The organism is Gemmiger sp. An194 (assembly GCF_002160145.1).
Lineage (GTDB): Bacteria > Bacillota > Clostridia > Oscillospirales > Ruminococcaceae > Allofournierella.
Genome location: NZ_NFKA01000003.1, coordinates 1 through 204,295, shown reverse-complemented (window position 1 = coordinate 204,295; position 204,295 = coordinate 1). Strand labels below are relative to the sequence as shown.

The 204,295-nt window shown below is 60.5% G+C and carries 187 protein-coding genes and 3 tRNA genes; 129 read left to right on the top strand and 61 right to left on the bottom strand.

Annotation, left to right across the window (positions count from 1 at the left end; all coding sequences use genetic code 11):
• Window positions 1–113: 113 nt before the first annotated feature.
• Entirely contained in the window at window positions 114–1,463 is a 1,350-nt protein-coding gene (locus tag B5F28_RS03235; RefSeq protein WP_087293326.1) for an MATE family efflux transporter, read from the bottom strand.
• A gap of 227 nt (window positions 1,464–1,690) precedes the next feature.
• On the opposite strand from B5F28_RS03235, the gene B5F28_RS03230 reads away from it, so the two are divergent.
• From B5F28_RS03230 to B5F28_RS03205, 6 genes are all read left to right on the top strand, one after another.
• Window positions 1,691–3,208: a glycosyltransferase family 39 protein gene (locus B5F28_RS03230; protein WP_087293324.1), complete on the top strand. Its 1,518-nt coding sequence runs from the start codon at window positions 1,691–1,693 to the stop codon at window positions 3,206–3,208.
• Window positions 3,209–3,224: 16 nt separating this feature from the next.
• Window positions 3,225–4,070 (top strand): hypothetical protein, encoded by an 846-nt coding sequence (locus B5F28_RS03225; protein ID WP_087293321.1) that lies wholly within the window; start codon window positions 3,225–3,227, stop codon window positions 4,068–4,070.
• Window positions 4,071–4,198: 128 nt separating this feature from the next.
• Complete coding sequence (locus tag B5F28_RS03220) at window positions 4,199–4,588, top strand: BlaI/MecI/CopY family transcriptional regulator (RefSeq protein ID WP_158097502.1); 390 nt, start codon at window positions 4,199–4,201, stop codon at window positions 4,586–4,588.
• Between the two features lies 1 nt (window position 4,589).
• A complete protein-coding gene (locus B5F28_RS03215) occupies window positions 4,590–6,623 on the top strand; it encodes a M56 family metallopeptidase (protein ID WP_087293317.1) in 2,034 nt (677 codons plus the stop codon).
• A gap of 167 nt (window positions 6,624–6,790) precedes the next feature.
• Complete coding sequence (locus tag B5F28_RS03210) at window positions 6,791–7,072, top strand: autorepressor SdpR family transcription factor (protein WP_087293315.1); 282 nt, start codon at window positions 6,791–6,793, stop codon at window positions 7,070–7,072.
• Window positions 7,062–7,727: an SdpI family protein gene (locus tag B5F28_RS03205; protein WP_087293313.1), complete on the top strand. Its 666-nt coding sequence runs from the start codon at window positions 7,062–7,064 to the stop codon at window positions 7,725–7,727. Before B5F28_RS03210 ends, B5F28_RS03205 begins: the two co-directional genes overlap by 11 nt.
• 57 nt (window positions 7,728–7,784) lie before the next feature.
• On the opposite strand, the gene clpB is transcribed toward B5F28_RS03205, so the two are convergent.
• The 7 genes from clpB to B5F28_RS14870 form a co-directional block, all read right to left on the bottom strand.
• Window positions 7,785–10,385 (bottom strand): ATP-dependent chaperone ClpB, encoded by a 2,601-nt coding sequence (gene clpB / locus B5F28_RS03200; RefSeq protein WP_087293310.1) that lies wholly within the window; start codon window positions 10,383–10,385, stop codon window positions 7,785–7,787.
• 210 nt (window positions 10,386–10,595) lie between these two features.
• Window positions 10,596–11,642 carry a sulfate/molybdate ABC transporter ATP-binding protein gene (locus tag B5F28_RS03195; protein WP_087293308.1) on the bottom strand — a complete coding sequence of 349 codons (1,047 nt, stop codon included), beginning with the start codon at window positions 11,640–11,642 and terminating at the stop codon, window positions 10,596–10,598.
• Entirely contained in the window at window positions 11,639–12,304 is a 666-nt protein-coding gene (gene modB, locus B5F28_RS03190) for a molybdate ABC transporter permease subunit (protein ID WP_087293306.1), read from the bottom strand. The genes B5F28_RS03195 and modB overlap by 4 nt, the downstream gene beginning before the upstream one ends.
• A 61-nt stretch (window positions 12,305–12,365) precedes the next feature.
• The gene (gene modA, locus B5F28_RS03185; protein ID WP_087293304.1) at window positions 12,366–13,235 is read right to left on the bottom strand and encodes a molybdate ABC transporter substrate-binding protein; all 870 of its coding nucleotides are present in this window, start codon (window positions 13,233–13,235) and stop codon (window positions 12,366–12,368) included.
• Window positions 13,236–13,339: 104 nt separating this feature from the next.
• Window positions 13,340–13,810, bottom strand: coding sequence for a cyclic pyranopterin monophosphate synthase MoaC (moaC, locus tag B5F28_RS03180; protein WP_087293302.1), 471 nt, complete (start codon window positions 13,808–13,810; stop codon window positions 13,340–13,342).
• A gap of 29 nt (window positions 13,811–13,839) precedes the next feature.
• A complete protein-coding gene (locus B5F28_RS03175; RefSeq protein ID WP_087293300.1) occupies window positions 13,840–14,862 on the bottom strand; it encodes a molybdopterin-binding protein in 1,023 nt (340 codons plus the stop codon).
• Between the two features lie 27 nt (window positions 14,863–14,889).
• Window positions 14,890–15,102, bottom strand: coding sequence for a glycosyltransferase family protein (locus tag B5F28_RS14870; RefSeq protein WP_087293298.1), 213 nt, complete (start codon window positions 15,100–15,102; stop codon window positions 14,890–14,892).
• Window positions 15,103–15,365: 263 nt separating this feature from the next.
• Between B5F28_RS14870 and B5F28_RS03165 the strand changes: the two genes are divergently transcribed.
• The 5 genes from B5F28_RS03165 (at window position 15,366) to B5F28_RS03145 (ending at window position 23,309) form a co-directional block, all read left to right on the top strand.
• A complete protein-coding gene (locus B5F28_RS03165) occupies window positions 15,366–16,976 on the top strand; it encodes an ATP-binding protein (protein ID WP_158097501.1) in 1,611 nt (536 codons plus the stop codon).
• Window positions 16,964–17,650, top strand: a complete 687-nt coding sequence (locus B5F28_RS03160; protein WP_087293294.1) for a response regulator — start codon at window positions 16,964–16,966, stop codon at window positions 17,648–17,650. Before B5F28_RS03165 ends, B5F28_RS03160 begins: the two co-directional genes overlap by 13 nt.
• Window positions 17,651–17,823: 173 nt before the next feature.
• Window positions 17,824–19,713 (top strand): flavocytochrome c, encoded by a 1,890-nt coding sequence (locus B5F28_RS03155; RefSeq protein WP_087293345.1) that lies wholly within the window; start codon window positions 17,824–17,826, stop codon window positions 19,711–19,713.
• Window positions 19,714–19,827: 114 nt separating this feature from the next.
• Window positions 19,828–21,303 (top strand): aldehyde dehydrogenase family protein, encoded by a 1,476-nt coding sequence (locus tag B5F28_RS03150; RefSeq protein WP_343212732.1) that lies wholly within the window; start codon window positions 19,828–19,830, stop codon window positions 21,301–21,303.
• Window positions 21,300–23,309 carry an FUSC family protein gene (locus B5F28_RS03145; RefSeq protein ID WP_087293290.1) on the top strand — a complete coding sequence of 670 codons (2,010 nt, stop codon included), beginning with the start codon at window positions 21,300–21,302 and terminating at the stop codon, window positions 23,307–23,309. The genes B5F28_RS03150 and B5F28_RS03145 overlap by 4 nt, the downstream gene beginning before the upstream one ends.
• A 63-nt stretch (window positions 23,310–23,372) precedes the next feature.
• Here B5F28_RS03145 and B5F28_RS03140 read toward each other — a convergent pair whose 3' ends face one another.
• Complete coding sequence (locus B5F28_RS03140; protein ID WP_087293289.1) at window positions 23,373–23,750, bottom strand: HsmA family protein; 378 nt, start codon at window positions 23,748–23,750, stop codon at window positions 23,373–23,375.
• Between the two features lie 288 nt (window positions 23,751–24,038).
• On the opposite strand from B5F28_RS03140, the gene B5F28_RS03135 reads away from it, so the two are divergent.
• From B5F28_RS03135 to metA, 3 genes are read left to right on the top strand one after another with little or no spacing between them, the layout of a single operon-like run.
• On the top strand, window positions 24,039–25,319 hold the full coding sequence (locus tag B5F28_RS03135) for an O-acetylhomoserine aminocarboxypropyltransferase/cysteine synthase family protein (protein ID WP_087293287.1): 1,281 nt from the start codon (window positions 24,039–24,041) through the stop codon (window positions 25,317–25,319).
• Window position 25,320: 1 nt separating this feature from the next.
• Complete coding sequence (locus B5F28_RS03130; protein WP_143424675.1) at window positions 25,321–27,069, top strand: hypothetical protein; 1,749 nt, start codon at window positions 25,321–25,323, stop codon at window positions 27,067–27,069.
• The gene (metA, locus tag B5F28_RS03125) at window positions 27,060–27,992 is read left to right on the top strand and encodes a homoserine O-acetyltransferase MetA (protein ID WP_087293283.1); all 933 of its coding nucleotides are present in this window, start codon (window positions 27,060–27,062) and stop codon (window positions 27,990–27,992) included. The genes B5F28_RS03130 and metA overlap by 10 nt, the downstream gene beginning before the upstream one ends.
• Window positions 27,993–28,081: 89 nt before the next feature.
• Here the strand turns inward: metA and B5F28_RS03120 are convergent, their stop codons facing one another.
• Entirely contained in the window at window positions 28,082–29,248 is a 1,167-nt protein-coding gene (locus B5F28_RS03120; RefSeq protein ID WP_143424674.1) for an FKBP-type peptidyl-prolyl cis-trans isomerase, read from the bottom strand.
• 704 nt (window positions 29,249–29,952) lie between these two features.
• Between B5F28_RS03120 and B5F28_RS03115 the strand changes: the two genes are divergently transcribed.
• From B5F28_RS03115 to B5F28_RS03105, 3 genes are all read left to right on the top strand, one after another.
• Window positions 29,953–30,981, top strand: coding sequence for an ABC transporter substrate-binding protein (locus B5F28_RS03115; protein ID WP_087293279.1), 1,029 nt, complete (start codon window positions 29,953–29,955; stop codon window positions 30,979–30,981).
• 70 nt (window positions 30,982–31,051) lie between these two features.
• On the top strand, window positions 31,052–31,957 hold the full coding sequence (locus B5F28_RS03110; RefSeq protein ID WP_087293276.1) for an ABC transporter permease: 906 nt from the start codon (window positions 31,052–31,054) through the stop codon (window positions 31,955–31,957).
• Between the two features lies 1 nt (window position 31,958).
• Window positions 31,959–32,762 (top strand): ABC transporter ATP-binding protein, encoded by an 804-nt coding sequence (locus B5F28_RS03105; protein ID WP_087293274.1) that lies wholly within the window; start codon window positions 31,959–31,961, stop codon window positions 32,760–32,762.
• Between the two features lie 45 nt (window positions 32,763–32,807).
• Here the strand turns inward: B5F28_RS03105 and B5F28_RS03100 are convergent, their stop codons facing one another.
• The 4 genes from B5F28_RS03100 to aroF all read right to left on the bottom strand — a co-directional run bounded on the left by B5F28_RS03100 (window position 32,808) and on the right by aroF (window position 36,884).
• On the bottom strand, window positions 32,808–33,959 hold the full coding sequence (locus B5F28_RS03100) for an FAD:protein FMN transferase (RefSeq protein WP_247643388.1): 1,152 nt from the start codon (window positions 33,957–33,959) through the stop codon (window positions 32,808–32,810).
• A gap of 143 nt (window positions 33,960–34,102) precedes the next feature.
• Complete coding sequence (locus B5F28_RS03095; protein WP_087293271.1) at window positions 34,103–35,197, bottom strand: hypothetical protein; 1,095 nt, start codon at window positions 35,195–35,197, stop codon at window positions 34,103–34,105.
• Between the two features lie 179 nt (window positions 35,198–35,376).
• Complete coding sequence (locus B5F28_RS03090; protein WP_087293268.1) at window positions 35,377–35,796, bottom strand: DUF3783 domain-containing protein; 420 nt, start codon at window positions 35,794–35,796, stop codon at window positions 35,377–35,379.
• A gap of 74 nt (window positions 35,797–35,870) precedes the next feature.
• Entirely contained in the window at window positions 35,871–36,884 is a 1,014-nt protein-coding gene (gene aroF / locus B5F28_RS03085) for a 3-deoxy-7-phosphoheptulonate synthase (protein ID WP_087293265.1), read from the bottom strand.
• A gap of 401 nt (window positions 36,885–37,285) precedes the next feature.
• On the opposite strand from aroF, the gene ybaK reads away from it, so the two are divergent.
• The 11 genes from ybaK (at window position 37,286) to purB (ending at window position 51,372) form a co-directional block, all read left to right on the top strand.
• Window positions 37,286–37,771: a Cys-tRNA(Pro) deacylase gene (gene ybaK / locus B5F28_RS03080; protein ID WP_087293263.1), complete on the top strand. Its 486-nt coding sequence runs from the start codon at window positions 37,286–37,288 to the stop codon at window positions 37,769–37,771.
• Between the two features lie 345 nt (window positions 37,772–38,116).
• Complete coding sequence (purE, locus tag B5F28_RS03075) at window positions 38,117–38,620, top strand: 5-(carboxyamino)imidazole ribonucleotide mutase (RefSeq protein WP_087293260.1); 504 nt, start codon at window positions 38,117–38,119, stop codon at window positions 38,618–38,620.
• Between the two features lie 65 nt (window positions 38,621–38,685).
• Window positions 38,686–39,393 (top strand): phosphoribosylaminoimidazolesuccinocarboxamide synthase, encoded by a 708-nt coding sequence (gene purC / locus B5F28_RS03070; protein ID WP_087180958.1) that lies wholly within the window; start codon window positions 38,686–38,688, stop codon window positions 39,391–39,393.
• A gap of 18 nt (window positions 39,394–39,411) precedes the next feature.
• Window positions 39,412–40,851, top strand: coding sequence for an amidophosphoribosyltransferase (purF, locus tag B5F28_RS03065; RefSeq protein ID WP_087293258.1), 1,440 nt, complete (start codon window positions 39,412–39,414; stop codon window positions 40,849–40,851).
• A 73-nt stretch (window positions 40,852–40,924) separates the two neighbouring features.
• On the top strand, window positions 40,925–41,965 hold the full coding sequence (gene purM, locus B5F28_RS03060; RefSeq protein WP_087293256.1) for a phosphoribosylformylglycinamidine cyclo-ligase: 1,041 nt from the start codon (window positions 40,925–40,927) through the stop codon (window positions 41,963–41,965).
• A complete protein-coding gene (gene purN / locus B5F28_RS03055) occupies window positions 41,959–42,555 on the top strand; it encodes a phosphoribosylglycinamide formyltransferase (protein ID WP_087293254.1) in 597 nt (198 codons plus the stop codon). Before purM ends, purN begins: the two co-directional genes overlap by 7 nt.
• 41 nt (window positions 42,556–42,596) lie before the next feature.
• A complete protein-coding gene (locus tag B5F28_RS03050; RefSeq protein WP_087293252.1) occupies window positions 42,597–43,334 on the top strand; it encodes an IMP cyclohydrolase in 738 nt (245 codons plus the stop codon).
• A 16-nt stretch (window positions 43,335–43,350) separates the two neighbouring features.
• The gene (locus tag B5F28_RS03045) at window positions 43,351–44,523 is read left to right on the top strand and encodes a phosphoribosylaminoimidazolecarboxamide formyltransferase (protein ID WP_087293250.1); all 1,173 of its coding nucleotides are present in this window, start codon (window positions 43,351–43,353) and stop codon (window positions 44,521–44,523) included.
• Between the two features lie 339 nt (window positions 44,524–44,862).
• Window positions 44,863–46,152 carry a phosphoribosylamine--glycine ligase gene (gene purD, locus B5F28_RS03040; RefSeq protein ID WP_087293248.1) on the top strand — a complete coding sequence of 430 codons (1,290 nt, stop codon included), beginning with the start codon at window positions 44,863–44,865 and terminating at the stop codon, window positions 46,150–46,152.
• A 4-nt stretch (window positions 46,153–46,156) separates the two neighbouring features.
• The gene (locus B5F28_RS03035; protein WP_087293246.1) at window positions 46,157–49,858 is read left to right on the top strand and encodes a phosphoribosylformylglycinamidine synthase; all 3,702 of its coding nucleotides are present in this window, start codon (window positions 46,157–46,159) and stop codon (window positions 49,856–49,858) included.
• An 80-nt stretch (window positions 49,859–49,938) separates the two neighbouring features.
• Window positions 49,939–51,372 carry an adenylosuccinate lyase gene (gene purB, locus B5F28_RS03030; RefSeq protein WP_087293244.1) on the top strand — a complete coding sequence of 478 codons (1,434 nt, stop codon included), beginning with the start codon at window positions 49,939–49,941 and terminating at the stop codon, window positions 51,370–51,372.
• A gap of 100 nt (window positions 51,373–51,472) precedes the next feature.
• Here the strand turns inward: purB and B5F28_RS03025 are convergent, their stop codons facing one another.
• Complete coding sequence (locus tag B5F28_RS03025) at window positions 51,473–52,057, bottom strand: TetR/AcrR family transcriptional regulator (protein ID WP_087293242.1); 585 nt, start codon at window positions 52,055–52,057, stop codon at window positions 51,473–51,475.
• 302 nt (window positions 52,058–52,359) lie between these two features.
• On the opposite strand from B5F28_RS03025, the gene B5F28_RS03020 reads away from it, so the two are divergent.
• The 9 genes from B5F28_RS03020 to B5F28_RS02980 all read left to right on the top strand — a co-directional run bounded on the left by B5F28_RS03020 (window position 52,360) and on the right by B5F28_RS02980 (window position 60,618).
• Window positions 52,360–52,848, top strand: coding sequence for a pyridoxamine 5'-phosphate oxidase family protein (locus tag B5F28_RS03020; RefSeq protein ID WP_158097500.1), 489 nt, complete (start codon window positions 52,360–52,362; stop codon window positions 52,846–52,848).
• Between the two features lies 1 nt (window position 52,849).
• Window positions 52,850–53,578, top strand: coding sequence for a pseudouridine synthase (locus tag B5F28_RS03015; protein WP_087293238.1), 729 nt, complete (start codon window positions 52,850–52,852; stop codon window positions 53,576–53,578).
• 258 nt (window positions 53,579–53,836) lie between these two features.
• Window positions 53,837–54,919: a PucR family transcriptional regulator gene (locus B5F28_RS03010; protein WP_087183159.1), complete on the top strand. Its 1,083-nt coding sequence runs from the start codon at window positions 53,837–53,839 to the stop codon at window positions 54,917–54,919.
• Between the two features lie 210 nt (window positions 54,920–55,129).
• Window positions 55,130–55,834 (top strand): cell division ATP-binding protein FtsE, encoded by a 705-nt coding sequence (gene ftsE / locus B5F28_RS03005; RefSeq protein WP_087293236.1) that lies wholly within the window; start codon window positions 55,130–55,132, stop codon window positions 55,832–55,834.
• Window positions 55,831–56,739 (top strand): permease-like cell division protein FtsX, encoded by a 909-nt coding sequence (gene ftsX, locus B5F28_RS03000; protein ID WP_087293234.1) that lies wholly within the window; start codon window positions 55,831–55,833, stop codon window positions 56,737–56,739. The genes ftsE and ftsX overlap by 4 nt, the downstream gene beginning before the upstream one ends.
• Window positions 56,740–56,791: 52 nt before the next feature.
• A complete protein-coding gene (locus B5F28_RS02995) occupies window positions 56,792–57,946 on the top strand; it encodes a murein hydrolase activator EnvC family protein (protein ID WP_087293232.1) in 1,155 nt (384 codons plus the stop codon).
• Window positions 57,947–58,114: 168 nt separating this feature from the next.
• Window positions 58,115–59,443, top strand: coding sequence for a S41 family peptidase (locus B5F28_RS02990; protein WP_087293230.1), 1,329 nt, complete (start codon window positions 58,115–58,117; stop codon window positions 59,441–59,443).
• 117 nt (window positions 59,444–59,560) lie between these two features.
• The gene (gene rsmA, locus B5F28_RS02985) at window positions 59,561–60,421 is read left to right on the top strand and encodes a 16S rRNA (adenine(1518)-N(6)/adenine(1519)-N(6))-dimethyltransferase RsmA (RefSeq protein ID WP_087293228.1); all 861 of its coding nucleotides are present in this window, start codon (window positions 59,561–59,563) and stop codon (window positions 60,419–60,421) included.
• 121 nt (window positions 60,422–60,542) lie between these two features.
• Window positions 60,543–60,618, top strand: a tRNA-Thr gene (locus B5F28_RS02980).
• Between the two features lie 206 nt (window positions 60,619–60,824).
• On the opposite strand, the gene B5F28_RS14675 is transcribed toward B5F28_RS02980, so the two are convergent.
• The 3 genes from B5F28_RS14675 to B5F28_RS02975 are packed head-to-tail and all read right to left on the bottom strand — an operon-like array spanning window position 60,825 to window position 61,445.
• A complete protein-coding gene (locus B5F28_RS14675) occupies window positions 60,825–60,983 on the bottom strand; it encodes a hypothetical protein (RefSeq protein ID WP_158097499.1) in 159 nt (52 codons plus the stop codon).
• 25 nt (window positions 60,984–61,008) lie between these two features.
• Complete coding sequence (locus B5F28_RS14670; protein ID WP_158097498.1) at window positions 61,009–61,158, bottom strand: hypothetical protein; 150 nt, start codon at window positions 61,156–61,158, stop codon at window positions 61,009–61,011.
• Window positions 61,159–61,169: 11 nt separating this feature from the next.
• Complete coding sequence (locus B5F28_RS02975; RefSeq protein ID WP_087293226.1) at window positions 61,170–61,445, bottom strand: hypothetical protein; 276 nt, start codon at window positions 61,443–61,445, stop codon at window positions 61,170–61,172.
• 482 nt (window positions 61,446–61,927) lie between these two features.
• Here B5F28_RS02975 and B5F28_RS02970 point away from each other — a divergent pair, with 482 nt between their 5' ends.
• Window positions 61,928–62,134, top strand: a complete 207-nt coding sequence (locus B5F28_RS02970) for a hypothetical protein (RefSeq protein WP_087293224.1) — start codon at window positions 61,928–61,930, stop codon at window positions 62,132–62,134.
• Window positions 62,135–62,706: 572 nt separating this feature from the next.
• Here the strand turns inward: B5F28_RS02970 and B5F28_RS14405 are convergent.
• From B5F28_RS14405 to B5F28_RS14400, 4 genes are all read right to left on the bottom strand, one after another.
• Window positions 62,707–63,321, bottom strand: coding sequence for a hypothetical protein (locus tag B5F28_RS14405; RefSeq protein ID WP_143424673.1), 615 nt, complete (start codon window positions 63,319–63,321; stop codon window positions 62,707–62,709).
• 412 nt (window positions 63,322–63,733) lie between these two features.
• Window positions 63,734–64,081, bottom strand: a complete 348-nt coding sequence (locus B5F28_RS02960; protein ID WP_087293220.1) for a hypothetical protein — start codon at window positions 64,079–64,081, stop codon at window positions 63,734–63,736.
• A 121-nt stretch (window positions 64,082–64,202) separates the two neighbouring features.
• On the bottom strand, window positions 64,203–64,430 hold the full coding sequence (locus tag B5F28_RS02955) for a helix-turn-helix domain-containing protein (protein ID WP_087293218.1): 228 nt from the start codon (window positions 64,428–64,430) through the stop codon (window positions 64,203–64,205).
• On the bottom strand, window positions 64,423–64,599 hold the full coding sequence (locus tag B5F28_RS14400) for a phosphatase (protein WP_143424672.1): 177 nt from the start codon (window positions 64,597–64,599) through the stop codon (window positions 64,423–64,425). Before B5F28_RS14400 ends, B5F28_RS02955 begins: the two co-directional genes overlap by 8 nt.
• A 143-nt stretch (window positions 64,600–64,742) precedes the next feature.
• On the opposite strand from B5F28_RS14400, the gene B5F28_RS02950 reads away from it, so the two are divergent.
• From B5F28_RS02950 to B5F28_RS02920, 7 genes are all read left to right on the top strand, one after another.
• Complete coding sequence (locus B5F28_RS02950) at window positions 64,743–65,588, top strand: helix-turn-helix domain-containing protein (RefSeq protein WP_087293216.1); 846 nt, start codon at window positions 64,743–64,745, stop codon at window positions 65,586–65,588.
• Window positions 65,560–66,984 carry a site-specific integrase gene (locus tag B5F28_RS02945; RefSeq protein WP_087293214.1) on the top strand — a complete coding sequence of 475 codons (1,425 nt, stop codon included), beginning with the start codon at window positions 65,560–65,562 and terminating at the stop codon, window positions 66,982–66,984. The genes B5F28_RS02950 and B5F28_RS02945 overlap by 29 nt, the downstream gene beginning before the upstream one ends.
• A gap of 672 nt (window positions 66,985–67,656) precedes the next feature.
• On the top strand, window positions 67,657–68,538 hold the full coding sequence (locus B5F28_RS02940) for an ROK family protein (protein WP_087293212.1): 882 nt from the start codon (window positions 67,657–67,659) through the stop codon (window positions 68,536–68,538).
• Window positions 68,539–68,575: 37 nt separating this feature from the next.
• Window positions 68,576–69,190, top strand: coding sequence for a hypothetical protein (locus B5F28_RS02935; RefSeq protein WP_087293210.1), 615 nt, complete (start codon window positions 68,576–68,578; stop codon window positions 69,188–69,190).
• Between the two features lie 76 nt (window positions 69,191–69,266).
• Window positions 69,267–69,343: transfer RNA gene (locus B5F28_RS02930), tRNA-Ile, on the top strand.
• A 162-nt stretch (window positions 69,344–69,505) separates the two neighbouring features.
• Window positions 69,506–70,771: a glycoside hydrolase family 10-like protein gene (locus B5F28_RS02925; protein ID WP_087293208.1), complete on the top strand. Its 1,266-nt coding sequence runs from the start codon at window positions 69,506–69,508 to the stop codon at window positions 70,769–70,771.
• Between the two features lie 213 nt (window positions 70,772–70,984).
• The gene (locus B5F28_RS02920) at window positions 70,985–71,557 is read left to right on the top strand and encodes a hypothetical protein (protein WP_087293206.1); all 573 of its coding nucleotides are present in this window, start codon (window positions 70,985–70,987) and stop codon (window positions 71,555–71,557) included.
• Window positions 71,558–71,614: 57 nt separating this feature from the next.
• Here the strand turns inward: B5F28_RS02920 and B5F28_RS02915 are convergent, their stop codons facing one another.
• The 9 genes from B5F28_RS02915 to B5F28_RS02880 all read right to left on the bottom strand — a co-directional run bounded on the left by B5F28_RS02915 (window position 71,615) and on the right by B5F28_RS02880 (window position 81,916).
• Complete coding sequence (locus tag B5F28_RS02915) at window positions 71,615–72,433, bottom strand: N-acetylmuramoyl-L-alanine amidase family protein (protein ID WP_087293204.1); 819 nt, start codon at window positions 72,431–72,433, stop codon at window positions 71,615–71,617.
• A 445-nt stretch (window positions 72,434–72,878) separates the two neighbouring features.
• Complete coding sequence (locus tag B5F28_RS02910; protein WP_087293202.1) at window positions 72,879–73,829, bottom strand: C39 family peptidase; 951 nt, start codon at window positions 73,827–73,829, stop codon at window positions 72,879–72,881.
• A gap of 192 nt (window positions 73,830–74,021) precedes the next feature.
• Window positions 74,022–75,113: a hypothetical protein gene (locus tag B5F28_RS02905; protein WP_087293200.1), complete on the bottom strand. Its 1,092-nt coding sequence runs from the start codon at window positions 75,111–75,113 to the stop codon at window positions 74,022–74,024.
• Window positions 75,114–75,137: 24 nt separating this feature from the next.
• Window positions 75,138–76,202, bottom strand: a complete 1,065-nt coding sequence (locus B5F28_RS02900) for a hypothetical protein (protein ID WP_087293198.1) — start codon at window positions 76,200–76,202, stop codon at window positions 75,138–75,140.
• Entirely contained in the window at window positions 76,199–77,674 is a 1,476-nt protein-coding gene (locus tag B5F28_RS02895) for a sensor histidine kinase (protein ID WP_158097497.1), read from the bottom strand. The genes B5F28_RS02900 and B5F28_RS02895 overlap by 4 nt, the downstream gene beginning before the upstream one ends.
• Window positions 77,675–77,688: 14 nt before the next feature.
• On the bottom strand, window positions 77,689–78,342 hold the full coding sequence (locus B5F28_RS02890; RefSeq protein ID WP_087293194.1) for a response regulator transcription factor: 654 nt from the start codon (window positions 78,340–78,342) through the stop codon (window positions 77,689–77,691).
• A 254-nt stretch (window positions 78,343–78,596) separates the two neighbouring features.
• On the bottom strand, window positions 78,597–79,118 hold the full coding sequence (gene nrdG, locus B5F28_RS02885; RefSeq protein WP_087293192.1) for an anaerobic ribonucleoside-triphosphate reductase activating protein: 522 nt from the start codon (window positions 79,116–79,118) through the stop codon (window positions 78,597–78,599).
• Window positions 79,119–79,123: 5 nt separating this feature from the next.
• A complete protein-coding gene (gene nrdD, locus B5F28_RS14395) occupies window positions 79,124–79,270 on the bottom strand; it encodes an anaerobic ribonucleoside-triphosphate reductase (protein WP_143402985.1) in 147 nt (48 codons plus the stop codon).
• Window positions 79,271–79,630: 360 nt separating this feature from the next.
• Entirely contained in the window at window positions 79,631–81,916 is a 2,286-nt protein-coding gene (locus B5F28_RS02880; RefSeq protein WP_087293190.1) for an anaerobic ribonucleoside triphosphate reductase, read from the bottom strand.
• Window positions 81,917–82,191: 275 nt separating this feature from the next.
• On the opposite strand from B5F28_RS02880, the gene B5F28_RS02875 reads away from it, so the two are divergent.
• Window positions 82,192–82,740, top strand: a complete 549-nt coding sequence (locus B5F28_RS02875) for a M48 family metallopeptidase (protein WP_087293188.1) — start codon at window positions 82,192–82,194, stop codon at window positions 82,738–82,740.
• Between the two features lie 129 nt (window positions 82,741–82,869).
• Window positions 82,870–84,297 carry a lipopolysaccharide biosynthesis protein gene (locus B5F28_RS02870; RefSeq protein WP_247643387.1) on the top strand — a complete coding sequence of 476 codons (1,428 nt, stop codon included), beginning with the start codon at window positions 82,870–82,872 and terminating at the stop codon, window positions 84,295–84,297.
• Between the two features lie 79 nt (window positions 84,298–84,376).
• Here B5F28_RS02870 and B5F28_RS02865 read toward each other — a convergent pair whose 3' ends face one another.
• Window positions 84,377–85,207, bottom strand: a complete 831-nt coding sequence (locus B5F28_RS02865; RefSeq protein ID WP_087293186.1) for a glycosyltransferase family 8 protein — start codon at window positions 85,205–85,207, stop codon at window positions 84,377–84,379.
• A 226-nt stretch (window positions 85,208–85,433) separates the two neighbouring features.
• Between B5F28_RS02865 and B5F28_RS02860 the strand changes: the two genes are divergently transcribed.
• The gene (locus tag B5F28_RS02860) at window positions 85,434–86,660 is read left to right on the top strand and encodes a glycosyltransferase family 2 protein (RefSeq protein WP_158097496.1); all 1,227 of its coding nucleotides are present in this window, start codon (window positions 85,434–85,436) and stop codon (window positions 86,658–86,660) included.
• A 59-nt stretch (window positions 86,661–86,719) separates the two neighbouring features.
• Here the strand turns inward: B5F28_RS02860 and B5F28_RS02855 are convergent, their stop codons facing one another.
• Window positions 86,720–87,535: a putative ABC transporter permease gene (locus B5F28_RS02855; protein ID WP_087293182.1), complete on the bottom strand. Its 816-nt coding sequence runs from the start codon at window positions 87,533–87,535 to the stop codon at window positions 86,720–86,722.
• Between the two features lie 147 nt (window positions 87,536–87,682).
• Here B5F28_RS02855 and B5F28_RS02850 point away from each other — a divergent pair, with 147 nt between their 5' ends.
• The 3 genes from B5F28_RS02850 to B5F28_RS02840 are packed head-to-tail and all read left to right on the top strand — an operon-like array spanning window position 87,683 to window position 89,977.
• Entirely contained in the window at window positions 87,683–88,954 is a 1,272-nt protein-coding gene (locus tag B5F28_RS02850; protein WP_087293180.1) for a DNA polymerase Y family protein, read from the top strand.
• 47 nt (window positions 88,955–89,001) lie between these two features.
• On the top strand, window positions 89,002–89,652 hold the full coding sequence (locus tag B5F28_RS02845) for an HAD family hydrolase (protein WP_087293178.1): 651 nt from the start codon (window positions 89,002–89,004) through the stop codon (window positions 89,650–89,652).
• A 43-nt stretch (window positions 89,653–89,695) separates the two neighbouring features.
• Window positions 89,696–89,977, top strand: a complete 282-nt coding sequence (locus B5F28_RS02840; protein ID WP_087293176.1) for a Dabb family protein — start codon at window positions 89,696–89,698, stop codon at window positions 89,975–89,977.
• A gap of 81 nt (window positions 89,978–90,058) precedes the next feature.
• Here the strand turns inward: B5F28_RS02840 and trmB are convergent, their stop codons facing one another.
• Complete coding sequence (gene trmB, locus B5F28_RS02835; RefSeq protein ID WP_087293174.1) at window positions 90,059–90,817, bottom strand: tRNA (guanosine(46)-N7)-methyltransferase TrmB; 759 nt, start codon at window positions 90,815–90,817, stop codon at window positions 90,059–90,061.
• A 43-nt stretch (window positions 90,818–90,860) separates the two neighbouring features.
• Window positions 90,861–92,030, bottom strand: coding sequence for an alanyl-tRNA editing protein (locus B5F28_RS02830; protein WP_087293172.1), 1,170 nt, complete (start codon window positions 92,028–92,030; stop codon window positions 90,861–90,863).
• A gap of 209 nt (window positions 92,031–92,239) precedes the next feature.
• Here B5F28_RS02830 and malQ point away from each other — a divergent pair, with 209 nt between their 5' ends.
• Both malQ and B5F28_RS02820 read left to right on the top strand, forming a co-directional pair.
• Window positions 92,240–93,823, top strand: a complete 1,584-nt coding sequence (gene malQ, locus B5F28_RS02825) for a 4-alpha-glucanotransferase (protein ID WP_087293170.1) — start codon at window positions 92,240–92,242, stop codon at window positions 93,821–93,823.
• Window positions 93,824–93,900: 77 nt separating this feature from the next.
• On the top strand, window positions 93,901–94,362 hold the full coding sequence (locus B5F28_RS02820; RefSeq protein ID WP_087293168.1) for a ferritin family protein: 462 nt from the start codon (window positions 93,901–93,903) through the stop codon (window positions 94,360–94,362).
• 100 nt (window positions 94,363–94,462) lie between these two features.
• On the opposite strand, the gene B5F28_RS02815 is transcribed toward B5F28_RS02820, so the two are convergent.
• From B5F28_RS02815 to B5F28_RS02765, 11 genes are all read right to left on the bottom strand, one after another.
• A complete protein-coding gene (locus tag B5F28_RS02815) occupies window positions 94,463–94,684 on the bottom strand; it encodes a DUF6514 family protein (protein WP_087293166.1) in 222 nt (73 codons plus the stop codon).
• A gap of 416 nt (window positions 94,685–95,100) precedes the next feature.
• Window positions 95,101–95,790 (bottom strand): 5'-methylthioadenosine/adenosylhomocysteine nucleosidase, encoded by a 690-nt coding sequence (locus B5F28_RS02810; RefSeq protein WP_087293164.1) that lies wholly within the window; start codon window positions 95,788–95,790, stop codon window positions 95,101–95,103.
• A 22-nt stretch (window positions 95,791–95,812) separates the two neighbouring features.
• Window positions 95,813–96,925, bottom strand: a complete 1,113-nt coding sequence (gene ychF, locus B5F28_RS02805) for a redox-regulated ATPase YchF (protein ID WP_087293162.1) — start codon at window positions 96,923–96,925, stop codon at window positions 95,813–95,815.
• A gap of 440 nt (window positions 96,926–97,365) precedes the next feature.
• Window positions 97,366–98,241 carry an ROK family protein gene (locus B5F28_RS02800; RefSeq protein WP_087293160.1) on the bottom strand — a complete coding sequence of 292 codons (876 nt, stop codon included), beginning with the start codon at window positions 98,239–98,241 and terminating at the stop codon, window positions 97,366–97,368.
• A 15-nt stretch (window positions 98,242–98,256) separates the two neighbouring features.
• Window positions 98,257–99,750 carry a DUF3604 domain-containing protein gene (locus B5F28_RS02795; RefSeq protein ID WP_087293158.1) on the bottom strand — a complete coding sequence of 498 codons (1,494 nt, stop codon included), beginning with the start codon at window positions 99,748–99,750 and terminating at the stop codon, window positions 98,257–98,259.
• Between the two features lie 20 nt (window positions 99,751–99,770).
• Window positions 99,771–101,726 (bottom strand): alginate lyase family protein, encoded by a 1,956-nt coding sequence (locus tag B5F28_RS02790; protein ID WP_087293155.1) that lies wholly within the window; start codon window positions 101,724–101,726, stop codon window positions 99,771–99,773.
• Window positions 101,723–103,195: a sulfatase family protein gene (locus B5F28_RS02785; protein ID WP_087293153.1), complete on the bottom strand. Its 1,473-nt coding sequence runs from the start codon at window positions 103,193–103,195 to the stop codon at window positions 101,723–101,725. The genes B5F28_RS02790 and B5F28_RS02785 overlap by 4 nt, the downstream gene beginning before the upstream one ends.
• Before the next feature lie 14 nt (window positions 103,196–103,209).
• Complete coding sequence (locus B5F28_RS02780; RefSeq protein ID WP_087293151.1) at window positions 103,210–104,334, bottom strand: glycoside hydrolase family 88 protein; 1,125 nt, start codon at window positions 104,332–104,334, stop codon at window positions 103,210–103,212.
• A gap of 78 nt (window positions 104,335–104,412) precedes the next feature.
• On the bottom strand, window positions 104,413–105,999 hold the full coding sequence (locus B5F28_RS02775) for an extracellular solute-binding protein (protein WP_087293149.1): 1,587 nt from the start codon (window positions 105,997–105,999) through the stop codon (window positions 104,413–104,415).
• 64 nt (window positions 106,000–106,063) lie between these two features.
• Window positions 106,064–106,957: a carbohydrate ABC transporter permease gene (locus B5F28_RS02770; RefSeq protein WP_087293147.1), complete on the bottom strand. Its 894-nt coding sequence runs from the start codon at window positions 106,955–106,957 to the stop codon at window positions 106,064–106,066.
• A 16-nt stretch (window positions 106,958–106,973) separates the two neighbouring features.
• Window positions 106,974–107,735: an ABC transporter permease gene (locus B5F28_RS02765; protein WP_247643386.1), complete on the bottom strand. Its 762-nt coding sequence runs from the start codon at window positions 107,733–107,735 to the stop codon at window positions 106,974–106,976.
• A 599-nt stretch (window positions 107,736–108,334) separates the two neighbouring features.
• On the opposite strand from B5F28_RS02765, the gene B5F28_RS02760 reads away from it, so the two are divergent.
• From B5F28_RS02760 to B5F28_RS02700, 13 genes are all read left to right on the top strand, one after another.
• Window positions 108,335–110,527 carry an AraC family transcriptional regulator gene (locus B5F28_RS02760; RefSeq protein ID WP_158097495.1) on the top strand — a complete coding sequence of 731 codons (2,193 nt, stop codon included), beginning with the start codon at window positions 108,335–108,337 and terminating at the stop codon, window positions 110,525–110,527.
• A 150-nt stretch (window positions 110,528–110,677) separates the two neighbouring features.
• Window positions 110,678–111,367, top strand: coding sequence for a response regulator transcription factor (locus B5F28_RS02755; protein ID WP_087293143.1), 690 nt, complete (start codon window positions 110,678–110,680; stop codon window positions 111,365–111,367).
• 6 nt (window positions 111,368–111,373) lie between these two features.
• Window positions 111,374–112,840, top strand: coding sequence for a sensor histidine kinase (locus B5F28_RS02750; RefSeq protein WP_087293140.1), 1,467 nt, complete (start codon window positions 111,374–111,376; stop codon window positions 112,838–112,840).
• 195 nt (window positions 112,841–113,035) lie between these two features.
• Window positions 113,036–113,686 carry a ribulose-phosphate 3-epimerase gene (gene rpe / locus B5F28_RS02745; protein WP_087293138.1) on the top strand — a complete coding sequence of 217 codons (651 nt, stop codon included), beginning with the start codon at window positions 113,036–113,038 and terminating at the stop codon, window positions 113,684–113,686.
• A gap of 35 nt (window positions 113,687–113,721) precedes the next feature.
• Window positions 113,722–114,723 carry an RnfABCDGE type electron transport complex subunit D gene (locus B5F28_RS02740; protein ID WP_087293136.1) on the top strand — a complete coding sequence of 334 codons (1,002 nt, stop codon included), beginning with the start codon at window positions 113,722–113,724 and terminating at the stop codon, window positions 114,721–114,723.
• Window positions 114,713–115,369, top strand: a complete 657-nt coding sequence (locus tag B5F28_RS02735; RefSeq protein ID WP_247643385.1) for an Rnf-Nqr domain containing protein — start codon at window positions 114,713–114,715, stop codon at window positions 115,367–115,369. The genes B5F28_RS02740 and B5F28_RS02735 overlap by 11 nt, the downstream gene beginning before the upstream one ends.
• On the top strand, window positions 115,366–115,977 hold the full coding sequence (locus B5F28_RS02730) for an Rnf-Nqr domain containing protein (protein WP_087293134.1): 612 nt from the start codon (window positions 115,366–115,368) through the stop codon (window positions 115,975–115,977). Before B5F28_RS02735 ends, B5F28_RS02730 begins: the two co-directional genes overlap by 4 nt.
• A gap of 52 nt (window positions 115,978–116,029) precedes the next feature.
• A complete protein-coding gene (locus tag B5F28_RS02725) occupies window positions 116,030–117,133 on the top strand; it encodes a putative glycoside hydrolase (RefSeq protein ID WP_087293132.1) in 1,104 nt (367 codons plus the stop codon).
• The gene (locus B5F28_RS02720; RefSeq protein WP_087293130.1) at window positions 117,130–118,371 is read left to right on the top strand and encodes a DUF1015 family protein; all 1,242 of its coding nucleotides are present in this window, start codon (window positions 117,130–117,132) and stop codon (window positions 118,369–118,371) included. Before B5F28_RS02725 ends, B5F28_RS02720 begins: the two co-directional genes overlap by 4 nt.
• 103 nt (window positions 118,372–118,474) lie before the next feature.
• Window positions 118,475–120,229 (top strand): DEAD/DEAH box helicase, encoded by a 1,755-nt coding sequence (locus B5F28_RS02715; protein ID WP_087293128.1) that lies wholly within the window; start codon window positions 118,475–118,477, stop codon window positions 120,227–120,229.
• Window positions 120,226–121,059, top strand: a complete 834-nt coding sequence (locus B5F28_RS02710; protein ID WP_087293125.1) for a putative RNA methyltransferase — start codon at window positions 120,226–120,228, stop codon at window positions 121,057–121,059. Before B5F28_RS02715 ends, B5F28_RS02710 begins: the two co-directional genes overlap by 4 nt.
• A gap of 237 nt (window positions 121,060–121,296) precedes the next feature.
• The gene (locus tag B5F28_RS02705; RefSeq protein WP_087293123.1) at window positions 121,297–122,493 is read left to right on the top strand and encodes an FprA family A-type flavoprotein; all 1,197 of its coding nucleotides are present in this window, start codon (window positions 121,297–121,299) and stop codon (window positions 122,491–122,493) included.
• 244 nt (window positions 122,494–122,737) lie between these two features.
• Complete coding sequence (locus B5F28_RS02700) at window positions 122,738–123,529, top strand: 7beta-hydroxysteroid dehydrogenase (protein WP_087293121.1); 792 nt, start codon at window positions 122,738–122,740, stop codon at window positions 123,527–123,529.
• Window positions 123,530–123,581: 52 nt separating this feature from the next.
• On the opposite strand, the gene B5F28_RS14665 is transcribed toward B5F28_RS02700, so the two are convergent.
• Window positions 123,582–123,725 (bottom strand): hypothetical protein, encoded by a 144-nt coding sequence (locus tag B5F28_RS14665; RefSeq protein ID WP_158097494.1) that lies wholly within the window; start codon window positions 123,723–123,725, stop codon window positions 123,582–123,584.
• Window positions 123,726–123,803: 78 nt separating this feature from the next.
• On the opposite strand from B5F28_RS14665, the gene B5F28_RS02695 reads away from it, so the two are divergent.
• Window positions 123,804–124,862, top strand: coding sequence for a hypothetical protein (locus tag B5F28_RS02695; protein ID WP_087293119.1), 1,059 nt, complete (start codon window positions 123,804–123,806; stop codon window positions 124,860–124,862).
• Between the two features lie 13 nt (window positions 124,863–124,875).
• Here B5F28_RS02695 and pdxR read toward each other — a convergent pair whose 3' ends face one another.
• Complete coding sequence (pdxR, locus tag B5F28_RS02690; RefSeq protein WP_087293117.1) at window positions 124,876–126,261, bottom strand: MocR-like pyridoxine biosynthesis transcription factor PdxR; 1,386 nt, start codon at window positions 126,259–126,261, stop codon at window positions 124,876–124,878.
• Between the two features lie 167 nt (window positions 126,262–126,428).
• Here pdxR and B5F28_RS02685 point away from each other — a divergent pair, with 167 nt between their 5' ends.
• From B5F28_RS02685 to B5F28_RS02620, 14 genes are all read left to right on the top strand, one after another.
• On the top strand, window positions 126,429–127,001 hold the full coding sequence (locus tag B5F28_RS02685; RefSeq protein WP_087293115.1) for an ECF transporter S component: 573 nt from the start codon (window positions 126,429–126,431) through the stop codon (window positions 126,999–127,001).
• A 163-nt stretch (window positions 127,002–127,164) separates the two neighbouring features.
• Window positions 127,165–128,055, top strand: coding sequence for a diacylglycerol/lipid kinase family protein (locus tag B5F28_RS02680; protein WP_087293113.1), 891 nt, complete (start codon window positions 127,165–127,167; stop codon window positions 128,053–128,055).
• Window positions 128,056–128,260: 205 nt separating this feature from the next.
• A complete protein-coding gene (locus B5F28_RS15250; RefSeq protein WP_087293111.1) occupies window positions 128,261–129,820 on the top strand; it encodes an SGNH/GDSL hydrolase family protein in 1,560 nt (519 codons plus the stop codon).
• A 97-nt stretch (window positions 129,821–129,917) separates the two neighbouring features.
• A complete protein-coding gene (locus B5F28_RS02670; protein WP_087293335.1) occupies window positions 129,918–131,675 on the top strand; it encodes an ABC transporter ATP-binding protein in 1,758 nt (585 codons plus the stop codon).
• A 218-nt stretch (window positions 131,676–131,893) separates the two neighbouring features.
• On the top strand, window positions 131,894–132,562 hold the full coding sequence (locus B5F28_RS02665) for a hypothetical protein (RefSeq protein WP_087293109.1): 669 nt from the start codon (window positions 131,894–131,896) through the stop codon (window positions 132,560–132,562).
• A 226-nt stretch (window positions 132,563–132,788) separates the two neighbouring features.
• Entirely contained in the window at window positions 132,789–135,896 is a 3,108-nt protein-coding gene (locus B5F28_RS02660) for a hypothetical protein (protein WP_087293107.1), read from the top strand.
• Between the two features lie 14 nt (window positions 135,897–135,910).
• A complete protein-coding gene (locus tag B5F28_RS02655; protein WP_087293105.1) occupies window positions 135,911–138,649 on the top strand; it encodes an amidohydrolase family protein in 2,739 nt (912 codons plus the stop codon).
• A gap of 149 nt (window positions 138,650–138,798) precedes the next feature.
• Window positions 138,799–139,341, top strand: a complete 543-nt coding sequence (locus tag B5F28_RS02650; protein ID WP_087293103.1) for a stage V sporulation T C-terminal domain-containing protein — start codon at window positions 138,799–138,801, stop codon at window positions 139,339–139,341.
• A 207-nt stretch (window positions 139,342–139,548) separates the two neighbouring features.
• On the top strand, window positions 139,549–140,577 hold the full coding sequence (gene hrcA, locus B5F28_RS02645; RefSeq protein WP_087293101.1) for a heat-inducible transcriptional repressor HrcA: 1,029 nt from the start codon (window positions 139,549–139,551) through the stop codon (window positions 140,575–140,577).
• A complete protein-coding gene (locus tag B5F28_RS02640) occupies window positions 140,574–141,179 on the top strand; it encodes a nucleotide exchange factor GrpE (protein ID WP_087293099.1) in 606 nt (201 codons plus the stop codon). The genes hrcA and B5F28_RS02640 overlap by 4 nt, the downstream gene beginning before the upstream one ends.
• Before the next feature lie 86 nt (window positions 141,180–141,265).
• Window positions 141,266–143,095: a molecular chaperone DnaK gene (gene dnaK / locus B5F28_RS02635; protein WP_087293097.1), complete on the top strand. Its 1,830-nt coding sequence runs from the start codon at window positions 141,266–141,268 to the stop codon at window positions 143,093–143,095.
• A gap of 125 nt (window positions 143,096–143,220) precedes the next feature.
• A complete protein-coding gene (gene dnaJ / locus B5F28_RS02630; protein ID WP_087293095.1) occupies window positions 143,221–144,408 on the top strand; it encodes a molecular chaperone DnaJ in 1,188 nt (395 codons plus the stop codon).
• Between the two features lie 171 nt (window positions 144,409–144,579).
• A complete protein-coding gene (locus tag B5F28_RS02625) occupies window positions 144,580–144,894 on the top strand; it encodes a helix-turn-helix domain-containing protein (RefSeq protein WP_087293093.1) in 315 nt (104 codons plus the stop codon).
• Between the two features lie 133 nt (window positions 144,895–145,027).
• Complete coding sequence (locus B5F28_RS02620) at window positions 145,028–145,258, top strand: hypothetical protein (protein ID WP_087293091.1); 231 nt, start codon at window positions 145,028–145,030, stop codon at window positions 145,256–145,258.
• 53 nt (window positions 145,259–145,311) lie between these two features.
• Here B5F28_RS02620 and B5F28_RS02615 read toward each other — a convergent pair whose 3' ends face one another.
• The 4 genes from B5F28_RS02615 to B5F28_RS02600 form a co-directional block, all read right to left on the bottom strand.
• The gene (locus B5F28_RS02615; RefSeq protein WP_143424671.1) at window positions 145,312–145,851 is read right to left on the bottom strand and encodes a GNAT family N-acetyltransferase; all 540 of its coding nucleotides are present in this window, start codon (window positions 145,849–145,851) and stop codon (window positions 145,312–145,314) included.
• Window positions 145,836–146,051 carry a hypothetical protein gene (locus B5F28_RS02610; RefSeq protein ID WP_087293087.1) on the bottom strand — a complete coding sequence of 72 codons (216 nt, stop codon included), beginning with the start codon at window positions 146,049–146,051 and terminating at the stop codon, window positions 145,836–145,838. The genes B5F28_RS02615 and B5F28_RS02610 overlap by 16 nt, the downstream gene beginning before the upstream one ends.
• Window positions 146,052–146,282: 231 nt before the next feature.
• The gene (locus B5F28_RS02605; protein ID WP_164474879.1) at window positions 146,283–147,809 is read right to left on the bottom strand and encodes a sensor histidine kinase; all 1,527 of its coding nucleotides are present in this window, start codon (window positions 147,807–147,809) and stop codon (window positions 146,283–146,285) included.
• 12 nt (window positions 147,810–147,821) lie between these two features.
• Window positions 147,822–148,508 (bottom strand): response regulator transcription factor, encoded by a 687-nt coding sequence (locus tag B5F28_RS02600; protein WP_087293085.1) that lies wholly within the window; start codon window positions 148,506–148,508, stop codon window positions 147,822–147,824.
• Between the two features lie 394 nt (window positions 148,509–148,902).
• On the opposite strand from B5F28_RS02600, the gene B5F28_RS02595 reads away from it, so the two are divergent.
• The 6 genes from B5F28_RS02595 to B5F28_RS02570 all read left to right on the top strand — a co-directional run bounded on the left by B5F28_RS02595 (window position 148,903) and on the right by B5F28_RS02570 (window position 152,263).
• A complete protein-coding gene (locus tag B5F28_RS02595; RefSeq protein ID WP_087293083.1) occupies window positions 148,903–149,583 on the top strand; it encodes a DUF4830 domain-containing protein in 681 nt (226 codons plus the stop codon).
• A gap of 121 nt (window positions 149,584–149,704) precedes the next feature.
• Window positions 149,705–149,781, top strand: a tRNA-Met gene (locus tag B5F28_RS02590).
• Between the two features lie 315 nt (window positions 149,782–150,096).
• Window positions 150,097–150,678, top strand: coding sequence for a class I SAM-dependent methyltransferase (locus tag B5F28_RS02585; protein WP_087293081.1), 582 nt, complete (start codon window positions 150,097–150,099; stop codon window positions 150,676–150,678).
• 195 nt (window positions 150,679–150,873) lie between these two features.
• Complete coding sequence (locus B5F28_RS15385; RefSeq protein WP_087293078.1) at window positions 150,874–151,203, top strand: TraX family protein; 330 nt, start codon at window positions 150,874–150,876, stop codon at window positions 151,201–151,203.
• Window positions 151,203–151,448: a TraX family protein gene (locus B5F28_RS02575; protein ID WP_087293076.1), complete on the top strand. Its 246-nt coding sequence runs from the start codon at window positions 151,203–151,205 to the stop codon at window positions 151,446–151,448. The genes B5F28_RS15385 and B5F28_RS02575 overlap by 1 nt, the downstream gene beginning before the upstream one ends.
• Window positions 151,449–151,594: 146 nt before the next feature.
• Entirely contained in the window at window positions 151,595–152,263 is a 669-nt protein-coding gene (locus tag B5F28_RS02570; RefSeq protein WP_087293074.1) for a lysoplasmalogenase family protein, read from the top strand.
• A gap of 144 nt (window positions 152,264–152,407) precedes the next feature.
• Here B5F28_RS02570 and B5F28_RS02565 read toward each other — a convergent pair whose 3' ends face one another.
• Together B5F28_RS02565 and B5F28_RS02560 are read right to left on the bottom strand one after the other, a co-directional pair.
• Window positions 152,408–152,788: a hypothetical protein gene (locus B5F28_RS02565; protein WP_247643384.1), complete on the bottom strand. Its 381-nt coding sequence runs from the start codon at window positions 152,786–152,788 to the stop codon at window positions 152,408–152,410.
• A gap of 51 nt (window positions 152,789–152,839) precedes the next feature.
• Window positions 152,840–153,931, bottom strand: coding sequence for a hypothetical protein (locus B5F28_RS02560; RefSeq protein WP_087293070.1), 1,092 nt, complete (start codon window positions 153,929–153,931; stop codon window positions 152,840–152,842).
• Between the two features lie 280 nt (window positions 153,932–154,211).
• On the opposite strand from B5F28_RS02560, the gene B5F28_RS02555 reads away from it, so the two are divergent.
• A complete protein-coding gene (locus tag B5F28_RS02555; protein ID WP_158097492.1) occupies window positions 154,212–155,045 on the top strand; it encodes an EamA family transporter in 834 nt (277 codons plus the stop codon).
• Here B5F28_RS02555 and B5F28_RS14660 read toward each other — a convergent pair.
• Window positions 155,035–155,172, bottom strand: coding sequence for a hypothetical protein (locus B5F28_RS14660; protein ID WP_158097491.1), 138 nt, complete (start codon window positions 155,170–155,172; stop codon window positions 155,035–155,037). The two genes, B5F28_RS02555 and B5F28_RS14660, sit on opposite strands and share 11 nt — an antisense overlap.
• Before the next feature lie 370 nt (window positions 155,173–155,542).
• Between B5F28_RS14660 and B5F28_RS02550 the strand changes: the two genes are divergently transcribed.
• Entirely contained in the window at window positions 155,543–157,666 is a 2,124-nt protein-coding gene (locus B5F28_RS02550) for a glycogen synthase (RefSeq protein WP_087293066.1), read from the top strand.
• Between the two features lie 163 nt (window positions 157,667–157,829).
• On the opposite strand, the gene B5F28_RS02545 is transcribed toward B5F28_RS02550, so the two are convergent.
• Together B5F28_RS02545 and B5F28_RS02540 are read right to left on the bottom strand one after the other, a co-directional pair.
• Window positions 157,830–158,285: a hypothetical protein gene (locus B5F28_RS02545; protein ID WP_087293064.1), complete on the bottom strand. Its 456-nt coding sequence runs from the start codon at window positions 158,283–158,285 to the stop codon at window positions 157,830–157,832.
• 17 nt (window positions 158,286–158,302) lie between these two features.
• Window positions 158,303–159,523 (bottom strand): AfsR/SARP family transcriptional regulator, encoded by a 1,221-nt coding sequence (locus B5F28_RS02540; RefSeq protein WP_087293062.1) that lies wholly within the window; start codon window positions 159,521–159,523, stop codon window positions 158,303–158,305.
• Between the two features lie 537 nt (window positions 159,524–160,060).
• On the opposite strand from B5F28_RS02540, the gene B5F28_RS02535 reads away from it, so the two are divergent.
• From B5F28_RS02535 to B5F28_RS02400, 28 genes are all read left to right on the top strand, one after another.
• Entirely contained in the window at window positions 160,061–160,588 is a 528-nt protein-coding gene (locus B5F28_RS02535) for a hypothetical protein (RefSeq protein WP_087293059.1), read from the top strand.
• Window positions 160,578–164,054: a VWA domain-containing protein gene (locus B5F28_RS02530; RefSeq protein WP_087293057.1), complete on the top strand. Its 3,477-nt coding sequence runs from the start codon at window positions 160,578–160,580 to the stop codon at window positions 164,052–164,054. The genes B5F28_RS02535 and B5F28_RS02530 overlap by 11 nt, the downstream gene beginning before the upstream one ends.
• A gap of 21 nt (window positions 164,055–164,075) precedes the next feature.
• Window positions 164,076–164,618: a hypothetical protein gene (locus tag B5F28_RS02525; protein WP_087293055.1), complete on the top strand. Its 543-nt coding sequence runs from the start codon at window positions 164,076–164,078 to the stop codon at window positions 164,616–164,618.
• Window positions 164,619–164,655: 37 nt separating this feature from the next.
• Window positions 164,656–165,195, top strand: coding sequence for a signal peptidase I (locus tag B5F28_RS02520; protein ID WP_087293053.1), 540 nt, complete (start codon window positions 164,656–164,658; stop codon window positions 165,193–165,195).
• A gap of 164 nt (window positions 165,196–165,359) precedes the next feature.
• Window positions 165,360–166,022 carry a SipW-dependent-type signal peptide-containing protein gene (locus B5F28_RS02515; RefSeq protein WP_087293051.1) on the top strand — a complete coding sequence of 221 codons (663 nt, stop codon included), beginning with the start codon at window positions 165,360–165,362 and terminating at the stop codon, window positions 166,020–166,022.
• A gap of 57 nt (window positions 166,023–166,079) precedes the next feature.
• Window positions 166,080–166,751 carry a SipW-dependent-type signal peptide-containing protein gene (locus tag B5F28_RS02510; protein WP_087293049.1) on the top strand — a complete coding sequence of 224 codons (672 nt, stop codon included), beginning with the start codon at window positions 166,080–166,082 and terminating at the stop codon, window positions 166,749–166,751.
• 45 nt (window positions 166,752–166,796) lie between these two features.
• Window positions 166,797–167,294 carry a signal peptidase I gene (locus B5F28_RS02505; RefSeq protein WP_087293047.1) on the top strand — a complete coding sequence of 166 codons (498 nt, stop codon included), beginning with the start codon at window positions 166,797–166,799 and terminating at the stop codon, window positions 167,292–167,294.
• Window positions 167,291–167,944: a hypothetical protein gene (locus B5F28_RS02500; protein ID WP_143424670.1), complete on the top strand. Its 654-nt coding sequence runs from the start codon at window positions 167,291–167,293 to the stop codon at window positions 167,942–167,944. The genes B5F28_RS02505 and B5F28_RS02500 overlap by 4 nt, the downstream gene beginning before the upstream one ends.
• Window positions 167,945–167,963: 19 nt before the next feature.
• Window positions 167,964–168,722, top strand: a complete 759-nt coding sequence (locus B5F28_RS02495; protein WP_087293042.1) for a hypothetical protein — start codon at window positions 167,964–167,966, stop codon at window positions 168,720–168,722.
• The gene (locus tag B5F28_RS14655; protein WP_087293040.1) at window positions 168,706–169,698 is read left to right on the top strand and encodes a MucBP domain-containing protein; all 993 of its coding nucleotides are present in this window, start codon (window positions 168,706–168,708) and stop codon (window positions 169,696–169,698) included. The genes B5F28_RS02495 and B5F28_RS14655 overlap by 17 nt, the downstream gene beginning before the upstream one ends.
• A gap of 446 nt (window positions 169,699–170,144) precedes the next feature.
• Window positions 170,145–170,786, top strand: a complete 642-nt coding sequence (locus B5F28_RS02485) for a MerR family transcriptional regulator (RefSeq protein ID WP_087293038.1) — start codon at window positions 170,145–170,147, stop codon at window positions 170,784–170,786.
• A complete protein-coding gene (locus B5F28_RS02480) occupies window positions 170,767–171,081 on the top strand; it encodes a heavy metal-binding domain-containing protein (protein ID WP_087293036.1) in 315 nt (104 codons plus the stop codon). Before B5F28_RS02485 ends, B5F28_RS02480 begins: the two co-directional genes overlap by 20 nt.
• A gap of 18 nt (window positions 171,082–171,099) precedes the next feature.
• Complete coding sequence (locus tag B5F28_RS02475; protein ID WP_087293034.1) at window positions 171,100–171,924, top strand: YhfC family intramembrane metalloprotease; 825 nt, start codon at window positions 171,100–171,102, stop codon at window positions 171,922–171,924.
• Between the two features lie 294 nt (window positions 171,925–172,218).
• Window positions 172,219–173,394, top strand: a complete 1,176-nt coding sequence (locus B5F28_RS02470; protein WP_087293032.1) for a BMP family ABC transporter substrate-binding protein — start codon at window positions 172,219–172,221, stop codon at window positions 173,392–173,394.
• 112 nt (window positions 173,395–173,506) lie between these two features.
• The gene (locus tag B5F28_RS02465; RefSeq protein WP_087293030.1) at window positions 173,507–175,045 is read left to right on the top strand and encodes an ABC transporter ATP-binding protein; all 1,539 of its coding nucleotides are present in this window, start codon (window positions 173,507–173,509) and stop codon (window positions 175,043–175,045) included.
• Window positions 175,042–176,139: an ABC transporter permease gene (locus tag B5F28_RS02460; RefSeq protein ID WP_087293028.1), complete on the top strand. Its 1,098-nt coding sequence runs from the start codon at window positions 175,042–175,044 to the stop codon at window positions 176,137–176,139. Before B5F28_RS02465 ends, B5F28_RS02460 begins: the two co-directional genes overlap by 4 nt.
• On the top strand, window positions 176,139–177,095 hold the full coding sequence (locus B5F28_RS02455) for an ABC transporter permease (protein WP_087293026.1): 957 nt from the start codon (window positions 176,139–176,141) through the stop codon (window positions 177,093–177,095). Before B5F28_RS02460 ends, B5F28_RS02455 begins: the two co-directional genes overlap by 1 nt.
• A 235-nt stretch (window positions 177,096–177,330) precedes the next feature.
• Window positions 177,331–177,975, top strand: coding sequence for an NAD(P)H-hydrate epimerase (locus tag B5F28_RS02450; protein WP_087293024.1), 645 nt, complete (start codon window positions 177,331–177,333; stop codon window positions 177,973–177,975).
• A gap of 15 nt (window positions 177,976–177,990) precedes the next feature.
• Window positions 177,991–178,875, top strand: a complete 885-nt coding sequence (locus tag B5F28_RS02445) for an SDR family oxidoreductase (RefSeq protein ID WP_087293022.1) — start codon at window positions 177,991–177,993, stop codon at window positions 178,873–178,875.
• Complete coding sequence (locus B5F28_RS02440) at window positions 178,872–180,587, top strand: CCA tRNA nucleotidyltransferase (RefSeq protein ID WP_087293020.1); 1,716 nt, start codon at window positions 178,872–178,874, stop codon at window positions 180,585–180,587. The genes B5F28_RS02445 and B5F28_RS02440 overlap by 4 nt, the downstream gene beginning before the upstream one ends.
• Before the next feature lie 33 nt (window positions 180,588–180,620).
• Window positions 180,621–180,878 (top strand): hypothetical protein, encoded by a 258-nt coding sequence (locus B5F28_RS02435; RefSeq protein ID WP_087293018.1) that lies wholly within the window; start codon window positions 180,621–180,623, stop codon window positions 180,876–180,878.
• Between the two features lie 244 nt (window positions 180,879–181,122).
• Entirely contained in the window at window positions 181,123–181,992 is an 870-nt protein-coding gene (locus B5F28_RS02430; RefSeq protein WP_247643383.1) for a putative manganese transporter, read from the top strand.
• Window positions 181,993–182,230: 238 nt separating this feature from the next.
• Complete coding sequence (locus B5F28_RS02425; protein WP_087293015.1) at window positions 182,231–183,928, top strand: AI-2E family transporter; 1,698 nt, start codon at window positions 182,231–182,233, stop codon at window positions 183,926–183,928.
• Between the two features lie 4 nt (window positions 183,929–183,932).
• A complete protein-coding gene (locus B5F28_RS02420) occupies window positions 183,933–184,295 on the top strand; it encodes a hypothetical protein (RefSeq protein WP_087293013.1) in 363 nt (120 codons plus the stop codon).
• 4 nt (window positions 184,296–184,299) lie between these two features.
• Complete coding sequence (locus B5F28_RS02415) at window positions 184,300–185,013, top strand: hypothetical protein (protein ID WP_087293010.1); 714 nt, start codon at window positions 184,300–184,302, stop codon at window positions 185,011–185,013.
• On the top strand, window positions 185,010–186,131 hold the full coding sequence (locus tag B5F28_RS02410) for an AAA family ATPase (protein ID WP_087293007.1): 1,122 nt from the start codon (window positions 185,010–185,012) through the stop codon (window positions 186,129–186,131). Before B5F28_RS02415 ends, B5F28_RS02410 begins: the two co-directional genes overlap by 4 nt.
• 328 nt (window positions 186,132–186,459) lie before the next feature.
• Window positions 186,460–187,590 (top strand): N-acetylglucosamine-6-phosphate deacetylase, encoded by a 1,131-nt coding sequence (nagA, locus tag B5F28_RS02405; RefSeq protein ID WP_087293005.1) that lies wholly within the window; start codon window positions 186,460–186,462, stop codon window positions 187,588–187,590.
• A gap of 146 nt (window positions 187,591–187,736) precedes the next feature.
• Window positions 187,737–189,236, top strand: coding sequence for an acyltransferase (locus B5F28_RS02400; protein WP_158097490.1), 1,500 nt, complete (start codon window positions 187,737–187,739; stop codon window positions 189,234–189,236).
• Between the two features lie 67 nt (window positions 189,237–189,303).
• On the opposite strand, the gene B5F28_RS02395 is transcribed toward B5F28_RS02400, so the two are convergent.
• Window positions 189,304–189,858 (bottom strand): cupin domain-containing protein, encoded by a 555-nt coding sequence (locus B5F28_RS02395; RefSeq protein ID WP_087293001.1) that lies wholly within the window; start codon window positions 189,856–189,858, stop codon window positions 189,304–189,306.
• A 69-nt stretch (window positions 189,859–189,927) separates the two neighbouring features.
• Window positions 189,928–191,268, bottom strand: coding sequence for a D-serine ammonia-lyase (locus B5F28_RS02390; protein WP_206423044.1), 1,341 nt, complete (start codon window positions 191,266–191,268; stop codon window positions 189,928–189,930).
• A gap of 477 nt (window positions 191,269–191,745) precedes the next feature.
• Between B5F28_RS02390 and B5F28_RS02385 the strand changes: the two genes are divergently transcribed.
• Window positions 191,746–192,600 carry a Cof-type HAD-IIB family hydrolase gene (locus tag B5F28_RS02385; protein ID WP_087292999.1) on the top strand — a complete coding sequence of 285 codons (855 nt, stop codon included), beginning with the start codon at window positions 191,746–191,748 and terminating at the stop codon, window positions 192,598–192,600.
• 33 nt (window positions 192,601–192,633) lie between these two features.
• On the top strand, window positions 192,634–192,984 hold the full coding sequence (locus B5F28_RS02380) for an arsenate reductase family protein (RefSeq protein WP_087292997.1): 351 nt from the start codon (window positions 192,634–192,636) through the stop codon (window positions 192,982–192,984).
• Between the two features lie 75 nt (window positions 192,985–193,059).
• Here the strand turns inward: B5F28_RS02380 and B5F28_RS02375 are convergent, their stop codons facing one another.
• Entirely contained in the window at window positions 193,060–193,368 is a 309-nt protein-coding gene (locus B5F28_RS02375) for an AzlD domain-containing protein (RefSeq protein WP_087292995.1), read from the bottom strand.
• The gene (locus tag B5F28_RS02370; protein WP_087292993.1) at window positions 193,365–194,096 is read right to left on the bottom strand and encodes an AzlC family ABC transporter permease; all 732 of its coding nucleotides are present in this window, start codon (window positions 194,094–194,096) and stop codon (window positions 193,365–193,367) included. The genes B5F28_RS02375 and B5F28_RS02370 overlap by 4 nt, the downstream gene beginning before the upstream one ends.
• Window positions 194,097–194,295: 199 nt before the next feature.
• Between B5F28_RS02370 and B5F28_RS02365 the strand changes: the two genes are divergently transcribed.
• The 10 genes from B5F28_RS02365 to B5F28_RS02320 form a co-directional block, all read left to right on the top strand.
• Window positions 194,296–195,093 carry a Cof-type HAD-IIB family hydrolase gene (locus B5F28_RS02365; protein WP_087292991.1) on the top strand — a complete coding sequence of 266 codons (798 nt, stop codon included), beginning with the start codon at window positions 194,296–194,298 and terminating at the stop codon, window positions 195,091–195,093.
• Between the two features lie 12 nt (window positions 195,094–195,105).
• Complete coding sequence (locus B5F28_RS02360; protein WP_087292989.1) at window positions 195,106–195,585, top strand: DNA-deoxyinosine glycosylase; 480 nt, start codon at window positions 195,106–195,108, stop codon at window positions 195,583–195,585.
• Window positions 195,586–195,715: 130 nt separating this feature from the next.
• On the top strand, window positions 195,716–196,345 hold the full coding sequence (locus B5F28_RS02355) for a 5-bromo-4-chloroindolyl phosphate hydrolysis family protein (RefSeq protein ID WP_087292987.1): 630 nt from the start codon (window positions 195,716–195,718) through the stop codon (window positions 196,343–196,345).
• 71 nt (window positions 196,346–196,416) lie between these two features.
• Complete coding sequence (locus B5F28_RS02350) at window positions 196,417–197,586, top strand: toxic anion resistance protein (protein ID WP_087292985.1); 1,170 nt, start codon at window positions 196,417–196,419, stop codon at window positions 197,584–197,586.
• Between the two features lie 3 nt (window positions 197,587–197,589).
• Window positions 197,590–198,156 carry a LemA family protein gene (locus B5F28_RS02345; RefSeq protein ID WP_087292983.1) on the top strand — a complete coding sequence of 189 codons (567 nt, stop codon included), beginning with the start codon at window positions 197,590–197,592 and terminating at the stop codon, window positions 198,154–198,156.
• On the top strand, window positions 198,153–199,037 hold the full coding sequence (locus B5F28_RS15245; protein ID WP_087292981.1) for a TPM domain-containing protein: 885 nt from the start codon (window positions 198,153–198,155) through the stop codon (window positions 199,035–199,037). The genes B5F28_RS02345 and B5F28_RS15245 overlap by 4 nt, the downstream gene beginning before the upstream one ends.
• 47 nt (window positions 199,038–199,084) lie before the next feature.
• On the top strand, window positions 199,085–200,191 hold the full coding sequence (locus B5F28_RS02335) for a TPM domain-containing protein (protein ID WP_087292979.1): 1,107 nt from the start codon (window positions 199,085–199,087) through the stop codon (window positions 200,189–200,191).
• Window positions 200,192–200,376: 185 nt separating this feature from the next.
• Window positions 200,377–200,757: a BlaI/MecI/CopY family transcriptional regulator gene (locus B5F28_RS02330; RefSeq protein WP_087292977.1), complete on the top strand. Its 381-nt coding sequence runs from the start codon at window positions 200,377–200,379 to the stop codon at window positions 200,755–200,757.
• Between the two features lie 4 nt (window positions 200,758–200,761).
• Complete coding sequence (locus tag B5F28_RS02325) at window positions 200,762–203,995, top strand: M56 family metallopeptidase (protein ID WP_087292975.1); 3,234 nt, start codon at window positions 200,762–200,764, stop codon at window positions 203,993–203,995.
• Window positions 203,996–204,055: 60 nt separating this feature from the next.
• The coding region (locus B5F28_RS02320) for a DUF3658 domain-containing protein (RefSeq protein WP_247643382.1) at window positions 204,056–204,295 on the top strand (240 nt) is incomplete at its 3' end.

Here is a 204,295-nt window from a genome sequence, read left to right as displayed (position 1 = left end):
CTTCACAGACAACAAGCCCTCTCGGTTGCTTGAACAATTTCTTCAAAAATATTGTCTAACTTTTCGGGGTCACTTCAAACTGCCGGTGCTCCCTGTTTTTGATGAAAACGGAATTACACGGTCTTGATGCGCCGCCAGCCGCCCTGCTTCCAGCGGATGACGAAGATCAGCGCACGCAGGTTTTCGTCCAGCGCAAAGGCGATCCACACGCCCACCAGGCCCAGACCGAAATGGATGCCCAGTAGCCAGGCCACGCCCACGCCCACGATCCACTGGCTGGCGATGCCCACCAGCACCGGGAAGCGCACGTCGCCCACCGCCTGCAGGTTGCGCACCATCAAAATGTTGAAGCAGCGGCCCAGCTCCAGAAAGACCTCCACGATCATCACGTTCCGGCCCAGAGCGATCACCTGAGGGTCGCTGCTGAACAGGCTCAGCAGCGGCTGGGAGAACACCGCCAGCACCGCCGCGATGATCAGGGTGATGGGGGTGAAGGTTTTCAGCACATTCCAGTTCTGCCGGTCTGCCTGGTCAAAGGCCTTCGCGCCCACGCAGTAGCCCACCACGATGGCCACTGCCTGGCTTACCGCACTGATGAGCATGTAGCACACCTGGGCGAACATGGCGCAGTACATGCGGGTGGTCACCGCGAAGGTGCCCATCAGGTTCACGAACACCAGGCTGGTGGACTGGGACAGGTTGTAGGAAAGGCCCTCGCCGCCGGCGGGCAGGCCGATGCCCAGAAACCGCTTGAGCAGGTCGGTGGGGAAGGGCCGCAGCGCCTTCAGGCTCACCCGGGCGTTCTGCACGGTGTGGAAGAAGGCGAAGATCATCATCAGCATACCGGCGGTGCGGCAGATGCTGGTGGAGAGCGCCGCGCCCGCCGCGCCCAGCCGGGGCATGGGGCCGAGACCGTAGATAAAGGCGGTGTTGCCCACGATGTTGATCAGGTTGATGATGCCGGTGCTGAGCATGATGACAAGCATCTTGGCATGGGCCCGCAAAAAGGCGCTGAAGGTGAGCATCAGCGCCTGACAGGGCAGGCTGAGGGCGGTGATGAGCAGGTAGCTTTTCGCCTCCGGCCGGGCCTCCATGGGCACCTGCATAATGCTGAACAGGCCGTCCGCGCCCAGCAGCAGGCCGCCGGTGATCACCAGACTCACGGCCAGGTTCAAACAGACCGCCAGGGTGTAGATCTGCTCCACCTTATCGTATTCCCGCGCGCCCAGATACTGGCTGAGCATGATGGTGGCCGCCAGACTGATCACGTTGAAGGTGAGGATCAGGGTGGTCATGATCTGGTTCGCGTTGCCCACCGCGGCAACGGCGGTGGCGTTGTAGCGGCTGAGCATGATCTGGTCGATGTTACCCACCAGCATCTGCAAAAGCAGCTCGATGAACACCGGCCAGGTCATGGCCAGCAGCGAGAACTCGTGCCCCGCAACGGTGATTTTCTTGTTCAAAACGATTCCCCCTCTTGCCCCGGTGCGTCCCGATAAGCTTAAATCAGAAACATTATAGCGCAAACAAATTTCGCTTTACAGTTGGAAAATCGACGATTTTCACAGAAAGCACACGAGTAATTTGTGCACAATTTTGCCAGTGGCAGGTTTGGTTTACTTTTGCGGGGGTTTGTGTTACCCTGATAAAGGATTTTTACGTGATGATACGCCCAAAAGGAGGATGCTTTTTGAAGAGGACCATTCACCGCCCCGCCCGGCTGGCTGCCGCCGTGCTGGCGGTTCTGGCGCTGGCCGCGGTGTTTGTGGTGCGGTTTTCCTATTCCACCAGCTTTCTGTATCCGGGATACTGCGGGTTTGACTCCGCCATCTTTCAGACCATCGGCAAGTATTGGGCCCAAGGGTTCACCCCCTATTCCCAGCTGTTTGACCACAAGGGCCCGCTGATCTTCTTTGTGGATGCGGTGGGCTACTGGCTTCACGGCCGGGCGGGAATTTTGGTGGTGCAGACCGTCAGCCTGGCCGTCGCCATCTGGGGGCTGTACCGGCTGGGGCGCACCGCGCTCTCCCGCCCCTGGGCGCTGGGAGCCGCGGCGCTGGCCCTTGTGTATCTGGCCCGCACCTTTGACGAGGGCAACATGACCGAGGAATACAGTCTGCCCTTTCTGGTCGTCAGCCTGTATCTGGCGGCGCGCTGGTGCCTTGCCCGCCGGGACGACCCGGCCGCGCCTCACCCCTGGCAGTGGGCGGCGGTGTACGGCGTATCCTTCGGAGCCGTTTTGATGCTGCGGGTCACCAGTGCGGTGGCGGTGTGCAGCTATGTGCTGGTGATCACGCTGGCGCTGCTGGTCAGCCGCCAGTGGAAAAATCTCTTCGCCAACATGGGCGGTTTTCTGGGTGGCTTTGTGCTCATCACCGGCCCCTTTGCGGTGTACTTTGCCTGCAAGGGCTCGCTGGGGGATATGTTCTACGGCACCATCGGCTACAACATCTTTTATGCCACCGAATTTTCCATTGCGGAATATTACGCGGGCAATCAGTGGGCGGCCAGCACTCTGAACCGGGTGCTCACCGATTTCGGCGCGCCGCTGTTTTTGCTGGCGGTGCTCTGCATCGCGGCTCTGATCCGGCGGAAAACCGACCTGCTGGCCTGGGGTGGCCTTTTGAGTACGGCGCTGAGCATGTATGTGCTGTTTTCAAACCGCCCCTATGTACATTATTTTATGATCGCGACCCCGCTGATCCCGCTGGCCTTTGTGCTGGCGGCGGAGCTTTTCCGGGGCGGCAAGGGCTGCAAGCTGGCCTGGGCCGCGCCGGCGCTGTGCGGGCTGTGGGCGGTGAGCCTGCTGGTCCGGCTGCCCGGCTGGAACGCGGACAGCTTCATGGCCCGTTACCCCTATGAGGTGCTGGATTACAACAACGCCGCCCGGTCTGTTGCGGCGGTGATTCCGGCCGAGGAGCGGGATTCGGTGCTAGGCTACAACGTGGATGCCCAGTGGTATCTGGCGGCGGACATCCGGCCCTGCCAGCGGTATTTCATCCATCAGGACTGGCAGGCGCAGGACGACCCGGCCATGCGCGCCGAGATCAATGAATCGCTGCGGCAGGACCCGCCCAAATGGCTGGCGGTGGATGGGCCGGTGGAGGCCGGGGTGCAGCAGCTGCTGGATGAACAGTACACCGCTGTGAGCGGCGAGCAGCAGTTTGAGGAATACGGGAACTATGTGCTGTACCGCCGCAACAGCTGAAAGGAGAGAAGACCGCATGAGCGCAAAACGAGGCGTTTTGGCCCTGGCGGCGGCGCTGCTGCTGTTGGCCTGCGGCTGCGCGGGAGAGCAGGCAGCTTCACAGGATACGGTGCAGCTGCGTGCAAGGAAGCCGGTGGAGGGTGCCGTGGTGGTGACTCAGCATGTGGGATTATACGACGGATATGAGTATTTCGGAGCCTTCACAGGCGACTGGGCCTTTGTGTATGGGCAGGGCCAGGCAGGCTACCGGGCGGCGGGCGGCGAGTACAAGCCCCTGTACACGGCCGGCGCGGATGTGATTCTGCACCAGTACGATGGCCCGACGGATGAGTCCGACCTCTGGCAGCGGATGGACTGGTTGGCAGAACAATATGCCTATCTGCCCGGCGCTTCCATGGCTCCTTATTGCGCGGACGGGCTGTGGGGCTTCTGCGATTTGAATGGCACCCCGGTGCTGGAAGCGCAGTTTGCCAGCCTGGCGGAGCTGTGGGCCTACCAGGAAACGGTGGCCCCGCCGCTGCCCACCGCCGAACCCCGGCAGCTGCCCGAGGGGGCCGAAACCTGGTGGGAGGACCCGATGGACGAGGGCTTCTATGTGCTGGTGGGGGAGAAGATCCGCCGCTACAACAGCCAGGGCACCGAGCTGACCAGCCAGGCGCTGGCCCGGCTGACCCTGGAAACCGACGATAAGGGCAAAAGCACCCTGACCATCACCGACCAGGACGGCCGCCAGCTGCTGCAGCTGACCAGCACCCAGCCGGACCCGCTGCACACCGACGGCGAGCTGCGGTTCGACGGGGACTGGTTTTACTGGAAAACCGACGAGGGCAGCGTGCTGCCCTGCCGCATCACGGTGGAATGACCATTCAAGTAAGCAGAAAGAGGCCTTTGTGGGCCTCTTTTTTGTTTGCGCGAGGCTTGACAGATTATATTCTACAATCGTAGAATATAGCTAGATACTACAAGTGTAGAAAAATGGAGGTGAACGGGATGGAAAACACGATCAAACGCCTGCCGGACGCAGAGCTGGAGGTCATGAAGGCAGTGTGGGCGGCTGAGGCGCCGGTGGCCCGCACCCAGCTGGAGCAGGTGCTGGGAGGCAAAAAGCAGTGGGCGCCTACCACCATTCTGGCCATGCTCACCCGGCTGGAGCAAAAGGGCTTTCTGGCGCGGGAAAAGCAGGGCCGGGCCTATCTGATCCGGCCGCTGGTGAGCCGGGAGGCATATCTCCAAGTGGAAAGCAAAAGCGCGCTGGGCCGTATGTTCGGCGGCAGCGCGAAAAATCTGATCGCGGCGCTGCACCAGTGCCACGCGCTGAGCCATCAGGAGGTGCAGGAGCTGGCGGATTATCTGGAACAGCTGAAGCAGGAGGACGAGTGAGATGAACGACCTGTTTTTGTCAGTGATTGCGGTGAGCGTCGGGGCAAGCGCGGCGGGCCTGGTGTGGGCACTTGTGCAAAAGCGGCTGGAAAAGCGGGTCTGTGCCCGCTGGCGCTGCCGGGTCTGGACGCTGCTGCTGACGGCATTGCTGGTGCTGCCGCTGGCCGGACTTCTTCCGGAAAGCAAAGCGGTGGCAAATCGTCCTGCTTTCGTTCTGGAGGTGCCCGAGGCAGCAGCACGGCTCATGGGCAGCGGTGAGCGGACGCAGGAGCAAGCCGGGCCCCAGACCCTGCCCTCCGGCGGGACTTTTGTTCCGGCCGGGGAGGAGCCGACACAACCGGGCCGGACACTGCCAAGCCCGCTGACCGTGGCGGCGGCGGTATGGCTGCTGGGCGCGGCGGGAATGCTGGCGGTGCAGATGGCGTCCTACCTTCGCTGGCGGCATGGGGTGAGGCGCTGGGAGCAGCCTGCCCCCGACTGGGTGGAGCCGGTGGTTCGCGCCGCCGCCGTGGAGGCGGGGCTTTCCAGCCTGCCCCGGGTGCGGCAGAGCCCGCTGGGGGCCAGCCCCATGATGGCGGGGCTTGCTTCGCCCACCCTGCTTTTGCCGGTGAAGCTGCCGCCCAAAGAGGAGCTGGCGCTGATTCTGGCCCATGAAATGGCCCACTGCCGCCGACGGGACATCCAGCGCAAGCTGCTGATCCTGCTGGCGCGGGCGGTGCACTGGTTCAACCCGCTGGTCCACTGGATGGCCGGGCAGGCCCAGCGGGAGATCGAGCTGGCCTGCGACGAGACGGTGGCGGCCAGCCGTCCGCCCCAGTGGCGGCAGGCCTACTGCCAGGCGCTGCTCCATGCCATTGATGCTGCCGGGCAGCCCGCGCCGGTGCTGTCCACCCGGTTTGCGTTGGAAAAGCAAGAGATCATGCGCCGCTTTGCCCGGGTGATGCGCCCGGTGAAGGGCAAAAAGGGCGCGGCGGTGTTTGGCCTGATGGCCCTGCTTGCTCTGCTGTGCTGCTGCGGGCTGCGGGTGCAGCTGCCCGGCGGGGAGAGTACCTCGGAACCGGCTTCTGCCGCGGTATCCGGCACGGCCTCCGAGTCGGGGACAAGCGCGCCCGCAGAGGAGAACAACGAGCCGCCCGAGACAAAGGAATCCACAGCGGCCCGCATCGCAGAGACCGACCCGCTGACCGCCCAAGGCTACTTAAATGCCTTCGCTCTGGTGGACGCCCTCAAGCACGGCGATCAGCAGGCGGTGAACCGGTGCTTTGCCCTGAGCGGGGAACCGGTGTATGATGCGGGCTTCTACGCTCTTTCAGACCTTTCCGGGCTGGAGCTGAACAGCGGTGCGGTGGGTCTGACCGAACAGGACGGGATCTACCGGGTGTTCGTGGACCTGGATGTGGAAAAGCGGGGCAATACCCCTTTACTGGAGGGCCAGCATACCTACTGGCTTGCGTTCCACGATGGATCGGACAGCTTTTACGACGAAGGCTGCATCTGGAAGATGCAGCCGGAGAGCGACCTTGACCGGCACGGTGTGCCGGGGTTGGATACGGCACAGCTGGAAGAGCTGCAGGATGAAGTAAAGCTGGTGCGGAACTGGCTGAGCCGGGAGGGATTTTCGGATGTGGAGGACATCAGCCCTTACCAGCAGCTGGCCTATCTGTTTGTGCGGATGGAAGAGGAAGGCGAGATTGCACAGGGGCAGACCGTTACCACCAATCAGCTGGCAGATGCAGCCGAGCGTTATCTGGGCATTCTGGACTATCAGCCCGCGCCGGAGGTGCTGGAGCTGATGTGCTACCAGGAGCCGGAAGGCTGGCGGCTGCAGGAGATGGGCGGCCTTTTGGAGGGGCCGGAGCCCGCCAGCCGGTTTACTCAGGTCTATCGGCAGGGAAGGGATTATGTGGTGGTGCTGTGGCAGTGCAGCGACGCCCAGGGTCTGGTGCCGGAATATGGCTACTTCTACCGGATGAACAATACCGAAAACGAGGACGGTGGCTGGCGAGTGGTCAGCTGCGATGTGATGGTCATTTGAGCACAAAAAACAGGGGCGCGGCAAAATTTGCCGCGCCCCTTTCGCTGCCCTTGACAGTACTCTGGACCAGTGTTATACTGAACTTGAAAAGATATTTAGAAAATTATCTAAATATCGAAAAGATAAAAATGAACCGCCCGGACCAGGGCGAAAGGAGGATTGCGATCATGGGGGATGCGTTCAAGGCATTGGCGGACCCGACCCGGCGGCACATTCTGGAGCTGCTCAGCGGCGGAGAGATGACCGCGGGCGACATTGCCGCCCGGTTTCAGATGACAAAGCCGTCGGTCAGCCACCATCTGAGTATTCTGAAGGCGGCGGGCCTTGTTACCGACGAGCGGCGGGGGCAGAACATTGTGTACTGCCTGAACCTGACGGTGTTCCAGGAGCTGATGAAATGGTTTTACGATATGGGGTTTGCCAAGGGAGGCGAAAGCAATGAAAAATAAAAAACTGCTGATCGCGCTGGGGGCGGTGTGTCTGGTGAATTTCATCGCCCATCTGTGCTTTTATCCGGCCATGCCGGACACGGTGCCCATGCACTGGGGCTTTGACGGCCAGGTGGACGGCTGGGGCCCGAAATATATGATTCTGGTCACCGCGTTGATCCCGGCGGTGATTCTGCTGCTGATCGCGGTGGTGCCTAAAATCGACCCCCGCAGCGAGAACTTTCAGAAATTCGGCGGCATCTACCGGGGCTTTCTGGCGGGCATCGTGCTGTTTATGTGCGGCATCAGCTGGCTGAGTGAGCTCACCGTTTACAACGTCCTGCCGGACGGCAGCAGCCTGGTGGGAGTGCTGGTGAGCGGCGGCATCGGCATTCTGTTCATCCTGCTGGGCAACTATATGCCCCGCATCAAGCAGAACTACACCTTCGGCTGCCGCACCCCCTGGGCGCTGGCGGACGAGCACAACTGGAACCGCACCCAGCGCATGGGCGGCATCACATTTGTGGTGATGGGCGTGGCGCTGCTGTTCCTGGGCCTGTTCGCAAAGGCTCTGGGCGAGGGGCTCACCCTGGGTGCGCTGCTGGTGGTGATTTTCGGCGGCGTGATCTGGATTTACGTTTACTCCTTCCTTGTGTTCAAGAAAATCATGCGGTAAGAAAAAATGCCCCGTGGCCAGCGGCCACGGGGCATTTTGCGTATTGGGAAAGGGGAATCAGCGCAGGATGAGCGCGCCGTTCTCCACGTCCACGGTGAGGGTGTCGCCGGTGTTGTGCACGCCGCCGATGATCTCCCGGGCGATGAGGGTCTCCACCCGGCTCTGGATGAACCGCTTCAGCGGCCGTGCGCCGTAGATGGGGTCGTAGCCCTCGTCGATGATGAAGTCCTTCGCCGCGTCGGTAACCGCCAGCTTCAGCTGCTTGTCGGCCAGGCGGCGGCGCAGGTCGTCCAGCTGCAGCTCCACAATGCCGCCGATCTCGTTCTTGGTCAGAGGCTTGTAGAAAACGATCTCGTCCAGACGGTTCAAAAACTCGGGACGGAACTGGCTCTTGAGCAGGCCGTCCACCGCCTTGCGGGCGTCCTCGCTGATCTGGCCGTCCTCGCCGATGCCCTCCAGAATATACTGGCTGCCCAGGTTGCTGGTCAGGATGATGATGGTGTTCTTGAAGTCCACCACACGGCCCTGGCTGTCGGTGATGTGGCCGTCGTCCAGCACCTGCAACAGGATGTTGAACACATCCGGGTGGGCCTTTTCCACCTCGTCGAACAGCACCACGCTGTAGGGATGGCGGCGCACCGCTTCGGTGAGCTGACCGCCCTCCTCATAGCCCACATAGCCCGGAGGCGCGCCGATCAGACGGCTGACGCTGAATTTCTCCATGTACTCGGTCATGTCGATGCGGACCATGTTCTTCTCGTCGTCGAACAAAGCCTGGGCCAGCGCCTTGGCCAGCTCGGTCTTGCCCACGCCGGTGGGGCCCAGGAACAGGAAGCTGCCGATGGGGCGGTTGGGGTTGGCGATACCGGCCCGGCTGCGCAGGATGGCCTCGCTTACCTTGGTCACCGCCTCGGACTGGCCGATCACCCGCTTGTGCAGGATGTCCTCCAGACCCAGCAGCTTCTCACGCTCGCCTTCCACCAGCTTCTCCACCGGGATGCCGGTCCAGCGGGCCACGATGCGAGCGATCTCCTCGTCGGTCACCCGGTCACGCAGCAGGGTGTCCTGTGCCTGACCGGCGGCCTCGGCCTTCTTTTCCTCTTCGGCCAGCTGCTTCTGCAATTCGGGCAGCTTGCCGTATTTCAGCTCGGCGGCCTTGTTCAAATCGTACTCCCGCTCGGCCTTTTCGATGGCGGCGCCCGTCTGCTCGATCTGCTCGCGGATGCTCTGCACCTTTCCGATGCTGTTCTTCTCGTTGTCCCACTGGGCCTTCATGGCCTTGAACTGCTCCCGCATCTCGGCCAGCTCCTTCTGCAAAGCGGCCAGGCGCTGGGCGCTCAGAGTGTCGGTCTCCTTCTTCAGGGCGGCCTCCTCGATCTCGTGCTGCATGATCTTGCGGCGCAGATCGTCCAGCTCGGCGGGCATGGAATCCATTTCGGTGCGGATCATGGCGCAGGCCTCGTCCACCAGGTCGATGGCCTTATCCGGCAGGAAACGGTCGGAGATATAACGGTTGGACAGGGTGGCCGCGGCGATCAGGGCACTGTCCTGAATTTTTACGCCGTGGAACACCTCGTAGCGTTCTTTTAAGCCGCGCAGGATGGAGATGGTGTCCTCCACGGTGGGCTCATCCACCATCACCGGCTGGAACCGACGCTCCAGGGCCGGGTCCTTCTCGATGTACTGGCGGTACTCGTCCAGGGTGGTGGCACCGATGCAGTGCAGCTCGCCCCGGGCCAGCAGCGGCTTCAGCAGGTTGCCCGCGTCCATGGCGCCGTCGGTTTTGCCCGCGCCTACGATGGTGTGCAGCTCGTCGATGAACAGGATGATCTGGCCTTCGCTCTTCTTGACCTCCTGCAATACGCTCTTGAGACGCTCCTCAAATTCGCCCCGGTACTTGGCACCGGCCACCAGAGCGCCCATGTCCAGACTGAAGACCTTCCGGTCCTTCAGATTCTCAGGCACGTCGCCCCGCACGATCCGCTGGGCAAGACCCTCGGCGATGGCGGTTTTGCCCACGCCGGGCTCACCGATCAGGCAGGGGTTGTTTTTGCGCTTGCGGCTCAGAATGCGGATCACGTTCCGGATCTCGGTGTCACGGCCGATCACCGGGTCCAGCTTCTGCTGCCGGGCCAGCTCCACCAGCTCCTGGCCGTACTTTTTCAGCACATCGTAGGTGTCCTCGGGATGGTCGCTGGTCACCCGCTGGTTGCCCCGCACGCCGGAAAGCACGCTCAGGAACTTGTTCTTGTCGATGGAGAAGCGCTTCATCAGCTCGGCCACCGCACTGTTGGGGTTCTCGATGAGGGCCAGGAACACATGCTCCACGCTCACATACTCGTCCTTCATGGCGGTGGCGGTGCTCTCGGCCGCGTTCAGCACCTTATCGGTGGCGGCGGAGATATAAATTTTGTCCGCCTCCCGGCCGGAGCCGGTCACGTGAGGCAGAAGGGAAACCTTTTGAGCAGCGGCGGAAACGAAATTGCCGGGCTCCACCCCCATCTGCTGCAGCAGCTGGGGAATCAAACCCTGCTCCTGGTTAGCAATCGCAAAGAGCAAGTGCTCGGGCTCCAGGGTCTGGTTCTGGTATTCAATGGCGGTTTGCTGGGCGCTCTGCAGCGCTTCCAGCGTCTTTTGTGTAAATTTGTTGGTGTTCATTGGGCAAGCCCCCTTTTCATTACCGAACAAAGTAAGAAATTTTATTTGTTTTAGCACTCTAGCGCTTCGACTGCTAACATTGTAGAACTGCTGATTTTTCTTGTCAAGAGGGTTCACAAAAAATTAACATTTTTTCGATGGGCAAGGCGCAAAAAAGCCCGGCCATCCTGTTTACAAACAGGATGGTCGGGCGAAGCCTGATGCAATCGCTCAGCGGGTGAGCAGCAGAATATTTTCCGGCGCGATGCCCAGCTGGCCGGGCAGGGGATTGGGGCGCTTGTCTTTTGTCATGCGCCACCAGATGTCCGGCGTGCCGGGGGTCTGGTTCGCGGCGCGCATCTGTACGATCCACTCGAAGGGCTCCTCAATCTGGCCGGTGTATTCCACGTTGAAGCGGTTGGCCGGGGCCTTGGGGTGGAAGTAGTGAGCCCGAATGCCGATGGCGCACAGGTCCTCCGGCACAGGGCGGGCGGTGGTGAATTCCAGACCGCCCCAGTCCTCCACCAGAACGGTGTTGGGGGCGATGCGCCGGGCCGCCGCAATGTTCTTGCAGCCGGTGAGCCGTGCCGCCGCCCGGCTGCCCGGGTCGGCGAATACCTCCTTGGTGGCCCCGCAGCGCAGCAGCTCGCCCTCGTCCAGAATGGCCAGACGGCCGCACATGCGGTAGGCCTCGTCCCGGCTGTGGGTCACCAGCAGCACGTCGCCGGAAAAATCCTTCAGCACCCGCAGCATGTCCAGCTGCAATTGTTCCCGCAAATGGCTGTCCAGCGCGGAGAAGGGCTCATCCAGCAGCAGCACCTGGGGCCGGTTCACCAGAATCCGTCCCAGCGCCACCCGCTGCTGCTGTCCGCCGGATAATTCGGCCGGGCGGCGCTGCTCCAGCCCGGAAAGGCCCAGCAGCTCCACCGCCTGGCGGTAGAGAGCCTGCTTTTTGGCCTTGTCCTTTTCCCGGTGCAGGCCTGCCAGCAGGTTCTGGCGCACGGTCATGGTGGGGAAGAGGGCATAGCTCTGGAACAGATAGCCCACCCCCCGCTGCTGGGGCGGCAGGTTGATGCGCTGCTCCGAGTCAAAAAGGACGCGGCCGTCCAAAACGATGCGGCCCCGGTCCGGCGTTTCCACTCCGGCGATGCAGCGCAGGGTCATGCTTTTGCCGCAGCCGGAAGCGCCCAGCAGGCCGGTGATGCCGCCGTCTGTTTCCAGCGTTACCTTTAAGTGAAAGGAGCTCAGGTCCTTTTCAATGTCCACAAACAGGCTCATGGGGCGCTCCTCCTTTGCTTTTGCTCCAGCAGGTTCACGGTAAGCAGCACCGCGGCACTGATGGCCAGGTTCACCAGTACCCAGGCAAAGGCGCCCGCGTCGTCGCCGGTGCGCCAGAGCTGATACACGGTGGTGGAGATGGTGGCGGTGCGCCCGGGGGTGTAGCCGATGAGCATGCTGGTGGCGCCGTATTCGCCCAGCGCCCGGGCGAAGGCCAGCACCGCGCCCGCCAGAATGCCCTGGCGGCAGGCGGGCATGCGCACCCGCCAGAAGATGTAGGTGTTGGAAAGCCCCAGCGTGCGGCCCGCGTCCGCCAGCCGCTCGTCGAAGCTTTCAAAGGCGCCCCGGGCGGTGCGATACATGAGCGGGAAGGCCACCACCGAGGCGGTGAGGATGCCGCCGTACCAGGTCATCACGAACTTGATGCCGAAGTTTGCCAGAAAGATGCCCAGCGGCCGCTTTGCGCCGAACACCAGCAGCAGAAAATAACCCACCACCGTGGGTGGCAGCACCAGCGGCAGGGTGAGCACCACGTCCAGCAGGCCCTTCACCGCCCGGGGCAGCCGGGCCACATAGTAGGCGGCGAAGATGCCGGAAAAGAACACCAGCACGCTGCTGATGGCAGCGATGCGCACAGAATTCAACAGGGGATACCAGTCCATGTGGAAAACTCCAATCCGAAAAGCGGGGCAAGGCAGATTCGCCTTGCCCCGTTCTTTGTGATTATTTGACGGGAGAGAAGCCCACTTCCTCAAACACCTGCATGGCCGCGTCGGTCTGCAGATAATCCAGGAAGGCCTGCGCCTCCTCGCTGTGCTGGGAAATGTTCAGCACGGCGGCGGGGTAGATCACCTGGCCGCACATCTCCTCGGTGGCGTAATCCACCGGGGTGATCCCGGCGCTGTAGGCGTCGGTGCAGTAGACCACGCCGCAGTCCACGCTGCCCTCGGTGATCTGGGTGGTGACCTCCTTCACGTTGGAGCCGTAGGTGATCTTGCCGGCGTTTGCCAGGGCCTCCTCGTCCAGGCCGTAGTGGGTCAGGATCTGCTGGGTGTACTGGCCCACCGGCACATCGCTGTTGCCCATGGCCATCAGGATGTCGGTGCCCTCCAGGGCTTTGGCCAGGTCGTCAAAGCTGGCGATGGAGGCGTCGCTGCCCTCGGCCACACACAGGGCCACCTTGTTTTCCAGCAGGTTCACCCGGGTGCCCTCGGCCACAAAGTCCAGGCCATCGGTGTTCACGCTGGCATCGGCGGTTTTGTCCAGCTGGTCCATCTGCTTCTGCCCGGCCGAGAGGAACATGTCACAGACTGCGCCCTCCTGGATCTGGGTCTTCAGGGTGCCGGAGGAATCGAAGTTGAAGGTCAGGGTCACATTGGGGGCCACGGCCTTGTAGTCCTCGGCGATCTGGTTCAGGGTCTCGGTCAGGCTGGCGGCAGCAAACACTGTCAGCTCAACCGGTTCGGCATCCGTTTCGGTCTGGGAATCGGATGCGGACGCCGCGCCGGAAGCGGCAGAAGATGCGCCGCCGCCGCAGCCCACCAGCGAGAACGCCAGTGCGAAGACTGCGGCAAGTGCGAATGCCTTTTTCATGGATAAAACTCCTTTTCCCGTATTTCAGGGAGATTTATTTTCAAACCCTGTGGATTTACACCGGGCTGAAGCAAAAGGATCAATCGCGGGGAAAGCGGCGCGGCTTAAAACACGAAGTCGCCGCTTTTGCCGCCCTGCTTTTCGCAGAGGTGGATGTCAGAGATGACCATGCGCTTGTCCATGGCCTTGCACATGTCATATACGGTGAGCAGCGCGGTGGAAACGCCGGTGAGCGCCTCCATCTCCACGCCGGTTTTGCCCTCGCACTGCACGGTGCAGCGGGCGGTGATGGAGTGGCTTTCGTCCTCCAGCGTAAAATCCACGGCGCACTTGGTCAGCGCCAGCACATGGCACAAAGGGATCAGGTCGGCGGTGCGCTTGGTGGCCATGATGCCCGCCACCCGGGCCACGCCCAGAACATCGCCCTTTTTGGCGCTGCCTTCCTTCACGGCCTGGTAGCACTCGGCGCTCATGGAGATGCGCCCGGAGGCGATGGCGGTGCGGTGGGTCACGGCCTTCCCGGTCACGTCCACCATGATGGCCTCGCCTTTTTCATTCAGATGAGTAAACGGCATGGGAATGCTCCTTTATATAAAGTGATGGCTCAGGCCTTGCCGAAGCCGCAGTTGGGGAAGGTGCACACCGAACAGTTCAGGCACAGCCCGCCGTTGCCGTAGGCGGCCAGCTGGTCGGCGGTGACCGGAACCCCGGCAACCAGATAGGGCAGCACCAGATCAAAAATGGTGCGCTTGGCGTACATCACACAGCCGGGCAGACCGCACACCGGGCGGTTGCCTTCGGCGTAAGCCAGCAGGAACATGGCCCCCGGCAGTACCGGCGCGCCGTAGCTCACCACGCTGGCCCCGGTGTTTTTGATGGCCAGGGGGGTCTTGTCGTCCGGGTCCACGCTCATGCCGCCGGTGCACAGCACCATGTCTGCGCCCTCGCGCAGCATCTGGTTGGCGGCGGCGGTGATCTTCTCGTGGTCGTCGTTCAGCACGGTGTGCCAGGCCATCCGGCAGCCGTACTCCGCCAGTTTTTTCTCAATCACCGGGGTGAAGGAATCCTGAATGCGGCCGTAGAATACCTCGTTGCCGGTGGTCACCACGCCCACCTTCAGCTCCCGGAAGGGCACCAGCCGGAACAGCGGCTCGGTCCCCACGGCGGCGCGGGCGGCTTCCATCTTGGCGGCCTCGATCACCAGCGGGATCACCCGCATGCCGGCCAGCTTGTCGCCCTTTTTCACCGCAAAGCCGCTGTGGCGGCAGGCCACCATCACCTCGCCCAGCCGGTTCAGCCGGAACAGGCGCTCGGTATCGGCCAGGAACAGGCCGTCCACCTCGGCCGTCAGCTCGATCTTGCCCTCGCTGGGTTCGCTGGCGCTCATATATTCGTTCTGGCACAGCTGGCGTAAAATCTCGGCCGCGTCGTTCTCGTGCAGATGGTTTTCGTCGTTTTCCCAGATGTAGATGTGGTCCTTGCCCACGCTCAGCAGTACGGGTACGTCCTCGGCCTGGATCACGTGACCCTTTTTGAACACGGGGCCCTTCTTCACGCCGGGAATAATCTGGGTGATGTCATGGCAGAGCACCTGGCCCACCGCTTCCTCGGTCTTCATCAGCTTCATAACGGTACCTCCCATAAATGACTTTTTTCAGTCCTGCGCGGGCAGGATGTAATCGGAAAAATGTTTTTCAAAAATCCGGTGGCAGCAGGCTTGTAGCTCCCGCTGCATGGCGCTGCACCGGAGCAGCAGCGTCCGGCCCTCCTCGGTGAGCCGGGAACCGCCGCCCAGAGGCAGCAGCGGCTTGAACCGGCCCATCCGGGAGGAAAGCCCGGCGGCGGGGATCAGTGCACCGAATGCCATTGTCTGTCCTCCTTTTTCAAAGCGACGCGGGGCCGCCGATCAACTCTGTTCTGATTTTAGCACAGCAGGCGTTATTTCACAAGAGAAATAACGATGAAAAGAAGGACTTCTGTACTGGCCAAAAAAGCAACCGTTGTCCGCCTGCCGGGGAGGAGGCTGCTGGGAACAGACCGGCCAACGCTCTCGTGGACAGGAGCCGACCGGTGTGCTATCATGTCTGTGCCGGGGCCGCTGTGCCCGCAGGGCGGAAAGGAGCGAGGACGTTGAAACAACGGACCATTGAGCGGCAGCTGTACTCCACGCTGATCGGCGGCATCGCCATCATGCTGCTGATCTCGATCAGCATCACCCTGTATTACAGCATCTACCGCCAGAAGCGCCATGTGGACCGTACCATTGCCGAAACGGCAGCCATTGTGGCCCACATGCCCCAGGTGCTGCAGACGCTGCAGGGCCAGGGCGACCCCGAAGAGCTGAAGGAATATCTGAACCAGGTGCTGGCGTTGTCCTCCGTCGAGATCATTACCGTATGCGATGCCGCCGGGGTGCGGCTGTATCATCCCAATGAGGCGCTGATCGGCAAACGCTTTGTGGGCGGCGACGAACAGCCCGCCCTGGAGGGAGCCGACCCGTATATCACCACCGGCCGGGGCACGCTGGGGGAGCAGCGGCGGGCCTTCTGCCCGGTGCGGGATGATTCCGGCCGGGTGGCAGGGTTTGTGATGGCATCCATGCTGATTCGAAGCATGGTGTATACCCGGGGGCAGATCCTGGCGATTTATCTGGTATTTGCGCTGCTGCTGGCGCTCATCGCGCTGGTGGTGGTGCGCCAGATGATGCGGCGGCTGCGCCGGACCCTGATGGGGCACGGCCCCGAGGAATTCGCCGCCATGTATCTGCAGCAGAGCGGAGTTCTTGATGCACTGGACGAGGGCGTGTTTGCCATTGACCGCCAGAGCCGGGTGATTCTGATGAATTCGTCCGCCCGGCGCATGCTGGATATCCCGCCCGGGCAGGCGGTGGAGGGGACCCTTATCACGGAGCTGTTCCCGGAGACTCGACTGCCTCAGGTGATGGAGAGCGGCAGAGCACAGAACAACGTGATCATGGACCTGCGGGGCAGGCGGATCATCACCAGCCGCATCCCATTGTGCAAGGACGGAGTCTGCGATGGGGCGGTGAGCGTGTTCCGAGACAAGACCGAGGTGACCCGATTGGCCGAAGAGCTCACCGGCACCCGCTTTCTGGTGGATACGCTGCGGGCCTACAACCATGAATTCAACAACAAGCTCCATGTGATTCTGGGCTACATCCAGATGGGCCGCCTGACGGAAGCGGTGGAGTTCATCACCCGCAGCACCCTTCTGCCCGCCAGTGCACTGGCAGCGGTGTCCGAGCGGATCGCGGTGCCCCATCTGGCGGCGCTGATTCTGGGCAAGATGATCCGGGCCAAGGAAAAGGGCATTCTGCTCACCCTCAAGCCGGACAGCCGCTGCATGGCGGACGATCTGATCATTCCCCCGGAGGACTGCGAGACCATAGTGGGCAATCTTCTGGAAAATGCCATCGAGGAGCTGGATCGCCGGGATCATCCGGTGAAGGAGATCAGTCTGGGCGTTTACTGCAGCGGGCAGGGCCTGCTGATCCAGTGCGAGGATACGGGAGGCGGTATCCCGCCGCAGGTGCTGGAGCGCATCTTTGAGCAGGGCGTGTCCACCAAGGGCGAAAACCGGGGCACCGGCCTTTCGCTGGTGCACAGCATCGTGGAGGCCTGGGGCGGGCAGATCCAGGTGGACACCGAGCCGGACGAGGGAACGGGGATTACCGTGAGCATCGCCACACAAGCAAGGGAGGCATCGTCATGTATCGAGTGATCATTGTAGAGGACGACCCCATGGTGCGGGCCATCAATCAGCAGTATGTACAGGCACAGGGGGAGTTTTCCGTGGAGGAGACCTTCCACAACGGCGAGGCCGCGCTGGCCTGGCTGCAGGAAAACCCGGCGGATCTGGTGATCCTGGATTATTATATGCCGGTGATGGACGGGCTGGAGTTTTTGAAAAAGCTGGCGGAGGTAACGCCCCGGCCGGGGGTGATCGTGGTCAGTGCCGCCAACGAGGGCGGTACCGTGCGCCGCATGCTGGAGCTGGGTGTGACGGACTATCTGGTCAAGCCCTTTGAATACGAGCGGTTCGAGCAGGCGCTGGTCCGTTTCTGCAGCCAGCGGCGGCAGCTGGACCGGATGAGCGAGCAGGACGGGCTGCACCAGCAGCAGATCGATCGGCTGCTGGCACAGCCTCCGGCCGAGGAGCCCGCGCTGAAGAAGGGACTGCAGAAACGCACGCTGGACAAGATCCGCGAATATATGCGCTCCCAGGCGGGCAAAGCCCACACCAGCGAGGAGATCTCCGAGGCGGTGGGCCTGTCCCGGGTGACGGTGGGCCGCTATGTGAACCATCTGGTGGAGACCGGCGTGCTGCACAGCACCGTGGATTATCAGACCGGCGGCCGCCCCTCCATGCTGTACCAATACATCCCGGCGGAATAGCCGCCGGGCAGAGGCGGGAAGCGACAGGATGCCGCCGGATTCGTTTGTTAAAAAACTTTCAAAAGGGTTTGATTAGCTTCAAAACCTTTTGCGCCAGAGAGGCTTACGGTACACTGGTTATGTGAAAATCCGCCTTTGCGGCGGAAAAACAGCGAAAAAGAGGAGAAATGACCATGAAGAAACGGATCATTGCCTTGCTGGCAGCATGCAGCCTGGTACTGAGCCTGGCCGGCTGCGGCCAGACGGGCGCAAGCAGCAGCGCGGGTGTAAGCGGCAGCTTCACCGGCACCGCAAAGGGTATGGGCGGCGATGTGACCGTCACCCTGACCCTGGAGAACAGCGTGATCACCGGCTGCGAGGCCGAGGGCAAGGACGAGACCCCTGGCATCGGCGACAAGGCCATCGAGCAGGTGACCGCCGACATCGTGAAGAACAACAGCGTGGAAGTGGACGCCATGGCCGGCGCCACCATCACCTCCGACGCGGTGAAGGCTGCCGCGGCCGCCGCTCTGGCCGCCGCCGGTCTGGATGCCGCGGATTACGCGGGCGGCGCGGGCAGCGCTGAGCCTGCGGGCGACACCGCCTACGATGCCGATGTGGTGGTCGTGGGCGCGGGCGGCGCGGGTATGACCGCTGCCATCACCGCCGCCGATGCAGGCAAAAAGGTCATCGTGCTGGAGAGCCAGGCCCTGGTGGGCGGCAACTCGGTACGCGCCACCGGCGGCCTGAATGCTGCCGAGACCGAAGCGCAGCAGAAGAACACCTTCGAGGAGGCTGCCGGCGTGGAGAAGACGCTGGAAGCAGCCAAGGCCTATGCCGACAACGAGACCATCACCCAGCTGGCTGCCCAGGTACAGAAGCAGTGGGATGCCTATCAGGCCGCGCCGGAAGGCTACTTTGATTCCGTGGAGCTGATGGAGCTGGACACCATGATCGGCGGCAAGGGCATCAACGATCCCGCGCTGGTGGCTACCCTGTGCGAGGGCAGCGCCCCCGCCATTGACTGGCTGGCCGGCATCGGCATCGAGATGCCCAGCGTTTCCAGCTTTGGCGGCGCTTCCGTTAAGCGCATCCATCGCCCGCTGGACGCCGAGGGCAAGGTGGTTTCCGTGGGCAGCTACATGATCCCCAAGCTGGAGGAGAACATGACCAGCCGGGGCGTTCAGCTGCTGACCCAGACCACCGCCAATGCGCTGCTGACCGATGAGTCCGGCGCAGTGACCGGCGTGGAGGCCACCGACAAGAACGGCAATACCGTAACCGTGAATGCCAAGGCTGTGGTGCTGGCCACCGGCGGCTTTGGCGCCAACCTGGAAATGGTGGAGCAGTATGCTCCCCAGCTGAAGGGCTTCATGACCACCAACGCCCCCGGCATCCTGGGCCAGGGCATCGAGATGGCAGTGGCTGCAGGCGCCGCCACAGTTGATATGGACCAGATCCAGATCCATCCCACCGTTCAGGCGGATACCGCCGCTCTGATCACGGAAGGCCTGCGCGGCGACGGCGCCATTCTGGTGAACGCCGAGGGCAAGCGCTTCGTGGATGAAGTGGGTACCCGTGACGTGGTTTCCGCCGCTGAGATCGCTCAGACCGGCAGCTACAGCTGGCTGGTGGTGGACCAGAAGATGGCCGATGCCTCCAGCGTAATTCAGGGTTATATTTCCAAGGGCTACACCGTGACCGGCAACACCGCTGAGGAGCTGGCCGCGGCTGCGGGCATGGACGAGGCTGCCTTTGCCACCACTCTGGAAACCTGGAACGGCTATGTGAAGGCCGGTTCCGATCCCGAGTTCGGCCGCACCAGCTTTGCTGAACCGCTGGACACCGCCCCCTACTATGCCATCAAGGTCACCGCCGGTGTGCATCACACCATGGGTGGCCTGGTCATCGACACCAGCGCTGCGGTGCTGAACGAGAACGGCGAGGCCATTCCCGGCCTGTATGCCGCGGGTGAGGTGACCGGTGGCGTGCATGGCGCCAACCGTCTGGGCGGCAACGCGGTGAGCGACTTCACTGTGTTTGGCCGCATTGCGGGCGAGTCCGCCGCTGCCTTTGTGGGCTGATCCGCACCAATTACATAAAGAGCACTTCAGGGCGCGCACCGGTTTTCGGTGCGCGCCCTGTTTTGGCTGGCAGGTGAAAGGTCGACTGCTTTGTCTTGACCGGGGGTTTATGATATAGTAATAGTTACGAGGAAATACTCGCAGAAGAGACTTATACAACGGCCCGTCCCAGGGTACGATCAGGAGAATCCCATGAAAAGTGAACGATTAAACGAGAAGGCTGCCCGCACGCTGCTGGCAGCGCAGAAACAATACTTTGCCACCGGGGCCACCCGGCCGCTGGCCTTCCGGCTGGGGCAGCTGGAAGCCCTGTACAAGGCGCTGGAGCGGCATACCCCGGCGCTGGAGGAAGCCCTCGCACAGGATCTGGGCAAGAGCCAGTTTGAAAGCTACGCCAGCGAGATCGGCATGGTGCTGGCGGGAATTTCCCACATCCGCCGCCACCTAGCCCGCTGGATGAAGCCCCGCACCAAGCTTTCGCCCATGCAGCTGTTCCCCGGCCGCGGCCGGGTGGAGCCGGTGCCCTACGGCTGTGTGTACATTCTGGGGCCCTACAACTACCCGGTGCAGCTGCTGCTGGAGCCGCTGGCCGAGGCGCTGGCCGCGGGCAACTGCGCGGTGGTCAGCCCCTCCGAGCTCACCCCCCATGTGGCCGAGGCGGTCGGTACCATGCTGGCCGAGGTCTTCCCGCCGGAGTACGTGTGCTGCGTGCCCGCGGGCATCGAGAACAATACCCTGATGCTGCACAGCCGGTTTGATTACATCTTCTTCACCGGCAGCCCCCGGGTGGGCCGCATCGTGATGCAGGCCGCAGCGGAAAATCTGGTGCCGGTGACGCTGGAGCTGGGCGGCAAAAGCCCGGTGATCGTGGCAAAGGACGCCCATCTCGCCACCGCCTGCGAGCGCATTGCCTGGGGCAAGCTGATGAATGCGGGCCAGACCTGCGTGGCCCCGGATTATGTGCTGGTGGACCGGAGCATCCAAGAGGAATTTCTGCAGGGGCTGGAAGAGGCCATCCGGCGCTTTTACGGCGAGGATGCCCAAAAGAGCCCGGACTACGGCCGCATTGTGAACGAGGGCCACATCCGCCGGCTTTCCCGCATTCTGGAGGAGGACCGGGCGTTTGTCCGGAGCGGTGGCCGGGTGGACGCAGAGGATCGGTACATCGAGCCCACCATCCTCTGCCCGGAGAATATGGACGCAGCCTGTATGCAGGAGGAGCTGTTCGGCCCGCTGCTGCCGGTGTTTGCCTACGATGAGCTGAACGAGGCGCTGGAGATCATCAACAGAGGCGAGAAGCCGCTGGCGTTGTATGTGTTCAGCCGGAACAAGGACCTGGTGCGCCGGGTGCTGGATTCCACCGCCAGCGGCGGCGTGAGCGTGAACGACACCATCGGTCATATTCTGGACCCGGACCTGCCCTTCGGTGGGGTGGGCCAGTCCGGTATGGGGGCCTACCACGGCCATGAGGGCTTCCTCACCTTCTCCCATCAGCGCAGTGTGCTGCAGCGGGGACTGTTCCCCATGCGCACCGCCTTCCCGCCCTTCAGCGAGGCCAGCGAGCGCATGGTGCGCCGCCTGATGCGATGAGCGGGGGAAAATGGACGGCGGCCTGGGCCGAGTTCACCCAGAAAAAGCTGCCTGCCATTCGCACCAGGTGGGCGGCGGCGCTGCCCACCATTCTGGTATCGCTCACCCTGCTGTTCAGCATCTGGGGCATCTTCGGGGTGCGGTATGTGGTGATGACCTCCTTTTTGACCCTGGTATTCCGAACCCGTCACCGGCAGGACTTCCGCCCCCGGGAGCTGGCCCGCACGGCGGTGATGATGGTGGCGGTGTGCCTGGCGGCCTTCGCGGCCGGGCGGGGTCTCTGGTGGGCGCTGGCACTGAATCTGGTGGTGCCCTTTGTGCTGGTCTATCTGCTCAGCTCCAAATTCAGCCCCAAGGCCTATTTCGTTTATGGCATGGAGTTTGTCTTTTTGCAGCTGATGCCCATCACGCCCGCCCAGCTGCCGATGCAGCTGGCGGTGCTGGCCTATGGTCTGGTGGTGGTCACGGCGGCGCTGTGGATTCACGCAAAGATCATTCACCGGCGCAGGCATTTCGGCACCGTGCGCAAGGGCATGGACAACCTGTGCACCCAGCTGGAAAAGCTGGCCCGGGGCGAGAGCGTGAGCGCCGAGCATGCCGCGCTGCCGTCCATGATGATCCACATGACCCAGGTCATCTACGGCAGCCGGGGATATACCTACCTGGCCAACGGCTACGGCAAGGTGAACTATCTGTTCATGCTGCTGTTCCAGCGGTTTTACTATTTCACCGATCACTTTGTGCCCTCGGGCTGGCAGCCCGGTGAAGCGGATGCTGCCTGGCTGCTGGAGCTGGCGGAGCTGTTCCGCCGGGCCGAGCGGGAGCTGAACGGGCCGGAGCACCCGGAACTGCGCCGCCGTCTGGATCAGCTGCGGGCCGGTCCGGGCTTAAGTGACGGGCAGCAGAACGAGGCCATGGGCGAGATTCTGCGGGTGTTCGGCGTGGCGCTGGAGGCGCTGGAGCAGGTGCATCCGGCCCGCCCCCTGAAGGACTGGAAGCTGCCCGGCGACCAGAACAAGGTGAAGGGGGTGCGGTACGCCTTCGGGCTGGACCAGTTCACCACCCGGTTTGCGGTGCGGCTTTCGGCGGTGCTCTGCCTGGGCTTCGGCTTTGTCTGGCTCACCGGGCTGGAGCACGCCTACTGGTACCCCATGACCGCCTTTCTGATGCTGATGCCCTACGCGGAGGAGAGCCGGATGAAGATCGGCAACCGCATTCTGGGCACGCTGGGCGGGGCGGTGGTATCCATTCTGCTGATGTCGCTGTTCCACACCATGCCCCAGTACATCGCCATCATGGCGGTGATGACCTGCTTTATGTACTATGTGCCGGTCACCTCCTGGACCATGACGGTTTACTCCACCTGCTACGGCATGACTCTGGCCCAGCTGCGGCTGGGGCTGATGGAATCGGTGGAGCTGCGGCTGGCCTATGTGGCGCTGGCGGCGCTGACCGCCGCGCTGGCCAACCGTTTTTTGCTGCCCAACACCGCCGGACGGGAATTCCGCAAAAGCGTGGAGGAGCTGTTCGAGCTGGATCTGAGCCTGCTGGGCCAGGTGCGGGAATACTGCCGTACCGGTAGTCAGGATCTGAACCGGATGCGGGACCGGCTGGTGCGCTCGCATCTTGTGGAAAACGAGATCAAGAGCAGCCTGAAGGGGATGAGCCAGGCCGAGCAGGAGTTCTACAGCCAGATGCTGCCCATGAACCGGCGGCTGGTCAGTGAACTGGAGCAGATCAACGCCTATCTGCGCAGCCGTCCCCAGCTGCTGGGCACCGGCCACAGCCGGATGGCCGCCGAGGTGCTGGACAACCTGGAGGACGCGATCCTGCGCATCAAGCTGAGCTACACCAGAAATGAGCTGGTGCCCTTCTTCGACACCGGCCGCAGCCCCCAGGCCTTCGGCCGTCTGGAGGAGAGCCTTTACTTCAACACCCTGGCGGTGAACTGTTTGCAGACGCTGCGCCAGATGAACGAATTGCTGGAGAGCAAGGCAAACGGATAAAACAAAAGCAGCCGTGCGGAAAATCCGCACGGCTGCTTTCTGTTTGTCTGGAGGGATTCGATATCAGCCCTGCATGCCCAGGAACATGCCCAGCACGTAGGGGATCAGCCAGATCAGCCACACAAGGATGCTGAACCGGTGGAAGCTCTGCTGCTTTTCCGCGTTGCCCCGGGTGTAGACCAGGGTGGCCCACACCGCGTGGAACAGCATGAGCACGATGGCCAGCGCGCCGGTGATGCCGTGGGGGCTCAGCAGTCCGGAGCCGTGGGCCATGGTGGACATGATGGTGGTGCCGATGGTGTCGAACACCAGGCCGCACCAGAACAGGATCACGTGGCGCTTCTGCAGGGTGTGGGCCCGGCGCTCGGAAAACACGCCCACGGTGTAAAAGCACAGCGCCAGGGTAATGGTGATGATGGCAGCGATCAGCTGAGTGGTCATAAGAATTGCTCTTTCGGGATTGCACAGGCCCAAAGGCGGGCCGGATTTGTTTCTGAACGATGTTCATTATAGCCGGGCAGCAGGGTGATGTCAAGACGAAGAAGGGAAAAAGACACAAGGAATGCACGATTGTGAACATTGTTCAGAATGTGTATGCCTACACGTTAAAAGGTTTTTTGCCCGGCAGGGGATGAGGCTCTTGCAAGATGTGCTTTAATCCAGTAAAATACTGAATATACGGTCTGTTTTTCGGCGCCGCAATTCCAAGAAAAAGAGAGGAAAACGATCATGGATCTTCGTTTCAATACCAAATGCGTCCAGGGCGGCTACACCCCCGGCAACGGCGAACCCCGCCAGATCCCCATCATCCAGAGCACGACCTTTAAATACGACACCAGCGAGGATATGGGCAAGCTGTTTGACCTGGAGGCATCCGGCTATTTCTACAGCCGCCTGCAGAACCCCACCTGCGACCATGTGGCGGCCAAGATCTGCGAGCTGGAGGGCGGCACCGCCGCCATGCTCACCGGCAGCGGCCAGGCAGCCAACTTCTATGCGGTGTTCAACATCGCCAGCTGCGGCGATCATGTGGTGAGCAGTGCCAGCATCTACGGCGGCAGCTACAACCTGTTTGCGGTGACCATGAAGCGGATGGGCGTGGAGTTCACCTTCGTGGACCCGGACTGCACCGAGGAGGAGCTGAACGCTGCCTTCCGGCCCAACACCAAGGCCGTGTTCGGCGAGACCATCGCCAACCCTGCCCTCACCGTGCTGGACATTGAGAAGTTCGCCAAGGCGGCGCACGCCCATGGCGTGCCCCTGATCGTGGACAACACCTTCGCCACTCCGGTGAACTGCCGTCCCTTCGAGTGGGGCGCGGACATCGTGACCCATTCCACCACCAAGTACATGGATGGTCATGGCGCTGCCGTGGGCGGCTGCATCGTGGACAGCGGCAAGTTCGACTGGACCGCCTATCCCGAGAAGTTTGCCTGCCTGTGTACCTCGGACGAGAGCTACCATGGTGTGACCTACACCGAGCGCTTCGGTCTGGCCGGCGCCTACATCACCAAGGCCACCGCGCAGCTGATGCGCGATCTGGGCAGCGTGCAGAGCCCCCAGAGCGCCTTCATTCTGAACCTGGGTCTGGAGAGCCTGCATGTGCGCATGAAGCGCCACTGCGAGAACGCGCTGGCCGTGGCTTCCTACCTGGAGAAGCACCCCAAGATCAGCTGGGTGAACTACTGCAGCTTGCCCGGCAACAAGTATTACGATCTGGCTCAGAAGTACCTGCCGAATGGCAGCTGCGGCGTGGTGAGCTTTGGCATCAAGGGCGGCCGCGCTGCTGCTGAGACGTTCATGAAGCACCTGAAGGTGGGCGCCATCGAGACCCATGTGGCCGATGCCCGCACCTGCATCCTGCATCCCGCCAGCAGCACTCATCGTCAGATGAACGACGCCGAGCTGGCCGCCGCCGGCGTGGGTGCCGATCTGGTGCGCATGTCCTGCGGTCTGGAGGATGCCCAGGACCTGATCGACGACATCGCCCAGGCTCTGGAACAGGTATAAGATGAAACGAATGCTGCAAACAATGGCAGCGCACTGCGCCCCGCCGTCGCCCGGAACCCTCCGGGCGATGGTGCCGGGCGTTTTGTGCGGTTGGGGCTGCGCCGGTCTGCTGGCGCTGGGCCATCCCTGGCTGGCCGGGGCGCTGGCTCTGGCGGCAGCCGTGGTGGCCGGAGGCTGGTGGCAACCCGCCTTCTGGAAGGAAAGCTGGCGGGGCCGGGGCTGGGTGCTGCCCTCTCTGGTGCTGGGGGTGATTCTGGCGGCGGTGATGCTGCTGGAGCCGGTGGCGGACGCTTACTATGCCGCCTGGTACTGGCCGGTGTACAAGGGCCTTGCCTTCGGTTTTGTGCTGGGGGCGCTGGCCGGCCCGCCGCTGCTCTGCACGCTGCGCCGGATGGCAAAAAAGGCCAGAGCCGCCCGCAGTGAGGAGCGTCCGCCCTTCCCGGGGCTGTGGTTCTTTCTGGCGGTTTTGCTGCCGCTGGCGGTGTATTGGGCACGGGTGTTCCCCTACGAGAGCAGCTTTGATCTGGAATACCAGCTGGAGATGCTGCGGGGCCAGATCCCGCTGAACGATGTGCACACCCTGGCCCACACCCTTTTGCTGGGCGTGCTGGGCCAGCAGCCCGGGCTGCTGGTGGCGGTGCAGCTGCTGGCGCTGGCCGGGCTGCTCACCGCCTTTGCCGCCTGGTTTTACCGGCGGGGTATGGGGCTGTTTGCCCTGTGCGCCTGTCTGTGCGGCGGCTGCCTTGGCCCGGTGGTGGGTCAGGCGGCGGCAAGCCCCATCAAGGATATGCCCGCCGCCCTCTGCACCGGTGTGGTGCTCTACTACATGATGCGGCTGCTGGCAGAAGACCTGCGCTTTACCTGGCCTCATCGAATCGCCCTCGGCGCGGCGCTGGCCTTCACCGGTCTGTTCCGCCACAACGGCTTTGTGCTGGTGCTGGCGGCGGGGCTGTGGCTGCTGGTCCGGGGCATCTGCCGCCGACAGAAGTGCCTGTTGGCCGCGGTGGCGGTGTGCGCCGCCTGCATTGTTCTGGTGGACGGCGTGGCCGCGCCGATTTTAAACGTGCAGCACCCGGCCAACGGCTTTGCGGTGCAGGTGTACGCCACCGGCATCGTGGCGGTGGACCAGCGGGGCGGCGAGATGACCGAGGAGCAGCGCCGCCGCATGGAAGAGCTGCTGCCCATGGACTATGTGGCTCAGTGCCTGGAAAACCCGGACACCGCCCACTTCACCCGCGCCCAGCGCCTGTGCTGGACCCGGGATTTGGGCAGCTATACCCCCAGCGAGCGGGAGCAGCAGTTTGTGCCCCTGCTGGAGGACAGCGCGGGTGTGAACGACGTGTTCAACAATCTGTTCATTCTGGCCGCGGGGCAGAACAAGGCGGAGCTTCTGCGGCTGTATCTGGAGCTGTTTTTGCAGAATCCCTGGCTGTGCACCACCGAGATTCTGCGCAACAACACCAATGTGTGGCGGCTGGACCGGGGCCTCGGTCCCTTCAGCCATGTATTTTATCTGGCGGCGGTGGCTCTGGCCTTTTTCTGCGGCAGCGGACGGGATCTGCTGCGCCGCTGGCCCGCACTGCTGCCGCTGGCGTGCAACATTGCCTCGGTGATCGTTGCTGCCTCCACCAATGAGATCCGCTATCTGCTGCCCACCTTTTTGCTGGCCGTGCCCTGCGCGCTGTTCTTCGCGCTGGAGGCCGGCGGGGCAGACCATCAAACCAAAGGAGTGAGCGAGCCATGCCGCTGATCATCCCGCAGAACCTGCCCGCCTATACGGCGCTGGGGAAGGAAAACGTATTTGTGATGCACTGCCAGCGGGCCGAGAGCCAGCAGATCCGCCCGCTGCGGATTCTGGCGCTGAACCTGATGCCCACTAAAATCGCCACCGAGACCCAGCTGGCCCGACTGCTGGCCAACAGCCCCGTTCAGGTGGAGCTGACGCTGCTGCACACCGCCAGCCATGCTGCCACCCATGTGGCGGGCGAGCATCTTTCCGCCTTTTACAAGACCTTCGACGAGGTGAAGGACCAGCGCTTCGACGGTATGATTATCACCGGCGCGCCGGTGGAGAAGCTGCCCTTTGAAGAGGTGGACTACTGGCCCGAGCTGTGCCGCATCATGGAATTTTCCAAAACCAATGTGTACTCCACCCTGCATGTGTGCTGGGGTGCGCAGGCGGCGCTGTATTATCACTTCGGCATCCAGAAGGAGCTTTTGCCCCAAAAGATGTTCGGTATCTTCCCCCATCGGGTGATGCGGCCCTCCAACCCGCTGGTGCGGGGCTTTGATGAGGTGTTCTTTGCCCCCCACTCCCGGCACACCGGGGTGCGGCGGGACCAGATCGAGGCCTGCGGCGCGCTGCGCATTCTGGCGGAAAGCGACGAGGCGGGCGTGTATCTGATGAGCACCGAGTCCGGCCGTCAGATCTTCGTGACCGGACATCCGGAATACGAGAAATACACCCTGGACGCGGAATACCGCCGGGATGTGGACAAGGGCCTGCCCATCCAGCCGCCCAAAAACTACTACCCGGACGACGACCCCACAAAGGAGCCGGTTTACCGCTGGCGTGCCCACGCCTTTCTGCTCTACACCAACTGGCTGAACTACTATGTGTATCAGGATACTCCCTACGACCTGACCCAGCTGGCCCGGGTGGAGGAGAACTGAGCCCTTGCCGCCGAAAAACAACAAAAAACCGCCCGCCGGAACGCTTCCGGCGGGCGGTTTTGTTGTTGCATGGAACGATCAGGCGGCGATCAGGCCACGGTGGCGTTCTCCATTACGAAGTTGTAGCCGTTGTCAATGCGCAGCTTATGCAGGGGATAGGCGGTGCCGCCGTAGGTCTCCAGGGCGGTGTCGTAGTTGTCGCCGAACACATCCTTCAGGTCCTGATCGGTGGGCTGCAGACCCTCGGCATCCGCAATGGCCTCGAAGATCATCTGCAGCTTGATCTGGTCGGTGTACTGGGTCTTGAAGGCCTCGCGGAAGGCGTCCAGATCCTCGTAGCCGTACATCATCAGCAGGTATTCCACGGGCAGGCCGTTGGCGGCAGCGGTGTTGTTCAGGTTGGCCTCCTCCTGCTCCAGCAGGGTGTTGGTGATCACCTCGGGAACCTCCTTCACCTCGGCGTTCTCCAGCAGGTAGTTCTGCAGGTACTGGGACTTGTTGTACTCGGTCAGGGTCTTGGTAATCTCTTCGTTGGCCTGAGCAGCGGTGGTCCAGCCGTACTGGCTCTGCAGGTTCTCAGCCACGAAGGCGTCGTTGAACTCGGGGTAGATGGGGTCGCCCTCGATGTAGTTGATGGTGGTCTTGAACACGGCTTCCTTGCCGGCCAGCACCATGGTGTTGCCGTCGGCGTCGGTGGAGTCGTTGTAATCCTCAGGGAAGGTGACCACCACGTCGAAGGTCTCGCCGGGCTTGTGACCGATGATCTGGGTCAGGAAATCATCCACATAAGCGGTGGAACCGGCGGTTACGGTGGTGCCGGCGCCATTGGTGTTGCCGCCGGTGAACTCCACGCCGTCCACGCTGCCCACGTAGTCGATGTTCACCTGATCGCCGTCCTCAACGGCACGGTCGGTGATCTCGGTGGGGGTGGCGTACTGCTCCACGAAGGTCTGACGCTGGCTCTCCAGGTCCTCCTCGGTGGGGTTGACCTCATCGGCGGGGATGGAGATGTTCTTGTAGTCGGGCAGGGAAACGTAATCGGTCAGATTTACGTCGGCCCACTTGCCGTCCTCGGTCAGGTTCTTGGAGAAGTCGATCTCCACCTGGGAAGCGGCGCTGACGGAAGAAGAGTCGGACGCAGCGGAAGTGCTGGTGCTGGTGCTGCCGGAAGAAGCGGTGCCGCCGCAGGCGACAAGACCGGCGGCCATGGAAACAGCCAGGGCCAGCGCGGCCAAACGGATCATTGCATGTTTCAAAGGGATTTCCTCCTAATTCCAGGGGGGAGAAAAGACCTCCCCCTTGATAATGTTTTTTTGTCACAGAATAGTTCTATTATACACCAACCAAGGGCGAAGGACCAGTGGTTGAAGCAAAATTTACACATCTGTATTATTATACCGTTTGTAATATCTGCAAGAGAAAAAACGAAAAACGCTTTTTTATGATAAATTAGTAAAATGTGCTTGACAAACCGGCGGGCCTGTGGTTTAATGAGCCTAAACCGATGAAGCGGAGATAAAACTGCACAGCGCACTTCCAGAGAGTCCGGGTTGCTGGGAACCGGGCAGAGAGCGGGGCAGGGGGCCGAAGGGCCTGAAATGGACCGCCGAGGGCAGGGCGAACAGAGCGCGAGTGCTTTCAGTAGTCTGGGCCGGGTACCTCCCGTTACAGAGGCAGGGCGTGTTGGCGCCCGGTGAGGTGGCTTCCGTTTTTGGGGAAGCAAGCAAGGTGGCACCGCAAGTTTTGAAGAAATTCAGGACCTGTCCTTGCTCATGGCATCGCCATGGGCAAAGGCAGGTCCTTTTGTTTTGCCCGGCGAGTACACCGAACGATGCACCAAAGGAGGGCACACGCATGAAACGCTATGCCGAAGACAACCGGTTTTCCACACGATGGCGGGCAGGATGTTGAAAAGAGTACGCGCATCCACCTGTGACCAGAAAGAAAGGAACAACCGACCATGAAAAAGATGAAATGTAAACTGACCGCCCTGTTTGCCGCCGCTGCCATGGCCCTGAGCCTTGCGGGCTGCGGCTCCGCCGCCTCTTCCACTGCTTCTGCCGCCTCCGGCAGCGGCCAGAGTGCGGACTACACCGTGGGCATTCTGCAGTACACCAGCCATTCCAGCCTGGACGAGATCGCCGCGGCCATCCAATCCGAGCTGGAGCAGCAGGCGCAGGCCGCCGGCGTGACCATTAACGTGGAGCTGAAGAACGGCCAGGGCGACGCGGCCACCATCAAGGATATCTGCACAATGTTCGTGTCGGATAAGGTTGACCTGATCATCCCCATCGCCACCCCGGCCGCAACCGTTGCCGCCGCGGCGGTGCAGGGCACCGACATCCCGCTGGTGTACAGCGCGGTCACCGATCCGGTGACGGCCCAGCTGGCCAAGAGCATGGAGGCCCCCGGTGAGAATATGACCGGCACCTCCGATTACATCGACACCGCCAAGATTCTGGATCTGGTGCTGGCCAACAACCCGGACACCAAGACCATCGGCCTTGTCTATAACCTGGGCGAGAGCAACAGCGCCGCCACCATCGAGGCCCTGCGCCCGGTGCTGGAGGAGAAGGGCATTCAAGCGGTGGAGAGCACCGTTACCACCCCCGGCGAGGTGCAGATGGCCGCTCAGAACCTGGTGAGCAAGGGCGTGGACGCCATCTTCGTGCCCATCGACAACACGGTGGCCAGCGCCATGAGCGTGCTGGCGGATGAGGCCATCAAGGGCGGTGTGCCGGTTTACACCGCAGCGGACAGTCTGGTGCGGGACGGCGGTCTGGCCACCACCGGCGTCAACTACACCAAGCTGGGCGAGCTGACCGCCCAGATGGCCGTGCAGGTGCTGCAGGGTGAGGACCCGGCCACCATGCCGGTGCAGGTGCTGAACGATGGCATCGTGACCGTGAACACCACCACCGCCGCCGCCTTGGGCATCGACCCCAATGTGTTCGATCTGTCCGGCGAGGGCTACGTGAGCGTGGAATAAAACCGGAAGCATCAGCGCCCGCTGCAGCCTGCGGCGGGCCATCCGTGTGTTGAAAAGGAGAAGTGAGTTTATGAGCATCATGCTGCTGCAGGGAGCGGTGGAGCAGGGCTTCATCTACGCCCTGGTCGCTCTGGCGCTGTATCTGTCCTACCGGACGCTGGACATCGCCGACCTGACCACCGACGGTACCTTTGTGCTGGGCTGTGCGGTGAGCGCGTCGCTGGCCAGTCTGGGCCAGCCGGTGCTGGGTCTGGTGGGCGGCTTCGGCGCGGGCCTTCTGGCGGGCTTTGTCACCGCCTTTCTGCATACCCGGCTCAAGATCCAGGCGATTCTGGCGGGCATTATCACCATGACCGGCCTGTACACCGTGAACCTGTGGGCCATGGGCGGCCGGGCCGACCTGCCGCTTCTGAAGGTGGACACCATCTTCACCTACACCCAGAGCCTTCTGGGCGAAAGCTACGGCAAGCTGATCACCGTGGCCCTCATCACCTGTGTGGTGGGCGTGCTGCTGGCGCTCTTTTTAAAGACCCAGCTGGGCCTTTCCATCCGGGCCACCGGCGACAACCGGGATATGGTCTCCGCCTCCTCCATTGATCCCTCCTTCACCATCACCGTGGGCCTGTGCCTGGCCAACGGCCTCACCGCTCTGGCGGGCGGCGTGCTGGCCCAGTACCAGATGTCCAGCAACCTGAGCCTGGGCACCGGCGTGGTGGTCATCGGTCTGGCCAGCCTCATCATCGGTGAGGTGGTGGTGCGCCGGGGCGGCGTGGGCCGCTGCATCGTCGGAGCCATCGTGGGCTCGGTGATCTACCGGGTGCTGATGGTGTTCGCGCTGCGGGCCAGCGCCAACCCCGCCAACCTGAAGCTGATCAGCGCGGTGATCGTGGCGGTGGCCATCGGCTGGCCCGCGCTGGCGGACCGGCTGCGGCTGGAAAAGCGCAAAGCTGCCGCAAAACAGAAAGGGGGCCGTTGAGATGCTGTATCTGGAAAATCTGAGCAAGACCTTCGCGCCCGGTACCGTGAACGAAAAACACGCGTTGAACGGGCTGAGCCTGCATCTGGAGCCGGGGGACTTCGCTGCCATTGTGGGGTCCAACGGCGCGGGCAAGAGCACCCTGTTCAGCGCCATCGCGGGCAGCTTCTTCACCGACAGCGGCCGCATTGTGCTGGACGGCAGGGACATCACCTTTGAAAAGGAGCACCGGCGCAGCCGCCAGATCGGCCGCCTGTTTCAGGACCCGCTGCGGGGCACCGCACCCCGCATGACCATTGAGGAGAACCTGGCACTGGCCTATCTGCGGGCCAGCGGCAAGGGGGCCAGCTTCGGCCGCATCGGCAAGGCCGAGCGGGCTCTGTTCCGGGAAAAGCTGGCCGGTCTGGGCCTGGGTCTGGAGGACCGGCTGAGTCAGCCGGTGGGCCTGCTCAGCGGCGGCCAGCGCCAGGCGCTGACCCTGCTCATGGCCACGCTGGTCACCCCCAAGCTTTTGCTGCTGGATGAGCACACCGCCGCGCTGGACCCGGCCACCGCCGACAAGGTGCTGGAGCTGACCCGGCGCATCGTGGCGGAAAACAGGATCACCTGCCTGATGATCACCCACAACATGCAAAGCGCTCTGGAGCTGGGCAACCGCACCCTGATGATGGACTCCGGCCGCATCGTGCTGGATCTGAGGGGGGAGCAGCGGGCCGGCCTTTCGGTGGAGGATCTGCTGCGCCTGTTCCGGGAAAACGCGGGCAAGCAGCTGGACGACGACCGCATCCTGCTTTCCGGCGAATAAACAAAACAGAAAATCCCCCTGGAGGGGGATTTTTGTTGGAAACGATCAGGGCTCGTAGCCCTCCAGCGTGGCCTTGACGGAATCGCCGAAGCCGGAGGAGTAGACCACCGAGCCGTCCTTCAGCATCCACATGGCCTCCACACCCTCCAGGCTTTCCACCAGCGCCTGCCCATCCTCCAGCGACAGGCAGAACAGGCCGGTGGACAAACAGTCGCCCAGGCCGGAATCCGGCACCAGCACCGCCACGGCGGAGAAGTGGTCCGCAGGCATCAGAGTGTCCGGGTCGATGATGTGGTTGTAGCGCTTGCCGTCCACCTCATAGAAGCGCTGGTAGTCGCCGCTGGTCACCAGCGCCATGTCCTCCATGTAAACGGACACCAGATAGGGCGCATCGTTCACCACCTGACCGGCCAGCTCTGCCGAGGCCCAGGGATCCTGAATGCCGGCGGTCCAGCGGGAGCCGTCCGGCTTGTGGCCGATGGTGCGCACGTTGCCGCCCACGCTCAGAATGGCGCTGGAAAGGCCGCGCTCCTCGGCGGCCCGGGCTACCATCTCCACCGCGTAGCCCTTGCCCACGCTGCCCACATCCAGCTGCAGCTGGTCGTCGGCAAAGTAGACGGTGCCGGCCTCTTCATCCAGCACCAGATCGTCGATGCTGCAATGCTCGCTGGCAGCGGTCAGCTCCTCCGTGGGGGGCAGCTGGGCGCTGTCCGGGTCGTTGAGGCCTGCTTCCCGGTAGTCGTGCCAGATGCTCAGCACCGCGCCGAAGGCAACGTTCATTTTGCCGCTGGTGGTTTCGTACATCTCTTTGGATTCCACCAGCAGGTCCATGATGCGGTCATCCACCGCCACCGGGCCCTGGGCCGCGCTGTGGTTCAGGTCATACAGGTTGGTCACGCCCTCGTAGTGGTTGTAGATATCGTACAGCTGGTGGTATTCGGCCAGATCCTGATGCAAAGCGTCCATCTGCCGGTCCCATTCCTCCTCGCTGGGGGCGTAGCCGATCACGGTGGTCACGGTGTCAAACACATCATACCAGCTGGCGGTGTATTTCTCCCAGCCGGCCATGGCCGGGTCGGCGCTGGTCGAGGCAGTCTGAGAGACGGAAACAGACGAGGAAGCGGGGCTGCCGCAGCCGGCCAGCGAAGCGGCCAGCAGCACGGCGGCACAGCCCGCGCAGAGAAGGCGTTTTACCATAAGCAACAAAGATCCTCCGTGTGAAGATTCGGGCTGTTCGCCGAAGGGCGTGCCCGGATAGAAAAAACAGAAAACGGCCAGACCGCCGGGGCCTGGCCGTTTTTTCATTTTAACAGGTCACGCCGTGATGCGCAAGCTGCTGATCAGGCCAGAGCCTTGGCAACAGCGTTGTTGAACTCGCGAACGTCCATGGTGCAGGAAGCAGCGATGTCGGCGTCGGTGGGACCATTGTGGCCCTCAGCGTTGGTCTCAACAGCAGCCACGTCGGCAGCGGTCTTGCCAACCAGCCAAGCAGCGTAGGCGTTGGCCTGCTCGTACCACTCCTTCTTGATCTCAGAAGCGATGGTCATGCCGTAGTCTTCCTTCTGGGTCTGCTTGGGAACGATGGTCTCGTCCTTAGCGGTCACAACACCCTCTTCGGTGGTGTTGAACTTGGCCTGGGTGCAATCCCAGATGCTGCTGGTGATCTTGCCGTCAGCGTCGGTGGTCACAGCGGCGTAGGTGGTATCGGTCTGAACCAGGCCCTCGCCCTCGTTGTCAGCGGGCTGAACAGCGGAAGAGCTAAACTCGGTGGACAGACCCAGAGACAGGGTGTCCTCAGCGGAAGCGCCCAGAACCTGAGCGTTCTCGGTAGCCTGAGCAATGGCCTCGATGAAATCGGTTACGCTCATGGTGCAGGAAGCAGCGATGTCGGCGTCCACGGGGCCGTTGTGAGCATCGGGATTGGTCTCGATGGCGCGAACTTCCTCAGCGGTCATGCCAACCACGTACTCAGCGAAGGCGTTGGCCTGCTCGTACCACTCTTTGCCGATGGGGGAAGCACCCTTCATGTTGTAGTCTTCCTTCAGCTCCTGCTTGGACTTGAAGGTAGCGGAGGTGTCGAAGGAGCCGTCATTCTTAACAGCAACCTTGTTCTGGGCAACATCCAGCTTGCAGCTGATGATCTTGCCGTCCTCGCCAACCAGAACGGCGGCGGCGGTGCTGTCAACCTGAGCCTTGCCGTCAGCGTCGGCGTCAGCGTCGGAAACGCTGGTGCTGGAAACGATGGCCATACCGGTCTTCACGCCAGCCTCGGTAGCAGCAGCCTCAGAGGAAGCAGCCTCGGAGGAAGCGGCCTCAGAAGAAGCAGCAGTGGAAGAAGCGGTGGAAGTGGAAGTAGCGGTGCTGGAAGCGCCGCCGCAGGCTACCAGGCTGAAAGCCAGGCAGGCAGCCATGACCAAAGCAATAGCTTTTTTCATGATGTTGTTACTCCTCTCGATAATAAAATCGCACAAACATATCCCATCTGCACAAGGATGGGAAACAGCTTTATTATAGTTTCCTGATAGATGTTTGTCAATGTAAAAGGGCACTGTAAAAAATGACAGTTTGGTTGCAAAATGCATAAAACTATGCGCATTTTGCATAAAATATAAGATTATTGCTCTTTTTGTGCAGCTTTTGCGGCGGCACGGGCGGCAAAGGCCTCCCGCTCCTGCTCAAGCTCCGCCAGCAGAGCCGCCAGGGTCCAGCTCTGGTTGGTGGGGGTGACCATGGCCTTCAGAGGGATGGAAACGCCACCGGCCCGCAGCCGGTTCAAAAAGGAATCCAGCTGGGCACGGTCCAGCCCGTTCATGATGAGGGCGGCGGGGTAGTTTGCTTCAATGGCGGGGGCGCTGGCAGAACCGGGGCCGCCGCACAGGCTTGCAATGGTGCGGCCGGTATCGGCGGGGGTCACCGGGGTCAGGGCCAGGCCCTCGGCCCGGCAGGCATCGGCCAGAGCGGCAAAACCGGGTTCGGTGTCGGGGTAGTTCCATACCAGCGCACAGGGCGCCAGCGGACGGATGCGTACTTTCATGAAAGGCTCCTTTCGCCTCCGGGGAGGCTTCAACCATAGTTTGTGTGGGTTACGGGTCGTTTATGCCGGGCGGGTCAGTTCACTTCCTTGCCGAAGAAGACGGCTTCGCGGGTGATATCCTGCATCAGGGCGTCGAACTGGGGGCAGGTCAGGCTCTGGGCGCCGTCACACTTGGCGCGGGCCGGGTCGTTGTGTACCTCGATCATCAAACCGTCCGCACCGGCGGCCACCGCGGCCTTGGCCAGCGGCTCCACCATCCAGTTGATGCCCGCCGCATGGCTGGGGTCGATGACCACCGGCAGATGGCTCATGTGCTTGAGCATGGGCACAGCGGAGATGTCCAGGGTGTTGCGCATGCTGTTCTCGAAGGTGCGGATGCCCCGCTCGCACAGAATCACCTGCTCGCAGCCCTCGGCCATGATGTACTCGGCGCTCATCACGAACTCCTCCAGCGTGGCGGAAAGGCCCCGCTTGAGCAGCACCGGCTTGCCCATGCGGCCCACTGCTTTGAGCAGCTCGAAGTTCTGCATGTTCCGAGCGCCCACCTGAATCAGGTCCACGTCCTCGAACAGGGGGATGTGCTCGTTGTTCATGATCTCGGTCACGATGGGCATGCCGGTTTTGGCACGGGCGTGACGCAGCAGCTCCAGGCCCTCGGCCCGCATGCCCTGGAAGGAGTAGGGGGAGGTGCGGGGCTTGAAGGCACCGCCGCGCAACAGGCTCGCGCCGCTTTTCTGAACCTCACCGGCCACCAGGCAGATCTGCTCCTCGCTTTCCACGCTGCAGGGCCCGGCGATCACCGCGAAGTGTCCGCCGCCGATTTTTGTGTTGCCGATCTGGACAACGGTGTCCTGGGGGTGGAACTTGCGGTTGGCCTTTTTGTAGGGCTCCGAGATGCGGCGCACCTGGTCCACTGCCGGGTTGGCCAGCACCCAGCTCTCGGCCACGGCCTTGGTGTCGCCCACCAGGCCCAGAATGTGCTCCTGCTCACCCAGGCTTTCGTGGATGGAAAGGCCCATGGCCTCCAGCTCGGCGCGCAGCGCGCGCACCGCGGATTCGTTTGCGTCCTTTTTCAAAATGATGATCATGTCAAACACTCCTCTATGTAAGATGAAAGGGGCAGGCCCGCAAAGAAAAAAGCCGGGGGCCTGCTTGCTGCAAGCCCCCGGCTGGGTCGTACCGGCAAAACCGATGCGAGGCGCGTTATACCGCCCGGGAATGTTCACAGCAAACTAAGACCTTGCCATAAAAAGCAAAGCCATAATAATAGTTTGCGGTAAACAGTCGAGCCATAAAAAGTCCTCACAGGTCGATTAAGTTAGGCCTAGCATACCACCGGGAAAAGCGGTTGTCAAGAAAAATTTATCCGACTAAAGCGGCGCGGGGCGGTTGCGGGAAAAAAGCGAACGCATTATAATAGGTGAAAAACAAGGGCGACCCTGCATGATTTCAGTCGGTGTTGCCCAAGAGCCAAAAGGAGGCATGAGCCATGGCAGCCAAGCAGACCAAGACCAACGCCATGCGCAAGCTGGAAACCGAGAAGGTGGCCTACACCTTCCATGAATACGACCACGAGGACGGCGCCATCGACGGGGTGTCGGTGGCAGGCAAGCTGGGGCAGGACCCGGCCCGGGTGTTCAAAACGCTGGTTACCCAGGGGGCAAGCAAGAATTTTTATGTGTTTGTGATCCCGGTGGCCGCCGAGCTGGACCTGAAAAAGGCCGCGAAGGCGGTGGGGGAGAAGAGCGTGGCCATGCTGCACGTGGCGGACCTGCTCAAGACCACCGGTTACATCCGGGGCGGCTGCAGCCCGGTGGGCATGAAAAAGCAGTTCGTCACCGTGATCGACGCTTCCGCTCAGGACAAGCCCACCGTGATGGTGAGCGCCGGGCGTATCGGCGCGCAGGTGGAGCTGGCCCCTGCCGACCTGGCCCGGGTGACCAAAGCCCGCTTTGAAAGTATTACATTTGCGTGAAAATAATACAGCATAAGTAATACTACGACGGTTGACAATTGGTAAATACGCCAAAAAACAATGGGGAATATTCAACAACCCGGCGAAACTTCTGAAAATGGAATCACGGGGTGCAAAGCGGTTGCATTTTGTCGGCCGGGCCTGTTAAACTAGGATTGTAAAATTCTTGTTAGGGGGTGCACCCATGAAGCGCGGATTCATTGAGATGAAGGGTTACAAAGCCGGTTTTGCAGCGCTGTTTGGGGAGAAAAGCACCCATAACGCAATCCTTGCCGAATAAAGGGCCGTAGTGCATGCGCACTGCGGTCTTTTTCGTTGGCGTTTCATCTGGGAGGGTTTCAAAACATGGAACAGAAAAAAGTAGCGATCCTGATGGGCAGCGACAGCGACTGGCCGGTGGTCAAGGCCGCCGCAGCCGAGCTCAAGCGCCTGGGCATCCCCTGCGAGGCGCACATCCTCAGCGCCCACCGCACCCCGGCGGCTGCCGCTGAATTTGCCAAAAACGCCCGTGCCGCGGGCTTCGGCGCCATCATCTGCGCCGCGGGCATGGCCGCCCACCTGGCGGGCGCCATCGCCGCCAACACCACCCTGCCGGTGATCGGCATTCCCATGAAGGGCGGCGCGGTGGACGGTCTGGACGCGCTGCTGGCCACGGTACAGATGCCCAGCGGTATCCCGGTGGCCACCGTTGCCCTGAACGGCGCCAAGAACGCCGCCATCCTGGCCGCCCAGATGCTGGCCATCACCGACGAGGCTCTGGCCGCCAAACTGGACGCCGACCGGGCCGCCATGGCCGAGCAGATCGCCGCCAAGGAAGAGAAGCTGCAGGCCGAGCTGGCCGCGCTGTAAGGCGGAGCATTTTCAAAGGTTTTTATTAATTTTTAATTGATTGATATCAAAAGGAGCAGAGAACCATGAACAAGCTGGAGCAGTTGTACGAAGGTAAAGCCAAGAAAGTATTCGCCACCGAGGACCCCAACCTGGTCATCGTGGATTACAAGGACGACGCCACCGCAGGCGACGGCGCCAAGAAGGGCACCATCCGCGGCAAGGGCGTTGTGAACAACAAGCTCTCCAACAACCTGATGAAGATGCTGGCCGAGCAGGGCGTGCCCACCCACTTTGTGGAGGAGCTGAGCGACCGTGAGACCCTGGTGAAGAAGGTCTCCATCGTTCCTCTGGAGGTCATCGTGCGCAACGTGGCCGCCGGCAGCTTCTCCAAGCGCTACGGCGTGGAAGAGGGCACCATCTTCAAGGCTCCCACCCTGGAGTTCAGCTACAAGAACGACGATCTGCACGATCCCCTGATCAACCACTACCATGCTCTGGCTCTGGAGCTGGCCACCCAGGAGGAGATCGACACCATCTCCGCCTACGCCTTCAAGGTGAACGAGATCCTGAGCAAGTACCTGCTGCAGTTCAACATCCGCCTGATCGACTTCAAGCTGGAGTTCGGCCGTCTGGCCGACGGCACTATCGTGCTGGCCGACGAGATCAGCCCCGACACCTGCCGTTTCTGGGACGCCACCACCGGCGCTCACCTGGACAAGGACCTGTTCCGCCGCGATCTGGGCGGTGAGGAAGAGGCTTACCAGGAAGTAATGAAGCGCCTGCTGGGCTAATAGAAAGGAATGTGGCCGATGTTCGATTACCTGGAAAGCAAGATCCACGATGAATGCGGCGTGTTCGCCGTTTACAGCCGCGACGAGGACATGGACGTGGTGGCCGATACCTACTACGGCCTGTACGCGCTGCAGCACCGCGGTCAGGAGAGCTGCGGTATCGCCGTGAATGAGGACGGCGTGATCCGCAGCCATAAGGACCTGGGGCTGGTGAACGAGGTGTTCACCCCAGAGGTGATCCGCCGTCTGGGCAAGGGCCAGATGGCTCTGGGCCACTGCCGCTACGCCCCCTACAAGGACCGCACCCGGTCCAGCAGCCAGCCCATGCTGGTGCGCCACGTGAAGGGCACCATGGCCCTGGCCTTCAACGGCCAGCTCACCAATGCGGTGGAGCTGCGGGAGGAGCTGGAGCTGAAGGGCGGCATCTTCCACACCACCAGCGACATTGAGGTCATCGCCTACGCCATCACCCGGGCCCGGCTGAACGCCGGCAGCATTCAGGAGGCGGTGGAGAAGGCGGTGGACCGGCTCACCGGCGCTTACTCCCTGGTGGTCATGAGCCCCCGCAAGATCGTGGCGGCCCGTGACCCGCAGGGCATCCGCCCCCTGTGCCTGGGCAAGATCGGCAACAGCGATGTGATCGCCAGCGAGAGCTGCGCCATCCACGCCGCGGGCGGCGAATTTGTGCGGGACATCGCCCCCGGCGAGATCGTGGTCATCAACGAGGAGGGGGTGCACAGCATCGCCCACGCCTGCGGCCAGAAGACCGGCCTGTGTGTGTTCGAGTATGTGTACTTCGCCCGGCCCGACTCCGTGATCGACGGCGCTTCCGTCCACCGTGCCCGCCGCCGTGCGGGCGCCTTCCTGGCACTGGAGCATCCGGTGCAGGCGGACGTGGTCATCGGCGCGCCGGACTCCGGCCTGGACGCTGCCCTGGGCTACGCCCAGCAGAGCGGTATCCCCTACGGCATCGGCTTTTTGAAGAACAAATACATCGGGCGCACCTTCATCCAGCCCAGCCAGAAGCTGCGGGAGAACACCGTGCGCATCAAGCTGAACCCCATCGCGGACACCGTGGCGGGCAAGCGTGTGGTGCTGGTGGACGACTCCATCGTGCGCGGCACCACCTCCAAGCAGATCGTACAGCTGCTGCGTGAGGCGGGCGCCACCGAGGTTCACTTCCGGGCCTCCAGCCCCAAGTTCCTCTACCCCTGCTACTTCGGCACCGATGTGGACAGCCAGAAGAATCTGATCGCTGCCAACTACACCACCGAACAGATCGCTGAGCAGATCGGGGTGGACAGCCTGGGCTTCTTGAGCATCGAGAGCGTGAAGAAGATCGCCGAGGGCTGCAAGCTGGACTTCTGCGTGGGCTGCTTTACCGGCGAATACCCGGTGGAGCCCCCCAAGCGGGAATTTGAGGACAAATACTCCCAGAAGCTGAACAGCAACGACTAAAGAATGAATCGCCGGGGCCATTTTTCCGTGGCCCCGGCCTTGCCCGTGAAATGGGCATAATAAGGAGGAACAAATGGAAAAGAGCTTTTCTGCCAGCTACGCCGCTGCCGGTGTGGACATCACCGCCGGTTACAAGGCCGTGGAACTGATGAAGCGGCATGTGGCCCGCACCGTGATCCCCGGCGTGATGGGTGGTCTGGGCGGCTTCGGCGGTCTGTTTGAGCTGGACTGCACCAATATGCCCCACCCGGTTCTGGTCTCCGGCACCGACGGCGTGGGCACCAAGCTGAAGATCGCCTTCCTGATGGACAAGCACGACACCGTGGGCATCGACTGTGTGGCCATGTGCGTGAACGACGTGGTCTGCGCCGGCGCCAAGCCCCTGATCTTCCTGGATTACATCGCCTGCGGCAAGAACGTGCCCGAGCGCATTGCCCAGATGGTGGCCGGTGTGGCCGAGGGCTGCGTGCAGGCAGGCTGCGCCCTGGTGGGCGGCGAGACCGCCGAGATGCCCGGCTTCTACCCGGAGGATGAGTACGACCTGGCGGGCTTCACCGTGGGCGCCGTGGACAAGAGCAAGATTCTGTCCAACGAGGCAATGGTTCCCGGCGATGTGATCATCGCCCTGCCCTCCTCCGGCGTGCATTCCAACGGCTTCTCTCTGGTGCGCCGGGTCTTTGATCTGGAGAACCATCCCGAGGTGCTGAAGGAGTACCACGAGGAGCTGGGCTGCACTCTGGGCGAGGCCCTGCTGGCTCCCACCCGCATCTACGTGAAGCAGGTTCTGGCCGTGATGGACCAGATCGCCGTGAAGGGCGTGTCCCACATCACCGGCGGCGGCTTCTACGAGAACATCCCCCGCAGCCTGAAGGCGGGCTGCAAGGCCGTCATCAAGAAGGAGGATGTGCGCACTCCCGCCCTGTTCGGCTTCATCCAGAAGGCGGGCAACATCCCCGAGCGCGACATGTTCAACACCTTCAACATGGGCGTTGGCATGATCCTGACCGTTGCCAAGGAAGACGCGGACAAGGCCCTGGCCATCCTGAAGGAGCAGGGCGAGGACGCCTACATCCTGGGCGTGATCGGCGAAGGCGAGGGCGTGGAGTTATGCTGAACATCGCGGTTCTGGTCTCCGGCGGCGGCACCAACCTGCAGGCCATCCTGGACAGCCAGGCCCGGGGAGAAATCCCCCACGGCCGGGTGAGCCTGGTGGTTGCATCGAGGCCCGGCGTTTACGCGCTGGAGCGGGCCGAAAAGGCCGGCGTGCCCGGCGTGGTGGTGCGCCGCAAGGATTACGAGAGCAGCGAGGCCTTCGACGCGGCCCTGCTGAACGTTTTGAAGGAAAATCACATCGACCTGGTGGTGCTGGCGGGCTTTCTGTCCATTCTGGGTCCCAGCGTCATCGCCGCCTACCCGGAGCGCATCCTGAACGTGCACCCCAGCCTGATCCCCAGCTTCTGCGGCGAGGGCTTCTACGGCCTGCGGGTGCATGAAGCGGCTCTTGCCAAGGGCGTGAAGGTGACCGGCGCCACCGTGCATTTCGTCAACGAGATCTGCGACGGCGGCCGCATCCTCAAGCAGAAGGCCGTGGAGGTGCAGCCCGGCGATACCCCGGAGATTTTGCAGCGCCGGGTGATGGAGCAGGCGGAATGGATCATCCTGCCCGCCGCCATCGCAGAGGTCTGCGAGGAATACGACAAGTAAAAACTGATCTATATCATACGATTTGGAATATGGAGGCCAAGATGGAACAGCTGGATCTGTACAAACTGGTGAACGAAAATGCCTACCCCGGCCGGGGCATCGTGCTGGGCCTTGCCCCCAGCGGCAAGAAGGCGCTGATCGCCTACTTTATCATGGGCCGCAGCGCCAACAGCCGCAACCGGGTATTTGACCCGGTGCCCGAGATCGGCGGCATCCGCACCCTGGCGGCCGACCCCGCCAAGCTGGAGGACCCCAGCCTGATCATCTACAACCCGGTGCGCACCGTGGCGAATGCTCATATCGTGACCAACGGTGACCAGACCGACACCGTGTACGAGTTCATGGCCCGTGGCGAGCGCTTTGAGGACGCCCTGCGCACCCGTACCTTTGAGCTGGACGGCCCCAACTGGACCCCCCGCATCAGCGGTCTGGTGGAGCTGGAGGAGGGCAAATGCAGCTACAAGCTGTCCATTCTGAAGAGCGCAGACGGCAACGGCGAAAGCTGCCGCCGCTACTTCTTCGAGTACCCCGTCCCGGTGGCGGGCGAGGGCCACTTCATCCACACCTACAAGTGCGACGGCAACCCCATCCCCAGCTTTGAGGGCGAGCCGGAGAAGATCGCCCTGCCCGAGGAGGCCGAGGAGCTGGCCACCAACCTGTGGGTAAACCTGAACGAGGACAACAAGGTCAGCCTGTTCGTGCGTGCCATCGACCTGGCCACCGGCGAGACCGAAGACGTGATCATCAACAAGTACGACGCTGTTTGCGACGAAGAATAAGGGGGAGAACGATACCATGACCGAACTGGAACTGAAATACGGCTGTAACCCCAACCAGAAACCCGCCCGCATCTTCATCAAGGAGGGCGAGCTGCCGGTGACCGTTTTGAACGGCAAGCCCGGCTACATCAACTTCCTGGACGCGCTGAACTCCTGGCAGCTGGTCAAGGAGCTGAAGCAGGCCACCGGCCTGCCCGCCGCCGCTTCCTTCAAGCACGTTTCCCCGGCGGGCGCGGCCCTGGGCCTGCCCCTGGACGATACTTTGAAGAAGATGTACTTCTGCGAGGGCCTGGAGCTGAGCCCCCTGGCCTGCGCCTACGCCCGCGCCCGCGGCGCCGACCGCATGAGCAGCTTCGGCGACTGGATCGCCCTGTCCGATGTGTGCGACGAGAGCACCGCCAAGGTCATCCAGCATGAGGTGACCGACGGCATCATCGCCCCCGGCTACACCGACGAGGCTCTGGCCATTCTGAAGGCAAAGCGCAAGGGCGGCTACAACATCGTGCAGATCGACCCGGACTATCAGCCCGAGCCCATCGAGCGCAAGCAGGTTTACGGCGTCGTGTTCGAGCAGGGCCGCAACGAGCTGAAGATCGACGAGTCCATGCTGGAGAACCTGGTCACCGACAACAAGACCCTCACCGACGAGCAGAAGCGTGACCTGATGCTCTGCCTCATCACCCTGAAATACACCCAGTCCAACAGCGTGTGCTACGCCCAGGGCGGCCAGGTGATCGGCGTAGGCGCCGGCCAGCAGAGCCGCATCCACTGCACCCGTCTGGCGGGCAACAAGGCCGACATCTGGCAGCTGCGCCATCATCCCAAGGTGCTGGCCCTGCCCTTCCGGGAGGATATCGCCCGCCCCAACCGGGACAACGCCATCGACGTTTACATCAGCGATGAGTACGAGGATGTGATCGGCGACGACATGTGGGCCGAGACCTTCACTGAGCAGCCCGCCCCCCTCACCGCTGAGGAAAAGAAGGCATGGCTGGCCCAGGTGAAGGGCGTGGTGCTGGGCAGCGACGCCTTCTTCCCCTTCGGCGACAACATCGAGCGCGCCCGCCGCAGCGGCGTGGAAGCCATTGTGCAGCCCGGCGGTTCCATCCGGGACCAGCAGGTCATCGACACCTGCAACAAATACGGCATCGCCATGGCCTTCTGCGGCATCCGGCTGTTCCACCACTAAGGAGAACCGGCTGCGCGGCACAAATTTGTGCCATTGGGCTTTTTGCCTTGCCGCGATTTTGTTATAATATAAGACGGAACCGCGCTATTCCAGGCGGTGGAACGCGTCAAAAAATTTTTTGTGAGATGAACCAAAAAGCACAGCCAATCCTTGGTGGATTGGCGAGCATTTTTGGAAAATATCACGGAAAATTTTGACGTGGGCCGCCGCCTGAGCCATAAGGCGTGAATGGCGTGGGGGCGTCTCGAGCCAGACGACCATAAGAGAGCATGAAAAGGCCGTCTGGCTTTTTGAATGCTCCACACTTGCCTGCATGGAACGAAAGAGGGAATCAAGCGCATGAAAATATTGGTTGTGGGTGGCGGCGGCCGTGAGCACGCCATCGTGAAAAAACTGAAGGAGAGCCCCCTTTGCACCGAGCTGTGGGCGGCCCCCGGCAACGGCGGCATCGCCTGCGACGCCAAATGCAAGAACATTTCGGCCACAGACATCGAGGCCCAGGTCGCTTTTGCGAAGGAAGAGGGCTTTGACTATGTGGTGGTCGCGCCGGACGATCCGCTGGCTCTGGGCCTGGTGGACAAGCTGGCCGAGGCGGGCATTCCGGCCTTTGGTCCCAGCGCCGCCGCGGCCCGCATCGAGGCCAGCAAGGTGTTCAGCAAGGACCTGATGAAGAAGTACGGCATCCCCACCGCGAAGTACGAGGTGTTCACCGAGGCCGATGCGGCCATGGCCTACATCAAGGCCGAGGGCAGCTATCCGGTGGTCATCAAGGCGGACGGTCTGGCGCTGGGCAAGGGCGTGCTGATCTGCCAGAACGAAGCCGAGGCCGAGACCGCGCTGCACGAGATGATCGACGAGAAGAAGTTCGGCGCATCCGGCACCCGGGTGGTGGTGGAGGAGTTCCTCACCGGCCCCGAGGTGAGCGTGCTGGCCTTCGCCGACGGAGAGACTCTGAAGCCCATGGTTTCCAGCATGGACCACAAGCGCGCGCTGGACGGCGACGAGGGCCTGAACACCGGCGGCATGGGCACCATCGCCCCCAATCCCTGCTACACCCCCGAGGTGGCTGAGGAATGCCGCAAGCAGATCTTCGAGCCCACCATGAAGGCCATGCAGGCCGAGGGTTGCCCCTTCAAGGGCTGCCTGTACTTCGGTCTGATGATCACCCCCAAGGGCCCCCGGGTGATCGAGTACAACTGCCGCTTCGGCGACCCCGAGACCCAGGTGGTGCTGCCTTTGCTGGACAGCGACCTGCTCCAGATCATGCTGGCCTGCACGAACGGCACCCTGGCGGACACCGAGGTGAAGTTCAAGAACGAGAGCGCCGCCTGCGTGATTCTGGCCAGCGGCGGCTACCCCGAGCACTACGAAAAGGGCAAGGAGATCACCGGCCTTGAAAACGGGCAGGTGCCCGGCAGCGATGTGGTGGTCTACCACGCCGGTACCGCCGAGAAGGACGGCAAGCTGGTGACCAGCGGCGGCCGCGTGCTGGGCGTGAGCGCCACCGCCCCCACCCTGGAAAAAGCGCTGGAAAAGGCCTACGCCGCCAGCGAGCAGATTTATTTTGACAAGCTGCACAAGCGCGCCGACATCGGCCGCCGTGCCCTGAACGCCTTAAAAGGAGAGTGAACCCATGGTATACCGCATTTATGTGGAGAAGAAAAAGGGCTTTGACCACGAGGCCCAGAACCTGCTGGGCGAGGTGCACGGCCTGCTGGGCATCCAGTCGGTGACCGGCCTGCGCATTCTGAACCGTTATGATGTGGAGGGTGTGAGCGAGGAACTGTTCCGCAGCTGCATCCCCACCGTATTCAGCGAGCCTCCGGTGGACGACACCTGCGACCACTGCCCCGAGGCGGACGTGGTGTTCGCGGTGGAATACCTGCCCGGTCAGTTTGACCAGCGGGCCGCTTCCGCCAGCGAGTGCATCCAGCTGATCAGCCAGGGCGAGCGCCCCACCGTGCGCACCGCCCGGGTATATCTGATCACCGGCAACCCCACCGAGGCGGAGCTGGCTCAGATCAAGAAGTATGTCATCAACCCGGTGGAGGCACGCGAAGCCAGCCTCTCCCGCAAGGATACCCTGCAGATGGAGTACCCCACCCCCAGCACCGTGGAGACCCTCACCGGCTTCTGTGAGCTGGACGAGGAGGGCCTGGCCAACTTCGTGAAGGAGAAGGGTCTGGCCATGGACGAGGCGGACATCGCCTTCTGCCAGAACTACTTCCGGTTTGAAAAGCGGGACCCCACCATCACCGAGATCCGCATGATCGATACCTACTGGTCCGATCACTGCCGCCACACCACCTTCGGCACCATTCTGGACGAGATCGAGATCCGGGATGTGCAGGTGAAGAAGGCCTTCGACAACTACCTGACCATGCGCAAGGCGGTATACGCCGGACGCAAGAAGAATATGTGCCTGATGGACCTTGCCACCATCGGCGCCAAGTATCTGGCCAGCATCGGCAAGCTGAAGAATCTGGACGAGTCCGAGGAGATCAACGCCTGCACCGTGAAGATCAAGTGCGATGTGGACGGCGAGGAGCAGGACTGGCTGTATCTGTTCAAAAACGAGACCCACAACCACCCCACCGAGATCGAGCCCTTCGGCGGCGCGGCCACCTGCATCGGCGGCGCCATCCGTGACCCCCTGTCCGGCCGCAGCTATGTCTATCAGGCCATGCGCGTGACCGGCGCGGGCGACCCGCTGGTTCCGGTGAGCGAGACCATGGCGGGCAAGCTGCCCCAGCGCAAGCTGGTCACCACCGCCGCCGCCGGTTACTCCAGCTACGGCAACCAGATCGGTCTGGCCACCGGTCAGGTGGATGAGCTGTACCACCCCGGCTACGTGGCCAAGCGCCTGGAGATCGGCGCTGTGGTGGGCGCGGCTCCCGCTTCCAACGTGCGCCGTGAGGTGCCCGCTGCCGGCGATATCGTGGTGCTGCTGGGCGGCGCCACCGGCCGCGACGGCTGCGGCGGCGCCACCGGCTCCTCCAAGGCCCACAAGCTGGAGAGCCTGGAGACCTGCGGCGCTGAGGTGCAGAAGGGCAACGCCCCCATCGAGCGCAAGCTGCAGCGTCTGTTCCGCCGCCCCGAGGCCACCCGCCTGATCAAGCGCTGCAACGACTTCGGCGCGGGCGGTGTGTCCGTTGCCATCGGCGAGCTGGCCGACGGCCTGGCCATCGACCTGGATGCCGTGCCCAAGAAGTACGAGGGCCTGGACGGCACCGAGCTGGCCATCAGCGAGAGCCAGGAGCGCATGGCCGTTGTGCTGGCACCCCAGGATGTGGAGGCCTTCGTGAAGCTGGCCCATGAGGAAAACCTGGATGCCACCGTGGTGGCCACCGTCACCGAGGACCCCCGCCTGACCATGACCTGGAAGGGCAACACCATCGTAAACATCAGCCGCAACTTCCTGAACTCCAACGGTGCCGAAAAGCGCGCCCGGGTTCTGGTCTATGATTGCCAGGACTACAAGGTGGACTGGAAGGGCGAGACCTGGGCCGAGAAGATGCAGAATCTGGTCACCGACCTGAATGTGTGCAGCAAGAAGGGCCTGTCCGAGCGGTTCGACTCCACCATCGGCGCGGCCACCGTGCTCATGCCCTTCGGCGGCAAGTATCAGCTGACCCCCGCGCAGGCCATGGCGGCCAAGCTGCCGGTGAACGGCGAGACCACCACCTGCAGCGGCATGGCCTGGGGTTACAACCCCTACCTGATGGAGAAAAAGCAGTACAGCGGCGCATATCTGGCCGTTGTGGAGAGCATCTCCAAGCTGGTGGCCAGCGGCTTTCGCTATGAGGATGCCTACCTGACCTTCCAGGAATACTTCGAGCGTCTGGGCGATGTGCCCGAGCGCTGGGGCAAGCCCTTTGCCGCCCTGCTGGGTGCTCTGATGGCCCAGGTGGATCTGGGCGTGGCCGCCATCGGCGGCAAGGACAGCATGTCCGGCAGCTTTGAGGATCTGGATGTGCCCCCCACTCTGGTGAGCTTCGCCACCGCCATCGGCAATACCAAGAACGTGATCAGCCCCGAGTTCAAGGCTGCGGGCAGCAAGGTGGTCTGGCTGTATCCCGAATATCAGGATAAGCTGGAGCTGCGCCCTGAGCCCCACAGCCTGAAGAAGCTGTACAAGAAGGTGGAGGAGCTGATCGCTTCCGGCAAGGTGAAGGCCGCTTATACCCCCGGCTACGGCTGCGCCGCCGAGGCTCTGTTCAAAATGTGCCTGGGCAACCGGCTGGGCTTTGCGCTGGATGCCGCCCGTGATCCGGAGAACCTGTTCCATCCCGCCTACGGCAGCTTCATCCTGGAGGTGGAGCCGGATCTGGAGCTGAACGAGGGCGTTGTCCTGGGTACCGTTACCGAGACCTACGCGCTGAAGATCGCGGGCGAGACCATCGACCTGGCCGCCCTGCAGGAGGCCTGGGAGGGCAAGCTGGAGCCGGTGTTCCCCTACCGCAAGGCAGGCGCCACCGTGGACAAGATCAGCTACGAGGCCACCGAGCGCAAGGCTCCGGCCATCGGCATCGCCAAGCCCAAGGTCATCATTCCCGTATTCCCCGGCACCAACTGCGAGTACGACACCGCCCGTGCCTTTGCCCGCGCCGGTGCGGACCCGAAGGTGCTGGTCATCAACAACCTGAGCGCCTCGGCGGTTGCCGAGAGCTGCGCCGCCCTGACCCAGGCCATCCGGGAGAGCCAGATCGTGATGCTGCCCGGCGGCTTCTCCGGCGGCGACGAGCCGGACGGCAGCGCCAAGTTCATCACCGCCTTCCTGCGGGCTCCCTCGGTCACCGAGGCGGTGCACGAGCTGCTCCAGAAGCGCGACGGCCTGATGCTGGGCATCTGCAACGGCTTCCAGGCGCTGATCAAGCTGGGTCTCGTGCCCTACGGCGAGATCCGCCCCATCACTGCGGAATGCCCCACCCTGACCTTCAACACCATCAACCGCCACCAGAGCATGCTGGTGAACACCCGCATCGCCTCGGGCAAGAGCCCCTGGCTGAGCCGCTGCAGCGTGGACGAGGTCCACACCATCGCCATCAGCCACGGCGAGGGCCGCTTCGTGGCCAGCGATGAGGTGGTGAAGAGCCTGATCGCCAACGGTCAGGTGGCCACCCAGTATGTGGACGCGGCGGGCCAGCCCACCATGGACCTGCGCTACAACCCCAACGGCAGCGTGCTGGCCATCGAGGGCATCACCAGCCCGGACGGCCGTGTGCTGGGCAAGATGGGCCACACCGAGCGCAGCGGCGACGAGCTGTACAAGAACGTGCCCGGCAACAAGTACCAGCCCCTGTTCGAGGGCGGCGTGGATTACTTCAAGCTGTAAGCACAAAAAACAAAGAGGGCGGGCGAGGCCTTATGCGCCCCGCCCGCCCTTTATGAGAAACCAGAGAAAGGGGAACCAATATGTCCCACGATAAATACATCTCTCCCTTCGAGACCCGTTACGCCTCCCCCGAGATGCAGTACATCTTCTCGGAGGACAACAAGTTCCGCACCTGGCGCCGGTTGTGGATCGCCCTGGCCAAGGCCGAGAAGGCTAACGGCCTGAACATCACCGACGAGCAGATCGCCGAGCTGGAGGCCCACAAGGACGACATCAACTATGAGGATGCCATCCGCCGTGAGAAGGAATGCCGCCATGACGTGATGAGCCATGTGTACGCCTACGGCCTGCAGTGCCCCAATGCAAAGGGCATCATCCATCTGGGCGCCACCAGCTGCTACGTGGGCGACAACACCGACGTGCTGGTGATGAAGGAGGGCCTGGAGCTGGTGCAGAAGAAGCTGGTGGGCGTTCTGGCTCTGCTGGCCAAGTTTGCGGATGAGTACAAGGATATGCCCGCCCTGGCCTACACCCATCTGCAGCCCGCCCAGCTTACCACCGTGGGCAAGCGCGCCAGCCTGTGGCTGAACGAGCTGTACATGGACTACGAGGAGATCACCAGCCGCATGAACGCTCTGGCCCTGCTGGGCAGCAAGGGCACCACCGGCACCCAGGCCAGCTTCGTGGAGCTGTTCGAGGGCGACTCCGCCCGCATCAAGGCGGTGGAGGCCTCCATCGCCGCCGAGCTGGGCTTCGACAAGGTGGTTCCCGTGTCCGGCCAGACCTACAGCCGCAAGGTGGACTTCCAGGTGCTGAGCGCTTTGTCCGGCCTTGCCCAGAGCGCCATGAAGATGTGCACCGACATCCGCATCCTGGCCAACTTCAAGGAGATGGAGGAGCCCTTTGAGAAGAACCAGATCGGTTCCTCCGCCATGCCCTACAAGCGCAACCCCATGCGCTGCGAGCGCGTCTGCGCCCTGGCCCGCTACCTGATGGTGGACATCCTGAACCCGGCCTTCACCGCCGGCACCCAGTGGTTCGAGCGTACCCTGGACGACTCCGCCAACAAGCGCATCGCTGTGGCCGAGGCCTTCCTGGCCGCCGATTCCATCCTGAACATCCTGCTCAACGTGTGCGACGGCCTGGTGGTGTATCCCAAGGTCATCCGCAGCCGCGTGATGGCCGAGCTGCCCTTCATGGCTGCCGAGAACATCATGATGAGCGCCGTGAAGAAGGGCGGCGACCGTCAGGAGCTGCACGAGAAGCTGCGCCAGCACTCCATCGCCGCCGCCGCGCAGGTGAAGGAGGAGGGCATGCCCAACGACCTGATCGACCGTGTGGTGAACGACGCCAGCTTCGGCCTGACCCATGCCGACATCGACGGCGTTCTGGTGCCCGAGCACTTCACCGGCCGCAGCGCCCAGCAGGTGGAGGAGTTCCTCAACGAGGTCATCCGCCCCGTGCTGGCCGCTCACCCCGAGGCTGCGGGCCAGCACGCCGAGCTGAACGTCTGATTGTACAGGCGCGTCGGCTCCGGCTGACATAAAAAAAAACGCCCTCTGCTCTTTCAAACAAAAGCAGAGGGCGTTTTGCATACAGGGAAGGGAATGCAGCTCAGGGCCGGCAGTCCAGCGCGATGCGCAGCAGCAGGGCGTAATCGTCCAGCGCGCGGATCAGATCGTATTTGCCGCCCCGCTTGGCCCAGTCGGAGCCGTGGCCCCGCACCGAGACCATCACCATGCGGGCGCACTGCTCCGGCGGGAAGGGGCAGGTGAACCGGCCGCTGGCCGCGCCCCGGATCATCAGCTCCTCCAGAATCCGGCTGATGGGCCGGCTCTCGGAAAGATAGTTGCGCTTGGCATCGTGGGCGGGGGCGCTGGTCAAACAGCGGCAGACCCCCGCGCCCACCCGCTGGCAGTAAACGCCGTAGCTGTGGATGAACCGGTCCAGATTGGCCGCCTCATCCGGCCCGAAGCGGGGGAGCACTTCCTGCTGGTAAAAATCGTCGATGCCCGCGAAAAAGGCCAAAAGCAGATCGGCTTTTTCCGGGAAATAGTGATAAAAGGTGCCGGTGGATATTCCGAGGCTGGTGCAGATGCCCCGTACGGTCAGGTTTTCGTAGCCCACCTGATCGATCATAGGGTAGATCTGTTCCAGCAGTTCCTGGCGGCGGGCATTCTTTTTGACCGCTGTCCGCATGGGGCGAGACCTCCTTTTCTGGCGCAAACGCGCATACCGGTTTTTACCGGCAAACCATGAACTTATTATAGAACGAAATACACAGAAAAACAAATATTTTGTGGAAATAAATTGAAATAATACAAAAAGAAACACAGAACGGGCCCTTGAGGCCGGAATGTGCTATAATACGATAGGCAATGCTGCATCGTTCCGGATGGAGGAACGCGCCGGAAGCGCTTACTGTGAAGGATGCAGTGCTGCCCATACAGAATCAACGGGCCTCAAAGTGGTCCGAACAAAAAGGAAAGGCGGGAAAAACGATGCGGGAGCTGTGCCGGGTCGATCGAAAACTGAGTGAGGAGGATGCAAAGGAGGTGCTGCGCAAGGCGAGCTTCGGCACGCTGGCCACCATCAATGAGGACGGCTGGCCCTACGCCGCGCCCATGGCCTTTGCCCTGGAGGGCGACACCCTCTACTTCCATTCGGCCAAGCGGGGCCAGAAGCTGGAGAACATCACCCGGGACGGCCGGGCCAGCTTCACGGCGGTGCTCTACGCCCACAACGTGCCCGAGCGGTTCGAGGTAATCTACGCCAGCGCCATCGCCCAGGGACCGGTGCGCATCCTCACCGAGGAGAGCGAGCGGATGGCGGCCATGCGGGCCATCTGCGAAAAATACTCCGCCGACCATGTGGACACCCCCGCCTACGAGCGCACCATGAAGGGCATGTCCGCGGTGGTCATGTTCGCGCTGGACATCCAGCAGCTGCGGGGCAAGGCCAACAAGGGCCGTCTGCTGGAGGAGAACTGAGATGCGGCTGGACAAGTTCGTTGCCCAGAGCCTGCAGCTGCCCCGCAGCGCGGCCCGCACCCTAATCACCAGGGGTCGGGTCATGGTGGATGGAAAGGTCTGCAAAAAGGCCGACACCGCTCTGTCCGGTGCCGAGACGGTGACCGCCGAGGGCAAGCCCCTCAGCTGCCAGCAGTTCGTGTACATTATGCTCAATAAGCCCAAGGGCGTTGTGAGCGCCAGCACCGACAAGCGGGATCGCACCGTGGTGGACCTGCTGGAAGGCGCCTTCCCCCGGCGGGAGCTGTTCCCGGCGGGCCGGCTGGACAAGACCAGCACCGGCTTTGTGCTGCTCACCGACGACGGGGCCTTCGCCCACGCGATTCTTTCGCCCCGCCGCCACGTGCCCAAGACCTACCGGGTGGAGCTGGACACCCCGGTCACCCCGGCCATGGTGGCCGCCTTTGAGGAGGGTGTGACCCTGGCGGATGGGGAGCGGATGCAGCCCGCGGGCCTCATCCCGGACCCGGAGAACCCGCTTGCCGCCACCGTGGTGCTGCGGCAGGGGGTCTACCACCAGATCAAGCGGATGTTCGGCGTGCTGGATGCGGGAGTCAACGAGCTGCACCGGCAGGCCATCGGAGGCCTTTCGCTGGACCCGGAGCTGGCCCCGGGCCAGTGGCGGGAGCTTTCCGCCGAAGAGCTGGCCCAGCTTGCGCCCGGTCTTGCCCCGGGCGGCGAAAATGCCTGAAAATGGCCTTGTGAAGCCGTTTTTTTGCAGTTCTTTCAAAGAACTTACACAATTTTGTCGTAGACTAAAAGGGCGCCTGAACCCCGGGTTTTTGGCCGGTATTCAAAATTACACAATAAATGGCAGAAAAAATCGTTGAAATATGTTGCAAAAGTATATTCCCTTGTGTAAAATATACACAGAGAGCCTGTGCAATTGTTCAAATATCACAAAGCTTATTGTGGAAAACATTACCGTCAAATAAAAGGGGAGCGTATTATGGCAAACAGAGTGTTTCAGGGTGTTGTCTACCAGATGAAGGACGCCATCAATCGGGTGGTCGGTGTGGTGGATGAGACCGGCACCGTGATTTCCTGTTCCGATCTGAACATGATCGGCGAGGTGCGGGACGGCTTTGTGGCCGAGCGCCTGGCCGGCGACTGCTTCGTCAAGGACGGCTGCAGCTACCATCAGTTCAGCTCCAACAAGCACAACGATTACGCCGTGTATGTGGAAGGCACCGACGAGACTGCCGCTCAGTTTGCCAGCCTGCTCGCCATCAGCCTGCAGAGCATCAAGCAGTACCACGACGAGAAGTTCGACAAGGCCAACTTCATCAAGAACGTGGTGCTGGATAACATCCTGCCCGGCGATATCTACGCCAAGGCCCGCGAGCTGCACTTTGCCACCGATGTGTCCCGGGTGGTGTTCCTGATCCGCGTGACCAGCGGCACCGACATCTCCGCCTATGATGTGGTGAGCAGCCTGTTCCCGGACAAGCAGAAGGACTTCGTGTTCAACATCAGCGAGACCGACACCGTGCTGGTGAAGGAGATCAAGCGGGGCATCGATCAGAAGGATCTGGAAAAGCTGGCCTCCAGCATCGTGGACACCCTGTCCGGCGAGCATTACATCAAGGCCACCGTTGGCATCGGTACCCCCATCGCCAACGTGAAGGACCTGGCCGCCAGCTTCAAGGAAGCCCAGGTGGCCATGGAGGTGGGCAAGGTGTTCGACACCGAGCAGTCCATCATCAGCTACGACAATCTGGGCATCGCCCGCCTGATCTACCAGCTGCCCACCACCCTGTGCGAGATGTTCCTGCGCGAGGTGTTCAAGCAGGGCAGCATCGAAAGCCTGGACAATGAGACCCTGTTCACCATCCAGCGCTTCTTCGAGAACAATCTGAACGTTTCCGAGACCAGCCGCGGCCTGTTCGTACACCGCAACACCCTGGTGTACCGCCTGGAGAAGATCAAGAAGCTCACCGGTCTGGACCTGCGGGAATTCGACGACGCCATCGTGTTCAAGGTGGCACTGATGGTAAAGAAATATCTGAGCGCCAACCCGGCAAAATACTGATTGCGCGCAGGCCCCCAGGGCCTGTGCCGGGCGGCGATGTCTGCCCATGGGCCGGCCGCTATGCCGCGCCGCAGTGCAATTTTCGCACCGCGGTGCCGGCCGAATGCGCCGGCCCTCGTTTTGTAACAGCGAAACAGCAAGCAAAAAAGGAAAAACAGGCCGCACCCGCGGCCATGCCGCCCGCAGCCGGGCGGCGTATGGGGAGAAAAAATGATTGTATTTGACCGCGTTTCCAAGGTGTACCCCGGGGGCAACACCGCACTGAAAAATGTGAGCCTTCACATCCAAAAAGGCGAGTTCGTGTTTGTTCTGGGCCATTCCGGCGCGGGCAAATCCACCTTCCTCAAGCTGATCCTGCGGGAGGAAAAGGCCACCAGCGGCCGGGTGTTTGTGAACGGCAAGGACCTGACCCGAATGAAGGAAAAGGACGTGCCCTATCTGCGCCGCAACATGGGCGTGGTGTTCCAGGACTTCCGCCTCATTCCCAGCATGACCGCCTACGAGAACGTGGCTTTCGCCATGCGGGTGACCAACATCCCCGAAAAGAAGATCGCCAGCCGGGTGCCTTACGTGTTCAGCCTGGTGGGCCTTTCCGAAAAGATGGACAAATACCCGGATGAGCTTTCCGGCGGCGAGCAGCAGCGCGTGGCGCTGGCCCGTGCTCTGGTGCACAGCCCCCAGCTGATCATCGCCGACGAGCCCACCGGCAACATCGACCCGGAGCTGAGCATCGAGATGATGGAGCTGCTCAGCGCCATCAACAGCGTGGGCATCACCGTGGTGGTGGTTACCCACGAGCATGAGCTGGCCCGTCACTTCAGCAAGCGGGTCATCACCATTGACCACGGCAACGTGATCGACGACTCCCTGAACCGGCAGGAGTCCGGAGAAGATGCAGGGGAGGTGATCCTGTGAAGTGGTCCAGCTTTAAATACCTTGCCCGTCAGGGCCTTCACAACATGATCAACAACCGGCTGATGAGCTTTGCCAGCGTGGGCGTGCTCACCGTATGCCTCATCATCACCGGTGTGGCGGGTTTGTTCACCGCCAACATGAACAGCCTGATGATCTATCTGCGCAGCCAGAACGAGGTGGTCGTCTATCTGGACGAAAACCTGGACGAGACGGGTCTCGCCTCGGTGGACAGCGCTTTGCGCTCCATCAGCGGCCTGAAGGAAGTGAACTATGTCTCCAAGGATGAAGCGCTGGACCTGATGCGGGAATCCATGGGCGACAAGGGTGAGCTGTTCGATGTGTTCGAGGGCGAGGAAAACCCCTTCCTGGCCAACTACAAGGTGGTTCTGCAGGATGTGGGCCAGATGGAGGAGATCGTGCCCCAGCTGGAGAGCATCTCCGGCGTGGTGGACGTGAACGTGCCCACCGGCCTGTCTGACCTGGTGGTGAACATCCACAAGGCGGTCACCGTCATCAGTGTGGGCCTTGTGGTGGTGCTGGGCTTCGTGAGCATCGTGGTCATCAGCAATACCATCCGACTCACCGTGTTCGCCCGCCGCAAGGAGATCAACATTATGAAGTACGTGGGCGCCACCAACGGCTTCATTCGTCTGCCCTTCTTTGTGGAGGGCATCGCCGTGGGCCTGATCGCCGGTGTGATCTCCTCGGCCATCGTACTGGGCGGCTATCAGCTGCTGATCATCTACAGCGTGGATTTCCCCGCCTTCTGGGGCGCCATCTTGAACGACGTGCTGCTGGGCATGGGTCAGGTCTGGTGGAAGGTGCTGATCGCTTTCTTGGCCTTCGGCAGCCTGATCGGCAGCGTGGGCACCGCCACCTCCATCCGCAAATACCTGCACGTATAAACCGCGATCCGCGGCCGGCCGGCCGCGGGCGCCAGCAAAAGGAGCGATTCTCATGAGCAAGCAACTTCGAGCACCCTGGCGGCGGGCGCTGTGCGGCGCGCTGGCCCTTTGCATGGCTGCCGCATGCGGCGGCGCGGCGGTGAACGCCGACTATAAATCCGACTGGGAGAAGGCCGAGCAGGAGCTGAAAAAGGAAGAGCAGGTCCTCCAGCAGATCAAAAACGAGAAGAACAAGGCTGAGCAGCAGAAGAAGAGTCTGGAAAACCAGCAGACCATCATCATCAGCCAGATCAACGATACCATCGACCAGATCAACCAGAAGAACAGCGAGATCGCCATCCAGCAGCAGGCCATCGCGGATCAGCAGGCAGTGATCGACGAGCGCTGGGCGGACTTCAAGGAGCGCATGCAGGCCATGCAGGTGATGCAGGATACCGGCGCCGTGGCGGTGCTGGCCAGCGCCCAGAGCCTGTACGACCTGCTCACCTACTCCGACAACCTGCAGCGCATCAGCGAAAAGGACACCGAGATCCTGCAGGAGATGAACGACGAGAAGGCACGGCTGGAGGAAGAGGAGGCCGCTCTGGAAGCAGCCAAGGCGGATCTGGAGGATGCCAAAGCCGCCCTGGACAGCAAGGAGAACCAGTTGGCTGCCAACATCCAGGCCCAGAACAAGACCATCAGCGACAAGGAGGCCGCGGCTCAGGCCCAGGAGACTGTGGTGGCCGAGATGCAGAAGAAGGCCGATGAGGCCGAAAAGCAGTACGAGGCCTGGGTGGCCAGTCAGGCGTCCACCGGCAGCGGTGTGTGTGCCGAGGGCTTCCGCTGGCCGCTGGACATCGCCGGCCGGGTGACCACCGAGTTCGGCGCTACTCAGAACATCAACGGCGTGATTCAGACCGGCCACAGCGGCATGGACATCGCCGCTCCCTACGGCACCCCCATCAAGGCCGCCCATGACGGCGTCATCTCCTCCACCACCGGCCACTGGAGCTACGGCAACGTGGTCATGGTGGACAACGGCGACGGCGTGACCACCCTGTATGCCCACATGAGCAGCATTGCCGTGGGCGTGGGCCAGTCGGTGAAGCAGGGCGACGTGATCGGCTATGTGGGGTCCACCGGCAACTCCACCGGCAACCATCTGCATTTCGAAGTGCGCATCAACGGCGTGAAGCAGAACCCCCGCAACTACGTGGCGTTCTAATGATCGCCTCTAACCAGGAAAGGAGCCCCATGAAGGACAACAAAAAATTCGTTCGTGCCGTGAGCCTGGTGCTTGCCGTGCTTATGGCGCTCACCATCTTCAGCGCCATGGCGATCCAGATCGCCTATCTGATCTGACCGGCAAACGCCACGGAGGAAACGCAAGACCATGAACAAGAAAATTTCCATCAGCATGGCGCTGACCATCGCCATCATCGCCATGACGGTGACCTTTTCCATCACCATGATTCTGGCACGCCAGATGTTCGACGCCACCATCCCTTCCGTTAAGGAAAAGGAGAGCATGTACAGCAAAATCGCCGAGCTGGACAAGTACGTGCGCGCCAACTACTACGGCGACATCCAGGATGCTACCCTGAACGACATGATGGCCTATGGCTATGTGCTGGGCATTGGCGACAAGAACGCCAACTACTACACCGCGAAGCAGTATGCCGAGCTGGTGGAGGTGCAGAACGGCAACATCATGGGCATCGGCGTGGATGTGGTGAAGGATTCCTCGGGCTACGCCCGCATCACCAAGGTCTACGATTCCAGCCCCGCTTCGGAGTTGGGCCTGCAGGTGGGCGGTTTCATTACCGCCATCAACGGAGCCGAGGTGAAGGGTCTGACCGCTGCCAACGTGACCGCCCAGTTGCAGGGCGAAGCGGGCACCGAGGTCACCGTGACCTATATGGCGCCGGACGGCACCACCGCCGACCATACCATCAACCGCAGCCGCTACACCATCCCCAGCGTGGAATACCAGATGCTGGGTGAGAGCTACGGCTATATCAAGATTTACCGGTTCGACGGCACCACCCAGAGCACCTTCAGCAAGGCGGTGGAGGAGCTGCAGAACCAGGGGGCCAAGGCCCTGGTCTTTGACCTGCGCGACAACGCGGGCGGTCAGCTGGATGTGGCAGTGAACTGCATCGATCAGCTGGTGTCCGAGGCGGATATCGTATTCGCCGAGGATAAGAATGGTGAGCAGACCCTGCTGGGCTCCAGCGACGAGAGCTATGTGGATCTGCCCATGGTGGTTCTGGTAAACAACGGCACTGCCAGCACGGCGGAGCTGTTTGCAGCCAGCCTGCGTCAGCTTTCCGGCGCACAGCTGGTGGGCACCACCACTGCGGGCAAGGGCACCATCCAGGCGGAGCCCCACCGCATGAGCGACGGCAGCGCCGTGGTCATCACCACCGCCAAGATGCTCACCTCGGACAAGACCAGCTTTGACGGCACCGGTCTGACCGTGGATGTGGAGGTGGCCGCCAAGGCTGACGGCAGCGACACCACTCTGGTGAGCGTGGAGGAGGATACCCAGGTGCAGAAGGCGCTGGGTGTGGCCCAGACCATGAACGGCGGCACCGCTGCCTCCAGTGAGACCTCCAGCAGCGCCGCCAGCGGCGATGCATCCGCCGGTGAGGGCGGCGAGGCCACCAGCGAGGGTGCGGATTCCGCGGCCCCGGCCAGCGAAGCCACCGACGGCGAATAAATCTTTTGAATACGATCCCGCAGCGCTCCGGCGGCCCGTTAAATGGGCTGCGGGGCGCTGCTGTCTGCCCAGGCAAAGGCTCCGGCAGGCGCAACACAAACAGAAAGGCGGGACCCTATGCCCAATTTAACGGATATTTCCACCATCCGGGACCTGTGTGCCCGGTATGATTTTGCACTGTCCAAGGGGTTCGGGCAGAACTTCATCGTGAACCCCGGCATCTGCCCCAAGATCGTGGAGGTCGCGGGCATCGACAAGAGCTGGGGCGTGATCGAGGTGGGCCCCGGCGTGGGCGTGCTCACCAAGGAGCTGGCTCTGCGGGCGAACAAGGTGGTGGCCATCGAGGTGGACCAGCGCCTGCCGCCCCTGCTGGCGGAAACGCTGGCCGAATTTGATAACGTGGAGATCCTGCTGCAGGATGTACTGAAGGTGGATCTGGCCGGGCTGATCCGGGAGAAATTTGCCGGAATGCCGGTGGCTGTGTGCGCCAACCTGCCCTACTACATCACCAGCCCCATCCTGATGCGGCTGCTGGAGGAAAAACTGCCCATCCAGCACATCACCGTTATGGTGCAGAAGGAGGCGGCGGACCGCATTACCGCCACCCCGGGCACCCGTGAGGCGGGCGCCATCAGCTACGCGGTGGATTACTACGCGAAGCCCCGGCTGCTGTTCACGGTGCAGCCCGGCAGCTTCTATCCGCCGCCGAAGGTGACCAGTGCGGTGATCCAGCTGCAGGTGCGCGAGCAGCCCGCGGTGCAGGTGGAGGACGAAGCGGGCTTCTTCAAGCTGGTGCGGGCGGCCTTCGGCCAGCGGCGCAAGACCGCGGCCAACTCCATCAGCAACGGCATGGGCCTGCCCAAGGCAAAGGTGGCCGCCGCGCTCCAGGCGGCGGGACTGAGCCCCACCGCCCGCCCCGAACAGCTGACGCTGGAGGATTTCTGCGCGCTGCAGAAGGCGCTGGCTGCGGCAAACTGAGCCGCCGCGTTTAAACAGATGAACATTGCCGCCGGGCCCCGAAACTAGGAAAAGGGGACCGGCGGCAAAATCTGTCTTGCACGCGGGCAGTTTTTTTGGTATAATATTTCTTGCTGAATATGCTGGTGTAGCACAGCTGGTAGTGCAGCTGATTTGTAATCAGCAGGTCGGGGGTTCGAATCCGTCCACCAGCTCCAAAGGGAAAAACCGCAGTACTACAAGGAAAATCCTGTGTACTGCGGTTTTCTTTTGCACTCCGAAGAGGCGTATTTTTTAGAGAATGGTCAACTTTTGGTCAACTTTTTCCCAAAAACGTGCCCGCCGGGGCCTATTGCTTTAGCTTCACAATATCACAAGTCATAATGCCAATAAAAAAGCCCCGGCGAATAACCGGGGCGGCACATTACTTTTTAAGGATATATACTCTTTCCAACGACATGGCGGATATTAGCAGCTTATGAATGAAAACCTTGTTTTCCATGTTGCGCTCGATTATGCGGGCCGCGTCCACCGCTTCCTGCCCTTTAAATTCGACTGTGCGTTTGAACAAATTACTTTCCATGATAATACGCCCCCTTTCTTGTGATTTACTTTTCAAGTCCTCGCGCAAACGATGCGACTCTTGCTGTAAAAGCGGCATCGTTCCTGCGCAGGATATAAAGAAGGTCTAAGAGCCGCTGGTCTGCACCGCTGCGGGCCAGCAGCTCGATGGCTTGTTCGATGGCTTCTTTGTTCATAATGCCCTCCCTTATGCAATCGTGAACCGGCGGACGGTCTGGGGCTTGCAGAACATGGCATACAGGCGCTTGTGGGCCGCTGCAAATGCCTTGCTATCAAAGCGGTTGCTTGTCACTTCCTTGTAGCGGGCTGTGGCATCGTCAACCTGCATTTCATCCACCCCGGCGGCATCCATGTGGGCCTTGATCCGGTCGGCCACAGCAGCCTTTTGCTTCTCCAGCTGGGCAATCTGGGCGGCGATTTGCTGGTACTCATTCATTGCTTTGCGCAGTTCAGTCTTTTTCATGCGGAAACTTCCTTTCATTGTGGAGCCGCCCGGCGGTCATCTTCCTGACTATTGCCCGTAGGTTCACAGGGATATGGGCCGCCGCTTGCGGGCGCTTTCGGCTGCCCGGCGGCTGGGTGTTCATCTTGCATTTCGTGTGCGGTTCTGATACAATGAAAGCAGCAAGGGAGCCTATTTAGTTGGTGCTAGGTGGTTTCTGCTATGCGGTTATCTGTTGGAGCAGGTAGCCGCTTTTTTGTATCTATCGAACCGTTCAAGCTGTTTGCTTCTGGGAAGCTGTTCAAACTGCTTGCTTGTCATGCCGGCCTCCTTTCCGGCTCCCTTGCTGTGATTATATTATACAACCTTGTACAAGTATATTCAATTGGTGAAATGAACAAACTTGTACAAGTATATATGTGCAATTTTGTACTTGTACAAGTATTCGCTTTGTGGTATACTAATTACAGTAAAAAAGCTGTACTAAATGAGGTGCATCAAAGATGGAAGAAAGCAAAGCGAAGCCTAGCACGGCTGCTAAAAATAAGTACAATGCGAAGGCTTACGATAGTTTACGTATTGTGGTAAAAAAAGGCCGCAAAGCCGAAATACAGGCCCATGCAGAGGCTATGGGCGAAAGTCTCAACGCTTTTGTTGGGCGCGCCATAAACGAGGCTATGGAGCGGGATAGCTCCGGCCCTGAGAAGTAACAAAAAGCAGGAATGCCCCCTCCATTGCCTATGTGGCTCTGGTGGGGGGTGTTTTTTTCTGATCCGCCGGGCAGTTTGGCGAAACTGTGAAGGATAGCCAGCATGTCGCTTTAGTCGATGTACCGTAGCAGCGGCAGAAATGCCCCGTTTTCGGCTTTTTGATTGCAGGCGGCAAACTATATTCAAACGAGGGAAAAGCGCCCACAGCGCGCATAGCAGGCCACACAGCATGTCACAAACCCCCGCGCGTATCGTGTGTAGAAACTCCGCGCGCGTTATCGTGTAATTAAACTCATTCAAGAACAGAAAAAGCCGCCCGGCGGGTCGTTCAACCATTGCTGGGCGGCTTGCTTTATGCCCCCCCTATCAAAAAGCGGGGTGGGGCTTATGTAGACTGGCGGGTGAAGGGGAATTTTCTTCTCCGCGCATATAATGGCTTTTTGGAAAACGCAGAGCTTGCCCGGTGTCAGTACCCCCTTAGCTAAATTCAGGCTCAGAGATGGAAAAAGTTACCCACGCCAGTAGGAATTAGATTTTTCCGCCGGTGCGCGGGTGGGGGGGATCCTTATCATCTAGCCGCCGGGGCTGTCTTGTGCATTTTGTTGAATCAGGAGTGCCGCAGCGCGCCGGATCGGCGCCGGTGGCATGGTCTGGTTCTGGCGTTTTGCACAAAGAATCAGCTCTTTGCAGTTAGCTACAACGGTTCCCCAACGAGCCGGGGAAGAGCGTACCCACTTGTGGGCATAGTCACGGCGGTTACCCCATCGCAATTTGTTGCGATGCTCCCCCAGAAGTGGGGGAAAGGGCTTGTTTGTCATGCACACAAGTGCGCACGGCTGCAAGGTACACTTCTGTACCACGCCCCAATCGGACAAATGCACGGTTACAAGGGCGGGAACATCCTTCGACACAAGTGTCGAAGGATTCCCAGCAAGATGGGAAAATCCATCATAACCACGAGTGGCTACGGCCATCGTTGCAGCTTGTTGCCATACCATCCCCAGAAGTGGGCACAGCCCCTTTTTTCGCCGCTTCCTCGCCGTTTTGCCACTTGTGGCAAAAAATTCGACATACAAGCATTTTGGCTGTGCCATTTTGGCATAAGCCTTGTGCCATTTTGGCATAAGATTGCCCCAAAAACTGGCTTTTTTCTGCGTATCTTGTGCCATTTTGGCATAAGCGTTCAATGTTTCACCGCTGCGCCCTTATGCCATTTTGGCACAGTATCTTATATATAGCCATATCAGGGCTTTTTATTTTGCGCTTTTTAGCTTCCAGCCGATAGTAAATTCATACTCGCTTGCGGTTCTGGTGGTGCGCCCGCTGTTGCAGGAAATAAAACCGGCGATCACAAGCTCTTTAACGTTTCTCACAAGCGTTCTTTGTGGGATTCCATAACGTTCAGCGGTTTTTCGTGTGAACTCGAAGCAGCGCCCGCCCTTTGCCTCTATTGTCATGGATATGTAGCACCACCTTGCACCGGGAGTCAGAGCAATGAACTCGGGGGATTGGGCTAGGTCTGCATATATCTGGACAAAAGGGAGCGGCTGTCCGCCGGGGGATTTCCCGACGCTTTTGCCAGTGACCCAAAACGGGGGGTCAACTTTCCTCTTTTTCCCCATCGTTTAAAAGCTCCATTTCCATCTGCCCGACAGGAACGCCCAAAGAACGGGCTACCGGTTGCAGCGCCTTCAGCGTACACATGGCCCGCGCCCTCATCACATTGTAAAAGGCTTCCCGTTCCTTTTGGGCCTGCTCCTTGTCGAGGCTAGGCAGGAAATAGCCGCCTTGCCCGCCGGGCATATAGAGTATTTCGGCCCCGGCGGCGCGTTCTATCGCGATGCAATGGCGCAAGCCTCGCGGCGTGGTGTTTATCATGCCACACAGAGCATCGGCGGATGTGGCATTTTCCTGACCGTGCTTCAAAAAGCTGGATATTTCAATCATTATTGCGTTACCCCTTTCTCCGTGATAGAATAGGGGCGGTGAAACTGTGCTGGAGTGCATTTTCCCACCGCCGGGCCGTTCTGGATGCTGCAACATCCTGACGGCCTTTTTTCTTGCGTGTTCATTCTATGATCCTCTGCATGCCGCCGGGATTTATCGGCTCCGGCTGATCGCCTGTATTCAGATAGCGGGCCAGACTGTCCATATTCACCAAAATGTGGCGGCCTGCCCGTATGTAACGAATTTTGCCGGATGCAACAAGGCGGCGGATACGATACACAGCAAGCCCGGAGGCGCTGGCGGCTTCCTTTATGGTTCCCATGCGGGGGAATGCAACAGTCTCACCCATTGTTTGCTTCACCTTCTTTCTGTTCCTGCCCGGCGGCTTTTGCTTCACGCTCAACTCGCTTCGCCCAATAACGCAGGTTGTATTCACGAACTTTGTCGCGGTTTTTCGCTCGCCAGTTTCGGATATATTCCCTTCGACGGGCAAGTGCATCTGTGCTTAATTTTTCCATATAGACACCCTTTCATTATTCTTGAAGATTCGGTTTTCTTGTGGTATCATTATACTAGACAATAAAAACGTAGTCAATGATACCGAAATGTGGATTTTTAAAAATCAACAGAAACGAACTTTTGTTAACTTGGAGGGTATGAAATGCCAAGAAAAGCCGAACTCGCCTATCAGACGGAAAACAACCCGTTTTCAAGACGATTGCGCGAAATCATGGAGGAAAGCAAGACGACACAAAAACAACTTGCTTACGCTATAGGAAAACGGCCGCAGACAGTCAGTTTGTATATGAACGGCCAAAGCCTGCCAGATGCTCTAACACTCTGCGAAATAGGAGAGTATTTCAAAGTATCTATAGATTGGCTCCTAGAACGCGAAGGCGCAATAAGATCTACTGACGGGAATATGGCATCTGCTTGTAAATATTCCGGGCTTAGCGAAGATTCAATACGTTTATTATATGCGCTTCAAAATTGCCAACAAGATTGGAAGCCTGCACGGGAAATTCTTGAAATGATGATTCTGGATCTTGTTGGAGTTAACGAGGATGATAGCATCCTCAACTGTTTGGCGGAGTATAGAGATTCGCTGACCGTTTACAATGCTTTTGAAAAAGGGTTGTATAGCGCAGGGGCGCTGGCTAACTTGGTTAACGATGAAACCCTTCCTTATGGAGTTAGGATGCAGGCTAGATATTTATTGGCGCTAGAACAGGCGCATGAATCAGGCCTTGCAACTAACCATTCAAAGTATGAAGGGGACGTTGGAGGTTTGTCTCTTTCGACGGATGAATTCAGAATTTCGCTTACGGATGTGTGCGAGTTAAAAGTTCAAAAAAGCCTAAATTATTTATTGCAAAGAATAAGGCGGCTGGAGTTGCAGGAGCCTGCAAAATCCTTCCAGAGACGGACACCTGAAAATCCGGCATCATTGGATGCTCACAAAAAGGTTGGTGTACCAAATGGCAAACATTCAGAAACGGATAACTAAAGATGGCAAAACCACTTACAGAATCCGCGTATATGCCGGAGAGGCTCAGGGCGGCAAAAAGATCCTGAAGAGCATGACCTATTGCCCGGCGGATGGCATGACGGCCCGACAGATTGAAAAGGCTGTGCAGAAGGCGGCAATGGAATTTGAACGCCAAGTGCAGCAGGGCGGGCTTGTGGCCGATTCGATGACGGTTGACGAACTGCTTGAAAAGTGGTTCAAGGAATACGCAGAACCACAGCTAAAGCCCCACACGGTCAGCGACTACCGCAAATTGGTGCCGCGCATTTCTGCCGCTTTGGGACATATCAAGCTAAACAAACTGCGGCCCGGTCATATCATGCAGTTTTACGCCCAGCTGCAAAAGTCTGGTATCCGATTGGATGGCAAATACAAGGCGAATCCTGCCTTTATCGCCTTATATCCAAAGGGGAAGCGCAAGGCCCTTGTGCAGGCGGCAGGCATCGCAGAAAGCACCGCAACGCGGATATGGGCAGGGGAGCGTACCAACTTGCAAACGGCCCAAAAGCTCGCACAGGCCGCCGGGGTGCCGTTCTCCAAAGCATTCACAAACGTTTCGAAAGATGAAAAACTGTCAGGCAACAGCGCGCGGCATTATCACCGGTTGTTGTCCAGTGTGTTTAATACGGCGGTGCGGTGGCAATTGATGCAAGAAAACCCCTGCGCCCGCGTAGATTCGCCCAAAGTGGAGACCCCAGATGTGCAATATCTGGATGAATCCGGCATTGCAAAGCTGTTGGCAGCTCTGCCCGATGCTCCCACGCAGTATAGCGTGATTGTGCAGCTTGCCTTGTTTACCGGTTGCCGCCGGGGCGAACTGTGCGGCCTGCGGTGGCCTGATATTGACCTATCCGCCGGATTGCTGGCCGTGAATCGGACGCTGGAGCCGGTGGACGGCAAAGGGCTATTGTTCTCCACGCCTAAAACAAAAAAGAGTTGCCGCGTTATAAAACTAGACGATAACGCGGTTCAGCTCTTGCGGGATTATAGGAAATGGCAGTTGTCGGAGCGGTTGCGCATAGGCTCCAAGTGGGCGCGAAAGGTGTGCATTTTGGGTGAGACGGTGGACAATGACCTGTTGTTTACCAAATGGGACGGGCAGCCTATAGACCCCAACAGCGTGACAAGCTGGTTCCCGCGCTTCCTGCGGGATCATGATTTGCAGCCGGTGCGCTTTCACAGCCTGCGCCACTCAAACGCCGCCTTGCTGATCGCGGCCCATGTGCCGGTCACGACTGTGGCCGGGCGGTTGGGTCATGCACAGGTCAGCACCACCACGAACATATATGCCGGGTTTATCCGCTCCTCTGATGCTAAGGCGGCGGATGCCCTGGGGGAAGCGTTTACCAGAATTCTAGATGCAGAAATAGGCTAAAATGCCCCGGCGGGAATATGTGTGCCCCGCCGGGGTTTTTGTTGGCGATGGTCAACTTTTGGTCAACTATTCTGCAAAGCAATGCAGCACAGCACGGAATGACAGCACAAGAAGAATGGCTCTGTACAGCGATATATTGAACGGCACCCAAAAGCGCAAAAGATAAAATGTGCAATTTGTAATCAGCAGGTCGGGGGTTCGAATCCGTCCACCAGCTCCAGTTCGTCGCGGACTTCGGTCCGTGCAAAAGCCCCGGTCGAAGGACCGGGGCTTTCTTCATCCCTGCGTCGCTCCTCACTTCCCCGTGAAAGTTTGCTTTACAAACTTTCACGGGGGCCCCGGCAGGGCCACGCCCTGCCCGATGGACTCCGCTCCATTCAAAAAGCCCGGTCGAAAGACCGGGCTTTTCTCATACCGCTGCGCCATTCCTCCTTCTCCCCACGAAACTTTGCGAATTTTCGCGGGAGCCCCGGCAGAAAGCTTCCACAGAGGCTTGTCGATTTTTGGAAGGGAAGAGTGAATCGTGAAAAAGTAAGGTGTGCCGCATGCTGCAAATGCTTGCGGCGCATTTTTTATATCAGACCGCATTTCTCTTCCAAATTCCGTCGGAGTTTGCTATAATAGCCCTCAAACAGACCTTTTTGCACCCGAGCATGAATGGAGGCTTTTTCAATGAAAACAGCGTGCGTGGACATCGGCGGTACTTATATCAAAACGGCGGTTCTGGAAAACGGGCAGCTGAGCGCTTTGCAGGAGACGCCCACCAATGCACCCGCCGGAGCGCAGAAAATGCTGGAAACCGTGGCGGGGCTTGTGCGCGGAATGCCCGGCGTACAGTGTGTGGGCATTTCCACCGCCGGTGAGGTGGAGCCGCAGACCGGCCGCATCCGGTTTGCCTGCAACATTCCCGGGTATACCGGCATGAACCCGAAACAGCTGCTGGAGCAGCAGCTGCAGCTGCCTGCGGCGGTGGAAAACGACGTGAACGCCGCCGCTGTGGGGGAATATGCTTTTGGTGCGGCCAGAGGAATGAAGGATTTTCTGATGCTCACCTTTGGCACCGGCATTGGCGGAGCGGCCTTTTTGAATGGTCAGCTCTACCGGGGCGGTTTGGGCAGCGCCGGGGAGTTCGGCGGCCTTATTACCCACCCGGAAGCGGTGGACCCGGCCAGCCAGGGTACGGGCAGCTATGAGCGCTACGCCAGTACCACTGCACTGGTGAAACGGGTGAGTGCCCGGTTCCCGGAGCTTACCGACGACCGCGCCATTTTCGCCCGGCTGGAGAACCAGGACGTGCGGGCTGAGGTGGACGGCTGGATCAGCGAGATCAGCTACGGTCTGGTGTCGCTCATTCATGCCTTCGATCCCGAAGCGGTGGTGCTGGGCGGTGGCGTGATGAAACAGGAATACATCCAGCAGCAGCTGAACGGACGGCTTCAGGCTTTGCTGAAGCCCAGCTTCCGGGGCTGCCGCCTGATTCCGGCGCAGCTGGGCAACCAGGCGGGCCTGATGGGCGCGGGGTACCTGGCAAACCGGAAGGCCGGGCTGGATTGATAATGCGCGGTATAACCAAAAAAGGAGGCGAAGGGATTTGCCGGATTTGTATGTGATGTTTTCCCACACTAACACCGGGATGGGCCGGATGATCCGGGCGGTGACCAAAAGCAGCTATAACCATGTGTCCATCAGCCTGCAGCCGGATCTGGCGGTCTGCTATTCCTTTGCCCGCCGCAACAAGCACAACGCACTGGCGGGCGGCTTTGTGGCCGAGGATGCGGGCCGTCTGTGCGACGAGGGCGATATCCGGGTGCGGGTCTGCCGGGTGCCGGTGACCCAGCGTCAGTTCGACGCCGCCCGCAACATGCTCATGGTCTGCCGGGCGCAGCCGGGCCGCACCATCTACAATACATACGGGGCCATGGCCAGCGTGGTTGGGTTCCATCTGGCGCTGCCCGGGGCTTTTACCTGCGTGGAGTTCGTCAGCCGCTGCCTGGGGCTGCGGGTCATTCAGGTGCAGTCGCTGCTGCACCGGCTGGAACGATTCACCATCTACGAGGGCAGCTATCTGGAATACACCCGGGCCGCGGTGCAGCGGCAGGGGGAGTACTTCCGCCCGCTGAGCACCGTGGATGTGATGCGCCGCAACGCCGGGCATTTCGGCGACCTGAGCCTGCGTCTGGTATGCAAGGTATACGGCAAGATCTGAGCCACCGCAAAAAATGCTTTGCAACCGCGGCCGGTTCTGGTATAATAAGAATATTCGAGCGGTCCGCCGCCCGTAAGGGCCATTAGCTCAGCTGGTCAGAGCTGTCGGCTCATAACCGATTGGTCCCGGGTTCAAGTCCTGGATGGCCCACCACAAGCGCCTCGCTGCTTTGCAGCGGGGCGTTTTGCGTATCGGGGGTCCGCTGTGCTATAATAAGCACGAATCGCCCCGCATAGGAATGAAACAGGGCACGGGCCGCCTGCCTGCGGGGCAGACGCTGCAAACAGGCCCGCCCCCTCAAAAAGGAGTTGATCCATGATGTGGAATAAAATATTCGTGCTGCTCACCGCCGCCTGTCTGGCGGTGAGCCTGGCTGCCTGCGGCGGCGCGCCTGCCGCTTCCCAGCCGGGCAGCCAGAGCCAAACCGGCAGCCCCATTGCAAACGACACCGGCGACGAGGCCGAAAAGCCTGCCCAGCCCGCGCGGGAATACCGGGCCATGTGGGTGAGCTATCTGGAGTGGCAGCAGTTCGACTTTTCCAGCGCCGAGGCCTTCCGGGCCGGAGCCGAGGAGATGATGGCCAACTGCGCGGACTTGGGCCTGAACACCGTGATCGCCCAGGTGCGCCCCTTTGCGGATGCGCTGTATCCCAGCCAGTATTTCCCCTGGAGCCATCTGTGCACCGGCACCCAGGGCCAGGACCCGGGCTTTGACCCGCTGGCCATTCTCATCGAAACTGCCCACTCCCAGGGCCTGGAGCTGGAAGCCTGGCTGAATCCCTACCGGGTGCAGCTGAACGCCAGCCTGCCCGGTCAGCTGGCCGAAAATAACCCCGCCCTCACCAGCCCCGAGCTGGTCAAGCAGGCGGGGGAGGGGCTGTATTTTGATCCCTCCAGCGAAGAAGTGCGCCAGCTGATCGTGGACGGCGTGACCGAGATCGTGACGAACTACGACGTGGACGGCATCCACTTCGATGACTATTTCTATCCCACCACCGATGCCTCCTTTGACGCGGAGGAATACGCCGTCTCCGGCACATCCCTGAGCCTGGAGGACTGGCGGCGGGACAACGTGAACCAGCTGGTGAAGGCGGTTTACGATGCCATCCAGGCGGCCAAGCCGGAGGTCCGGTTTGGTATCAGTCCTCAGGGGAATATGGATAATAATTATAACGGTCAGTATAGTGATGTGGCCCTCTGGCTGAGCACGCCCGGCTATGTGGACTACATACTGCCCCAGCTGTACTGGGGCTACGGCTACACCACCTCCGGCGGGCAGACCCGCTTTGGCTTCGAGAACATCACCGCCGAATGGGCCGCGCTGGAGCGGGCCGAGGGTGTTTCCCTCTATTTCGGGCTGGGGGCCTACCGCATCGGCGACGGGGACGGCGGCAACTACGACAACGCGGTGACCCAGTGGCAGAGCGGTCACAATCTGGCGGATATGATCGGCACCGGCAGGGAAGTGGGCGCGGACGGCTATGTGCTCTACCGCTACGATTTTCTGTTCCACAACGGCAGCTGGGCGGAGCTGGCCGCCAGCGAATGCGCGGCCATCCGGGCGGAAAATCAGGTGGCCTGAAGAAAAAACGCAGAAAATAAGGCCGGGCAGAGGATTCCTGCCCGGCTTTTTTCTGCCTGCTTGTAAGCCGATGGGTTTTGGATTATAATAAAAAGGTATCCACCCAACGGCTGCCTCCTGTTTCAATGGGGAGCGGCTGCGGGAATTCTGAACAAAAACCGGACTTACGGGCGGCCCCCTCGGGCCTGTGCCCGCGAAACGGAGGACACAGCTATGAAACGAATGAAATCTCTGCTTGCCCTGGGCCTTGCACTGGCCATGGCGGCGTTTTGTCTGACCGGCTGCTCGGGCACCAGTGAGGAGGAGGCCGCAAGCGAGGCGGTGGAGGAACTGTACATCGCCTCACAGGCGGGCGGCAGCATCACCTGGCCGGAAGGGCTGGACACCACCGCCACCTTTGCCAGCCAGCTGGACGAGGCCAGCGGTACCCTGTATGTGGTGTTCAACAGCGTGCAGAACCGGTTCACCAACTACTTCACCCCGGCGGGCAGCTCCATCACGGTGACCAGCTATGCCACCAGTGAAAAGGAGACCGCCACCAGCCAGTATCTGGTGACCCTGTGGGAGGAGACCGACAGCGGCCGCGCCTACGTGAACGGCCACACCATTGAGTTCGCCACCGGCGGCGAGTGTGCCAGCGCCACCTTCGACGGCCTGACCCCCGGCAAGAACTACAAGATCGGCATCGCCTACATGAGCGGCGTGTACCGCATCAGCGGCGGACTGAGCGTGAACGGTCTGTCCGGCGCGCAGGCTCTGGACCTGGAGGACACCGAGACCGCATAAGCTGCAATCTGTCAACAAAAAATCCCCTTTCCGGCTGGAAAGGGGATTTTTTTGTGGTCAGGAGGCACTTTCCTCCGGCTCGGGAGAAAGACCGTAATACTGGCGGATGGCCCGGTAGTAGCAGCGGGCGGCCAGCTGGCAGCCCTCCGGCGAGGCGAAAGCCGCCAGGTCTGCTTCGTTGGTGATGAAGCATTGCTCGGCCAGCACCGAGGCGCAGCCGGTGCTGTTCACCATGGCGAAGCTGGGGTAAGCGTTGGGGTTCGAGTCGCTGCGCTCCCGGATGATCCGCTGGTCGTTCTCGTCGTAATAGGCGTAGCGCACGCCGCCATCGCCCCGGAGACTGGCCCCGGCGGCGCTCATCTCGGCGGCGATGAAATCCGCAAAGCGCAGGCTGTTCTTGTTGTACTCGTTGCCCGGCGGGGCGGGGAAGCACTCGAAGCCGCTGGCCTGGCCGGATCCGCCGTCCGAGTTCATGTGGATGGACAGCGAGAGGGTGGCGTCCGAGCGGGCCACCCGTTTTGCCCGATCGGCGGCGGGCAGATCCTCGTTCCAGTCTGAGCGGCACATCACCGGAACGATGTCCGGGTCGGCTTCCAGCAGGTCCCACAGGGCCTGGGCGGTGGCCTGGGTCAGGTCGCACTCCCGCACGCCGTTCACACCGATGGCGCCGGTGTCCGAGCCGCCGTGCCCCGCATCGATGGCCACGATGCGGGCCTGCCGGGTGGGGTCATCCTCCCGCGTGGCGGAAAACCGGGCCAGCGCGATCCAGAAGGCGGCGATCAGCAGCACAAGGGCGAGGATGGGAACCGCCAGCCGGAGCAGCGGCGCCCGCTTTCTTCTGCGCCGCCGGGGGCGGCGAAGGGTTGCAGTTGGCATAAAAATTACGGTCCTTTCCCGAAAAAAGTAAAAAACAGTCGTCTTTTATAAGACGAAAAAGGCCCCCCGTTCCTTTCGTTTTGCGGCAAAAAAGCCCGGCCAAGGCCGGTGTGGTATAAGAAAACGACGGTTCTGCCTTAGGATTTTGGCGCACAAAATATTCAAAGGGGCGGGCAAGCCACCAAGGCTTGGTCCGCCCCTTTTCGTACTTTCTGCATCCAAAATTCTGGGGCAGAACTGCTTCGCACCGGAAAAGGTCCGATTTTGATGGGAGTGCAAGGAAAAGACCCGCAGGCACCCTTGGTGGTTGTCAAGGGGCTTTGACGCTACAATCCCGCAAAAGCGGCCCTTTTCCGGCGTCGTTTTCTTGTGTCACGCCGGCTAAGGCTGACCGGGCTTTTGCCCCCGAGGGGCAGTAAGGAGGAGTTGAAACGCAACATACAGATCAGCGCAGCACCACCGCACGGCTGCCCATGGCGGTGTAGATGCGCTCGAACCGGTCCCGTTCGATGCAGGAATCGCCCTGCATGGGGTCGGCCAGATAGCACTGGGTCTCGTCCATGCCGGTGAGCACCACGCAGTGCAGGTTGCCGTAGGGCGTATAGGTGCTGCCGTCGGGCAGCGTCCAGGTGAAGGAGGTGTTGAACCGGGGCTGCTCGTAGTCCTGGGTGAACCACACCGCCACCGGGGTGCCCTGGCGCAGCAGCTGCTCCAGTCGGTCCAGGTCCGCGCCGGTCTCACTTTCCGCCCGCAGCTCGGAGCTCTGGTCCCGCAGCCAGGCGTTGGCCGCCTCGATGATGGGCCCCTCAAAGCAGTACCAGCCGCCTGAGCTGCTGGCCGGGTCGCCCGAATAGGCCTGCTCCGGGTCCGGCCCATAACGGTAGGGACCGCTGTAGGTGAAGCTCTGGCGGGGCAGGTAATCCACCCCCAGGGAGACCAGATCCACCGAATAGCCGTTGTACTCCAGCAGGGTGGCAAGACTCGCCGCCTCGCAGCCGTTGGGCAGTGCGGGCTGCTGCAGCACCGGCTGCACCGTGAGTATGCTGCTGCCGCCGGTGATCTGTTCCGAGACCAGACTGCCCAGCGAGGTGAGCAGCCGGTGCCGGGCCAGCAGGTCAAACACCGAGAACAGCGCAGCGGCGCAGAGGATCAGAACCAGCAGTCTGGCCAGCACAGCCGCCAGCGCGTGCCGCCTTCTTCGGCGGCGAGCGGGAGCATGGGCAGCGCTTTGGCGGGCAGCGGCGGGAGCAGCCGCCCGGGTGCTTGCCGGCCGGGGCTGGAGCTGCGCAGCCGGGCGGCGCACCACCCGTCGCTGGGCGGGCAGGGCAGGGGCACAGGCCGCCGCGGAATACATGGGACGGCGGGCATTCTGAACGGAAAGAGTACGGGTGGCCATGGCGGCGGACCTCCTTTTTCAGCATCTGCCTATTGGACGCACCAGTCGCCAAAATGTTACGCCGGCTTTCCTCCGGCTGTTTTTATTATAAAAGGAGGCAGGAAACCAAGTCGCCAAAAAGGTGTATCTGAGTTGTAAAAAATCTGGCGGTTTCGCCGGATTTTTAGAGGGGAGAAGCCAGAGCAGAACGATTTACTGGATGCCGAAGCCGGTGTAGGTCTTCAGCAGGGGATCGTAATAGAGCCCCAGAACGTTGGTGCTGGACTGAAACAGGATCAGATAACAGTCGTCCTGGCGGAGGATCTGCAGGTCGAGAAACAGGACATCCCGGAAATAATTCTGCAGAAAGCGCTCCACCTCCTCCGGGTCTGACCGGTCCGGTTCCGCCACGCCCATCCACTCCCAGGGAGACAGCTCGTTTGCCATGTTGATCTGGGTCAGCAGCTGATCGATCAGGTTCAATGTACTCATCACACTGGGATAACCGCTGTCCGAGGCGTTTTCCCAAGCGATGGCTTCTTCAACGCTGTTTGCATAGTCGGCCACATAGGGGAACAGTGCGCTCACAATGGAGAGTGCTGTGTTCAGCGGGCCGCAGCTGTAATAGGGTGCGCTGCCGGTGTCTCCGGTCAGCAGCATCAGATGCTCCAGAATGGTCTGGTAGGCCTCCTGGAACTGCTCTTCGGTGGCGGGGGTCATGGAGTCATCCGGGGTGATGAGGGCGGTGTAGCACAGCTGGTCGGTGCCGTTGCCCCGGCCGCTGCTGGCATTCAGCACGCCCTGGTAGACGGAAGGCTCAGTGCCGCCTTCGCACAGAAGCTGAACGGGAATATCGTCGTAAAAGCGGCAGATGACGCTGTCGGTATAATAGGAGTAGCAGGCCATCTGACCCGCTTCCTCCGATCCGCTCAGGCTGCTGATATAGGTGCAGCTTCCCATCAGAATCAAAAGCAGCTCCTGAAAGCCGGTTTCCTCCAGTGCCTGCTGGGCGGTAAAGGGCAGCGGGTAGCCGTTGGCCCGGGCCAGGTCGTGGTAGCGCGCCCGGGGCCAGAATTCCAGCCGGTCGGTGCGCTGGCCGATCACGTTGTACACCGGCAGGGCGGCGAAGGAGTCCAGCTGCCCGGAAGGATTCGCGATGCGGGCGGCGGCCCAGGCGAAGGAGGCGCCGCTCGCTGCCAGAATGAATACCGTGAGCAGACAGAATGCAAGATTTGCCCGCAGTGCACCGGACCTTGGGCGTTTTGCGGCACCACGGCCCTTGGGTTTGGTTTGTTTTTTCGGCATAGGTCACATTCCTTTCGCACCGGTTCACAGCAGCTGAAGCCCGATTCCGCACCAGGTTTTGAGCACCGGGCTGTAGTAGAGCCCCAGGGTGGCGGTGCCGCTGTCCAGCTCGGTGCTGATCAGCACCAGATAGCACTCCTCCAGCCGCAGGATCTGCAGGGTGCAGCTCCGCTCCCGGAAATACTCCTGCAGCAGCGCATCGGCCTGGGCCGGGTCCGCCAGATCATAGGGAAAGCTGCCATTGAGGTACAGCTCCAGCAAAAGCGAGCTCATCTGCCCGGCCAGCTCGGTCAGATTCCGGGCTTGAAGGGAGGACAGCCAGTAGTTCCCCTGAAAGGCGACAGGGTCCAGGTTGCTCAGCAGGTCCTCCAGGGTGTGAAAGCTGTTCATCTGTCTGCCGCACAGCTGCTGCAGATCGTCCACCACTCTGCCGTAGGCGGCCTCAAAGGCCTGCTCGTCCGGTGCTTCGTCCGGCAAAAACAGCAGGGTGAAGCAAAGGGGCTGCTGATCGTTGACCATGGAACAGCCCAGGCTCAGCTCGACGCAGCCGGGATAGGTCAGGCCGCTGTGGGTGGAATAGATGGCGGGAACATCGTCCCAGAAGATGCAGGTCAGCAGCTGAAAGGTGTTGGTGTGGAACCAGGCGGATTTTACCGAGGTATCGGGCACGGTCAGCGAACCGGGGGTCCGGCTGTAGAGCAGCTGATCCAGCGGGAACAGCTGCTCCATCCGGGAAAGGGCATCCAGCGCAAAGAGCGGGGTGGTCTGAATCGGGTACTGGGGCGTGGCATTGTGGTACTGGGCCCGGGCCCAGAAGTCGGCCCGGTCGGTCTGCTGGCCCACCACGTTGTAAGCGGGCAGGGCCGCAAAGCTGCCCACCTGAAGGTCAGGGCGGATGATCCACTGGGCCAGAGCGAACAGGCACAGGCCGCTGCCCGCCAGCAGCCCCAGGGTGAGGGGAACAAAGCGGGAGCGAAGGCGGCGGAAGCGTTTGCCTTTTCCAGCAGGCAAAGCCGCATTGCGCTGTGCGTCGGCCCGTCGAAACGGTACCGTATGGGGAGGGTCGGTCGGACTGCGCCGGATCTTCATACAGCGTCGCCTCCCTCCGCCGTCGTGCCCGGCGAAGCCGAAGCAGGCGGGAAGCTGAGGGTGATGAGGGTGCCCTCGCCCAGGCGGCTGTCGATGGCGAAGCTGCCCTTGTGGATGCGGCAGATCTCGTCGCAAAGGGCAAGGCCCAGGCCCGCGCCGCCGGCCTTGCGGCTGCGGGATTTATCCACCATATAGAAGGGCTGGCGGATCTTTTCCAGTTCCTTTTTGGGAATGCCCTGGCCGTGGTCCCGGATCAGGATCTCGATGCGGCCCTCCTTGCGGTGGGCCAGCAGCTGGATCAGGCTGCCCTCGGGGCTGGCCTTGCGGCCGTTGTCGATGAAGTTATACAGCAGCGATTTGAACAGCTCCCGGTCCATCTCCATCCAAAGCCCGGGCTCGCAGCCGTATTGCAGGGCCAGGCGGCTGCTGTGCAGCACCGGCTGCATGGCGGTGGCCACCTCGCCGATCACGCCGGAAAGCTCCTCCGAGGTGAACACCAGGTTCTGGCTGCCCACGTTCAGCAGCTCCATCAGCTTGCCGGACAGGCTGCGCATCCGCTTGGTCTCGTCCAGAATGATGCCCGCGTATTCCCGGCGCTTTTTCTCGGGCACGTCCTTTTGCAGGTATAAAAGGTCCGCAAAGCCCAGAATGCTGGTCAGGGGCGTTTTCATCTCGTGGGCCATGTTGGCAATGAAGGTCTTCTGGTCCTGGGCCACCTGCTCCAGCTGGCCCACATGCTGCTGCACGGCCTGGGCCATCCGGTTCAGGTCCTTGCCCAGGTCGGCCACCTCGTCCGCCCCGGCCAGCTGCACCCGCTCGGCGTAGTTGCCCTGGGCGATGCGGCGGGATGCCTGGGACAGCTGCTCCAGCCGCCGCAGCTGCACCTTTACCAGCACCAGCAGCACCACGGCGGCGGCCAGGCTGACCAGAATGCCGAAGGTGAGGGCGGTGAGGGCCTGCCGCTGCAGCTGAGCGCCCAGGTCGGTCACATCAAACACGCTCACCATGCGAAAGTCGCTCTGCTCCAGAGGCAGGGGAGAATTGAGGGCCAGCAGCAGCCGGTCCCCCTGGGAGAAGATGCGGGTGTAGGTGAGGGAATCGTCCTGATAGCTGCTGCCGGTCAGATTGGCGGTGTGGCACAGGCCGGTGGAATCGGTGCGAAGGCCCGCGCCGCCGGAATCATACAGCTGGAAGGCCAGCAGGTAGCTGTCCGTCTCCTGGCTGTCCAGGGCGGTGCGCACCGCCTGCCGGGTCTCGGTGTCGCTCAGGCTGATCTGGCCGGACTGCAGCCGCTGGTTGACCACGTTGGTCTTGATGGCGTTCATCATGGATTGCTGCTGCAAAGCGGCCCGCTGCTTTTCCCGCTGCCACAGCTGGGTCTGGGTGTTGTTCAAAAAGAGCAGGCTCAGCCCGCCGGTGGCCAGCACCAGCAGCGCCAGAGAGGACAAAAAGATCTTCTGCCACAGTTTCACGGGCATGGCTCCTTTCAGTGTTCCAGCCGGTAGCCGATGCGGGGCAGGGTGACCAGCTTGCCGGAAAGCCCCAGCTTCTGGCGCAGCCGCTGCACATGGATGTCCACGGTGCGGGTCTCACCGGCGAAGTCGTAGCCCCACACCAGCGAGAGCAGCTTGTCCCGGGAGAGGGCCAGGTCCTGGTTCTGCAAAAAGACCCGCAGCAGCTCAAATTCCTTGGGACTTAAGGCCACCGGCTTGCCGTTCAGGGTCACGGTGTGGCTGGAAAGGTCCTGCTGGATGCCCCGGTATTCCAGCACCTCCCGGCCCTTGCCCCGGCGGCGCAGAGCCACCTCCACGCGGGCCAAAAGCTCCAGCGCCTCGAAGGGCTTGGCGATGTAATCCTCGGCCCCCAGATGCAGCCCGCGCACCTTGTCGGCCACCTGCTGCATGGCGGAAAGAAAGATCACCGGGGTGCCTTGGCTGGACACCCGTTCCATCACCGAAAAGCCGTCCAGCCCGGGAAGCATCACATCCAGCAGCACCAGATCGTAGCCGCCCGCGAAGATGCGCTCCACCGCCTGCGCGCCGTCGGCGCAGATCTCGCAGCTGTAGCCTCCCAGGGACAGGGTGGCCTCGATCATCTGGGCAATGTGTTCCTCGTCTTCCACAATCAGAATGTGTGCCATGGTCGTGTTCCTCCTTTGGTTCCGGCCGGGCCGGAAAACCGATCGCGTTATACTGATTCTATCATATCACATCCGGCCGTAAAAAGGGCCGATTGGCAAAATCCTGCCGCAAAACAGGGGATTTTGTGCTCGTTTCTATTATTGCATACAAAGGGTAACGCTGTCGGCAAGAAGTTGTATCAAAACTGCAAACAAGGCCCCCGCGCCGCCGGAAATGTCCGGGGTGCGGGGGCCTTGCCTTGAAACATGTGCGGTTATTGGTGCTCGCCCACCCAGCGCTCGCGGGTCTCCCACACCGCCTTGCCCTGGGCAAGGCACTGGGGGAGGTCCAGAATGCGCTGGTTGCGGCTGCCCCGGAAGCGCAGCTCCAGGCTCATCTCGGCCTGCACAAAGGGGCCGTCGATGAGGGTGTCCAGCAGGGTGAGAAGCTCCTTCTGGGCGGGGGTGCCGTGCTCGTACAGCTCCTCGAAGGTGTAGCCGGTGTAGCTTGCCACCTCGTAGCCGGCGGCGCGGGCCAGCCGGACGAACTCCAGCAGCTCCGGCCCGGCCTGAGCGAAGGGCTCGCCGCCGGACAGGGTGATGCCGCGGCAGAGGGGATTCTTCTTTGCCATCTGGATGAGCTGATCGGGGGTGAAGGGAGTCCCGCCCTCGAAGGGCCAGGTCTCGGGGTTATGACAGCCGGGGCAGTGGTGGGGGCAGCCCTGGAAAAACACGGTGAACCGGAGGCCGGGACCGTCCACGATGCTGTCGCCGGCGAAGCCTGCTACCTGCAGCATGGCGCTTACAGGTGCTTCACGCGGTCGCGCTCTTCGGCCTTCTTGGCGTCGTTCCATTTGTCCATGGTGCCGACCAGGTAGCCGGTGATGCGGCGGATGCGCTCGAAGGGAACGTCCTTACCAACGACGGATTGTTTCTGCATAGCGGACATAGAAAACTCCTCCTTTTACAAAACGCCGCCCGCCCGAACAGCGGGGCGGCGATAAAAAAATTCAAAAGCAATCGGGTGACAAATCTATTATAGAAAGAACACCGGCGGCGCAGCGTTGCCGAAGCAACAAAAACAATTGTGCGGGCTTAATCAGCAAAACGCACCGGGCCAATAAGGCCGTTTGATGTTTTCGCTGAGGAAAGCCGGTTGCCGCGAATCGGCCGATCGGAGCAAACCGCCGGTCGGGTCCGATAAAAAGGCAGCCAGCGGTCATCGCTGAGGAAAGCCGGGTGTCGCGAATCGGCCGATCGGAGCAAACCGCCGGTCGGGTCCGTTAAAAAACGGTCGAGTCCGCTAAAATCATTCGCAGCCGCAGAAGGTGGGAACGCCGGGATACTTTTTGCGCAGTTCATCCAGCTTTTCGGGGCTCAGGGCCTCGCCGCTGCGACGGCCGCAGCGGGGGCAAACGTCGCCGATCACGCCAACGTAGCCGCAAACCGGGTCGCGGTCCACAGGATGGTTGATGCTGCCGTAGCCCACGCCGCTGTCGTGCATGCAGCGGACCACGCTTTCGAAGGCCTCCAGGTTGTTAGCAGTGTCGCCGTCCAGCTCCACATAGCTGATGTGACCCGCGTTGGTCAGGGCGTGGTAGGGGCCCTCCTTCTGGATCTTGTCGTAGGCGGAGATGGGATACCACACAGGAATGTGGAAGCTGTTGGTGTAGTATTCCCGATCGGTCACGCCGGGAATGATGCCGAACCGCTTCTGGTCCATGCGGGTGAACCGGCCGGACAGACCCTCGGCGGGGGTGGCCAGCAGGGTGAAGTTCATCTTCATCTCGGCGCTCTTGCGGTCGCAGTAGTCCCGCATGTGGCCGATGATCTCCAGACCCTTCTTCTGCATCTCGTCGCTCTCGCCGTGATGGTGACCGTACAGAGCGGTCAGGGTCTCGGCCAGACCGATGAAGCCGATGGACAGGGTACCGTGCTTGAGCACCTCACGCACCTCGTCGGCGGGTCCCAGCTGATCGGAATCCAGCCATACGCCCTGGCCCATCAGGAAGGGGAAGTTGTAAACACGCTTGGAGGCCTGAATCTCGAACCGGTCCAGCAGCTGGTTTGCCACCAGCTCCATCATGGCATCCAGGCTCTCGTAGAACTTCTTCTCGTCGTGGTCGGCCAGAATTGCCAGACGGGGCAGGTTGATGGAGGTGAAGCTCAGGTTGCCGCGGCTGTAGCTGATCTGGCGGTCCGGGTCATATACGTTGCCCATCACGCGGGTGCGGCAGCCCATGGTAGCCACCTCGGTCTCGGGCCGGCCGGGCACGTAGTACTGCAGGTTAAAGGGGGCGTCCAGGAACACGTAGTTGGGGAACAGCCGCTTGGCGCTCACCTTCATGCTCAGCTTGAACAGGTCGTAGTTGGGGTCGCCCTCGTTGTAGTTCACACCCTCTTTTACTTTGAAGATGTGGATGGGGAAGATGGGGGTTTCGCCGTGGCCCAGGCCCGCGTCCTCCGCCATCAGAATGTTGCGGATCACCATCCGGCCCTCGGGGGTGGTGTCGGTGCCGTAGTTGATGCTGCTGAAGGGAGTCTGGGCACCAGCACGGCTGTGCATGGTGTTCAGGTTGTGCACAAAGCCCTCCATGGCCTGGTAGGTATCCCGGTCGGTCTGCTTCCAGGCCCGGCGGCGGGCGGTGGCCACCAGACGCTTGGCGGTGTGCTCATCCACACGGCCGCTGGCGGTCAGCGCCTGGGCCACGATGCGGTCGAACTCTTCGGCATTGGTCTCCAGACGGGGCTGCTGGTCCAGCTCGGTGACGGCTTTGTCCACCATCTGGTTTACAAAGTCGGCCTCGTTCTCGGTCTCCAGCACATCCTCCAGGCTCTCGGTCAGCTTTTTGCGGTAGGAGCGTGCAAAGGTCTTGCCCACGCCCTCGGCCATGCCGTAGTCAAAGTTCGGGATGCTCTGGCCGCCGTGCTGGTCGTTCTGGTTGGACTGGATGGCAATGGCCGCCAGTGCCGCGTAGCTGCCGATGCTGTTGGGCTCGCGCAGGAACCCATGTCCGGTGGAGAACCCGCCGTGGAACAGGCGCAGAATGTCGATCTGGCAGCAGGTGGTGGTCAGGGAATAGAAATCGAAGTCATGGATGTGGATGTCGCCCTCCCGGTAGGCTTTGGCCTGCTCGGGACGCAGCAGATACGCCGCGTTGTAGGCCTTGGCGCCGGCGGTGCCGATCTGCAGCATGCTGCCCATGGCGGTGTTGCCGTCGATGTTGGCGTTGTCGCGCTTCATGTCGCTGGCGCGGGCGTCCACATTGGTGATCTCGTCGATGGTCTTCATCAGGCTGGTGTTCGCCTCGCGGATGCGGGTGCGGTTGGCCCGGTACAGGATGTACTGCTTGGCGGCGGCGTCGTGGCCGGTCTCCATCAGTGCGGTCTCCACCGCGTCCTGGATCTGCTCGATCTGGGGAGACTCCTCGCCACAATCCATCTCCAGCTGGCGCGCGGCCCGAGAGGCAATGCGCTCCGCTTCCGCGCCGTCGCCCTCGCCTGCGGCGTCCAGGGCTTTCATGATGGCGGCGGTGATCTTGCTCTGATCGTAGAGCACCACGCGGCCGTCCCGTTTTACTACACTTTTGATCATGGCGATTCTCCTCATCGAACTTGAATACTTTTCATGCGGCAAAAAATACAGAACGTAAAGAACTACACTCTGTATTTTGGGGTGATTCGGCCGCGATTACTATTATTGCACTAGATATAGTAGAAGTCAATAGATTCCCGTTGCCGATACAGCCCAAGAACGACCAAGCTTTTCGAGGAAAATTTGTGAGATATGATGACTTGACGAGCCAAACCGGGAGCGGATGTGATACAATAAATAGGTCGGTAAACTTTGCCAGGAGGTGGAAAAGCGAGATGGCAGGCCAAATTCGCCGGGTGGCGGGGTTGGAATATGAACTTGTTCGAAAAAAGGTGAAGAATCTGAACCTGCGGGTGCGCCGGGACGGCACGGTGGCCGTGAGCGTGCCCATGCGGGTGAGCGCCGACCAGGCGGATGCCTTTGTGGCCCAGCGGCTGGGCTGGGTGATCGAGGCAAAGCAGCAGGTGGCCCGGGCCGCCCGCAAACAGCAGGATTGCCTGCCGCCCTCGAAGGAAGAGTGCCTGGCGCTGTTTGAGCCCATCAGCCAAAAGGTGTATCCGGCCTTTGCCGGGGTGCTGGGCGGCCAGCCGCCCCAGCTGCAGGTGCGGGACATGACCAGCCGGTGGGGCGTGTGCAATATGGAGAAAAAGCGCATCACCCTGGCCTCCCGGCTGGCGCTGCAGCCACGGGCGGCGGTGGAATATGTGATCGTGCATGAATACTGCCATTTTGTGCATCCCAACCATCAGAAGGAGTTCTGGACCCTGGTGGAGCGGTTCCTGCCGGACTGGAAGGCCCGGCGGGCGCTGCTGCGGCAGAGCTGAGACCGGGTTCGATGGGATTCCGTGGACATTTTGCCCCATGGGCGTTATAATAAAAATTCGGCCAAAGAAAGTTCTGGCTGAATACTAAAGTAATATAAATAAGGCAATCAACAAGGAGGGCCGCCGGGCGTGGAAAACAAATACAAAAAGCTGATGAGCAATACCATGCTGTTCGCCATCAGCAACTTTTCCTCCAAACTGCTCAGCATCATCTTGCAGCCATATATCACCTTCGCCATGGGCGAGGTGGACGAGGTGGGCATCACCAAGCTGGTCCAGCAGATCGGTTCGCTGCTGATCCCGCTGGTGAGCATGGGTGTGAGCTTCGCCATCATCCGCTTCGGCCTGGAAAAGGCCAACAGCAAAAGTCAGGTGTTCACAAATGGCCTGGTGACCATCGGCATGGGCTTTGCCCTGATGCTCATCTGTTACCCGGTGCTGCGGCTGATCCCGCTGTTCAGCGATTATGCACTGCTTTTGTATGTGCATGTGCTGGTGAGCTGCCTGCGCACCCTGTGCACCCAGTTTGTGCGCAGCCGCCAGCTGAACCGGCTGGTGGCGGTGGACGGCGTGTTGTGCAGCGCCACCAACCTGGGCTTTATGATCCTGTTTTTGTCCGGCATGAAGATGGGAGCCTCCGGGTACATCCTGGCCATCATCTGCAGCGACGCGCTGAGCGCTTTGTTCGTGTTCCTGGTGGCGAACCTGCGCCGCTATCTGCATGTGAAGAGCTTCAACAGGGAGCTTTGGGGCCGGATGATGCGCTACGCGCTGCCCATGGTCCCGGCGCAGATCAGCTTCTGGATCATCAACGCCAGCGATCTGTTCTTTGTGCAGGCCATGTGCGAGGGCTACCAGGGCCAGACCGGCGAATACTGGACCGGTCTTTTGGGCGTGGGCTATTTTCTGCCCACCATCCTCACGGTGCTGGGTACCATCTTCTATGAGGCCTGGCAGCTGTCCGCCGTGACCGAGGAAAAGGGCCGCGCCGCCTTTTTCAGCCGGGTGTTCGCCATCTATCAGGCACTGCTCTTCTGCTGCTGCAGCGGCATCATCCTGCTCTGCCGCCCGCTGATGTTCATGTTCAAATCCAACTTCTACGATGCCTGGCAGTTTGTGCCCATGCTCACGCTGGCCACCCTGTTCAACTGCTTCAACCAGTTTTTGAACAGCATCTACATGGTGGAAAAGCGCAGCACCCTGTCGCTGTATACCATGCTGGCGGGCGCCATCGCCAACGCCGGGCTGAACTGGGCGCTGATCCCGCTAATGGGCCCCAACGGCGCCACGCTGGCCAGCCTCATCAGCTATTTCATCGTGTTTGTGCTGCGGGACATCAACACCCGCGGCCTGATGCAGATGAGCTTTGCGCCGCTGCGCCTGACCATCAACTGCGTGCTGATCGGTGTGGAGACGGTGTTCATGCTGCAGGAGACGCCGGGCTGGCCGGTCTGGTGCACCCTGCTCACCGCGGTGATCTGCCTGTTCAACCTGCAGGGAATTCTGGGCATGCTGCGCCAGCTGCTGCGCCGCCGCGCCCCCCGCAGGCAGGCCTGAGCATCCTGATCGAAAGAAAAATCGCCCCCGGGCATTGTGCGGAACGCACAGCCTGGGGGCGGTTTGCTTTTGTCTGGAATTATTCCGGCAGCGCCAGCGCGGTCAGGCGCATGTAGTGCTTGTACAGGGGGCCGAAGCGGCGGTGATAGCCCGGCTTCCAGGGCTTTGCCTTGCCGCAGAAGTGCAGCACGGCGGTGTGGGTGAACACCCAGTCCATGTCGCAGTCGCCGCCGCTGCGCAGGTAGTAGTTGTTATAGTTGCGGGCGTCGTAGTTCCACACCGCGTCATCCAGCGCCAGCACCCGCTCTCCGTAGAGCATGTTGAGCAGGTCCTGGTCCGGAAACAGCAGCTCCCGGGCGTGCTTTCTGGTGAAGGCGAAGAGGGCGGCCGGGTCGATGAAGCGCCGCGCCGCGTCCAGGTCCATGAGCAGCACGCCGGAATTGAAGTAGCCGTGGTTGGTGCCGAGCCTTACCTGATTCACGCTGTTGGCCAGCTCGGTCTTGCCAGTGTGGGCCGCCGCCGCGAACATCCGGCCCTCCAGGTCCAGCTCCCACAACGGGCGCAGCGGGTTGATGACCAGAATGTCCGGGTCCAGGTAGATTACCCGGTGCAGCTCCGCAGGCAGCAGCTGACCGGCCAGCAGCCGGTAGTACATCTCCTGGGGGTACTGGCGGGTGAGAGGCGCGTCCTTAAACAGCTCCTCGCCCGCGGTGAGCGGATGCAGCGAAAAGCCCAGCAGGCCGCAGCGACGCTCCAGCCGGGCCAGATGGGCGGGGGTGAGCGAGCGATGGATCAGCCAGACCGACACGGTCTCCCCCGGATTGGAGGCGTGCAGAGAGGTGAGCATCACCTCCAGCTGGGGCAGGTAATGCTCGTTCAGGGTCACCAGAATGGAAATGGAAGATGACAAGATAACACCTCATTCTACCGCCGGAAAACCCCCGGCGGAGGATCGGACACAATTGCGTCCCTTTTTGTTATGGTACCACGTTCCGGGGCGGAATATATGAAGTTTCTGCAAAGAAACCAAAATTATGCCCCGGCGGTGAAGAAACCGGCCGTAAAGGTTCGTTGCATGGGCACAGGCGGGTGAACCGCACCCCCACATCCCCATGCCAAACAGGGAGGTCGATACCATGGCAGAGTTGTTTTTTTCGATCAGCCGTTTCTGGCTTTTGCTGATGGGCATCTGCTGCGCCTACCAGCTGGGCTACACGTTATTGAGCCTTATCAGAACGCCCCGCTGGAAGCCGGGGCCCTGCACCAACCAATACGCGGTGCTCATCTGCGCCCGCAACGAGGCCGCAGTGCTGCCAAAGCTTTTGGAAAGCCTGCGCGCCCAGGACTACCCCGGCGTGCTGGATCTGTATGTGGCGGCGGACAACTGCACCGACGACACCGCCCACCTGGCCCGCAAGGCCGGGGCCACCGTGTTCGAGCGGCATGACCGGACCCGGGTGGGCAAGGGCTACGCGCTGGATTTCCTTTTGCACCGCATCTGGGCCGAGGGCAAGCGGTACGACGGTTACATCCTCTTTGACGCGGACAACCTGGCTCGGCCGGATCTTGTGCGCCGGCTGGACGGGGTGTTCTCCACCGGCTGCCCGGTGGTGGCGGGCTACCGGAACACCAAGAACTATCGGGGCTGGGTGGCCACGGGCCAGGGCCTGTGCTTCATCCGGGAGGTGCGCTTTCTGAACGCGCCCCGCACCCTGCTGGGATTCAGCGGCAACGTGACCGGCACCGGCTTTCTGGTGAGCGAGGAGATTCTGCGGGATGCGGGCGGCTGGCCCTGGCACTGCCTGTGCGAGGACCTGGAGTTCTCCACCGTGCAGATGATCGCCGGGCGGCGCATTGCCTACTGCCCCCAGGCGGAATACTTTGACGAGCAGCCCGCGAGCTTTCGCCAGAGCGTGCGCCAGCGGCTGCGCTGGTGCAAGGGCTTTTTGCAGGTGATGGCAAAACGGGGCCCGGCCATTGGCCGGGCGGCGCTGCGGGGCAGCTGGTCCTGCGCCGACCTGCTCATCAGCCGCATCGCCCCGGTGCTGTTCAACCTGCTGGCCCTGGGCTTTGCCGCCGCGGGGGCGGTGGTCTCCGGCGGGGCGCTGGTGACGCTGGGCGCGCTGGGACGCATCTTGATTGGCGGCTATCTTTCCATGATGGTCATGGCGGCATTGACCACCTGCACCGAGTGGAAACGCATCCAGGCCCCCGCCGCCCAGAAGCTGGCGGGCATCTTCACCTTTCCTTTGTATATGGCCACCTATCTGCCCATTGCCCTGGCTGCCTGCGTGCGGAAGGTGGAATGGACTCCGGTGGCCCACACCCGGGCCGTGACCCTGAATCAGCTGGACGCGGGCTGAACCGCAAAACAAAACGCCCTTGCTGTGAAAAGCAGCAAGGGCGTTTGTTTGCAGATCAATCAGCGGTGCAGCCGCTGGTGCAGGGTCTCCTTCAGCTCGGCCAGCAGCTCGCTGTGGCGCAGGTCCTTCATGGCGGGGAAGGCCTTCATCAGACGGGCCGCGCCGAAGAGCCGGGTGTCCAGAATGCGGGCCTGCAGAAAGTCCCGCCGGGCCTCCAGCTCGGCCAGCTTCTGGGGCAGAGCCTGACGGCCCTCCTCCAGCTTTTCGTCCGCCGCAAGGGCCGCGTCGCCCAGGTTGCGGCTGATGGCATCGCTGCCCTTGCGCAGGGCGGCCACCACCTTTTCCAGCTCGCCCAGGTCACGCTCCAGGCCGATCAGGGTGCGCAGGGTTACCGCCACGTCGGCTACGAAGACCGCCAGCCACAGCACCAGCAGCGCAAGGCCCACCGGCCGGGGCATCCATTCCACAAAGCGGTTCACCGGCGGATGCAGCACCTTCACCGCGAACATGCCCACCAGACCCCAGGCCAGACTGAATTTCAGGCAGATGTAGCCGCCCAGGTTGAATTTCCGTTTGGAATAATCCCACCAGGTGGTGTGGAACAGGGTTTTCAGCGCCCAGCCGGTCACCAGCTCCAGCGCGCTGGTGAGCAGGGCGCTGCCCGCAAACAGGGCCAGCGGCCGGTGAGCCAGCGGCTCCAGCGCCGTAAGTACGATCACCATGCCAAAGCCGTAGATGGGGCAGACCGGTCCGTTCAGAAAGCCCCGGTTCACCCATTTGCCGGTGCGCACGGTGCAGAATACCACCTCCAGGCACCAGCCCAGAAAGGCGTAGATCAAAAAGTACCAAAGAATCGCGTACAGGGAATGTTCCATTCAGATACCACCTCTCGTAAAGCGGCGCCGCGGGATGTACGGGTACAGAATTACAAAGCGCCACCCTAACATTATAGCATCCTACTGCCTTCGCGTGATATAATCAGAAAAGAAAAATGAAAAATTTGCAAAAAGGGGGGCTGCCGGGTGGACCGCTGGATCTTTCATTGTGACTGCAACAGCTTTTATGCCAGTGTGGAGCTGCTGCGCCACCCGGACCTGCGGGACAAATGCGTGGCCGTCTGCGGTGACCCGGAGGGCCGACACGGCATTGTGCTGGCCAAGAACGAGCCCGCCAAGCGGATGGGCGTGAAGACCGCCGAGGTCATCTGGCAGGCAAAGCGTAAATGCCCGGACCTGATTCTCCTGCCGCCCCATCGGGAATATTACCGTAAGTACTCGAAAATCATCAATGAAATATACCGTAAGTATACAGACCGGGTGGAGCCCTTCGGCATCGACGAGAGCTGGCTGGACGTGACCGGCACCTGGCAGCTGTTTGCCGAAAGCCCGGCAGCGCTGGCGGACCAGCTGCGGGCCGAGGTGAAGGCGGCCACCGGGCTGACCATCTCGGTGGGGGTGAGCTTCAACAAGGTGTTCGCAAAGCTGGGCAGCGACTACAAAAAGCCGGATGCCACCACCCTCATTACCCGGGAAAATTTCCACCAGATCGTCTGGCCGCTGCCGGCGGGGGACCTTTTGTATGTGGGCGCTTCGGCCCAGCGGCGGCTGGCCGGCATGGGCATTTCCACCATCGGCGAGCTGGCGGCGGCCCGGCCCGAGGCTCTGGCCGAAGCTCTGGGCAAGCTGGGGCTGGAGCTGAGCCGCTACGCCCGGGGTGAGGACGAGGCCCCGGTGCGCCGCTGGGGCGAGAAGGAGCCCATCAAGAGCGTGGGCAACGGCTCCACCTTCCGGCGCAACATCAAGGGCCCGGCGGAGATCCGCTCGGCGCTGAACGTGCTGGCGGACGAGGTGGCCGGGCGGCTGCGGCGGCACGGGGTCTGGGCCGGGGCGGTGCAGGTGACCATCCGGGACCCGGATTTAAAAACCATCACCCGGCAGAAGCAGCTGCCCATGAGCACCCATCTGGCCCGGGACCTGGCAAACGCCTGCTGGGAGCTGATGGAGAAAAACTGGGACATGGCCCGCCCGGTGCGGATGCTCACCGTCACTGCGCTGGCCATCACCGAGGAGCCCTTCGCGGTGCAGCAGAGTCTGTTCGACGACGCGCCCAAAACCGACCCTAAGCGGGAAAAGCTGGAAAAAAGCCTGGATGCCATCCGCAAAAAGTACGGCCGGGGAGCCATTGGGGCAGGGAGCATCCTGCACAACGACATGGGCCTGGGGGAATTGACCATCCGCCCCCAGGAGGACGAGGGCGAGGAAGAGTTCGACGAAAAGGTGAAGGGCCCGCTGTGAGCATAACACAAACAGGGGAAAGAGCCTGACGAAACGGGGAGAAAGCTATGATCGAAGCGGTATTGTTTGATATGGACGGTTTGATGTTCGACACCGAGCGGATGTACCAGAAGGCCTGGCTGCTGGCCGGGCAGCAGATGGGGGTGCCCATGAAGCCGGAAATCGTGGACCGGCTGCGGGGCCGCAACCGGCAGGGCTGTGCCCAGGTGTGCCGAGAGGTGTTTGGCGAGGATTTTGACTTTGACGCCATGCGCACCGTCTGCCGGTCCATCATGGCCCGGTGGATCGAGGAGGACGGTCTGCCGGTGAAGCCGGGGCTGTATGAGCTGCTGGCCGAGCTGGAGCGGCGGGGCATCCCGGCGGTGCTGGCCACCAGCACCACCCGGGACAGCGCCTGGGGCCACCTGCAGCGGGCGGGGGTGGACCGGTATTTTCTGGGCGCGGTCTGCGGCGATGAGGTGACCCGCTCAAAGCCCCACCCGGAGGTGTTTCTGAAGGCGGCGGCGCTGGCGGGCAAGGACCCGAAAAACTGTCTGGTGCTGGAGGACAGCCCTGCCGGAGTGCGGGCAGGCGCGGCGGCGGGCTGCTTCACCGTGATGGTGCCGGACCTGACCGGCCCGGACGCGGAGCTGGAGGCCCTGGCCGGGGCGACTTTGCCGGACCTGACCCGGGTCATCCCCCTGCTGGACCGGCCCTGATTCTGTTTGATTTATATTTCAATACAAAAAGGAGAGAACAAAAATGATTAAACATATTGTATTGTGGGAGCTGGCGGACAAGGACCAGGCGGACGCCAATGCCGCCAAAATGAAGGAGCAGCTGGAGGCCCTGGTGGGCCAGGCCCCCGGTCTTGTGAGCGCCCAGGTGGGCCGCGGTTTTGTGGGCTGCGACGTGGCCCTGATCGCTGAGCTGGAGAGCCGCGAGGCGCTGGAGGCCTACCAGAACTTCGAGCCCCATGTGGCCATCAAAAACTGGATCGGCACCATTGCCAAGAGCCGCACCGTCTGCGACTTTGAGTGCTGAACCATACAAACAAAAAACGCCCCCTTCCCACTGCCGGGAAAGGGGCGTTTTTCTTATTTTATTGTTTATAAGGAAAAGAAATCACTGAATGCCCTTTTCGGCGCGGATGGCAGCGCTTTCCTCCTTGTCCCGCTGGTTGCGGGCGGCGATGGCCGCGGCCAGCTCGTCGCGGGTCATGGGCTTCTTCACTGCGATCAGCGCCTTGGTGGGGATGCCCTGTTCGGTGAACATGGCCTCGTGCTCGGTGCGGATGTTCCACTCCGGCTCCTCGGCGTGCAGATCGAAGGTCTTCCACACGATCTCGTAGCCCGCCTCGGGGAAGTAAGCGAGGCTGTCCCGGAAGAGGTCGTCGTCATCGGTCTTGAAGTAAATTTCGCCGTTTTCCTCCAGAATGGTCCGGTAGAGGGCCAGCTGGCGGGTGTGGGTGAGCCGGTGCTTTTTGTGGGCCAGCTTCTTGTTCCAGGGGTTGCAGAAGTTGATGTAGATGCGCTGCACCGTGTCCCGCTCGTTGAAGGCGTTCAGGATGCGCTCGATGTCCAGGCTCATGATCATCACGTTGTCCGGAGTCATGCCCTTTTCCGCGTAGATGCGCTCGATGTTCCGCTTGGCCAGGATCAGCACCTTATCGGTGATGTCGATGCCCAGATAGTTGATGTCCGGGTGGGCGCTGGCCAGCCGGGCCAGAAAGCCGCCCTTGCCGCAGCCCAGCTCCAGGTGCACCGGCTGCTGGGGCCGGGCAAAGACGCTGTGCCAGCGGCCCTTGTTCTCCAGAGGGGCGTGGGCGTGGTAGTCGCAGGCCAGCAGCTCCGGCCGGGCGTAGGGTTTGAATCGCATTCTCATGTTTTATGGTTCTCCTTCACAAGTGTTTGTCTGAAAAAGTCGTTCAGGACTGGGCGGTCTCGAGCAGAAAGGCTCGTACCGCGTCGAACTCGCCGGTCAGGCTGCCCTGTACAAAGCCGGGCTTGCCGCCCCCCCGGCCCGCGAAGGCCTGGTTCAGCTGCTTGCACAGTCTCCGCAGGTCCGCCCCCGGCGCGGTGCAGGCCAGCGCATAGGCAAGGGTGCCGTTTTCGGTGGGGCTGAAGGCCGCGCAAAGGCCGGTGGTGCGCTCGCTCAGCGCCGCGCAGAGCCGCCGCAGGCCGTCCGGGTTCAGGTTGGGCCGCAGCAGAATGGCGGCTTCGCCGGGCTGCATGCCCTCGGCCAGAACCGCGAACAGCTCGTTCTCCGCCTGCACTGCCCGGTAGCGGGCGGCCTCCAGCTCGCCGCTTTGGCGCTGCACCGCCTCGGCCAGCTGACCTGCCTTGGCGGACAGGGTGGACCGGATGGCGGCAGCCTCCGCCCGCTGGGCCTCAAAGTACCGCAGCGCCCGCACGCCGCACACCACAAACAGCCGCACGCCGCTCTTATAGTTCTGCCAGTCGATGATCTTCACCATGCCCACCTGGCCGGTGCGCTCCACGTGGGTGCCGCAGCAGGCGCAGCAGTCCGCCCCGGGCACCGTCACGACGCGCACCGGGCCCTCCAGCTCCTTTTTGCTCCGGTAGGTCAGGTCGGCCAGCTCCTCTTTTGAGTGCCACACCGCCTCCACCGGCACGTTCTGCCAGATCACCCGGTTGGCCCGGGCCTCGGCCTCGGCCAGCCCTTCGTCCGAGATGGGAACGCTGGTGTCCATGGTCAGGTAGTCCTGCCCGATGTGAAAGCCCACGTTTTCAGCCCCGAACATGGCGTGCAGCGTGCCGGACAGAATGTGCTCACCGGTGTGCTGCTGGCTCATCTCCAGCCGGCGGTCAAGGTCAACGTTACCAGTGACCGTCTCGCCCTCTGCCAGCGGGGCGGAAAGACGGTGGATCACCTGGCCGCCCTTTTCGTGTACGTCCAGCACATCCGCGCCGCCCAGGGTGCCCCGGTCGGCGGGCTGGCCGCCCCCCTCCGGGTAAAAGGCGGTGCGGTCCAGGGTCACGGCCCAGGATTCGCCCTCCGGGGTGCAGCTGAGCACCCGGGCGGTGAACTCGCCCACCGGCGGCTGAATATAATAAAGCGCTTCGGTCTGCGTCATAAAAAAGCTCCTTTGTGCAAAAAAGCCCGCGGCGCGCGGGCAGGGTATCCGCTGAGTGCATCTATTATAGCACAAAAGAGCCATACTTTGCGCGCACCGATGCCATTTTGCCGCGCTTTATGCTATAATAAGAACAATTCTATAAAAAGGCTCCGGCGCGCCGTGAGGGGGAAGCCCCGGGGCCACACAGCGAAAAAGGAGCGGTTGTTATGCGGGAATGCGGCGTTTTAATGCCTGTGTCCAGCCTGCCGGGGCCTTACGGCATCGGCAGCTTCGGCAAACAGGCCTATGCCTTTGTGGACTTTCTGGCCCAGGCGGGCCAGCAGATCTGGCAGATCTTGCCCCTTTCGCCCACCGGCTACGGTGACAGCCCCTATCAGAGCTGCTCGGCCTTTGCCATCAATCCCTATTTCATCGACCTGGACACCCTGCGGGATGAGGGCCTTCTGGAAAAGGAAGAGTACGGCACCATCGACTGGGGCGAAAGCAGTGAGGCAGTGGACTACGGCGCTCTGTACGAGGGGCGCTTTGCGGTGCTGCGGCGGGCCTATGAGCGCTTTCAGGCCTGGCTGCCGGACGATTACTACACCTTCTGCTTCTGGAACGAGGACTGGCTGGAGGACTACGCCCTCTACATGACCGCAAAGGGCCTGAACAAGATGAAGGCCTATCCGGAATGGCCCGCGCCGCTGCGCACCCGGCAGCCCCAGGCGCTGGAGCAGCTGCGCAAGGAAAACGCAGAAGAACTGGGTTTCTGGCGCTTTTTGCAGTACCAGGGCTACCGCCAGTGGATGGCCCTGAAGGCCTACGCCAACCAAAAGGGCGTGCAGATTCTGGGCGACATTCCCATCTATGTGGCGGCGGACTCCGCCGATGCCTGGGCCGGCGGCAAGCTGTTCCAGGTGGATGAGGAGGGCAAGCTCACCCGGGTGGCGGGCTGCCCGCCGGACTACTTCTCTGAGGACGGCCAGCTCTGGGGCAACCCGCTCTACGACTGGGCCCAGCACAAGGCCAGCGGCTACGCCTGGTGGATTCGCCGGGTGGAGCACGCCCTCACCATGTACGACCGGCTGCGCATCGACCACTTCCGCGCCTTCGATACCTATTACGCCATCCCCGCCGGGCGGGAGAACGCCCGGGTGGGCGACTGGGAATACGGCCCCGGCATGGATCTGTTCCGCGCCCTGGAGGCAAAACTGGGCAAGCTGCCCATCGTGGCCGAGGACCTGGGCGATCTGTTCGACAGCGTGCGGGTGCTGCTGAAGGAGAGCGGCTACCCGGGCATGAAGGTGATGCAGTTCGCCTTCGGCGGCACGGCGGAGAACGAGTACCTGCCCCATAACCACATCCACAACTGCGTGGTCTACCCCGGCACCCACGACAACACCACCCTGCGGGACTGGCTAAAAAACGGCGATCCCAAGGAGCTGGCCCAGGCCAAGAATTATCTGGGCCTGAACGCCATGGAGGGCTCGGTGCGGGGCTTTTTGCGGGGCGTGCTGTCCAGCTGCGCCGATCTGGCGGTGATTCCCATGGCCGACTGGCTGGAGCTGGGCGCCGAGGGCCGCATCAACACCCCCGGCACCGGTATGGGCAACTGGACCTGGCGCGCCAAAGAGGACGCCTTTGCCCCCGCGCTGGCCCAGCGCATCCGGCGCACCTGCGCCCGTTACGGCCGCTGCGCGCCGCTGCCCGAGCCGGAGCAGGCCCGGCCGGTGGTTTCGGTGCAAAAGCCCGCCCAAAAGGCGGAGGAACCGGCGGAAAAGACCGCCTCCAAGACCGCAAAGGAATAAACAAAACCCCCTTTGGGAACACTGGCTTTAGTCGGGGCAAGCTTGCCTCGCCAGCCAGTTTCAAAGGGGGCTTTTTTATGAGTGAACGAAGAAACGACCAGAACCACGGCGACAACGACAATCAGGCCGTGCTCAACGAGATCGTGCGCAACACCGAGATGGGAAAAAACAGCCTGGACCAGCTGATCGATGTGACCGACGATACGCACCTGAAGGCCAGTCTGCTGGCCCAGCAGAAGGAGTACCGCCGCATCAACCAGCAGGCCCACGCGGCCATGGCCGCACTGGGCGAGCAGAGCCACGGCCAGAGCCCGGCGGTGAAGCTGATGTCCAAAATGGGCATCTGGACCGAGACCCTCACCGACCGCTCCACCCGCAACCTGGCGGATATGGTCATCCAGGGGGCCAACCAGGGCGTGATGGACTGCGAGAAGGCCCGCAAGGACCACCCGGCGGCCAGCACCGGCGCGCTGGGGCTGCTGAATGAGCTGCAGCAGTTCGAGGAGCGCACCGCCCGCCAGATGCGGGACTTTTTGTAAATCAAAGCAAAAAAGAGGGCAGGAGCCGCTCCGTTTGACGGAGACCGTCTTCTGCCCTTTTGGAATGGATGCGCGCGCCCGGGCGGGCGCAGAAAAACGGTTACAAGGCGTCCAGCACCACGTCCAGCAGCTGGGCCGGGTCCAGGGCGCCTTCGGTGCAGCGGTCCGCAAGAGCCGCTGCAAAGGAAGAGTCGGTGGAAACATCGGGAACAAAAGCCAACTGCTCGCCGCCGGGCAGAGCCACCGCCTCGATGCCATAGCTCACATAGCGGCCCAGCTCGGGTGCTTCAAGCTCTTGTCGAACGGTCTGATAACGGATCAAGCACAACGCCCTCCTCCGCAGCAGCCGGTTTCCGGCGGGCGGCCCGCCGGGTTGCGTAACTTCCTTTCATTGAATAAATTCCCCCTTTTCATGCAGCATAACGCAGAGGGGGGCAAATGTCGACGAACTGTTTGTTCGGGTTTTTGCCGTTTGGGCCGCAAGCGGCCGAAAGCCGGGTGTGCAGCGGCAAAAAGAGGGACGAAAAAAGGCCGGGCCGCGGAGTTTTCCACGACCCGGCACTGAATTTGTTGAAAACTTTTCCGCGTAAAAAATGCCGGAAAGCCCTGCGCCAAAGAGGATTTGCGGCACGCTGCCCGGCGGCGCGGGGGAGAGAATTGTTGAAAAAAGGGGACGGCGCAGGCGGCAGGGCCTGCACCGTCCTTTTGCGTTTGTTTTGCGGCTGGTTTTGCGCTGGCTCAGTCTAGGGTCTCCAGCATCCGGGCCACAATGCGGGTGGCAGTGGTCACGTATTCACTGATGCTGAATTTTTTTACCACCAGAACCTCGTGGCCCGCCTCGTCGGCGTTGTCGCTCATGGCGCGCAGCACCACGCAGGGCACGTTGTTCTTGGCGGCGATCTGGGACACGGCCGCGCCCTCCATCTCCACACAGTCCGGGTCTACCTTGGCGGCGATGGCGTTCTTGGTGGCGCTGTCGCCCACGAACTGGTCGCCGGTGGCGATCTTGCCCGCGATGGCCTTCACGCCCACCTCTTCGCAGGCGGCCATGGCGGCCTTGACCATCTCCTCATCGCCGGGGTACTCGGCGGTGAAGGGGGCGGACTGGGCGATCATGTCGTCCTGGGCGTCGTGGTAAACTACGGTCTTGCCCACAACCACATCGCCGATGCCGATCTTGGCGGTCATATTGCCGGCGATGCCGGAGAAGATGATGCGCTGTGCGCCGAATTTCGTGATCAGTACCTGGGTGGTGGCGGCGGCGTTGGCCTTGCCCATACCGGCGCAGCAGACCACCACCTGCTTGTCACCCAGCATGCCCCGGTGGTATTCCACCCCGGCGTAGGGCTCGATGGACACACCGTCCAGCAAGGCGCACAGCTGCTCCACTTCGTCGGGCATGGCGCCCATGATGCCGATGATCTCCATTGCGTCCTCCTTTAAATCTAAATCAAACATTGAACAGGAATTCGATGATGTCGCCGTCCTGCACCACGTACTCCTTGCCCTCGGTGTGCTGCAGGCCCTTGGCCTTCACGGTGGCCATGTTGAAGTCGCAGGCGGCGAAGTCCTCGTAGTGGACCACGCTGGCGCGGATGAAGCCGCGCTCGAAGTCGGAGTGGATCTTGCCCGCGGCCTGGGGAGCCTTGGTGCCCTTGCGGATGGTCCAGGCGCGGCACTCCTTCTTGCCGTCGGTCAGGTAGGAGATCAGGCCCAGCAGGCTGTAGCTGGCCTTGATCAGGTTGTCCAGACCGGTGGCCTCGATGCCCATCTCATGCAGGAACTCCTTCTTCTCCTCGGGGGAGTAGTCGGCAATGTCCTCCTCGGTCTTGGCGCAGATGGGAATGCACTCCGCGCCCTCCTCGGCGGCCAGCTTCTTCACGGCCTGGTAGTGCACGTTCTCGTCCATGCCCTCCATCAGGTCGTCCTCGCTCATGTTGGCGGCGTAGATCACCGGCTTGTAGGTGAGCAGGCCCATCTCCTTCAGCTGCAGAGCCTGGTCCTCATCGTCCAGATCGAAGTCGAAGCTGCGGGCGTTCTTGCCCTTGCCCAGATGATCGGCCAGCTGCTCCAGCCAGGCAGCGGAGGCACCGGCCTTCTTGTCGCCGGTCTTGGCGGCCTTGGCGAAACGGGCGGCCCGGTTGGAAACAACCTCCAAATCGCTCAGGATCAGCTCGGTATCAATGGTCTCGATGTCACGCAGAGGGTCCACGCTGCCGTCCACATGCACGATGTCGGTGCCGCCGAAGCAGCGCACCACATGCACGATGGCGTCGCACTCGCGGATGTTGCCCAGGAACTTGTTGCCCAGGCCCTCGCCCTTGGAAGCGCCCTTTACAAGACCCGCGATGTCCACGAACTCCACGATGGCGGGGGTCTTCTTGTTGGTCTCCCAGATTTCGGCCAGCTTGTCCAGCCGGGCGTCCGGCACGGGCACGATGCCGGTGTTGGGGTCGATGGTGCAGAAGGGGTAGTTGGCCGCGGCGGCGTTCTTGGTGCTGGTGATGGCGTTGAACAGAGTGCTCTTGCCCACGTTGGGCAGGCCCACGATTCCTAATTTCATAATTCGATCTATCTCCTTAATTTTTCTTGCGGGTCCAAGAGTGGGCGGGTGCAGCGCGCTGAAATCGGCGCTGTTTCCGCCCGTTGCGCACGGATCGGATGCGTTTTCCTTTGTGCGGTTCCTCGCATGCCCTGTTCCGGAAAAAAGAAAAGAGCATACCAATACACGATAATGATAGCACACAACCTTTCTTTTCTCAAGGTGCATTGCGGAGGATTTTTTTGCGCCGACCGAAGGCGTGGCCCGCCCGGCAGCCGGGGGGATATGGTGGTTCGTGAGCTTGTTTTTGACATAAAACCGGGGGGCTGTTGCGCAACTTTCGTTTTGCAACAGCCCCCCGGAGTCGCGGCCTTGCGGGCCGCTCGCCATACCGCCCGCTGCGGGCGATATGACGGGAATCGTTTGGATGGATGAACAGGGTGTATGGCCTTGCGGGCTGCTCAGGGCAGCAGCAGCCGGACCGCGCCCAGCAGGGCGGCGCGGTTTCCCAGCAGAGCGGAGGATACCTTGCAGCGGCCGCGGGAATGGGGCGGCAGGCAGCGGTCCATGCAGGCCTGCAAAGCAGGGGTCAGGATCTCCTTCTGGGCAGAGATTCCCCCGCCCACCAGGATCGCCTGCAGATCGAGCAGCAGGGTGATGTTGGCGAAGATCCGTCCGGCTTTTTGCGCCCAGGATTCAAACAGATCGCAGCACAGAGGGTCCTGCAGGCGCAGCCTCTCGAAGAACGCTTCTCCGGTCAGGTCAGGGCAGCCGCTCTGCGTCTGCGCTTTGCGGATCAGTGCAATGGCGGAATCCTCCAGCTCCCAGTAATGCCGGTCGTCCAGGTAATCCCAATAGCCGAGTTCACCGGCGCAGAAGCTGCTGCCGTTCCAGAGCCGGCCATTCAGCACCAGTCCGCCGCCGATGCCGGTGCCGAAGGCCACACAGAGAAAATTGTCCAGCCCCTGTGCGGCGCCCAGCCAGTGCTCCCCCAGTGCGGCCGCGGATGCGTCGTTGACGATGCAGACCGGCTGAGCGAACCCCGCCTCATCGAAAAAGGACCGCGGACAGAAGCCCTGCAGGGCGGGCAGATTTTCCACTCCGGCGCAGACCATGCCCCGCTGCGGGTCAACGATTCCCAGCGAGCTGATGCCTATGCCGCGGATGGAACGGGTTTGCGGGTCGTTTAAAATCTTGTGCAGGCTCTGCGCCAGCTCCGACCGGGTCATGGCGGCGCCGGTGGGCAGAGAGCCAAGCGGCTGAATGCTTCCGTCGGCGCGGACCAGAGCGTATTTCAGCGTGGTCCCGCCAATGTCGATTGCGAGAAATTCATCCATGGAACGGCCTTCCTTTTATCCAAAATATACGGGAGTCACAAATGCACAGGAGCCATTGGCCTGATAGACCTCCATGTGATAGAAGTCTTTTCCGCCGTGGGTGTCGTCCGTCAAGGTCCCGCTGACCGAATATTCGGTTTCGGTGAAGATCGGATGGACCTTGAAGGCCTGCGAGTGATAGGGCTTCATGTGGGCGCTGTAGCCGCCCTCCATCAGCTGCTTTACGGTGAGGGTCTGCCTGTGGCCGTTCACATCGATGGTGAGCTGTGTTTCGGGGCTGCCCTCCAGCTCCAGAATGACGGAGCTGGTCAGAGGATGCAGCGGAGAGACATTCTTCACGCTGAAGCACTGCCAGCTTGCCCGCTGTGCGCTCACCTCCAGCAGCTTGCTGTCGATGTCGTTCACATCGTCGAAGCCGTCGGTGTTGGTGGAGGAGGGGGCCAGAACGCTGCGCCCGCGGAAGCAGGGCTCAACGCTGAGGATGCTGCCGTTTTCCACGGTCACATTGCCCAGCCAGCGGAACAGGTCGGCCTTGTTGTTGCCCCAGCCCATCTCGATGCGAAGCTTGTAATGATTGTCGTCGGGGGAGGGGAAGAGCATCAGGCCCTCGTCGATATGGATGGGACGGAGATTTTTGAAAATGACCACCTTGTCCAGCTTGTAGCAGCCCTTGACGCGATATTCAATCCTGCGGGGCGCGTCGTCATCCGGGGAGAGGATCGAACCCATGGGGGCGCCGTTCACGGAAAATTCGCACTCGATGCGGTCGCCGGTCACCGCATAGGTGCGGCGTGCCAGCATGGCCTGCCAGATGCTTTCGCGGGTTTTCTCCTCCGCCCAGACGGCCATTTTTCCATCGCCGTAGGAGCCGGGGAAGCCGGCATGGTGGTCGGTGGAGCCCACGAATCCGAAGTGATATCCCCGCCGAAGACCCTCGTAAACGGTGTTCCGGCTGTCGCGGGGGCCCATATTGTGGTAATAGGGATAGGGTGCGGTCTCGCTCATGCCGCAGCCGTGCTTGGAGCACACCTCGATCAGCGGCGTAACGGTTTCGTCGAATTTGTCCCAGTTGATTCCCCGGTAGCCCGGGGTGTAGGCGATATGATGGCAGACGGTCAGCGCGGGGACCTTGCAGTCCTCTTTCAGCTGAGCGGGGGAGTCCCGATAGATCAGCGGCAGGCTGTCGCTGGGGGAAACAATATGGTGATCGCCATATTCGCTGGAGTGCATCTCGTATGCCTGGAAGGTGACAAGCTCCTTGCTGTTGCAGGCGGCCAGCTGCGCGGCAACCTCATCCCAATGCGCTCTTAATTTTTCAAATCCCGCCTGATGAAAGTCCACTACAAATGCGGTTTCCTCTGTGCGGTCGGGGATATCGGGCCACATGGCATGGCCGGTCACGGCGCAAAAATCCAGATGGCTTTTTGCCCGCTCCAGTGCGTTTTTCAGGCTGCCGTAGCCGTAAGTGATCCCGCAATGATTGTGGATGTCGCCCCATAACAATTTCATGATAATGCTCCTTTAAATAGTTACCAGCTCAGCACGAAGGGCTGGGCGTCTGGCTCGAATACGATGGCTTGACCATAGCCGCAGCTGTCTGCGGCGCAAAGAAGATTGACTTTTCCAATGATCTCCTTGCGGGAGAACAGGACCGCGCGCTGACCGGCCGGGCAGGAGATGGAAACGGCCTGTGCGTCCTCATCGGTCAGGAGGCTGTGGTCCAGCGCCTGGGTAATGGGCATCTTTTCCGCCACAAAGTCCGCGCTTTCGCCAAAGCCGATCACGGTCAGGAGCCCCTGGTTCTGGGGGAAGAGGCTTTGCACGCGCAGGCAGTCGGTCTGCTGCAGAAGGTTGTAGGTGGGGGAATAGGGAGTTTTGTGCAGGGAAAGCGCGGGCTGGACCGCAAAGCTCTGGACCCTCGCGCGCACCGCTCCGTTTTCAAATGCGGCACCGTTGGCGGTGAGAGAAACCTTGCCCGGACCAAAATGGAAATTCTGCTCCAGCTGATGCTCGCCGACGCCGAAGATGCTGTCGAACAACACCAGGATGCCGGGCTTGCAATAAACCACTTCCCGGCGCACGAAAAGCCCCTTGTGCGCGTAGCCCAGATGCATGCCGCTCACATATCCGTAACGGTCGTTCTCGAAGTATTCGCCCTTGATCGGTTTGGCGATCCGGCCGAAGCGCCAGGAGGCGCAGCAGTCGGTGAAGTCCTCCTGGTCGATGCGCAGCGTATTGTGCGCCGAGGATGCCTTCAAGCCGGTGCGCATGGGCCCGTTCACATAGGTGTACCGGCCGGGGTCCACCAGAATGTCCGCCCCGTCTGCGCTCAGATCCAGGTGAAGCAGATCGGCGTGGCCGTGGCCGCTGCCCAGGGGCCCGCAGCGGAAGCGCACCCAGGCAGCCTTTTCCCCCTGCCCACAGCGGAAATAGTAGTTGCCGCTGTGGGCAAAGGCCTGGCCCCGGTCCGCCGCCTGGGCGCAGGGCAAAGCGAGATAGGCCCGGACTCCGGCCGCGCCCATCCGCCAGAGGTTTTCCAGATTCGGCTGGTCGTAACTGCCGGAGCGCAGCTGTGCGTCCTGGAAAAGGAAGGCTGCAAAGGTGAGGATATCCCGCACATCGGTGTTGTCCGAATCGCCGCGCATGGGCTGGTGATGGTTGGGCTTTGCCTCGCCCAGCGTGGCAAGACACATGGCATGCGTTCTGGCCAACAGTTCCTCATCCAGAGCAAGGCCTTTCTGCTTTGCCAGGTGGATCAGCTCAAGATAACACCAGAGCACCTCGTGGTGGTACATGGGGGACTGCTCCCAGTGAACGCCGTCGGCAAGAACCTGTATATGGATCTGCCGGCCCAACCGTTCCCACAGGATCGGCAGCCGGTCCGCGATTTCCGCCGAGCCCTGCCCGACGAGCCAGGTCCCGGCAAAAACCGCGCCGTGGTTGGCAAGAACGCCCCAGTTGCTCAGAAGATGGTAGGCGTCCATGCACTGGAACAGAAAGTCGAAGTGCTCCTTCAGGCTGCCGCGCACAAGGGAAAGAAAGCCGGGGGACAGAAGGTCAAGGGGCTGGAGCAGCTCCAGGCAGCGCACCCACACAGCGGCGCGGATGCCGGTGTCCAGCGTGCGCCAGCTGTTGTGGTTTTCTTCCTCGGAGCGCGGGCAGTTCTCGATGAATTCCTGCACGACGCGCACAAAGCAGTCCAGATATTTTCGGTCTTCGGTGAGCAGATAGGCAAGCACCACATCGATGAGGTAGCTCTGCCGGGCCAGCATGACCGGCCATTCCACATCGCCGGTTTCCAGATAGCGCCAGCAGATGGGGCCCTGGAAGGTCACGGGCTGATGGGTGGCTTCCATGTCCCAGCGCCGGGTGAACACAAAGGTGTTGGCGCACACCAGATCGGCCTGCGCCAGAAGCTGCCGGATGCGCTCGGGATGATAAAGAAAGGAAAGGCGTTTCAGTTCGTGGATTTCGTCGCGTGTCATACAAGTACCCCCTGCTTTGCTTCAAGCGGTTGATAATGGCGCACGAATGCGGCCAGATCCGTGCTGGGCAGCCGGAGCGAGTCGTGGGTCCGGCGCATGTGGTCCAGCAGAAGCTCCAGCATTTTCTGTGCCAGGGGAAGGCAGTCTGCAGTGAACAGAAGGTTCTGTGTCTCCTGCGGGTCGCTTTCCACATCGTACAGCTCAAAATAGACCTCGTCCTTGAAAACATCCGCGATCAGCTTGTGGGAGCCGTGGACGATACAGCGCTGAAAATTGCTCAGTGCGCCGTTTCCGTCAAACTGGAGGAAGACATCCTTTTGCGCTGCCTGGTCGGGATGACGGATCAGCTCGTCCAGGCAGCGGCCCTCACACGGAGGGGTGGGAAGCTCCAGATAGTGGCACAGGGTGGGAAGCACATCGATGTGGCTGACGGGCCGGCTGACGTGCTGGCCGGCGTGTGCCTTGCCGGGCAGGCGGATGTACAGGGGAACATGCGCGGATTCCTCATACATGCACATCTTCTGGAACAGCCGGTGAGACCCCAGCATTTCGCCATGATCCGAGGTGAAAACGATCAGGCAGTCGTCGTAGATGTTCTGGCGCTTCAGCTCCTGCAGAATGCGGCCCACGCAATCGTCCAAAAGACGCACCAGCCCCAGATAAACGCGCCAGCTTTCCTTCCATTGGCCCAGAGTATAGCGGCTGCCCACCACGCCCGTCAGATTGTACATCTGCAGCGGCGATTGATAGGGGTACCAGCGGCCCACGTTTTCGGGCAGGCACACATCGGCTTCACTCAGCTGTGAATACCAGGGGTCCGGAATGTCAAACGGGGGATGAGGGGCCAGGAACATGGCGCTCAGGAAAAGCGGCCTGGAGCAATCGCGTTGCCGCAGCCCCTCCAGCGCCCGGTCGGTGAAATACCCGTCGAAATAAAAGGCAGGCCCCTCTTCGTAGCAGCCGGTCTCGGCGTTGGAGTAGTTGCAAAGGCGGGTGTAGCGCCCGCCTGCCATCTCCGGCACAGGGGTGCGGAAACGAGGGCCGCCGGGGGCGCGCTTTTGTGCGTTTGCCAGGAACTGCTTGTAGCTTTCCTCGGTGGAAAGCCATCTGGTTTTGCTGCCGGGATCATCCTCCAGCTTGCCGCCCTCTGTGAAAAGGTGCTGCTTTCCGCTGTGCAGGCAGTCCCAGCCGTGGTGTTCCATCAGATGATACAGATGCTCGATCCCCGCGTGGACCTGGCCGCTGGCCGCATCCTGGGCGAACCAGGGGTTGATCCGGCTGCCGTTTGTGTTGGGGCAGCAGCCGGTGAACAGGGCGCCCCGCGCAGGCACGCACAGCGGGCTCGCGCAGTAGGCACGGTCAAAGCAGACGCTTTCGGCGGCAATGGAGTCGATGTTGGGGGTGTGGCCCTTGCCCAGAACATCCCAGCGCAGCTGATCGGCAACGATCATGATCAGATGATGCTTCATGGCGGTCACCTCATTTAAAACAGACCGGGAAGTCCTTTCCACTTGGCAAGTGCTTCCACAAAGAAGAAGTCGCCGTAGATGATGGGTACGTTCACATGGCGGTTCGCGGGATAGCTTACCGTGCCGTACCGAATGATTCCCTGGGTGGTGTCGTCAAAGCAGGCGCAGTGATCCACCATGCTCTGCAAAAGCTCCAGAGCGCAGTTGGTGAAAAAGGCGGACTCCTCCGGGTCGTCCACCAGGCGAGCGATCTCCAGCATTCCGCTGGCGGCGCAGCAGGCGGCGGAGCTGTCCTTCACCCAGGTGTCCTTCTCTTCGGTGCAGAAGTCCCAATAGGGGACCTTGTCGTCGGGAAGGGAGGACCAGAACTTGCGGGCGACCTTCTTGGCCGCATCCAGATAACGCTGATGGCCGGTTTCGCGATAGGAGATCGCCATGCCGTAAATGGCCCATGCCTGCCCGCGGGACCAGGCCGAGTCGGCGGATTTGCCCTGCCCGCCCATGTTTTCGATCTTCTCGCCGGTTTGCGGGTCAAAGTGCACGATATGGGGAACGGTTCCGTCCGGACGCAGGAAGCTTTTCAGCACGGTGTCTGCATGTGCAACGGCAACCTGAGAAAACCGGGGGTCATTCAGTTCCTTGGAGGCCCAGTGCAGCAGGGGAATGTTCATCATGCAGTCGATGATGGCCCAGCCCTGGCTGTCTTCAAAGACCTCGTCGTTCCAGGCACGAATGAACCGCCCGTTCAGATTGAAGCGACCCATCAGATGGCTGGCGGCCTTCAGGCCCCGCACACGGGATTCCGGGCAGCCGGTCTGGCGATAATGGGCCACGGCGGTGGGCAGCCACATGAAGCCCACGTCATGGTGGATGTGCATGTATTCATCCAGAGGGCGGTCCTGCACCTGCTCCAGAGCGATGGCTGTTTCCAGCAGCTTCGGGTCAAAGGTTTCCCGGTAAGCCAGCCACAGCAGGCCGCCCCAGAAGCCGCCGGTCCAGAAATTGGGCTTTTCGCTGTTGTATTCCCCGTGGGGGCCGATTGCCACATGGGGGAAGCTGACGCCGATCACAGGGCAGTTGCGGCGGATCTTGTCCAAGGAAGCCTGGTAGGCCTGTTCCAGTGCAGCGGTATTGATCATAATGAACCTCCTAACGATTGAAAAAAGACGAGAACAAAGGCGGGGAACAGACTCCCCGCCTTTGGTTTGTTTTAAAAATCAGCTTGCCATATAGCGGTCATAGGCGGTCTGGTTGATTTCGATGGCACGCTCGATGCCCTTATCCTTCAGAGAAGCGATGAATCCGTCGTAGCTGCTTGCAAAATCCTCAGAGCCCAGAACCCACTTCTGGATCATCTCGGTCACATAGGGGGTAACGCTGGCCATGATCTTGCTGTATTCAGCATCCTCTTCGGTGGTGTATTTCAGAGCAAGCTCGCCGTTCAGCTGAGGAATGGGAGTATATACATAGCCGGCTTCCTCATACATCTTGTTGCCTTCCTTGGCGATGTCGTTGCTCCAGGCCTCTTCGTAGGCGTAATCCTGAATCATGCCGATCCGGTACTGAACGCCGTAGTTGCGCAGCTCGGAAAGGGCGGTCTTGTCGGTTTTCATGATGGCGTCGGTGTACTGGATGTTGCCGTTCTCGTCGCGGGTGTAGGTAACGCCTTCAATGCCGTAGTTGATCAGATCGTTGCCCGCATCGGTGAACCAGAAGTCGAAATACTTGATCGCTGCCACGGGGTCCTTGCACTGAGAGGAGATGCCCCAGCCGGGATTGCCGACGCGGCTGGTATGAGCGATGCGCTGGCCTTTCTGGTTTTCCACGGGAGCAATGGGCAGGAAGGAGAAGCCGGGGATGGTGTCGGCCAGCTTGTCGTTGTATTCTGCGTTGCTGCTGAACCAGTCGTTGCAGTAGCCGCCCTGGTTAGCGCCCAGCAGGATGTCGCGGGCGTTGGAGCCGCGGGTGAACCATTCCGGGTCGATCAGGTCTTCGGAGTACCACTTGATGGCATTCTCAATGGCCAGCTTGAACTCCTCCTCCATGGGGCCGAAGGTGATCTTGCCGTCGCGCACATAGAAATCCTCGTGAGCGTCCCACAGGTTCAGCACGTCGTTGAAACTCTTGGTGCCCTGGCGGCTGAAGAAGGGGATCTCGTCCTTCTGGCCGTTTCCGTTGGGGTCCTGCTCACGGAAGGCCTTCAGCACGGTGTACAGCTCATCCACGGTGTTGGGAACCTCAAGACCCAGCTTTTCCAGCCAGTCCATACGGATGAAGTCGCCCTCGGCAACGGTGATGGTCTGGAGCTTGGGAATGACGTAGATGTTTCCGTCCTCGGAGGTGGCGATTTTGCGGAATTCCTCGTTTTCCTCCAGAACCTTTTTCAGATGCGGAGCATGCTCGTCGATCAGATCGTTCAGGGGAATCAGGCCACCGTCATGGCCCAGCTTCTCCAGGTCAGACATCTGCTTGTAGCTGATGATATCCGCCAGCTTGCCGGAGGAGAGCATCAGGTTGAACGCGGTGGTCTCGTCCGAGCTGCTCTGGGAGACGCTGCTCTCCAGGGTCACGTTGGTCATCTTGGCAGCTTCCTGGAACACCTGCCACTCCGGGTTGAAGGTGATGTTGTCGAAGATGTTGAAGAAGGTGAAGGTGACGGGCTCGGAAGAGCACAGGTAGGGGCTGTCCGAGCTGGCGGATGCAGAGCCGGACCCGGCGGATCCGGAGGCGGCGGCTCCGCCGCATCCGGTAAAGGCCAGCACGGCTGCCAGCCCGATGGAAAGAACAGACAATGCTTTTTTCATGGTATCCTCCTTATAATTCGCGTGGATGTATAAAATCAGGATAAGCTTCCTGAAAGTACGTCGGTCAGCCCTTTACAGCGCCCAGCGTGGCACCGGATTTGAAGTAGCGCTGCAGATACGGGTAGGCAACCAGCATGGGGATCACTGCAAGAATGATGATGGCGTAGATGATGGTGTCGGGACTGGTGGCGGAGGAAGCGGTGACGATGGCTGCCTCCTCGGCACCGGCGACCCGGTCCACCAGCAGCTTTTTCAGCATGACCTGCAGGGGGAGCTTTTTGTCGTCGGTCAGGATATTCATGGCCCAGAAGTAGTTGTTCCAGCGGGACACCGCATAGAAGGTACCTACGGTGACCAGGGCCGGCTTGGAAAGGGGCAGATAGATGGACCAGAAAATGCGGATGTTGCTTGCGCCGTCGATGAAGGCGGCCTCCTCCAGAGAATCCGGCAGCTGTTCAAAGAAGCTGCGCAGAATAATCAGGTTGTAGGCGTTGATGGCAAAGGCCAGAAGAATGGTGATCCGCTTGTCCAGCATGTTGTAGTTGCGCAGCGTGAGGTACAGGGGGATCATGCCGGCCTGGAACCAGAGGGTGAAGGCCACAAGCAGGGTGAAAAACTTCCGGGCGATCAGGCGCTTTTTGGACAGCGCGTATGCCATGGTCGCGGTGAAGAACATGTTGAACACAACACCGAATACGGTATAGAAAATGGTGTTGCCGTAAGCGCGCCACAGGCCGGGGGTTTTGCAGGCGGCCTTGAAGCTTTCCAGCGTGAAGCCCTTGATGGTGAACATGACCTCGCCGGACTGTACGGCGAAGGGATTGCTCAGCGAGCAGATCAGGATGTAATAAATGGGATAAAGCGAAAGCACGATGATCAGCACGCAGAGGATCGTGGAAAAAATTTCGTAGGAAAGCTCGCCCTTTGTGCGGGCAATGTGATTTTTCTTGTGTTTCATTTTCGAAATTTCCTCCTTACCAAAGTGCGCTGTCGGAAACCTTTTTGCTGATCCGGTTGGAGATAACGACCAGGATCAGAGCAATCAGAGATTCGAACAAGCCGGCGGCGGTAGCCAGGCCGAAGTCCTGCTGCAGCAGACCGGTACGGTATACATAGGTGCCGATCACGTCTGCGGTCTGGTAGGTGGCGGGCTGATAAAGCAGGAGGACTGCCTCGTAGCTCACCTTTACCAGTTTGCCGATGTGCAGGATGAACATGATGACGATGGTGGGCATCAGACCGGGGATGGTGACATAACGGATCTGCTGCCATTTGGAAGCGCCGTCCACCTTTGCGGCCTCGTACAGCTGGCGGTCGATGCCCATCAGCGCGGCGATGTATACGATCGCGTTGAAGCCGGTTTCACGCCACATCATCATAAGCGTGTAGATGGGGCGGAACGCGTCGGGGTCCACCATGAAATAATGCTCTTCAAAGCCAAGGTTGCGCAGGATAACGTTCACAAGGCCGGTGCTGGGGGACAGGAAGCTGATCACCATGCCGCACACAACCACCAGAGAAATGAAATAGGGAACGAAGGTGACGGTCTGTGTGATCTTGCTCAGGGTCTTGTTCTTCATTTCCGTGAGCAGAATGGCAAGGATGATGGGCGCCGGGAAACAGAACAGAATGTTGAACAGGCTGAGCATCAGCGTGTTTTTGATGGTGCGCAGGAATACATCGTCGGAGATGAATTCGATAAAGTTCTGAAGACCGACCCATTCACTGCCGGACATGCCTTTCCACGGGTTGTAGTCCTGAAATGCAATGGCAAGGCCTCCCATCGGCACATAGGCGAACAGGATAAACCAGATCAGGCCCGGAAGAAGAAGGAGATACAGATCCCAGTCTTTTATAAAGCGTGATCTGAAACTCGCCTTGTTCAGTGGGCGCTCTGTTCCGCCGGCGGGCTTGTTTTTAGCGGCGGCAGAACGTGCGGCAACGGTTGCGGATTTCAAAAGTGAGTCACCCTTTCAAACGTGTTTTGGCTGTGAAGTTCATCGAGGAACCCCGCCTGACAGGTTTGATTATAAAGAGTGCGGATTTGAATGTAAATCTCGATGTTTTTGAACGAATTATTGAAAAAATTACATAGAAATTTCATTTTTTGGTTGTTGTGTACAACCCGGAGGGGGTGGTTTTATTTGTTATGACTGACTTTTAGGTGAAAAATATCGGGTTTTCCGAATGCCCGTATGGAAAAGTAAATATAACCGGATGGCGGGGGTCGGGGCTGTGTCGCCGGCGTGTTTGTGTCCTGGAATGTTTTTTGTTATAATGTTCGATAAATAAAAGCAGAGCATGTGCGAAAAAAAGAAAAAGGGAGAAGATGACGGTGGAAAAGCATCCATACAAGTATACCCTGAGTATGGCTTTTATTGGCGTTTTTTCAGTGGCACTGTTGCTGTTCAGCCTGATGTATTTCTTTGCTTTGACCATCAAAGAAACCGGCAATCAGAAGGATATCATCCTGGAATACACCTCCTCCAGATTCGACACGGTGAACACCGAGCTGCTCACCGTGTTCACCATGTTCTCCCATCTGCAGAATACCCCGGAGCTGCAAAAATTTGGGGAAAGCAAGAACCAGCAGGATATGTATTTCAATGCGATTGCCGCGCAAAAGCAGATTGCGGAGAGCATGCTGATCTCCGGCCGGCTGAATTATTACACGATCTCGGCGGTTTATATCAGCGAGGAAAACGATCTGGTGGTCATGCCCACGCACAGCGAGTCTCTGGAGCGGTTTGCCCAGATGATCGGAACCGAGGAGAAGGAGATCCGGCGGATCTACGACAAACTCAAAAAGCAGGCCTACGGGCATGACCTTCTGCAGGTTGGTGACCCGGCAACCTGCGGCATGATCAACTATCTTACCCTGCAAAATTATATAAATGGCGATCTACTGTTTGTGCTGTCCATCGATCAGCGGAATTTTAAAGAGACCTTCGGGGATCTGCCCTGCTCTGACTGGATGATCTGCTCGCAGGATACGGTGCTGGTGGGGAAAAACGATGATCTGCAGGTCTACCAGCAGATGAAGGAGCAGATTGAGGAGCATGATTTCACGCTGCCGTCAACGCTGGCGCCCCTGGGCTTCAAGGTGGATGGCCAGAATATCATCGGGGCGCAGTTTTCCGAGATCGGCTGGACATTTTTTGCGAGCTATCCGCCCTGGCTGTCCGGGGGAGTGGGGCAGACCTTTGTGCACCTGCTCCCGCTGATCGTGCTGATCGCGGGCAGTGTGCTGCTGGCGAAAAGGCTGTATCGCCATCTGTATGCGCCGGTGGAGGAGCTGCTGACACGGATGGGAGGCAGCCTGGAAGAGGATGTGAATGAGTTCGATTACATCTGGAAACGGACCTCGCAGATCTCGCAGAAGGCCCACCAGCTGGATGCCTCCCTGAGCCACAGCCAGCAGAAGCTGGTGGAGCAGACCATCAAAAACGCTCTGCTGGATGATAATTTCCAGGAAGAGGAGCTGGCCCTTCAGCTGGGGAATACGGTGTTCGTGGTGGCGCTGGCGGAGCAGGCGGAGGAAAACCTGGCGAGCGATGTTTTTGAGGATGCCAAAAGAGCGCTGAGAGCCCAGATGCGTCTGTCCTGCGATCAATACTATTTAAATATGGGCGATGCCGGGTTTGCGATGGTGTTCCATTGCGATGACACCAAAAAAGCGGTGCAACGGATTCAGGAGCTGTTTGCGAAAACGGGCATCTCGCTGCAGGTTCAGCTGCGAGTGGCCCTGAGCAGCCCGGCAAAAGGCCTGAAAAACCTGCACATGCTGATGGAGCAGTGCAACCATCTGATGGAATACCGGCATAATCTTCCCAACCAGATGTTCATTGCCGCGGAGGATGTTGCCAAAATCTATTATAAAGGGTATTATTACCCGTTGAAAATTGAAACAAGTTTGGTTCAGATGACCCTTTCCGGAAAAGAGGGCGCGCTGGTAATGCTGGAAGAGGTAATGCACGAAAACCTGGTAAGCAAGATCCTGTCCAACGAAAACAAAAAGAGCTTTGCCTTTGCGCTGGTATCCACGATCAACCGGATCTATCAGGAGCTGCAGCTGGAGGAGACAAACGATTATCCGCCCATCAACGAGCTGCTGGACTGCAAGGATACGGAGCAGCTGCTGCAGAAGATCCGCATGACGTTTGCCCGCATTGTGCGCAACACCTCCAGCCGTGACGCGGACCTGAAGCAGGATATGGGCAAGCATATGCTGGAGTACATCCAGCAGAATTACCGGAAGGATATCTCGCTGGACGACATGGCGGAAAACCTGAACGTTTCGCCCAAATACTGCAGTGCGCTGTTCAAAAAGCAGACCGGTCAGACCTTTAAAAAGGTGCTCAATGAGTACCGGATCGAACAGGCGAAACAGATCCTGCGGCAGAATCCGGACACCAAGGTGGGGGAGCTGGCGCTGGATGTTGGCTTCAGCAGCGCCAATACCTTTATCCAGGTGTTCAAGCAATACACGGGCACAACACCCCACCAGTTTGCGATGCGCACCGATTAAAAACAAAAGAACACCGGAGAACGCCCTCAGGGGCTGCCGGTGTTCTTTTTTTGTCCACATTTCTATTGTATAATAAATATAATAAGCTGAAAAAATCCGGGCCGCGGGGGTATCCCTGCGGCCTGATAAAAGAAAAAGGAGCGGGAGAATATGCCCAACCAGAAAATTTTGATCGTGGACGATGACCAGAACATCTGCGAGCTGCTGCGTTTGTATCTGGCCAAGGAAGGCTACGAGACCCTGATCGCACACGACGGCGAAAAGGCCCTGGAGCTGTTTGAACAGAACAAGCCCAACATGGTGCTTCTGGATGTGATGATGCCCCGGATGGACGGCTGGGAGGTCTGTCGCCGCATCCGCGCCCAGGGCAACACCCCCATCATTATGCTCACCGCCAAGGGCGAGACCTTCGACAAGGTGCTGGGCCTGGAGCTGGGCGCCGATGACTATGTGGTCAAGCCCTTTGATTCCAAAGAGGTGGTGGCCCGCATCAAGGCGGTGCTGCGCCGCTGCAATCCGGAGGAATCCGGCAAGGAGGGCGTGATCCAGTTCGAGAACCTCTCGCTGGACATGAGCCGCTACGAGCTGAAGGTGAAGGGCAAGGTGGTGGAGGCTCCCCCCAAGGAGCTGGAGCTGCTGGCCTATCTGGCCGGTCATCCCAACCGGGTGTTCACCCGGGACCAGCTGCTGGACGAGGTGTGGGGCTTCGAGTATTACGGCGACTCCCGCACCATCGATGTGCACATCAAGCGCCTGCGGGAAAAGCTGGAGGGCGCCAGCGAGCAGTGGAGCCTGAAGACCGTCTGGGGCGTGGGCTACAAGTTTGAAGCAAAGGATTGATCGCGCGTGAGAAAAAGCATCAGTTCCATGTATTTCAGCACCACCGCCATTCTGCTCATCGTGAGCACGGCGGTGATGGGCCTGATCCAGATGTATCTGGTGATGGGCTATTTTCAGGAGGACAAGCGCAGCACCCTGAACGATGTGGTGCAGGTCACCGCCATGCAGGTGCAGGAGGATTCCCCCCTGCGCCGCCTGCTGGAGGATGAGAGTGCCCGCATCAGCGTGCAGGACCAGATGAAGCTGATCGGCCGCACCAGTAGCACCAACCTGCTGCTCACCGATGCCTCCGGTCAGGTGATGCTGTATACCCAGAACGAGGCCGAGCCGCTGGTGGGCAGCTGCGTGAGCGGGGATATCCTGCGCCAGGCCCAGGAGGAGGACGGCTTCTTTGAGACCGGCACCCTGGGCGGGCTGTACGGCGGCAAATACTACACCGTGGGCCGGGTCATGCGGGACGAGTCCGGCGCGGCCAGCGGCTATGTGTTCGCCTCGGCCAGCGCGGCCAGCCTAAATGTGTTCGTGAGCGACATGTTCTCCATCTTTGTGCTCAGCGCCGGTTTGCTGCTGCTGGCGGCAAGCCTGCTGGCCATCTTTGTGACCAACCGGCTCACCACCCCGCTGCGGCGCATCAGCGAGGCCGCCCGCAAGTTCGGCAGCGGCGATTTCAGCGTGCGCGTTCCGGTGGACGGCAACGACGAGGTGGCCCAGCTGGCGGTGACCTTCAACAACATGGCCCGCAATCTGGAGACCATCGACTCCTCCCGGGCCAGCTTCATGGGCAACATCGCCCACGAGCTGCGCACCCCCATGACCAGCATCAAGGGCTTCATCGACGGCATGCTGGACGGCACCATCCCCGACGATATGCGCCAGCACTATCTGGGCCTGGTGAGCCAGGAGGTGGGAAGGCTGACTCGGCTGATCCAGAACATGCTGGACATCTCCAAGCTGGAGGCGGGCGAGTACCGGGTGAACGCCCAGAGCTACGACATCTGGGAGAGCGTCACCGGCGTGGTGTTCAGTGCCGAGCAGCGCATCCAGAACCAGAAGGTGGAGATCCAGGGCCTGGCCCCCACCCGCACGCTGGTTTACGCCGACCAGGACCTGGTGTATCAGGTGCTCTATAACATTCTGGATAACGCCCTCAAGTTCACCCCCGAGGGCGGCTACATCCGCTTCTCAGTGAAAAAGAGCGGCGGCATGGTCACGGTGTCCATCCGAAACTCCGGTCAGGGCATTGGAGCGGACGCGCTGCCCTTCGTGTTCGAGCGTTTCTATAAAGAGGACAAGAGCCGGGGCCTCAACGCCCGGGGCAGCGGCCTGGGGCTGCACATCTGCAAGATCCTGGTGGGCTTGTCCGGCGGCAAGATCTGGGCCGAGAGCGAGGAGGGCCAGTGGTGCCAGTTCAGCTTCACCCTGCCCTGCGACCCGCCCCCGGAGCAGCGGCGCAAACAGCCCGGGAAAAAGTGAAAAACACCCAGCGCGGTTTTCGGCCAATGGCCCGGAAACCGCGTTTTTGTGCAAAAAACGTGAAAAGGGTTATGGTGGTTTGCTTTTTAGCGGGAAATAGGATAAAATTATACTGTATATCTTTGCGCACGCTCTGACGTTTTACGATTTGTAGAGCGGGCCCGTTGCGCGTGATCCATAAGGAGGACCTTTCCCATGACTCAACTGAGCCCCTCGATCCTGGCGGCGGATTTCGCACGCCTGGGTGAAGAATGCCGTCAGGTGCTGGATGCCGGAGCCGACATGCTGCACTTTGATGTAATGGACGGCTGCTTTGTGCCTAACATCAGCTTCGGCGTGCCGGTGCTGCAAAGCCTGCACAAGGCCCTGCCCGATGCTTTTTACGACGTCCATCTGATGATCCGCCGCCCGCTGGACTATGTGGAGCCCTTTGTGAAGGCCGGCGCCAGCTGCATCACCTTCCACCTGGAGAGCGAGAGCGACCCGGGCGAGACCATCGACGCCATCCATGCGGCAGGCTGCAAGGCGGGCCTGTCCATCAAGCCGGGCACCCCGGCACAAGCGGTTCTGCCTTACCTGGACCGGCTGGAGCTGGTGCTGGTGATGAGCGTGGAGCCGGGCTTCGGCGGCCAGAAGTTCATGCCCAGCGCCCTGGAGAAGCTGAAGACCCTGCGCGCCGCGTGCGATGCCCGGGGCCTGTCGCCCTGGCTGGAGGTGGACGGCGGCGTGGACGCGGTGACCGGCCCTGAGTGCGTGGCCGCGGGCGCCAATCTGCTGGTGGCGGGCAGCGCGGTATTCGGCAAGGCCGACATGGCCGCTGCCGTGCGCGGGCTGAAGAGCCTGTGAGCGGCCCCAATTTTGCAACGAAGGGAGCAGAGCACTTGAAGGAACAACAACTGGCCCGCATCCGGCAGGATAAGGGCGTTCATCGAGATCTGTTTTGTATGTGCCTGCCGCTGCTGGCCATGGCCTTTGCCTTTTATGGGCTGCGGGCTGTGCTTTTGTGCGGCACGGCAGTGATCGCCGCCAACCTGAGCGACCGTCTGGTGGCCTGGCTGCGGCGCCGCCCCTATGAAAAGGGCGAGTGGAGCAGCGAGGCCTTTGCCTTCATGCTGGCACTCATTCTGCCCGCCACCGTGAGCTACTATGTGGTGATCGTGGGCGCGGTGGCGGCGGTGCTGCTGGGCAAGGAGGCCTTCGGCGGCTACGGCTGCTACGTATTCCACCCCACGGCCGTGGGCTACGCGGTGGTGGCGGTGAGCTGGCCCGAGCAGGTGTTCCGTTACCCGGAGGTCCAGCTGTTCCAGTCGCTGCCGCTGGGCAGTGTTTCCGGCGTGCAGCTGGTGGATTCCCCCCTGCATGCCTTAAAGACCGGCGGCCTGCCCACACTGGATAATACCGCCCTGTTTCTGGGCAACTATGCGGGCCCCATGGGCGTGACCGCCCTGCTGGTCATTCTGGCCTGCGCGCTGTTTCTGGCCAACCGGCGCAGCCTGCATCTGAGCGTGACGTTCAGCTTTTTGATCACCTGCGCGGTGGTGGCCTTTGTGGCCCCCCGCCTGGGCGACATCCCCGCCTTCAGCATGCCCTGGACCTATGTGGCCGACCGGTTGGCGGTGATGAAGTACGAGCTGTGCAGCGGCGGTTTGCTGTTTGCCGCGGTCTACCTGATGGCGGACCCGGTGATCTGCCCCAGCAACCGGATCTCCCGCATTCTGTACGGCGCGCTCAGCGGCTTCATGGCCATGATGTTCCGCTACTACGGCAACTACGAGACCGGCGTGTGCTTTGCCATTCTGGCAATGAACGCCATCTCCGGCTGGCTGGACCGGGCCGTGCTTCGCATCCTGCACCGAAAGGGGGTTGTGCGCCGTGAACTCTAAGAAGGCGAAATACCTGTCGGAAAACATGGAGCGCATTGCCCGGCGGGACCGGATCTTCCTGAACAACCCGGTCATCATGCAGGGCATGGGCCTTGCACCGCTGGTGGTTGCCGCCACCAACGGCATGAACGCCCTGATGCTCAGCGTGGCGGTTCTGCTGCTGCTGACCCCCACCCGGGTGGTGGCAGCCATGATCTGCCGCACCGGCCGGGGCCAGCTGCGGGCGCTGGTGTACTGCTTCACCAGCTCGATTCTGTACATCGGCGTATACTTTGCGCTGCGGGCCATGTTTGATGTGGAGATCCTGCAGCTGGGCGTTTACCTGCCCATGCTGATCGTGGAGCCGCTGATCATCAAGCGGTACGAGCGGCCCCAGCCCGAGCGGGTGATCACCGCCCTGCGCAAGGGCCTGCGCACCACTGCGGGCTATGTGCTGGTGCTGCTGCTCATTGGCTGCCTGCGGGAGCTTCTGGCCAGCGGTGCCGTGTTCGGCGTGGCCGTTCCCTGGCTGAAGTTCACCCTGCTGCCCATGGCCAGCCTGCCCGCGGGCGGATTCATTCTGCTGGGCGTGGTGTGCGCTGTCTGGCGCGGCCTGGTGCGGGCTTATAAAAAACATGTGCATACGGAGGCGAGACGAGGCGAATGATGGAAGTAGTAAAAGCCTGCAGCACCTTCTTTTTGTATGCTGTAACGGCAATTTTCGCGGAAAACGCGGTATTTGGCCGGGCGATGGGCGTGTCCCGCCTGGTGAAGCTGGTGGAGGACTCCACCGTGGACACCCTCACCTTCGGCGGCCTGCTCTGCCTGATTCAGCTGGTGGCGGCACCCCTCACCTACTGGGTGAACCTGCTGCTCACCCCGCTGAGCTGGCGCAACGCCGTGCGCCCGTTTCTGTTCATTCTGTGCAGCACGGTGGCCTTCTTTGTGGTGCTGGGCGTGCTGCTGCTGGTGCTGAAGGAAAAGGCCCGCCCCATGCTGGCGGTGCTGCCCATGGCTACCTTCAATACCGCGGTGCTGGGCGTGCTGCTCATCGCCGCCACCCAGAACTTTAACCTGTTGCAGACCATGGGCTTTGCACTGGGCAGCGGCGTGGGCTACACCGCCGCCGTGGTGGTGGTGGGCGAGGGCCAGCGCCGCATGCGGCAGGACATGGTCCCCGGCAGCTTCAAGGGTCTGCCCATTACCCTGATCTACATCGGTATCCTGGCGCTGGCCATCTACGGCTTTACCGGGCACCGGATCTCCATTGGATGACACAGCGCGAAGGCGCACAAAGCTCCCACGCGGAAAGGCGGCTTGATTTCGTATGGCAAAGAAAAACCTGGGCAAAGTAAAGCGGTACCGGCGCAGCTTCTATACCGGTCGGCAGCGCGCCGCCCGCATTCTCGGCGGTGCGGCGGCACTGGTAGCCCTGTTCGTGGCGGGCTGGCTGGTGGGCCCCGCGGTGATCAACTTCGGCACCAGCACCTGGTACAGCATTGTGCGGGGCGATTCCGAAAAGACCCCCGCCAGCACCCCGCAGAGCGTTTCCCAGCCCGAGAGCACCGGCGCAGAAAGCCAGGGCCAGGCGGCCAGCGAGCCCCAGCCCACAGCGCAGCCTCAGGCGGAAAACGACATGACCCAGGGCGGCTGGGCCTTCCTGGACCCGGCCAGCCTGACCAGTGCGGACGCGGCGGCTCAGCTGGCCGGTCAGCTGGCCGGTGAGGGCGTGCGTTACGCGGTGGTGCCCCTGAAGGACAGCACCGGCAGTGTGTACTACGCCAGTGCTCTGCCGGCAGCGGCAGCCGGCCTTTCCGCCACTCAGATCGACGGCGCGGCGGTGGCTTCCGCCCTCAAGGCGGAGGGCATTGTGCCGGTGGCGGGCGTGTGCGCCTTCCGGGACCCCCTGGCGGCCAGCGCCAACCGGGAGATGGCGGTGAAGTATCAGGGCAGCGACTACCTGTGGCTGGACGCTGCCCAGGACAAGGGCGGCAAGGCCTGGCTGAATCCTTATTCCAGCGCCGCGGTGGAATACATCGGCGGCATCATCGATGAGGCGAAGGCCATGGGCTTTGAGCAGATCTGGCTTACCGCCGTGCAGCTGCCCACCACCGCGGGCCGCGACAAGGCCAGCTATGGCGACACCGCGGGCGTGACCGAGGCCCAGTGCCTGGCAAACGCTCTGGCGGTATGGCAGGAAAAGGCCACCTGCTGGGTGGAATACCCGCTGAACGTGGCCAGCGGTCAGGAGACCCGCCTCACCGGCGGCACCATCGATGCACTGGGCATTGAGAACCTGGCCATTGGGGTGAGCGGCGAGCTCACCGAGGAGACCCAGACCCAGCTGGATGCCGCCAAGGCAGCGGCCAAGGGCTGCGGATATGTGGGCGTGCGCACCGGCGATGTGTTCGCGGTGGAGGCAGGCGAATGAGTCAGCCCTGCTTTTGCCCCGGGGAGCTGCTGCTGCCCGGGGAACCGGTTGCTGTTGAGCGGTGGGCCTGCCCCTCGGCGGGCGCGCTGAGCCGGGAGAGCTGGCAGGAGCTGGAGGCCCGGGGGGAGAATGCCCCCGGCGTGATGCGGCTTCTGGTGCCGGACGCGCTGCTCCAGCGGGTGGAAACCGGGGAGAAACTGGCCGCGGCAAAGGCGGCCATGGAACGGGCGGGGGACACCCTGACCCGGGCGGTGCAGGGCGTTGTGTATCTGGAACGGACCCTGCCCGACGGCCGGGTGCGCCGGGGCCTGGTGGGTCTGGTGGACCTGGAGCAATACGATTTTGCTCAGGGCAGCCGCACCCCGGTGCGGGCGCCTCAGGCGCTGGCCGCCCGGCAGGTGCTGCCCCGGCTGGACCGCTGGGAGGACGCGGCGCTGCAGAGCAGCCACATCCTGCTGGCGGCGGACAAAAGCGAGGCGGAGCTGTTTGCTCCGCTGGCGAACATACAGAAGGAAGCACCCCTCTATGAGGGGGAGCTGAGCTACGGCGGCGGCAGCGTGAAGGGCTGGGCGGTGGAGGATACCGCCCGCTTAAATGTGCTGACGGCGCTGTTCGATGCAGAAAAAGCACCCGAAGGCGCGGCGCTGCTGGCTCCGGTGAGCGGATGGGAGGACCTTGCCGCTGCCCGGGCCTTCTGGATGCTGCTCCGGGAGGAGCTGGACCAGGCCGGGCGGGAACACCATCCGGCCCGGTTCTGCCTGGCCGAGGTGTGCAGCATCCAAAGCCCCGGTTTGCATCTTGCCCCCGCCCACCGGCTGGTGATGGGGGTGCAGGGCCTGCCGTTGCTGGCGGCCTTCCGCACTTGGTGCGCCGGGCAGGGGGTGCGTCTGGAGGACGAGCCCGCGCCGGAAAGCCTTCGGCCGCTGTGCTTTGTGTACGGGGCCTGGCAGCGAAAGGTGTGGCCCACCGGAGGCCGCTGGCCGCTGGCTGCGGCGGTGCTGGAGGCCTTTTTGCAGGACTACCTGCAGGAAAACCCCGCCTGCTTCACCGACCGGATTTCCGATGAAACCGAGCTGCGGGAGCTGGCGGCGGACGGCAACACCGGCATTTTGCTGAGTGAAACAAATGAGGATCTGTTCCGGGGCCTTTGCGGGGGCGAGTTTCTGCCCCTGGGGCTGTTTGCGTCCCTTGAGGCCCGGCAGCAGCGATACGAGCTGGAGTGCAGGCGCATCCGATAAGCGCGCCGCGCCCCGGCTTGTTTCAGACAGAGGCCGCGCCCGGAGAGCGGGTGCGGCGCTGCCTTTTGGCGCTGCCTTTTAGGAAAGCGATTTTTGGAGGACTATGAATTTTAGCGAACTGAAACTGACCCGCCCTCTGCTCAAGGCAGTGGAGGAGCAGGGCTACAAGACCCCTTCGCCCATCCAGGCCAAGGCGATCCCGCCGGTGCTGGCCGGCCACGACCTGCTGGGCTGCGCCCAGACCGGTACCGGCAAGACCGCTGCCTTCGCGCTGCCCATTCTGCAGCGGCTGGCGGCCAGCCATCCCTCCCACAAGGGAGTGCGGGCGCTGATCCTGACCCCCACCCGGGAGCTGGCCCTGCAGATCGACGAGTGCTTCGCCAATTACGGCCGCTACCTGAACGTGAGTCACTGCGTGGTGTTCGGTGGTGTGGGCCAGCAGCCTCAGGTGGACGCGCTGCGCCGCGGCGCGGATGTGCTCACCGCCTGCCCGGGCCGCCTGAACGACCTGATCGGTCAGGGCCACGTGGACCTGAGCCGGCTGGAGATCTTCGTGCTGGACGAGGCGGACCGGATGCTGGACATGGGCTTCGTGAATGATGTGAAAAAGGTCATCCGCCATCTGCCCGCCCAGCGCCAGAACCTGCTGTTCAGCGCCACCATGCCCAAAGAGATCGAGCAGCTGGCCAACAGCATCCTGAAAAAGCCGGTCACCGTGAAGGTGGACCCGGTGAGCAGCACCGTGGACCGCATTCAGCAGAGCCTTTACTTTGTAAACAAGCCGGACAAAAAGCGGCTGCTGGCCAGACTTCTGGCCGACCCGTCGGTGACCAGCGCGCTGGTGTTCAGCCGAACCAAGCACGGGGCCAACGCCATCGCCACCTTCCTGAACAAGCAGGGCATCGGGGCGGCGGCCATCCACGGCAACAAGAGCCAGAGCGCCCGTGTGGCCGCGCTGGACAGCTTCAAGGCGGGCAAGATCCGCGCCCTGGTGGCCACCGACATCGCCGCCCGTGGCATCGACATCAACGAGCTTTCCCATGTGTTCAACTTTGATCTGCCCGAGGTGCCCGAGACCTACGTGCACCGCATCGGCCGCACCGGCCGGGCCGGGGCTGAGGGCGTGGCCATCAGCTTCTGCAGCCCGGAGGAGAAGGAATATCTGGCAGGCATCGAAAAGCTGAACCGGAAGAAGATCCCGGTGCTGGAACTGCCGGACCTGGGCGAGCGCCCGGAGCCCGTCGTTTTGGTCCAGCCCGCACCCCGCCCCGAGCGCCGGAAGGCAAAGCCCGAGCCGCAGGCGGAACAACCCAAAACCGAACAAAAGCAGGCCGTCAAAGCGCCTGAAAAACAGCAGGAGGTTAGCAACGTGGAAGAAAAGAACACCCAGGCTGGCCAGCCCCTTTCGGCCAGTGCAAAGCGCCGCCGCCGCCGTCGCCGCGCGGCAGGCAAGGCCGCGGAGGCAGCGGCCCAGGAGGCCGCAAAGCGGGAGGAGCGCGGCGAGCGTTCCGAGCGCAATGAACGAAACGAGCGGAGTGACCGCAGCGACCGCCCGGCGGAAAAGCAGCCCGCAAAGCAGGCCGCTTCCGGCCGGGAAAAGGCCCAGAGCGGCCGCGGTCAGCAGAAGAACGCCGCCCGCCCTGAGCAAAAGCAAACCCAGCGGAATACCGGCCGTGGCCAGCAAAAGCCCGCCCGTGCGGAAAAGCAGCCCCGGCAGGCGGCCCCGGTCAAGGACGAGGACCCGGGCCTGCTGCTGATCTCCCGCAAGCCCCCGGCCCAGAAGTTCGCCAGCTTTGAGGAGTACATGAAGAGCCACGGCGGCTTCTCCGAGCCCATCGAGGGCGAGGCGGAGGAATGAGCGGCTTCATGTGCCCGGTGTGCGGCAAGGCCCTGAGCGAAAACGGCGGCGCGCTGCGCTGCGCGGCGGGCCACAGCTTCGACAGGGCGAAAGAGGGCTACGTGAACCTGCTGCTGGCCAGCCGGATGCACAGCAAGCTTCCCGGCGACAGCAAGGAGATGGTGGCCGCCCGCAACCGGTTTCTGAACGGGGGCGGCTATGGCCCCTTCGCCGCCGAGCTGGCCCGGCTGTGCGCGGAACTTGCCCGCAAAAAGGGCGGCGTGCTGCACATTCTGGACGCGGGCTGCGGCGAGGGCTATTACGACGAAGCCATCTGCACCGAGCTGGAACGGCAGGGTCTGCCCTTTGAGCTGTCCGGGTTCGACATCAGCAAGGCCGCGGTGCGGCTGGCGGCAAAGCGTAAGCTGCCCGGCGCGGCCTTCGCGGTGGCCAGCAGCTTCGCCGCCCCGGTGGAAAGCGGCTGGGCCGATGTGGTGCTGAACATCTTTTCCCCCTTCGCGGGGGAGGAGTTCCACCGCTGCCTTGTCCCCGGCGGCACCCTCATCTACGCGGTGCCCACCGCCGGGCATCTGATGGGTTTGAAGGACGTGCTCTATGACGAGCCCTATGAAAACCCCTGCCAGCAGGTGGACTACCCGGGCTTTTCTCTGGCCGGGGAGACCCGGGTGGAGGAGCGCATCACCGTACAGGGTCAGGCCATCGGCGATCTGTTCGCCATGACCCCCTACTACTGGAAGACTCCTGCTGAAGGCAGCGCCCGTCTGGCCCGGTTGGAGCGGCTGGAAACCCCCATCGGGTTCCGCTTTTTGCTCTACGACCGGCGGGATTGATAAAAAAACATCATTTTGTTGCCACTGCAACACAGAGGTGCTTTTATTCGCCGTATAATAAGGTGTATTTTAATAGAGGCAACACCGCACAATTCACGCCAAAATTTTCCGGCGTGTTTCACCGCCCGGAATGATGCGGTGCTGTCTGAGAAACGCAAAGCGGCGGTCTGCCGCGGCGCGCACGGCAAATCATATCAACAAGGCGGCCAGCCCGCCCGATAAAGGAGAGAATCGACAATGGGAGCATTACAGGCTAAGGAAAACATCTGGTGGGTCGGCGTGCAGGACCCTGATCTGCGCGTGTTCGATATCGTGATGTACAGCGAGTACGGTACCAGCTACAACGCCTACGTGGTGAAGGGCACCGAGAAGACCGCTGTGTTCGAGACCGTAAAGGCCAAGTTCTTCGACCAGTATCTGGAGAACCTGAAGGAAGTCTGCGACCCCGCCACCATCGACTACATCGTGGTGGGCCACACCGAGCCCGACCATGCCGGCGGCGTGGAGAAGCTGCTGGCCCTGGCTCCCAATGCCACCGTTGTGGGCAGCGCCACCGCCCTGACCTTCCTGAAGGAGATTGTGAACCATCCCTTCAAGAGCCAGGCCGTGACCGAGAAGGACCAGATCGACCTGGGCGGTATGCACCTGGAGTTCCTGAGCGTGCCCTTCCTGCACTGGCCGGACAGCATGTACACCTACATCCCCGAGGCCAAGGCCCTGTTCACCGTGGACTCCTTCGGCTGCCACTATGCCGATGACCGGGTGTTCAACGACCAGATCGAGGGCGACTTCGAGGCCGCTTACAAGTACTACTTCGACAACATCATGGGTCCCTTCAAGCCCTTCGTGCTGAAGGCTCTGAACCGGATCAAGGATCTGGACATCGAGTTCATCGGCAACGGCCACGGCCCCGTGCTGCGCACCAACATCCAGCACTACTTTGACCTGTACCGCAAGTGGGCCACTCCCGTGAAGAAGGCCCCCGAGGACCGGAACGTGGTCATCGCCTATGTGTCCGCCTACGGCTACACCAAGCAGCTGGCCGAGACCATCGCCGAGGGCCTCGCGGACGGCGGCGTGCAGCACATCCAGATGTTTGACCTGGTCACTGACGACAACGCCGCTGCCAAGGCTGCGCTGCAGTCCTCCGACGGCTTCCTGCTGGGCAGCCCCACCCTGGTGGGCGACGCTCTGCCTCCCATCTACGAGATGCTGGTGGGCCTGAACCCCATCATCCACCGCGGCCTGCCCGCCGCTGCCTTCGGCAGCTACGGCTGGAGCGGCGAGGCGGTTCCCAACCTGACCGCCCGCATGGAGGCCCTGAAGCTGGGCCAGCCTCTGCCCGGCCTGAAGGTCCGCTTCAAGCCCAGCGACGCCCAGCTGGCCGAGGCCCGTCAGTACGGCCGCGACTTCGCCGCCGCCGTGCTGAAGTAAGCACAATTTCCCAATAAGCGAAAAGGACCGATGCAACCGCATCGGTCCTTTTTTTGCGGAAGGCGCAGTAAGATAAAGCGATACCGCAGTGTAGTGTGTAGAAAAAGCGGCCGGAAATTCTACGTTTTGCACTTTGACTTCGATTTGTCAAAGTGGTATATTACTCTACACTGTAAACGGACCCCCGCAAAAAAGTGGAAAAAACTGCCCGGAAACGGCAGAAAGAAAAAGGAGATTGTTCAACATGAATCTGCGCGAAAAATACGGCGAATGGGGCATCGTTCTGGGTGCCACCGAGGGTGTGGGCAAGGCCTTCTGTGAAAAGCTGGCCCAGGGCGGCATGAACGTTGTGATGGTGGGCCGCCGGGAAGAGAAGCTGAAGGAGCTGGGCGAAAGCATCAAGCAGACCTACGGCGTGGACTATAAGGTGGTCAAGGCGGATTTCTCCACCCCCAACGCCACCGACGCCATCTTCGCCGCCACCGAAGGGCTGGACATGGGCTTCATGAGCTATGTGGCCTGCCTGCACTCCTTCGGCAAGATCCAGGATACCCCCTGGGAAAAGCATGAGGCCATGATCAACGTGAACGTGGTCACCTTCATGAAGTGCTTCTACCATTACATGAAGATCTTTGCCGCCCAGGATCGGGGCGCCGTGATCAACGTTTCCTCCATGACCGGCATCTCCAGCTCCCCCTGGAACGGCCAGTACGGCGCGGGCAAGGCGTTCATCCTGAAGATGACCGAGGCCGTGGCCTGCGAGGTGGAGAAGACCAACGTGGACGTGGAGGTCATCACCCTGGGCACCACCCTGACCCCCAGCCTGCTGAGCAACCTGCCCGGCGGCCCGCAGGGCGAAGCAGTGATGAAGATCGCCCAGACCCCCGAAGAGGTGGTGGACGAGGCCTTCGAGAAGCTGGGCAAGGAGTTCTCCGTCATTGCCGGTGAGCGCAACAAAAAGAGCGTGCAGGACTGGCGCGCCAACCACACCGCCGACGAGTATATCCGCTACATGGGCTCGTTCTATCAGGAGTAACCAAAAAAGCAAAAAGGACCGATGCACTTGCATCGGTCCTTTTCTTGTGCGCTCAAAGATCGTCCGCGTCCTGCTGGGGCATCTCGCCGGGGATGGCGGGCATGCCGGTATAGCTGCCTTCCGGGTCGTCCTTGGCGGGGCGGGCGGCCTTCAGCACCTGCTGCACCGCCCTGGGGATGGGGTCCTGTTTTTTCATGGCAAAGCCTCCTTCTGGTATAGATTCTGCCCAAACAGCCCATGCTGTATGCGCAGTTTATGAAAAGGAGCGATGTGCATGCAAAACGGCCCCAAGGCCTATTGGCTTTCGTTTTTTCTCACCCTGGCCATTCTGATTCCGCTGCTGGGAGGCTTTGTGCTGTACGGCCTGTGGCAGCAGGACACCGCCCCGGCTCAGATCGCCCAGAGCGGGGTGCCGGTGGGCAGCCCCACCCAGGAAAACGACCACACCCTGTTTGTGGCGGTGGCCGCCGAGGAGCCGGGCTTTGTGCTGCTGCGGCTGGACGGCGTGAACAATATCATAAGAGTCTGCCCGGTGCCCGCGGCCAGTGTGGTGTCCGCCCCCGGCGGGCCCACCCTCCTGCGGGACAGCTACCAGAGCGCCGGGCCCGGCCGGGCGGCGGAGCTGCTGAGCCAGACCCTGAACATCCAGATCGACCGGTATCTGGCCATCGCCCCGGCCAGCCTTGCCACCGCCTGGAACGGCATGGAGCCGCCCCGGGTGAACCTGACCGGCCTGCTGGAGCCCCAGGAGCTGGTAGCTCTGGGCCTGAGCGAGGACCCGGTGGTGAGCCTTGCGCCGGAGGATGCCCCGGAATTTCTGGCAAAGCTGGCGGATGAGGGGGTGCCGCCCGCCCGGCTGGAGCGCATCCGGGGCGCGGTGTGGGACGCGGCCCTGCGCCAGCAGCTGCCCAGCCTTGCCACCACCCTGATCGAGGGGCTGCGCAAGGCCAGCAGCACTCTGCTCTCCGACCTGACCCTCACCGACCTGTACGACCTGCAGGACACCCTCGACTGGCTGGCCCGCCGGCAGGCTCAGGTGGAGATGGAGGTGATCCCCGGCCGCTGGGGCGAAAACGGGACGCGCTACGAATTCACCGAGGACAGCATGGCCAGCGCCAGCAGCTGGTTTGAGCAGCGCCAGCAGCCCAGCGAAAGCCCGGCTCTGGCCACGCCCGCCCCCTCGGCGGCCGTTTCGGCCAGCCCGGCACCCGGTCCTTCGGAGCAGACGGCCTCACCGGCAAGCGCCGCCCCGCAGCCCACCGCCAGCCCCACCCCGGTGCCCAGTCCCACGCTGCCACCGGTGAGCGGAGCCCCGGCGGGGGCGCTGGGGTAACCGGAAAAACGGCTCAGCCCCAGATGCGGGCCAGCAGCTGTGCCAGCGGTTCGATCTGCTCTTCCGCCAGCGCGCCGTAGCCCGCCACCAGCGTGCCCGGCGGGCAGGAGGCGGCGGTGCAGTATTCCGAAAGACCGGTGATTCGTATCCCCTCGGCCCGGGCCAGACGGACCAGCTCCGCTTCGCCCGGGCCGTTTTTTACCTGAATGAGCAGGTGCAGGCCGGTGTGCTGGCCGGAAAAATGCAGCCGCCCCGGCCCGAAGGCGGAATCCAGCGCACCGGTGAGAGCCTGCATCCGGGTGCGGTATTTGCCCCGGCAGCGGGCCAGATGACGGGTGAAGTGGCCCTCCTGCAAAAATACCCGAAGGGTCTGCTGCTCGAACCGGCTCACGGTGGAGGAGTAAAAACCGAACTCATCCTCAAAGCGGGCCAGCAGGCCCCGGGGCAGCACCATGTAGGCAATGCGGATGCTGGGGGCAAGGCTGCGGGAGAAGGTGGACAGATACACCACCGGTCCGCCGCTGCCCGCCATGCCCTGCAAACTGGGCAGGGGGCGCAGCTCGAACCGGAACTCCGAGTCGTAGTCGTCCTCGATGATGTACCGCCCCGGCTCGGCCAGCGCCCACTCCAGCAGCGCCGCCCGCCGCCCGGCGGGCATCACCGCGCCGGTGGGGAACTGATGGCTGGGGGTCACATAGGCAAGCCGGGCGCCGGTTTCGGCCAGCTTGTCCACCTGAAGGCCCTGCTTGTCCACCGGCACCGGCACACAGTCCATGCCGCTGCTGTGCAGAATGCGCCGGGTGCGGCCGTAGCCCGGGTCCTCCACCGCGGCAGGCCCCTCCACCAGCCGGGCCAGCAGGCCCAGCAGGTACTCCACCCCCGCGCCCACCACGATCTGGTCCGGGGCGCAGTCCACCGCCCGGTAGGCCCGCAGGTAGTCCGCAATGGCTCCGCGCAGGTCCTCGTCCCCCTGGGGATGGCCGCGGGTGAGCAGCTGGGGCTGGGAATAGAGCAGCTCCTTCTGGATGCGGCCCCAGGTGCGGAAGGGGAAGAGGGCGGTGTCGATGCCGCCGGTGGAAAGGTCATACCGCCACACCGGCACATCCGCGGGCCGGGGCGCGGGCGCGGGGCCGGGCAGGGCGGTCTTGGGGCCGGTATAGCGCTGCACAAAAAAGCCGGACCGGGGCCGGGCTTCCAGGTAGCCCTCCGCCACCAGCAGCTGGTAGGCGGTGTCCACCGTGTTCACACTCACCGAAAGTTCCTCGGCCAGGCTGCGCTTGCCGGGCAGCCGCTCGCCGGGGGCCAGCTTCCCCTGACGGATCTGGGCCACAATGGCCCGGTACAGCTGGTCATACAGCGGCCCGTCCCCGTCCCGGGCGGCGAAAGAAAGCTGGAACATGCGAACAAACTCCTCTCTTTTGCTCAGTGAAGCGGTAAAACTGACCCCATAAAAAAGTTGTCTTCTGGATATTATCATGGGGTCAGAATTCGGTATAATATGAGCATAGAGAACGGGGCGAAAAAAGTCAAGGACAAAAACAGCCCGCCCCGCCGGGAGGCATATCTATGGAAAAGAAGTTTTGGAGCGTGCAGCGGCTGGCCGTGTTCGGCCTGATGAGCGCGCTGGTATTCGCGTCCAGCTGGATGCAGATCCCCATCGGTGATGTGAGCCGGGTACATCTGGGCAACGGCTTCTGCGCGTTGACCGGTCTGCTGTTCGGGCCCTGGGTGGGCGGCCTTGCCAGCGGCATGGGCAGCATGCTGTTTGATTTCACCAACCCTCTGTACATTGCCGAGAGCTGGATCACCTTTCTGACCAAGTTCTTCATCGGCTTCGTGGCCGGTCTCATCGCCCGCAAGGGTATGGGCAAAAGCCCGGCGGCTCAGCGCGCCTGGGATATCGCGGCCGCGGTGGCCGGCACCCTCACCTATGTGGTGCTGTATCTGGGCAAGAGCTTCATCATGATGTATTTCATCGAGCGGCAGACCCTGGGTGCGGTGCAGGTGCAGCTGGTCACCAAGCTGATGAGCAGCCTGATCAACGCGGGCGCGGGCGTGCTGGTGGCCGTGATCCTGGCCGGGGCGCTGCGTCCGGCGCTCAAGCGGGCGGGACTGTTCCGCAAGCAGCTTCTGTGCTGAATTTTATGCAACACCAAGGGGCTGGGGAAACATCTCCCCGGCCCCTTTCTGTTTTGTTCGACGGCTCTCGTTTGACTTTTGCCCGCCTGCCGCGATACAATAAACAGAACATTTACAGCCGCGCGGGGCGCGGGCGGCACTGCCGCGAAACGGAGGGCAAAACATGAACACAGCGCGTCAGGTGCTTTTGATCTACAACGGAGCCGCAGGTAAGCGGCGGGTGGCCCAGGAGCTGGAGGCCATCATCACCGGGCTGACCCGGGCGGGCTGCCTGGTTACCGCCTGCCCGGTGGGCGAAGGCGCAACCGCCGCCGCTCTGCTGGCGGAGTACCCCGACCGATTTGACGCGGTGGTCTGCTGCGGGGGTGACGGCACCCTGCATTACACGGTGAACGATGTGATGGCCCTGCCCCGGTCACTGCCGGTGGGCTACCTGCCCTTCGGCTCCACCAACGACTTTGCCGCCTCGGCGGGGCTGCGCCGTCCGCTGGAGGAAAACTGCGCCGCCATCGGCCGCTTCGAGCCCCGGGCGCTGGACCTGGGCCGGTTCAACGAGCGGCATTTCTGTTATGTGGCGGCCTTCGGCATGTTCACGGCGGTGTCCTACCAGACGCCCCAGGCCACCAAAAATCTGCTGGGCCACTTTGCCTACGTGCTGGAGGGCGTGCTGCGGATGGATCTCTCCCAGGGCTGGAGAGCGTCCATCCAGGTGGACGATCTGGAGCTGGAGGGGGAATTCTGGTACTGCTCGGTGAGCAATTCCCACTACATCGGCGGCATGGCGATGCCGGAGCAGAGCGCGGTGAAGCTGGACGACGGCCTGTTTGAGGTGATGATCCTGCGCAAGCCCCAGACCCTGCCCCAGGCCCGGCGGCTGGTAACATGCCTGATGAGCCAGAAGCCGGACGGCGAGCTGTTGTATCTGCTGCAGGCGAAGCGGGTGCGGGCGGTGTTTGACGAGCCCACCGGCTGGACGCTGGACGGTGAGGCCAGCCCCCAGGTGACGGAGGCGGACATCCGGGTGGAGCCGGGGCGGCTGCAGCTGCTGAGCTGAATTCAAAGGAAAAAGGCGGAGAAGGGCAATTCTCCGCCTTTTTTGCATCTGCGTGGGGGGAAGAATCCGAAATTCGGGCAAAAAAGGTGAAAAATTTGCGCTGACGGGCGTTTTTTTGCCGTATGGTTTGCGCCTCAGGGTAAAATAGTGTAAAATAGATGGGTACGAGTAATTTTCCCGACTGAAAAAGAAAGGTGAACGAATCGTGGCATCCAATCGTAAAATCGCGCCCTGGCAGAGAAAACTGCGGGCGCTGCTTCAAAAGCCGGCGGCCCTGCCCATCCTGGCAGCCATCTGCGGCTTGATTATCGTGGCCATCGCGGCCATTGTGGTGTGGTTCACTGTGCTGGGCGGAAAGCCCGCCGATGATTCCGGCAGCACCAGCTGGTCCGAGCCCGCCAGCGACGCTTCCTACGACGCCACCGCCGGCAAGGTGGATGTGGAAGCCTACGAAGGCACCGTGCTGGCCGTGACCGAGGACGCCGGTCAGGAATACCTGGACGAGACCCTGTTCCTGGGCGACTCCAACACCGTGCGCTACATGGTCTACGGCCCGGAGGGCAACGAAGAGCCCTTTACCACCATCGACAACAACATCGGCGTGGTGAGCATGGGCGTGCAGCAGATCGCTACCCTGAAGTGCGAGAACTTCGTGGGCCGGTCCTCCGCGGTGACCATGCCCGAGGCGGTCAAGATCATGCAGCCCCGCCGGGTCATCATCGGCTTCGGCACCAACAACCTGACCATGAACGTGGATACCTTCATTGAGGAGTACAAGGAGGGCCTTGCCGCCATCCACGAGGCGTACCCCTATGCAGATATCATCGTGAACGCCATCCCCCCGCTGGACAAGCAGCGCAGCAACACTGCCCTGAGCATGACCCAGGTGGATGCCTTGAACAGCGCCATCGTGCAGATGTGCGAGGAGGAGGGCTATAAGTATCTGGACAGCAGCCAGGCTCTGGAGGACCCGGAAACCGGCTGGGCCAAGACCGACTACACCCTGAGCGACGGTGTACATCTGAGCCAGAACGGCGTGCGGGCTCTGTTCGAGTATATCAAGACCCACGCCTACATCACCGAGGACACCCGTCCCAAGCCCCTGAACAAGGTGCCTGAGGTGCAGGGCGTTACCCCGAACCTGATCACCAGCGATCCCATCGCGGTGCGGGGCGAGAACGGCCAGACCAGCACCAAGGTGCCGGTGGAATTTGTGTGCAGCGAGGGCGGCACCCTGAGCGGCGCCACCAGCCAGATGGTGGCCAAGGGCGGCACCTGCTCCACCGTGACCGCTGTGCCCAATGAGGGCTGGGAATTTGTGGGCTGGGCTGCCACCATCGGCAGCACCGGCGGCAGCGGCGAGAGCCTGACCTTCACGGTGCCCGGCAACGCGGACGCCAACGGTGTGATCCTCACCGCCTACTTCGAGCAGAAGGAGGCCGAGCCCACCCAGACGCCGGAGCCCACGGCTTCGCCCAGTCCCACCCCCAGCGCGAGCCCCGCTCCCGTAGTACCCACGCAGGCCCCGGCCACCCCGGTGCCGCAGCCGACCCAGGCTCCTGCCACTGAGGTGCCGCAGCCCACGCAGGCCCCGGCAACCCCGGTACCGCAGCCCACCCAGGCTCCGGCCACTGAGGTACCGCAGCCCACCCAGGCTCCTGCGCCCAGTGAGCCCACGGTGACCGTGCCGGACAACTCCACCCCCGCGAATCCGGCCCCCGCGCCGGAAGGCACCGAGTCCGTTCCGGCTGGCGCGGCGGGCTGATCCCCCTACATAATCAACGAGCGAAGAGATCACCAAAAAGGTCTCTTCGCTTTTGTGTGTACCCGACCCAAACAGAAAATTGAGGATGGAAAACGATATGAAAACCAAAGCCAACAAGCAGGGCCTGATGCGGCGCTTCTGGCCCTACCTGCGCAAATACCGGCATATCCTTGCGCTGGACCTGTTCTGCGCGGCCCTCACCACCCTGTGTGATATGGTGCTGCCGCTTATCATGCGCTACCTGACCAACACCGCCACCACCGATCTGGCGGCCCTCACCGCTCAGGTGGTGCTGCAGCTGGGTGCTCTGTACCTGGTGCTGCGGCTCATCGACGGCGCGGCCAACTACTACATGGCGGACATGGGCCATGTGATGGGCGTGTATGTGGAGACCGACATGCGCCGGGACGCCTTTGCTCATCTGCAGAAGCTGGGCCACACCTATTATTCCAACACCAAGGTGGGCCAGATCATGGGCCGCATCACCAACGACCTGTTCGATGTGACCGAGTTTGCCCACCACTGCCCGGAGGAGTTCTTCATCGCGGCCATCAAGATCGCCGCCTCCTTCGTGATTCTGTGTCAGTCCAGCGTGGCGCTGACCCTCATCCTCTTCGCCTGCGTGCCCCTGATGGCGGTGGTCTCCACCATCATCAATCAGAAGATGCGGGCGGCCTTCCGCCGCCAGCGGGTGCAGATCGGCGAGCTGAACGCCCGCATTGAGGACAGCCTGCTGGGCGAGCGGGTGGTGAAGGCCTTCGCCAACGAGGAAGTGGAGAAGGAAAAGTTCGAAAAGGACAACGCCGCCTTCCAGGCCATCAAGAAGCAGAGCTACCGCTACATGGCCGCCTTCCAGACCAGCACCCGCCTGTTCGACGGCCTGATGTATCTGGTGGTGATCGTGGCCGGCGGTCTGTTCCTGGTATACGGCAGGATCGACCCGGGCGACATGGTGGCCTACATGCTGTATGTGACCACCCTCATCGCCACCATCCGCCGCATCGTGGAGTTCGCCGAGCAGTTCCAGCGGGGCATGACCGGCATCGAACGCTTCTGCGAGATCATGGACGCGGATGTGGAGATCTTCGACGAGCCGGACGCAAAGCCGCTGGATGTGAAGGCGGGCGCCATCCGGCTGGAGAACGTGAGCTTTGAATATCCGGATGACCACAACCAGGTGCTGCGGGATGTGAACCTGTCCATCCGGCCCGGCGAGAAGGTGGCCCTGGTGGGCCCCTCCGGCGGCGGCAAGACGACCCTGTGCAACCTGATCCCCCGCTTCTACGACGTGACTGGCGGCCGCATTCTGATCGACGATCAGGATGTGCGCAGCGTGACCCTGAAAAGCCTGCGCAGCGCCATCGGCGTGGTGCAGCAGGATGTGTACCTGTTCAGCGGCAGCGTGTATGAGAACATCGCCTACGGCAAGGTGGGCGCCAGCCGGGAAGAGGTGATCGCCGCCGCCAAGCTGGCCGGGGCGCACGAGTTCATCACCCAGCTGAAAAACGGCTACGACACCTACGTGGGCGAGCGGGGCGTGAAGCTGTCCGGCGGGCAGAAGCAGCGCATCTCCATCGCCCGGGTGTTCCTGAAGAACCCGCCCATCCTGATCCTGGACGAGGCCACCAGCGCGCTGGACAACGAGAGCGAGGTGCTGGTGGGCAAGAGCCTGGAGCAGCTGGCCAAGGGCCGCACCACCCTGACCATCGCCCACCGGCTCACCACCATCCAGCATGCGGACCGCATTCTGGTGCTGGGCGCCGAGGGCATCGAGGAAGAGGGCACCCACGAGACCCTGCTGGCAAAGCAGGGCGTGTACTACCGGCTGTGGAACGGCCTGGTGGGCGCGGAATAAACCGGATTTTATGAGAAGGCCTCGGGCGGCAGCACGCCGCCCGGGGCCTTTTTTCGTTCCGCACGTAACAGGCGTCAGTCTCGGGGAAAAGGGTTATTCTTCGGCAAAATCAGACATTTTTTGTTCCTTTCCTTGACACTCGAAAATGTGCAAATTATACTGGGCATAGAAGGGTTTAGGGGGCCGGAATGTCCGGAATCACAGGGGAGGATTGAGCAATGGCAGACATACAGCCGGAACAGGAAATTCAAAGCGGAGTGGAGCATTTTGTCAAAAAGTTTACCGTCATCGACTTTTTGAGCATGTTCGTTCCCGGTGCCGTTGTGATTCTGGCGCTGAATTATTATGTGGGAGGGGTCACGGAGCCCTTTCTGAAGTTTTTTGGGCACCAGGATGTGGTGCTGGTGGCGTATTTTATCCTGATCAGCTATGTGACGGGAATGCTGATTCAGGAAGTGAGCAAGTTTCTGGAAAGATTCTGGAAAGCAGACCTGATCAGAGTGCATAGGAAATGGCAGAAAAGAGAAGATGTCAAAAAAAAATATCAGGAGTGTTTTGGGGAAAGTCTGGATACAGACATGAATGAAAAAGAAAAAGACGCGATTGGCAAAAAAATCTATCTGCACATTGCGGATTGTTCGGAGAACGACAGCAAGCTGAGCCTTTTCAGCGCCTTTTCGCTTATGGGGCGAAACGGAGTGATCACGGTGTTCATCGTGTATCTGCTGGTCATTCTGTTCGGGCAGTTCAATGCACCAGAGGAAAAGGTTCTGGTGCAAGCGGCTGCCCTCATCATTGCAGTGCTGCTGGAGCGCCGCGGCCGGCGGTTTAAGGTGTTGAGCTGTGAGCGGATGTATCGGGATTTTCTGAGACAAAAAAAGGAATGAGACCGGGCAAATGCAGTGCGGTGCATTCATCCCCCAATGATCGGATCAATAAGCAGGCAGCAGTTGGGGTATCCGGCTGCTGCCTGTTTGCTGTCTGCCCATCGTGCCCGCCCCGGAAAATGCTTCCGGCGGCCGGCGGGTTTGCGGGATAAGACAAGACAGAACGTGAGCAAATTGCCCCGAAAGGGGAAACCATACAATCAACAGAAAAGGAACGGTGAAGGGAATGGCAAATACCAAGGGAAGTACCATCGGTGCAAAGGTCCTGCGAAAAGAGGAGATCGAGCAGTCGCTGCCCACCTACGAAAAGCTTCAGCAGCAGATCGAGGCGGTGCGGCAGGCCGCGAAGGAAATGCGTGAGCACGGCAGCCAGACCAAGACGGAATTTACGATGCCTCAGGTAATCAACAACTTTGCCATTCTGGGCAAACGGGGCACCGGCAAAAGCTCTATCCTAAAGACCCTGTACCAGGATCTGGAGAGTCAGAATGAGAATAAACCGAAGGCGCTCAATATTCTGCTGCCCACAATCGTCCCGGAAAATCTGGGGGATAACGTCAGCCTGATGGGCTGCGTTCTGGGCCTGCTCAAGGAGACCGTGGACCAGCTCTGCAAGAGCAAAGAGAAGAAAAACACCCTCTGCCTTCCTGAGGTTTATCCGCTGCGCAAAAATTACAACGAGCTGATGCGGGAATTCGTTCAGCTGCAGCAGCCCTACGAGCAGATATCCGTGCAGCAGTTTTCCAGCGATTCGGAGTATGTGCGCACCATGACCTCCATGCTGGAGGCGGGCAACCAGTTCACGGTGCGGTTCCGGAATTTCATCGACAACCTGCTGGGGGAGTATGAAAAAGAGTCTTTGCTCTTTATCTTTATCGATGACATTGACCTGAGCACAAACCGGTGCGGCGATCTGGTGAAGACGCTGCTCAGCTATCTGTCTCACCCGTCCATTGTGACCGTTCTGGCGGGCGACATCGCCATTTTCGGCGAGGCGCTGACCGTGGATTTCCTGCACAGAGAGCAGTTGCCCGACAGCGCCTTCATGGAAAAGATCTATCTGGTGGAGAATTCCCGCTACGGCAGCGAGGCCGGCGGGGAAAATATGCTGGAACGGAAAAAGCAGCTGGCCTATGAATATCTGAAAAAGGTCATGCCCCCCAACAACCGGCATACGATCGTGAACTGGTCGCTGCGCTCCAAGCGAAATTTCCGGTTTGCGCAGGAGGGGGAGGAATCCGAAGAAGTGAGCACGCTGGGTGCGTTGCTGAGCAAACTGGATGATCGGATTCCTATGCTGCACAATTATTTTGAAGGAGAAAAAGCCGACGGAGAACAGCAGGACGCGCTGCTGTACTATCCGTTCGACACCACGGCCCGCGGCCTGGTCAGCAGCTATCAGGCTGTTCGGACGCTGGCAGAGCGGTTGGGAACGGACGGGGCGAATCCAGACAACTGCTATGCGGAGATCAAGTTCCTGATCGAAGCGGTCGTGGCCTCCAGCTATGAGCTCAGCGTCAGCCGGCAGCTGATTTTTGAGCAGTTCCTGAATCTGGGCACCACGCGGGAGGACAGTACGGTCCGGTTTGATAACTTTGCCGTGTGGCTGGAGCAGGAGCTCCCGGAGATCAAAAACAGAAAAGCATCTGCCGGAGAAGAGAGCGATACCACGAGTGTTTCCCGGATTGAGGCGGAGATCCGGGCGTTCCGCCTGTTTGTCTTTCTGGATTGGAGCGCAAGGCTGCTGGGAAAGAATGAGCTGCTGGAAGAAGTCGACTACCAAGCCATCAAGGAAAAGATGCTGCTGCTCCTGTGCATGAACGAGTACATCAACGAGGGCAACCGCTGCATGAGTGCACAGGAGAGGGTGCGCTTTCAGGCATGGCGAAACAGGAAGGAGTCGGATTTGGCTACCGTTATTCAGGCCTATTGTGTGATGCCCTTCCCGGCGGCGGTCCGCTACTTCCAGTCGTTTGACTGCGCGATTTTTCTGGATGGGAAGAGTGAACCCTCCGCTCTGGACTATACAGAATATGCCGTCCGGTATGTGGATGCGCTGAATGCCTACTATGGCAGCGGGACCGGCGATTTGGGCAAGTATATGAAAGAGCACCAAGATATGCTTTCCCTGATCGAGAATTTTCTGCGCCTCAACAAACAGAACATGGCTTTGTCCATGTTGTGCGATGAATATTTCCGTGAAAGTTCCGAGTTGTATAAAGATTATATCTTTTCTGGATGTGTTAAAGATGGAACCAAAGAGAATCGAACTATTTGGTTTCGGTTTGGAGCTGGAATGGCAGATTGCTTTAAAGAAAAAGTTGACGAAAAGCTTCCTGTGGCGATGAATAAATACATTGAAAATGTTTTAGAGGCAGGCGGACTGCCAATAGAAAAAGAGATGCCTATAGAGAGTATAACTTGCGCAAAAGAAGAAATTTATAAAGAATGGATGAATATGCTAAGAGAGAATATCCGTTCCAATAAATTGATACCGTTTTACAATGCTTATATGAGATTTGCGCAGAGCTTTTTCGAAGAAAATGGACTCATACAAAAATTGAGCAAGTATTCAAAAATGGAATTGGATAATATTATAGAGAATAATGCTTATGAAGACGGATTTTTGGAAAAGATCAAAATAATTCTAAAAGTGGATGAAAAGAGCTTGTGGAATATAGACAAGCAGTTTTTTGGGGAAGAAAACTTTATTGAGTTGATTCGAAAATATATCGTTGCTAAATTGAAAATAAGTGAAAAATGTTTTCAAGATGACTTTGTGAATTTGGAGATAGGGATAGCAGAAACACAAACGGCGTATGATAAGTTTATGCAAAGCTATGACGGTACGTCCAATACAGTTGCGACAAAATGCAAAAGAGATCTGAGGCGGATTGTTGCGCAGCAAGATAGTGAGAATCGGAAAGAGAAACTGCAAGGTTATATCACGACTACCCAGTACATCGCCTGCATCCTTGTTTTGAATCGTTTGATTTACTCCACCGCCTGGTATGGGAAAAAAGAGGCCAGACAACTTCGGGATGCTCTGGAGAAGTGCAGCTGCGACATGTTTGATAGTGTGAGTGACATGGATTTACTAAGAGAGTATTTCTTCTGGCTTCACTGCTATTGCCGGTATCGGGAACCGTATCTCGCGGATTCCGCCTATCAGATGCTGGAGCGTGCGGCTTTGGCTATGGCCTCTGTGGAAGGCGGAATCGATGAGAGCGACAAGCAACAAGAGGCGGATTATGGCGAGCTGTTCATAAAACAGCTGGGCATGGATTCCCTCCAGGTCAATGACTTCTATCGACTGTTCCGGACCGGAAACTGAAAAGGAGCCGAGTGATGATAACACCTGATATCAACCGATTTGTCAGCACCCTGCTCTACCCCGTTACCGACAGCGCTCTGGTGTATCAGGATGACATGGCGGCCTTTTTTGCCCGGATTCCCGAGTCCTTTGTGGACACGGAAACCGGGGACGAGCTGTTCCAGATCAAAAAGAAGATCCGGGCTTCGCTGCTCCGGTACCTGATGCAGCAGTATTCCGTGGATTCCTACGACCAGATTTATCAGTATCTGGACCGGTGGTATCTGTCCGGGGTCAACTGGCGGGAGCTGCGCGCCGACGAAGTGAAAAACAGGGGTGATCTGTTTTCGGTGGTTTTCCGTCGGCTGCGGCAGCTGTCCAAATCCATGGTCTCCAAGCTGGACGGGCAGATCATCTATAAATACTGGGAAACCGAGGGCGACGCGGAGCTTCTGGGCGGCTTTGTGGGGGCGCAGAAGATTCATCTGTTCCGCAGCGTGATGCAGAAGATCCCCATGGACCTTCTGGTCGCCTGCTTCGCGGTGGACAAGGAGTATGCGCAGGAGATTCTGGCCGCGTATCGGGGAACCCTGGCCATCACCGACGCGCCGCTGGAAAAAATCCTGTCCAAGGGCGTTTCGGAAAACCACATCCACACGGGGGTGAGCACCAACTTCTCCATTATGTGGGAGGAGCTGATGAGCACGGACCAGGTGATGAGCGATCCTCTCTGCACCTGGCTGCCCCGCGTCAGCCGCCCCAACGGCCCTTCGCAGACGCTGGTCGCCTTTGAATATCTGCTGGCCCGATGCCTGCGGATGTATCTGATCTGTGCAATGGAATATTCCGAACAGAAAATGGAGGATATTCCACTGCATCTTTTGCAGCAGAAATGCCTACTGAACTGGTTCAAACGGGTGCAGAACGAGTCCGTGAAGCTCGCTGAGGTGAAGGCGTACTTCAATCCGCTGGAAACCAGTCTGGCGGAAGCGATCTGCCATTCCGAGACGCTCAAGCAGGAGTGGACCCCCACCTCGGAACGCCCCTTCACCGAAATCTTCTTTCTGCACCGGCTGCTGACCCGCTGCCGGCAGATGGAGCAGGAGCAGGCGCAAGGCCATCCGAAAAGTATGGAAGCCGCTGTGATCCAGCAGAGCTTTTTGAATTATCTGCGCCTCAAGCACACCATCTTCCAGTGGAATGTGCAGGAAAAAACCGTGTCGGGACTGGATTATTTCCAGACCTTTTACCGGGCGGTGTCCACCAACAAAAGCGGTCCCGCCCGGCAGATCGAGCGCAGGAATCTGGAACTGAATTATCAGCGGCTGATCGATACCCAGCTGCGCACCCCGCACATCCGCTGCGTGGAATTCCGCATCTCCTTTTTCCGGAGCGAGCCGGAGGCGATTGCCAATGTTCGCGCCTTTCTGCGAGCCTACCGGACCATTTTGCAAAGAAGCTGCTGTGTCTACGACCCGCAGAGCCGGCGGTACCGCCCGGTGAAAAAACTGCCGCGGGTGGGCATCGTTTTCAGCTTCCTGAAGAGCGAGCAGTCCCAGCCGGATCTGTGTGGATTCCTGGACGAGGAGCTGGCGGCCTACAAGCGGCTGCATGACCGGTATCAGGGGGAGCTGGCGGTCTTCCGGAAGATCCGGGATGTGCGCCTTTACCCCGGCATTGACCGTTATCTGGTGGGCATCGACGTGGCAAGCCTGGAGAACGCGGTGCCCACCTGGGTGTTCTCCGATCTGTACGACTGCGCCCGGGACAGTGAGAGCGAGGTGTTCCGCGGGAATCTGAACCGTCAGTTCCAAAGCCTCCGGTTTACCTGCCATGTGGGCGAGGATTTCCGCCATCTCATGTCCGGCCTGCGCAGAATCCATGAGGTGGTCCATCACCTGAAATTCCACACAGGCGACCGGATCGGCCACGGGTTGGCGCTGGGGCTGGATGTGGAGCGCTGGTGCGGGCAGCACCCCAATGTGATTCTTCCGCGCATCGAGGCGCTGGAAAACTATGTCTGGGCGTACCGGATGCTCAGTGAATATCCCTCCCGGTCCAAGGGCAGCGATCTGCTGTACCTGGAAAAGCGCATCAGCCGGCTGGCCGCGGAAATCTATTGCCCCGGAGACGACGATCTGTCCTCCGAACTGTATATTTCCACCGATACGCTGGTGAAAAGCTATTGCAGGCTTTTTTCCAAAAAGCTGTACGATCAGGTTCTGTGCTGCCGCAGCCAGTGCGAAGACCAGCCGGACTGCATCCTGAGAAAAAAGGACCGGAGCATCGGGGTGGAATTCATCGTCCGCTCTTATCACTGCCACCGGTATGCGGTCCGCATGAACGAGCCGATTCATTATCAGATCCAACCGCAGGAGGTCTCGATCCTGAAGGATCTGCAGGAGATCATGCAGCTGCTGATTTCCCGGGCCGGCATCGTGGTGGAAACCAATCCTACCTCCAATCTTGTCATCAGCAGCATCGACACCATTCGGGAGCATCCCATTTATCCTATGTCGGAAAAGGGGTGCGATTATAAGGACATCATGCTCTGCATCAATTCTGATGACCCGGGCGTCTTTCAGACCAACACCTCCAACGAGCTGGGCATCGCCTATATGGGGATGATCGAGCAGGGAAAAGGACGGAACCACTGCCTGGACTGGATCGACAAAATGCGGGAAAGCGGAATGCGGCACAGCTTTATCTATCAGGACGACGAGGACGAGGCGCTGCTCCGGGAGCTGGATGAGCTTCTGGAAGCGCTGGAATGAGCTGCACTGTGCGGCGGGGCATCCCCGCCCCCGCCGCAGGCCCGGCCTTTTTCGGAAGGCCGGGCTTTTTTGCGTGCTGCTGTGCATAAACTGGAAATTCTGGCAGATACTACGAATTACAATACCAATCCCAAAAGAAGGAGTCTGCCATGAAAGCAACAGGAATCGTGAGACGCATCGACGATCTGGGCCGGGTGGTCATCCCCAAGGAGATCCGCCGCACCCAGCGCATCCGGGAGGGGGACCCGCTGGAGATCTTCACCACCGGCGCGGGGGAGGTCATCTTCAAAAAATATTCCCCCATGGGCGAGCTGGCGGGCTTTGCCGCCCAGTATGCCGAGGTGCTCAACAAGGCGCTGAACCTGACCGCCCTGGTCTGCGACCGGGACAGCATCATCGCCGCCGCGGGCGGGTCCAAACGGGACTACCAGGAGCGGGGCGTGAGCATCCCGCTGGAGCGCATCATGGACCGGCGCAAGCCCTTCTGGCACAGCGGCAAAGCCGAGGAGTGCGTCTTCCCCTGCGAGGGGGCGGACAAGCACATTCTGGGCGCCTGTCCGCTGCTGGCCGGGGGCGATGTGGCGGGGGCGGTGCTGCTGCTCTCGGCCGACAAGAGCGCCTGCCCCGATGAATCGGAGCAGGCCGCCTTGCAGATCGCAGCGTCCTTCCTGGCAAAGCAGGTGGAGGACTGAAGCGCCAACCTTCCGGCTCCCACGGCCAGCACCGGCCGCGGGAGCCTTTGTTTTGCCCGCCCCGGCGGGAGATTGTGAACAAAGCATGAAACTTTTAAAATTTTTGCGCACCCCCTTGACAGCTGTATAAAATGGAGTAAAATAGACTTAGCACTCGGGAACATAGAGTGCTAAAACAACAAGCGAAAGAGGTGAGGACCTGTGCCGATGGATGATCGAAAGCAGCGTGTGCTGGAAGCGATCGTTGCTCTGTATACCCAGGGCGGCGAACCGGTGGGCTCGGGTCTTCTGAGCCAGTATCTGGATATGGCGGTCTCCAGCGCGACCTTACGCAACGAGATGGCCGCCCTTACCAAGCTGGGCCTGCTGGAGCAGCCCCACACCAGCGCGGGCCGGGTGCCCAGCGCCAAGGGCTACCGGTATTATCTGGATCATCTGATGCAGCCCAAGGCGGGCCTTACCCCCCGCCAGAAGGCCCAGATCGACCAGGTGTTTGCCCGGCTGGACTACGAGCCGGATAAGCTGGCAGAGGGCGCGGCCAAGGCGCTGGCGGAGCACACCGGCTACACGGTGGCCGCCACCACCCCCCGGTCCGACGATCTGCGCATCGCCCATTTCGAGGTGGTGCAGGTGGGCCGGTATTCCGCAGCGGTGCTGGGCGTGACCAGCGCGGGCGGAGTACGCACCCGGGTGGCCCGGCTGGAGACCTGCTTTTCCCGGCAGGACGCCCAGCTGGTTGCCATGGCTCTGAACCGGGGCCTGGCATTTATCGCCCCGGCAGACCTGAGCGCTCAGCGGCTGGCATCCGTGACCGCCAGCATGGGCGAGCGGGGCCCGGCGCTGTACCCGGTGGTGCAGGCCGCCGCGGCACTGCTGAGCGAAGCCGCCAAGGCGCGCACCTATCTGGAGGGCCAGCAGTATCTGCTGCGCTGGCCCCAGCTGGAAGGCTGTTTGCCCGGCGTGCTGGAGCTGTTCGCCGATCAGGAAAAGGCGGGCCGGTTCATCACTCCGCCCACCGGCCGCACCTCGGTGCTGCTGGGGGAGGATATGGAAAACCCCATGCCCGGCCTTTGCGTGATGGGCAAGCGGTATCTGGCAGGCGGCGGGCTCACGGGAGCCATTGCGCTGCTGGGCCCGGTACGGATGCCCTTTGAACAGCTGATCCCCATTTTGGAATATTATGCCTTGAAGCTCGGCGAATGCATGGCCGGCAAGGCGCAGGAGGACAATATATGAGCGAAGAGATGAAGAACCCCGCCCAGCAGCCCGAAGAGCAGCCCGCGGAGGAGACCAAAGCCGAGACCGGCGCCGCTCCGGAGGAGAACGCCGAGCAGGAGCCCAAAAAGCACGGCAAGGAAAAGAAAAAGGACCTGGCCGCTGAGCTGGAGGCCGCAAAGGCCCAGGCGCAGGCCGCCGAGACCGCACTGAATGCCGCAAAGGACCAGCTGCTGCGCACCGCCGCCGAGTATGAGAACTTCCGCAAGCGGTCCGCCCGCGAGCAGGACGCCGCCTTCAACAACGGCGTGGGCTTCGCGGTGAGCCAGATCCTGGCGATTCTGGACACCCTGGACATGGCGGCCAATGCCCCCACCAGCGACGAGAACTACAAAAAGGGCGTGCTGATGACGCTGGACAAAGCGGCCGCCGCCTTCAAGGTGCTCAAGGTGGAGGAGATCCCCGCGCTGGGTCTTCCTTTTGACCCGGAGGTGCACAGCGCCGTGATGCAGCAGCCCGCGGCCGAAGGCCAGGAGAGCGGCACCGTGGTGCAGGTCTTCCAGAAGGGCTACAAGCTGGGCGACAAGGTCGTCCGCCATGCCACCGTTGTGGTGGCCGAATAAGGCAAAAAGCCGAAACGGCTTTTTTATAAAACACTTTTAAAACCATCAACTTCATTTTGACTTGATTCAAAGGAGAGGAATAGATTATGAGCAAGATCATTGGTATTGACCTGGGTACCACCAACAGCTGTGTATCCGTTATCGAGGGCGGCGAGCCCGTTGTAATCGCCAACGCCGAGGGCGCCCGCACCACCCCCAGTGTGGTGGGCTTCACCAAGACCGGCGAGCGTCTGGTCGGCCAGGTTGCCAAGCGCCAGGCCATCACCAACCCCGAGCGCACCGTGAGCTCCATCAAGCGCCACATGGGCACCGACTACAAGGTTTCCATCGACGGCAAGGACTACAATCCCCAGCAGATCAGCGCCATGATCCTGGCCAAGCTGAAGGCGGATGCCGAGGCTTACCTGGGCGAGACCGTTTCCGAGGCCGTGATCACCGTGCCCGCTTACTTCAACGACAGCCAGCGTCAGGCCACCAAGGACGCCGGCACCATCGCAGGCCTGAACGTGCGCCGCATCATCAACGAGCCCACCGCCGCGGCTCTGGCCTACGGCGCTGACAAGGACAACGACCAGAAGATCATGGTCTACGACCTGGGCGGCGGTACCTTCGATGTGTCCATCATCGAGATGGGCGACGGCGTGACCGAGGTTCTGGCCACCAACGGTGATACCCACCTGGGCGGCGACGACTTCGACCAGCGCATCATCGACTGGATGGCCGACGAGTTCCAGAAGGAGAACGGCATCGACCTGCGCAGCGACAAGATGGCTGCCCAGCGCCTGAAGGAAGCCGCTGAGAAGGCCAAGATCGAGCTGTCCGGCGTGCCCAGCACCGCCATCAACCTGCCCTTCATCACCGCCGACGCCACCGGTCCCAAGCACCTGGACATGACCCTGACCCGCGCCCAGTTCGACAAGATGACCGCCGATCTGGTGGAGCGCACCATGGTTCCCGTGCGCAAGGCCATGCAGGACGCCGGCCTGCGTGCTTCCGACCTGGCCAAGGTTCTGCTGGTGGGCGGCTCCACCCGTATCCCCGCCGTGCAGGAGGCCGTTAAGAAGGAGATGGGCTGCGAGCCCTTCAAGGGCATCAACCCCGACGAGTGCGTTGCCATCGGCGCTGCCATCCAGGGCGGCGTGCTGAACAAGGAGGTCGGCGGCATCCTGCTGCTGGACGTTACTCCTCTGAGCCTGGGCATCGAGACCCTGGGCGGCGTCTGCACCAAGATCATCGAGCGCAACACCACCATCCCCACCAAGAAGAGCCAGATCTTCTCCACCGCCGCCGACAACCAGCCCAGCGTTGAGGTCAACGTGCTGCAGGGCGAGCGTGAGATGGCTGCCGATAACAAGAGCCTGGGCATGTTCAAGCTGGACGGCATCCCCGCCGCTCCCCGTGGCGTGCCTCAGATCGAGGTTACCTTCGACATCGACGCCAACGGCATCGTGCACGTAAGCGCCAAGGATCTGGGCAGCGGCAAGGAGCAGAGCATCACCATCACCGCTTCCACCAACATGAGCAAGGACGACATCGACAAGGCCGTGCGTGAGGCCGAGCAGTTCGCCGCTGAGGACAAGAAGAAGCGCGAGGAGATCGACACCCGCAACGGCGCCGATCAGCTGGTGTTCCAGACCGAGAAGACCCTGAACGAGCTGGGCGACAAGGTGGACGCTGCCAAGAAGGCGGAAGTCGAGAGCAAGCTGGCCGAGCTGAAGGAAGCCCTGAAAGGCACCGACATCGAGGCCATCAAGGCCAAGCAGGAGGCTGTGCAGAAGGCCTTCTACGCCATCAGCGAGGAGCTGTACAAGAACGCGCAGGCCGCTCAGGGCGCTCAGCCCGGCGCGGACGCCGGCGCTGCCAATAACGGCAAGCCCGACGACGGCGTGGTTGACGCGGACTTCAAAGAAGTATAAAATAATATACTCAGCCGCCCCGGCCCAGGCTGGGGCGGCGATTTCTGGTTTTGCTGATTCAGGCAACACCGCACCAGTGATTTTACATGAGGGGCCCGCCCGGCGGGCTTTTAGGTGAGAAATTTATGGCAGACAAACGCGATTATTACGAGGTCCTTGGCGTTGCGAAGAACGCCAGCGACGATGAATTGAAAAAAGCGTACCGCAAGCAGGCCAAAAAGTATCACCCGGACCTGAACCCGGGCGACAAGGAGGCCGAGGCCAAGTTCAAGGAAGTGAACGAGGCCTACGAGGTTCTGGGCGACAAGGAAAAGCGCGCCCGGTATGACCAGTTCGGCTTTGCAGGCGTGGACCCCAGCTACGGCGCAGGCGCAGGCGGCGCGGGCGGCTTCAACGGCGGCTTCGGCGGTTTTGGCGGCGGCTTCGGCGGCGTGGACCTGGGCGACATCTTCGGCGATATCTTCGGCGGTGGCTTTGGCGGCGGCTTCGGCGGTGCCCGGGCCAACCCCAACGCCCCCCGCAAGGGTGCGGATGTGCGGGTGAGCCTGGTGCTCAGCTTCATGGAGGCTGTGCACGGCTGCACCAAGACCATCACCATCAACAAGCAGGATACCTGCCCCGAATGCGGCGGCAGCGGCGCGGCCAAGGGCACCAGCCCCGAGACCTGCCCGGACTGCCACGGCACCGGCTATGTGAAGCGGAACATCCGCATGGGCGGCATGGTCATGCAGCAGCAGCAGCCCTGTTCCCGCTGCGGCGGCAAGGGCAAGATCGTGAGCAGCCCCTGCGGCCACTGCCACGGCACCGGCAAGGTGGGCGCGAAGAAGACCCTGGAGGTCAAGATCCCGGCCGGCATCAACGACGACCAGAGCATTGCACTGCGCGGTCAGGGCGATGCGGGCGTGAACGGCGGTCCCGCCGGTGACGTGATCGTGATCGTGACCGTGCGGCCCGACCCCATGTTCGAGCGGGACGGCTACGATGTATGGGTCAACGTGCCCATTACCTTCAGCCAGGCAGTGCTGGGCGCCTCTGTGGTGGTTCCCACCGTGGACGGCAAGGTGGAATACACCGTGCCCGAAGGCACCCAGAGCGGCACCACCTTCCGGCTGCGGGGCAAGGGCATCCAGTATCTGGGCGGCCGCGGCCGTGGCGACCAGTACGTGAAGGTGAACGTGGAGATCCCCAAAAAGCTGAACAAGGCCCAGCGTGAGGCGCTGAAAGCCTTTGAGGAGACCCTCAAGGACGAAAACTACGAGCAGCGCAAGGGCTTCTTCAAGAATCTGAAGGACCTGTTCGACAAGAACAAGTAAACACATAAGCGCAAAGCGCCCGTTCCGGGAAATTTTCGGAACGGGCGCTTTTTTGTTTTGCTTGATTGTTCTTTAGAACGACTGTTTGGTTTTTGGATTCTGTAAGACAAAGCGCTGTCACCGTATACTATCTTTAGAGCAATATCACGGTCTAAAGAAGGAGGCGGAAAAATGGATGCCAGGGCAGTCGGGCAGCGAATCAGAGCTGCGAGAGAAAAGAAGGGCCTGACCCAGGAAGAGCTTGCCGCCCTTGTGGACATCAGCCCCACCCATGTGAGCGTGATCGAGCGGGGAACCAAGATTCCCCGGCTGGATACTTTTGTGGCCATCGCCAATGTGCTGGAGGTCTCGGCGGACAGCCTGCTGGTGGATGTGGTGGACCGGGCGGCGGAAGGCGCGGCTTCGGAGCTTTCCCGCCTGCTGGAGGAGTTGCCCCGGGAGGAGAAGGCACGGGTGCTGAAGGTAGTAGCGGCCATGATCGAATGATGAAAGATGGAAGAGCGGAATGCTTTTCCATCTTTTTTGTTTCGTCGACAAAGCAGGTGTGATTTCGACATCAAAAGAATTATATACTTGTGCTAAAGAACAAGGGATATTTCAAAAGATGGAGGAATGTAAAATGAAACAATTTGAAAAAATTCTGGAGAAAATTGCCCGGGAAAACGGCACCACGCCGGAATGTGTGCGGGACCAGATGCAGCGGGCCATCGATCAGGCCTATGGCCATCCCGCCGATGGGGCTGCACCGCTGTGGACGGGGCTGGGCTTCCGGGATGAGCGCCCCACCCCGGAGGAGCTGGTGCTGCAGCTGGCCGCCCTGCTGCAGAAAAACACCACGCCCGCCGGATAAACAAAGCCGCCCCCCGTGCCCGGGGTTTCCGGGTGCGGGGGACGTTGTGCGAATTACAAGAAAAGCTTCATGAACATGGGAACGCAATTGGAATTTTCGTGATACTTTGGAATCTGGTAATAATTCCCTATTTCTTTAAACTCAAGCTTTTCATAAAATCCAACGGCCTGCGCGTCAGCAGCTAGCAGAATATATTTAATACCCAGATGAGATTCATTCAGCATATGGGCAGTGGCGATGGCAAAATACACAAGTTTTGTGCCGATAGATTGACCCGTATATTTTTTATTGACCGCAAGCTGATAAATTTCCAAAGCAGGGGACCCGCTTATGTAGTTTTCTCCGTAATTTATCAGTAAAGAAGTTGCCTTCAAACTGATGAACCCAAGAATCTCTGAACGATCCTCGTTCAGGATAACGTGGGTTTTGGCAATGCCGGAAGTATTGTCTTGGATAGCGTCATACATCAGATACTCTCTGAAATGGTCGGCATTTCCACAAGAATTAGGGTTGACCTCAAATTTTGAGGCCAACCCCAGTCGTGCAATTTCCAGTGTATATGGTTCAATCGAGTATGTCATTTCTTCAGACACTTTTCAACTTCCTTGCGTGCTTTTTCCATCAGTTCTTTACTGACGGTCGGGACGGTGCGGTTGGGATCTTTCAGTTTCCCAACAACAAAGGTGGTGTTGGTTACTCCTGCAGTCATTTTTCTCGCCTTTCTCTCTGCCAATGTATACGCTTGCTTATTTTGCGGATGATTGTTGTTATTCGTGAAAAAAACGTTGCACATATTCTCTCCGCATCTTTAGTATATGCAAAAAATATTAAAAAGTAAACACTCTGGAAATAAGTTATCGCTATTGGGAATATAGATTTGTGCGCAAATGAATGGAAAGAATAAGAAATAACAGAAAAACGGTGTCTGGTTGAAGAGGTTTTCAGCCAGACACCGTCATCGTTTTACTCTATTAGTGGAAAATGTGATGAAGAATAATAATCTGATTGTTTAGACGTGCGTGTCTCACTCCTGGTTCTTTGCCTCGAACCAGAAGCAGGAGCCCTCGCCCAGGGTGCTGTTCACGCCGAAGCGGAAGCCGTGGCTCTGGAAGATCGCCTTGGTGATGGAAAGCCCCAGACCGGTGCCCACCTTGCCCGCGTCGCTGCGGCTGCGGTAGTAGCGGTCGAAGATGTAGGGCAGGTCCTCCTTGGCGATGCCCGCGCCGTGGTCGGCAACCTCCACCCGCACGGTGCCCTTTTCCGGGGCGGTCACCCGCAGGATGAAGACATTGTCCGGCCCGATGTGGTGCATGGCGTTGCCCAGCAGGTTGTGCAGCACCCGCTCCATCATGGCCGGGTCCGCGCATACGGTGCAGTCGGTCTCCGCCTGGGGCAGCTCCAGCTTGAGGGTGTAGCCGTTCTGGGCGCACACCGCCTCGTACCGCTGGGCCACCTCTTCACACAGCTGGGAAAGGTCAAACCGTACCTTCTCCGGCTTGTCGGTGCCGCTGCTCATCTTGGAAAGCTCCATCACGCTGTTCACCAGCCCGCTCAGCCGGTCGGTCTCGTCCACGATCACATCCAGCTGGGCGGTGCGCTTGTCCGGATCATCGCCGGTCAGGTCCCGCACCGTCTCCGCGTAGCCCTTGATGAGGGTCAGCGGGGTGCGCAGGTCATGGCTCACGTTGGCCAGCAGGTCCCGCTGCAGCTGCGCCGCGCGGGATACCTCACCTGCCATGTGGTTGAAGTCCGCCGCCAAAAGGCCGATCTCATCGGTCTCGGGCACGTTCACCCGCACCGAGTAGTCGCCCTCTGCCAGCTGCCGGGTGGCGTGGGAAAGCTTGGTGAGCGGATTTGTGAACCAGCGGCTGAACAGCCAGGAGGCCACAACGGAGAAGGCCATCAGGCACAGGAAGATCCAGGGCATCAGCTGGCCCAGCACCACGCCTGCCTCGTCGATGCGGGCCAGGCTGGTGCAGAAGATCACCGAGTAGGTCTCGTCGCCGTTTTTGGCCACGCGGCCCACTGCCATCTGCCGGGTGGAGGCGTTTTTGTCCACCACCAGCTCCTTTTTCACGTAGCCCTGGCTGAGCACGGTGGCGCGCAGGCTCTCCACCACGCTGCCGTTCCAGATGGAGGTCTTGCCGTTGATGGAGGTGGTGAACGAGGCCTCGTGCAGCAGGCAGGGATACAGGTTCTCGAAGCCGGTCACGTGCTGCAGGGTGGAGTCCGCCAGGTCAAAGCAGGTGTTGGAGGCGTCCAGCTTGCGGCTCTGGATGGCCGAAAGCAGCGAGGACTCGAAGCTGCTGCTCACCTTTGCGTCCATGATGGGCAGGGTGCGGGTGCTGATGGGCTCGGTGGAGGATTCGATGATGGACACCACCGTATTCACCTGGTTCAGCAGGTGCTTGTAAATATAGTGGTTGTACAGCGGCTGCATGAACTGGGTCACGAAGACCCACACCAGAATCAGCACAAAGGCGCTGGACAGGCACAGGAACATCATCAGCCGATAGCGCAGGCTGAGAAAATGGGGTTTGGTGTTTGCCATGAGCGCCGCCCCTTACTTGACCGCTTCCGGGTCGAACTTGTAGCCGATGCCCCACACGGTGACGATGGCGTCCCGATAGCGGCCCAGATGGCTGCGCAGCATCTTGATGTGGGTGTCCACCGTGCGGTCCTCACCGTAGTAGTCGTAGTTCCACACCTTCTGCAGAATCTTCTCGCGGGAGAGGGCAATGCCCCGGTTGGTGGCCAGGAACACCAGCAGATCGAACTCCTTCGGGGTGAGCGAGGCCTCCTGGCCGTCGATCTTCACGCTGTGGCTCACCGAGTCCACCGTGAGGCCGCCGAAGGTGTAAACGCCGCCCTCCGCCTCGGTTCTGGGCAGGGTGCGGTTGAGCACCACCTTCACCCGGGCTACCAGCTCCCGGGGGCTGAAGGGCTTGACCACATAGTCGTCCGCGCCGCTTTCCAGACCGGCCAGCTTGTCGTATTCCTCGCCCCGGGCGGTGAGCATGATCACCGGCGTGTCGATCTTGCGGCTGCGCATCTGGCGCAGGCAGGTCATGCCGTCCACAAAGGGCATCATCACATCCAGAATCACCAGGTCGATGCCGCCCAGCGAAAGAGCCGCCAGCGCCGCGCCGCCGTCGCTGGCTTCCTCACAGGTGAAGTTTTCGTGCTCCAGATGGGCGCGGATCAGGTCCCGGATGCGGGGTTCGTCATCTACGATCAGGATTTTTGGCATAAAAGATTACCTCCTGTTAATTGCTGTGAAACGGGCGGGCAAGCGGCCCGGGCCCGCAGTATTGCCTTTAGGTAACACCGCACAATTCACGCCTGCCGGCTCAGGCGGCGTATCGCGCCAAAATTTTCCGTGATATTTTCCAAAAATGCTCGCCAATCCACCAAGGATTGGCTGTGCTTTTTGGTTCATAGCACAAAAAATTTTCCGGCGCGCTCCACCACCTGAAATTGTGCGGTATTACCTCTTTATATTACCATAATAGGGGAGCGGTGTGGACAAAATGTGAAAGCGGCGCAAAAAATTCGTGGCAGAGCATAAAAACGCCCGGCACAGCATAGTTATGGACCAGTGCTTCGCATGACCGAAGAGCAGTTCACAGAGGAGGGTGCAAAGAATGTTTGTGTTGACGTTGGGCAAAAAAGGCCTGCGCAGACTGGGGGCCGCGGCGGTGTGCGGCATTGCGCTGGCGGGGGCGGTGCTGGCGGTGAGCGGCTTCATCCACGCGGGGGACGGCGCGCTGGAGGCAAACGCCCCGGCGGCCCAGAGCGGGGCCACTGCCATCCCGGAGAAAATCGCAGTCTCGGAGGACATCGCCGCGTTTTTCAAGGGCTTCGGGCTGGAGGTGGACCTGACCACCGCCACGGTGGATAAGGTGAAGGTGCCGAAGAAATGGGACGAAAGCTTTTCCGCCTTCAACACGGTGGTGAAAGAGAGCGGCTTTGATCTGGCGGAAAGCAAGGGCAAAACCGTGGAGAAGTGGCTGGTGGAGTGCCCGGCCCGGTCGGATGGCCAGAACACCTGCCAGTGCGTGCTGCTGGTGTATAAAGAGAAGCCGGTGGGGGCGTATCTGCTGAGCCAGCCCTCCGGCGAGGTGACCGGCCTGACCAGCGCCGCCGCCACCCCCGCGCCCCTGACCAGCGAGCAGGCGGCCCAGACCGCCGCGGGCTTTGGGGAGGGAGCGGCTGAGGCCTCGGCGGACGGCGCGCCCCAGGCGGACAGCGCGGCCCAGCAGGCCAGCGGCGACGAGATCGTGGAGTTCGATATGGCGCAGGTGGGAGCGGAGCCGGTGGAATGAGCCGGACGCCGCCCCGGCGGGGCCGGAGAGCGCAGGAAAAATTTTTTCAAAAACAGGCTTGACAACCCCTGTTCCGTATGCTATTATATATAAGCACTCAGCAAGAGGGCAAACAAAATAGCGCGGAGTGGAGCAGCCTGGTAGCTCGTCGGGCTCATAACCCGAAGGTCGTTGGTTCAAATCCAGCCTCCGCAACCACCAAACCGGTCAACCAATGGTTGGCCGGTTTTTTTGTGCGTGCGTATAAAATGTTTCTGGTCGATGTGGATTTTTATAATGTGTTTGACCTGCGCTATCGTCTATAGGCAGGCCTACACCTAAATGACCTCCCGTCCCGTATATCCGAAAGGTGGGAATTTGCCTAAAAAGCAGCTTTCTTCCACGCTCTTGGAATTGTGGTACAATAATAAATACAGAGTATCAAATTGGAATGTGCAGGCGTGAATGATGAAAACTTTATATCTGCACAGGATATAGAGATACTGTCCCTATAAGGAATTCCGGAGGAATTGCATGGGTGAATTAAAACAAAACTACTACGGCAGCTTGTGTACTGAAATGTACGAAATTTTACAGGAACAAGCGCCGCAGAACGAATTGGACTTTTATCTTTCCTATGCAGAAAAGGGAAAGAAAATATTGGAACCCCTATGCGGCAGCGGACGGTTTCTGGTTCCGTTTTTAGAGCGTGGCTTTGACATCAGCGGGATGGATTTGTCAGGAGAAATGCTGGCTCCCGGCGGGAAATTTGTGTTTGCAGTTGATACCGTCTTTGACCGATGTGAAGAGGACAGTGACTACAAAGTAAATGTTTCGGTGAAAACAAAAGAGGGATATGACTTGATCCTGAAAGGGAAAAACCACTACGACGAAAAAACCCAGACGCAGTTCTCCCCGTCCATTTACGAACTCTATCGCGGAGCGGAATTGCTGCAAAGCGAAACCATGGATTTTCAGACACACCTGTACCGACACGGGGAGATGGACGAATATCTGCGGGGATGCGGCTTTCAGGGCATATCCGTCTATTCCAGTTATCGGAAAGAACCCGCTGTCAATGACCAGTGCGAAATGCTTATCTATGAGTGCAGCTAAGCACTTTGAGGGATTGGCCGCCTTGTCTGCCCGTTCAGCGGGACGGAGAACGGCAGTCAAGGCCGGGTGTAAACCCGTTCATTTCAGCCTTGACGGTTGCCCGCTGTTCTGCCACTTTTCCGGTGTTGTGGCCACAACTTACGATGGCCAGGCCATAAAGGATATCGTTACATCAAATATCTTTTTTGTTAAGATATGCCACCAATTTGGGTAGTAATATCTTCGTTGTTGAAAAGCCCCGGTCGGCAGAGGAAAAGCAGGTCAGGGGGCAGATGGTTATATCCGTATCATCAAAATGTATTATGGACGTTCCTGATCGCGATCGTATGCATGCTCGGCATCGATAAAATAAAGAGCAGCAGCAGGAATATCGCGGTAAAAATTCTATTGATCCTTCTGATCGTATTTGGAGGATGGCTCACAGGAACGATCACCTTTGTGGACTATTATGGCTTTGGTGTCCTGACGGTTCTCACCTTCTATGCGTTCCATAAAAAAGATGGTGGGATTATCTGGCCCAGATAATGATTCTGTATTATATCAATGTGGAATTGTTGGGGGGATTGTATTTCGAAGTAAATATCTTCGGCGTTACGCTGGAGATTGTCCAGCAGGGGCTTGCGCTGCTGGCGCTGCCGATCATCTGGCTGTACAACGGAGAACGTGGATATCACAAAAAATGGCGGCAATATTTTTGCTACGCATTTTATCCTGTGCACATGCTGGTGCTGTATCTGGTTTTTCTGCTGTATCTCATGCTTTATCGATGAAACGGTCCTGTTTTCTGCAGGACCCGGGCACCGGCGCCTCGCAGGGTAGCCAAAGGCTCTGCCGGATTTTTGGGCAGGGCACCAATTGATGGACGGGCGTTTTTTTCCTATACTGAAGGTGGAATAATGCAAAGGAGGCGCGGCCTATGAGCGTACCGTATATCCTGGGAATGGGAGCGGCCTACACCGCCGCCCTGTGGCTGCTGGTGCGGCGGCTGCGCCTGCCGGGGCGGGGGTATCTGCCCGAAAAAACACTGTGCAGCTTCCTGTTTGTGGCCGTGGCGGCGGTGTGCGCTGCCCTGGGCAGCCGTCCCGAAGCGTTCTGGCGCTTGCTGCCGGCGCTGCTGTGCTGTGTGGCGGGGGATGTGGTGCTGGCGCTCTACAATGACCTGCGCCGTCCGGGCCTGTTTTTGGCCGGACTGGGTGCCTTTCTGGCCGGACACAGTCTGTTTGTGTGGGGCCTGTGCCGACTGCAGCCCATGGGCTGGCCGGTGCCGCTGGCCGCGGTACTGGGGGTCGGCGGCGCGGCGGCGCTGTCCGGCATGCCGGGAATGCAGACCGGGCGGATGCGCCCCTGGGTGGTGCTTTACGCAGCCTTTGTTTCGGCACTGCTGGGCAAGGGTCTGCAGCTGGTCTTTGGCATGGGACAGCCCTGGTGCTTTCTGGTGCTGGCAGGGGCGGCGCTGTTCTGGATTTCGGATCTGCTGATCCTGTTTCTGTATTTTTACCCTTCCAGGCACCCTGCCGTGCACGTGGCCAATCTTCTGACCTACTACTATGCCATGTTTCTGATCGCGGTCAGTCTGGCGTTCTGAGAACGGTAGCGCCGTTTCTTTGCCGCTGGGGCCACCGGATTTTCTCAAAATAGTAAAACATGCAAAAAAGCCGGTCAACCATTGGTTGACCGGCTTTTTGTCGGGAACACGCATGCCGCAGGCTGCTTTGCCCCACGGTGAATGCTACCGTTTTTTCCATTTGCGGTAAACCGCAAAAGCCAGCTGCGCCGTCAGGCAGCCCGCAAGCGGAGGAATGCACCAGATCAGGTACAGCACCCACGCCATCACATGCCACTCTGCACGGGACAAAAACCAGAGGCCCGCCGCCAGCAGGGGAAGTGCCGGGAGCAGCAGCCGCCAGCGCCGCGCCGCGGTGCGGCACAACAGCAGCTCCAGAAAAAATGCGGGGATAAAATGGGAGAACAGCAGCAGACCCTGATGCAGGGAAGAAATATTCAAAGGAAGCTCGGCAAAGGCGCTCGCAAAAACCGCGCAGTACACGGCAAAGCTGCCGAGGAACAATGCGAATAAAAGCCTGTTGGTCGTTTGTTTCATGGGTCTCATAAAAACACCTCCCGTATTCATTGCAGGGCGTAACACGGCGGCGCGCCCGGGTCAATCGGCGCTGTCCGGCGCGTGGGGAACCGCTCCATCCACCAAAAGGCCCTGCAGCCCTTCTTCGTATTCCAGACCGATCAGGGTGCTGTGCTCCTGGCCGGGCAGGCTGCCCTGGGGAAAGCTCAGCTCCAGATGCTCCGGGAAAAAGACCAGGTTCCCGGCATCAAAGGCGCTGACCATCGCCTCCCGCTGGGCCGGGTCGGTGATCCCGGCAAGGTCCAGAAGCCTTGAGCTCAGCTCCTCCGGCGGGCAGGTGAACAGGGCCTCGGGTTCGATCCGTTCCCCGGTGGTTTTGTCAAAGGCGTCGCCCCGGCGCAGCTCGGTCATTTCGTTCCCGCTGACGGGCAGACACACCGAGGTCATAAAATAGATGACCCGGTCGCCGGAGGCGATGGGGCCGATCTCCTGGCCCAGAGTGTGGGCGGAAAAAGGCTCGGGGCCTTCCCACCGGCAATAGGCCTCGTAGGCCCGCTCCAGCTGGGCCCGCTCATCGTAGAGAAGTCCCTGCGCCTCATAGAAGGCAAGGATCTTCTCCTGCGCCTGCTGCGGCAGCTGGGCCAGACTCCCCACGCCGCCGGTGTAAACGTTTTCGGGGCCGATGGGGGTATCCACCCGCAGCAGCTCGGTGCCGTCCGTCAGGGTGTAGGCCGTGTCCCGGGCATACTGCCAGACCTGCACGCCGGTGCCGTCCGGCAGGGTGACCGGCTCCGGATGCAGCCACCCCTGCACCTCCACCTGAACGGCGGGCCAGGCGGACGCGGTCGTGCCGTTTGCCGTGGTCACCCGCCTTTTCGGGCCTGCAACCGTGGCGGACACCTGCACCGTATTGGTCAGTTTGCCCTCCCGGAAGGACCGGGTGTCGAACCCGTCCAGAAAGGAAAAGACAAAAGTTTCGTCGGACACAAGCAGATAAAAGGGCTTGCCGTCTTCGGGCTGGACCAGCAAGGTACCGTTCCCCTCAGACCGGAGGATCTGGCCGGAAAACCGGCGCTGGCGGGTCGCCGCAAAAAGCACCGCCCCGACGCAGAGCAGCAGGGCAGCGGCAATGACAGCGCCCCGGAAAAGAAGCTGTTTTCTGTCGGTTGTCATAAAGGTCACCTCGTCCGATTGTGATGTCACGTTCATTATAGCATAGCGGACGGTGCATCAGGAATATTGCCTCCACTGCGCCGCGCTGGAAAAAGCGGGCCGGAAAACAAAAGCAGGGCGATCGCAGCGCCCGGAATGACACAAAGCCGGTCAGCCAATGGTTGACCGGCTTTTCTGTGCCCGGGAGAAAAAGCGGCAGGCCCGGCGGCTTTTCTTTGGGGCAAAGATGTTATATAGTAAAGAGTGCAACATTTTCAAAACACGAAAGGGGAAGCCCAGAATGCTTTTTCTGTTCCTGGCCCTGCTGTTCAGCGCGGTGCTGGCGCTGGTGCTGAAATATCTGAACACCGGCAGCCCGTATGGGGTGTATTTTGTGAACTACATCACCTGTGCGCTGCTGGCCTTTGCCACCTTGCAGCCCAAAACGCTCTACAGCGGCGATGCTACCCCCTGCTGGCTGGGGGCCATCACCGGTCTGATCTATCTGGCGTCCCTTGCGGCCAACGGCTACAGCATCCACAAAAACGGGGCGATCCTCTCCTCGGTGTTCACCCGGCTGGGGGTGCTGGTGCCGATCCTTTTGTCCGTGACGCTGTTCGGCGAGCGGCCCACCCTGTTGCAGGGGCTGGGCGTGGTGCTGGCGGTGGCGGCTGCCGTGGTAATGAACGGCCTGCCCGGCAAAGCCGCGGCGGCGGAGCAGAGGGTGTATCTGCTGCCGCTGGTGCTGACCCTGCTGCTCAACGGCACCGCCGATGCCATGTCCAAGGTGTTCAACCAGCTGGGCCGACGGCAGGACGACGGGCTGTTCATGTTCTATATCTTTCTGTTCGCCGGGATGGCCACTCTGGTGCTGCTGCTCCGGCGGCGCTGCCCGGTCACAAAGCGGGATGTGCTCTTCGGCATTCTGGCGGGTGTGCCGAATTTTCTGTCCTCCCGGCTGCTGCTGGCGGCCCTTGGCCAGCTGCCCGCCTTTCTGGTCTACCCCTCCTACAGCGTGGGGGTGATTCTGGTGATCAGCGTGGCCAGCTTCTTTCTGTTCCGGGAGCGGCTGAATCGCCGTCAGTTGGGCGCGGCGGGCATGATTCTGGCAGCGCTGGTGCTGCTCAACCTGTGAGCTCAAAAAACGCCCGGCGGCGTGTGCCCAGGGTGTGGGTGACGAACAGCCAGAGCAGAAGTGCCGCAAGGGTCGAGCCGGAAAGGCAGATCTGGACCAGGGCGGCCAGATAAAGGGTGTGCTGCATACATATGCTCCTTCCGGGGAGCAGGACGGGTGCGCCCTGTGCGGCGTTTAACCGCAGCCCCCGAATACAAGTATAGGCGCTGCGGCGCAAAAAAGCGGTTGGCTGACCAACGGGTTTTGCTCCGGCCCGGCGATGGTTTTCTACGGCAAAAGTATTTCTTTGTGTAAAACTTTAGAGTGGTAGAAGAAAAAAACGCCCCGGCAATTGCAATTCCGGCGGGAATATGCTAACTTTTTTATAGGGACCCGGGAGCGGCAAACGGCATGCTCCCACGCCGCGCCGAAACCAGAGGCTGGGCCGAAGGGGAACCTTTTGGGCGGCCCATCGCCCTGCGGCGCGGTGCGATCACCATTTGAAAGGAAGAGTTGTTGTGGCACAGAAAAAAGCGCAGTCCACCCAGAAAAAGACCGCCGAAGCCAAAGGTGCTTCGACTTCCGCTAAGAAACCCGCGGAGTCTGTGAAAGCAGCCCCCGTCAAGAGTGAACCCGTAACCAAGACCGAGCCCGCCGCCAAGGCGGAGCCTGCCAAGAAGGCTGAGCCCGCCCCCAAGGCAGAGCCTGCCAAGAAGACCGAGCCCGCCGCCAAGGCGGAGCCTGCCAAGAAGGCCGAGCCTGCCCCCAAGGCGGAGCCTGCCAAGAAGACCGAGCCCGCCGCCAAGGCGGAGCCTGCCAAGAAGACCGAGCCCGCCGCCAAGGCGGAGCCTGCCAAGAAGACCGAGCCCGCCCCCAAGGCAGAGCCTGCCGAGAAGGCCGAGCCTTCTGCCGAGGCAGAGCCTGTCAAGAAGACCCGGACCACCACCCGGAAGACCGCGGCTAAAAAGCCCGCAGCCAAAAAGACCAAGTCTGCCGCCAAGAAGGCAGCTGAGGAGACCAAGCCTGCTGCTCCCGCAGAGGAGGCCGCACCTGTGGCCGAGCAGCCCGCCGCACCCGTAGCGGAGGCTGCACCTGTGGCCGAGCAACCCGCCGCACCCGTAGCGGAGGCTGCACCCGCTGCCGAGCCTGTGGTAGAGGCGGCTCCCGCCCAGCCCCAGTACGACACCCCCCGCCGGAGCGTGGCCTTCATCGGCTCCGAGTGCCATCCCTTCGTCAAGACCGGCGGTCTGGGCGACGTGATGTATGCGCTGCCCCGCGAGCTGGTCAAGCAGAACTGCGACGTGCGGGTCATCCTGCCCCGCTATGCCTGCATCCCCCAGAAGTACCAGGACAAGATGGTCTACCGGGGCGAGTTCTACATGGACCTGGGCGAGACCGGCCGCAGCTACTACGTGGGCATCATGGAGTACATCTGGGACGGTGTGGTCTATGACTTCATCGACAACCAGGAGTTCTTCTCTGCGGGCAACCCCTACGTGGGCCTGGTGGAGGACATCCCCAAGTACTGCTTCTTCAGCAAGGCCGCGCTGGCTGCCCTGAATTACATGAACTGGATTCCCGACATCATCCACTGCCACGACTGGCAGGCAGCTCTGGTGCCGGTGTTCCAGAAGACCCTGTTCCATGATTCTCCCGTGGGCCGCGCCAAGAGCGTGCTCACCATCCATAACCTGCGGTTCCAGGGCATCTACAACATTCCCACCATCCGCTACTGGACCGGCCTGCCCGCCGAGGTGTTCAACATGGGCGCGCTGCAGCAGGCCTGGCGGGATGCCAACATGCTCAAGGGCGGCCTGGCCTACGCCGACCGCATCACCACCGTGAGCAACACCTACGCTTGGGAGATCCAGACCCCGGAATACGGCGAAAAGCTGGAGGACCATCTGCGTTACCACAGCTACAAGCTGCGGGGCATCGTGAACGGCATCGACTACGGCATGTGGAACCCGGCCACCGACCCGGCCCTGGCCGTGAATTACGACATCACCAACGTGCTGGAGCGCAAGCCCCAGAACAAGCTGGCTTTGCAGAAGGAGCTGGGCCTGGTTGAGGACGAGGGCAAGCTGGTCGTTGGCCTGATCTCCCGCCTGACCAACCAGAAGGGCCTGGATCTGGTGAACGCCATCGTGCCCCAGATCATGGACGGCAACACCCAGGTGGTGGTGCTGGGCACCGGCGACAAGGAGTATGAGGACACCTTCCGCTACTACGAGAACGCCTACAAGGGCATGTTCAGCGCCTGCATCCAGTACGATGAGTCCCGCGCTCATCGGATCTACGCCGGTGCGGATGTGCTGCTGGTGCCCTCCCGCTTCGAGCCCTGCGGCCTGACCCAGCTGAACGCCATGCACTACGGCACCCTGCCCATCGTGCGCGAGACCGGCGGCCTGAAGGATACTGTGGAGCCCTACAACGTGTTCAACGGCGGCGGCAACGGCTTCACCTTCGACCGCTACGACGCGGGCCTGCTGCTGGATGCCATCAACCGGGCCAAGACCGAATACTTCACCAGCCGCTACCACTGGGACGAGGTGGTCCAGCGGGATATGGCGAAGGATGTGTCCTGGACCAATTCCGCCCGCCAGTACAAGGACCTGTATCTGGAGCTCACTCCCTGGTAAGCAAACAACCGAACAAAACAAAAAGGCAGACCCGGCGGGGTCTGCCTTTTTTGCTGCATAAAAGTGGGGCGGGTACCCCGGTATGCCGGAAAAACAAAAACGCCGGCTGCAGGGGCTTGCCCGGCATCCGGCGGATGTAATTTGTCGAAAAAGCAGCGGTTGCTCAGCTCATGTACTCCCGCATCAGGTGCAGCAGCTCAATGTCACTGCGGAAGCTCTGCCGTCCGGCGGGGGTCTCCTCCCGGTCCGGCACGATGATCCGGCCCTGCAGGCTCTGGTTCTGGCGGTAGAGGATCTCGATGGTGAAATGCCCCAGCTTGCGAGCGGTCACCGGCTGGGCCGGGGTCCAGCGAAGGGGAGTGGAATTGCCGGAAAAGCTGTTCAGCGCCTCGCTGCGCACCGGGCGGCCCAGTTCGTCACACAGCTCGTCCAGCAGGGCGGTGAGCTGGGTAAAGCTGGAGAAGGCGAAGGGCGGCACGCTGCCGCACAGCGGGATCGCCACACCGGAAAAGCTGTCGCCCTGGCGGTCGGTTACCTGGACCAGAACGCTCACCGGGCCGTAGCCGCAGAAATGCCGGCCCGGCTCGTTGTTGGGGCGGATATTGTAAAAATCGTTCATAGCTTTCACACTCTTTCTCATTGGGGCTGCCAGATCCCGCTGTTGGGGAAGGGCATGTCGGTCTCCACGGTCTGCAGGGAGTGGCGCAGCGCCACCCCGCGCACCGGCTGCTGCTTGTAGCGGGCCTGGATGCGCTGGTCCACAATCTCGCAGTTTTCCCGGTCGGTGCCGATGAGCAGCACCAGGAACCGGTCCCGCCCGTGCTGGGTGAAGGCGTCGCCCCGGCGCAGGCTGTCGTGGATCGCGCCGGACAGCAGCGGCGCGGCCTGGGCGATTTTGTCGGTGTCGGTGAGGGCATGGCCCTTGGGGTCCACCAGCCAGTACAGCAGCAGGCAGGCGCTCTGGCCGGTGCGCTCGATCATGCGGCAGCACATGCGGTATACGTCGATGAAGCTGGGGTAGCTGCAATAGTAGGCCCCCCGCTGGTGCTCGGCCTCCCGCAGCTGGTTGTTCAGCTCGAAGATGGTCTCGTGACTGTCCTGGTTGGCCAGGCTCAGCAGCTGGAACCGGCGGGTCAGCTCGGCGCTGGGCTTCACCACAAAGTCCTCGGTCAGGGTGCGGATGGCCTGGTCGTATACCTGCTTTGCCTCCTGGTAGCGCTCCAGATTCATCAGGCAGTCGATGCGCAGGCAGAAGAACTCCTCCAGCGGATGCATCGAGCTGGCCCGGGTGGCAATGCCCAGCAGCTGTTCCCATTCGCCACGCTCAGGCAGCAGCTGGGTCAGCGCGTCCAGGCAGGCGAAATAGTCCATGCGGTACTTGGCGGCGGTGGTCACAGCCCAGTCGTCCATGGCCAGATGGGGCAGGAAGTCGCCGGAATACAGCTGCTCCGCCTCCAGAAGAAGCTCCAGCCGCTGGTCCGCGTCGGTGGTCTGCCCGGCCTGGGCCATGCACTCCTCAAAGCGGGTCACATCGCTGTGGATGGGTGCCGAGCAGGTGAGGGTGTACTGATTGCTCTTCAGCTGCACGCCCACCTCGCCGGGCAGCGCGGCCTTTTTCAGGCGGCGGCGCAGCTGGGAGATGGTCACGTTCAGGTTGTTGGCCGGGTCGCTGGTGGAGTCATCCACAAAGAAAGCGTCCATCAGGGTGTTGCGGGAAACACCGGCCGGGTACCGGAACAACAGAAATTGCAGCACTCGCATGGCCTTGGTGGTGCAGTTGTCCAGCGGGACAGGCTGCCCGTTCACCCAGACGGAAAACTCGCCGAATAATTTGATGTAAATGGTATCGTGTGTCATGGTTGCGCTTCACCTCTGGCAGCCGGACGGTCGCAGAAAATCTGAAACGGTGGGAATGCACAACAAAACAACTATTTTGTTGTTACTCCCACCGGCTTTTGTCCGCTATCTATATAAAATAATAATAGAGCATATCCGGTTTTATTTCAAGTGATTCCCCCCTTTTTGATCTGGTTAATCTGAACGGGCGGCATCAAAAAACAGGACAATATTTGTCACTTTGAGCCTCGGATGAATGGAAATCGGCCTGATGCGGGCGGTGGCGGAGCGGTGTGAGCGCCGGGGGTTTCAGTTGGGGCGGGACCGATCCGTTTCTTTATTAATAGGTATAATATCATGGTTAAAGAGTTCGTGTTTTGACAGCAAAATATGGATGAAAGCAATCCCCGGCAGCTTTTTTGCAAAGCTGCCGGGGATTTTTTTCTGCTCTCTTAAAAAAAGATGAAATTTTTGTGCCGGATTTTAAGCGGATTTTAAGTGCCGTGTGGGATAGTATGCTCAAAGCTTTGAGGAAGACGAGGTGAAGAGCATTTGAACATGGAAGGTTTCCATTCCGGGGCGCCGAACCTGTGCCGCGTGTGCGTGGACGCATGGGCGGGCGGCGAAGCGACCGGCAGGCTCTATCACTGTTATTCCAAACAGCCGGAGCCGATCGGCCGGACCAGCGATGTGCTGGACAGCATCGACCGCCTGTGCGACCGGCTGAACTACCCCGCCAGGACCCAGCAGCCCAGACGCTTCGGTCCACAGAGGCCAAGGCCGCAGCCGCAGACCACACAGAAGAAGGTGGAGCCGCAGATGACAAGAGAAGAGCTTGCCGAACAGAAAGGAAAGATGGCCACCTTTGTGGTGCATGTGATGTACCGCCAGCATTCCACCTGGCAGGGCAGCGTGACCTGGGCCGAGACGGGAGAGAAAGCGAATTTCCGCAGTGCGCTGGAGCTGATCAAGCTGATGGACAGCGCGGTGGACGAAACCCTGGAAGACGAGTCACCCCCGCAGGACCAACCAAATCTTGCACGACCAAAGAATCCGGTTAGGGAGGAAACAGACTATGAAACATAAAATGTGGAGCCGTTTACTCAGCATGGCGCTGGCGGTAATGATGATCGCCAGCATCGTGCCCAACAGCGCCTTCGCCGAGGCAGGCAGCGAGCTGGCTGCCAGCAGCCAGGTGGTGACCGAGATGGTCGAGGGGACTGAGGAAGTGACTCAGGCGGAGGAAACCACCGGCGAGGAGCCTGCAGAGCAGCCCGCCGGCGAGACTGCTTCCGATGAGGAGCCTGTGGCCGAGCCCAGCACTGAGCCTGCCGTCGAGAGCGAGCAGCCCACCACTGAGCCCACCCAGGCCCCGGCCGAGACCGCTGTGTCCAGTGAGCAGCCCAGCGCCGAGCCCTCTGCGGCTCCGGAGGCCACCGAGACCCCGAACGCCAGCGCACAGCCCAGCGAGACCCCCGCTGCCAGCGCAACCCCTGCGCCCAGCGAGAGCCCTGTGCCCAGTGAGACTCCGGCTCCCAGCGAAGAGCCTGCCATCGACGGCCAGGCTCTGCTGGATGAGCTGATGGCCATTGAGGACGACGAAGCTTTCCTGAAGGCCGTAAGCGAGCTGACCGAAGAGCAGACCGCTGCCCTGGAAGCCCTGGGCGAGGAAGCCCTGGCGGAGTATACGCTGCGGGTGGAGAGCCTGACCGCTGCTCAGCAGCAGGAAGAAAAATTCACCGAGCTGTATGAGAAGCTGATGGCAGCGGAAAGCATTCAGGAAATTGAAGAACTGCTGAATGATTACAGCGATGAGGAACTGAACAGCTTTGTCGATTTTCTGGGTGAAGCCAGGTATACAGAATTGACTGGTTATATCACTGCAAAAGCTGCTGAAGACCAGGAAGCTCCAGTAAGCAAAGTCTTTACTGATGCAGGACCTCTTATGCCGGCGGTTAGTGTCGGAAGGCGGTCTCTCCGCGCAGCTGCTAATTTTTTGAATGCAGATGGCGGCAATGCTGGTGAGGATGCACTGAAAATTTCCAAAACTCTTGAAGGATGGAACAAAGACACAGGCACAGGCACATTGGTGCTGGAAGCATACTCCATTGGTGAGTATAAGACAGAAATTATCGAGAAAGCGGTCCCTGTAGATATTGTACTTGTACTGGACCAGTCGGGATCGATGGGGGATAGTTTCCAGGGTGCATCTAATAGACAAGCCGCAATGAAAGAAGCGGTGAATAATTTCATCACAAAAGTTTCGGAAAAGTATGGAGAAGAATCAGACCATCGAATGGCTATTGTAGAATTCGGTTCTTCGTCTAATGTTTTGGCTAATTGGACTGAGATGGATGTGCAGGGGGCAGAGAGTCTGCATGGTGTTATAAATAGTTTGCCAAACAGACCGTCTGGTGCTACTAATATTGGAAGTGGTATGCAGAATGCAGAAAATCTGCTGATTGGTGATAGCTACAAGTATACCGGTGAAAATAGCAAACGGCATAAAGTTGCTATCGTATTCACAGATGGCGTTCCCACAACATCTAATGACTTTGATACTGGTGTGGCTAATGCGGCAATTCAGTCAGCATACAATATGAAAAATGCAGGCGTTACTGTTTATAGTATCGGCATTTTTACAGGAGTAAATTCGGAACAGCTTTTCGGATCCAGTGGATTTGACACGAATAGCGATGGAAGCATTGGAAGCAAATGGATTAAAGATACATGGGGGTTTTTCCCGGGAACAGATTTTCCAGAAGCAGATATTCCGGCGGCTAATCGGTTCTTGAATTATCTGTCTAACAACTACAAAACGGCAACCAATGTAGGATTGTATAGAGATACGGAAGGTTGGGGCATTTTTCACTATAAAGTTGTATACGAAATTACTGAAAATTTCGAACGAGATAGTGATAAATATTACTTAACCGCTGACGATCAGACCTCTCTGAACCAAATTTTTGAAACGATCAAAGATGAAATCGGTTCCGGCAGTACCAGTGTTACTTTGGATGAAGAGTCGGTTGTACGTGATGTAATGTCTCCCTATTTCACAGTAAACGGAACAAAGGATGATGTTCAAGTTTATGCTGTTCCTTCCACAGGAAAGGACCCGGAAAGCGGTGAGTTCCAGTTCAATGATGACGCAGGAACCTGGATTTTGCTTCCCGATGCAGCGGAGGTGACTGGTAAAGTCGTAGATGTTTCTGGCTTTGATTTTTCTAACCGTTATGTAGCGGAAGAACCTCGTGAAAATCCCCAGAATCCCAGCGACAAAGGCTATTACGGCGAGAAACTGCGGATTGAAATCCCCATTAAAGTGGATTACAGCAAAACGTTTGGAGGAAACCAGATTCCTACGAATGATGAATCGCGTTCGGGTGTTTACATGACCAAAGACACCGCAGTGCCAGAAAAAACGTTTACTTCCCCCAAAGCTGATGTTGCAATCAATTATGACTTCATCACCAAAGATTCCTCGATTTATGTAGGAAATGAACAGAACTTGAAGGATTTGTTCCAACACAATGCAACGCACAATGGAAGCGCTGTTCCTGTGGATGGAGATACCAATAAGTATGTAACGATTAGGTATGAGGTTTTCAAAGGAAACGATCTTTTGGGCACTTATACAATTAAACCTGGCCAGCAAACCGGAAATTGGACTGATGCGGCAAAGGACATTCCTTTTGATTGCACGCAATATACCATTAAGTGCGAAGTGACACCGAAAGATCTTGGCACTGTGGAAAGTTGGAATCAAGAAAAAGGTTCTAAAGTCCATGTTTTTGTTCCCACCATTACTTGGAAAGATGGAACGATTGGTTACAACGATACCTTGAGTGAGAAATTCTTGAAGAGCCGTGCAGTTACTGTACAGTGGAACGACGCGAGTGCGGATGCTGGTGAGAAACCCAGCGGTTTTGAACCGATTTTGGAGTATACCTTTAATGATAAGAGCGGAAATCCTCTGGTGAATACAAATATTACCAGCGATGTTGATGTTTGCGTGAAGGTATCTTACGAAAGTGGTTTGGACATTACTGAGTACACCAGCTTTGGGTGGCAAAAAGACAATGATGAAGGGAATGTGTGTGGCGATAGTTGCACAAAGCCCGATGGATTCCAATTCCGCATTCACGTTGGAACAGGTGATCTCACTATTTCTAAAATCCTTACAAGCTTTAATGCAAGTAAGGGCGAAAAAGTAACTTTCTTGTTTGAAGTCAAAAATGAAGCTACTGGAAAGGTGTATTACCAATCGATCAGCTTTGACTCCACTGAACTGAACGTAGAAAAGAGTAAAACAATCAAAGGACTTCCTGCGGGTAAGTATGTGGTTACCGAATTGGTAACAAACGGATATGAAGCCACTGGTGGTAAAACATCGGTAAGCAACCTGGAGGTTGGTAGAGGTAAAGACGCTAAAGCAATCTTTGAGAATTATTCCAACGGCGATAAGGTGCCTGGTGACAACGAGTATGTAAACAATCAGTTTACCTATACAAAGGATACCGGGTGGACTTGGACGAAAGCTGCCGAATAACAGGAGAGAGGAGCGAGAAATATGAAAAAGAAATGGTTTATTAGAGTTCTGGCTTCTGCTCTGCTGGTCGGAATAGTGTTAGCGGGAACAACTTTGGCATATCTTCATGCAAGTAGTACTCCGGTGAAAAATACATTTGAGTTTGCTCAAGTGGATACAGAAATCAAAGAAGAAGGTACTGCAGCTAATGAAAAGGCTCCTGAAGTCTTGAACACAGGAAAATCTCCTGTGTACGTGAGAGCGAAGGCGATCGTAATTAGCGGAGAAACGTCTGATGTATTGGTAACTGAAGAAGATGTAAAATTCACCTATACAGAGAGCTGGCGTTATGGCGGCGATGGATACTACTATTACAATCAGATCCTTCTGCCTGGGGAAAACAGCAAGACAGCTCCATTGTTTAATGGTGTTGAAGTAATTGGCGAGAACGTGAAAAATAATTCGAAGGCAGTATTTAGTGTAGGTGTGTATCAGGAAAGCACAGTAGCGCCTGCCAGTTTGCCATCGGGAACGGATGTTGTTTCTGCTGCTAAATTAGCGTTTTCTTCCACAGTAACAGAATAACAGACGGGCTCTCAGTTTTCCCTTTGGAGTTAGTTAAATGATCGTAAAGAAAGTTTGTAACATTTTATCCACCATTGTTTTGATTGTGTTGTTGGCGGCTGCCGCCGTCATCCTTGTACCCATGCTTCTTGGGTACAAGGAGATGGCGGTGCTGTCCGGCAGCATGGAACCCACCATCCCGGTGGGAAGCCTGGTATACGTAAAGCCGGTGGAGGCCAGTGAGCTGGAAGCCGGTGACGTGTGTACTTATTATCTGTCCGATGGCGAGACCTTCGTGACCCACCGGGTGATGAGCATCGATCCCGATGCCCAGACCCTGGTCACTCAGGGCGACGCCAACGAAAGCCCGGACGGCGATATCCAGTTCAGCCAGGTCTATGGCCGGGCGGATTTCCATCTGCCCTATCTGGGCATTGTCATCCAGAACATCCGCACCCCGGTGGGCATTATGTCCATCTGCGGTGTGGTGATGCTGGTGATTCTGCTGAATTTCATCCCGGCCATTATTGATGCGGCCGAAGACGAAAAGAAGCAGAAGGCACAGCAGAGCGAACCTGAAAAAGCTGGAACAAATTAAAATTCAGAGCTCGAATTTTAATTGGTTTTTAAGCGAAAGCCGGTATAATCCACTCAGTAAGCAAAAGCGGCTTGCCCAGGGCCCGGTCACCAAACCGCTTTTACTTCATAAAAAGTTTCTCTTTTAAACCCGTGAAATAAAACACAAAAAGGAGCGTAACGATTATGAAAATGAAAAACATGTTGATCGGCGGTATGTCCCTGGCACTGGTAGCCTGCATCTCCATCGGCGCTACTCTGGCTTATCTGAGCGATACGACCACGAAGGTAAGCAATACCTTTACTTTCGATAATGCGATCGATATTGACCTGAAAGAGCATCCGCTGAGTGCTTGGAATGAAGAAGAAGGAAAGTGGGATCAGACTGATTGGAATTATCGAGTAACCACGAATACCTATGATAATATTCTGCCCAACGATGTTCTCCAGAAGGATCCTACAGTCAAGGTTGTCACCGTTCCTGACACAGGAATGAACCTGTATGTGATTGTTAACGGATTGGACACTAATATGGTCGCCAATATCGATACCACTAACACTTGGGATAAGATCGCAAATGTTGATGGAAGCACTCCTGTGAATGAATCTCAGAATGGTATCTACAAATGCAAGGGAACGGTTTCTCTGAATGCCGGTAGCGAAGTGGCTGTCTTTACTACTGTAACGATCGGAGACGTAACGACTCACCTTAATGATGCTAATGTTGTGATTAACGCTTACGCTGTACAGAATGGTGATTTGGGTAAGGATGAGAACGAAGAGCCCCTCACTCAGGATGGTGTAGCGATTGATGCGCTGGTTGCTTCTCTGGCTCAGGCAGGTGACTAAATCAGTGATAGGTATTAGATAATAATTCACTTCAATTGAAAAGTAGGTACATAAACTATGAACAAGAAAAATATTCTGACCGCCGCTGTCAGCCTGTCCCTGGTAGCTTGCCTGTCCATCGGCGCTACTCTGGCTTACTTCACCGATAAGACCGATGTAAAGAACAATGCGTTTACCACTGGTAATGTGGATATCACCTTGACGGATACCTCGGATAGCGATAAAGCGACCGAAGTCGAGACTGGCATTGTTTATGATGACGTTCTGCCTGGCGATAATCTGGACAAAAATGTATATGTGACCGTGGATAAGGATTCCTCTGCCGCATATGTGGGCGTTTTCGTAAGTGTGGACTACAACCATTTTGGCCGCCCCGATTCTTATGATGTAATGGGTCTGGTTTATGATGCGATGATGCGTCAGGGTACCATGAACAACTGGAATGAGTACTATGTAAATGTGGGCAGCACCGATGGTGTTCTGTATGTTTACAATCAGGTTGTTGATCCCGATGGTACTGAGGATGTAGTTCTGGATCTGTTCAGCGATATCCAGATTCCCACCACTTGGGACAATAACTTCGCAGGTGCTCAGTTTGGTATTAATGTTCAGGCTTTTGCCACTCAGGCCGAAAACTTCAGCGAAGGTCAGTTCATTGAGATGGTCGATGGCACTCTGACCGATGCCAACGGCAATGTAATTGAGTTCCAGGAGTTTGGCAATAAGTAATTTTGGCAGATAATATCTAACAACTAAACGAAAGGGGCGGCGGCCATGAAAGCAAAGGCGCTGAGTGCCGTGGCTACGGTACTTCTGCTGGCGGTAATGGCCGCCGCCCTTCCTTTCAGTGTACCAAAACTATTCGGATATCAGATCTACAACGTATTGACCCAAAGTATGGAACCGGCAATGCCGGTGGGCAGCGCGATCTATGTGAAGCGCTGCGACCCCCAGGCCCTTGAGCAGGGCGATATCATCACCTTCCGGCTCAGCGAGGCCACCGGCCTTGTGGAAACGCACCGGGTGGTGGAAAACGACACGCAGGCGCGGCAGCTGATCACAAAGGGTGACGCAAACGCCCTGCCGGATGTGAATCCGGTGAGCTACGAGCGTGTGGTCGGAAAAATGGTCGTATGCATCCCGGTATTGGGCACAGTGTCGGAGATGCTGCATTCCGGGCCAGGCGTCACGGCCTGTGTGGCGATTTTTGCCCTGGCGATCATCCTATGGACACTTGCAGACAAAACAAAGAAAAGGGAGCGTTCCAAGTGAAGAAAAGAGTTTTGCTGATGGGTCTGGCAGCAGTTATGGTCATGGGCGCAGTCGTGGGCGGCTCCCTGGCGGCAGGCCAGGCGAGTGCGGAGAACCCGGTCACGGCGCCTCTGGCGGCGGCCACCCTGAATATTGAATGGACTGGCGGCGAAAGCGATCCGGTTGCCCTCACGGTGACGGATAAGGCACTGATGCCGGCAGACAAGATCAACGTAAAAGACGGTTATAAAGTAGACAATACCGGCAGCGTGGATTCCTACATCCGCGTTACCGTGACCAAATACTGGGCGGATGCAGACGGGAAAACCACCGATCTGGATGCCGCAAACATTGAACTGGGCCTGAACAGCGCCGACTGGATTAAGGCCGAGAAACTGTTCGAGGGCAACTCGGGCGAGACCGAGGTGTACTACTACAAGTACCCGGTACCGGCGGGCCAGAGCACCAGCGAGCTGCTGGAGATCATCGGCATCCCGGCAAGCCTGACCAACGAGTATGCAGGTATGAACGTACATCTGGAGGCTGTGGCGGACGGCGTACAGTTCGCGGGCGCGGATGCGGCCGACCTGAACGCCAGTGGCATCCTGGCAAGCTGGGGCGTTGTGGCCCAGTTGGACGCCAGCGGCAACCTGGTCAGCGTGACCGAATAAGCGGGAGGAGGCAGTGAAGATGAAGAAAAAACTGATCGCGAGCCTTTTCTCGCTGGCTCTGAGCGCGGTATTCGCGCTGGGCTGCTTTGCCGCCGGTGCCGACAAGGTGGTCTATGACGGCACCAACCTGACCTATTCGGGCAGCACTCAGATGAGCGGCTTTACCCAGATGATTCCGGGCAAGACCTACACCGGCACCATCACGCTGGAGAACACCGGCAACAAGGCCGCCTACTTCTACATGGATACCAGCGTTGTGAGCACCCTGATCGGCGCTTCCAATGCAAAGGATACCGGCTACACTGTAAGCCTGACCTGCGGCGGCAATACCCTGTACGGCTATGACCCCGCCACCGGCAAGGCCACCGGCACCCTGGTGGGCGGCGACACCACCACCGGTCTGGAAGAGCTGAACAAGCAGCTGGAGGAATACCCGCTGGTGGCCACTCTGGACCCGGGCCAGACCGCGGACGTGGTGCTGAGCATCACCCCGGACGCCACCGCCACCAATGTGAGCTACATGGGCGCGGAAGGCAAGATCGAATTCCGCTTCCAGGCGGCTGATGTGCCTGATGTGAAGACCGTTGTGACCACCGAGACGGTGCAGGGCGCCCCCAATGTGGTGACCCAGGTACGCACCATCGTGGTATCGGCTCAGACCGGCGATTTCAACATCATTGCGGTGTGTGCTGTGGTGGTCGTGCTGGCGGCGATCGTGCTGCTGGTGCTGACCAAGAAGAAAAAGAAGGAGGAAGCAAGCGATGCGCAGAACAAATAAGCTGTTGGCCGGGCTGCTGGGCCTGTGCCTGGCGGTAAGCGTTTGTGCGATGCCCGCCCTGGCGGCGGAAGATGATGCTTCCTCCACCGAAGCCACCACCTATGTGGTGACCTTCCGCCCTGGTGAGCACGGTACGTTCACCGATTCCTTCATCGCCGGGCTGGAAAAATACGGCGAGGTGAAGACCAGCGAGGCCACCGGCGCGGTGGCTGTGCGGCTGAACGAGGGCGCGGCTCTGCCCAACGCTCCCCAGCTGACCGATATCGTGATGAACGAGGACGCCACCCGCTACTTTGTGACCGATGCCGCCCAGGGCTACACCGGCGGCACTGCCAGCGGCGACGTGAACGCGGTGGCCCAGTACACCCTGCGTGCCAGCAGTGAGGACGCGGTCTTCACCGTGCATTACCTGGACCGTGAGACCGGCGCCGAGGTGGCTCCCAGCCTGCAGGGTTCTGCACCCGTGGGCCAGAGCCTGACCTTCTACGCGCTGAACAACATCGAGAACTACACCGCCGAGGCAGCCAGCCAGCAGCTGACCGTCTCCGCCAACGCGGACCAGAACGTGGTGAACTTCTACTACACCGCGGCCGTAAACAATGTAACCGAGACCGTGACCACTCCGGGCGGTACTGTGATTCAGTATGAGGATCAGACCGTTGTGGGCGGCGCGGCGGTAGCAGGCGGCGGCGCAGGTGGTGCCGGCGGAGCCGGTGGCGCTGGCGCAGGCACCGGTGAAGGCGGCGATACCGTGACCATCCCCGAGGATAACACTCCCCAGGCGGGCGGCGACAACACCCCCGGCGGTGAGGATGTGGAGATCCCCGATGAGAGCACCCCGCAGGCCAACCTGCCCGGTGAGGGCACCAGCGGCAGCGTGATGCCTCTGGCCATCGGCGGCGCAGTGGTTGCCATTGTGGTGATTGCGGCCATCGTGTTTGCAATCAATCGCAAGAAGAGCGCAGAGGGCGAATAATTTTCCTTCCGCTCGATCTGAATGAAATGCAAGGCCGTGGCCGGGACAAAACCCCGGCCGCGGCTTTTTTGTGCAGTCGGCGGCAGGATTCCGGTGGGGGAAAACAAAAAATCGCGCAAAACAAGGGCGGCACCGCACAATTCCGGGCAGTGGAGCGCGCCGGAAAATTTTTCGCCCAAAAGATGGGATAAGAACCAAAAAGCACAGCCAATCCTTGGTGGACCCGCGCGCATTTTTGGAAATATCACGGAAATTTTGGGCGTGATACGCCCCCTGAGCCGACAGGCGTGAATTGTGTGGTGTTGCCCAAGGCAAAAAATGCTTGACCTTCCACCCGGTAGAGGGTATATGTTATAGCAAAGCAGGCATCGCGTCGCCGGTCAAAGGAGGCACGCCGCACGCAAAAAACAGCCGGGCTGTTCGGCGCGGCGGGGGAGGGAAGGCCCATGCAGATCAAACAGGTGGAACTTCTGGTGGGAATGAGCCAGAAGAACATCCGTTTTTATGAAAAGGAGGGTCTGCTCTGCCCGCGCCGGGAGGCGGGCAACGGCTACCGCAGCTACACCGACGAGGATGTGGAACGGTTGCGGCGCATCAAGCTGCTGCGCAAGCTGGACGTGCCGCTCAGCGAGATCGCCGTGATGCTGGAGGGCCGCCTGACCCTGGCCCAGGGCATGCGCCGCCATCTGGTAACGCTGGAGAACCGGCGCAAAAACCTGGACACCGCCCAGGCGCTGTGTGCCGAGCTGGCAAAGGAGCCGGGCCTGCTGGCAGAGCTGGACGCGGCAAAGCGGCTGGACGAGATGGCCCAACTGGAGGAAACGGGGGTGCGCTTTGTGGATGTGAACGAACGGGACAAGAAAAAACGCTTCCGGAGCGCCTGGCTTGCGGCGGGCATCTTCGTGGTTCTGATGCTGGTGACCGAGGTCTTTCTGGCCTGGGCGCTGAGCACCGAGCCCGCGCCGCTGGGCATTGCGGTGCTGCTTTTGAGCATCCCGCTGGTGTTTCTGGTGGGGGCGCTGCTGGCGCTGCGGCAGCGCATTCAGGAGATCAAAGGAGGAGAGATCGATGATTATCGTAACTATTGACCACGTTCCCGGCAGAAATTATGAGGTGCTGGGCGTGGTAAAAGGCAACGTGGTGCAGAGCAAAAACTTCGGCAAGGACTTCATGAGCGCCATGAAGGGCCTGGTGGGCGGCGAGATCGCCGACTACACCGAGATGCTGGCCGAGGCCCGGCAGATCGCCACCGGCCGCATGGTGAAGGAGGCCGAGGCCATGGGGGCGGACGCGGTACTGAACCTGCGCTACGCCTCCTCCAGCGTGATGCAGAGCGCCGCCGAGTGCATCGCCTACGGCACCGCCGTGCGCTTTGTGGACTGAAAAGGGAGGAATGAGGATATGATTTCGGACGCTTTGGTGATTTCCTTCGGGGTGTCGCTGGTATGCACCCTGATCCTGCCGGTGGTGGTGCTGGCGGTGCTGCTCATCACCCGGAAGCTGAATCCGCTGCCCCTGCTGGCGGGCTTTGCCAGCTTTTTTGTCAGCCAGATTTTGCTGCGCATCCCTCTGCTGCAGGTGCTCAGCACCCAGAGCTGGTTTGCGGCCTTTGCGGCCCATACCGTGGTGTATGTGATCGTGGTGGGCGGGCTGTCCGCCGGTCTGTTTGAGGAGACCGCTCGGCTGGTAGGGGCAAAGCTTTTGAAAAAACACCGCACCTACAAGGATATGCTCAGCTTCGGTCTGGGCCACGGCCTCTGCGAGGTGATCCTGCTCATCGGTCTGGGTCAGCTGAACAACCTGCTGTTCTGCCTGATGGTCCGGGACCCCCAGCTGGCTGCTTCTCTGGGCTTCGGCAACGACCTTTTGCAGGCCGTCACCCAGCAGCTGGCCGCGGCCAGCCCGCTTATGGTCTACCTGGGCATTCTGGAGCGGGTGAGCGCGGTGATGTACCACGTGTTCGCCACCTGCCTGGTGTTCCTGGCGGTGAAGCGCCGCCGCCCGGGGCTGTATCTGGCGGCCATCCTGGCTCATACCGTGTTCAACGCCGGCGTCTCCCTCGTGCTGATGGGCCTGTCCTATGTGGTGAACACCGCCGTGGCGTCGGTGCTCACCGAGCTGGCTTTGCTGGCCGCGGGCCTTGCCTGCACCGCCTTTACCCTCAGTCAGAGGAGCCGCTTTGACGCGCCGGAAGCGCTTGCACAAACGTCCAAGAACGAAAGTTAAAAGTAATACTTTTGAAGCTGTTAAAAACCCCGCGAACCCGCTTGGCAGGCCGGTTTGCGGGGTTTTTACATTGGCTTAACAGACAAAATGATCGTGCAAATGGAAAGGGCCGTCGTGTATCTTGCCGAAGATACGAACGGCAGGGGGAAAAGTGTTGAAATCGTGAAAAAGAACGGCTACAATTGGTATCGTGCTCAAAAAAACGAGCTTGCGGGAGCAGGCGGCCCGGCCGCCTGCTCGCACCGTTTTTTTGGAATGGAACGAATGAACAACCATGTAAGGGGGATTTTTCACATGAAGAAGATTCTAAGCCTTGCGCTGGCCGCTGTGATGGCCCTGAGCCTGGCCGCCTGCGGCGGCAGCACCGCTTCCGGCAGCACTGCTTCCACCGCCGCCTCCGGCAGCACCGCCGCTTCCGCCGAGACCACCGGCGCCGGCATCGCCAAGGAAGACATCAAGGTGGGCGTTGTGCATCTGTCCGACCCCGCTGAGGGCACCGGCTACAGCTACACCCACGAGCAGGGCATCCAGGGCATGATGAAGAACATCGGCCTGTCTGAGGACCAGCTGGTGGAGAAGATCAACGTGTCCGACACCGACGCTGCTGCTGTGCAGAACGCTCTGACCGAGCTGGTGGAGGAAGGCTGCAACATCATCTTCGCCACCTCCTGGGGCTACATGGATACCTGTGAGGCCATGGCCGAGGAATATCCTGACATCATCTTCAGCCACGGCACCGGCTACAAGTCCAACGGCACCAACTTCAACAACTACTTCGGCCGCATCTACCAGGCCCGTTACCTGAGCGGCATCGCCGCCGGCCTGAAGACCGAGTCCGACAAGATCGGCTACGTGGCCGCCATGGGCAAGGACAACGGCGAGGTTACCAGCGGCATCAACGCCTTCGCTATGGGCGTTGCCAGCGTGAACCCGGATGCTCAGGTTTACGTGAAGGTGACCAACAGCTGGTTCGATCCCGAAGGCGAGAAGCAGGCCGCCGAGGCTCTGATCGCTTCCGGCTGCGACGTGATCGGTCAGCACTGCGACACCGCCGGTCCCCAGCTGGCTGCTGAGGAGCACGGTGTCTGGGGCGTGGGCTACAACAGCGACATGAGCAAGGATGCTCCTGCTGCTACCCTGACCAGCGTAATGTGGGACTGGAGCGTTTACTACACCCAGGCCGTGCAGAACGTGATCGACGGCACCTGGGTTGCCGGTGAGAAGGTGGACAACTACTTCGGCGACATGGCCGACGGTCTGGTTACTCTGGCCGACCTGAACACCGACCTGATTGCTGAGGGCACCGCCGAGAAGATCGACGAGGTGAAGGCCCAGATCGTTTCCGGCGAGTGGGATGTATTCGACGGCAAGACCGAGATCAAGGACAACGAGGGCAACACCCACACTCTGGAGGGCGCCGACTACGGCAGCTGCAACTGGTACGTGGAGAACGTGCACGAGCAGGCATAACGCCAAACCCAACGCATAACCCTGAAAAGGGCGGTCCTGATGACCGCCCTTTTTTCCGGTATATGGGGCCGCGGCCCCGCACACAACAAGAAACGCAAGGAGGAGGAACCTCATGGGCGAACAGAAATGCGCCATCCGCTGCAGCGGCATCACCAAGCGGTTCGGCAGCGTGGTTGCCAACGACGGCATCGAGCTGGACGTACAGTACGGCGAGATCCTGGCCCTGCTGGGCGAGAACGGCAGCGGCAAAACTACCCTGATGAATATGATCTCCGGCATCTACCATCCGGACGACGGCCAGATCTTTGTGGCCGGTCAGCCGGTGAGCATCAGCTCCCCGGTGGACGCCCAGAACCTGGGCATCGGCATGATCCACCAGCACTTCAAGCTGGTGGAGGTGTTCACCGCCATGGAGAACATCGTGCTGGGCACCCCCGGCAAGCTGCCGGGCAAAAAGGCCCTGAAGGCCCAGGTCAAGGAGCTGTGCGCCAACTACGGCCTGGAGATCGACCCGGAGAAGCCGGTGTACGAGATGAGCGTTTCGGAAAAGCAGACCGTTGAAATTCTGAAGGTGCTGTACCGGGGTGCGAAGATCCTGATTCTGGACGAGCCCACCGCCGTGCTGACCCCCCAGGAGACCGACAAGCTGTTCGCCATCCTGCGGCAGATGAAGGCCAAGGGCTGCGCCATCATCATCATCACCCACAAGCTGAACGAGGTGCTGGCCATCAGCGACCGGGTGACCATCCTGCGCAAGGGCAAGAGCGTGGGCAGCGTGGCCACCGCCGGTGTGGACGCCGCCAAGCTCACCGAGCTGATGGTGGGCCACGCGGTGAGCCTGTCCATCCGCCGCCCCGAGCCCAAGGACGTGCACACCATCCTGAAGGTGGTGGACCTGACCGTGAACAAGCCCGACGGCAGCAAGGGTCTGGACGATGTGAGCTTCCACATTCACTCCGGCGAGATCCTGGGCGTGGCCGGTGTGGCCGGCAGCGGCCAGAAGGAGCTGTGCGAGGCCATCGCGGGCCTGATTCCCGCGAAAAAGGGCGCGGTTCTTTATAAGAAAGAGAACATTCTGGGCAAGAGCCCCGAGGCCATCATCGACCTGGGTATTTCCATGAGCTTTGTGCCCGAGGACCGTCTGGGCATGGGTCTGGTGGCCAGCATGGGCATGACCGACAACATGCTGCTGAAAAGCTACCGCAGCGGCAAGGGCCCCTTCGTGGACCGTGCCCCCGCCCGCGCTCTGGCCAAAAAGCTGGTGGAAAAGCTCTCTATTGTGACCCCGGGCATCGAGACCCCGGTGCGTCTGATGAGCGGCGGCAACGTGCAGAAGGTTCTGCTGGGCCGCGAGATCGAATCGGGCCCGAATCTGCTGATCACCGCCTACCCGGTGCGCGGTCTGGACATCAACTCCAGCTACGTGATCTATGATCTGCTGAACCAGCAGAAGGAGAAGGGCGTGGCCGTGATGTTCATCGGCGAGGACCTGGACGTGCTGCTGGAGCTGTGCGACCGGATTCTGGTGCTCTGCCATGGCCGCATCACCGGCCTGGTGGACGCCAAGACCGTGACCAAAGAGCAGATCGGCCTGATGATGACCGGCGAGATGACCGAGGAAGAGAAGCAGAAGGAGGCGCAGGAGGCATGACCGGTACCGTGAAAACAACAAAAGAGCCGCTGTTCCATGTGGTGAAGCATGCCGAGCGCACCGGCCGTCAGATGATCGGCTTCCGGCTGCTGGCGGTGGCCCTGAGCATCGTGGCGGGCGGCCTGTTCATTCTGGCCATCGGCCACAACCCCATTGCCGTGTACGGCACCATTCTGGAGGGCGCGTTCCGCAGCGAGATCGCCATTCAGTCCACCGTGAAGTTCGCCATCCCCCTGTGCATCTGCGCACTGGGCGTGACGCTGGCGTTTAAAATGAAGTTCTGGAACATCGGCGGCGAGGGCCAGCTCATCATGGGCGCGGTGTTCGCCAGCTACTTTGCTCTGAACTTCCCCCACTGGAACCACTGGGTGCTGCTGCTGGTCATGCTGGTGGCGGGCGCGCTGGGCGGTGGCCTGTGGGGCCTGCTGGCCGCGGCCTTTAAGGTGAAGTGGGGCACCAACGAGACCCTGCTCACCCTGATGCTCAACTACATTGCGCTGCATCTGGTGTCCTACCTGCAGGCGGGCCCCTGGCGCGACCCGGAGGCCAACGGCTTCTCCAAGATCGCCCGGTTCGACAAGAACGCCGGCATGGACAAGGTGCTGGGCGTGCACTTCGGCTGGATCATCATGCTGGTGCTGGTGGCGCTGGTGTGGATCTACTTAAAGCGCAGCAAGCAGGGCTACGAGATCAGCGTGGTGGGCGAAAGCCAGGACACCGCGCGCTATGCGGGCATTCACGTGAAAAAGGTGGTGCTGCGCACCATGTTCCTGTCCGGCGCCATCGCGGGCATCGCGGGCGTGTGCCAGGTTTCCGGCAGCGATATGACCCTGTCCATGGGCGTGGCCGGCGGCGTGGGCTTCACCGCCATCATCGTGGCCTGGCTGTGCCAGCTGAATCCGGGCATGATCCTGGTGGTGTCGCTGCTGTTCAGCATTCTGGAAAAGGGCTCCAGCGTGGTGCAGTCCACCTACGGCCTTTCCTCCGACTGCGCGGATGTGCTGCAGGGCATCATTCTCTTCTTCATTCTGGGCAGTGAGTTCTTTGTGCGGTACGCCTTTGTGGGCCGCAGCAAGAAAGGGGGCGCCAAATAATGGATCTGTTCATCAAATTCCTGGTGGCCGCCATCGGCGCGGGCACCCCGCTGCTGTTCGGCACCGTGGGCGAAATTCTGAACGAGAAGGTGGGTCACCTGAACCTGGGCGTGGAAGGCATGATGGCCATCGGCGCCTGCGCGGGCTTCATGGGCGGCTACCTGAGCGATAACTTCCTGGTGGCGCTGCTCTGCGCCTTTGCGGCGGGCATGCTGGCCGCGCTCATTTATGCGGTGCTCACCATCACCTTCATGGCCAACCAGAACGTGGCGGGCCTGACCATGACCATCTTCGGCGTGGGCGTCTCCAACTTCATCGGCGTGTACATGATCGGCACCTCCGAGGGCGGCACCCTGAAGCTGCCCGAGAACGTGACCGCCCAGATGCGCAGCATCCACATCCCGGTGCTGAGCGACCTGCCGGTGGTGGGCGAGCTGGTGTTCAGCTACAACCCCTTTGTTTATCTGGGCATCGTGGTGGCGGCGGTGTGCGGCTGGTACCTCTACCGCACCAAGACCGGCCTGAACGTGCAGGCCATCGGCGAGAACCCCGGCGCGGCGGACGCGGCCTCCATCCAGGTGACCAAGTGGAAGTACTTCAATATCCTACTGGGCGGCGGCATCTGCGGCATCGGCGGCGCCTACTGCGGCATGATCATCAACGGCGGCGTGTGGATCTCCAACAGCGTGAACGGCCTGGGCTGGATCGCGGTGGCGCTGGTCATCTTCGCCGCCTGGAAGCCTCACATGGCCATTCTGGGCAGCTTCGTGTTCGGCGCGCTGCGGGTGCTGAAATACTACAAGGTGGGCTTCATGGTGAACCTGCCCGACGCCTTCTTCGACATGCTGCCCTTCCTGATCACCGCGCTGGTGCTCATCATCACCAGCATGCGGGGCAGCAAGGGTGCGCACATCCCGGCTTTCCTGGGCAACAACTACTTCCGCGAGGAGCGGTAAGCAGCTGCCTGCTGGCATAACATCACACGGCTCCGGTCCTCTGGACCGGGGCCGTTTTGGCATTGCAGGAGCGAAAAAGGGCCGGAAAACGGAGAAAACACACGAAAAATTCGTGGAAAATTAACAAAATCAGCGCCCCGGATCGGTAAAACATCCTGGGCTTTTGTGTTATAATGGTAGTATTAACCAGTTAAAATGCTGCCGGGGTGCAGCCCGGCAGGAGGAGGGCGGACGGATGAGCGAAGTAACAGCGGCCGAGATGAAGCGGATGGAGCAGCAGGCGGACGCGGCGGGCCTTTCCTACCGGCAGATGATGGAGAACGCGGGCGCGGCAGCGGCAGCGCTTGCCCTGCGCGCCTGGCCTGGGGCGAAGAGCGCCGTGGTGTTCTGCGGCAAGGGCAACAACGGCGGCGACGGCTTCGTGGCTGCACGGCATCTGGCAAACGCGGGCCTTGCGGTGCGCCTTTATCTGGTAGAGGGCGAGCCGGTGACCACCGACGCCATTTACAACTGCGGCCTTGCGCGCGAAATGGGTCTGCCGGTGCTGGCGGCGGATGCGCTGGATGAGCCGGAGCAGGCGGACTTTCTGCAAAACGCGGACATCATTCTGGACGGGGTGTACGGCACCGGCTTCCACGGGACTCTGCGCCCGGAGGGGCTGGCCGCGGCCCGGCGAATGAACGAGGCGCCCGGCAGGGTGCTGGCGCTGGACCTGCCCAGCGGTCTGGAGGCGGACAGCGGAACTGCCGCCGAGGGCGCGGTGCAGGCCGACCTGACCGTGACCTTCCACGCGGCGAAGCCCTGCCACCGGTTGGCGGCGGCACAGTGCGGCAAGGTGGAAGTGGCGGACATTGGCATCGGAACAGCCTTACAGTTATAAAAGGAGGCGGCAGCCATGAAACGAGTGGTCATTACCGGCGCGTCCGGCTTTGTGGGCGGGCGTCTGGCGGCTTATTACCGGGACCGGTGGGACATCACCCCGCTGGACCACAAAACGCTGGAGCTCACCGACCACGAGGCGCTGCACGCGGCTTTGCAGGCCGCCGCGCCCCAGCTGGTCATCCACACCGCGGCGCTCTCCAATACCGGCTACTGCGAGAGCCATCCGCTGGAAAGCTTCGAGGTGAACCTGCAGGCCCCGGCGGTGCTGGCGAAGGAATGCACGGCACTGGGGGCAAAGCTGGTGTTCTTTAGCTCGGACCAGGTGTATAACGGCACCCGGAAGCTGGGCCCCCTGCCCGAGGACGCGCCCCTGGACCCGGTGAACGTGTACGGCCGTCACAAGTGGGAGGCCGAGCAGCGGGTGCTGGAGGCCTGCCCTGAGGCGGTCTGCCTGCGGGCCAGCTGGATGTATGATTTTGACCGGCCGGGGCTGAAAAGCAGCACCGGCTTCTGGGGCACGCTGCGGCGCAGCCTTGCGGGCAAAATGCCCCTTTCCATGGCGGTGCGGGAGTACCGGGGCATCACCTGGGTACAGCCGGTGATCGAGGCCATGGAGCAGATAGCCACCCTGCCCGGCGGGGTGTACAACATGGGGGCGGAGAATGCCCTGAACACCTACGCCACCGCGCTGGAGTGCCTGGGGCTGCTGGGTGCGGAAGAGGACGTGCTGGCCCTGCTGCGGCCGGACACGGACCGGTGGCCGGAATTTGAACGGAATCTGAGTATGGACACCAGCCGCCTGAAAGCGGGCTGCGGGGTGGACCTTGGCGATACGGTGGGCAGCTTTGCGGCCTGCCTGCGCGCCTTTGAGGAACAACAAGGAGGTAATGTGATATGATGCATGTAGCAGCGGTGATCCTGACCGACGAGGCGGGCAAGATCCTGATCTGTAAGCGGGGCGAGGGCGGCAGCTGCGCCTTTTTGTGGGAGTTCCCCGGCGGCAAGGTGGAGGAGGGCGAAAGCCCCGAGCAGGCCGCGGTGCGGGAATGCAAGGAGGAGCTGGGCCTGGACATCACTCTGGGGCCCGCCTATGCCTCGCTGGATTACTCCTACCCGGATAAGGACATTCACTTTACCTTCTTCAACGGCCGGGTCACCGGCGGCGAGATGGAGGTGCGGGTGCACGAGGAGGCCTGCTGGGTGGCCCCCGCCGAGATGAAGGACTACAATTTCTGCCCGGCGGATGTGGCTCTGGTGGAGCGGCTGGCCTGGGAGCGGCAGATCGAGCTGCCGGTGATGCCCGCCATGGCGGCCAGCCTGATCAGCGCGCTGAACGAGCAGGGCTTCGAGGCCTGGGCCGTGGGCGGCTGCGTGCGCGACAGTCTGCTGGGCAAGGACCCCAAGGACTGGGACCTGTGCACCAGTGCCCGGCCGGACCAGGTGAAGGAGTGCTTCGCCGGTACATATAAGGTATTGGAGACCGGCATCCAGCATGGCACCGTGACCGTGCTGGCGGGCAACGAGACCTACGAGATCACCACCTACCGGGCGGAAAGCGACTACGAGGACCACCGCCGCCCCGAGGAGGTCACCTTCGTGAACAGTCTGGAGGAGGACCTGGCCCGGCGGGACTTCACCATCAACGCCATGGCCATGGGGCCGGACGGCACCGTCATCGACCCCTTCGGCGGTCAGGGCGATTTGAAAAACGGCGTGCTGCGCTGCGTGGGCGACCCGGCACAGCGTTTCAGCGAGGATGCGCTGCGCATTCTGCGGCTGCTGCGGTTTGCCTCGGTGCTGGGCTTTGCCATTGAGGAAGAGACGCTGGCCGCGGCCCACGCGAAAAAGCAGATGCTGCGCTGGGTGAGCGGCGAGCGGATGGCCCGGGAGATGACCCAGCTGCTCTGCGGCAAGGCGGCCCACCGGGTGGCAGCGGAAAATGGTGCGATCTTTGCCTACGTGATGCCGGAGATCGAGCCTGCCCTCACCTTCACCCAGAAGCGGGGCGGTGAGGAACAGAACCTGTGGCAGCACGCGGCGGACACGCTGGCCTATGCGCCGGACCTGCCCGAGGTGCGCTGGGCCATGCTGCTGCGGGACATCGGCAAGCCCTGGTGCCGCGAGACCCTGAAGGAGGGCGACAGCACTTTTGAGGGCCACGCCGAGGTGAGCGCCCAGCTGGCCGACTGCATCCTGCGCCGGCTGAAGGTGGACCGGAACAGCCGCGAGACCATCTGCCAGCTGATCCGCTTCCACGGCATCCGCCCCGCCACCGGCGAGGTGAGCGTGCGCCGCTGGCTGAACCTGCTGGGCCCCCGCCAGGTGAACAGCCTGGTGCACATCTGGTGGGCGGATGTTTCCTCTCACCATGCCAAGGGCGAAAACCTGAAGGCCTTTGAGCAGACGCTGGCCGATACCATTCAGAACGCGGGCTGCTACGCCACCGATCAGCTGGCCATCACCGGCGGCAACCTGCTCACCGCAGGGCTGGCCAAGCCCGGCCCCAGCATGAGCAACATGCTGGACTGGCTGCTCCACGAGGTGGTGGAGGGCCGGGTGGAAAACACCCGCGAGGCCCTGCTGGAAAAGGCCCGGGAGTGGCAGGAGTAAGCACCGTTTCCCCCAGACAAAGGAGGATGCACCATGAAGGAAAACAAGGTGGCGGCCTTTTTGAAGGCCTTTGGTGTGGTAGGCGCTGTGTGCGGGATGCTCCCTGCGCTGATGACGCTGGATATTTTTCTCATTGTGGAGTGCGCGCTGGCGTCCATTGCCGCCGGTGTGCTGCTTTACGGGCTGGGAGAAGCCGTTGAGCTGCTGCATCAGATCCGCGAAGAGCTGCGCGGCAGCCGGACGGAGGAGGCCGAGCCTGACCCGGTGGCCGGCACCCCGGAGCATTCCTGAATATTCCCAAACATTCCTGAGCATTCCGGAACATTCTCGAACCCCATAACGCCCGGCCCCGGCCTCAAAACCGGGGCCGGGCCTTTGATTTGTTGCACAAAATCGAAAAAATCAGCAAAAAAGCGCCCCGGGATGGGGCGGGGGGGCATTGTGCCGGGGAAAAAATGCGGCTATACTAGTCAATGCTGCGTCCTGTAACGTGTGTTTTTCGGGCGCAATGGGGAAGGAGAGAGAGGTTACTTTTATGATGCACGAACTGCTGCATGTTGCAGAGCATGCCGTCCACGACAGCATTCCCATGCTGCCCTTTTTGTATCTTGCTTATCTGTTCATCGAATACATCGAGCGGTTCCACGGCAGCCGAATTGAAAAGGCCCTGGAGGGCGGCGGTCACTGGGGCTTTGTGCCCGGCGCGGTGCTGGGCTGTGTGCCCCAGTGCGGTTTTTCCGCCATGGCCGCCAACTTCTACGGCAGCCGGGTGATCAGCCTGGGCACTTTGCTGGCGGTGTTCCTGGCCACCAGCGACGAGGCCATCCCCATGCTGCTGGCCGTGCCGGACCAGTGGCCCAGGCTGGTACTGCTCATCGCTGTGAAGATCGGCGTGGCTCTGATCGCGGGTCTGGTGCTGGATGTGCTGCTGGTGCGTTTTCTGCCTCGCTCGCTGCGGGGCGGCTACACCGGCCACGCCGACGAGGTGGACTGCCACGAGCACCACGCCGAGCGCCAGAGCATTTTTGTATCGGCGCTGTGGCACACCTTTATGATTTTTCTGTACATTGTGGGCTTCAGCTTCGTGATCGGCCTGGCCATGGAGCTGGTGGGCGAGGAGGTCTTCACCGCCTTTTTGGCAAACCTGGGCGTTTTGCAGCCCATCTTCGCGGCCCTCATCGGCCTTGTGCCCAACTGCGCGGCCAGCGTGCTGCTCACCCAGCTGTATCTGGGCGGCTCCATCAGCTTCGGCGCGGCGGTGGCGGGCCTGTGCAGCGGCGCGGGCGTGGGCCTGGTGGTGCTGTGCAAGGCAAACAAAAGCTGGAAGCAGAACCTGTTCATCATCGGCCTGCTCTGGGGTGCGGGTGCCGTGACCGGCATGGCCCTCCAGCTGCTGGGCGTTTAAAACATTGGAAAACTCCCCCGGACCCGGTGTGGTCCGGGGGAGTTTGTCTTTTGACTGAACGTAAAAAACATGTTGTTGGAAAATATTGTTTTTTACAAAATTGTATGCCATAATTCCAATGTGCAATCAAAAAATACAAAAGTGAGTATCAATGGGAAGTACGTAAGAAATTAGTACACTTATTTGAATAAAAAGCATTCATAGCAATTTCATCATTGGCTGAAAGGATGTAAAAATTATGGCAAGGGAAAATGCCATCCTCGATCAGGAAGAAAAAATCAATGAAGAGCTGACGGAACCGTTTGACCTTGATGCACTGGAAGAAAAGCTTGAAATACAGCTGGAAGAAGAACTTGCGGACATGGAGTTCCTGGCGGAGGAGAAAAAGAAAATTGGAAGCCCGGATAACCTTGGCAATGTTATCATGGATGTTGTCTGGGAACAGTTCCTCAACCAGATTGCGGTAACAGCAGGTGAGGATTTTATTGAAGAGAACAGAGGCCTTACCCTTGATCTGAGAACCGAGGCGCACATTCAAACAACAGAAGCCTTTGCCGAAGGAAAGATTGCTGCCCACAATACAGAAATCGATTATCAGCAACGGTACGATGATTGGCAGACCAATTTTGCAAAAGACGAAAACGGAAGTGTGCTTACTCATATGACGCGATCCGGAAAAGAGGAAGCGACGTTGAGCAAAGGTGCAAGACGCCCGTTTGACGAGAGCCGTCCCAAAGGTTCTGCAGAAAAGAATACCGATATGGACCATACGGTTCCGGCAGCAGAAATCATTCGCGACCCGGCGGCAAACGCACACATGACAAAGGAACAGCAAATTGAATTTGCGAACAGCGATGCCAATTTGAACGAGCTGGATTCCAGCCTCAATCGCTCCAAGAGCGACAAGTCCATGACGGATTGGCTCGATATGCCAAACGCCAGAGGTCAGAAGCCGGGGGAAATCTTCGAGATTAGCGCGGAGGAGGAGGCAAAGCTTCGCCAAAAGGATGCACAAGCGCGCGAAGAATATGAAAAGAGAAAAAAAGAAGCGGAGCAAAAGTCGATCAAAGCGGGCAAAACATCTCAGCGGGAAGAGGCGTTTCGCATTGGTGGAAAGGCTTTGCGTGCTGTACTCCTGCAGCTGCTGGCGGAGTTGATCAGAGAAATTATCGCAAAGCTGGTGAAGTGGTTCAAATCTGCAAAAAAAGCGCTGGATACCCTGTTGGATAGACTGAAAGAGGCGATTCATTCGTTTATCGGCAAAATGAAAACGCATCTGATCAATGCAGGCAGTACAGTATTCTCCACAGTGGCTACGGCGATCATCGGGCCTGTTTGGAACACCATCAAGAAAGTGTGGATGATGTTGAAACAGGGCTGGAGTTCACTCAAGAAGGCAATCAATTATATCAAAGATCCTGCCAACAAGGGTAAGCCAGTGGGAATCCTGCTCATGGAGGTAGGAAAGATTGTTATTGCCGGTTTAACGGGCGTGGGCGCATTGCTGCTGGGAGAGGTAATTGAAAAAGGCCTGATGACCATTCCGATTTTTGCGTTTGAAATTCCTTTGCTGGGAAGTCTGGCCAATATTCTGGGGATTTTTCTTGGTGCTGTGGTGGCAGGTATTATTGGTGCGATTGCCATCAATCTCATCGAGAAGCAAGTCGAAAAGCGCATGAAACGGGACATTGTCCATGCGCAGATAGAAAAGGGAAACAGGGTTTTAAACCTTCAGCATCAGGTCAAAGTTGTCAGCGGAGCAAAGCTGGAATATACCAAAGCAATGGTGGCGCACAGTATACATGACCGGCATATGGCGGCAGCCGGTAAGATGGAAGACTCTGTTGCAGTGATCCGGGCAAATTGTTCGATCGACGAAAGCGTTCAAGATACCTTTGATGATATCGATGCCCTGTTTGCAGAATTGGAGGATTAAACTTATGAAAAAAGTGTTTTGGATAGCGGGTTTGGCAATCGGTGTGGCGGCAATAGTAGTGTGTCTGCTGAACCGCAAAGACCAGGAATGTGCCGGATGTGCAAAGGCTCAAAATTCTGAGGAAAAAGAAGAATTCCCCACAGAAGATACAGCATTGACCTGTGACGCACCGGTTGCGCAAGAGACGGTGTACGAAGGGATGAAAGAGTCTGCCGTTGAAACAATGTATTACAGGCACAAAGCGGCTGCAGCTGCTGTCGGTGATTCTGTGGAAGCGATTCGCGAAAATGTGAAGGTTTCAAAGGACACAAGCGAAGCAATCGACGCAGTGTCTGCTGAATTAGACAAAATGATGAGTGAGGACTGAAAAAATGGGTGAACTGGCTATAAAGTATCATGACTTTGAAGAAGCGAAAGAAGAAATCAAAAAGTTTTCTGAACAAACGGTAACGGATCTGGACCTGAAAAGGGTGGAGTCTGCCAAGGGTGTGGGGGAATTTCTGGGCGATTGGCTGTTGGGCGGTGGTATTGGGCTGAACCACAAGGTCACCGGCGAAGAGCTGAATGAATTGACTGCCCAGATTCAAACTCACTTGAACAGCATCAATACCACGCAGATTCAATTGATCCGGGAGTTCGGCCAGGTATACAGTGCATTGGAGGCTTTGGATAAGGATTATATCCAGGCGATTCTGGTTTCCATTCAGGCAACCGAAGAAACCAGCCAAAGCATTCAGAAAACACAGGAGCAAATCAAAAAAATTGTTGAAAACCAAAAGAAAACGCTGGAAGGGCTGAAGAAATTTAAGGAGAAAATAGACGGTTATGCCCATCTGGATGATATCGATCAGATGTGGGAAGACTGCCAGAAATGGGGCGAAGAACTGGAGCGTCTCTCAACGATTGCAGACAGTGCTGCGGAAATCGTGAAGAAGGCGGAAGAAGTCAACGCTGCTGAAAACAAAATAGGGACGGCAGTGGAGTCTTTGAGCCGGAAGGTGAAGTACGCATACTGGATTGCGGGAGGGGCTGCAGGGCTTGCAATTATTGAGCTGGCATTTCTGGTTGTGAAGGTGATGGCATGAATAAATACGGCCAAGCACTGCTCAAGGCTGCATCAAAGCTGGATGCGGTCACAGATGCTTGCGGAGAAATCACCCGGCTGGCTTCTGCGATTGTAACCGATGGCAGCAGAACGGCCACAATCGCGCTTCTCAAAAGAATTTCGGAGACTGTCAGTGATCCCAAACGGAAGATTGAGGCCGCAAGAGCGGCTCAGCTTGTCAATTCCAGTTTGATTGAGTTTTATGGTTATTCCGCTATCCAGGAAATTTGTAAGCCGCAGGAAGAAGCGAACACGGATACAAGGTCCCTCCAGGAACTGCTGGAGGAACTGGATGCACTTGTGGGATTGGAAAAAGTGAAACATAAAGTGCAGGATCTGATCGTGTATCAAAAGGTTCAAAAAATGCGGCGGGAAAAAAATCTGTATTCTGAAAAAAGTACAATGCACCTTGCTTTTACCGGAAATCCCGGAACAGGCAAAACAACCGTGGCACGTATTGTGGGTCGGATCTATAAGCAGATCGGGTTACTGTCCAAAGGGCATTTTATCGAGGTTTCAAGAACAGACTTGATTGCGGGATATCAGGGTCAGACGGCGCTTAAGGTGAAAAAGGTGATCGAGCAAGCCAAAGGCGGAGTTCTGTTTATTGATGAAGCTTACAGCATCACGGAAAATGATCATTCCGATTCTTATGGCAGAGAGTGCCTGACGGAACTGACAAAAGCGTTGGAAGATTACAGAGATGATCTGGTGGTGATCGTCGCAGGGTACACGGAACCGATGAAAAGCTTTTTTGAATCGAATCCGGGTCTGAAATCGCGGTTCAATACCTTCATTGAGTTTGAGGATTATGGGCCGGATGAATTGGATGAAATTCTGGTTTCCATCTGCAGGAAAAATGATTATTGCCTGGATGAAGAAGCGAAGAAAAAAATTCATCTTTATTTTGAGCAGCAAACGGCCTCGAAGGATGCAAACTTTGCAAACGGCAGATTGGTAAGAAATCTGTATGATGATCTGGTAATGAACCAGGCAAGGCGAGTGGTCAGATTGGACAACCCGGGAAGAGAGGAGCTGTCAACGATTAAAGCCGAGGATATCGTTTCTGTACTTCATCAAATAGAAGGTGCCGTGTAACGGCCTGTGCGGAGAGAAAGGCATGGCCCTCCAGCTGCTGGGCGTTTAAAACATTGGAAAACTCCCCCGGACCCGGTGTGGTCCGGGGGAGTTTTTGCTCTTTACAACTGCATGGAAACAAACCAGTTTGCCCCCCTCTTTGGGCGTTTTTATTGTTTAATTTGCACAATTGCGTATTTTGCCCGCTGTCGATTGTTCCGGCCTGACGGCTGCGCTATAATGGGGCTAGAAAGCAGGCGTGCCATTGCCACGCCATAGCAGGGCGGGCAGTGCTTGCGCCGCCCCGGATCGCGCCGCAGCGCATGGATCAGGAAGGAGAGTATTTCCTATGATTATTAAGAATGGTCATATTTTCACCGCTCAGGGCCGCTTCATGCAGGCCGACATCAAGCTGGAGGGCGACCGCATTGTGGAGATCGCCCCCGCCGGTACCCTGGAGGGCGATGAGGTCATCGACGCCACCGGCAAGTACGTGACCCCCGGCTTTGTGGACATCCACATCCACGGCGCCGCCGGCAGCGACTTCTGCGACGCCACCACCGAGGATGTGGTGAAGATCAGCCGCTACGAGGGCAGCCAGGGCGTTACCACCTTCCTGGGCACCACCATGGCCTTCGATGAGGAGATCCTCACCAATGTGTTCGAGGCGGCGAAGCCCCGCTTCCATCAGGACGGCGAGGGCGCTGTGCTGCGCGGCGTGAACATGGAGGGCCCCTTCTTCAACAAGGCGAAGAAGGGCGCTCAGGCCGAGAAGTACATCGTGGACCCGGATTTTAACATGTTCCAGCGTCTGTATGAGAAGTCCGGCAAGAACATCCGTCTGCTGGATGTGGCTCCCGAGCTGCCCGGCGCGCTGTACTTCATCCGCAAGGCCAGCAAGATGTGCACCGTGTCCATTGCCCACACCTGCGCCACCTACGAGGAGGCCAAGGCCGGCTTTGCCGCGGGTGCGACCCACACCACCCATCTGTTCAACGCCATGCCCGCCTTCACCCACCGTGCTCCCGGCGTTGTGGGCGCGGCTGCCGATGATTCCGCCCATGTGGAGATCATCAGCGACGGCATCCACCTGCATCCCTCTGTGGTGCGCGCCGTCTTCGCCATGTTCGGCAACGACCGCGTCTGCCTGATCAGCGACAGCATGCGCGCCGCCGGTATGCCCAACGGCGAGTACAGCCTGGGCGGCCAGAAGGTCATTATGAACGACGGCAAGGCCACCCTGGAGGACGGTACCATCGCGGGCAGCGCCACCTGCCTGGCCGAGTGCTTCCGCCGCGCTGTGAAGTTCGGCGTGCCTCTGGAGACCGCCCTGAAGGCGGCCACCATCAACCCCGCCCAGGCCGTGGGCCTGTTCGACGAGGTGGGCAGCATCACCACCGGCAAGCGCGCCGATGTGCTGATCCTGAACAAGGAGACCCTGCAGCCCGAGACCATCTTCATCGGCGGCGTAAAGCAGTAATTTTTCCTCGGAAGCATTCGGGGGCTGCTGCATTGCAGCAGCCCCCTTTTTTCGCCGGCGTGGCATAAGCCACACCGGCTTTTTTGTATGCTTTTCTTTTGCGCTGTGCTGTGCTACAATCAGAAAAAAAGAAAAGGATGGGACCCATGCCAAAGCGCGCCGAAGACTATATTCCCTGGACCATTGAAGACCGAAACACCCCCGAGCAGCTGGAGCTGCAGCAGCAGCTGGAGCAAACCGGCTGCCGGTTTGGAGAAAACTGCTATATTTCGCCGGACGCGGTGTTCAGTAACGCCACCCTCCGGGCGGGCGACGACTGCATTGTGGCCGCGGACGCTCTGCTGCGCCAGGCGGCCGTCACCATGGGGGACAACTGCTCCATCAATCCCATGGCCTACCTGCAGGGGGAGATCCGGCTGGGGGACAACGTGCGCATTGCGCCCCGGGCGAACCTGATCGCGGAAAACCATGCCCACGGGGATATTTTTCTTCCCATCACCCGGCAGGGCCTGACGGCCGAGGGCATCACCGTGGGGGACGATGTGTGGATCGGCGCCCAGGCCATTGTGCTGGACGGCATCCATGTGGGAGCCCACAGCATCGTGGCCGCGGGCGCGGTGGTCACAAAGGATGTGCCGGAGTATAGCATCGTGGGCGGAAATCCGGCCCGGGTGCTGAAGAACCGCATCCGGGAATATTTCCGGGAGCCGCTGGCGCAGCTGTGCCGCAAGGTGGACCGGCAGCTGGAAACGCTGGTGAAGAGCCACATTGTAAACGGCGGCTATGTGGACACCTCGGACAACCAGCCCCCGGTGCGGGCCTGGTGCGACGCGGCGGAGCTGCTTGCCATGTTCCGCAAGCCCAATCCCCTGATGGAGCCCGCGGCGCTGCTGCAGACCATGGGCCGGATGCAGGAGGAGGAAATCGAATATCCGGTGCTGTGCCTGGGCTATGCCATGGAGGTGATGGGCGGACATCTGCCCCATGCCTACCGGGCGGCGGAGCAGTACACCGGCCAGCGGCTGAGGGAATATCTGGAGGGCTTTGACTGGAGCGCGCAGACCTGGCACGCGGGGCACTGCATCGACTGCCTGGGAACGGCCTTCTACCAGAACCAGAAATACTTCGGCCAAAAGGCAGACCTGGACACCCTGTTTGCCTGGCTGGATGAACACGCGAACCCCCAGACGGGAATGTGGGGCAGCGCCAATGCCATGGAAACGGTGAACGGATTTTACCGCCTGACCCGGGGTACCTATGCCCAGTTTGGCCGCCCGCTGCCCTATCCCGAACAGACCATCGACTATGTACTGAAGCATGCGGCGGACCCCCGTTATTTCGGCGAAAAAAACGGCACCGCCTGCAATGTGCTGGATGTGATCCATCCGCTCTGGCTGTGCAAAAAGCAGACGGACCACCGGTATGAAGAGGGCCGGGAATGGGCGCTGCAATGGGTGAAAAAGATTCTGGACAACTGGGAGGAGGAGAAGGGCTATTCCTTCACCCTTCAGCTGCGGGACAACCCCACCCTGATGGGCACCGAGATGTGGCTGTCCATTCTGTTCCTGCTGTGTGACTACATCGGAATCGGGGACCTGCTGTGCTATGCCCCCCAGGGCGTGCACCGGACGGTCACCGAGCTTTGAACATAATTTACGCCGGGCAAACAAAAAGCCGCCCCTTGCGTTTTTTGCAAGGGGCGGCTTTGCTGTTTTAAAAACTGGGCGGGGTGATGGCGAACACCGCCCGGAATTCCTCATCGGAATCATTCACCCACCGGTGGGGCGTGGAGGGTGGGATCTGCACCGAGTCCCCGGCGGTCAGCCGGTACACGCTGCCCTGCAGATGCAGCTCCGCCTGACCGCTGATCACATAGGTGACCTCCTCGCCGGTGTGCTCCCGGTCCGCCTCCGAGGAGGCAGTGTGGGCAGGCAGCTCCATCAGGCAGAATTCAATGGCGCAGTCCACGGTGGGGGTGAGCAGCTTGTACAGCACCTGCTCGCCGGGATGGCCGATGATCCGGTTCTCGCCCCGGCGCACGATCAGCCGCTCGGCGGGGGGCTCCTCCTTGAAAAAGCGGAACAGGGGCACCCGCAGCGCCTGGGCAATGTTCTTTAAGGTATTGATGGAGGGATTCACCGCACCGTTCTCGATCTGGCTGAGCATCGAGGGGCTCAGCTCCACCCGGGCGGCCAGCTCCCGCAGGCTCAGCCCGCTCTGCTTGCGGAACTGCTGCACCTTCCGCCCGATCTTCAGTTCTTCCTCCATGCCAGCGTCCCTCCGTTCTGTTGGTAACAGAACTGATTATACCACAAACCCGCCGGAGGGAAAAGCCGCTCAGTCCAGCACGGTGGCCAGATATTGCTCCCAGATTTCGGCGGGCACCAGACGGCCGCCGGTGGCCCAGGCGATCTGCACGCTGTTGTTGAGCACCTGTTCGGTCAGGTCGTGGGCGGCGCAGTAATCCCGGCTGCCGGGCAAAGTCAGCAGGCCACGGGGGCCCGCGAAGGCCGCGCAGCTGGAGGGCTCGATCCGCTTGCCCTCGCTGGCATCCAGCAGACGCAGGTAGTTGTAAAGGTTGGCGTCCGCCACCGTGAAGTCGCCGCTGACCAGATTGCCCAGTACCCGGGTCACAAAGCTGGAGGGAGAAGCGCAGGCCAGGCCGTCCGCATGGGTTTTGCCGGAAAGCCCGAAGTGGCGCACATTGGCCTTCTCATACTGCCTGGTGGCCATGCCCAGCAGCACCGAGGGGCACTGGGTGGGCTCCACCAGAAAGCAGTGTACATTATTTTTAAACAGCCGCTTGAGGCCGTAGGTGATGCCGCCGGGCGCGCCGCCCACACCGGTGGGCAGGTAGACGATCAGGGGATGGGCCGCGTCCACCACAATGCCCCGGTCGTCCAGCTGCTTTTTCAGCCGGCGGGCCGCTACCGCGTAGCCCAGAAACAGGTCCACGGATTTTTCATCGTCCACAAAATAGCTCATGGGGTCTTTGTCCGAGTTGGTCCGGCCCTCGGCCACCGCCCTGGAATAGTCGCCGCTGTATTCCAGCACCTCCACCCCGTGGCTGCGCAGCAGGTCCTTCTTCCACTGCTTGGCCTCGGCGGACATGTGCACCTTCACCCGGAAGCCCAACGCCGCGCTCATAATGCCGATCGACATGCCCAGGTTGCCGGTGGAGCCCACCTGCACCGTGTACTGGCGGAAGAAGGCCCGCATCTCCTCGCTGTCCAGCTTGGCGTAATCGTCGGTGAGGGCGAGCTTTCCCGCGGCGATGGCCAGGTCCTCGGCATGCTTGAGCACCTCGTAGATGCCGCCCCGGGCCTTCACCGAGCCGGCAATGGCCAGGTGGCTGTCCATCTTGAGCATCAGACGGCCGGGGATGGTGCAGTGATATTCCCGCTCCAGCGTCTGCTGCATGCGGGGGATGTCCTCCAGCGGCGATTCGATCAGCCCGCCGGTGGGCTCGGTCTCCGGAAAGCGGCGGCGGATGAAGGGCGCAAACCGGGCCAGCCGGGCCTCGGCATCGTCAATGGCTGCGTCCGGCACCACCAGCTGGCACAGCCCGTCGGTCATTTCCACGGGCAGATGGAGCGGGTTGATCCAGACCGTCTCTTCGGCGCGGGCCACCCGGCCCAGAGCGGGGTTTGCTGCAATGGCTGCCTGTACATCGATCATAAGGGTCCCTCCTGTAAAGTTTAAAAATAATTAACGGTTGTTCAACTGTATGTTCATTATAGATAAACGCCTGTTAAATGTCAATGGGGCAAAGCAAAAAAAATTTGCCCCTTGCCCCCGGTGCGGGCAGATGGCACAGAAAAACGGCCCCCGGCGGGCAAAAGTTTGGAGCGAGAAGGCGTGAAATTGCGGCAAAAAGGCTTTTCAAGCGCACTTCTTTTCGCTACAATGGGAAAAGTGAGGGCAATACCGCACAATTCCAGGTGGTGGAGCACGCCGGAAAATTTTTTGTGATATGAAGCAAAAAGCGCAGCCAATCCTTAGTGGATTGGCGAGCATTTTTGGAAAATAGCGCGGAAAATTTTGGCGTGATACGCCGCCTGAACCGTTCGGTGTGAATTGTGCGGTATTGCCTAAGACATTTCCCGGCCCCCGCTGCCCGGGCGGCGGGGGCCTTAACCAACAGGAGAAACTGCCATGAACGATACCATCAAAGTACTGGCGCTGGATTTGGACGGCACCCTGACCAATACCAAAAAGGAGATCACCCCCCGCACCCGCGCCGCGCTGCAGCGGGCGGCCGCCGCGGGCGTGCGCATCGTGCTGGCCAGCGGCCGGCCCACCGTGGGCGTGCAGTATCTGGCCAAGGAGCTGGAGCTGGACAAGCTGGGCGGTTACATCCTGAGCTACAACGGCGGCTGCATTCAGGACTGCGCCACCGGCAAGGTGGTGGCCCAGGAGGTCTTTCCCCCTGAGCTGGTGAAGCCGGTGTGCGACGAGGCCCGGGCCGCGGGCGCGGTTGCCATGAGCTACAACAGCGAGGGCGTGATCACCGAGCACCCCGAGGATGAATTCGTGCAGCTGGAGTGCTTCACCTGCCGGGTTCCGGCGATCCAGGTGGAGGATCTGGGCAGCTTCATCGACTTCGATGTGAACAAGATCCTGCTGAGCAAGGACCCGGACCAGATCGCCCACGTGGAGGAGCACATGCAGCGTAAGTTCGCGGGCAAGCTTTCCATCTACAAGAGCATGCCGTATTTTCTGGAGATCATGCCCCTGGGCATCGAGAAGGCCCAGAGCCTGCGGGCGCTGCTCACCATCCTGGGCCTGACCGAGGAAAACCTGATGGCCTGCGGCGACGGCTGGAACGATATCTCCATGATCAAGCTGGCGGGCGTGGGCATCGCCATGGGCAACGCGGTGCCGCAGGTCAAGCAGGCGGCTACCTGGGTCACCGCCGACAACAACCACGACGGCGTGGGCCTGGCGGTGGAGAAGTTCATCTTCGGCGAAGAGGTGGAGCTGCCCCCGGAGGAAGAGTTTTTGTTCTGAGCCGACCGGTTCTGAGAAAAGAGGAGAAACACCATGATTACCTTTGTGTGCTACGACAAATGCACCACCTGCCAGAAGGCGAAAAAGTGGCTGGACGAGCAGGGTGCAAGCTATACTGCCCGCCCCATTAAAGAGGAAAACCCCACCGCCGCCGAGCTGGCCGATTGGCAGGCCAGAAGCGGCCTGCCGGTGAAAAAGTTCGTGAACACCAGCGGCCTGCTGTACAAGTCCATGGGCCTGAAGGACAAGCTGCCCGCCATGACCGACGCAGAGATTTTTGACCTGCTGGCCACCGACGGCATGCTGGTCAAGCGGCCGATTCTGGTTACCGACAAGGGTGTGTTCCCCGGCTTCAAGGCCGAGGAGTGGGCCAAGCTGCTGTGATATTTTAAAAAGATAAAACCGTGGAGACCGGACCTTTTCCGGCTTCCACGGTTTTTATTTTTTGCCTGAAAATAGTCACAGCAGCGTCAGCAGGCGCTCCACCACAAAGACGGTCACGCAGGCGCAGGCGGCCACCGTGACCAGGCCCCGCCCGGCGAAGCCCACCGCTACCGCCACCACCAGAGCCGCGAAGGCGCTGATCGGGCTTTCGGTGGCCGAGAGGATGGCCGGGAAGGTCATGGCCGCAAGGCAGGCGTAGGGCACATAGAACAAAAAGGACCGCAGCCGCCGGTTTTGAATCTTCTTTTGCAGCAGCGTCAGCGGCAGCATGCGGATGAGATAGGTCACACCCGCCATGACCAGCAAATACCAGAAAAGACTCATGCGTTTGCCTCCTCATTCTCAGCGGGCTGCTCGTCCGCCAGGTCCACCGGGAACAGCCAGGCCCCCAGCGCGGCCGCCGCCAGCGTGCTTACGATAATGGCAAAGCCGCTGGAGATGAATTTCAGCAGCGGCACCCAGGCGATCAGGCAGCTGACGATGACTGCCGCCGCCACCACGATGCGCACGCTTTTCAGCTGGCGCATGGGCGGCACCACAATGGCCACGAACATGCTGTAGAGCGCCACGCCCAGCGCGCTGCGCACCGCCGCATTCAAAAGACCGCTGGCCACCGCGCCGCTCAGGGTGCCCAGGGTCCAGCCCAGAATGGGCAGGGTGGCAAGGCCGTACATGTAGGCCGGGGTCAGCGGCGAGGTGCGTCCCATGGCCACCGCGAAGATCTCGTCGGTGTTGGCAAAGGCGATGGTCATCCGCCGCCGGGTGGTGAACTCCGGCCCCAGCCGCTGGCTCAGCGAAAGGCTCATCAGCGCATAGCGCAGGTTGATCACCAGCTGGGTGAGGGCCAGCTCCACCAGCGAGCCGTGGGCCAGGATCACCGTGAGCCCGGCGAACTGCCCGGCACTGGTCAGATTGGTCAGGCTGATGAGCCCGGCCGTCAGCGCCGAAAGCCCGCCCTTCACCGCCAGAATGCCGAAGGTGAAGCTCACCGAAAAATAACCGATGCCGATGGCAAGCCCGTCCGCAAGGCCTGCCCTGTATTCCCCTTTCATGGGTGTGTATCCCCCTTACAACAAAAGTGCTGTATCACATTATACAAATAAAGTGGTGGGAAGTAAAGAGTGGAATTTCGGGCCGGTCCGGCCTGCCGCCAGCCTTGCCCCCGGCGGGCAAATGCCCTATAATTACAATCAGAATCAGACGGACCGGTTTATGAGGTGCGCAACAACAGTAAGAGGGGTATTTTGAAGTATGCAGTATAAAGCAATCGTTCTGGATGTGGACGGCACTCTGGTGGCCCACGGCGAGCCCAGCGCCCGCCCGGCGGTGGCCGCGGCGGTGAAGGCGGCCCAGAAAAAGGGCGTGAAGGTGGTCATCGCCAGCGGGCGCACCAGCTTTGCCATCGAGCCGCAGATTCTGGGCGGCATCAAGCCGGACTACATGGTCTGCGCCAACGGCGCCCAGATTCTGGACCGGCAGGGCAAGCTGCTCTACAGCCAGGACCTGACCGCCGAGGAGATGTACGCCCTGGTGGACTTCTTCGAGGATTTCGACTATCCGCTGGCCTTCAATTTTGAGGATAACTACTACGTCTATGTGGAATACAAGGCAATGTGGGAGTTTTACAAAAAAGCCACCGGCCACGGCGAGTACGTGCTGGACGGCGAGGACCAGGACCGCCATCTGGAAAGCATGCCCTTCGGGGCGTTTGCCATTCTGCCGCCGGAGCAGGTGGAGGACTTCCAGGAAAAATACGGTTATCTGGGCCTGAAATTCGTGCCCTACCGCCCCGGCTACTACGATGTGATGCAGGCGGATGTGGACAAGGCCCGGGGCATGGAGCGGCTGCTGGAAATTACCGGCTGGAAGCCGGAGGAGCTGGTCTTCATGGGCGACAACGACAACGACGTGGCCATGCTGCAGCTGGCGGGCTGCTCGTACTGTATGGCCAACGGCTCGGAAAAGGCCAAAGCCGCCGCCAAGCACATTGCCCCCGGCGTGGAAGAGGAGGGCGTGCGCCAGGTGGTGGAAGCGCTGTTTTTGAAGTAAGGGGGAAATTCCATGAGCTTTGAACCGGTGTATGGCCCTGCAAGCCGGGCGCTGATCCTGGGCAGCTGGCCCAGCCCCAAAAGCTGGGAGGAGGGCTTTTACTACGGCCACCCCCGCAACCGGTTCTGGCCGCTGCTGGCAAGGCTGTGCAGGTGCGAAACGCCCGGCACGGCGGAGGAAAAGAAAGCCCTGATTTTGACCCACGGTCTGGCCCTCTGGGATGTGCTGGAACACTGCACCATCGAGGGCGCGCAGGATGCCACCATCCGCGACCCGGTGCCGGTGGATCTGAAACGGGTGCTGGAGGCTTCGCCCATCGAGGCGGTGTTCTGCAACGGGGCGGCGGCGTACACGCTGTACGGCCGGTTTTTGCAGCCGGTGAGCGGCATTCCCGCCGTAAAGCTGCCCAGCACCAGCCCGGCCAACGCGGCCTGGAGCCCGGACAGGCTGACCGCCGCCTGGGGCGCGGCGCTGGGGCCGTTTCTCGGGTGAACGGGGCGGAAAATACTTTCTTTCACTAAAGAGGTTTAACACCCTGTTCATTGATTTTTCGGGGTGCGGTTGGTATCATAAAAGAATAAAGATACAGCACGCTTTTGGCGCGGTGTTGGAGGTAACAAGTATGAGCAAATGGATCGAGGTGCGCCGCAAGTCGGTGCTGCCCTGGTATTTCGCCGGGTTTGTCTGGCTGGTGGGCGCGCTGGTGCTGCCCATCTATCAGCTGTGGGCGCTGGCGGTGGTGGCGGTGCTTTCGGTGGCGGGCTTTTTTGCCGCCCGGCGCATCTGCCCGGATGTGGTCAGTCGTAAGGAGGTGCCCTTCATGACCGGCCAGGAGGACGCCGACCAGATGCTGGCCCTCATTGACCAGAAGCGCAAGGAGCTGCACCAGCTCAACGTGCGCATCGAGGACGAACCCCTGAGCGCCGCCATGGACCGGATGGAAAAGGCCTGCCTCGGCATTCTGAACGAGGTGGAGCAGCACCCGGAAAAGGCAGCCCAGGTGCGGCGGTTCGCCAATTACTATCTGCAGGACGCGGTGAAGATCCTCACTCTTTACGCCGAGCTGGAAGAGAAGGGCGTACAGGGCGAGAACGCGGCTGGGGTGCGGGCCGAGGTTGCTCAGAACGCCCAGACCATCGCCACCGCTTTTGAACATCAGCTGGACAGCCTGTTCGCAAGGGATGCACTGGACATCAGCACCGATCTGGAAGTGCTGAACGGTATGCTGAAGGGCCAGGGCCTTGTGGACTAAACGGCGACTCCGCAGCCAGCCGACCGGCGTGAAGGATGCGGCATTGCCAGAACAGAAAGGAAGCAATCAAGATGGACGACAACAAGATGACCCCCGAACTGAATTTCGACAGCTTTGACGCAACCGCCATGCCCAGCCTCACGCTGGAGGTGGAGCAGCCCAAGGAGGAAGCCAAGCCCGAGCCCGCCCCCGCGCCGGACCCGCTGGCCGAGGAAGCCGCCAAGCTGAGCCCCGAGGAGCAGAAGATGGTGGAGGAATTCGCCAATAAAATCGACGTGACCAACAGCCAGATGGTGCTGCAGTACGGCGCAGCTACCCAGAAAAAGGTGGGCGACTTCAGCGAAGCTGCTCTGGATAAGGTCCGCACCAAGGACCTGGGCGAGGTGGGCGAAGCCCTGGCCAGCCTGGTGGGTGAATTGAAAAACTTCGACGCCGAGGAAGAGGAGTCCAAGGGCATCTTCGGCTTCTTCAAGAAGGCGGGCAACAACATCGACCAGATGAAGACCAAGTACGCCAAGGCCGAAACCAACGTGGAGCGCATCGAGGCCATGCTGGAGGCCCATCAGGTGCAGCTGCTCAAGGACATCGCCCTCATGGACAAGATGTACCAGATGAACATGCTCTACTTTAAAGAGCTGACCATGTACATTCTGGCCGGCAAGAAGAAGCTGGCCCAGGTGCGCGAGACCGACCTGAAGCAGGCCATGGACAAGGCCAAGGCCAGCGGCCTGCCCGAGGACGCCCAGGCGGCCCGCGACCTGTCCGACATGTGCGACCGGTTCGAGAAAAAGCTGTACGACCTGCAGCTCACCCGCACCATCTCCATCCAGATGGGTCCCCAGATCCGCCTTCTGCAGAACAACGACACCATGATGGCGGAGAAGATCCAGACCAGCATCGTGAACACCATCCCCCTGTGGAAGAGCCAGATGGTGCTGGCGCTGGGCCTTGCCCATTCCCGTCAGGCCATCGACGCCCAGCGCGCCGTGAGCGACATGACCAACGAGCTGCTGAAAAAGAACGCCGCCGCCCTCAAGCAGGGCACCATCGACACGGCGAAGGAGTCCGAGCGGGGCATCGTGGACATCGAGACCCTGCAGCAGACTAACAAGAGCCTAATCGAGACCCTGGACGAGCTGGCCAAGATCCAGACCGAGGGCAAGCAGAAGCGCGCCGCCGCCGAGCAGGAGCTGGGCCGCATCGAGGGCGAGCTGAAACAAAAGCTGATGGAGTTGCACTAACAGATGAAACAATTGGCAAAGCTGGAACAAAACCTGCCCGCCGTGCTGAAAAAGACCGGCGTGCCCCAGGCCGCGGCGCTGGTGCTGCTGGCGGTGAGCGTGTTCGGCATCGGCGGGGCCAAGCTGGCCGGGTATTATAACGATACCATGGCGGGCTTTACCACCGGCAAATACAGCATCACCGCCGACCTGGACCAGCGGGTGAGCGCCGCCGCCAACGTGGTGACGGTGGCCAAGAAGATCGCCGGAGTGGACCAGACCCTGCTCACCGCCGCCGAGGACGCGGTGAACGCGCTGAGCGCCCCCCTGGGCCCGGCGGATACCTACGCGGCCAACGAGACGCTGGACGCTGCGGTGGAGGCGCTGTACGACGCAGCCCTGCCCCTGGCGGACGACACCCAGAAGGACCTGCTCGGTGAGCAGCATTCCGAGTTCATGAGCCGGGGCACCATCCTGCGCAACAGCTCTTATAACGAAGAAGCCGAGCAGTTCAACAAGGACCGAAACGCCTTCCCGGCCAGCCTGATCGGCGCGCTGTGGGGCGTGGACGAAGCGGAGTATTTTGCATGAAACAGGCAATCAAACGGCGGCTGACCGGCCTTGTGCTGTCGGCCATTCTGCTGACCGCGCTGGCCCTTCCGGCCTTCGCGGCCGACATTCCCGCCGCCCCCAGCGGCCATGCGGTGCTGGACCAGGCGGGCGTACTCAGTCAGGAAACCATCAGCACGGTGGACGGCTACAACAACGCCCTTTCCTCCACCGGGGCCCAGATCGCTGTGCTCACGGTGGACTTCACCGGGAACTTGAGCATCGACGACTACGCCCTGCAGGTGTTCAACGAGTGGGGCATCGGCGACAAGAAAAAGCAAAACGGCGTGCTGTTCTTGCTGGTGACCGGCGATCAGAACTACTACTGCACCCTGGGCACCGGCCTTGAGGGTGAAATCACCTACAGCCGGCTGAAAAGCCTGCTGAACGACTACGCCGAGCCCGGCTTTGCCAAGGGCGACTATGACGCCTGCGTGACCGAGTTCACCGGCGCTGTGTACAGCGAGCTGTGCAGCCTGTACGGCATCACCCCGGGCGAGGGGCAGCCTCAGCCGAAGCCGGTGGAAAACGACGACAATGCCGAAACCATGCTGATCCTGATCGTCACCGTGGTGCTGATCGTGGTGGCCATTGCCCTGAGCAGCCGCGGCGGCCGTGGCGGCGGCGGTGGTGGCGGCGGCCGTGGCCGTGACGTGGTGTTCTGGCCCCTGTTCCTGGGCGGCTACAGCCGTCCCCGCTATCATCACCGGCCCTACCACCGGCCCCCGCCGGGCGGCTTCGGAGGCGGCTTTGGCGGAGGCGGCTTTGGCGGAGGCGGCTTCGGCGGCGGTGGTTTTGGCGGCGGAGGCTTCGGCGGCTTCGGGGGCGGCGGCTCCCGCGGCGGCGGCGCCGGCCGCGGCTAAGGCCCGGAGAACCCATCTGCCAACAGCGATGTGAGGAGAGGATTCCATTGAAGAAAAACGCGGTGCGGCTGGCGGCAGCCGCACTTCTGGCGGCGCTGCTGAGCACAGCGGTGTTTGCGGCCGGTTATCCGGCGGCGCCCCAGGAGAATTTTACCAAGGACGAGGCGGGCGTATTAAGCGAAGCCACCATTCAGGCAGTGGACGAGCTGAACGCCTCGCTGGAAGCAAGTGGCGCCCAGATCGCCGTGCTCACGGTGAGCACCACCGGCGAGGAGTACATCGACGATTACACCTATGGTGTGTTCGATACCTGGGGCGTGGGCAGCGCCGAGCAGAACAACGGCGTGCTGTTCCTGCTGGCCATCGACGACCAGAACTACTACTGCGCCCTGGGCGCGGGGCTGGAGGGCAGCGACCTTGCCGCCGACCTGCAGACCATGCTGAACGAGTCCGCCGAGCCGGGCTTTGCGGCGGCGGATTACGATGCCTGTGTGACCGAATTCACCGGCGCGGTGGCCGAGAGCCTGCGCGCCATGTATGGCCTTTCCGCCGAAACACCCGCAGTCAGTGAACCGGCCAGTGTGCCGGATAGCGCGGCGGCGGTGGCACCGGTGGCCCCGCAGCCCACGCAGCAGCCCCTGGCCACCCAGGCACCGGTGCAGGCAGAGGAAGAGGATGTTCCCTTTGCGGCAACGGTTCTGGCTTACCTGTTTGCAGCGCTCGTTCTTTCTCCCTTTGTATTGCTTCTGATCTGGGCGCTCAAACGGATGGCGAGAGAGAGCAGCACACCGGTGTATACCACCCGCACCACCACCGACACCTCCGACGGGCCGGATGTGGTGTATGTGCCCTACCCTGTGGAGACTGACCGCTACGACCGGCGGGACCGGCGCAGGCACAGAATGCCGCCTCCGCCTCCGCCCCCGCCTCCGCCGCCGAAAAAGCAGAGCATCTTCGGCGGCGGGCGCTCGGAACGCCCGGCGGAGAAAAAGCCGGATTCCAGCCGGTTCGGCGGCGGTCGTTCCTCCGGCTCGGGTGCGGGCCGTATGGGCGGTGGACGCTCCGGCGGTGGTTCCGGTGTGGGCCGTTCCGGCGGTGGACGCTCCGGCTTCGGGGGCGGCGGCTCCCGCGGCGGCGGCGCGGGCCGGGGCTGATGGCCTGTGTGGCTCCCTGCTGCAGAAAACTGAATAAAGAAAGCGCTCGTGCTTTGGCACGGGCGCTTTTTTTACGCCCGACGGGCGGGGGGAAAGGGAATTTAAAAATTTTGGTTGACAGCTGTCTACCTGTCTGTTATGCTTAGGGTAGACAAGAGACTACCTTTTTGAGGGAGGGAACAAGCATGAATGTGGAACTGTCTGCCGGGGAGTGGAAGCTGATGAATCAGCTGTGGCAAAATGCCCCCCGCACCATCACCCAGCTGGTGGCCGACCTGGCCGATGACACCGGCTGGTCCAAGCACACCGTCATCACCATGCTCAACCGGCTGGAGGCCAAGGGCGCGGTGCGCCACGAGGAGGGCGGCCGGGCCAAGGAGTATTACCCGGCGGTGGAAAAGGCCGGGGTGGCCCTGCGGGAGACCGAGAGCCTTTTGGACCGCATCTACGGCGGCAGCCTGGGCCTTCTGGTCAACGCCTTTGTGGAGCAGAAGGGCATCAGCGAAAGCGAGCGCGCCCAGCTGCTGAAGATTCTGGAAGAGGCCCCCGGCGAAAAAGGAGAGTGATCGTATGCTCGAGCTGCTCATTACCTCCAGCCTGCTGATTCTGGCCGTGCTGGCGGCGCGGGCGCTGCTGGCCGGGCGCATCAGCCGCCGGATGCAGTACGCCCTGTGGGGCCTTGTGCTGCTGCGGCTGCTGCTGCCGGTCAGCCTGCCCCAGAGCCGGGCCAGCGTGCTGAACGCTTTGCCGGACACCGCACAGGTCAGCCTGACCCGCCCGGAAGAATTTTCCGGCGAGACGCTGCCTGTCCCGGTGGACACGGCAATGCAAAATGAAACCGATACTGCCCCGGAAACCGACCTTGCTCAGCCCGCCGAAACCGGCGGCGCTCAGGCGGGAATTTCCGGCGGCGTCGCGGAGATTGCTGCCGGTACCTCCGGCAGCGAAGCGCACCCGGAATGGTCGCTGAACCCGGCGGCACTGCTGCCTGTGGTCTGGGCGGCGGGCGCTGTGCTCACCGGCGGGGCGCTGGTCTGGGCCAACCTGCGGTTTTCGCTGCGGCTGCGCCGGGAACGGTGTCTGCTGGATATTACCCCGGAACGCACCGGCGGCCTGCCGGTCTACCTGTGCCACGATCTGGCCAGCCCCTGCCTGCACGGGCTGATTCATCCGGCCATCTACCTGAACCCGGCGGCGCTGCAAAGCCCCGACCGGCTGGAGTTCGTGCTGGCCCATGAGAAGGCCCACCATCGCCACAAAGACCACCTCTGGGGCGCGCTGCGCTGCTTTGTTCTGGCGGCATACTGGTTCGACCCGCTGGTCTGGTGGGCGGCGGCGGTCTCCAAGCGGGACTGTGAGCTTGCCTGCGACGAGGCGGTCACCGCCGCCATGGAAGAAGCCCGGCGGCGGGACTACGGCCGCTGCCTGGTGGAGCTGATTCCCCGGCGCGCGCCGGGCACCGCGCTGCTGGCCGCCACCTCCATGAGCGGCACCGCCCATTCCATGCAGCAGCGGTTAAAGGCTATTGTCACCGCGAAAAAGCCCCGGCGGGCCGCCATCGCCCTGACGCTGGCGGGCGCGGTGCTGCTCACCGCCTGCACCTTCACCGGAGCGAGAGAAAAGACCATCGCCAGCGCCGACGAGCTGATCGGCGAGGGCGAGACCGTGCGCCGCCGGGTGAGCTGGCAGCAGGAGAGCGGCACCCAGGAGATCATTCTGGTGCAGGCCAGCGCGGCCCCCGAGGGCGAGAGCCTGCGGGACGGTCAGGGCTGGTTCAGGCTCTATTACTGGAACAGCAAACGGGACAACACCGCCGAAAACACCCTGCATTACGAGGGGCGGCTGTCCAACCGGCAGCCCATTCAGGTGATCGCCCAATTTGCGGACGGCAGCATGGGAGACTACGCCCGCCCCACCGCCGACGACACCGTGCAGCTGTTGGAGGTGCATCTCTACCAGTCAAACGGCGACTCGGTCTGGTACGACTGGCGGAGCGGCGAGCTCTCGGCCCAGCCGGAGGAGACCCCCGAATACAATACCCCCGAGTCGGCCACTGCGTCGATACAGGACGATGTGCTGCAGCAGCTGGTGGGCAGCCTGCAGTCGGCGGAGGGCGGCATCCGGTTCACCATCCCAGCCGTCGCGGGCTGGACCGGGGAGGACTGGCATCTCACTCTCTGGCGGCTGGACGGCGGCGAGGGCGAGCCCCTCACCCAGGGCCTGCCGGAGGTGTTCACCAGTCAGGACTGGCAGCCGGGCCAGAGTTATCTTGTGCCCGCCGACTGCCTGATCGACGGCCCGGTCACCCTGATCGTCCGGCTGAGCAATGAGCCCGGCCAGGATGTGCTGACCGGGAATATGGCCATCGCGGTGCATGATGTGTTCTCGATGGCAACCGGCATCTACGGCGACCAAACCGCCCATCAGACCATTCGGACCAGAACCGACGCGGAGCTGATCGCCGAATATCCGGCCTCCGAGCGGGAGCAAACCGGGCGCCAGCAGGCGCTGGAGCAGCTGTGGGCCAGCTGCATCTGGCAGGAGCAGAACTTCACCTTCACCATTCCGGCGGACCTTTCCCCCAACGAGGTGGAGCTGCGCTTCGGCTGGGCCAACGGGAGCACCTTCATGTTCTCGGAAATCAGCTGGGGCGAGCGGGGAATCCGCCTGAAGCTGAACCGCAGCAGCGCCGACATCACCATGGTCAGCGATGAGCAGGGGCTGTTCACCGGCCAGACCTGGCAGCCGGGCGATACCATCACCGTGAACGGCGCGGGCCGGGGCAATGTTCAGCCGGTGCTCTTGCTGCGGGACAAGACGACGCGGGAAGAGCAGAAGATCTGGCTGCCCGCTTCGGCCCAGCCGCTGCCCACGGTGATCCCTGCGCCCGACGACTCGGGCAGCGCCGCCCCCCAGGCGGATTATGAGTTCTACGATGTGGAACCGGCGCAGACCGAGGAATTCAACCGGCGGCTGGACGCCCTGCTGGAGGGCATTCAGTACAGCCAGGGCGGCCCCCTCACCGTGACCATCCCCGAAACCGCCGAATCCGGCGAGTGGGAGCTGCGCCTCTTGCGCTACAACGAGAGCCGGGGCAGCTGGACCATCGTGTCCGCCGGTCTGCCGGATGCCTTCGTGAGCCAGGGCTGGCAGCCCGGCCAGCAGGCGACGGTGAACGCTGAAACCATGTCCGGGTCCGATTGGAAGATGGAGGCAAAGAACACGGTGCTGGGCGGCTGGGTGCAGTTCCGGCTGGGCCTGTCCGGCACACCGCTTGCGCCTACCCCCACCCCCATCCGCCCGGAAGCCGACCAGCAGGCGCGGGCGGATGAGGCCGAGCAGCAGTATGAGAACTGGGTGGCCAGCCAGTCCACGCTCAGCCCCACGCCCACCCCCATGCCCATCGAAACGCTGGGCGGCGAGGGCTACCCGGCGGGCCGGGTGCGCGCCCAGGGCTCGCTGGAGCTGGACGGCCGCACCCAGGATCTGGTGGCTTTGCAGATTCAGCCCCCCGAGGACGTGACCCTGGCCGAGGACGAGATCTATCTGCAACTCTACTACCGGGACAGTCAGGCCGCCAACCCGGAGTTTGTAAAGGCCTTTGCCGGGCAGGTGAGCGTGTACCAGACCTTCACCATCGATTACCGGGACGAAGAGGGCTGGCTGGTGACCCATTCCAGCCCGGAAGACGCGGCGTCCATGGAGCTGGTGCTCTGCCTGAACAGCGAGCCGAAGGGCAGCACCTCGGGCAAATGGCGGCGCTACACGGTGGACAAAAACGGCATCACCACCAGCGAGGCCTGAGCAAGCCCATTCTGCGCGAACCCCCAAGTATATACCGGCCACACCGGCCAAAGGGTGCTGATGGTTTCATCGGCGCCCTTTTTTGTGCCGGTGCGCTTTGACAGCCGCTTTGCTTCGTGCTATAAACAGTATGAAACCATCATCCGTGGACAGGCCTGCGCCGGGCGCTGGAAGGAGCTGCAGCGGGAGAACGCGCCCCTGCGGGTTTGCCTGAACGGTGGGCTGCAGAGCATGCCGGAAAATTTTTACGACAGCTTCCTTCTGCGGGAGCTGGAGCGGCTGCCGGAGGAATTTCTGGAG

Excerpts from the sequence above, each read along its gene's own strand:
- B5F28_RS03225 (WP_087293321.1), top strand. The coding sequence starts at position 3,225 with ATGAGCGCAAAACGAGGCGTTTTGGCCCTGGCGGCGGCGCTGCTGCTG.
- B5F28_RS03220 (WP_158097502.1), top strand. The coding sequence starts at position 4,199 with ATGGAAAACACGATCAAACGCCTGCCGGACGCAGAGCTGGAGGTCATG.
- B5F28_RS03215 (WP_087293317.1), top strand. The coding sequence starts at position 4,590 with ATGAACGACCTGTTTTTGTCAGTGATTGCGGTGAGCGTCGGGGCAAGC.
- B5F28_RS03210 (WP_087293315.1), top strand. The coding sequence starts at position 6,791 with ATGGGGGATGCGTTCAAGGCATTGGCGGACCCGACCCGGCGGCACATT.
- B5F28_RS03205 (WP_087293313.1), top strand. The coding sequence starts at position 7,062 with ATGAAAAATAAAAAACTGCTGATCGCGCTGGGGGCGGTGTGTCTGGTG.
- clpB (WP_087293310.1), bottom strand. The coding sequence starts at position 10,385 with ATGAACACCAACAAATTTACACAAAAGACGCTGGAAGCGCTGCAGAGC.
- B5F28_RS03195 (WP_087293308.1), bottom strand. The coding sequence starts at position 11,642 with ATGAGCCTGTTTGTGGACATTGAAAAGGACCTGAGCTCCTTTCACTTA.
- modB (WP_087293306.1), bottom strand. The coding sequence starts at position 12,304 with ATGGACTGGTATCCCCTGTTGAATTCTGTGCGCATCGCTGCCATCAGC.
- modA (WP_087293304.1), bottom strand. The coding sequence starts at position 13,235 with ATGAAAAAGGCATTCGCACTTGCCGCAGTCTTCGCACTGGCGTTCTCG.
- moaC (WP_087293302.1), bottom strand. The coding sequence starts at position 13,810 with ATGCCGTTTACTCATCTGAATGAAAAAGGCGAGGCCATCATGGTGGAC.
- B5F28_RS03175 (WP_087293300.1), bottom strand. The coding sequence starts at position 14,862 with ATGAAGCTGATGAAGACCGAGGAAGCGGTGGGCCAGGTGCTCTGCCAT.
- B5F28_RS14870 (WP_087293298.1), bottom strand. The coding sequence starts at position 15,102 with ATGGCATTCGGTGCACTGATCCCCGCCGCCGGGCTTTCCTCCCGGATG.
- B5F28_RS03160 (WP_087293294.1), top strand. The coding sequence starts at position 16,964 with ATGTATCGAGTGATCATTGTAGAGGACGACCCCATGGTGCGGGCCATC.
- B5F28_RS03155 (WP_087293345.1), top strand. The coding sequence starts at position 17,824 with ATGAAGAAACGGATCATTGCCTTGCTGGCAGCATGCAGCCTGGTACTG.
- B5F28_RS03145 (WP_087293290.1), top strand. The coding sequence starts at position 21,300 with ATGAGCGGGGGAAAATGGACGGCGGCCTGGGCCGAGTTCACCCAGAAA.
- B5F28_RS03140 (WP_087293289.1), bottom strand. The coding sequence starts at position 23,750 with ATGACCACTCAGCTGATCGCTGCCATCATCACCATTACCCTGGCGCTG.
- B5F28_RS03135 (WP_087293287.1), top strand. The coding sequence starts at position 24,039 with ATGGATCTTCGTTTCAATACCAAATGCGTCCAGGGCGGCTACACCCCC.
- B5F28_RS03130 (WP_143424675.1), top strand. The coding sequence starts at position 25,321 with ATGAAACGAATGCTGCAAACAATGGCAGCGCACTGCGCCCCGCCGTCG.
- metA (WP_087293283.1), top strand. The coding sequence starts at position 27,060 with ATGCCGCTGATCATCCCGCAGAACCTGCCCGCCTATACGGCGCTGGGG.
- B5F28_RS03115 (WP_087293279.1), top strand. The coding sequence starts at position 29,953 with ATGAAAAAGATGAAATGTAAACTGACCGCCCTGTTTGCCGCCGCTGCC.
- B5F28_RS03110 (WP_087293276.1), top strand. The coding sequence starts at position 31,052 with ATGAGCATCATGCTGCTGCAGGGAGCGGTGGAGCAGGGCTTCATCTAC.
- B5F28_RS03105 (WP_087293274.1), top strand. The coding sequence starts at position 31,959 with ATGCTGTATCTGGAAAATCTGAGCAAGACCTTCGCGCCCGGTACCGTG.
- B5F28_RS03100 (WP_247643388.1), bottom strand. The coding sequence starts at position 33,959 with ATGGTAAAACGCCTTCTCTGCGCGGGCTGTGCCGCCGTGCTGCTGGCC.
- B5F28_RS03095 (WP_087293271.1), bottom strand. The coding sequence starts at position 35,197 with ATGAAAAAAGCTATTGCTTTGGTCATGGCTGCCTGCCTGGCTTTCAGC.
- B5F28_RS03090 (WP_087293268.1), bottom strand. The coding sequence starts at position 35,796 with ATGAAAGTACGCATCCGTCCGCTGGCGCCCTGTGCGCTGGTATGGAAC.
- aroF (WP_087293265.1), bottom strand. The coding sequence starts at position 36,884 with ATGATCATCATTTTGAAAAAGGACGCAAACGAATCCGCGGTGCGCGCG.
- ybaK (WP_087293263.1), top strand. The coding sequence starts at position 37,286 with ATGGCAGCCAAGCAGACCAAGACCAACGCCATGCGCAAGCTGGAAACC.
- purE (WP_087293260.1), top strand. The coding sequence starts at position 38,117 with ATGGAACAGAAAAAAGTAGCGATCCTGATGGGCAGCGACAGCGACTGG.
- purC (WP_087180958.1), top strand. The coding sequence starts at position 38,686 with ATGAACAAGCTGGAGCAGTTGTACGAAGGTAAAGCCAAGAAAGTATTC.
- purF (WP_087293258.1), top strand. The coding sequence starts at position 39,412 with ATGTTCGATTACCTGGAAAGCAAGATCCACGATGAATGCGGCGTGTTC.
- purM (WP_087293256.1), top strand. The coding sequence starts at position 40,925 with ATGGAAAAGAGCTTTTCTGCCAGCTACGCCGCTGCCGGTGTGGACATC.
- purN (WP_087293254.1), top strand. The coding sequence starts at position 41,959 with ATGCTGAACATCGCGGTTCTGGTCTCCGGCGGCGGCACCAACCTGCAG.
- B5F28_RS03050 (WP_087293252.1), top strand. The coding sequence starts at position 42,597 with ATGGAACAGCTGGATCTGTACAAACTGGTGAACGAAAATGCCTACCCC.
- B5F28_RS03045 (WP_087293250.1), top strand. The coding sequence starts at position 43,351 with ATGACCGAACTGGAACTGAAATACGGCTGTAACCCCAACCAGAAACCC.
- purD (WP_087293248.1), top strand. The coding sequence starts at position 44,863 with ATGAAAATATTGGTTGTGGGTGGCGGCGGCCGTGAGCACGCCATCGTG.
- B5F28_RS03035 (WP_087293246.1), top strand. The coding sequence starts at position 46,157 with ATGGTATACCGCATTTATGTGGAGAAGAAAAAGGGCTTTGACCACGAG.
- purB (WP_087293244.1), top strand. The coding sequence starts at position 49,939 with ATGTCCCACGATAAATACATCTCTCCCTTCGAGACCCGTTACGCCTCC.
- B5F28_RS03025 (WP_087293242.1), bottom strand. The coding sequence starts at position 52,057 with ATGCGGACAGCGGTCAAAAAGAATGCCCGCCGCCAGGAACTGCTGGAA.
- B5F28_RS03020 (WP_158097500.1), top strand. The coding sequence starts at position 52,360 with ATGCGGGAGCTGTGCCGGGTCGATCGAAAACTGAGTGAGGAGGATGCA.
- B5F28_RS03015 (WP_087293238.1), top strand. The coding sequence starts at position 52,850 with ATGCGGCTGGACAAGTTCGTTGCCCAGAGCCTGCAGCTGCCCCGCAGC.
- B5F28_RS03010 (WP_087183159.1), top strand. The coding sequence starts at position 53,837 with ATGGCAAACAGAGTGTTTCAGGGTGTTGTCTACCAGATGAAGGACGCC.
- ftsE (WP_087293236.1), top strand. The coding sequence starts at position 55,130 with ATGATTGTATTTGACCGCGTTTCCAAGGTGTACCCCGGGGGCAACACC.
- B5F28_RS02995 (WP_087293232.1), top strand. The coding sequence starts at position 56,792 with ATGAGCAAGCAACTTCGAGCACCCTGGCGGCGGGCGCTGTGCGGCGCG.
- B5F28_RS02990 (WP_087293230.1), top strand. The coding sequence starts at position 58,115 with ATGAACAAGAAAATTTCCATCAGCATGGCGCTGACCATCGCCATCATC.
- rsmA (WP_087293228.1), top strand. The coding sequence starts at position 59,561 with ATGCCCAATTTAACGGATATTTCCACCATCCGGGACCTGTGTGCCCGG.
- B5F28_RS14675 (WP_158097499.1), bottom strand. The coding sequence starts at position 60,983 with ATGGAAAGTAATTTGTTCAAACGCACAGTCGAATTTAAAGGGCAGGAA.
- B5F28_RS14670 (WP_158097498.1), bottom strand. The coding sequence starts at position 61,158 with ATGAACAAAGAAGCCATCGAACAAGCCATCGAGCTGCTGGCCCGCAGC.
- B5F28_RS02975 (WP_087293226.1), bottom strand. The coding sequence starts at position 61,445 with ATGAAAAAGACTGAACTGCGCAAAGCAATGAATGAGTACCAGCAAATC.
- B5F28_RS02970 (WP_087293224.1), top strand. The coding sequence starts at position 61,928 with ATGGAAGAAAGCAAAGCGAAGCCTAGCACGGCTGCTAAAAATAAGTAC.
- B5F28_RS02960 (WP_087293220.1), bottom strand. The coding sequence starts at position 64,081 with ATGATTGAAATATCCAGCTTTTTGAAGCACGGTCAGGAAAATGCCACA.
- B5F28_RS02955 (WP_087293218.1), bottom strand. The coding sequence starts at position 64,430 with ATGGGTGAGACTGTTGCATTCCCCCGCATGGGAACCATAAAGGAAGCC.
- B5F28_RS14400 (WP_143424672.1), bottom strand. The coding sequence starts at position 64,599 with ATGGAAAAATTAAGCACAGATGCACTTGCCCGTCGAAGGGAATATATC.
- B5F28_RS02950 (WP_087293216.1), top strand. The coding sequence starts at position 64,743 with ATGCCAAGAAAAGCCGAACTCGCCTATCAGACGGAAAACAACCCGTTT.
- B5F28_RS02945 (WP_087293214.1), top strand. The coding sequence starts at position 65,560 with ATGGCAAACATTCAGAAACGGATAACTAAAGATGGCAAAACCACTTAC.
- B5F28_RS02940 (WP_087293212.1), top strand. The coding sequence starts at position 67,657 with ATGAAAACAGCGTGCGTGGACATCGGCGGTACTTATATCAAAACGGCG.
- B5F28_RS02925 (WP_087293208.1), top strand. The coding sequence starts at position 69,506 with ATGATGTGGAATAAAATATTCGTGCTGCTCACCGCCGCCTGTCTGGCG.
- B5F28_RS02920 (WP_087293206.1), top strand. The coding sequence starts at position 70,985 with ATGAAACGAATGAAATCTCTGCTTGCCCTGGGCCTTGCACTGGCCATG.
- B5F28_RS02915 (WP_087293204.1), bottom strand. The coding sequence starts at position 72,433 with ATGCCAACTGCAACCCTTCGCCGCCCCCGGCGGCGCAGAAGAAAGCGG.
- B5F28_RS02910 (WP_087293202.1), bottom strand. The coding sequence starts at position 73,829 with ATGGCCACCCGTACTCTTTCCGTTCAGAATGCCCGCCGTCCCATGTAT.
- B5F28_RS02905 (WP_087293200.1), bottom strand. The coding sequence starts at position 75,113 with ATGCCGAAAAAACAAACCAAACCCAAGGGCCGTGGTGCCGCAAAACGC.
- B5F28_RS02900 (WP_087293198.1), bottom strand. The coding sequence starts at position 76,202 with ATGAAGATCCGGCGCAGTCCGACCGACCCTCCCCATACGGTACCGTTT.
- B5F28_RS02890 (WP_087293194.1), bottom strand. The coding sequence starts at position 78,342 with ATGGCACACATTCTGATTGTGGAAGACGAGGAACACATTGCCCAGATG.
- nrdG (WP_087293192.1), bottom strand. The coding sequence starts at position 79,118 with ATGCTGCAGGTAGCAGGCTTCGCCGGCGACAGCATCGTGGACGGTCCC.
- nrdD (WP_143402985.1), bottom strand. The coding sequence starts at position 79,270 with ATGTCCGCTATGCAGAAACAATCCGTCGTTGGTAAGGACGTTCCCTTC.
- B5F28_RS02880 (WP_087293190.1), bottom strand. The coding sequence starts at position 81,916 with ATGATCAAAAGTGTAGTAAAACGGGACGGCCGCGTGGTGCTCTACGAT.
- B5F28_RS02875 (WP_087293188.1), top strand. The coding sequence starts at position 82,192 with ATGGCAGGCCAAATTCGCCGGGTGGCGGGGTTGGAATATGAACTTGTT.
- B5F28_RS02860 (WP_158097496.1), top strand. The coding sequence starts at position 85,434 with ATGGCAGAGTTGTTTTTTTCGATCAGCCGTTTCTGGCTTTTGCTGATG.
- B5F28_RS02855 (WP_087293182.1), bottom strand. The coding sequence starts at position 87,535 with ATGGAACATTCCCTGTACGCGATTCTTTGGTACTTTTTGATCTACGCC.
- B5F28_RS02845 (WP_087293178.1), top strand. The coding sequence starts at position 89,002 with ATGATCGAAGCGGTATTGTTTGATATGGACGGTTTGATGTTCGACACC.
- B5F28_RS02840 (WP_087293176.1), top strand. The coding sequence starts at position 89,696 with ATGATTAAACATATTGTATTGTGGGAGCTGGCGGACAAGGACCAGGCG.
- trmB (WP_087293174.1), bottom strand. The coding sequence starts at position 90,817 with ATGAGAATGCGATTCAAACCCTACGCCCGGCCGGAGCTGCTGGCCTGC.
- B5F28_RS02830 (WP_087293172.1), bottom strand. The coding sequence starts at position 92,030 with ATGACGCAGACCGAAGCGCTTTATTATATTCAGCCGCCGGTGGGCGAG.
- malQ (WP_087293170.1), top strand. The coding sequence starts at position 92,240 with ATGCGGGAATGCGGCGTTTTAATGCCTGTGTCCAGCCTGCCGGGGCCT.
- B5F28_RS02820 (WP_087293168.1), top strand. The coding sequence starts at position 93,901 with ATGAGTGAACGAAGAAACGACCAGAACCACGGCGACAACGACAATCAG.
- B5F28_RS02810 (WP_087293164.1), bottom strand. The coding sequence starts at position 95,790 with ATGGAGATCATCGGCATCATGGGCGCCATGCCCGACGAAGTGGAGCAG.
- ychF (WP_087293162.1), bottom strand. The coding sequence starts at position 96,925 with ATGAAATTAGGAATCGTGGGCCTGCCCAACGTGGGCAAGAGCACTCTG.
- B5F28_RS02800 (WP_087293160.1), bottom strand. The coding sequence starts at position 98,241 with ATGGATGAATTTCTCGCAATCGACATTGGCGGGACCACGCTGAAATAC.
- B5F28_RS02795 (WP_087293158.1), bottom strand. The coding sequence starts at position 99,750 with ATGAAATTGTTATGGGGCGACATCCACAATCATTGCGGGATCACTTAC.
- B5F28_RS02790 (WP_087293155.1), bottom strand. The coding sequence starts at position 101,726 with ATGACACGCGACGAAATCCACGAACTGAAACGCCTTTCCTTTCTTTAT.
- B5F28_RS02785 (WP_087293153.1), bottom strand. The coding sequence starts at position 103,195 with ATGAAGCATCATCTGATCATGATCGTTGCCGATCAGCTGCGCTGGGAT.
- B5F28_RS02780 (WP_087293151.1), bottom strand. The coding sequence starts at position 104,334 with ATGATCAATACCGCTGCACTGGAACAGGCCTACCAGGCTTCCTTGGAC.
- B5F28_RS02775 (WP_087293149.1), bottom strand. The coding sequence starts at position 105,999 with ATGAAAAAAGCATTGTCTGTTCTTTCCATCGGGCTGGCAGCCGTGCTG.
- B5F28_RS02770 (WP_087293147.1), bottom strand. The coding sequence starts at position 106,957 with ATGAAACACAAGAAAAATCACATTGCCCGCACAAAGGGCGAGCTTTCC.
- B5F28_RS02765 (WP_247643386.1), bottom strand. The coding sequence starts at position 107,735 with ATGTCCGGCAGTGAATGGGTCGGTCTTCAGAACTTTATCGAATTCATC.
- B5F28_RS02755 (WP_087293143.1), top strand. The coding sequence starts at position 110,678 with ATGCCCAACCAGAAAATTTTGATCGTGGACGATGACCAGAACATCTGC.
- rpe (WP_087293138.1), top strand. The coding sequence starts at position 113,036 with ATGACTCAACTGAGCCCCTCGATCCTGGCGGCGGATTTCGCACGCCTG.
- B5F28_RS02730 (WP_087293134.1), top strand. The coding sequence starts at position 115,366 with ATGATGGAAGTAGTAAAAGCCTGCAGCACCTTCTTTTTGTATGCTGTA.
- B5F28_RS02725 (WP_087293132.1), top strand. The coding sequence starts at position 116,030 with ATGGCAAAGAAAAACCTGGGCAAAGTAAAGCGGTACCGGCGCAGCTTC.
- B5F28_RS02720 (WP_087293130.1), top strand. The coding sequence starts at position 117,130 with ATGAGTCAGCCCTGCTTTTGCCCCGGGGAGCTGCTGCTGCCCGGGGAA.
- B5F28_RS02715 (WP_087293128.1), top strand. The coding sequence starts at position 118,475 with ATGAATTTTAGCGAACTGAAACTGACCCGCCCTCTGCTCAAGGCAGTG.
- B5F28_RS02710 (WP_087293125.1), top strand. The coding sequence starts at position 120,226 with ATGAGCGGCTTCATGTGCCCGGTGTGCGGCAAGGCCCTGAGCGAAAAC.
- B5F28_RS02705 (WP_087293123.1), top strand. The coding sequence starts at position 121,297 with ATGGGAGCATTACAGGCTAAGGAAAACATCTGGTGGGTCGGCGTGCAG.
- B5F28_RS02700 (WP_087293121.1), top strand. The coding sequence starts at position 122,738 with ATGAATCTGCGCGAAAAATACGGCGAATGGGGCATCGTTCTGGGTGCC.
- B5F28_RS14665 (WP_158097494.1), bottom strand. The coding sequence starts at position 123,725 with ATGAAAAAACAGGACCCCATCCCCAGGGCGGTGCAGCAGGTGCTGAAG.
- B5F28_RS02695 (WP_087293119.1), top strand. The coding sequence starts at position 123,804 with ATGCAAAACGGCCCCAAGGCCTATTGGCTTTCGTTTTTTCTCACCCTG.
- pdxR (WP_087293117.1), bottom strand. The coding sequence starts at position 126,261 with ATGTTCCAGCTTTCTTTCGCCGCCCGGGACGGGGACGGGCCGCTGTAT.
- B5F28_RS02685 (WP_087293115.1), top strand. The coding sequence starts at position 126,429 with ATGGAAAAGAAGTTTTGGAGCGTGCAGCGGCTGGCCGTGTTCGGCCTG.
- B5F28_RS02680 (WP_087293113.1), top strand. The coding sequence starts at position 127,165 with ATGAACACAGCGCGTCAGGTGCTTTTGATCTACAACGGAGCCGCAGGT.
- B5F28_RS02670 (WP_087293335.1), top strand. The coding sequence starts at position 129,918 with ATGAAAACCAAAGCCAACAAGCAGGGCCTGATGCGGCGCTTCTGGCCC.
- B5F28_RS02665 (WP_087293109.1), top strand. The coding sequence starts at position 131,894 with ATGGCAGACATACAGCCGGAACAGGAAATTCAAAGCGGAGTGGAGCAT.
- B5F28_RS02660 (WP_087293107.1), top strand. The coding sequence starts at position 132,789 with ATGGCAAATACCAAGGGAAGTACCATCGGTGCAAAGGTCCTGCGAAAA.
- B5F28_RS02655 (WP_087293105.1), top strand. The coding sequence starts at position 135,911 with ATGATAACACCTGATATCAACCGATTTGTCAGCACCCTGCTCTACCCC.
- B5F28_RS02650 (WP_087293103.1), top strand. The coding sequence starts at position 138,799 with ATGAAAGCAACAGGAATCGTGAGACGCATCGACGATCTGGGCCGGGTG.
- hrcA (WP_087293101.1), top strand. The coding sequence starts at position 139,549 with ATGGATGATCGAAAGCAGCGTGTGCTGGAAGCGATCGTTGCTCTGTAT.
- B5F28_RS02640 (WP_087293099.1), top strand. The coding sequence starts at position 140,574 with ATGAGCGAAGAGATGAAGAACCCCGCCCAGCAGCCCGAAGAGCAGCCC.
- dnaK (WP_087293097.1), top strand. The coding sequence starts at position 141,266 with ATGAGCAAGATCATTGGTATTGACCTGGGTACCACCAACAGCTGTGTA.
- dnaJ (WP_087293095.1), top strand. The coding sequence starts at position 143,221 with ATGGCAGACAAACGCGATTATTACGAGGTCCTTGGCGTTGCGAAGAAC.
- B5F28_RS02625 (WP_087293093.1), top strand. The coding sequence starts at position 144,580 with ATGGATGCCAGGGCAGTCGGGCAGCGAATCAGAGCTGCGAGAGAAAAG.
- B5F28_RS02620 (WP_087293091.1), top strand. The coding sequence starts at position 145,028 with ATGAAACAATTTGAAAAAATTCTGGAGAAAATTGCCCGGGAAAACGGC.
- B5F28_RS02610 (WP_087293087.1), bottom strand. The coding sequence starts at position 146,051 with ATGTGCAACGTTTTTTTCACGAATAACAACAATCATCCGCAAAATAAG.
- B5F28_RS02605 (WP_164474879.1), bottom strand. The coding sequence starts at position 147,809 with ATGGCAAACACCAAACCCCATTTTCTCAGCCTGCGCTATCGGCTGATG.
- B5F28_RS02600 (WP_087293085.1), bottom strand. The coding sequence starts at position 148,508 with ATGCCAAAAATCCTGATCGTAGATGACGAACCCCGCATCCGGGACCTG.
- B5F28_RS02595 (WP_087293083.1), top strand. The coding sequence starts at position 148,903 with ATGTTTGTGTTGACGTTGGGCAAAAAAGGCCTGCGCAGACTGGGGGCC.
- B5F28_RS02585 (WP_087293081.1), top strand. The coding sequence starts at position 150,097 with ATGGGTGAATTAAAACAAAACTACTACGGCAGCTTGTGTACTGAAATG.
- B5F28_RS15385 (WP_087293078.1), top strand. The coding sequence starts at position 150,874 with ATGCCACCAATTTGGGTAGTAATATCTTCGTTGTTGAAAAGCCCCGGT.
- B5F28_RS02575 (WP_087293076.1), top strand. The coding sequence starts at position 151,203 with ATGATTCTGTATTATATCAATGTGGAATTGTTGGGGGGATTGTATTTC.
- B5F28_RS02570 (WP_087293074.1), top strand. The coding sequence starts at position 151,595 with ATGAGCGTACCGTATATCCTGGGAATGGGAGCGGCCTACACCGCCGCC.
- B5F28_RS02565 (WP_247643384.1), bottom strand. The coding sequence starts at position 152,788 with ATGAGACCCATGAAACAAACGACCAACAGGCTTTTATTCGCATTGTTC.
- B5F28_RS02560 (WP_087293070.1), bottom strand. The coding sequence starts at position 153,931 with ATGACAACCGACAGAAAACAGCTTCTTTTCCGGGGCGCTGTCATTGCC.
- B5F28_RS02555 (WP_158097492.1), top strand. The coding sequence starts at position 154,212 with ATGCTTTTTCTGTTCCTGGCCCTGCTGTTCAGCGCGGTGCTGGCGCTG.
- B5F28_RS14660 (WP_158097491.1), bottom strand. The coding sequence starts at position 155,172 with ATGCAGCACACCCTTTATCTGGCCGCCCTGGTCCAGATCTGCCTTTCC.
- B5F28_RS02545 (WP_087293064.1), bottom strand. The coding sequence starts at position 158,285 with ATGAACGATTTTTACAATATCCGCCCCAACAACGAGCCGGGCCGGCAT.
- B5F28_RS02540 (WP_087293062.1), bottom strand. The coding sequence starts at position 159,523 with ATGACACACGATACCATTTACATCAAATTATTCGGCGAGTTTTCCGTC.
- B5F28_RS02535 (WP_087293059.1), top strand. The coding sequence starts at position 160,061 with ATGGAAGGTTTCCATTCCGGGGCGCCGAACCTGTGCCGCGTGTGCGTG.
- B5F28_RS02530 (WP_087293057.1), top strand. The coding sequence starts at position 160,578 with ATGAAACATAAAATGTGGAGCCGTTTACTCAGCATGGCGCTGGCGGTA.
- B5F28_RS02525 (WP_087293055.1), top strand. The coding sequence starts at position 164,076 with ATGAAAAAGAAATGGTTTATTAGAGTTCTGGCTTCTGCTCTGCTGGTC.
- B5F28_RS02520 (WP_087293053.1), top strand. The coding sequence starts at position 164,656 with ATGATCGTAAAGAAAGTTTGTAACATTTTATCCACCATTGTTTTGATT.
- B5F28_RS02515 (WP_087293051.1), top strand. The coding sequence starts at position 165,360 with ATGAAAATGAAAAACATGTTGATCGGCGGTATGTCCCTGGCACTGGTA.
- B5F28_RS02510 (WP_087293049.1), top strand. The coding sequence starts at position 166,080 with ATGAACAAGAAAAATATTCTGACCGCCGCTGTCAGCCTGTCCCTGGTA.
- B5F28_RS02505 (WP_087293047.1), top strand. The coding sequence starts at position 166,797 with ATGAAAGCAAAGGCGCTGAGTGCCGTGGCTACGGTACTTCTGCTGGCG.
- B5F28_RS02495 (WP_087293042.1), top strand. The coding sequence starts at position 167,964 with ATGAAGAAAAAACTGATCGCGAGCCTTTTCTCGCTGGCTCTGAGCGCG.
- B5F28_RS14655 (WP_087293040.1), top strand. The coding sequence starts at position 168,706 with ATGCGCAGAACAAATAAGCTGTTGGCCGGGCTGCTGGGCCTGTGCCTG.
- B5F28_RS02485 (WP_087293038.1), top strand. The coding sequence starts at position 170,145 with ATGCAGATCAAACAGGTGGAACTTCTGGTGGGAATGAGCCAGAAGAAC.
- B5F28_RS02480 (WP_087293036.1), top strand. The coding sequence starts at position 170,767 with ATGATTATCGTAACTATTGACCACGTTCCCGGCAGAAATTATGAGGTG.
- B5F28_RS02475 (WP_087293034.1), top strand. The coding sequence starts at position 171,100 with ATGATTTCGGACGCTTTGGTGATTTCCTTCGGGGTGTCGCTGGTATGC.
- B5F28_RS02470 (WP_087293032.1), top strand. The coding sequence starts at position 172,219 with ATGAAGAAGATTCTAAGCCTTGCGCTGGCCGCTGTGATGGCCCTGAGC.
- B5F28_RS02465 (WP_087293030.1), top strand. The coding sequence starts at position 173,507 with ATGGGCGAACAGAAATGCGCCATCCGCTGCAGCGGCATCACCAAGCGG.
- B5F28_RS02460 (WP_087293028.1), top strand. The coding sequence starts at position 175,042 with ATGACCGGTACCGTGAAAACAACAAAAGAGCCGCTGTTCCATGTGGTG.
- B5F28_RS02455 (WP_087293026.1), top strand. The coding sequence starts at position 176,139 with ATGGATCTGTTCATCAAATTCCTGGTGGCCGCCATCGGCGCGGGCACC.
- B5F28_RS02450 (WP_087293024.1), top strand. The coding sequence starts at position 177,331 with ATGAGCGAAGTAACAGCGGCCGAGATGAAGCGGATGGAGCAGCAGGCG.
- B5F28_RS02445 (WP_087293022.1), top strand. The coding sequence starts at position 177,991 with ATGAAACGAGTGGTCATTACCGGCGCGTCCGGCTTTGTGGGCGGGCGT.
- B5F28_RS02440 (WP_087293020.1), top strand. The coding sequence starts at position 178,872 with ATGATGCATGTAGCAGCGGTGATCCTGACCGACGAGGCGGGCAAGATC.
- B5F28_RS02435 (WP_087293018.1), top strand. The coding sequence starts at position 180,621 with ATGAAGGAAAACAAGGTGGCGGCCTTTTTGAAGGCCTTTGGTGTGGTA.
- B5F28_RS02430 (WP_247643383.1), top strand. The coding sequence starts at position 181,123 with ATGATGCACGAACTGCTGCATGTTGCAGAGCATGCCGTCCACGACAGC.
- B5F28_RS02425 (WP_087293015.1), top strand. The coding sequence starts at position 182,231 with ATGGCAAGGGAAAATGCCATCCTCGATCAGGAAGAAAAAATCAATGAA.
- B5F28_RS02420 (WP_087293013.1), top strand. The coding sequence starts at position 183,933 with ATGAAAAAAGTGTTTTGGATAGCGGGTTTGGCAATCGGTGTGGCGGCA.
- B5F28_RS02415 (WP_087293010.1), top strand. The coding sequence starts at position 184,300 with ATGGGTGAACTGGCTATAAAGTATCATGACTTTGAAGAAGCGAAAGAA.
- B5F28_RS02410 (WP_087293007.1), top strand. The coding sequence starts at position 185,010 with ATGAATAAATACGGCCAAGCACTGCTCAAGGCTGCATCAAAGCTGGAT.
- nagA (WP_087293005.1), top strand. The coding sequence starts at position 186,460 with ATGATTATTAAGAATGGTCATATTTTCACCGCTCAGGGCCGCTTCATG.
- B5F28_RS02400 (WP_158097490.1), top strand. The coding sequence starts at position 187,737 with ATGCCAAAGCGCGCCGAAGACTATATTCCCTGGACCATTGAAGACCGA.
- B5F28_RS02395 (WP_087293001.1), bottom strand. The coding sequence starts at position 189,858 with ATGGAGGAAGAACTGAAGATCGGGCGGAAGGTGCAGCAGTTCCGCAAG.
- B5F28_RS02390 (WP_206423044.1), bottom strand. The coding sequence starts at position 191,268 with ATGATCGATGTACAGGCAGCCATTGCAGCAAACCCCGCTCTGGGCCGG.
- B5F28_RS02385 (WP_087292999.1), top strand. The coding sequence starts at position 191,746 with ATGAACGATACCATCAAAGTACTGGCGCTGGATTTGGACGGCACCCTG.
- B5F28_RS02380 (WP_087292997.1), top strand. The coding sequence starts at position 192,634 with ATGATTACCTTTGTGTGCTACGACAAATGCACCACCTGCCAGAAGGCG.
- B5F28_RS02375 (WP_087292995.1), bottom strand. The coding sequence starts at position 193,368 with ATGAGTCTTTTCTGGTATTTGCTGGTCATGGCGGGTGTGACCTATCTC.
- B5F28_RS02370 (WP_087292993.1), bottom strand. The coding sequence starts at position 194,096 with ATGAAAGGGGAATACAGGGCAGGCCTTGCGGACGGGCTTGCCATCGGC.
- B5F28_RS02365 (WP_087292991.1), top strand. The coding sequence starts at position 194,296 with ATGCAGTATAAAGCAATCGTTCTGGATGTGGACGGCACTCTGGTGGCC.
- B5F28_RS02360 (WP_087292989.1), top strand. The coding sequence starts at position 195,106 with ATGAGCTTTGAACCGGTGTATGGCCCTGCAAGCCGGGCGCTGATCCTG.
- B5F28_RS02355 (WP_087292987.1), top strand. The coding sequence starts at position 195,716 with ATGAGCAAATGGATCGAGGTGCGCCGCAAGTCGGTGCTGCCCTGGTAT.
- B5F28_RS02350 (WP_087292985.1), top strand. The coding sequence starts at position 196,417 with ATGGACGACAACAAGATGACCCCCGAACTGAATTTCGACAGCTTTGAC.
- B5F28_RS02345 (WP_087292983.1), top strand. The coding sequence starts at position 197,590 with ATGAAACAATTGGCAAAGCTGGAACAAAACCTGCCCGCCGTGCTGAAA.
- B5F28_RS15245 (WP_087292981.1), top strand. The coding sequence starts at position 198,153 with ATGAAACAGGCAATCAAACGGCGGCTGACCGGCCTTGTGCTGTCGGCC.
- B5F28_RS02330 (WP_087292977.1), top strand. The coding sequence starts at position 200,377 with ATGAATGTGGAACTGTCTGCCGGGGAGTGGAAGCTGATGAATCAGCTG.
- B5F28_RS02325 (WP_087292975.1), top strand. The coding sequence starts at position 200,762 with ATGCTCGAGCTGCTCATTACCTCCAGCCTGCTGATTCTGGCCGTGCTG.